200 protein-coding genes, 1 other RNA gene and 1 pseudogene (1 of these 202 cut by a window edge) are annotated in these 227687 nt (G+C 60.7%); 116 read left to right on the top strand and 86 right to left on the bottom strand.

From position 1 onward, the window contains the following. The 3 genes in view from hmgA to maiA are tightly spaced (at most 11 nt apart) and all read left to right on the top strand, a layout consistent with a single transcriptional unit that may run on beyond the window. Nucleotides 1-3: the end of a homogentisate 1,2-dioxygenase gene (hmgA, locus tag BMY45_RS02245; RefSeq protein WP_092393966.1), read on the top strand. It extends 1302 nt beyond the left edge of the window; the window shows 3 of its 1305 coding nt (coding positions 1303-1305); its start codon lies off the left edge, out of view; it ends in the stop codon at nucleotides 1-3. Nucleotides 4-6: 3 nt separating this feature from the next. After that, nucleotides 7-1311 (top strand): fumarylacetoacetase, encoded by a 1305-nt coding sequence (gene fahA, locus BMY45_RS02240; protein WP_092393963.1) that lies wholly within the window; start codon nucleotides 7-9, stop codon nucleotides 1309-1311. Nucleotides 1312-1322: 11 nt separating this feature from the next. Next, the gene (gene maiA, locus BMY45_RS02235) at nucleotides 1323-1958 is read left to right on the top strand and encodes a maleylacetoacetate isomerase (protein WP_092393960.1); all 636 of its coding nucleotides are present in this window, start codon (nucleotides 1323-1325) and stop codon (nucleotides 1956-1958) included. A 124-nt stretch (nucleotides 1959-2082) separates the two neighbouring features. Here the strand turns inward: maiA and BMY45_RS02230 are convergent, their stop codons facing one another. Beyond that, nucleotides 2083-2886 (bottom strand): SirB1 family protein, encoded by an 804-nt coding sequence (locus BMY45_RS02230; protein ID WP_092393957.1) that lies wholly within the window; start codon nucleotides 2884-2886, stop codon nucleotides 2083-2085. Nucleotides 2887-3072: 186 nt separating this feature from the next. On the opposite strand from BMY45_RS02230, the gene BMY45_RS02225 reads away from it, so the two are divergent. Further along, the gene (locus tag BMY45_RS02225; protein WP_092393954.1) at nucleotides 3073-4092 is read left to right on the top strand and encodes a Glu/Leu/Phe/Val dehydrogenase family protein; all 1020 of its coding nucleotides are present in this window, start codon (nucleotides 3073-3075) and stop codon (nucleotides 4090-4092) included. Nucleotides 4093-4169: 77 nt separating this feature from the next. Here the strand turns inward: BMY45_RS02225 and BMY45_RS02220 are convergent, their stop codons facing one another. Beyond that, on the bottom strand, nucleotides 4170-4430 hold the full coding sequence (locus BMY45_RS02220; RefSeq protein WP_012722374.1) for a YebG family protein: 261 nt from the start codon (nucleotides 4428-4430) through the stop codon (nucleotides 4170-4172). A 304-nt stretch (nucleotides 4431-4734) separates the two neighbouring features. On the opposite strand from BMY45_RS02220, the gene BMY45_RS02215 reads away from it, so the two are divergent. Further along, nucleotides 4735-5235 (top strand): phosphate-starvation-inducible protein PsiE, encoded by a 501-nt coding sequence (locus tag BMY45_RS02215; protein WP_092393951.1) that lies wholly within the window; start codon nucleotides 4735-4737, stop codon nucleotides 5233-5235. On the opposite strand, the gene BMY45_RS02210 is transcribed toward BMY45_RS02215, so the two are convergent. Further along, nucleotides 5232-5549, bottom strand: a complete 318-nt coding sequence (locus BMY45_RS02210) for a DUF3509 domain-containing protein (RefSeq protein ID WP_092393948.1) — start codon at nucleotides 5547-5549, stop codon at nucleotides 5232-5234. The two genes, BMY45_RS02215 and BMY45_RS02210, sit on opposite strands and share 4 nt — an antisense overlap. 499 nt (nucleotides 5550-6048) lie before the next feature. Between BMY45_RS02210 and BMY45_RS02205 the strand changes: the two genes are divergently transcribed. Beyond that, a complete protein-coding gene (locus BMY45_RS02205) occupies nucleotides 6049-6459 on the top strand; it encodes an HPF/RaiA family ribosome-associated protein (RefSeq protein ID WP_092393945.1) in 411 nt (136 codons plus the stop codon). A gap of 85 nt (nucleotides 6460-6544) precedes the next feature. Here the strand turns inward: BMY45_RS02205 and fecA are convergent, their stop codons facing one another. The 4 genes from fecA to BMY45_RS02185 all read right to left on the bottom strand — a co-directional run bounded on the left by fecA (nucleotide 6545) and on the right by BMY45_RS02185 (nucleotide 11444). Further along, entirely contained in the window at nucleotides 6545-8884 is a 2340-nt protein-coding gene (fecA, locus tag BMY45_RS02200) for a TonB-dependent Fe(3+) dicitrate receptor FecA (RefSeq protein ID WP_092393941.1), read from the bottom strand. Between the two features lie 110 nt (nucleotides 8885-8994). Continuing rightward, nucleotides 8995-9942 carry a FecR domain-containing protein gene (locus tag BMY45_RS02195; protein ID WP_256244264.1) on the bottom strand — a complete coding sequence of 316 codons (948 nt, stop codon included), beginning with the start codon at nucleotides 9940-9942 and terminating at the stop codon, nucleotides 8995-8997. A gap of 8 nt (nucleotides 9943-9950) precedes the next feature. Further along, complete coding sequence (locus BMY45_RS02190; RefSeq protein WP_047228610.1) at nucleotides 9951-10439, bottom strand: sigma-70 family RNA polymerase sigma factor; 489 nt, start codon at nucleotides 10437-10439, stop codon at nucleotides 9951-9953. A 129-nt stretch (nucleotides 10440-10568) separates the two neighbouring features. Further along, entirely contained in the window at nucleotides 10569-11444 is an 876-nt protein-coding gene (locus BMY45_RS02185) for a helix-turn-helix domain-containing protein (protein ID WP_092393935.1), read from the bottom strand. Between the two features lie 139 nt (nucleotides 11445-11583). Here BMY45_RS02185 and BMY45_RS02180 point away from each other — a divergent pair, with 139 nt between their 5' ends. Beyond that, complete coding sequence (locus BMY45_RS02180) at nucleotides 11584-12486, top strand: DMT family transporter (RefSeq protein ID WP_092393932.1); 903 nt, start codon at nucleotides 11584-11586, stop codon at nucleotides 12484-12486. Between the two features lie 180 nt (nucleotides 12487-12666). Here BMY45_RS02180 and BMY45_RS02175 read toward each other — a convergent pair whose 3' ends face one another. The 5 genes from BMY45_RS02175 to norR form a co-directional block, all read right to left on the bottom strand. Continuing rightward, the gene (locus BMY45_RS02175) at nucleotides 12667-13638 is read right to left on the bottom strand and encodes a 2-hydroxyacid dehydrogenase (RefSeq protein WP_092393930.1); all 972 of its coding nucleotides are present in this window, start codon (nucleotides 13636-13638) and stop codon (nucleotides 12667-12669) included. Between the two features lie 243 nt (nucleotides 13639-13881). Beyond that, a complete protein-coding gene (locus BMY45_RS02170) occupies nucleotides 13882-14631 on the bottom strand; it encodes a YkgJ family cysteine cluster protein (RefSeq protein ID WP_092393926.1) in 750 nt (249 codons plus the stop codon). A 77-nt stretch (nucleotides 14632-14708) separates the two neighbouring features. After that, entirely contained in the window at nucleotides 14709-15035 is a 327-nt protein-coding gene (locus tag BMY45_RS02165) for a hypothetical protein (protein WP_092393922.1), read from the bottom strand. 98 nt (nucleotides 15036-15133) lie between these two features. Continuing rightward, nucleotides 15134-16036 carry a chemotaxis protein CheV gene (locus BMY45_RS02160; RefSeq protein WP_047228604.1) on the bottom strand — a complete coding sequence of 301 codons (903 nt, stop codon included), beginning with the start codon at nucleotides 16034-16036 and terminating at the stop codon, nucleotides 15134-15136. Nucleotides 16037-16304: 268 nt separating this feature from the next. After that, nucleotides 16305-17861 (bottom strand): nitric oxide reductase transcriptional regulator NorR, encoded by a 1557-nt coding sequence (norR, locus tag BMY45_RS02155; protein WP_092393919.1) that lies wholly within the window; start codon nucleotides 17859-17861, stop codon nucleotides 16305-16307. Between the two features lie 151 nt (nucleotides 17862-18012). Here norR and hmpA point away from each other — a divergent pair, with 151 nt between their 5' ends. The 10 genes from hmpA to BMY45_RS02100 all read left to right on the top strand — a co-directional run bounded on the left by hmpA (nucleotide 18013) and on the right by BMY45_RS02100 (nucleotide 26584). After that, nucleotides 18013-19194 carry an NO-inducible flavohemoprotein gene (gene hmpA / locus BMY45_RS02150; RefSeq protein ID WP_092393916.1) on the top strand — a complete coding sequence of 394 codons (1182 nt, stop codon included), beginning with the start codon at nucleotides 18013-18015 and terminating at the stop codon, nucleotides 19192-19194. Nucleotides 19195-19269: 75 nt separating this feature from the next. Beyond that, complete coding sequence (locus BMY45_RS27255) at nucleotides 19270-19467, top strand: hypothetical protein (protein ID WP_092456197.1); 198 nt, start codon at nucleotides 19270-19272, stop codon at nucleotides 19465-19467. Nucleotides 19468-19639: 172 nt separating this feature from the next. Continuing rightward, nucleotides 19640-20149, top strand: a complete 510-nt coding sequence (locus tag BMY45_RS02140; RefSeq protein ID WP_092393910.1) for a disulfide bond formation protein B — start codon at nucleotides 19640-19642, stop codon at nucleotides 20147-20149. Between the two features lie 793 nt (nucleotides 20150-20942). Continuing rightward, on the top strand, nucleotides 20943-21890 hold the full coding sequence (cyoA, locus tag BMY45_RS02130; RefSeq protein WP_092393907.1) for a ubiquinol oxidase subunit II: 948 nt from the start codon (nucleotides 20943-20945) through the stop codon (nucleotides 21888-21890). A 3-nt stretch (nucleotides 21891-21893) separates the two neighbouring features. Then, a complete protein-coding gene (cyoB, locus tag BMY45_RS02125) occupies nucleotides 21894-23924 on the top strand; it encodes a cytochrome o ubiquinol oxidase subunit I (protein WP_092393904.1) in 2031 nt (676 codons plus the stop codon). Between the two features lie 3 nt (nucleotides 23925-23927). Then, nucleotides 23928-24554, top strand: a complete 627-nt coding sequence (locus BMY45_RS02120; RefSeq protein ID WP_014340103.1) for a cytochrome o ubiquinol oxidase subunit III — start codon at nucleotides 23928-23930, stop codon at nucleotides 24552-24554. Next, nucleotides 24555-24890, top strand: coding sequence for a cytochrome o ubiquinol oxidase subunit IV (gene cyoD / locus BMY45_RS02115; protein ID WP_025211927.1), 336 nt, complete (start codon nucleotides 24555-24557; stop codon nucleotides 24888-24890). Nucleotides 24891-24901: 11 nt separating this feature from the next. Further along, nucleotides 24902-25789: a heme o synthase gene (gene cyoE, locus BMY45_RS02110; RefSeq protein ID WP_092393901.1), complete on the top strand. Its 888-nt coding sequence runs from the start codon at nucleotides 24902-24904 to the stop codon at nucleotides 25787-25789. 139 nt (nucleotides 25790-25928) lie between these two features. Next, nucleotides 25929-26273 carry a toxin gene (locus BMY45_RS02105; RefSeq protein WP_092393898.1) on the top strand — a complete coding sequence of 115 codons (345 nt, stop codon included), beginning with the start codon at nucleotides 25929-25931 and terminating at the stop codon, nucleotides 26271-26273. Continuing rightward, nucleotides 26270-26584, top strand: a complete 315-nt coding sequence (locus tag BMY45_RS02100) for a helix-turn-helix domain-containing protein (protein WP_092393895.1) — start codon at nucleotides 26270-26272, stop codon at nucleotides 26582-26584. Before BMY45_RS02105 ends, BMY45_RS02100 begins: the two co-directional genes overlap by 4 nt. Nucleotides 26585-26928: 344 nt before the next feature. Here BMY45_RS02100 and BMY45_RS02095 read toward each other — a convergent pair whose 3' ends face one another. The 3 genes from BMY45_RS02095 to BMY45_RS02085 form a co-directional block, all read right to left on the bottom strand. Then, nucleotides 26929-27633: a hypothetical protein gene (locus BMY45_RS02095; RefSeq protein WP_092393892.1), complete on the bottom strand. Its 705-nt coding sequence runs from the start codon at nucleotides 27631-27633 to the stop codon at nucleotides 26929-26931. 138 nt (nucleotides 27634-27771) lie between these two features. After that, nucleotides 27772-28785, bottom strand: coding sequence for a GGDEF domain-containing protein (locus tag BMY45_RS02090; RefSeq protein ID WP_092393889.1), 1014 nt, complete (start codon nucleotides 28783-28785; stop codon nucleotides 27772-27774). Between the two features lie 207 nt (nucleotides 28786-28992). Then, nucleotides 28993-29910 carry a LysR family transcriptional regulator gene (locus BMY45_RS02085; RefSeq protein WP_092393886.1) on the bottom strand — a complete coding sequence of 306 codons (918 nt, stop codon included), beginning with the start codon at nucleotides 29908-29910 and terminating at the stop codon, nucleotides 28993-28995. Nucleotides 29911-30008: 98 nt separating this feature from the next. On the opposite strand from BMY45_RS02085, the gene BMY45_RS02080 reads away from it, so the two are divergent. Together BMY45_RS02080 and BMY45_RS02075 are read left to right on the top strand one after the other, a co-directional pair. After that, on the top strand, nucleotides 30009-31184 hold the full coding sequence (locus BMY45_RS02080; RefSeq protein WP_092394901.1) for an aspartate aminotransferase family protein: 1176 nt from the start codon (nucleotides 30009-30011) through the stop codon (nucleotides 31182-31184). A gap of 112 nt (nucleotides 31185-31296) precedes the next feature. Then, nucleotides 31297-32034, top strand: coding sequence for a YiaD family glycine zipper/OmpA-like lipoprotein (locus BMY45_RS02075; protein ID WP_092393883.1), 738 nt, complete (start codon nucleotides 31297-31299; stop codon nucleotides 32032-32034). A gap of 235 nt (nucleotides 32035-32269) precedes the next feature. On the opposite strand, the gene ehuA is transcribed toward BMY45_RS02075, so the two are convergent. The 4 genes from ehuA to ehuB all read right to left on the bottom strand — a co-directional run bounded on the left by ehuA (nucleotide 32270) and on the right by ehuB (nucleotide 35375). After that, entirely contained in the window at nucleotides 32270-33139 is an 870-nt protein-coding gene (ehuA, locus tag BMY45_RS02070; protein ID WP_092393879.1) for an ectoine/hydroxyectoine ABC transporter ATP-binding protein EhuA, read from the bottom strand. Beyond that, the gene (ehuD, locus tag BMY45_RS02065; protein WP_092393876.1) at nucleotides 33139-33795 is read right to left on the bottom strand and encodes an ectoine/hydroxyectoine ABC transporter permease subunit EhuD; all 657 of its coding nucleotides are present in this window, start codon (nucleotides 33793-33795) and stop codon (nucleotides 33139-33141) included. Before ehuD ends, ehuA begins: the two co-directional genes overlap by 1 nt. After that, on the bottom strand, nucleotides 33792-34451 hold the full coding sequence (gene ehuC / locus BMY45_RS02060) for an ectoine/hydroxyectoine ABC transporter permease subunit EhuC (protein WP_092393873.1): 660 nt from the start codon (nucleotides 34449-34451) through the stop codon (nucleotides 33792-33794). The genes ehuD and ehuC overlap by 4 nt, the downstream gene beginning before the upstream one ends. 66 nt (nucleotides 34452-34517) lie before the next feature. Then, nucleotides 34518-35375: an ectoine/hydroxyectoine ABC transporter substrate-binding protein EhuB gene (gene ehuB / locus BMY45_RS02055; RefSeq protein ID WP_092393870.1), complete on the bottom strand. Its 858-nt coding sequence runs from the start codon at nucleotides 35373-35375 to the stop codon at nucleotides 34518-34520. A gap of 289 nt (nucleotides 35376-35664) precedes the next feature. Between ehuB and BMY45_RS02050 the strand changes: the two genes are divergently transcribed. The 8 genes from BMY45_RS02050 (at nucleotide 35665) to BMY45_RS02015 (ending at nucleotide 45190) form a co-directional block, all read left to right on the top strand. Beyond that, nucleotides 35665-37059 carry a MocR-like ectoine utilization transcription factor EhuR gene (locus BMY45_RS02050; protein WP_092393867.1) on the top strand — a complete coding sequence of 465 codons (1395 nt, stop codon included), beginning with the start codon at nucleotides 35665-35667 and terminating at the stop codon, nucleotides 37057-37059. Nucleotides 37060-37289: 230 nt separating this feature from the next. Beyond that, nucleotides 37290-38261, top strand: coding sequence for a hydroxyectoine utilization dehydratase EutB (gene eutB, locus BMY45_RS02045; protein WP_092393864.1), 972 nt, complete (start codon nucleotides 37290-37292; stop codon nucleotides 38259-38261). A 24-nt stretch (nucleotides 38262-38285) separates the two neighbouring features. Beyond that, a complete protein-coding gene (locus BMY45_RS02040) occupies nucleotides 38286-39278 on the top strand; it encodes a cyclodeaminase (RefSeq protein ID WP_092393861.1) in 993 nt (330 codons plus the stop codon). Nucleotides 39279-39319: 41 nt separating this feature from the next. Continuing rightward, the gene (gene doeA, locus BMY45_RS02035; protein WP_092393858.1) at nucleotides 39320-40510 is read left to right on the top strand and encodes an ectoine hydrolase DoeA; all 1191 of its coding nucleotides are present in this window, start codon (nucleotides 39320-39322) and stop codon (nucleotides 40508-40510) included. A 3-nt stretch (nucleotides 40511-40513) separates the two neighbouring features. Beyond that, on the top strand, nucleotides 40514-41515 hold the full coding sequence (gene doeB, locus BMY45_RS02030; protein ID WP_092393855.1) for a N(2)-acetyl-L-2,4-diaminobutanoate deacetylase DoeB: 1002 nt from the start codon (nucleotides 40514-40516) through the stop codon (nucleotides 41513-41515). 195 nt (nucleotides 41516-41710) lie between these two features. Beyond that, nucleotides 41711-42190 (top strand): Lrp/AsnC family transcriptional regulator, encoded by a 480-nt coding sequence (locus BMY45_RS02025; protein ID WP_092393852.1) that lies wholly within the window; start codon nucleotides 41711-41713, stop codon nucleotides 42188-42190. Nucleotides 42191-42320: 130 nt separating this feature from the next. Then, complete coding sequence (locus tag BMY45_RS02020) at nucleotides 42321-43808, top strand: NAD-dependent succinate-semialdehyde dehydrogenase (protein ID WP_092393849.1); 1488 nt, start codon at nucleotides 42321-42323, stop codon at nucleotides 43806-43808. Further along, the gene (locus BMY45_RS02015; RefSeq protein WP_092393846.1) at nucleotides 43805-45190 is read left to right on the top strand and encodes an aspartate aminotransferase family protein; all 1386 of its coding nucleotides are present in this window, start codon (nucleotides 43805-43807) and stop codon (nucleotides 45188-45190) included. Before BMY45_RS02020 ends, BMY45_RS02015 begins: the two co-directional genes overlap by 4 nt. A 446-nt stretch (nucleotides 45191-45636) precedes the next feature. Here the strand turns inward: BMY45_RS02015 and BMY45_RS02010 are convergent, their stop codons facing one another. Beyond that, entirely contained in the window at nucleotides 45637-46074 is a 438-nt protein-coding gene (locus BMY45_RS02010) for a Z-ring associated ZapG family protein (protein WP_092393843.1), read from the bottom strand. A 148-nt stretch (nucleotides 46075-46222) separates the two neighbouring features. On the opposite strand from BMY45_RS02010, the gene BMY45_RS02005 reads away from it, so the two are divergent. The 3 genes from BMY45_RS02005 (at nucleotide 46223) to zapE (ending at nucleotide 49427) form a co-directional block, all read left to right on the top strand. Continuing rightward, entirely contained in the window at nucleotides 46223-46852 is a 630-nt protein-coding gene (locus BMY45_RS02005) for an alpha/beta hydrolase (protein ID WP_092393841.1), read from the top strand. A gap of 24 nt (nucleotides 46853-46876) precedes the next feature. Next, nucleotides 46877-48232, top strand: coding sequence for a tryptophan--tRNA ligase (locus BMY45_RS02000; protein ID WP_092393838.1), 1356 nt, complete (start codon nucleotides 46877-46879; stop codon nucleotides 48230-48232). A gap of 100 nt (nucleotides 48233-48332) precedes the next feature. After that, on the top strand, nucleotides 48333-49427 hold the full coding sequence (gene zapE / locus BMY45_RS01995; RefSeq protein ID WP_092393836.1) for a cell division protein ZapE: 1095 nt from the start codon (nucleotides 48333-48335) through the stop codon (nucleotides 49425-49427). Nucleotides 49428-49618: 191 nt separating this feature from the next. Here the strand turns inward: zapE and BMY45_RS01990 are convergent, their stop codons facing one another. Then, nucleotides 49619-50515: a GlxA family transcriptional regulator gene (locus BMY45_RS01990; protein ID WP_177193300.1), complete on the bottom strand. Its 897-nt coding sequence runs from the start codon at nucleotides 50513-50515 to the stop codon at nucleotides 49619-49621. 246 nt (nucleotides 50516-50761) lie between these two features. On the opposite strand from BMY45_RS01990, the gene BMY45_RS01985 reads away from it, so the two are divergent. Then, on the top strand, nucleotides 50762-51898 hold the full coding sequence (locus BMY45_RS01985; RefSeq protein ID WP_092393830.1) for an acyl-CoA dehydrogenase family protein: 1137 nt from the start codon (nucleotides 50762-50764) through the stop codon (nucleotides 51896-51898). A gap of 132 nt (nucleotides 51899-52030) precedes the next feature. Here BMY45_RS01985 and BMY45_RS01980 read toward each other — a convergent pair whose 3' ends face one another. Continuing rightward, a complete protein-coding gene (locus tag BMY45_RS01980; RefSeq protein ID WP_092393827.1) occupies nucleotides 52031-53071 on the bottom strand; it encodes an NADP(H)-dependent aldo-keto reductase in 1041 nt (346 codons plus the stop codon). 245 nt (nucleotides 53072-53316) lie between these two features. Between BMY45_RS01980 and rplM the strand changes: the two genes are divergently transcribed. The 7 genes from rplM to BMY45_RS01945 all read left to right on the top strand — a co-directional run bounded on the left by rplM (nucleotide 53317) and on the right by BMY45_RS01945 (nucleotide 58193). Further along, a complete protein-coding gene (rplM, locus tag BMY45_RS01975) occupies nucleotides 53317-53745 on the top strand; it encodes a 50S ribosomal protein L13 (RefSeq protein WP_003205365.1) in 429 nt (142 codons plus the stop codon). A gap of 14 nt (nucleotides 53746-53759) precedes the next feature. Continuing rightward, the gene (gene rpsI / locus BMY45_RS01970; RefSeq protein ID WP_003205364.1) at nucleotides 53760-54152 is read left to right on the top strand and encodes a 30S ribosomal protein S9; all 393 of its coding nucleotides are present in this window, start codon (nucleotides 53760-53762) and stop codon (nucleotides 54150-54152) included. A 257-nt stretch (nucleotides 54153-54409) separates the two neighbouring features. Then, nucleotides 54410-55003 (top strand): ubiquinol-cytochrome c reductase iron-sulfur subunit, encoded by a 594-nt coding sequence (gene petA / locus BMY45_RS01965; RefSeq protein WP_092393824.1) that lies wholly within the window; start codon nucleotides 54410-54412, stop codon nucleotides 55001-55003. Continuing rightward, nucleotides 55003-56214 carry a cytochrome b gene (locus BMY45_RS01960; protein ID WP_092393821.1) on the top strand — a complete coding sequence of 404 codons (1212 nt, stop codon included), beginning with the start codon at nucleotides 55003-55005 and terminating at the stop codon, nucleotides 56212-56214. Before petA ends, BMY45_RS01960 begins: the two co-directional genes overlap by 1 nt. Next, nucleotides 56214-56996: a cytochrome c1 gene (locus BMY45_RS01955; protein ID WP_092393818.1), complete on the top strand. Its 783-nt coding sequence runs from the start codon at nucleotides 56214-56216 to the stop codon at nucleotides 56994-56996. Before BMY45_RS01960 ends, BMY45_RS01955 begins: the two co-directional genes overlap by 1 nt. Nucleotides 56997-57145: 149 nt before the next feature. Further along, entirely contained in the window at nucleotides 57146-57763 is a 618-nt protein-coding gene (locus tag BMY45_RS01950) for a glutathione S-transferase N-terminal domain-containing protein (RefSeq protein WP_092393815.1), read from the top strand. A gap of 16 nt (nucleotides 57764-57779) precedes the next feature. Continuing rightward, the gene (locus BMY45_RS01945) at nucleotides 57780-58193 is read left to right on the top strand and encodes a ClpXP protease specificity-enhancing factor (protein WP_092393812.1); all 414 of its coding nucleotides are present in this window, start codon (nucleotides 57780-57782) and stop codon (nucleotides 58191-58193) included. A 1065-nt stretch (nucleotides 58194-59258) separates the two neighbouring features. Here BMY45_RS01945 and BMY45_RS01935 read toward each other — a convergent pair. The 4 genes from BMY45_RS01935 to BMY45_RS01920 form a co-directional block, all read right to left on the bottom strand. Next, nucleotides 59259-59837, bottom strand: a complete 579-nt coding sequence (locus tag BMY45_RS01935; protein ID WP_047228807.1) for a BON domain-containing protein — start codon at nucleotides 59835-59837, stop codon at nucleotides 59259-59261. Beyond that, nucleotides 59834-60427, bottom strand: coding sequence for a phosphoheptose isomerase (locus BMY45_RS01930; RefSeq protein WP_007928463.1), 594 nt, complete (start codon nucleotides 60425-60427; stop codon nucleotides 59834-59836). Before BMY45_RS01930 ends, BMY45_RS01935 begins: the two co-directional genes overlap by 4 nt. 111 nt (nucleotides 60428-60538) lie before the next feature. Further along, nucleotides 60539-60901, bottom strand: a complete 363-nt coding sequence (locus BMY45_RS01925; RefSeq protein ID WP_092393809.1) for a YraN family protein — start codon at nucleotides 60899-60901, stop codon at nucleotides 60539-60541. Continuing rightward, complete coding sequence (locus tag BMY45_RS01920) at nucleotides 60901-62712, bottom strand: penicillin-binding protein activator (RefSeq protein WP_092393806.1); 1812 nt, start codon at nucleotides 62710-62712, stop codon at nucleotides 60901-60903. The genes BMY45_RS01925 and BMY45_RS01920 overlap by 1 nt, the downstream gene beginning before the upstream one ends. Nucleotides 62713-63041: 329 nt before the next feature. On the opposite strand from BMY45_RS01920, the gene rsmI reads away from it, so the two are divergent. The 18 genes from rsmI to lpxC all read left to right on the top strand — a co-directional run bounded on the left by rsmI (nucleotide 63042) and on the right by lpxC (nucleotide 82520). Further along, entirely contained in the window at nucleotides 63042-63947 is a 906-nt protein-coding gene (gene rsmI, locus BMY45_RS01915) for a 16S rRNA (cytidine(1402)-2'-O)-methyltransferase (RefSeq protein WP_092393803.1), read from the top strand. A 74-nt stretch (nucleotides 63948-64021) separates the two neighbouring features. Next, nucleotides 64022-64375: RNase P RNA component class A (rnpB, locus tag BMY45_RS01910), an RNA gene on the top strand. A gap of 308 nt (nucleotides 64376-64683) precedes the next feature. After that, nucleotides 64684-65139 carry a division/cell wall cluster transcriptional repressor MraZ gene (mraZ, locus tag BMY45_RS01905; RefSeq protein WP_003205355.1) on the top strand — a complete coding sequence of 152 codons (456 nt, stop codon included), beginning with the start codon at nucleotides 64684-64686 and terminating at the stop codon, nucleotides 65137-65139. Further along, entirely contained in the window at nucleotides 65136-66083 is a 948-nt protein-coding gene (rsmH, locus tag BMY45_RS01900; protein ID WP_371264129.1) for a 16S rRNA (cytosine(1402)-N(4))-methyltransferase RsmH, read from the top strand. The genes mraZ and rsmH overlap by 4 nt, the downstream gene beginning before the upstream one ends. Beyond that, nucleotides 66080-66373 carry a cell division protein FtsL gene (gene ftsL, locus BMY45_RS01895; protein ID WP_047228812.1) on the top strand — a complete coding sequence of 98 codons (294 nt, stop codon included), beginning with the start codon at nucleotides 66080-66082 and terminating at the stop codon, nucleotides 66371-66373. The genes rsmH and ftsL overlap by 4 nt, the downstream gene beginning before the upstream one ends. Beyond that, nucleotides 66373-68112 (top strand): peptidoglycan D,D-transpeptidase FtsI family protein, encoded by a 1740-nt coding sequence (locus tag BMY45_RS01890; protein ID WP_177193299.1) that lies wholly within the window; start codon nucleotides 66373-66375, stop codon nucleotides 68110-68112. Before ftsL ends, BMY45_RS01890 begins: the two co-directional genes overlap by 1 nt. Continuing rightward, nucleotides 68112-69575: a UDP-N-acetylmuramoyl-L-alanyl-D-glutamate--2,6-diaminopimelate ligase gene (locus tag BMY45_RS01885; protein ID WP_092393797.1), complete on the top strand. Its 1464-nt coding sequence runs from the start codon at nucleotides 68112-68114 to the stop codon at nucleotides 69573-69575. Before BMY45_RS01890 ends, BMY45_RS01885 begins: the two co-directional genes overlap by 1 nt. Continuing rightward, nucleotides 69568-70935 carry a UDP-N-acetylmuramoyl-tripeptide--D-alanyl-D-alanine ligase gene (gene murF, locus BMY45_RS01880; RefSeq protein WP_092393793.1) on the top strand — a complete coding sequence of 456 codons (1368 nt, stop codon included), beginning with the start codon at nucleotides 69568-69570 and terminating at the stop codon, nucleotides 70933-70935. The genes BMY45_RS01885 and murF overlap by 8 nt, the downstream gene beginning before the upstream one ends. Beyond that, entirely contained in the window at nucleotides 70935-72017 is a 1083-nt protein-coding gene (mraY, locus tag BMY45_RS01875; RefSeq protein WP_047228816.1) for a phospho-N-acetylmuramoyl-pentapeptide-transferase, read from the top strand. Before murF ends, mraY begins: the two co-directional genes overlap by 1 nt. Before the next feature lie 5 nt (nucleotides 72018-72022). Then, nucleotides 72023-73369, top strand: a complete 1347-nt coding sequence (gene murD, locus BMY45_RS01870) for a UDP-N-acetylmuramoyl-L-alanine--D-glutamate ligase (protein WP_092393790.1) — start codon at nucleotides 72023-72025, stop codon at nucleotides 73367-73369. Beyond that, on the top strand, nucleotides 73366-74583 hold the full coding sequence (gene ftsW, locus BMY45_RS01865; protein ID WP_047228818.1) for a putative lipid II flippase FtsW: 1218 nt from the start codon (nucleotides 73366-73368) through the stop codon (nucleotides 74581-74583). The genes murD and ftsW overlap by 4 nt, the downstream gene beginning before the upstream one ends. Then, nucleotides 74573-75643, top strand: coding sequence for an undecaprenyldiphospho-muramoylpentapeptide beta-N-acetylglucosaminyltransferase (gene murG, locus BMY45_RS01860; RefSeq protein ID WP_092393787.1), 1071 nt, complete (start codon nucleotides 74573-74575; stop codon nucleotides 75641-75643). The genes ftsW and murG overlap by 11 nt, the downstream gene beginning before the upstream one ends. Then, nucleotides 75636-77096 carry a UDP-N-acetylmuramate--L-alanine ligase gene (gene murC / locus BMY45_RS01855; RefSeq protein WP_092393785.1) on the top strand — a complete coding sequence of 487 codons (1461 nt, stop codon included), beginning with the start codon at nucleotides 75636-75638 and terminating at the stop codon, nucleotides 77094-77096. The genes murG and murC overlap by 8 nt, the downstream gene beginning before the upstream one ends. Then, nucleotides 77093-78058: a D-alanine--D-alanine ligase gene (locus BMY45_RS01850; protein ID WP_076383613.1), complete on the top strand. Its 966-nt coding sequence runs from the start codon at nucleotides 77093-77095 to the stop codon at nucleotides 78056-78058. The genes murC and BMY45_RS01850 overlap by 4 nt, the downstream gene beginning before the upstream one ends. Nucleotides 78059-78060: 2 nt before the next feature. Then, a complete protein-coding gene (locus tag BMY45_RS01845; RefSeq protein ID WP_047228822.1) occupies nucleotides 78061-78927 on the top strand; it encodes a cell division protein FtsQ/DivIB in 867 nt (288 codons plus the stop codon). 15 nt (nucleotides 78928-78942) lie between these two features. Next, the gene (ftsA, locus tag BMY45_RS01840; RefSeq protein WP_076383614.1) at nucleotides 78943-80202 is read left to right on the top strand and encodes a cell division protein FtsA; all 1260 of its coding nucleotides are present in this window, start codon (nucleotides 78943-78945) and stop codon (nucleotides 80200-80202) included. Nucleotides 80203-80302: 100 nt separating this feature from the next. Beyond that, a complete protein-coding gene (gene ftsZ / locus BMY45_RS01835; protein WP_047228824.1) occupies nucleotides 80303-81496 on the top strand; it encodes a cell division protein FtsZ in 1194 nt (397 codons plus the stop codon). Nucleotides 81497-81608: 112 nt separating this feature from the next. Next, entirely contained in the window at nucleotides 81609-82520 is a 912-nt protein-coding gene (lpxC, locus tag BMY45_RS01830) for a UDP-3-O-acyl-N-acetylglucosamine deacetylase (protein ID WP_030139673.1), read from the top strand. Between the two features lie 273 nt (nucleotides 82521-82793). On the opposite strand, the gene BMY45_RS01825 is transcribed toward lpxC, so the two are convergent. The 5 genes from BMY45_RS01825 to BMY45_RS01805 form a co-directional block, all read right to left on the bottom strand. Further along, the gene (locus tag BMY45_RS01825; protein WP_092394895.1) at nucleotides 82794-84290 is read right to left on the bottom strand and encodes a sensor domain-containing diguanylate cyclase; all 1497 of its coding nucleotides are present in this window, start codon (nucleotides 84288-84290) and stop codon (nucleotides 82794-82796) included. Between the two features lie 245 nt (nucleotides 84291-84535). Then, a complete protein-coding gene (locus tag BMY45_RS01820; protein ID WP_177193290.1) occupies nucleotides 84536-85903 on the bottom strand; it encodes a heavy metal sensor histidine kinase in 1368 nt (455 codons plus the stop codon). Continuing rightward, the gene (locus BMY45_RS01815; protein WP_092393782.1) at nucleotides 85900-86571 is read right to left on the bottom strand and encodes a heavy metal response regulator transcription factor; all 672 of its coding nucleotides are present in this window, start codon (nucleotides 86569-86571) and stop codon (nucleotides 85900-85902) included. The genes BMY45_RS01820 and BMY45_RS01815 overlap by 4 nt, the downstream gene beginning before the upstream one ends. A 9-nt stretch (nucleotides 86572-86580) precedes the next feature. Then, nucleotides 86581-89691: a multidrug efflux RND transporter permease subunit gene (locus tag BMY45_RS01810; RefSeq protein WP_092393779.1), complete on the bottom strand. Its 3111-nt coding sequence runs from the start codon at nucleotides 89689-89691 to the stop codon at nucleotides 86581-86583. Next, a complete protein-coding gene (locus BMY45_RS01805; RefSeq protein ID WP_092393776.1) occupies nucleotides 89688-90845 on the bottom strand; it encodes an efflux RND transporter periplasmic adaptor subunit in 1158 nt (385 codons plus the stop codon). The genes BMY45_RS01810 and BMY45_RS01805 overlap by 4 nt, the downstream gene beginning before the upstream one ends. A 236-nt stretch (nucleotides 90846-91081) precedes the next feature. Between BMY45_RS01805 and BMY45_RS01800 the strand changes: the two genes are divergently transcribed. Further along, nucleotides 91082-91336, top strand: a complete 255-nt coding sequence (locus BMY45_RS01800) for a hypothetical protein (protein WP_092393773.1) — start codon at nucleotides 91082-91084, stop codon at nucleotides 91334-91336. Nucleotides 91337-91363: 27 nt separating this feature from the next. On the opposite strand, the gene BMY45_RS01795 is transcribed toward BMY45_RS01800, so the two are convergent. Continuing rightward, a complete protein-coding gene (locus tag BMY45_RS01795; protein WP_092393770.1) occupies nucleotides 91364-92332 on the bottom strand; it encodes a LysR family transcriptional regulator in 969 nt (322 codons plus the stop codon). A 318-nt stretch (nucleotides 92333-92650) separates the two neighbouring features. Here BMY45_RS01795 and BMY45_RS01790 point away from each other — a divergent pair, with 318 nt between their 5' ends. From BMY45_RS01790 to BMY45_RS01775, 4 genes are read left to right on the top strand one after another with little or no spacing between them, the layout of a single operon-like run. After that, on the top strand, nucleotides 92651-94240 hold the full coding sequence (locus BMY45_RS01790; RefSeq protein WP_256573616.1) for an efflux transporter outer membrane subunit: 1590 nt from the start codon (nucleotides 92651-92653) through the stop codon (nucleotides 94238-94240). A gap of 10 nt (nucleotides 94241-94250) precedes the next feature. Next, the gene (locus tag BMY45_RS01785; RefSeq protein ID WP_092393767.1) at nucleotides 94251-96443 is read left to right on the top strand and encodes an FUSC family protein; all 2193 of its coding nucleotides are present in this window, start codon (nucleotides 94251-94253) and stop codon (nucleotides 96441-96443) included. Next, a complete protein-coding gene (locus BMY45_RS01780; RefSeq protein ID WP_024617598.1) occupies nucleotides 96433-96633 on the top strand; it encodes a DUF1656 domain-containing protein in 201 nt (66 codons plus the stop codon). Before BMY45_RS01785 ends, BMY45_RS01780 begins: the two co-directional genes overlap by 11 nt. Before the next feature lie 10 nt (nucleotides 96634-96643). Beyond that, a complete protein-coding gene (locus BMY45_RS01775) occupies nucleotides 96644-97501 on the top strand; it encodes an efflux RND transporter periplasmic adaptor subunit (RefSeq protein ID WP_092393764.1) in 858 nt (285 codons plus the stop codon). Nucleotides 97502-97778: 277 nt separating this feature from the next. Here BMY45_RS01775 and BMY45_RS01770 read toward each other — a convergent pair whose 3' ends face one another. Further along, nucleotides 97779-98603 (bottom strand): SDR family oxidoreductase, encoded by an 825-nt coding sequence (locus tag BMY45_RS01770; RefSeq protein WP_092393761.1) that lies wholly within the window; start codon nucleotides 98601-98603, stop codon nucleotides 97779-97781. A 30-nt stretch (nucleotides 98604-98633) separates the two neighbouring features. After that, nucleotides 98634-99098 carry a multidrug transporter gene (locus BMY45_RS01765; RefSeq protein WP_092393758.1) on the bottom strand — a complete coding sequence of 155 codons (465 nt, stop codon included), beginning with the start codon at nucleotides 99096-99098 and terminating at the stop codon, nucleotides 98634-98636. A gap of 173 nt (nucleotides 99099-99271) precedes the next feature. Here BMY45_RS01765 and BMY45_RS01760 point away from each other — a divergent pair, with 173 nt between their 5' ends. Both BMY45_RS01760 and BMY45_RS01755 read left to right on the top strand, forming a co-directional pair. Beyond that, nucleotides 99272-102091 carry an RHS repeat domain-containing protein gene (locus tag BMY45_RS01760; protein ID WP_092393755.1) on the top strand — a complete coding sequence of 940 codons (2820 nt, stop codon included), beginning with the start codon at nucleotides 99272-99274 and terminating at the stop codon, nucleotides 102089-102091. A 142-nt stretch (nucleotides 102092-102233) separates the two neighbouring features. Then, entirely contained in the window at nucleotides 102234-104951 is a 2718-nt protein-coding gene (locus BMY45_RS01755) for an RHS repeat domain-containing protein (RefSeq protein ID WP_092393752.1), read from the top strand. A gap of 75 nt (nucleotides 104952-105026) precedes the next feature. Here the strand turns inward: BMY45_RS01755 and BMY45_RS01750 are convergent, their stop codons facing one another. The 12 genes from BMY45_RS01750 to BMY45_RS01695 form a co-directional block, all read right to left on the bottom strand. Further along, nucleotides 105027-106478, bottom strand: coding sequence for a mannose-1-phosphate guanylyltransferase/mannose-6-phosphate isomerase (locus BMY45_RS01750; RefSeq protein WP_092393749.1), 1452 nt, complete (start codon nucleotides 106476-106478; stop codon nucleotides 105027-105029). Nucleotides 106479-106711: 233 nt separating this feature from the next. Further along, nucleotides 106712-107377 carry an alginate O-acetyltransferase AlgF gene (locus tag BMY45_RS01745; RefSeq protein WP_092393746.1) on the bottom strand — a complete coding sequence of 222 codons (666 nt, stop codon included), beginning with the start codon at nucleotides 107375-107377 and terminating at the stop codon, nucleotides 106712-106714. Nucleotides 107378-107391: 14 nt separating this feature from the next. Then, the gene (locus tag BMY45_RS01740; protein ID WP_092393743.1) at nucleotides 107392-108567 is read right to left on the bottom strand and encodes an alginate O-acetyltransferase; all 1176 of its coding nucleotides are present in this window, start codon (nucleotides 108565-108567) and stop codon (nucleotides 107392-107394) included. A gap of 11 nt (nucleotides 108568-108578) precedes the next feature. Next, nucleotides 108579-110144, bottom strand: coding sequence for an MBOAT family O-acyltransferase (locus BMY45_RS01735; RefSeq protein WP_092393740.1), 1566 nt, complete (start codon nucleotides 110142-110144; stop codon nucleotides 108579-108581). A gap of 219 nt (nucleotides 110145-110363) precedes the next feature. Continuing rightward, nucleotides 110364-111488 carry a mannuronate-specific alginate lyase gene (locus BMY45_RS01730; protein WP_092394888.1) on the bottom strand — a complete coding sequence of 375 codons (1125 nt, stop codon included), beginning with the start codon at nucleotides 111486-111488 and terminating at the stop codon, nucleotides 110364-110366. A gap of 23 nt (nucleotides 111489-111511) precedes the next feature. Beyond that, the gene (locus BMY45_RS01725) at nucleotides 111512-112963 is read right to left on the bottom strand and encodes an alginate O-acetyltransferase (RefSeq protein WP_092393736.1); all 1452 of its coding nucleotides are present in this window, start codon (nucleotides 112961-112963) and stop codon (nucleotides 111512-111514) included. 11 nt (nucleotides 112964-112974) lie between these two features. Beyond that, nucleotides 112975-114567: a mannuronan 5-epimerase AlgG gene (algG, locus tag BMY45_RS01720; protein ID WP_092393734.1), complete on the bottom strand. Its 1593-nt coding sequence runs from the start codon at nucleotides 114565-114567 to the stop codon at nucleotides 112975-112977. 26 nt (nucleotides 114568-114593) lie between these two features. Continuing rightward, nucleotides 114594-116078, bottom strand: coding sequence for an alginate export family protein (locus BMY45_RS01715; RefSeq protein WP_092394885.1), 1485 nt, complete (start codon nucleotides 116076-116078; stop codon nucleotides 114594-114596). A gap of 5 nt (nucleotides 116079-116083) precedes the next feature. Then, complete coding sequence (gene algK, locus BMY45_RS01710) at nucleotides 116084-117589, bottom strand: alginate biosynthesis TPR repeat lipoprotein AlgK (protein ID WP_092393731.1); 1506 nt, start codon at nucleotides 117587-117589, stop codon at nucleotides 116084-116086. A gap of 15 nt (nucleotides 117590-117604) precedes the next feature. Then, nucleotides 117605-118774 (bottom strand): alginate biosynthesis protein Alg44, encoded by a 1170-nt coding sequence (locus tag BMY45_RS01705; RefSeq protein ID WP_092393728.1) that lies wholly within the window; start codon nucleotides 118772-118774, stop codon nucleotides 117605-117607. 35 nt (nucleotides 118775-118809) lie between these two features. After that, complete coding sequence (alg8, locus tag BMY45_RS01700; RefSeq protein WP_371913912.1) at nucleotides 118810-120291, bottom strand: mannuronan synthase; 1482 nt, start codon at nucleotides 120289-120291, stop codon at nucleotides 118810-118812. A 101-nt stretch (nucleotides 120292-120392) separates the two neighbouring features. After that, complete coding sequence (locus tag BMY45_RS01695) at nucleotides 120393-121709, bottom strand: nucleotide sugar dehydrogenase (RefSeq protein WP_092393722.1); 1317 nt, start codon at nucleotides 121707-121709, stop codon at nucleotides 120393-120395. 473 nt (nucleotides 121710-122182) lie between these two features. On the opposite strand from BMY45_RS01695, the gene BMY45_RS01690 reads away from it, so the two are divergent. Then, complete coding sequence (locus BMY45_RS01690; RefSeq protein ID WP_092393719.1) at nucleotides 122183-122371, top strand: hypothetical protein; 189 nt, start codon at nucleotides 122183-122185, stop codon at nucleotides 122369-122371. A gap of 150 nt (nucleotides 122372-122521) precedes the next feature. Here BMY45_RS01690 and yaaA read toward each other — a convergent pair whose 3' ends face one another. Continuing rightward, nucleotides 122522-123301, bottom strand: coding sequence for a peroxide stress protein YaaA (gene yaaA, locus BMY45_RS01685; protein ID WP_092393716.1), 780 nt, complete (start codon nucleotides 123299-123301; stop codon nucleotides 122522-122524). 345 nt (nucleotides 123302-123646) lie between these two features. Here yaaA and BMY45_RS01680 point away from each other — a divergent pair, with 345 nt between their 5' ends. The 6 genes from BMY45_RS01680 to BMY45_RS01655 all read left to right on the top strand — a co-directional run bounded on the left by BMY45_RS01680 (nucleotide 123647) and on the right by BMY45_RS01655 (nucleotide 128964). Continuing rightward, on the top strand, nucleotides 123647-124771 hold the full coding sequence (locus BMY45_RS01680; RefSeq protein WP_092393713.1) for a polysaccharide deacetylase family protein: 1125 nt from the start codon (nucleotides 123647-123649) through the stop codon (nucleotides 124769-124771). 335 nt (nucleotides 124772-125106) lie between these two features. After that, a complete protein-coding gene (locus BMY45_RS01675) occupies nucleotides 125107-126501 on the top strand; it encodes a PhoH family protein (protein WP_047228849.1) in 1395 nt (464 codons plus the stop codon). 247 nt (nucleotides 126502-126748) lie between these two features. Then, the gene (gene moaC / locus BMY45_RS01670) at nucleotides 126749-127222 is read left to right on the top strand and encodes a cyclic pyranopterin monophosphate synthase MoaC (RefSeq protein ID WP_047228850.1); all 474 of its coding nucleotides are present in this window, start codon (nucleotides 126749-126751) and stop codon (nucleotides 127220-127222) included. Further along, nucleotides 127219-127461, top strand: coding sequence for a MoaD/ThiS family protein (locus BMY45_RS01665; RefSeq protein WP_092393710.1), 243 nt, complete (start codon nucleotides 127219-127221; stop codon nucleotides 127459-127461). Before moaC ends, BMY45_RS01665 begins: the two co-directional genes overlap by 4 nt. A gap of 3 nt (nucleotides 127462-127464) precedes the next feature. Then, nucleotides 127465-127917 (top strand): molybdopterin synthase catalytic subunit MoaE, encoded by a 453-nt coding sequence (gene moaE, locus BMY45_RS01660; protein WP_092393707.1) that lies wholly within the window; start codon nucleotides 127465-127467, stop codon nucleotides 127915-127917. 270 nt (nucleotides 127918-128187) lie between these two features. After that, nucleotides 128188-128964, top strand: coding sequence for an ABC transporter substrate-binding protein (locus BMY45_RS01655; RefSeq protein ID WP_092393704.1), 777 nt, complete (start codon nucleotides 128188-128190; stop codon nucleotides 128962-128964). Between the two features lie 130 nt (nucleotides 128965-129094). Here BMY45_RS01655 and BMY45_RS01650 read toward each other — a convergent pair whose 3' ends face one another. The 5 genes from BMY45_RS01650 to BMY45_RS01630 form a co-directional block, all read right to left on the bottom strand. Beyond that, nucleotides 129095-129721, bottom strand: coding sequence for a helix-turn-helix transcriptional regulator (locus BMY45_RS01650; protein ID WP_092393701.1), 627 nt, complete (start codon nucleotides 129719-129721; stop codon nucleotides 129095-129097). Nucleotides 129722-129809: 88 nt separating this feature from the next. Beyond that, complete coding sequence (locus BMY45_RS01645) at nucleotides 129810-130937, bottom strand: NAD(P)/FAD-dependent oxidoreductase (protein WP_092393698.1); 1128 nt, start codon at nucleotides 130935-130937, stop codon at nucleotides 129810-129812. A 145-nt stretch (nucleotides 130938-131082) separates the two neighbouring features. Beyond that, a complete protein-coding gene (locus tag BMY45_RS01640; RefSeq protein ID WP_092393695.1) occupies nucleotides 131083-132030 on the bottom strand; it encodes an ornithine cyclodeaminase family protein in 948 nt (315 codons plus the stop codon). A gap of 125 nt (nucleotides 132031-132155) precedes the next feature. Beyond that, nucleotides 132156-133619 (bottom strand): ATP-dependent RNA helicase RhlB, encoded by a 1464-nt coding sequence (gene rhlB / locus BMY45_RS01635; protein WP_092393691.1) that lies wholly within the window; start codon nucleotides 133617-133619, stop codon nucleotides 132156-132158. 99 nt (nucleotides 133620-133718) lie between these two features. Next, nucleotides 133719-134375, bottom strand: coding sequence for an alpha/beta hydrolase (locus BMY45_RS01630; protein ID WP_092393688.1), 657 nt, complete (start codon nucleotides 134373-134375; stop codon nucleotides 133719-133721). Between the two features lie 473 nt (nucleotides 134376-134848). On the opposite strand from BMY45_RS01630, the gene BMY45_RS01625 reads away from it, so the two are divergent. The 4 genes from BMY45_RS01625 to BMY45_RS01610 all read left to right on the top strand — a co-directional run bounded on the left by BMY45_RS01625 (nucleotide 134849) and on the right by BMY45_RS01610 (nucleotide 139013). Beyond that, complete coding sequence (locus BMY45_RS01625) at nucleotides 134849-135880, top strand: amino acid ABC transporter substrate-binding protein (protein WP_092393685.1); 1032 nt, start codon at nucleotides 134849-134851, stop codon at nucleotides 135878-135880. A 65-nt stretch (nucleotides 135881-135945) separates the two neighbouring features. Further along, nucleotides 135946-137127, top strand: a complete 1182-nt coding sequence (locus tag BMY45_RS01620) for an amino acid ABC transporter permease (protein ID WP_047228860.1) — start codon at nucleotides 135946-135948, stop codon at nucleotides 137125-137127. A 12-nt stretch (nucleotides 137128-137139) separates the two neighbouring features. Beyond that, nucleotides 137140-138237: an amino acid ABC transporter permease gene (locus tag BMY45_RS01615; RefSeq protein WP_092393681.1), complete on the top strand. Its 1098-nt coding sequence runs from the start codon at nucleotides 137140-137142 to the stop codon at nucleotides 138235-138237. Nucleotides 138238-138248: 11 nt separating this feature from the next. Beyond that, nucleotides 138249-139013, top strand: coding sequence for an amino acid ABC transporter ATP-binding protein (locus BMY45_RS01610; RefSeq protein ID WP_047228862.1), 765 nt, complete (start codon nucleotides 138249-138251; stop codon nucleotides 139011-139013). Between the two features lie 58 nt (nucleotides 139014-139071). Here the strand turns inward: BMY45_RS01610 and BMY45_RS01605 are convergent, their stop codons facing one another. Together BMY45_RS01605 and BMY45_RS01600 are read right to left on the bottom strand one after the other, a co-directional pair. Continuing rightward, nucleotides 139072-139560, bottom strand: a complete 489-nt coding sequence (locus BMY45_RS01605; RefSeq protein WP_092393678.1) for a type II toxin-antitoxin system MqsA family antitoxin — start codon at nucleotides 139558-139560, stop codon at nucleotides 139072-139074. Further along, nucleotides 139557-139868, bottom strand: coding sequence for a type II toxin-antitoxin system MqsR family toxin (locus BMY45_RS01600; RefSeq protein WP_092393675.1), 312 nt, complete (start codon nucleotides 139866-139868; stop codon nucleotides 139557-139559). The genes BMY45_RS01605 and BMY45_RS01600 overlap by 4 nt, the downstream gene beginning before the upstream one ends. Nucleotides 139869-140020: 152 nt before the next feature. On the opposite strand from BMY45_RS01600, the pseudogene BMY45_RS01595 reads away from it, so the two are divergent. The 5 genes and pseudogenes from BMY45_RS01595 to BMY45_RS01575 all read left to right on the top strand — a co-directional run. Continuing rightward, nucleotides 140021-140205, top strand: a pseudogene (locus BMY45_RS01595) (GntR family transcriptional regulator); the annotation flags it as partial. A gap of 14 nt (nucleotides 140206-140219) precedes the next feature. Continuing rightward, entirely contained in the window at nucleotides 140220-141524 is a 1305-nt protein-coding gene (locus BMY45_RS01590; protein WP_092393672.1) for a CynX/NimT family MFS transporter, read from the top strand. A gap of 85 nt (nucleotides 141525-141609) precedes the next feature. Beyond that, on the top strand, nucleotides 141610-142080 hold the full coding sequence (locus BMY45_RS01585) for a nuclear transport factor 2 family protein (protein ID WP_092393669.1): 471 nt from the start codon (nucleotides 141610-141612) through the stop codon (nucleotides 142078-142080). A 41-nt stretch (nucleotides 142081-142121) separates the two neighbouring features. Next, nucleotides 142122-142445 (top strand): GIY-YIG nuclease family protein, encoded by a 324-nt coding sequence (locus BMY45_RS01580; protein ID WP_092393666.1) that lies wholly within the window; start codon nucleotides 142122-142124, stop codon nucleotides 142443-142445. Between the two features lie 79 nt (nucleotides 142446-142524). Beyond that, nucleotides 142525-143457, top strand: a complete 933-nt coding sequence (locus tag BMY45_RS01575) for a glutathione S-transferase family protein (protein WP_092393663.1) — start codon at nucleotides 142525-142527, stop codon at nucleotides 143455-143457. An 85-nt stretch (nucleotides 143458-143542) separates the two neighbouring features. On the opposite strand, the gene BMY45_RS01570 is transcribed toward BMY45_RS01575, so the two are convergent. The 3 genes from BMY45_RS01570 to yejK all read right to left on the bottom strand — a co-directional run bounded on the left by BMY45_RS01570 (nucleotide 143543) and on the right by yejK (nucleotide 145358). Beyond that, nucleotides 143543-143818 (bottom strand): hypothetical protein, encoded by a 276-nt coding sequence (locus tag BMY45_RS01570; RefSeq protein ID WP_092393660.1) that lies wholly within the window; start codon nucleotides 143816-143818, stop codon nucleotides 143543-143545. Between the two features lie 179 nt (nucleotides 143819-143997). After that, on the bottom strand, nucleotides 143998-144354 hold the full coding sequence (locus BMY45_RS01565) for a glutaredoxin family protein (RefSeq protein WP_092393657.1): 357 nt from the start codon (nucleotides 144352-144354) through the stop codon (nucleotides 143998-144000). Continuing rightward, a complete protein-coding gene (yejK, locus tag BMY45_RS01560) occupies nucleotides 144354-145358 on the bottom strand; it encodes a nucleoid-associated protein YejK (protein WP_092393654.1) in 1005 nt (334 codons plus the stop codon). The genes BMY45_RS01565 and yejK overlap by 1 nt, the downstream gene beginning before the upstream one ends. 395 nt (nucleotides 145359-145753) lie before the next feature. On the opposite strand from yejK, the gene BMY45_RS01555 reads away from it, so the two are divergent. Further along, nucleotides 145754-146035, top strand: a complete 282-nt coding sequence (locus BMY45_RS01555) for an HU family DNA-binding protein (RefSeq protein ID WP_092393651.1) — start codon at nucleotides 145754-145756, stop codon at nucleotides 146033-146035. Nucleotides 146036-146299: 264 nt separating this feature from the next. Here the strand turns inward: BMY45_RS01555 and rlmF are convergent, their stop codons facing one another. The 5 genes from rlmF to BMY45_RS01530 all read right to left on the bottom strand — a co-directional run bounded on the left by rlmF (nucleotide 146300) and on the right by BMY45_RS01530 (nucleotide 153038). Then, nucleotides 146300-147325 (bottom strand): 23S rRNA (adenine(1618)-N(6))-methyltransferase RlmF, encoded by a 1026-nt coding sequence (gene rlmF / locus BMY45_RS01550; protein ID WP_092393648.1) that lies wholly within the window; start codon nucleotides 147323-147325, stop codon nucleotides 146300-146302. A gap of 255 nt (nucleotides 147326-147580) precedes the next feature. Then, complete coding sequence (locus BMY45_RS01545; RefSeq protein ID WP_092393645.1) at nucleotides 147581-150427, bottom strand: valine--tRNA ligase; 2847 nt, start codon at nucleotides 150425-150427, stop codon at nucleotides 147581-147583. Between the two features lie 258 nt (nucleotides 150428-150685). Next, nucleotides 150686-151051 carry a DNA polymerase III subunit chi gene (locus BMY45_RS01540; RefSeq protein ID WP_092393642.1) on the bottom strand — a complete coding sequence of 122 codons (366 nt, stop codon included), beginning with the start codon at nucleotides 151049-151051 and terminating at the stop codon, nucleotides 150686-150688. 7 nt (nucleotides 151052-151058) lie between these two features. Continuing rightward, complete coding sequence (locus BMY45_RS01535) at nucleotides 151059-151487, bottom strand: DNA polymerase III subunit chi (protein WP_047228876.1); 429 nt, start codon at nucleotides 151485-151487, stop codon at nucleotides 151059-151061. A 60-nt stretch (nucleotides 151488-151547) separates the two neighbouring features. Further along, a complete protein-coding gene (locus BMY45_RS01530; protein WP_092393639.1) occupies nucleotides 151548-153038 on the bottom strand; it encodes a leucyl aminopeptidase in 1491 nt (496 codons plus the stop codon). Nucleotides 153039-153352: 314 nt separating this feature from the next. Between BMY45_RS01530 and lptF the strand changes: the two genes are divergently transcribed. The 8 genes from lptF (at nucleotide 153353) to pdxJ (ending at nucleotide 161838) form a co-directional block, all read left to right on the top strand. Continuing rightward, entirely contained in the window at nucleotides 153353-154474 is a 1122-nt protein-coding gene (gene lptF, locus BMY45_RS01525) for an LPS export ABC transporter permease LptF (RefSeq protein ID WP_092393636.1), read from the top strand. Beyond that, nucleotides 154467-155528 (top strand): LPS export ABC transporter permease LptG, encoded by a 1062-nt coding sequence (gene lptG / locus BMY45_RS01520; RefSeq protein WP_092393633.1) that lies wholly within the window; start codon nucleotides 154467-154469, stop codon nucleotides 155526-155528. The genes lptF and lptG overlap by 8 nt, the downstream gene beginning before the upstream one ends. A gap of 227 nt (nucleotides 155529-155755) precedes the next feature. Further along, nucleotides 155756-157555, top strand: coding sequence for a translation elongation factor 4 (lepA, locus tag BMY45_RS01515; RefSeq protein ID WP_047228880.1), 1800 nt, complete (start codon nucleotides 155756-155758; stop codon nucleotides 157553-157555). 5 nt (nucleotides 157556-157560) lie between these two features. Continuing rightward, nucleotides 157561-158415, top strand: a complete 855-nt coding sequence (gene lepB, locus BMY45_RS01510) for a signal peptidase I (protein ID WP_092393630.1) — start codon at nucleotides 157561-157563, stop codon at nucleotides 158413-158415. Nucleotides 158416-158599: 184 nt separating this feature from the next. Then, complete coding sequence (rnc, locus tag BMY45_RS01505; protein ID WP_047228882.1) at nucleotides 158600-159289, top strand: ribonuclease III; 690 nt, start codon at nucleotides 158600-158602, stop codon at nucleotides 159287-159289. Continuing rightward, nucleotides 159282-160184, top strand: coding sequence for a GTPase Era (era, locus tag BMY45_RS01500; protein WP_047228883.1), 903 nt, complete (start codon nucleotides 159282-159284; stop codon nucleotides 160182-160184). Before rnc ends, era begins: the two co-directional genes overlap by 8 nt. 171 nt (nucleotides 160185-160355) lie before the next feature. After that, the gene (gene recO / locus BMY45_RS01495) at nucleotides 160356-161045 is read left to right on the top strand and encodes a DNA repair protein RecO (protein WP_092393627.1); all 690 of its coding nucleotides are present in this window, start codon (nucleotides 160356-160358) and stop codon (nucleotides 161043-161045) included. A 49-nt stretch (nucleotides 161046-161094) separates the two neighbouring features. After that, a complete protein-coding gene (gene pdxJ / locus BMY45_RS01490; protein WP_092393624.1) occupies nucleotides 161095-161838 on the top strand; it encodes a pyridoxine 5'-phosphate synthase in 744 nt (247 codons plus the stop codon). Between the two features lie 183 nt (nucleotides 161839-162021). Here pdxJ and mltF read toward each other — a convergent pair whose 3' ends face one another. Beyond that, nucleotides 162022-163482 (bottom strand): membrane-bound lytic murein transglycosylase MltF, encoded by a 1461-nt coding sequence (mltF, locus tag BMY45_RS01485; RefSeq protein ID WP_092393621.1) that lies wholly within the window; start codon nucleotides 163480-163482, stop codon nucleotides 162022-162024. Between the two features lie 287 nt (nucleotides 163483-163769). On the opposite strand from mltF, the gene purL reads away from it, so the two are divergent. Together purL and BMY45_RS01475 are read left to right on the top strand one after the other, a co-directional pair. Continuing rightward, nucleotides 163770-167666 (top strand): phosphoribosylformylglycinamidine synthase, encoded by a 3897-nt coding sequence (gene purL, locus BMY45_RS01480; RefSeq protein WP_092393618.1) that lies wholly within the window; start codon nucleotides 163770-163772, stop codon nucleotides 167664-167666. 4 nt (nucleotides 167667-167670) lie between these two features. Then, on the top strand, nucleotides 167671-167982 hold the full coding sequence (locus BMY45_RS01475) for a YqfO family protein (protein WP_092393615.1): 312 nt from the start codon (nucleotides 167671-167673) through the stop codon (nucleotides 167980-167982). 237 nt (nucleotides 167983-168219) lie between these two features. On the opposite strand, the gene nagE is transcribed toward BMY45_RS01475, so the two are convergent. From nagE to BMY45_RS01450, 5 genes are read right to left on the bottom strand one after another with little or no spacing between them, the layout of a single operon-like run. Beyond that, nucleotides 168220-169935 (bottom strand): N-acetylglucosamine-specific PTS transporter subunit IIBC, encoded by a 1716-nt coding sequence (gene nagE, locus BMY45_RS01470; RefSeq protein WP_092393612.1) that lies wholly within the window; start codon nucleotides 169933-169935, stop codon nucleotides 168220-168222. Nucleotides 169936-169968: 33 nt separating this feature from the next. Further along, a complete protein-coding gene (gene ptsP / locus BMY45_RS01465; RefSeq protein WP_092393610.1) occupies nucleotides 169969-172482 on the bottom strand; it encodes a phosphoenolpyruvate--protein phosphotransferase in 2514 nt (837 codons plus the stop codon). Nucleotides 172483-172524: 42 nt separating this feature from the next. Further along, nucleotides 172525-173547 carry an SIS domain-containing protein gene (locus BMY45_RS01460; protein ID WP_092393608.1) on the bottom strand — a complete coding sequence of 341 codons (1023 nt, stop codon included), beginning with the start codon at nucleotides 173545-173547 and terminating at the stop codon, nucleotides 172525-172527. Beyond that, a complete protein-coding gene (nagA, locus tag BMY45_RS01455) occupies nucleotides 173528-174634 on the bottom strand; it encodes an N-acetylglucosamine-6-phosphate deacetylase (protein WP_092393605.1) in 1107 nt (368 codons plus the stop codon). The genes BMY45_RS01460 and nagA overlap by 20 nt, the downstream gene beginning before the upstream one ends. Before the next feature lie 17 nt (nucleotides 174635-174651). Then, on the bottom strand, nucleotides 174652-175383 hold the full coding sequence (locus tag BMY45_RS01450) for a GntR family transcriptional regulator (RefSeq protein WP_092393602.1): 732 nt from the start codon (nucleotides 175381-175383) through the stop codon (nucleotides 174652-174654). 623 nt (nucleotides 175384-176006) lie between these two features. Here BMY45_RS01450 and BMY45_RS01445 point away from each other — a divergent pair. After that, nucleotides 176007-176360, top strand: coding sequence for a DUF6124 family protein (locus tag BMY45_RS01445; protein WP_092393599.1), 354 nt, complete (start codon nucleotides 176007-176009; stop codon nucleotides 176358-176360). Between the two features lie 274 nt (nucleotides 176361-176634). Here the strand turns inward: BMY45_RS01445 and BMY45_RS01440 are convergent, their stop codons facing one another. Then, complete coding sequence (locus tag BMY45_RS01440) at nucleotides 176635-177141, bottom strand: L,D-transpeptidase family protein (protein WP_092393596.1); 507 nt, start codon at nucleotides 177139-177141, stop codon at nucleotides 176635-176637. Nucleotides 177142-177181: 40 nt separating this feature from the next. After that, a complete protein-coding gene (locus BMY45_RS01435; RefSeq protein WP_092393593.1) occupies nucleotides 177182-177733 on the bottom strand; it encodes an NUDIX hydrolase in 552 nt (183 codons plus the stop codon). Nucleotides 177734-177879: 146 nt separating this feature from the next. Between BMY45_RS01435 and BMY45_RS01430 the strand changes: the two genes are divergently transcribed. From BMY45_RS01430 to BMY45_RS01420, 3 genes are read left to right on the top strand one after another with little or no spacing between them, the layout of a single operon-like run. Then, nucleotides 177880-178479, top strand: coding sequence for a CoA pyrophosphatase (locus BMY45_RS01430; RefSeq protein WP_092393590.1), 600 nt, complete (start codon nucleotides 177880-177882; stop codon nucleotides 178477-178479). 16 nt (nucleotides 178480-178495) lie between these two features. Then, nucleotides 178496-179020, top strand: coding sequence for a gamma carbonic anhydrase family protein (locus BMY45_RS01425; protein WP_092393587.1), 525 nt, complete (start codon nucleotides 178496-178498; stop codon nucleotides 179018-179020). Beyond that, a complete protein-coding gene (locus BMY45_RS01420) occupies nucleotides 179017-179226 on the top strand; it encodes a DUF1289 domain-containing protein (RefSeq protein WP_092393584.1) in 210 nt (69 codons plus the stop codon). Before BMY45_RS01425 ends, BMY45_RS01420 begins: the two co-directional genes overlap by 4 nt. A 175-nt stretch (nucleotides 179227-179401) precedes the next feature. Here the strand turns inward: BMY45_RS01420 and BMY45_RS01415 are convergent, their stop codons facing one another. Together BMY45_RS01415 and BMY45_RS01410 are read right to left on the bottom strand one after the other, a co-directional pair. Continuing rightward, nucleotides 179402-180061 carry a Pr6Pr family membrane protein gene (locus BMY45_RS01415; protein WP_092393582.1) on the bottom strand — a complete coding sequence of 220 codons (660 nt, stop codon included), beginning with the start codon at nucleotides 180059-180061 and terminating at the stop codon, nucleotides 179402-179404. Nucleotides 180062-180064: 3 nt separating this feature from the next. Continuing rightward, nucleotides 180065-180295 (bottom strand): VF530 family protein, encoded by a 231-nt coding sequence (locus BMY45_RS01410; RefSeq protein WP_047228895.1) that lies wholly within the window; start codon nucleotides 180293-180295, stop codon nucleotides 180065-180067. Nucleotides 180296-180553: 258 nt separating this feature from the next. Here BMY45_RS01410 and BMY45_RS01405 point away from each other — a divergent pair, with 258 nt between their 5' ends. Both BMY45_RS01405 and BMY45_RS01395 read left to right on the top strand, forming a co-directional pair. Then, on the top strand, nucleotides 180554-181936 hold the full coding sequence (locus BMY45_RS01405; RefSeq protein WP_092393579.1) for a carbohydrate porin: 1383 nt from the start codon (nucleotides 180554-180556) through the stop codon (nucleotides 181934-181936). A gap of 217 nt (nucleotides 181937-182153) precedes the next feature. Next, nucleotides 182154-184568 (top strand): glucose/quinate/shikimate family membrane-bound PQQ-dependent dehydrogenase, encoded by a 2415-nt coding sequence (locus tag BMY45_RS01395; protein WP_092393573.1) that lies wholly within the window; start codon nucleotides 182154-182156, stop codon nucleotides 184566-184568. 267 nt (nucleotides 184569-184835) lie between these two features. Here the strand turns inward: BMY45_RS01395 and purT are convergent, their stop codons facing one another. The 4 genes from purT to BMY45_RS01375 all read right to left on the bottom strand — a co-directional run bounded on the left by purT (nucleotide 184836) and on the right by BMY45_RS01375 (nucleotide 188184). Then, nucleotides 184836-186017 carry a formate-dependent phosphoribosylglycinamide formyltransferase gene (gene purT / locus BMY45_RS01390; protein WP_092393570.1) on the bottom strand — a complete coding sequence of 394 codons (1182 nt, stop codon included), beginning with the start codon at nucleotides 186015-186017 and terminating at the stop codon, nucleotides 184836-184838. Between the two features lie 102 nt (nucleotides 186018-186119). Beyond that, the gene (locus BMY45_RS01385) at nucleotides 186120-186587 is read right to left on the bottom strand and encodes a preQ0 transporter (RefSeq protein ID WP_092393567.1); all 468 of its coding nucleotides are present in this window, start codon (nucleotides 186585-186587) and stop codon (nucleotides 186120-186122) included. Between the two features lie 251 nt (nucleotides 186588-186838). Then, the gene (locus BMY45_RS01380) at nucleotides 186839-187624 is read right to left on the bottom strand and encodes a siderophore-interacting protein (protein ID WP_092393564.1); all 786 of its coding nucleotides are present in this window, start codon (nucleotides 187622-187624) and stop codon (nucleotides 186839-186841) included. Then, nucleotides 187621-188184 carry a PadR family transcriptional regulator gene (locus tag BMY45_RS01375; protein WP_092393561.1) on the bottom strand — a complete coding sequence of 188 codons (564 nt, stop codon included), beginning with the start codon at nucleotides 188182-188184 and terminating at the stop codon, nucleotides 187621-187623. The genes BMY45_RS01380 and BMY45_RS01375 overlap by 4 nt, the downstream gene beginning before the upstream one ends. Nucleotides 188185-188615: 431 nt before the next feature. Here BMY45_RS01375 and BMY45_RS01370 point away from each other — a divergent pair, with 431 nt between their 5' ends. The 5 genes from BMY45_RS01370 (at nucleotide 188616) to BMY45_RS01350 (ending at nucleotide 194397) form a co-directional block, all read left to right on the top strand. Continuing rightward, entirely contained in the window at nucleotides 188616-189104 is a 489-nt protein-coding gene (locus tag BMY45_RS01370; protein ID WP_092393557.1) for a CS1 type fimbrial major subunit, read from the top strand. A gap of 114 nt (nucleotides 189105-189218) precedes the next feature. After that, the gene (locus BMY45_RS01365) at nucleotides 189219-191741 is read left to right on the top strand and encodes a TcfC E-set like domain-containing protein (protein WP_092393554.1); all 2523 of its coding nucleotides are present in this window, start codon (nucleotides 189219-189221) and stop codon (nucleotides 191739-191741) included. 105 nt (nucleotides 191742-191846) lie between these two features. Continuing rightward, the gene (locus BMY45_RS01360) at nucleotides 191847-192590 is read left to right on the top strand and encodes a molecular chaperone (RefSeq protein WP_177193289.1); all 744 of its coding nucleotides are present in this window, start codon (nucleotides 191847-191849) and stop codon (nucleotides 192588-192590) included. A 28-nt stretch (nucleotides 192591-192618) separates the two neighbouring features. Then, nucleotides 192619-193101, top strand: coding sequence for a CS1 type fimbrial major subunit (locus BMY45_RS01355; RefSeq protein ID WP_092394882.1), 483 nt, complete (start codon nucleotides 192619-192621; stop codon nucleotides 193099-193101). 27 nt (nucleotides 193102-193128) lie between these two features. Further along, nucleotides 193129-194397 carry a hypothetical protein gene (locus tag BMY45_RS01350; RefSeq protein ID WP_371264132.1) on the top strand — a complete coding sequence of 423 codons (1269 nt, stop codon included), beginning with the start codon at nucleotides 193129-193131 and terminating at the stop codon, nucleotides 194395-194397. Between the two features lie 141 nt (nucleotides 194398-194538). On the opposite strand, the gene BMY45_RS01345 is transcribed toward BMY45_RS01350, so the two are convergent. After that, entirely contained in the window at nucleotides 194539-197646 is a 3108-nt protein-coding gene (locus BMY45_RS01345) for a transglycosylase domain-containing protein (RefSeq protein WP_092393548.1), read from the bottom strand. 358 nt (nucleotides 197647-198004) lie between these two features. Between BMY45_RS01345 and BMY45_RS01340 the strand changes: the two genes are divergently transcribed. The 5 genes from BMY45_RS01340 (at nucleotide 198005) to BMY45_RS01320 (ending at nucleotide 203688) form a co-directional block, all read left to right on the top strand. After that, a complete protein-coding gene (locus BMY45_RS01340; protein WP_092393545.1) occupies nucleotides 198005-198466 on the top strand; it encodes an REP-associated tyrosine transposase in 462 nt (153 codons plus the stop codon). 516 nt (nucleotides 198467-198982) lie between these two features. Further along, the gene (locus tag BMY45_RS01335; protein WP_092393541.1) at nucleotides 198983-200404 is read left to right on the top strand and encodes an amino acid permease; all 1422 of its coding nucleotides are present in this window, start codon (nucleotides 198983-198985) and stop codon (nucleotides 200402-200404) included. Nucleotides 200405-200568: 164 nt separating this feature from the next. Next, nucleotides 200569-200943, top strand: a complete 375-nt coding sequence (locus BMY45_RS01330) for a GtrA family protein (protein WP_092393538.1) — start codon at nucleotides 200569-200571, stop codon at nucleotides 200941-200943. Continuing rightward, nucleotides 200940-201890, top strand: coding sequence for a glycosyltransferase family 2 protein (locus BMY45_RS01325; protein WP_092393535.1), 951 nt, complete (start codon nucleotides 200940-200942; stop codon nucleotides 201888-201890). Before BMY45_RS01330 ends, BMY45_RS01325 begins: the two co-directional genes overlap by 4 nt. Before the next feature lie 61 nt (nucleotides 201891-201951). Next, a complete protein-coding gene (locus BMY45_RS01320; protein ID WP_092393532.1) occupies nucleotides 201952-203688 on the top strand; it encodes a glycosyltransferase family 39 protein in 1737 nt (578 codons plus the stop codon). On the opposite strand, the gene BMY45_RS01315 is transcribed toward BMY45_RS01320, so the two are convergent. From BMY45_RS01315 to BMY45_RS01295, 5 genes are read right to left on the bottom strand one after another with little or no spacing between them, the layout of a single operon-like run. After that, nucleotides 203609-205015, bottom strand: coding sequence for an ATP-binding protein (locus tag BMY45_RS01315; RefSeq protein WP_092393529.1), 1407 nt, complete (start codon nucleotides 205013-205015; stop codon nucleotides 203609-203611). The genes BMY45_RS01320 and BMY45_RS01315 overlap by 80 nt on opposite strands. Continuing rightward, nucleotides 205008-206813, bottom strand: a complete 1806-nt coding sequence (locus tag BMY45_RS01310; RefSeq protein ID WP_092393526.1) for a DAHL domain-containing protein — start codon at nucleotides 206811-206813, stop codon at nucleotides 205008-205010. Before BMY45_RS01310 ends, BMY45_RS01315 begins: the two co-directional genes overlap by 8 nt. After that, on the bottom strand, nucleotides 206810-207769 hold the full coding sequence (locus BMY45_RS01305) for a cytochrome-c peroxidase (RefSeq protein ID WP_092393523.1): 960 nt from the start codon (nucleotides 207767-207769) through the stop codon (nucleotides 206810-206812). Before BMY45_RS01305 ends, BMY45_RS01310 begins: the two co-directional genes overlap by 4 nt. Before the next feature lie 45 nt (nucleotides 207770-207814). Further along, nucleotides 207815-209689, bottom strand: a complete 1875-nt coding sequence (locus BMY45_RS01300) for a putative bifunctional diguanylate cyclase/phosphodiesterase (RefSeq protein WP_092393520.1) — start codon at nucleotides 209687-209689, stop codon at nucleotides 207815-207817. Continuing rightward, nucleotides 209686-211977 carry a GGDEF/EAL domain-containing response regulator gene (locus BMY45_RS01295; RefSeq protein ID WP_092393517.1) on the bottom strand — a complete coding sequence of 764 codons (2292 nt, stop codon included), beginning with the start codon at nucleotides 211975-211977 and terminating at the stop codon, nucleotides 209686-209688. Before BMY45_RS01295 ends, BMY45_RS01300 begins: the two co-directional genes overlap by 4 nt. A gap of 229 nt (nucleotides 211978-212206) precedes the next feature. Here BMY45_RS01295 and BMY45_RS01290 point away from each other — a divergent pair, with 229 nt between their 5' ends. The 4 genes from BMY45_RS01290 to BMY45_RS01275 all read left to right on the top strand — a co-directional run bounded on the left by BMY45_RS01290 (nucleotide 212207) and on the right by BMY45_RS01275 (nucleotide 215391). Beyond that, nucleotides 212207-213571 carry a response regulator c-di-GMP phosphodiesterase, NosR family gene (locus tag BMY45_RS01290; protein ID WP_092393514.1) on the top strand — a complete coding sequence of 455 codons (1365 nt, stop codon included), beginning with the start codon at nucleotides 212207-212209 and terminating at the stop codon, nucleotides 213569-213571. A 246-nt stretch (nucleotides 213572-213817) separates the two neighbouring features. Continuing rightward, nucleotides 213818-214234: an NUDIX hydrolase gene (locus tag BMY45_RS01285; RefSeq protein ID WP_092393511.1), complete on the top strand. Its 417-nt coding sequence runs from the start codon at nucleotides 213818-213820 to the stop codon at nucleotides 214232-214234. Between the two features lie 24 nt (nucleotides 214235-214258). After that, nucleotides 214259-214897 carry a LysE family translocator gene (locus BMY45_RS01280; RefSeq protein ID WP_092393508.1) on the top strand — a complete coding sequence of 213 codons (639 nt, stop codon included), beginning with the start codon at nucleotides 214259-214261 and terminating at the stop codon, nucleotides 214895-214897. Then, nucleotides 214894-215391: a GNAT family N-acetyltransferase gene (locus BMY45_RS01275; RefSeq protein WP_092393505.1), complete on the top strand. Its 498-nt coding sequence runs from the start codon at nucleotides 214894-214896 to the stop codon at nucleotides 215389-215391. The genes BMY45_RS01280 and BMY45_RS01275 overlap by 4 nt, the downstream gene beginning before the upstream one ends. A gap of 169 nt (nucleotides 215392-215560) precedes the next feature. Here BMY45_RS01275 and metR read toward each other — a convergent pair whose 3' ends face one another. Further along, nucleotides 215561-216478 carry a transcriptional regulator MetR gene (gene metR / locus BMY45_RS01270; RefSeq protein ID WP_047230407.1) on the bottom strand — a complete coding sequence of 306 codons (918 nt, stop codon included), beginning with the start codon at nucleotides 216476-216478 and terminating at the stop codon, nucleotides 215561-215563. Nucleotides 216479-216585: 107 nt separating this feature from the next. Here metR and metE point away from each other — a divergent pair, with 107 nt between their 5' ends. Together metE and BMY45_RS01260 are read left to right on the top strand one after the other, a co-directional pair. Next, on the top strand, nucleotides 216586-218898 hold the full coding sequence (metE, locus tag BMY45_RS01265; RefSeq protein WP_092393502.1) for a 5-methyltetrahydropteroyltriglutamate--homocysteine S-methyltransferase: 2313 nt from the start codon (nucleotides 216586-216588) through the stop codon (nucleotides 218896-218898). A 299-nt stretch (nucleotides 218899-219197) separates the two neighbouring features. Then, entirely contained in the window at nucleotides 219198-220217 is a 1020-nt protein-coding gene (locus BMY45_RS01260; RefSeq protein ID WP_092393499.1) for an alpha/beta fold hydrolase, read from the top strand. A 128-nt stretch (nucleotides 220218-220345) separates the two neighbouring features. Here BMY45_RS01260 and BMY45_RS01255 read toward each other — a convergent pair whose 3' ends face one another. Further along, nucleotides 220346-221227 carry a LysR substrate-binding domain-containing protein gene (locus BMY45_RS01255; protein ID WP_092393496.1) on the bottom strand — a complete coding sequence of 294 codons (882 nt, stop codon included), beginning with the start codon at nucleotides 221225-221227 and terminating at the stop codon, nucleotides 220346-220348. A 115-nt stretch (nucleotides 221228-221342) separates the two neighbouring features. On the opposite strand from BMY45_RS01255, the gene BMY45_RS01250 reads away from it, so the two are divergent. Together BMY45_RS01250 and BMY45_RS01245 are read left to right on the top strand one after the other, a co-directional pair. Beyond that, on the top strand, nucleotides 221343-222980 hold the full coding sequence (locus tag BMY45_RS01250; RefSeq protein ID WP_092393493.1) for a 5-guanidino-2-oxopentanoate decarboxylase: 1638 nt from the start codon (nucleotides 221343-221345) through the stop codon (nucleotides 222978-222980). Then, nucleotides 222977-224425 carry an aldehyde dehydrogenase family protein gene (locus BMY45_RS01245; protein ID WP_092393490.1) on the top strand — a complete coding sequence of 483 codons (1449 nt, stop codon included), beginning with the start codon at nucleotides 222977-222979 and terminating at the stop codon, nucleotides 224423-224425. The genes BMY45_RS01250 and BMY45_RS01245 overlap by 4 nt, the downstream gene beginning before the upstream one ends. A gap of 153 nt (nucleotides 224426-224578) precedes the next feature. Here BMY45_RS01245 and BMY45_RS01240 read toward each other — a convergent pair whose 3' ends face one another. Further along, nucleotides 224579-225508, bottom strand: a complete 930-nt coding sequence (locus BMY45_RS01240; RefSeq protein ID WP_092393487.1) for an AraC family transcriptional regulator — start codon at nucleotides 225506-225508, stop codon at nucleotides 224579-224581. A 326-nt stretch (nucleotides 225509-225834) separates the two neighbouring features. Here BMY45_RS01240 and BMY45_RS01235 point away from each other — a divergent pair, with 326 nt between their 5' ends. Both BMY45_RS01235 and BMY45_RS01230 read left to right on the top strand, forming a co-directional pair. Then, complete coding sequence (locus tag BMY45_RS01235; RefSeq protein WP_092393484.1) at nucleotides 225835-226188, top strand: putative quinol monooxygenase; 354 nt, start codon at nucleotides 225835-225837, stop codon at nucleotides 226186-226188. A gap of 41 nt (nucleotides 226189-226229) precedes the next feature. Continuing rightward, a complete protein-coding gene (locus tag BMY45_RS01230; RefSeq protein ID WP_092393481.1) occupies nucleotides 226230-226475 on the top strand; it encodes a hypothetical protein in 246 nt (81 codons plus the stop codon). 127 nt (nucleotides 226476-226602) lie between these two features. Here the strand turns inward: BMY45_RS01230 and BMY45_RS01225 are convergent, their stop codons facing one another. Further along, a complete protein-coding gene (locus BMY45_RS01225; protein WP_092393478.1) occupies nucleotides 226603-227223 on the bottom strand; it encodes a flavin reductase family protein in 621 nt (206 codons plus the stop codon). Nucleotides 227224-227687: the final 464 nt, after the last annotated feature.

Genomic DNA, 227687 nt, shown 5'->3' with positions numbered 1-227687 from the left:
TAACCCATGACTCACGTTTCCCCTACCCGTAGTTGGGTTGCCTGCGCCAACGGCCATGCCGACTTCCCCCTGCAAAACCTGCCGTTGGGCGTTTTCAGCGTTCAAGGCGACAGCCCTCGTAGCGGCGTGGCCATCGGCGAGCGTATTTTCGATTTGCAGGCCGCGCTGCAGGCGGGCCTGTTTGACGGCGCCGCGCGCGCCGCTGTGGAAGCCATGAGTGGCGGCCAGTTGAATGCATTTTTTGAGCTCGGGCGCGATGCTCGGGTGGCCTTGCGCGAACGGCTGCTGGACCTGCTGCGCGAAGACAGCCCGTTGCGGGGCAAGATCGAAGCCCAGGGCTCGAAGCTGCTGGTTCTCGCCGCTGACTGCCAGATGCACCTGCCGGCGAAAATCAACGACTACACCGACTTCTACGTGGGGATCGAACACGCGCAAAACGTCGGCAAGTTGTTCCGTCCCGACAATCCGCTGTTGCCCAACTACAAGTACGTGCCCATTGGTTATCACGGGCGTGCCTCGACCATTCGCCCGTCCGGCACCGACGTGCGCCGGCCCAAGGGCCAGACGCTGCCCGCCGGCCAGACCGAGCCGACCTTTGGCCCGTGCGCGCGGCTGGACTATGAACTGGAACTGGGCATCTGGATCGGCAAGGGCAATGCACTGGGTGAAGCCATCGCCATCGGCGATGCCGCCGAGCACATCGGCGGCTTCTGCCTGCTCAACGATTGGTCGGCCCGGGATATCCAGGCCTGGGAATACCAGCCGCTGGGGCCCTTTCTGTCCAAAAGCTTCCTGACCAGTATCTCGCCATGGGTGGTGACGGCCGAAGCCCTCGAACCCTTCCGCCGCCCGCAACCGGCGCGTCCGGCAGGTGATCCACAGCCATTGCCGTACCTGCTGGATAAGCGTGACCAGGCCGGTGGGGCCTTTGACATCGAGCTGGAAGTCCTGCTGCTGACCGAAGCCATGCGCGAGCAGAACCTGCCGGCCCATCGCCTGACATTGAGCAACACCCAGTACATGTACTGGACCGTGGCGCAGATGGTCGCCCACCACAGCGTCAATGGTTGCCAGTTGCAGGCCGGTGACCTGTTCGGTTCGGGCACCTTGTCGGGGCCTGAAAGTGGTCAGTTCGGCAGCCTGCTGGAGATTACCGAGGGCGGTAAAAAGCCAATCGAACTGGCCTCTGGCGAAGTGCGCAAATTCCTGGAAGACGGTGACGAAATCATCCTGCGGGCCCGTTGCGGTCGCGAGGGCTTTGCATCCATCGGCTTCGGCGAATGCCGGGGCAAGATCCTGCCGGCGCGGTGAGGGAACTGGGCATGGAACTCTACACTTACTACCGTTCCACTTCGTCCTATCGAGTGCGCATCGCCCTGGCCCTCAAGGGCCTGGATTACCAGGCCCTGCCGGTCAACCTGATCGCTCCGCCGGGAGGCGAGCATCGTCAGCCGGCCTACCTGGCGATCAACCCTCAGGGCCGGGTTCCGGCGCTGCGTACCGACGAAGGCGTGTTGCTGGTGCAGTCACCCGCCATCATCGAATACCTGGAGGAATGTTATCCACAGGTGCCGCTACTCAGCGCCGACCTGGCGCTTCGCGCCCGGGAGCGGGGGGTGGCGGCGCTGATCGGTTGCGACATTCATCCGTTGCACAACGTCAGCGTGCTCAACCAACTGCGGCAGTGGGGCCACGATGAAACGCAGGTGGCACAGTGGATTGGGCATTGGATCGGCCAGGGACTGGCAGCAGTGGAGCAGTTGATCGGGGATGATGGCTACTGCTTTGGTACGACACCTGGGGTCGCGGACGTGTACCTGATCCCGCAGTTGTACGCGGCCGAACGGTTCAATGCCTCCCTGGAGGCGTATCCACGGATCCGTCGCGTTGCGGCGTTGGCGGCCGCGCATCCAGCGTTTCAACAGGCGCATCCGGCAAATCAGCCCGATACACCTTGATTCCCCTGTGGGAGCGAGCCTGCTCGCGATGGCGGTGGATCAGATACGACGATGGTGAAGCGGCTTGCCTCATCGCGAGCAGGCTCGCTCCCACAGGGTGTGTGGTAACCATCGCCACACCCGCTCAATGCACAATGGAATTGGGCGGCAGATGCCCCAGCCGTTCCGTCAGCCGGATTCGCTGGATTGGATCGTCACTGAGCATCAGTGCATGTTCCAGGTCGAAACGTTCAGCGTTGGGACAGTCGAGCCGCTGGTACAGGCTGGCGCGGGCCAGGTAATCGGCGGCGCTGGCGTTGCCCAGTTCAAGTACCCGTTCGGCGTCGATCAGCGCCGCAATGTAGTCGTCGTTCGTCAGATGCAATTGGCGAAGATTGCGCGACAGGCGCTGGAGCATCTGCATGGGCTCGGCACTGACCAGGTGCTCGGCTTTGAGGGGCATGTTGGCGCCGTATTGGCGTTGCAGCAGTTCCCGACAGTCGTTGGGATACAGCCGGCGCCCGCCACACGGGTCGAGCAGATGATCGGCACCGGGGACCCGCAACAGGAAGTGACCGGGGAAATTGACACCGACCATCGGAATTTCCAGGCCACGAGCCAGCTCCAGGGCGATCAGGCCGAGGGCCAGGGGCTGTCCACGTTTACGCGTCAGCACCTTGTCGAGCAACGCGGCCCGTGGGCGCAGGGGGGTGAAATCGTCCTGGGCGAATCCAAGGTCATTGAGGCGTCGCAGCAAGGGTTGGCCCAGTTCGCTGACGGGCAGCATCGGCAGGTCATGGCTGACACGCTGTTGCAGATCCTTGAAATCCTTCAGCAAGGCCGGTACGTCCACTTCGCGATCATGTTCGGCAGCAATCCACAACGCCGCTTCGAACAGCGCCGGTGGGGAGCGGTGCAGGCAATCAAAAAAGGCTTGGCGCGGTTTCATCACAGTCTCCGGACTATGCCTCGTTTTTAGCTCTGCTGCGGGCTTTCGTCCAGTCTCGTCCGGCGAAGGCATCAGGTTATGCCCAAAAGACTGGCCGCCGTGGCGACTTATTCCGGCGCGCTCCAGCAAATTTTGAGCGCACGCCTATACTGGCGGAACAAACAAAAGTGATTCGGGAGCCTGTCGATGTTTGCTCTCATGCAAAGCTCCCGCCTTGAATCGCTGCACCTGAGCGTAGACCCGGCCACCGGGTTGAAGGCGGTGATTGCCATTCATTGCAGCCGTCCCGGGCCTGCTCTGGGTGGATGTCGTTATCTGTCCTACCCCGACGATGAAAGTGCCGTGGTCGACGCCGTGCGCCTGGCCCAGGGCATGAGCTACAAGGCCGCATTGGCCGGCTTGCCGGTGGGCGGCGGCGCGGCAGTGATCATGCGCCCGGCCCATGTCGAAAGCCGCGCTGCGCTGTTTGAGGCATTTGGGCGCTGCATCGAGCAGCTGGATGGGCGCTATATCACCGCCATCGACAGCGGCACCTCGGTGGCGGACATGGACTGCATCGCCCAACAGACCCGTCATGTGACCAGCACCACAGCGTCGGGAGACCCTGCGCCCCACGCGGCGATGGGGGTATTCGCCGGCATCCGTGCCACGGCCATGGCCCGCCTGGGCAGCGATAACCTGGAAAGCCTGCGGGTGGCGATCCAGGGCCTGGGTAATGTCGGTTTTGCCCTGGCCGAACAGTTGCACGCCGCAGGCGCCGAACTGTTGGTCAGCGACATTGATCCCGGCAAGGTTCAACTGGCGATGGAGCAACTGGGCGCGCATCCGATCGCCAACGACGCCCTGCTCAGTACCCCGTGCGACATCCTCGCTCCCTGCGGCCTGGGCGGGGTGCTCAATAGCCAGAGCGTGGCGCAACTGCGCTGCTCGGCGGTTGCCGGGTCGGCCCATAACCAGTTGAGCAACCTGCAGGTGGCCGATCAATTGGAACGGCGCGGGATCCTCTATGCGCCGGATTATGTGATCAACTCCGGTGGCCTGATCTATGTCGCCTTGAAGCATCGAGGTGAGGAGTTGGCAACCATCACCGCGCACCTGTCGAAAATCGGCGCCCGGCTTACGGAAGTCTTTGCCCACGCCCAGGCAGAAAAACGCTCACCGGCCAGGGTGGCCGATGAATTGGCAGAGCGCTTGTTGTACCGATAAAAAAGATCGCAGCCTTCGGCAGCGCCTACAGGTGTATTCCATGTAGGCGCCGCCGAAGGCTGCGATCTTTTTAAGGCCTATTCAGCAGGGGCATTGAGCAGTTCGGACAAGGCATCCGGCTGACTCTTGAACGCCTTGGCGAACACATCGCGATTCTTCGCCATGTAGATACCGGCTTCTTCCACCTGTTGCTCGCTCAGCGAGGGAACGGCTTTTTGCAACACTTCGGCCAGCAATTCGGCGAGTTCCAGCATTTTGTCATGACGGTCAGCTTCGGCTTTATCCATGAACAAGCGCTCCAGATCTCGGCTGCTGCGGTATACCACTTCGACGGCCATTCACCACCTCACATGCCTTCACATTGGTTATCTTTGTGACTACTGTATTTATATACAGCCAAAAGGATAAGCGAATCCCTTCCCTTTGGATAGTGGCTTTTTAATGTAGACCGGTTTCCTCATTTGTCGCGAGGCAGCGCTGGTGTGGGAGCGAGCCTGCTCGCAACAGGGCCAGTCGCACAAAAGTGTCCGATTGCGGCCCATTGCCATCTCACCTTCAGCCGCTGGCCTTTTTTCTGCATGCAGAATAACCGTCACGTCCAACCCGCATCATCCGGTCGAGTCGACCTAAGGAAACTACATCGTGAAAATCAACTGGGCCGAGAACCTGCGCCAGAACGTACATCAGTTGGCCGAATCCCTGGGCAATCTGTTCGTCGAGACGTTCCACTACCTGGCACTGTTTGCCATTGGCGCGGTGACCGCGTGGGCGGCGGTGATGGAGTTTTTGCAGATGCTCGAGCAGGGGCACATCAAGATCGATGACATCCTGCTGTTGTTCATCTATCTGGAATTGGGGGCGATGGTCGGGATCTACTTCAAGACCAACCACATGCCGGTGCGGTTTCTGATCTACGTGGCGATCACGGCGCTGACGCGCTTGTTGATTTCCAACGTCTCCCATCACAGCCCGCCAGACCTGGGCATCATCTACCTGTGCGGTGGCATCTTGCTGCTGGCGTTCGCGATCCTGGTGGTGCGTTTCGCCTCGTCGCAGTTTCCTTCGGTGAAAATCGAGCACCCGCACCGCAAGGTTGGCGCGGGTTCCAGCGAGCATGCCGAAGTGGAGAAGGGCGAGATCTAGAGGCCCGCAGGGGCGGATGTCGCACCCTGCGTCTGCGGTGGTGGCAGCTTGATGTTGTCACCGCCGGTCATGGCTTCGAGGATCGCCACGGCGCTATGGCCCTGCTCGATGGCGATGCCGAACTGAATGCTCTGGACCAGGCGCCGCAGGCGTTCCGGGTCATTGCGTTGCTGGGCGCTGATCATACGTTTGGCGACGATGCGTCCGGCCTTGGAGAGGGTCAGCATGATGCTGCCGTCCAGGCCCTGGATGCTCAGATTGATTTGATAGTGCGGCGCAAAAGCGTCGGTAATGAGCTGAAAAGGGTTGTCCATGATGCGTCACCGCCTGATTGAACGTGCAGTTGTTGACCGGCCGTGATCGGGATTAGTTCGCGATACCGGACCACCGGCCATTCCATGATCGTGCTTCATCCAGGGCCATGCAGGTGTTGGATCGAACGATCGCAGCCTGCAGCAGCTCCTACCCAGAGGTAGCAAGGGGCATGCCGGAAAAACTGTCGGACAATGATCACGGCGCCTAGGCGCTGAAGGCCCTGGCCTGCGGCCCGGGGGGCTGCCCGTTTCTGTGCAGGAATGGGCGAATGGTCGCTGACGGTGCAGGGTGAGCGCAGAATTTTCGTGGGGTAAGCAAGGCGAGGCAACTCCCGACATTAACAGCGCTTTTGTCCGTTGTCCGGCTTTATTTGCATATGAATATTTATCTTTTCGAAGGGGTTGAATTGTTCTGTCGCCAGCCCGACTCTGTATTCAAGGGGTCGTCGCGCTACCGTCGATTGGCCCCTGGCGAGCTAGCCGAAATAAGGGATGAACTATGCAAATCCAAGTCAACAGCGATAACCATATTCAAAGCAGCATCCGACTGGAGGAGTGGGTACGTACTACCATCGAAAGCACGCTCGAACGTTATGAAGAAGACCTGACACGGGTCGAGGTCCATTTGCGGGACGAGAACGGCGACAAGCCCGGTCCCCATGACTTGCGTTGTCAGCTGGAAGCACGGCCAAAGGGCCTGCAACCGATCTCGGTGACACACAAGGCCGATACGCTGGAATTGGCCATCGAAGGGGCGGCCACCAAGCTTGAACATGCCCTGGAGCATCTGTTCGGCAAACTTCGCGTTAAACGCGCCACCGTTGAGAAACCGACCGAGTCGGTGGCCTTGGCCGATGCGATGCTGGAAGAAGAATTCCTGGAGAACGAACGGGCTGCCCTCAACGGCTGAGCCCGATCATTTAAAATTACCCACCGAACAGACGGGCCTGCGATCGCAGGCCCGTCTTGTTTCAGCGATCCATCACAGCCCCTGATCAGAACGCCATGGACGTCTGCACATACAGCGTGCGCGGTTCCCCTACGTATTTGCCCCGGTTGTTATCGTCGAACGAGCGGGTGAAATATTGGGTATTGAAGATGTTCTTCACTCCCACCGCCACGTTCAGGTCCGACAGTTGGGGGCCGAAATCATAGGCGGCGCGGCTGCTGAACAGCATATAGCCAGGGATATTGCCGGTACTGCCGTCGGCGCTTTCGGCGCGGGTATTGGCATTGTCGGCAAACTGCGCGCTCTGATAGGTGCTGTCCAGGTTCAATTTCCACGGCCCGTCCGTGTAACCCACGCCCAGTGTGCCTTTGTGCTTGGAAGAGAACGGCACGCGGTTGCCTTTGTTCGGTCCGTCTTCCCGAATGGTGGCATCGACGAAGGCATACGTGGCATATACGTCAAAACCGGCCAGCGCCGGACTCAGGCCGTCGAGGGCGTAGTTGATGCTGGTTTCGATGCCCTGGTGGCGGGTTTCGCCCCGGGCAATCACCGAATCGTTGGTTTGGTTGCTTTCGTACTGGTTGTCGAAGTTGATCAGGAACGCACCGATCTCCGCCCGCAGGTTGCCATTGTCGTAGCGGGTTCCAAGTTCCCAGGTACGGGCCTTCTCCGGTTTCACTTCACCGCTGCTCACACGGTTGGGCATCTGGCTGTACTGCACACTGCCGAATGAACCTTCGGTATTGGCATACAGATTCCATTCATCGCTCAGGTGGTACAGCACATTCAATGCTGGCAGGGCGGTGTTGTAGTCGCCCTGGTATTTCACGTTGGTCAAATTGTTTGTCTGCTGCGATTCGATCATTTCGTAACGAATACCGGGCGTGATCGTCCATTTGCCAATATCGATCCGATCATCGATAAAAATTGCATTGGCTTCGGTTCCACCCCGTGTATCGCGGTCGTTTCGGCTGGAGGTTGTCGGCAATTCGTTGCTGGCGATCGGTGTGCGATAACGCAGTTCATGGCCGGCCTCGTTGATGTAGCGATAGCCGACGCCGACCTCGTGGCTGGTCGGCCCGAGGTCGAAACCTTGGGCAAAACGGGTTTCCAGGCCGCGTACCCAATATTCGCGAGGCGACAGGGACAGGAAGGAGCCCTGGTCCAGGTAGCCGCTGCGCAAAGTCTTGGTGAAAAACGTGCTGGCGGTGAATTCGCGTCGATCCTGTTGGTAGCGGTAGCCGAAATTGACCAGGGTGCGACGGCCCCAGAAGCGGTCGTTCGGACGGGTGGACTGATACGGGTTGGCGTCGTAGTCGGCCACATTCAGGCCGCCGGGCATGTCGGCCTCGCCTTCGTAGTATTGGGCCATGGCATTAAAGCTGTTGGCCTCGTCCAGTTGGTAGTTGCCCTTGAGGATCAAGTCGTCGATTTGTGTATCGCTGTGTTCGCGCCAGTCGCCGCCGCGGGTGCCGGAGTACAACAGGGCACCACCAAGGCCGTTGTCGGCGGTGCCGCCGGCCAGCAGGTTGGCGGAGGTCTTGAAGCCGTCGTGGCTGGAAGACGGGCTGGTCTCGGTCTGGAAGCCGCCCTTTACCGTCGGCGCGTTGGGAATCGCCCGGGTCACGAAGTTGACCACGCCGCCGACGTTTTGCGGACCGTAGCGCACCGCGCCGCCCCCGCGCACGACATCCACCGCGTCCATGTTGCCCATACTGACCGGCGCGAACGATAGCTGCGGTTGGCCGTAAGGTGCGAAAGGCACCGGGATGCCGTCCATCAGCACCGTGGAACGTGAGGCCAGGCGTGGATTGAGCCCGCGGATACCGAAGTTCAGCGCCATGTCATGGCTGCCGGTGCCGTTGTTTTCCGGTGCGTTGACGCCGGGAATGCGATTGAGCACATCCCGGGCCTGGGTCGCGCCCTGGCGTTCGAACGTTTCACGACGGATCACGTCGCGGGCGCCAGGGTGTTCGAAGACGTTGGTTTGCGCGGCATCGCCGAGCCAGTCACCGACCACGGTGGTGGTGCCGATGTCCAGTGTGGTGCTGGCGGCCGGTTGCAGGCTAAAGGCGTTGTCACCCTCGGGGCGGGCTTGCAGGCCTGTGCCTTCGAGCAGCGCGCTCAGCCCTTGCTCTGGGCTGTAGCTGCCTTCCAGGCCGCGACTCTGCAGGCCTGCGGTCGTCTGTGGGCTGAAGGAAATCAACACCCCGGCCTCGCGTCCGAATTGATTGAGGGCATTTTCCAGTGACGACGGCGCGATGTGATAGGGCTTGGCATCTGCTGCCTGTACGCAAGGCAGTGCGACGAAACTCAAGCTGGCCCCCAGGAGCAATTGACGCACGGTACGGGCGAGCGGGGTGAGACGGGTGGATTGTTGCGGCATGGAGGAGAATCCCGAGAAGGTTGTATCGAAGTGCTTTCCTTCTCTGTCACCCCAGGTGTGGAAAACGGCTCACTGGCGCATCACTTTTTTTCGGGTGGGGCGGCCATGGTTCAAGCGCGAGCTTCGACCGAGACCCAATAGCGGGTGAAACGACGCACTTGTACCGGCAGGCTGACTTCCAGCAGATCGAGGATTCGCTCGCTGTCGTCCAGCGGATAGGTTCCAGAGATCAGCAGGTTGGCGACCGCCTCGTCGCAGTGCAATTGGCCACGTCGGTAGCGGCCGAGTTCTTCGAGAAAATCCACCAGGCGCATGTGCGCCGCGACCAGCATGCCCTCTGTCCAAGCGCCGCTGTTGGCATCCAGGGCCGTGGCGGGCCCGGCGCCGTTGATGCCAAGGCTCAGTTGCCGTGACGTCGCCAGCAACAACGCCGGGCCGTTTCGGCTACGAATGTCCACCTGGCCTTCAAACACCGCCACCTGGGTGTGGTCTGGATACTCGCGTACGTTGAACCGGGCGTTGCGGCTTTCCAGCAGGCCATGGGCGGTCAGCACTTGCAGAGGTCTTGGGTCGCGGGCAGCGGTCAATAACAGTTCCCCCTCCAGCAGGTGGATCAAGCGGCGTTGAGCGTCGAAGCGAACGTCTACCGCACTGCCGCTGTTGAGCTGCAACTGGCTGCCGTCATCCAGCGTCAGACGACGCCGTTCGCCTACCGGGCTGCGAAAATCGGCCATCAATGGGGGTAACAGTTGGCGTTCACGCAGGCCCCAGGTCAACGCTGAACCGGCCCCAAGTACCCACAACATTTTGAGCGCTCGACGCCGCGCCGCGGACTTCGGTGCATTGAGGGCTGCATGGGCCAATGGAGAGGGCACGCTGCGCAGCCGCTGATTGACCCGCTGGATATGCTCCCAGGCGCGGCGATGTTCGTTGTGAGCATTGAGCCATTGCTCCCAGGCTTTCTGCTGGCGAGGATCGAGTGGGCCTTGCTGCATTTCCAAAAGCCAGTACACGGCCTGTTCGGCCACTTTCGCACTGACATCAGGTGCGCCGTTCATCGCTGGGGTCATAAGGCGAAGTAGCAGCGCATCGCTGCCTTGTTCAGATGCCGCTTGACCGTCGCCAGTGAAATTCCCAGTTCACGGGCGATTTCGTTGTAGGTCAGACCATCGACCTGGGCCAGCAGAAACGCCTGCTTGACCGCTCGCGGCAAACCATCGAGCAGTTGGTCCAGTTCCATCAGGCTTTGCAGGATGATTGCCCGTTCTTCCTCCGACGGCACCACCTGCTCCGGCAGTTGGGCGAGGGTATCGAGGTAAGCGCGCTCAAGATCCTGGCGTCGGTAATGGTTGAACAGTACGCGCTTGGCAATGGTCGTAAGAAACGCCCGGGGTTCCAGGACAGGCTGCGGGTCGCGCGCAGTCAGTACGCGCATGAACGTGTCCTGGGCCAGGTCGGCGGCACTGTCGGGGCAGCCGAGTTTTCTTCGCAACCAGCCGTTAAGCCAACTGTGATGGGCGTTGTAGAGCACTTCGACGGTGTGTGCAGGCGGCAACGAGGAGCATCCCGACAGCGATGAGCTGCGCTAGAGAACAAGAATTGTTCGCATTGTAGATGCGCGACGGTGGCTACGGCAATCGGGATCAGTACCTGCTTGTTTCATTTGACTGGGGCACAGTGACGCCTAGCGCAAAAACGCCTGCCGATACTCGCCGGGTGTCGCGCCGAGGGCCTGCCGGAAACGATTCGTAAAGTGGCTGGCGCTGGCGAACCCGCAGGTCAACGCCACCTCGCCCAGTGGTTTTGACGTGCTGCGCAGGCAGTGTCGCGCGTGGGCCAGACGGCGTGCCAGTACGTATTGATGGGGTGGTAGGCCGAAGCTTTCGCGGAACATCCGGGCAAAGTGGTATTCGGACAGCGCACACAGCGCTGCCAGTTGTCCGAGGCTGATGGCGTCGGCCAGATGGCTGTCGATGTAGTCCACCAGCATTCGCCGCTGGTGAGCGGCCAGCCCGCCCTTGAGGCGAAGCCCCTGGCGTTGGCCGACCTGGCTCAATAGCAGATGGTTGAGCAAGTCATGGGCCAGGCTGGTGGTCAGAAGGCGTTCACCGGGCTCATCCCAGTTCAGGGCGATCAACTGGCGAAAGCGCTGTGCCTGTTGCGGATCGTCGAGAAAGGTGGCTTCGCGCAGTTGCACTTGCCGCGGCTCGCGATCCAGTAGCGTGACGCAACCGAGGGCGAATTGCTCAGGGCTGAAGTACAGGTGGGCGAGGCGAATGTCGCCATTGATGACCCAGGCCGATTGATGCCCGGCCGGCAGGACGCAGAGTTTGCCGGGTGCCCCGGTGGTGTCGGGTCGTTCGCGGCGAAACGTGCCGGTACCACCGGCGATGTAGCACGACAGCGTGTGGTGCGTCGGCGCCTCGTAGTCTTGGGCGTCGTGATGGTTGCTCCACAAAGCGGCCGCCATGCCGTCTCCAAGCTCGGCGCTGTGCTCGAGGCGAGCATTGGGCGAGTTGTTGAGGGCTTGAAAGACTTGCAGGGTTTGCAGTGTGGGCATGATCGCTTCTCTCTAACGCCTTGCATCCTACTCCGTCGATCGGCCCATGCCAGCCTGCAAGCCGACAAAACCGCAAGTTTACGCAAGCGCCCGGTGGTTGGTGGCGCAACACTGGCGGTCATTGTCAGGAGTTGCCGTCATGAACCTCTCGTTGTATCTGCTTACCGTGCTCATCTGGGGCACCACCTGGATCGCGCTGAAATTGCAGTTGGGCGTTGTCGCCATCCCCGTGTCGATTGTCTATCGCTTCGGCCTGGCGGCGCTGATCCTGTTTGTGATGCTCTTGCTCAGCCGGCGCCTGCAAGTGATGAACCGGCGTGGCCATCTGATTTGCGTCGCCCAGGGCCTGTGCCTGTTCTGCATCAACTTCATGTGTTTCCTCACTGCCAGCCAATGGATTCCCAGCGGGTTGGTCGCGGTGGTGTTCTCTACGGCCACGCTCTGGAATGCCCTCAATGCCCGCGTGTTTTTCGGTCAGCGGATTGCGCGTAACGTGCTGCTGGGCGGCGCCTTGGGGTTGCTGGGGCTGGCGCTGCTGTTCTGGCCGGAGCTGGCGGGTCATAGCGCGAGCCCGCAAACGTTGTTCGGGTTGGCGTTGGCGCTGCTGGGCACCTTGTGTTTCTCGGCGGGCAACATGCTCTCGAGTTTGCAGCAGAAGGCCGGTCTCAAACCGTTGACTACCAACGCCTGGGGCATGGCTTATGGTGCGGCGATGCTGGCGGCGTGGTGTCTCTTCAAAGGGATCCCGTTCGATATGGAATGGAACGCGCGTTATGTCGGCTCGCTGTTGTACCTGGTGATCCCAGGTTCGGTGATCGGCTTCACCGCCTACCTGACGCTGGTAGGGCGCATGGGCCCGGAGCGGGCGGCGTATTGCACGGTGCTGTTTCCGGTGGTGGCGTTGAACGTCTCGGCGTTGGTCGAGGGCTATCAATGGACCGCGCCAGCACTGGTCGGGCTGGTACTGGTGATGCTTGGGAACGTGCTGGTGTTCCGCAAGCCGAAGCCTGTGGCTGCGAATGTCGCCTTGGGCGCACGCTGAGATGTAACGTCTAGAGATAAACCCGTGGCGAGGGAGCTTGCTCCCGCTGGGTTGCGAAGCAACCCCAAGATGTACCTGCTACCGCAGTGCATCAGATAAACCGTAAGGGGCTGCTGCGCAGCCCAGCGGGAGCAAGCTCCCTCGCCACGGTGTGTTCCCCTGGGGGTTTTTGCGGAGAATTTATTTCCAGACTTGCGGGTTGACCAGGTTCTTCGGTCGCTCACCCAGCAAAGCGCTGCGCAAGTTTTCCACGGCCAGATTGGCCATGGCTTCACGGGTTTCGTGAGTGGCCGAGCCGATATGGGGCAGGGTGACGGCGTTTTTCAGCTGGAACAGCGGCGACTCGGCCAATGGTTCTTTCTCGTAAACGTCCAGCCCGGCGCCGCGGATGCGATTGTTCTGCAAGGCTTCGATCAGCGCCGGCTCATCCACCACCGGGCCGCGGGAAATATTGACCAGGATGGCACTCGGTTTCATCAGGGCCAGTTCACGCTGGCCAATCAGGTGGCGGGTCTTTTCGCTCAATGGCACCACGAGGCAAACAAAGTCTGCTTCGGCGAGCAGCTGATCCAGCTCGCGAAACTGTGCGCCCAACTGATCTTCCAGTTCGGTCTTGCGGCTGTTGCCGCTGTAGATAATCGGCATGTTGAACCCCAGCCGGCCACGCCGGGCAATGGCGGCGCCGATGTTGCCCATGCCGACGATGCCCAGGGTCTTGCCGTGCACGTCAGTGCCGAACAGCTGCGGGCCGACCGTCGCCTGCCATTGGCCGGCCTTGGTCCAGGCGTCCAGTTCAGCGACGCGCCGGGCGCTGCTCATCAGCAGGGCGAAGGCCAGGTCGGCGGTGCTTTCGGTGAGCACGTCAGGGGTGTTGGTGAGCATGATTCCACGCTCATTGAAGTAGGCCAGGTCATAGTTGTCGTAACCCACCGACACGCTGGACACCACTTGCAGATTCGCAGCGTTCTGCAGTTGTTCGCGGCCGAGCTTGCGCCCGACACCGATCAGGCCATGCACGTGGGGCAAGGCTTCATTGAACTGGGCATTGATGTCGCCGTTCGACGGATTTGGCACGATCACGTCGAAATCCTGTTGCAGTCGTTCGACCATCTTGGGTGTGACACGGCTGAAGGCAAGTACGGTTTTTTTCATCGCAGAAGGCTCATCAGGCAAGGAATAGCAAGCACGCTAACATTCTCGATGAGGGTTAGGCGAGAGGGAACGTGGTAGACGCGAGCCAAAGCTGTGGGAGCGGGCTTGCTCGCGAAGGCTTCGGCACGTCCAACATCACTGCAAGCTGAACCACCGCTTTCGCGAGCAAGCCCGCTCCCACAATTGATCTGTGGTAGGCGTTGATTTTGTCTTCGCCGAAAATTCTCTGCGGGAGCGACGGGCTTACGCCGCCCGCAGCGAAATAAACGCGTAGTTGACCGGTGCCTCAGTGGCGACCCGTGCTCCGCTGGCCAGGACCTGGCAGGCCACGTCATCACCGGACAAATGGAATTGCCATTCGCTGGCCGCTTGCTCCAGCGGCTGCAAACGGACCTGATCGATGACGGCGGCGAATGCGCTCATGTCCGGCAGGTACGCGGTGAACCCATCGCCCTTCAGCGCGGTGGTGAGGATGCCCAGCGAAGCGCAGATGCGCTCCTTGATGCGGATTTCCTCGCGATCGGCCTGACGTGAGCGTTCGATCAACTGCGCCAGTTCCCTGTCGACCAGTTCACCGCCGAGTATCAGTTGCGGTCCGGTCTCCCACGACTCTGGCGGGCATTCCTTTACGGCAATGTTGAGCGGGATGTGCGGGTTGATTTCCATCGGATAGATACGGCACACCAAGGGGCGGCGCTCGTAGATGCGGCACAGGTTTTCTTCGTCAAGATTGCGGCAGCGACCGGCGTTATAGGCGGCGAAGGTGATTGCCACCAAGGCCTCGGTGGTGCCGCTGTGGACCCGTGCCGAACGGCGCTCAGCGTGCTCGCGTTGCGCCGGCGGCAGGCCGAGGCCGTTGGGCAGGAAGGCTTCCACCAGGACAATCACCTGGCCGCCGTCGTCAGCCCACATCCGGGCCTCGTCGAGGGTCAGGGGGACATGGTGATCGGTGCAGCATTTGCCGCAGCCTACGCAGGAAAACGTTGTGTTCATTGAGCGCCCGGTCAAAAGCTGGAAAGCGGCGACAGAAAAACGCCGCGATTAACCGTTGCGAAGCAAGTTGTGCGCCATCACCGGCTATTGTCGGCGGGGCGGATGGCGTCCCATTCGGTCACGTAGGCGGTCTTGGATTTCTTGTGGTAAAGGCACAGCTCGGTGCCCGTCGCGCCGTTCATGTGTTTCTGCGGATACTGGCCTTGCAGTAACAGCGCGGTGTAACCCACCCGGTCATCGAACTGCGCGGCAGTGCCCACAGGTTCGGCGTTCTTCAAGCCGCTGGCCTTGATGCAACTGGCAAGCACGGTTTTGTCATGGATGGCCCAGGCTTCTGGACTGGAGGCGAGGGCCTGGGCGGCGAGGGCCGTGAAGCCCAAAAGCATGAGTGCGTGGATTTTCATCAGCAAGGTCCTTGTTCTGGGAAGCCAGGACAGGAGTATGCCTGAGGTGCCGGGATGATCATTCCCCTGTGCGCGTGGGAATGATCATCCGGTAGGACTCAGTGGCCTTGCTCGGCAACCGCCTTGGCGGCCGTGATCAGGCACTTGGTCAGTTCCGGCGAGGAGAACTTGGTCAGCACTCCATTGGCGCCGGATAGCCGAGCCTTTTCGCTGTTCATGGCGCTGTCCAGCGAGGTGTGCAGCAACACATAGAGGTGGGCGAAGTCCGGCGTTTCCCGCAGGGTCCGGGTAAGGGCATAGCCGTCCATCTCGGACATTTCGATGTCGGAAACGATCAGGTTGATCTGTTGCGCAGTGCCTTGCAGGTCCAGCAGGCATTCGATGGCTTCCTTGGCGCTGCGAGCGGTGTGGCATTGCAGGCCGAGGTTGCGCAAGGTGTGTACCGATTGTTGCAACGCCACCTGACTGTCATCGACCACCAGGATCCGCGCGTTGCCCAGGACTTCGGCGTCTTCCATGCTCAGCTCGGTGGGCGCCGTTTCAATTTGCGCCGGGGCGATACCGTGGATGACTTTTTCGATATCCAGCACCTGCACCAGCGTGCCATCCACCGAAGTCACGCCCGTGATGAAGGCGCGTACGCCGCCTGAGCCGAACGGCGGTGGTTTGATGTCGGTGGTCAGGCAATGCACGATCTTGCTCACCGCCTGCACATGCAAACCCTGTTTGGATCGGCTCACGTCGGTGACGATCAGGCAGCCGCCATCCGGATCTTCCAGAGGCCGTTCGCCGATGGCGCGGCTCAGGTCGATCACCGACAGCGAGGCCCCGCGCAGGGTGGCGATGCCTTTGACGTGCGGGTGCGACTCCGGCAGTTTGGTCAACGGCGGGCAGGGAATGATTTCGCTGACTTTGAGCAGGTTGATTGCCATCAGCTTGCCGCTGCGCAAGGTAAACAGCAGAAGCGAAAGTGAATCTGCGCGGGCTTTGTTGGAAGACATAAAAACCTTCTGTGGAAAAGGTGGGGCGAGCGTGAAGAACGCCAAAACAGCTTTTGATATTGGGTTATCGACCTGTTAGGGGCTGGCTTTAGGGCGAAAGCTGTCGACAGCTGGGATCGTTGTAACAAGAACCCTGTCGCAGAGAGTTAAGTGGCGAGGGCGCTTGCTCCCGCTGGAGTGCGAAGCGCTCCCCAGCCGCCGGCGCGATGGGGAATCTAGCGACCGCTACGCGCCCGAGCGGGAGCAAGCTCCCTCGCCACGGGGTTGATCACTTGAGCCCCAACCGCTTGGCCATCCGCCCCAGGTTCGCCCGGTCCAGGCCCAATTCCCGGGCGGAGCTGGCCCAGTTGTGCTGATGCCGTTGCAGGCTGGCGATGATCATCTGGCGCTGAAAATCGTCCATGGCTTCGCGCAAGTCACCCGTGACGCCCTCCAGGGTCGGGGCAGGGCTGGCGGATGAAGGTGCCGGGTTTTCTTCCGGGCTGCGGGGCAAGTCCAGATCCCCGGCGCTGAGGCTGAGGATCTTTGGCCGAACCGGGCACCGGCCCAATGCTTTCAAGGCGCTTCGGCCGATCAGGTGCTCCAGTTCACGCACATTCCCCGGCCAGTCATACGCCAGCAATGCGGCCTGGGCGTCGCTGGTCAGGCGCAGGCTGCCCAGGCCCATGCGGGAACGGTTCTGCTCCAGGAAAAAACCGCTGAGCAGCAGTACATCGCGCCCGCGATCCCGTAGTGCCGGCACCAGCAACGGGTACACGCTCAGGCGATGATAGAAGTCGGCCCGATATCGCCCGTTGCGCACTTCTTCGGCCAGATCGCGATTGGTGGCTGCGATCAGGCGTACATCGACCCGATGTTCCTTGTCCGAGCCCAGGCGTTGCAACTGGCCGCTCTGCAACACTCGCAGCAGTTTGGCCTGCACGGTCAAGGACAACTCGCCCACTTCATCGAGGAACAACGTGCCGCCATCGGCCAGTTCGAATTTGCCGCGACGGTCGTTCGTGGCACCCGTGAAGGCGCCGCGAACATGGCCGAAGAGCTCGCTTTCCACCAGGGTATCCGGCAGCGCCGCGCAGTTGAGGCTGATCAGCGGCTGCTCGGCGCGCTTGGAGGCCGCGTGTATGGCTTGGGCGACCAGCTCTTTGCCAACTCCGGTTTCGCCAGTGATCAGCACCGTCAGGTCACTGCCCCCCACCAGGTTGATTTCTTCCACTAATCGCTTGTGGGCCTTGCTCTGGCCGACCATGTCGCGCGGTTGCTGGCCGCTGGCCTGGCGGTAGACCTCGGCGCGGCGGTGTTCGTCTTCGGCTTTCAAGGCGAGCCGATCGATGCGCTCGGCCGCGCTGACCGTGGCAGCGGCCAGACTGGCAAAGGCCTGCAAGGCGTTCAGGTCGATGGGCTCGAAGCGTTCCGGGTTCAGCGCGTCGAGGGTCAGAAGGCCCCACGGCTGCTCGTCGACGAACAGTGGGCAGCCCATGCAGTCGTGGACCTCCAAGTGCTCATCCAGACCTTCGACCAACCCGTCGTATGGGTCGGGCAGGTCACTGTCGGCGGCGAAGCGAGTGGGGTGCGGGTTGGCCAGCAGTGCCTGGAAACGGGGGTGTTCGCTGATCCGGAAGCGTCTGCCCAGGGTATCGGTACTCAAGCCATCCACCGCCAGCGGCACCAGGCAGTCTGCGTCCAGGCGTAACAGCGCGGCGGCGTCGCAAGGCAGCAGGGCTCGCAGCGCGCCAAGCAGGCGACGATAGCGCTCGCCTTCAGGCAACTCACGCGAGAGGTCGGCCACCAGTGGGAGCAGGGCGGTCAGCAGAGAGGTTGCAGTCATAATGACTCCATGTTGTCTTAAAGACTATAAGGCGCGCCATGTCTTTATGACTACATAATTCTTAAGACATTGAAAAACAAGAATAAATTTTATGGCATGAAACCTGATAGGCATGGGTATCAGTTTTTCGTAATACGCCAGGAGTCACCTTATGCTCAGCCGAGAAGAACGCGCCATCATCCGCTCCACCGTGCCCTTGCTTGAAAGCGGTGGTGAAGCGCTCATTACTCACTTCTATCGCATGATGCTGTCTGAATACCCGCAAGTGCGCCCGTTGTTCAACCAGGCTCACCAGGCCAGCGGTGATCAGCCCCGCGCCCTGGCCAATGGCGTATTGATGTACGCGCGGCACATTGACCAGCTCGATCAGTTGGGCGACCTGGTGGCCAAAATCGTCAACAAGCACGTCGCCCTGCAAATCCTGCCCGAACATTACCCCATTGTGGGGGCCTGCCTGTTGCGGGCGATCGCCGAGGTGCTGGGTGAAGAGATCGCCACGCCGCAAGTGATTGCCGCATGGGGCGCTGCCTATAACCAGTTGGCCGATATCCTGATCGGTGCCGAAACCGGCATGTACGAGCAGAAAGCCGCAGCGCCGGGCGGCTGGCGGGGCGAGCGTGAGTTCATCCTGGCAGCCAGGGTGCAGGAGAGCTCGGAAATCACTTCGTTCTACTTCGAGCCGGCGGACAAGGGCGCGATCCTGGTGGCCGAACCAGGCCAGTACATCGGCATGAAACTGGTGTTGGATGGCGAGGAGGTGCGCCGCAATTATTCGCTGTCGGCCCTGGCGGACAACGGTCAGTATCGCATCAGCGTCAAGCGCGAGCCGGGCGGGCGCGTGTCCAACTACCTGCACCATGATTTCCCGATCGGCAGCAGCATCCAGTTGTTTCCACCGTCAGGGGACTTCTTCCTGACCCAGAGCGATAAACCGCTGGTGCTGATCAGCGGCGGCGTGGGCATCACTCCGACTCTGGCGATGTTGCAGGCGGCACTGAAAACCGAGCGGCCGGTGCATTTTATCCACTGCGCACGCAACGGCGGCGCGCACGCCTTCCGTGACTGGATCGATGACCTGGCCCAGCGGCATCCACAACTCAAGCGCTTCTATTGCTACGACGAGGATGACGGCTTGAGCCCGGCGGCTGACAAGGTCGGGTTGTTGAGCCAGGAGCAACTGGCGCAATGGTTGCCGCAGCAGCGTGACCTGGATGCCTACTTCCTGGGACCCAAAGGTTTCATGGCCGCCGTCAAGCGCCACCTCAAGGCACTGGGCGTGCCGGACGGGCAAAGCCGTTACGAGTTCTTCGGCCCGGCGGCGGCGCTGGAGTAACGGCGGGGCGAGCCTGGGAGAGCGGGGCGTCTGCATCGCGAGCAGGCTCGCTCCCACAAGGGGATTTGCAGTGACATGATTTTCGTGACCGCCGCGAAGAAAACGGTGGGAGCGGGCTTGCTCGCGAAGACGGCAGTGCATTCAACATCAATGAAACTGACCCACCGCTTTCGCGAGCAAGCCCGCTCCCACAGGGATTGCACAGGACTGGTGACCATCGCTGGCCCCTGTGCGAACGAGGACGGCGGCATGCTCAATCCCCGCCCCGACTGACTCTGCCAATCAAAAATTAATCCGTACTTAACCTCCCTCCTGTTTATTCCCTTCAATGTGGGCGGCAGCCGCTCGTTCTCTGTCATGGTCAGCGTGTAGACTTTGGCCATCCGATAGCGCGCCGAGACTCTTCAGGCTGCGCGTCGATCCAATGCATACAAAGGGAAACGCAATGAATGAGCAAATGCTGCGCTTAGGCCGTGAACGGCGCTATCTGGTGCTGTTGGGGCTGATCTGTCTGGCGCTGATCGGTGGTGCGCTGTATATGCAGGTGGCGCTCGGCGAGGCGCCTTGCCCGCTGTGTATCCTGCAGCGCTATGCATTGTTGCTGATCGCCATTTTCGCCTTCATTGGCGCGGCCATGCGCACCCGTCGCAGCCTGACGATTTTCGAAGGTCTGGTGGTGCTCAGCGCCCTGGCCGGTGCCGCGGTAGCGGGGCATCACGTGTACACCCAGTTCTTCCCGGCAGTCAGCTGTGGCGTCGACGTGCTGCAACCGATTGTCGATGACTTGCCGCTGGCGAAGATCTTCCCGTTGGGCTTTCAGGTCGACGGCTTTTGCTCCACCCCGTATCCGCCGGTCCTGGGCTTGTCCCTGGCGCAATGGGCACTGGTGGCGTTCGTCCTCACGGCGATCCTGGTGCCGTTGCTGGTGTCGCGCAATCGCAAACAGTTGCCCTAGAACGCTTCAAATCAAACGCCCCGGTTTTCTGTAGGAAGCCGGGGCGTTTTGCGTTCAGTCTTACGACATTCCAGCCTTGATCCGAGACAACAATGCGCCGCCACGGTGTGCGACACGTTGTCACACATTTGCTGTCATCCGGCCACTCGCTGCGCGAACAAGCCCTTCGTTCTGCAATGAAAAATCAGCCGTTACAGGCTCCATCCGGCTGGCTGCCTCCCCGCTGAGCAGGCATTTCTAACAATCGGGCGCCCTGCCGCCCAACCCCCGAATGACGGGGGTTATACGGTCATAAAAACCCTCTTTAATCAGCGCAAGCTGTCTAAATCGGGCGTAGTAGACCTACGTTTTCTGGGGTTCTTGTTGAGAATGAATTTCGATAAGATGCTGGCTTGTTTCGGATTCTGCGAAAGATTGTTGCTCAGTTTGATGAAAATTATTTCAGGATAAGACATGGTCTCCGGCGCCTCAGCTCACTACAATCGCCCGCACCGAATTTCCGACCCGGCTCAGGCTTGAGCCCGTGAGGTGGTCGAAGGGCGCCAGCGCCCCATGCGACCCCAGGTGTCGGTGCCTTCCAACTACCCGCACCAAATGGAATTGGGCTGTAACAAGGCCTTTGACCTACGAATTCGAATAAGAACTCACTGCTGGCCCGGGATGTGTCGAACAGCGTCTGACGCTGCGACGGTCAGCCCTTATTCAATCCAAGAAAAATGCCAACCCTTGGCAGGGTGAAGTGTTGGCGATCAAAACCCAACTGCATTGCGCAAGCTGCTTTAGAGGTCGTGAGATGAGTAAAAACAGGTACCCCCGATTACTAGGCTTGTTGCCTTTGCTCGGCACGTTGTTGCTGGGAGGCTGCAACATGACCTTGCTCGATCCCAAGGGTCAGGTCGGCCTGGATGAACGTAATCTGATCATCACCGCTACGCTGTTGATGTTGCTGGTCGTCGTGCCGGTTATCGTCATGACCTTCCTGTTCGCCTGGAAATACCGCGCGTCCAACACCAGTGCCACGTACACGCCCAAGTGGTCGCACTCGACCAAAATCGAAGTGGCGGTGTGGACTATTCCGGTACTGATCATCATTGCCCTGGGTTACATCACCTACAAGTCCACCCATGCCCTTGACCCGTATCGTCCGCTGGATTCCGACGTCAAGCCGATCACCATTGAAGTGGTCTCGATGGACTGGAAGTGGCTGTTCATCTATCCGGAACAAGGCATCGCCACGGTCAACAAGATCGTGTTCCCGGCCCACACGCCGATCAATTTCAAAGTCACCTCCGACACCGTGATGAACTCGTTCTTCATCCCGGGCCTGGGCGGCCAGATCTACGCGATGGCGGGCATGCAAACCAAGCTGCACCTGATCGCCAACCAGAACGCCGAACTCGATGGTATCTCCGCCAACTACAGTGGCGCGGGTTTCACCGGCATGAAGTTCAAAGCAATCGCCACGACCCAGGAAGATTTCGATGCCTGGGTCAACGATGTGAAGAAGGCACCTAAACAGCTTGAAAAAGCTGAATACGAAGCCCTTTCCAAACCGAGCCAGAACAACCCAGTCGAGCTCTACTCCTCGGTCACGCCGAACCTGTTCCAGACCATCATCGACAAATATGAAGGGATGAATCCGGGCAAGCCGATGCACCACGAGAAGAACGAAAAGGAAGTGGCCCACAACATGGAAGGGATGGACATGAGTTCGCATTCAGCTGCCGGGGCAGAGGAGTAAACGATGTTTGGTAAATTAAGTTGGGAAGCGATCCCGTTCCACGAGCCGATTGTCATGGTGACCCTTGCCGTGATCGCGCTCGGTGGCCTGGCGTTGTTCGCAGGGATCACCTACTTCAAGAAGTGGACCTACCTGTGGACCGAGTGGCTGACGTCGGTCGACCACAAGAAAATCGGCGTGATGTACATCATCGTTGCCATGGTCATGCTGCTGCGCGGTTTTGCCGACGCCATCATGATGCGTACTCAGTTGGCCATGGCCACCGAGGGTTCGCCTGGCTACCTGCCGCCTGAACACTATGACCAGATCTTCACCGCCCACGGCGTGATCATGATCATCTTCATGGCGATGCCATTCTTCACCGGCCTGATGAACCTTGCAGTGCCGCTGCAGATCGGCGCGCGTGACGTGGCCTATCCGTTCCTGAACTCCCTGAGCTTCTGGCTGCTGGTTTCCGGCGTGGTGCTGATCAACCTGTCCCTGGGCGTTGGCGAATTCGCCAAGACCGGTTGGGTTGCTTATCCACCGTTGTCGGGACTGCAATACAGTCCGGGCGTGGGGATGGATTACTACATCTGGGCGCTACAGCTATCGGGGCTTGGGACAACGCTAACGGGGGTCAACTTCCTGGCAACCGTGCTGAAGATGCGTACCCCGGGCATGAAACTGATGGACATGCCGATCTTCACCTGGACCTGCACCTGGGCCAACGTACTGATCGTCGCTTCGTTCCCGATCCTGACCGCTACCCTGGCTTTGCTGACGCTTGACCGCTACATGGATTTCCACATCTTCACCAATGAACTGGGTGGAAATCCGATGATGTACGTCAACCTGTTCTGGGCCTGGGGTCACCCCGAGGTGTACATCCTGATTCTGCCGGCGTTCGGGATTTTCTCCGAAGTCATCTCGACGTTCTCCGGCAAGAAGCTGTTCGGCCACCACTCGATGATCTACGCCAGCGGTGCGATCTCGGTGCTGGGCTTCATGGTTTGGTTGCACCACTTCTTCACCATGGGTTCGGGTGCCAGCGTCAACGCCTTCTTCGGTCTGGCGACGATGCTGATTTCGATCCCGACCGGTGTGAAGCTGTTCAACTGGCTGTTCACCATCTACCAGGGCCGTCTGCGTTTCACCAGCCATGTGCTGTGGACCCTGGGCTTTATGGTGACCTTCGCCATCGGCGGCATGACCGGCGTACTGCTGGCCATCCCGGGTGCGGACTTCGTGCTGCACAACAGCCTGTTCGTGATCGCGCACTTCCATAACGTGATCATCGGTGGCGCTGTATTCGGCTACATCGCCGGCTTCGCCTTCTACTTCCCGAAAGCGTTCGGCTTCAAGCTGCACGAGGGCTGGGGCAAGGCTGCATTCTGGTTCTGGATCTCGGGCTTCTTCGTCGCGTTCATGCCGCTCTATGCACTGGGCTTCATGGGCATGACCCGTCGTCTGAACGCCACCACCAACCCTGAGTGGGTGCCGTACCTGTACGTCGCCATGTTCGGCGCGGTGATGATTGCCGTGGGTATTGCCTGCCAGTTGATCCAGTTGTACGTCAGCGTGCGTGACCGCAAAAAGCCAGAGAACATGTGCGAGCACGGCGACCCGTGGAATGCCCATACCCTGGAGTGGTCGACCTCGTCGCCTCCGCCGTTCTACAACTTTGCCGTGCTGCCGAAAGCCGACGTCATCGACCCGTTCACCGAAGCCAAGGAAAACGGTACCGCGTACCAGACTCCGGCCAAGTACGCGCCGATCCACATGCCCAACAACACCGCGACTGGTGTGGTCATGGGGGCACTGCTGACCGTGTTCGGTTTCGCGATGATCTGGCACATCTGGTGGCTGGCCATCGCCAGTCTGGTCGGCACCGTGGTGTATTTCACCATTCATGCCGCCCGTGACGATCAGGGCTACATGGTGCCGGTGGATGTCATCGAGCGCATCGAAGCCGAGCAGCACAAACGTCTGGTCGCGGCCGGGAAAGTCCCTGCCTCCGCCACCCGTGTTGAAACCTCGTTGGAACAGGCTTAAACCATGTCGAATTTAGTGACCACTGTTGGACACGCCCATGGTCATGACCATGGGCACGATGACCATCACCACGACTCGGGCGAGATGACCGTATTCGGTTTCTGGCTCTACCTGATGACCGACTGCATTCTGTTTGCGTCGATCTTCGCGGTGTACGCGGTGCTGGTTAACAACGTCGCCGGTGGCCCGTCGGGCCACGACATCTTCGAGCTGCCGTACGTGCTGGGCGAAACCGCACTGCTGCTGTTCAGCTCGATCACCTATGGCTTCGCCATGCTGGCGTTGTTCAAGGGCAAGAAGACCCAGGTACTGGGCTGGTTGGCCATGACCTTCCTGCTGGGCGCCGGCTTTATCGCCATGGAGATCAACGAGTTCCACATCCTGATCGCCGAAGGCTACGGCCCTAGCCGCAGCGGCTTCCTGTCCGGGTTCTTCACCCTGGTCGGCACCCACGGTCTGCACGTGACCAGCGGTCTGATCTGGATGGCGATCATGATGTACCAGGTCCACAAAAACGGCCTGACCGCCACCAACAAGACGCGCCTGAGCTGCCTGAGCCTGTTCTGGCACTTCCTGGACGTGGTGTGGATCTGCGTATTCACCGTTGTTTATCTGATGGGGACCCTGTAAATGGCTAACGCACATTCCCACGATGGCCACGACGCCGGCCACGGCAGCGTCAAGTCCTACGCCATCGGCTTCATTCTGTCGGTGATCCTGACCGTCATCCCGTTCGGCCTGGTGATGTACCCGACGCTGCCGAAAAGCCTGACCCTGTGGATCATCCTGATCTTCGCCGTGGTCCAGGTACTGGTGCACCTGGTGTACTTCCTGCACCTGGACCGCTCCGCAGCCCAGCGTAACAACGTGGTCGCGTTTGTCTTTGCCGCGATCGTCATTGTCCTGCTGGTCGGCCTGTCGTTGTGGATCATGTTCAGTATCCACACCAACATGATGGCGCACTGAGGAAAGTCCGGATGTCCTTAAAGCACTTTATCCAAATCACCAAGCCGGGGATCATTTTCGGTAACGTGCTTTCTGTGGCAGGCGGGTTTTTCCTGGCCTCGAAAGGGCATGTCGATCTGGCCATCTTTCTGGCGGCGATGATCGGTACTTCCCTGGTGGTGGCGTCCGGTTGTGTATTCAACAACTGCATCGATCGCGACATCGACATCAAGATGGAGCGCACCAAGAACCGCGCCCTGGTCCAGGGCCTGATCCCGGTGCAACTGGCCCTGGCGTTCGCCTCGGTGCTGGGTGTGGCCGGTGTGGCGCTGCTTTACTGGGTGGCCAACCCGTTGGCCGCGCTGTTCGCGGTGATCGGTTTTGTCATCTATGTCGGTTTCTACAGCCTGTACCTCAAGCGCAAGTCGGTTCACGGCACGCTGGTGGGCAGTCTGTCGGGGGCGATGCCGCCAGTGATCGGTTACGTGGCGGTCAGCAACAGCTTCGACATGGCGGCGCTGACGCTACTGGTGATGTTCAGCCTGTGGCAGATGCCACATTCCTACGCCATCGCGATCTTCCGCTTCAACGACTACCTGGCCGCCTCGATTCCGGTGCTGCCGGTCAAGCGCGGGATCCAGGTGGCCAAGAAGCACATCCTGCTCTACATCCTGGCCTTCCTCGTGGCGACCTTGATGCTGACCTTCAGCGGCTACGCCGGCATGAGCTACCTTGCCGTCGCCGCCGCCATGGGCATGTACTGGTTGTACATGGCCTGGACCGGCTACAAGGCGGTGGATGACACGGTCTGGGCACGCAAGCTGTTCGTGTTCTCGATCTTCACCATCACCGCCCTGAGCGTCATGATGTCCCTGGACTTCAAAGTGCCGAGTGAGCTGCTGCTGACTTACGCGCCTTAAGCTTCAGACGCTGCACAAAAAGCCCCGCCTTCGAGAGAAGCGCGGGGCTTTTTGTCTAGGTGGGGCATGGATTGGCTGTCATTCGTCGCAATAGATTTTGGTTTGTTGAACTGTGCGCAATTTGCCTATAGTTTCTGCCATGCGTACCCTATTTTTTGAAACGACTACGTTCACCGCCACGGTTGGCCATTACCTGACTGACGATGAATATCGCGGGCTTCAGTCCTATATGCTGCAGCATCCAGAGGTCGGCGACGTCATGCCACGTACTGGCGGCTTTCGTAAGCTGCGCTGGTTCGATGAACGTCGTGGCAAAGGGAAGCGAGGTGGGTTGCGAGTCATTTACTATTGGCTCATGAATGATCGTCAGTTCTGGATGTTCGCGATTTATGACAAGGACGAGTTGGAAAACCTGACCTCCGAGCAAGAGAAGACGCTCAAGCGCGCCATAGAAGCAGAGTTGAAAGCACGAGGTACCTTATGAATAAACGTGATCTGTTTTCCGAGATGATGCAAGGCGTCGGGGAGATGGCCGCTCAACGGGAGGGCAAGATTACCCTTCGTCAGATATCGATCGAAGACAAGCCGGTTCCCGAGGTGTCGGCGCAAGAAATCGTAGCGTTGCGCGACAAGCTCCATATGTCTCAGGCCGTTTTTGCCAAGAGCATCAGGACCAGTCCTGGCACCCTTAGAAACTGGGAGCAGGAGAAGTCCAAACCCAACGCCCAGGCAGCTCTTCTGATCAGGCTGGTCGAGAAGTTTCCAGATATGGTCGAGCGGCTCGCAGCTGTTTGAGGAGCTCCTCTCCATGAAAAAGCCCCGCCTTCGAGAGAAGCGCGGGGCTTTTTCATGAGCATTGCCCGGGCTGCCGATGTTCCTGTGGGAGCGGGCTTGCTCGCGAAGGCGGTGGGTCAGTTGACGGTGATGGCGGCTGACACGCCGCCTTCGCGAGCAAGCCCGCTCCCACAGGTGCTATGGCGAGCACATAATCTGCGAACGCCGCTGATCCATTGTGGGAGCGAGCCTGCTCGCGATGAGGCTGGCACTTTCAGCATCGACGCAAGTGAACCACCGCATTCGCGAGCAAGCCCGCTTCCACAGGTATTGGCGGCGGGCTGATCACCGCCGAGCAAGAAGGCTTATTGCTGGGCGATGCTATAGCCGTCGAACGCTTTCTGCTGTTGCAGGGCGGTGACGATGCTTTTGCGGGTGACCGGTTGTTCGGTGCCGTCGTTGTCCAGGAAGATGTCATTTTCCAGCTCGGCCTGGTCGCCTTCGCCAACGAAACTGAAGCCCAGGAATTCGAAGGCCTCACGGTCGACGTTCGGCTTGGAGCGTGGGGTGCGCAAGGGGAGGGTGACGCTGATGCCGTCCTTGCTGATGACAAACACTTCGGCCTCTTTCTTGGGCCGCGAAGCCTTGCCTTTGCTGCCGCTCGGATTGCTGATGGCCTGGTGGGTCTGGTTCAGCACTTTCAGGGCCAGGCCATAAACCAGTTCCTGGAAGGTCGGGTCATCCTTGTAGCTGGACAGGATACGGCTGATGGGAAAGCGGCTGCTCAGGTCTTCCAATGCTGCGAAATCGGCGGCTTCGGCGTCCTTGAGCTGCTTGAGCTGGCCCATCAGTTCGTAGGCCTTGTCATCGTCGCACGCGTCATGGGCCTGGCGGATGGCGTTGCGCAGCTCACGGATCTGGTCGCTTTCGCGGTTCGACTGGAACGCATCGAGAACCATCTCACTGATGCTTTTGGCCTGAGGCAGATGCTGTGAAAGATTGATGGAGTTTTCGTATTCCGCTTTGGACGACAGGGTGACTACGGATTCAGCGGTATTGGAATCGGACATTGAAATTTCACTACTTCTGTTAGCTGGATGAGGCGAGAAAGGCGTTGAGCTTTTTTCCGGTCGCCTAATCTATTGGACCCGGGCGGCGTTGTCACGGTTGAACCGTTGGCAGGTCGGCATTTGTTGTTCAGGTACGCTTCATTGGCAGATCACATTCTTGCCGGCCACCTTGGAGCGATACAGCGCCTGGTCCGCCCGGTCCAGCAGCATCGTGTGCGGCTCATCCTCACGTTGCTGCACCACGCCAAAACTCATGGTGACCTGGAAATCGCCCACCGGCAGCAGGTCGGACAGACTCCGGCGAATGGTTTCAGCCATCAGGCAGGCGTCGGCCAGGGAGGTATTGGGCAAAATCATGATGAATTCATCACCCCCCCAGCGTGCGAGCAAGTCGCCGTCGCGTTCGCAGCGTTTAACGGCTTGCACCACTTGCACCAGCGCTGCGTCGCCGAAAGCATGACCGTAACGATCATTGATGTCCTTGAAGTCATCGACGTCCATGGCGATCAGTGACAATGGCTCGCGAAAACGCTGGGCACGCTCGCAGGCCAGCGGCAGGGCCTGTTCGAGGCGATAACGGTTGGCAACCCGTGTCAGGGCGTCGGTTTCGGCAAGCCTGCGGTTTTCGTCGAGCTGGATCTGCAACTGGCGGTTGACCCGGGACAGTTCAAGTGTGCGCTCCTGGATGACGGCTTCCAGCGATTTGTTGCGCTGTTCCAGTTGTTCGAACAAACGCTTCTTGTCGTCAATGCTGCGATGGGCGCCGATCATGCGCGCCACGGTGCCGTCGGGGTTGCGGGCGATCACATAGCCACGGTCCTCGATCCACATCCAGGAGCCGTCGCGCATGCGACAGCGGTATTCGGCCTGGTAGTGATGGGCGCGTTGTTGCAGGTGGTCGTCGAACAAAGCCATCACCTGCCGATAGTCATCGGGATGGATCACGCTTTCCCACGTCAGCACGGTGTTATCGAGTGAGTGAGGCGGATACCCCAGCATCGTGTACCAGCCAGGGTTGCGGTAGACGAACCCGGTGTTGGCGTTCCAGTCCCAGATGCCATCGCTGACCAGCTCAAGGATGGTGTGCAGCACACCTTCGTCCAGACCGGACAGGTCGAGGCGCAGCATATCGATGTTCGAGGCGTCGCCCATCGTCGTTTCCTCAATCAGCCTTGATATCAAAGTGCTCGTCCAAGGATGAAGAGTAGCCGATGGGGCGCGAGGGGTACTAGCGGAGGCGATACCTTGAGCGTAGGAGCTGTCGAGCGAAGCGAGGCTGCGATCTTTTGATCTTTCGCTTGGGATTCAAGCGTCTGGGGAAAGATCGCAGCCTCGTTGCACTCGTCAGCTCCTACGTTGTCATTCGGCTGGGGTTTGGGGTTTGCCCCATTTCTCCAAGGCAAACTCGACGAAGCTGCGCAACTTCGGCAAACGGTAGCGATCCTGGGCGTACATCAGGTTCATCGGGCGATGAGGCAGTTGATAGTCCTGCAGCAGCGCTACCAGTTGGCCGTCCTTCAAATCCTGCTCCACCAGCGCGTCGGGCAGCATCACTACGCCCATGCCGGCCAGGGCGGCGCGGTGCAGGCCCGAGGAACTGTTGATCAGCATCGGTCCGTTCACCGGTACTTTGATTTCTCCGTCCGGGCCGTTGATGGGCCAATGATCCTGGGCGAACCGCCACTCGTCGCCCGCCGGATAAGCGAATGACAGGCAGTCATGCTGTTGCAGGTCGACGGGTTTTTCCGGTGTGCCTCGCCGGGCCAGGTAAGCCGGGGAGGCGCAGATGGTCAGGGTGTAGTCCATCAAGGGGCGGGCGATGCATTTCGGGTCTGGATGACCCAGGCGGATGGCGACGTCGAAGCCGTGCTCAAGCAGGTCCAGGCGTTGGTTGGTCAGCACCACGTCGAGCTTGACCTGCGGGTGACGCTGGCTGAACTCGGCCAGGGCCGGCGCGAGACGTTCGGTACCGATGGTCAGCGGCGCGGTGATGCGCAAGAGGCCGGTGGGCTCGCCCTGGGTCTGCTCGGCCAGGCGTTCGGAGTCAGCCACCAGCCCCAGCACTTCTGAGCAGCGCTGATAGTAGACCGAGCCGAATTCCGTCAGGCGCTGACGACGGGTCGTACGGTTGATCAGGCGCACGCCGAGACGTTGCTCCAATGCACGAAGATGATTGCCCACCATGGTCGTAGACATTTCGCACGCTTGGGCCGCCGCAGTCAGGCTGCCAGTTTCTACCACCTTCACGTAAACGGTCATTGCCTGGAACAGGTCCATTATCAAGCTCAGCTTTTAAATGATTGAAGTAAAGCAGCATTTATCCATCAGGAGTGGCTAACCATACTGGAAAAAACCACCTGATGGAGCTTGAAGCCATGACCGCCACCTGCCTGATGACCACTTACCAACCCCTGGCGCTGAATTTTACCCATGGGTTGGGTACGCGCCTGTGGGATCAGGACGGTCGCGAGTACCTGGATGCGGTGGCGGGCGTGGCCGTGACCAACGTCGGCCATTCCCACCCTCGATTGGTGGCGGCTATCAGCGAGCAGGCTGGCCTGCTGCTGCACACCTCCAACCTGTACGGCATCGACTGGCAGCAACGGTTGGCGAAAAAACTCACTCAGCTCTCGGCAATGGAACGGGTGTTTTTTAACAACTCCGGTGCCGAGGCCAACGAAACCGCACTGAAACTGGCGCGCCTTTATGGCTGGCACAAAGGTATCGAGCAGCCACTGGTGGTGGTCATGGAGAATGCGTTTCACGGACGCACGTTGGGCACCTTGTCCGCCAGTGATGGCCCGGCGGTGCGCTTGGGCTTCAATCGGTTGCCGGGGGATTTCATCAAGGTGCCATTCGGTGATCTGGCGGCGCTGGACAATATCCAGCAGGTCCACGGCGAGCGCATCGTTGCGGTGCTGGTGGAACCGATCCAGGGCGAGAGCGGTGTACAACTTGCACCGCCAGGCTATCTCAAGGCCTTGCGCCAACTGTGCACCCGGCGCGCCTGGTTGCTGATGCTCGACGAGATCCAGACTGGCATCGGCCGCACCGGCCAATGGTTTGCCTTCCAGCACGAAGGCATCGTGCCGGACGTCATGACCCTGGCCAAGGGCTTGGGCAATGGCGTGCCCATCGGCGCCTGCGTGGCCCGGGGCAAAGCCGCCGAACTGTTTACGCCTGGCAGCCACGGCAGCACCTTCGGCGGTAATCCGCTGGCCTGTCGGGTGGGTTGCACGGTGCTGGACATTATCGAGGAGCAAGGTTTGCTGGACAACGCCAGGCACCGCGGCGAACAGTTGCTCAATCGGTTGACGAGCGAACTGGCGGACAACCCGAACGTGCTGGCGATTCGCGGCCAGGGCTTGATGATCGGCGTCGAACTCAAGCAGCCGGTCCGCGACCTGAGCCTTTGCGCCGCACGCGACCACGCTCTGCTGATCAATGTCACCCGGGGCAAGACCATCCGCCTGCTGCCGCCGTTGACGCTCGATGGACGGGAAGTGGAAATGATCGTCAGGGGCGTGAGCCGCTGCCTGGCGCAGGTGTAAGCCAGGCGAGACGCAGCGCACGGAATTTTTGCCAAATGCTGCGTTCCAACGCCAGCCAGAGTCGATAGCCTAAGCTCAGGTACTTCAGAACCAAAATACCAGGAGCATCTTCATGTTCACCTCGCGTCGCTTGATTGTTGTCGCAACCGCTGTGGCCCTGCTGTCCGGCTGCGCGTCGCCTAATCCTTATGACAACCAGGGGCAAGCCTCTACAGAGTCCTCCGGCATGAGCAAGACTGCCAAGTACGGCGGCCTCGGTGCTCTGGCCGGTGCGTTGGCCGGGGCGGCCATCAGTCACGATAACCGTGGCAAGGGTGCATTGATCGGTGCTGCGGTTGTGGGGGCTTCCGCAGCCGGTTACGGTTACTACGCCGACCAGCAGGAAAAGAAACTGCGTGCCAGCATGGCCAATACCGGCGTGGAAGTGCAGCGCCAGGGTGACCAGATCAAATTGATCATGCCGGGCAACATCACCTTCGCCACCGACTCGGCGAACATCGCGTCCAGTTTCTACCAGCCGCTGAACAACCTGGCCAACTCCCTCAAGGAGTTCAACCAGAACCAGATCGAAATCGTGGGTTACACCGACAGCACCGGCAGCCGCCAGCACAACATGGATCTGTCGCAACGTCGTGCACAGAGCGTGGCGACCTATCTGACCTCCCAAGGTGTCAGTGGCGCCAACCTGACGGCCCGCGGTGCCGGCCCGGACAATCCGGTGGCGAGCAATGCCGACGTCAATGGCCGCGCGCAGAACCGTCGTGTCGAGGTCAACCTCAAGGCGATTCCTGGACAGCAATATCAGGGGGCGCCGGCGCAGCAGGGGCAGACTTACCAGCAGTACCCATAACCGCTGGGCTGCAAATGAACGGGGGCGTGGAAACATGGCCCCCGTTTTTTTGGGCTGTCATTTCCCTTCAGGTTGACACCAAACCCTGTGGCGAGGGGATTTATCCCCGCTGGGCTGCGAAGCAGCCCCAAAGCTGTCCACTCAATCGGACTGACACACCTAGGTGTTTGATTTCAGGGCTGCTTCGCAGCCCAACGGGGATAAATCCCCTCGCCACAAAAGTGTTCACTTGGGTTCAATTCGCCTCTTTCACCGCACTCAAAAACGCACACGTACGCTCCTGCTGCGGGTTTTCGAAGATCTGCGCCGGGGTGCCCTGTTCGTGGATCTGCCCTTTGTAGAAAAAGCACACCCGGTCGGCGAATTCCCGGGCGAAGCCCATCTGGTGAGTCACCATCAACATGGTCAGGTTGTGCTCGGCCCCCAGCTTGCGGATCACATTCAGCACTTCACCGCACAATTCCGGATCAAGTGCCGAGGTCACTTCGTCAAACAGCATCACTTTCGGCCGCATCGCCAGCGCCCGGGCAATTGCCACTCGTTGCTGCTGGCCGCCAGACAACTGCGACGGGTAATGGTCGAGCTTGCTGCCCAGTCCCACCAGTTCCAGTAAATCGGCGGCGCGCTCGCGGGCTTCCTTGGGATGCATGCCCAGCACCTGCACAGGGGCTTCAATCACGTTTTGCAGCGCGGTCATGTGGGGAAACAGGTTGAAGCTTTGGAACACCATGCCGATCTTGCCGCGCACGCGACGGATGTGCCGGTCGTTGGCCGGCACCAGCACGCCGTTGCGATTGGGCATGTGGGTCAGGGAGTCATCTTCGATGCGGATCTGGCCCTGGTCGATGCCTTCCAGGGTCATCAACACCCGCAACAATGTCGACTTGCCCGAGCCGCTGGGGCCGATGATCGCGACTTTTTCACCGGGCGCGACGTTCAGGTTCAGATGATCGAGTACCGTAAAGCTGCCATAGCTTTTGGTCACGTCCTGGAAACTCACGATCGGCCGGGACGGTGTCTGATCTTGCATGGCCGGGGCCTCCTGCTGCGACGCCAGTGTGTTGCGCCGGGACAAATCGGTGGGCGAGGACAGGGGTAAAGTCATTAGCGTAGCTCCATGCGCGTTTCAAGGCGCCGTACCAGCCAGGCCAAGGCGAGGCTCAGGGCGAGAAAGAACAGGCCGACCATGGTGATCGGCTCCAGGTAACGGAAATGCTCGGAGCCGATGTTCTTGGCCTGCTGCATGATTTCCACCACGGTGATCGCCGACAGCACCGGCGTGTCCTTGAGCATCGCCACCAGGTAATTGCCCAGCGGCGGTATGATCGGCCGCAGCGCCTGGGGCAGGATGATGTTGCGGTAAGCGTTGTACGGAGCGATGTTCAGCGCCGTCACCGCTTCCCACTGCGCCCGCGGCACCGCGTCGAGGCCGCTGCGATAGACCTCGGCGATGTAGCAGGCGTAGTGCAGGCCGATACCCAGGATCCCCACTTGCATGGCCGTCAGGCTCAAGCCGTAGTTAGGCAGCACGTAGTAAAGGAAATACACCTGGATCAGCAGCGGAGTACTGCGAATGAACTCGATCACGGCGGTGGCCGGCCATGACAGCCAGACTTTTCGGCTGCGCCGACCAATTGCCAGGAACAGTCCCAGGACAATCGCGATCAGAAAGCCGATCAGGGTGATGCCCACCGTGTTGAGCGAGGCGCGCAGCAAGTCCGGCAGGATCTGTGCGGCGTAGGACCAGTCGAACAGGGTCATGACAGACCTCCACGCATCCGGCCCCGGCTCAGTCGTCGTTCGACATGGCGCATGCCCAGGTTAATGGCCTGGGCGAGGATGAAATACATCACCAGCGCCAGGCTGAAGATCTCCAGGGTCTGAAAGGTTGCCTGATCCAGCTGCCGCGCGCGAAAGCTCAGGTCGGACAAGGTGATCAGCGACACCAGCGAAGTGTTCTTCAGCAATTCGATCAGCAGGTTGGTGCCCGGTGGGATCGCCGCCAGCAGGGCCTGGGGCAGGATGATCCGTTTGAAGCGCTTGAAACCGCTGAAATTCAGCGCCGTGCAGGCTTCGTATTGCCCCTTGGCGACCGAGCTGATGGCGCCGCGCATGACTTCGGCACCATACGCGCCGATGTGCAGGCCCAGGCCGAAAATCGCCACGGCGTAGGGGCTCAACTCGATGTTGAACGGCGGCAGTGGCAGCACGAAGAACAACCAGAACAACTGCACCAGCAGCGACGTGCCCCGAAACACTTCGATGTAAGTGATGGAAAACCAGCGCAGCGCTCGCCACGGTGACAGTCGTCCCAGGGCCGCCAGGACCGCAGCGACAATGGCCAGCAGCGAGCCGAAAAAGGTCACCTGAAGCGTGACCCAGGCCCCTTGAATCAATAACGGAAGTAATTCGCCCATGGTTCAACCCGATATCCGATGAAGCAGGGAACAGGCATCACGCAGCGCGCGTCATGCCTGTTTCGGCTATGGCTGAGCGCAGAGCTCGGCCGCGGTTTTGCTGGTCACGTTGGACTTGTCGAAACCGAACGGCGCAACGGCCTTGAGGTGTTCTTCAGAGCCTAGCCATTTCTTCAGCTCGGCATTGACCGCATCGCGCAGGTCTTTGTCTTCGGGGCGGAAAGCTAGGGCGCCGTAGCCGATGTGGGACGGGTCGTCCTTGAACTCGGTCATCGCTTCAACCTTGTCACCGCCCTTGCTGGCCAGGCCCTTCATGGTCAGTTGCGTGCCGACGGCCGCGTCCGCGCGACCGGCGCGCACCGCTTGCAACTGCGCGGTGGTGTCGGGGACCTGAAGGATCTGTTCATCCTTGACCCCGGAATCCCGGGCGTACGCCAGGTTCACCGTGCCGGCCATGATTGCCAGCTTCACGTCCGGTTGTTTGGCGATGTCTTCATAGCTGTGGAGTTGCTTGGGATTGCCCTTGGCCACGAGCAGGGCATCGGGCAATTGGTATTGCGGATCGGTGAACAACACCTGCTTGCAGCGCGCCGGGGTGATGTACATGCCGGCGGCAATCACGTCGAAACGGCCAGCGCGCAGCCCGGGAATCAGCGAGCCCCATTCGGTGAGCACGCCATTGACCTGCTGGATGCCCATTTTGGCGAAGATGATCTTGGCGATTTCTGGCGATTCACCGGTCACGGTGCCGTCGGTTTCGGTGAAGGCGAACGGGGTTTCGTTGGCGTAGCCGATCCGGATGCTGCTGTTGCTTTTGACGGTATCGAGGGTGGCGGCGTGAACGCTGCCGGCCAGGCCAAGTACGGCACAGGTCATTAAGAGCCGACGCAGGGGCGCGCTGGTGACGGGAAGGAAATTGCTCATCGATAAAATCTCCTGTTTCTTGTGGATCCGTCGTTGGACGGCTCTGTGGTAGGAGGCAGTGGTACAAGAGCAAAGCGTACAGCGGCTGATCCGGCCTTGGCCTGGAATCGGGAACGGCGCCGGTACAGGTCGATCCGGCTTTTTTGTCGGGGGGTGAACCCGCCTGGATGACGACCTTGGACCGAGCATACAAAAGCCCCGGCACCGATTGTATTGCACTAGGACAATTGCTTTGCCGCGATAGCCGCGGGATGCTGTGCGCACCAGAACACATGCGGGTTGCAGCGTCATGGATAAGTGGAAATCAGCCTTGGAAGTCGCCCGCAGCGGTGAGTCCAAATACAAGATTCTGGTACAGGCCATTGCTGACGATATCGAGCAGGGCGCCCTGGCCAATGACCAACGCCTGCCGCCGCAACGGCAAGTGGCGGACGCCATGGGCATCAGCGTGCAGACCGTCACCAATGCCTACAAGGAGCTGGAGCGCCAGGGGCTGGTGCGCTGTGAAGTGGGGCGCGGCAGCTTCGTTTCGCGACGCATGAGTGATCGGGTCGCGACCTACATTCTCGACAGCCCCGAGCGCGCGCTGGTGGATTTTTCCATCACGCGAATCATGCACACCCGCGAGCACGACCAGTTCTGGCGCGACACCTGCCTTGAATTGAGCACCGAAGAAGACCAGCCGTGGATTCATGCTTTTCGTCCGATCGCAGGTTTTGAATCCCATCGCGAAGCGGCCGCCCAATGGATCGGCCGCCAGAGGTTGAAAGTTGATCGCAACGACATATTGATCACCAACGGCGCGGCCCATGGGATCTTTCTCGCCCTCGCGTCCCTGGCGGGGCCCGATGATGTGGTGCTCTGCGAAGGAGTGACCGACCACGGGGTGATCGGCAATTCCCAGGTGCTGGGTTTCACCCTCAAGGGCCTGGAGATGGATCGCTATGGCATCGATCCTGAACACTTCGAGGACATGTGCAGCAACGAGCGCATCACCGCGCTGGTGTGCACGCCGAACCTGAACAACCCCACCACCAGCTTGATGCCCGACACCCGCCGCCGGGAAATCGCCGAGATTGCCCGGCGCTTTGGGGTGCACATCATCGAAGACGACGTATACGGTCCGCTGCTGGACGAGCGCCGTGCGCCGCCCATCAGCCACTACCTGCCGGAGCTGTCGTTTTATTGCACCAGCATGACCAAGTCGGTGCTCACGGGGCTGCGCATCGGTTATCTGGTGGTGCCCAAGCGCCTGGCGCTACGCACCGAGAGCATCCTGCGGGTCAACAGTTGGATGGCCACGCCGATGGTCTCGGAGATTGCCGCGCGCTGGATCCGCGATGGGCGTGCCGAGTCGCTGGTGCATTTGCAGCGCCGGCTATTGGCGGGGCGTCAGGCGATGGTGACGGAGTACATGGGCGAGCACGTGCTGGGCCAGCATCCCCACGCGTTGAACGCCTGGATCGGCATCCCGCCCCATTGGGAGGTGGACAGCCTGGTGCGGGCGCTACGACACAAGCACATCGCCGTGACCTCTCCCGACCCGTTCACCGTGCGCGGCACCCCCAAACCGCGTGCGGTGCGGGTCTGCGTAGGCGCCGAATGCAGCGATGAGGAAATGCGCCATGCGCTGATCGGCATGCGGGACATCTTCAACCAATACCCGCAGATCCATGATTTCTGAGGTGCCGTATCTCTGGACAACACATCCCCTGTGGGAGCGAGCCTGCTCGCGATAGCGGTGCGACAGTCAGCAGAGATGTTGAATGTGGTGGCCTCATCGCGAGCAGGCTCGCTCCCACAGGGGGCTGCACTCCATTTGCCGACGGGCGCGAATTAAATTGCCCTAGTACATTCATCACCACAATCCAGCCCTCTTAGACTGCGCCCAACACATCAGCTCGGGACGCGGTCATGGCAGTGTTGCAGCTACAGGATGTCTATCTCGCTCGCCAGCGCATCGAATCGCGGGTGCGGCGTACGCCCATGGAGCATTCCCCCAGCCTGTCACGGCTGATGGGCGTGGCGGTGTACCTCAAGCTCGAATCCCTGCAAGTCACCGGCAGCTTCAAGCTGCGCGGCGCGACTAATGCCGTGGCCCAGCTCAGCCCTGAGCAAAAGGCCCTGGGGGTGGTCACCGCATCGACCGGCAATCACGGCCGTGCGCTGGCTCATGCTGCTTCGCAGCAAGGGGTCAAGGCGATTGTCTGTCTGTCGAACCTGGTGCCGGCCAATAAGGTGCAAGCGATCCGCGACTTGGGGGCCGAGGTGTGCATCGTCGGCCAGTCCCAGGACGATGCCCAGCGCGAAGCCGAACGCATCGCCAGAGAACAGGGTGCGACCTTCCTGCCGCCTTTCGACCATCCGGCGATCATCGCCGGTCAGGGCACGCTGGGCCTGGAGATCCTCGAACAACAGCCGGACGTGGCCCAGGTGCTGGTGCCGTTGTCCGGTGGCGGCCTGTTCGCCGGCGTGGCTCTGGCGCTCAAAAGTGCGAGTCCGGCGATTCAGGTGCATGGCATCAGCATGGCCCGAGGCGCCGCCATGGGGGCCAGCCTCGCCGCCGGGCATCCGGTGGAAGTCGAAGAGCTGCCGACGCTGGCGGACTCCCTCGGCGGCGGCATCGGCCTGGACAACCGCTACACCTTCGACATGACCCGGCAACTGAGCGATGACCTGCACCTGCTTTCAGAAGCTTCCATCGCCAATGCCTTGCGCCACGCCTATCACGAGGAACGTCTGGTGCTTGAGGGCGCTGCCGTGGTGGGCATTGCCGCGCTGCTCGACGGCCTGATCGAACCGCGTGGCCCCATTGTGCTGGTGATCAGCGGGCGCAACGTCGACACCGCGCAACATGCCCGCGTGATCGCCGGGGCCCATCAATAACCCTCAGCCGCAACGGAGCCAGCCATGAGTGAAGTCACCCTATTGAGCGAAGCGGATCTGCGCAGTTGCGTAGCCCTCGACTTGCCCAGCATCGACGCCATCGAACAGGCCTTTGTGCTGCTGGCGACGGCGGCTGTGGCGATGCCGCCGATCCTGCGGCTGGACATCCCCGAACATAACGGTGAGGTGGACGTGAAGACCGCTTACCTGCCGGGCCTGGAGCGGTTTGCGATCAAGGTCAGCCCGGGTTTCTTCGATAATCCGAAACTCGGCCTGCCCAGCCTCAACGGCATGATGATGTTGCTGTCGGCGCGCACCGGTTTGCTGGAGGCGCTGTTACTCGACAACGGTTACCTCACAGCCGTGCGCACGGCGGCGGCGGGCGCAGTAGCGGCGCGCTGCCTGTCTCGTGAGGCAAGCCGCCGCGTGGCGCTGATCGGTGCCGGTGAACAGGCGGCGTTGCAGCTCCAGGCGCTGCGGCTGGTGCGGCCCATCGAAGAGGTGCGGGTCTGGGCTCGCGATGCACAAAGGGCCCAGGCCTTCAGTACCGAACTGGCGCGTGACACGGGGCTTCCGGTGACGCCGTGCGCAACGGTCGACGCCGCGCTGGAAGGCGTGGACATTGCCATCACCTGCACCCCCAGTCGTGAACCGCTGATCGAAGCCCGGCACCTGCATCCGGGCCTGCATATCACCGCGATGGGCTCGGACGCGGAACATAAGAACGAGATTTCCCCGCAAGCCCTGGCAGCCGTCGATTGCTACGTCGCCGATCGTCTGAGCCAGACCCGCGTGCTGGGCGAACTGCATCACGCCCTGGCGGCCGGTGTCGTCGGCGATGAGTCGGTGTTGCTGGAGCTGGGCCAGGTACTGGCGGGGCAGCGGGCCGGGCGGACCGATGAGGCGCAAGTCACCTTGTGCGACCTCACCGGCACCGGCGCCCAGGACACCGCCATCGCCAACCTGGCTTTCGAGCGGGCGCGGGCGGCGGGCAAGGGGTTTCCATTCGGTCGTTGACCGATCTTTTATTCGTGCGTCATTGATCAGAGGGCAGGTGGATGTCAGAGATAGTCGTCAATCTTCCGTTCCAGCGGGAGGAATACGCCCAGCGCCTGGCGAAGGTCCGCGTGGCCATGCAGGTCCAGGGCCTGGAGCTGTTGCTGGTCACCGATCCGTCGAACATGGCCTGGCTCACCGGCTACGACGGTTGGTCGTTCTACGTGCACCAGTGCGTGCTGTTGGCACTGGACGGCGAGCCTGTGTGGTTCGGTCGCGGCCAGGATGCCAACGGTGCCAAACGCACGGTGTTCATGCAGGCCGATAACATCATTGGCTACCCGGACATCTACGTGCAGTCGCGCGAACGTCATCCCATGGATTACCTGTCCCGGGAAGTGATCACTGCCCGTGGCTGGGGCGCGCTGACCATTGGCGTGGAGATGGACAACTATTACTTCAGCGCCGCCGCGTACCTGTCGCTGCAAAAGCATTTACCTCAGGCCAAACTGGTGGACGCGGTGGGCCTGGTGAACTGGCAGCGGGCGGTCAAGTCCCCGCAGGAAATCGCCTATATGCGCATCGCCGCGCGCATCGTCGAAAACATGCACGGTCGGATTCTGGAGCGGATCGAGCCGGGTATGCGCAAGAACGAACTGGTGGCCGAGATCTACAGCAGTGGCATTCTCGGGGCCGACGGCCATGGCGGTGATTACCCGGCCATCGTGCCGTTGCTGCCCACCGGTGCCGACGCCAGCGCGCCGCACCTGACCTGGGACGACTCGCCGTTCGAGAAGGGCGCCGGGACTTTTTTCGAGATTGCCGGTTGCTACAAGCGTTACCACTGCCCGCTGTCGAGGACCATCTACCTGGGCAAGCCGCCGCAGCATTTCCTCGACGGCGAAAAAGCCGTGGTCGAGGGCATCGCCGCCGGCTTGGACGCGGCCAAACCGGGCAACACCACCGGCGACATCGCCGTGGCGTTTTTCAAAGTGCTGGAGAAGTTCGGCATCCACAAGGACAGTCGGTGCGGCTATCCCATCGGTATCAGCTATCCGCCGGATTGGGGCGAACGCACCATGAGCCTGCGCCCCGGCGACACCAGCGTGTTGCAACCGGGCATGACGTTCCACTTCATGCCGGGACTGTGGATGGACGACTGGGGGCTGGAAATCACCGAAAGCATCCTGATCACCGAAACCGGCGTCGAGACGCTGTGCAATGTGCCTCGTCAATTGTTCGTGAAGGATTGAGCCATGACTGACTTGCCTGCCAATCCCATCAGCGCCACGGTCGATTTCACCCGCGAGGGTGTGCAGCACGGCTTTCTCAAGCTGCCGTATTCGCGAGACGATTCGGCCTGGGGCGCGGTGATGATTCCCATCACCGTGATCCAGCGCGGCAGCGGCCCGACGGCGCTGCTCAGTGGTGGCAACCATGGCGATGAGTACGAAGGCCCGGTGGCCCTGAGCAAACTGGCCCAACGGTTGACCGCGCAAGAGGTGAGCGGAAGGGTGATTATCGTGCCGTTCATGAACACCCCGGCGTTCCATGCCGCACGCCGTACCTCGCCCATCGACAAGGGCAATCTGAATCGCAGTTTTCCCGGCAAACCGGACGGTACCGTCACCGAGAAAATCGCTGACTATTTCAACCGGACGTTGCTGCCTTTGGCCGACATCGTCCTGGACATCCACTCCGGTGGCCGGACCCTGGACTTCCTGCCGTTCGCCGCTTGCCACGTGTTGCCGGACAAGCAGCAACAGGCCCGCTGCGAGGCAGGGATGCTGGCGTTCAATGCGCCGTATTGCATGCGCATGCTGGAACTGGACGCCGGGGCGATGTACGACACCGCCGCCGAATCCCAGGGCAAGGTGTTTGTCACCACCGAACTGGGCGGCGGCGGCTCATCGACGGCTCGCAGCGTGGCGATTGCCGAGCGCGGCGTGCGCAACCTGCTGATCCACGCTGGCATCCTGCGCGGCGAAATCGAGCTACAGCCATCGTTGATGCTCGACATGCCCGATGCCAGCTGCTTCATCGCCAGTGAACACGACGGCCTGCTGGAAATGTGCCGCGACCTGGGAGAACACGTGACCCTGGGCGAGGTGGTGGCGCGCATCTACGACGCCACCCGCAGCGGCGTCGCCCCCATTGAATACCGCGCCGCTCGCAGCGGTCTGCTGGCGGCCCGGCACTTTCCAGGGCTGGTGCGATGTGGCGATACCTTGGCGGTGATTGCGGATGTGTTGGTGTAGGCCTGACTGCACTCCGCACCTGTGGCGAGGGGATTTATCCCCGCTGGGTTGCGCAGCGACCCTAAAACCTGACACCTCGGTATGTCAGGTAAATTGAGTCTGCAGGTTGTGGGGCTGCTCCGCAGCCCAGCGGGGATAAATCCCCTCGCCACAGTAATCGGTGTGATGTCTGAACTGCCTGGAGAGCCCCGGCCCATGCACAAGCTCGACCGCTATGACCTCAAGATCCTGCAGGTCCTCGCCGAGGACGGGCGGATCACCAAATCGAGTCTGGCCGAGGCGATCAACCTTTCGGTGACGCCGGCCTGGGAGCGGGTGCGCAAGCTGGAAATGGCAGGGCTGATCACCGGTTATCGGGCGCAGATCGATTGGGGCGCGGTGTTCAAACGTCAACAGGTGCTGGTGGAAATCACCCTGGCCCGACACACCGCCCAGGACATGCGCCGCTTCGAGCAGCGCATGGCCACCGCCCCGCAAGTGGCGTTCTGTTACGCCACCGGTGGCGGGGTGGATTACCTGGCGATGATCCAGGCGCCTGACATTGATCAGTACCAGCGCTTTATCGATCAACTGCTGCTCGAAGACCTCGGCATCGAACGCTACTTCACCTACGTCGTCACCAAAACCATCAAGACCAGCGGCGCCTTGCCGGCGGAGTTGGCCGAGCCATCCTGAGCACCGCAGAAAATCCGTTTTTGCCGCCTCGATTCAGAAAAAAACCAGGATTTGCTCCACGGCAAACCTCCGATTACTCAAGCACCGCTGCTCTAGCATGGTTCCACGCACACGGTCTGGAGTGAACGTCATGACTTATCAACATCCGCTGCTGTTCAAAGCGCTTTGTTACATCGATGGACAGTGGGTCCACAGCGACAGCGGCCACAGCATTGCCGTGCACAACCCCGCCACCCGCACGGTGATCGGCCATGTGCCGATGCTGGATCAGCCGCAGATTGTCGCGGCGGTGGACGCGGCCCAGCAAGCATTCCCGGCCTGGCGTGAACAGAGCCTGGACGCCCGGGGCAAGATTCTACGACGCTGGGCGGCGTTGATCGTCGAACACAGCGAAGACCTGGCGCGCATCCTCAGCCTCGAGCAGGGCAAATCGTTGGCCGAGTCCCGCGGCGAAATCGCCTATGCCGCCAGTTTCATCCCGTGGTTCGCTGAAGAAGCCCGGCGCTTGTACGGGCAGAATATCCCCAGCCATATTCCCAATGCTCACCTGGGTACGATCAAGGAACCGATAGGCGTCTGCGCGCTGCTGACACCGTGGAATTTTCCGTCGGCGATGATCACCCGCAAGGCGGCCGCCGCCCTCGCTGCCGGTTGCACCGTGGTGATCAAACCGGCCCACGAAACGCCATACTCGGCTTTGGCCTTGGCCCAACTGGCCGAGGAAGCGGGATTTCCCGCCGGGGTCTTCAACGTGGTATTGGGTGAGCCGCAGATGACCATGGAAACCCTGGTCAAGGATCGCCGTGTCCGCTCAGTGAGTTTCACCGGCTCGACTCGGGTCGGCAAACTGGTGCTGCAAGCCGCCGCCCATGACGTGAAGAAAGTCGCCCTGGAGTTGGGCGGCAACGCGCCGTTCATTGTCTGCGCCGATGCTGACCTGGCGCTGGCGGTGAAAGTCGCCGTGGAGGCGAAGTTCCAGACCTCGGGCCAAGATTGCTGCGCGGCGAACCGGATTATGGTGCAGCGCCCGGTTTACCAGGCGTTCCTTTCTCGATTTACGGCGGCGGTGCGGGCCTTGCGGGTCGGGCCGGCCATGGTCGATCAACAGGAGCAGGACGTGGACGTCGGCCCGCTGATGCATCAGGCCGCGCTCGACGTAACGGCCGATCGGGTCGCCGATGCGCTGGCCCTTGGCGCCCAGCGCCTGGTGGGAGGAGAAGCCCATGCCTTGGGCGGGTTGTTCTATCAGCCGACAGTGCTGGCTGATGTCACGCCGCAAATGCGTATCTACCGCGAAGAAAATTTCGCGCCCATCGCCGGGGTGATGCCCTTTGACACCCTGGATGAAGCCATCGAAATGGCCAACGACACCGAATACGGGCTGGCGGCCTATATTTGCTCCAACCGCCTGGACCTCATTTATCCACTGATTCGCCGTCTCGACCACGCCATGGTCGCGGTCAACGGCGTCAAGTTCACCGGCCATCCGATTCCCTTCGGTGGCATGAAAGCCTCGGGCCTTGGCCGCGAGGGTGGCAGCGAGGGCTTCGAGCCCTTCGTCGAAACCAAATACTTTTGCCTGCACCATCAAGGCCAGTTCCCAGGAGAGCCCGCATGAGCCAAGAACTCAACACGCTGTTCGAACAAGACCGTGCGCATTTCATGCACCCCTCGACCCACGCCCACGACCATGCCAGCGGTGCGCTCAAGGGCCGGATCATCAAGAGCGCGGCGGGTATCCGCATTCGCGATCATGAAGGCCGTGACTTCATCGACGCCTTTGCCGGCCTCTACTGCGTGAACATCGGCTACGGTCGCACCGAGGTGGCCGATGCCATCTACAAGCAGGCCAAGGAGCTGGCCTACTACCACACCTACGTCGGCCACTCGAGCGAGGCGATCATTGAACTGTCCAGTCGCATCATGGACTGGGCACCAGAGGGGATGAAGAAGGTCTACTACGGTCTGTCCGGTTCCGATGCCAACGAAACCCAGGTCAAGCTGGTGCGTTACTACAACAACGTGCTGGGCCGGCCGCAGAAGAAAAAAATCATCTCCCGCGATCGTGGCTACCATGGCTCGGGCATCATGACCGGCAGCCTGACTGGGTTGGCGACCTTCCACCAGCATTTCGACCTGCCAGTGGAAGGGGTCAAGCACACCGTGTGTCCCCACTGGTATCGCAAGGCCCCGGCGGGGATGGATGAAGCGGCGTTCGTGCGTTACTGCGCCGATGAGCTGGAAAAAATGATCCTGGCTGAAGGGCCGGACACCGTGGCGGCGTTCATCGGTGAACCGTTGATGGGCACCGGTGGCATCATTGTTCCGCCGGTCGGTTATTGGGATGCGATCCAGGCGGTGTTGAACAAATATGATGTGCTGTTGATTGCCGATGAAGTGGTCTGCGCATTCGGCCGCCTGGGTTCGAAAATGGGCAGTCAGCGCTACGGCATGAAGCCGGACCTGATCACCACCGCCAAAGGCCTGACCAGCGCGTATGCACCGTTGTCGGCGGTGATCATCGGGGAAAAGGTCTGGAGCGTGATCGAAAAAGCCTCCCAGACCGAAGGCGCCATGGGGCACGGCTGGACCTATTCAGGGCATCCGATCTGCGCGGCGGCGGCACTGGCTAACCTCGACATTCTCGAGCGGGAAAACCTCACGGCCAACGCCGAGGACGTTGGCGGTTACCTCAATCGTCGCCTGCGTGAAACGCTTGAGGGTCATCCGCTGGTGGGTGAAGTGCGCGGTGATGGCATGCTCGCGGCGGTGGAGTTCATGGCCGATCGTGAGCAGCGCAGCGCTTTTGATCCGGCGCTGAAAGTCGGCCCCAGGGTCTCGGCCGCCTGCCTGGAACGCGGCATGATCGCCCGCGCCATGCCCCACGGCGACATCCTGGGCTTCGCTCCGCCACTGATCCTGACCCGCGAAGAGGCGGATCTGATCGTTGACATCACCAAAGGCGCAATCGATCAGGTGGCGGGTGAAGTGTTGGCTTAAGCCTGCTTTAAATGTGGGAGCGAGCCTGCTCGCGAAAGCGGTCTGTCTGAAACGGTGATGCTGGATGTGCTGGCGCCATCGCGAGCAGGCTCGCTCCCACAGGGAGCTTGTGGCGGACGCAGTATCTGCGCACACCCCGATCAAAACTGTGGGAGCGGGCTTGCTCGCGAAAGCGGTCTGTCTGAACCGGCGATGTTGGAATGTGCTGGCGCCATCGCGAGCAGGCTCGCGCCCACAGGGAGCTTGTGGCGGACGCAGTATTTGCGCACACCCCGATCAAAACTGTGGGAGCGGGCTTGCTCGCGAAAGCGGTGTGTCTGAAACGGTGATGCTGGATGTGCCACCGCCTTCGCGAGCAAGCCCGCTCCCACAGGGGGATTTTCTTGAGCCAATAAAAAGCCCGCCCGATCATGCGATCGGGCGGGCTTTTGGGTGTTGCCTGGAAATTACTTCTTCAAACCGTATTGCTCATCGAGCATGCCGGGTGAGTTTGGCGCCTTGGGGGCATAGTCCCGGGGCGGTTCCTGGACCTCTTTTGGCGGGGTCAGGCGTTCCCGTGGCGTCTGCGCCGCATCAGTGTGCAGGGCGGCCAGCAGGCGTTGGCGAGTCTGCTCGTCCAGGGCCAGGCGATTGGCACCCTCGGACAAATGATCCTGGACGTCCTGGTAGCTCTGGGTGAGTTTTTTCACCAGAGAAGCGGTGCTGTTGAAGTGAGTGACCACTTCATTCTGATAACTGTCGAAACGTTCCTGAATGTCGTCCAGCTGACGTTGCGTGCTGTTAGGCACCGCATTGGGCAGCAGTCGGGCAAGCAGGAATCCAATGGCGACACCGGCAACCAGGGCAAGAGTCGGCAACAGCCAAACTAAGAGCGAGTGTTCCACGAGTCCTTCCTCTATAAACGGCTTTGCTTTACGTTAACGGCTCGGACCTGCGCTGTATACCGCGAAGAACATCGCAATCATGCCAGGCACAGACTTTTAGCTAGACGAGTCGACCCTATTCGAGGTCACGGAGTTCTTTCCCTTGCTTATGCGCGAAACCCCTGTAGTCATTGATGGCCCCGTGGGCCAACTGGAAGCCTTGTACCTGGACAGCGAAGCGCCCCGTGGCCTGGCGCTGATCTGCCACCCCAACCCGGTGCAGGGCGGGACCATGCTCAACAAAGTCGTCTCGACCTTGCAACGCACTGCCCGTGATGCTGGCCTGGTTACGTTGCGTTTCAATTATCGCGGCGTGGGCGCCAGTGCCGGCAGCCATGACATGGGCACCGGTGAAGTCGACGACGCCCAGGCCGCAGCCGATTGGTTGCGGGACAAATACCCGCAACTGCCGCTCACCCTGTTCGGTTTTTCCTTTGGCGGATTCGTTGCCGCAAGCCTTGGCGGACGTCTGGAAGCCCAGGGCCAACCACCCAAGCACTTGTTCATGGTGGCCCCGGCGGTGATGCGCCTGGACGCGCAATCGCCCTTGCCGATGAGCGGCGAGTTGACCGTGATCCAGCCGGAAACCGACGAAGTAGTCGATCCCCAGCTGGTTTACCAATGGTCTGACACGCTCCAGCGCCCCCATGAGCTGCTGAAAGTGGCAGAATGCGGACACTTTTTCCATGGCAAGCTGACCGATCTCAAGGATCTGCTCCTGCCGCGCCTCTCGAATTGACAGCAGTCTGACAAGCGATAACCCATGACGACTCGTACCCGCATCCTGACCGGCATCACCACCACCGGCACCCCGCACCTGGGCAACTACGCCGGCGCTATCCGTCCGGCAATTCTCGCCAGCCGCGACAGCAACGCCGATTCGTTCTATTTCCTGGCCGACTACCACGCCCTGATCAAATGCGATGACCCGCTGCGCATCCAGCGCTCGCGCCTGGAAATCGCCGCAACCTGGCTGGCCGGTGGCCTGGATGTGGACCGCGTGACCTTCTATCGCCAGTCCGACATTCCCGAAATTCCGGAACTGACCTGGCTGCTGACCTGCGTCGCCGCCAAGGGCCTGCTCAATCGCGCCCACGCCTACAAGGCGTCGGTGGACAAAAACGTCGAAGCCGGTGAAGACCCGGATGCCGGCATCACCATGGGCCTGTACAGCTATCCGATCCTGATGGCCGCGGACATCCTGATGTTCAACGCCCACAAGGTGCCGGTCGGTCGCGACCAGATCCAGCACGTGGAAATGGCCCGCGACATCGGCCAGCGCTTTAATCACCTGTTCGGCCAGGGCAAGGAGTTCTTTGTCATGCCCGAGGCGCTGATCGAAGAAAGCGTCGCCACGTTGCCGGGCCTTGATGGCCGCAAGATGTCCAAGAGCTACGACAACACCATCCCGTTGTTCAGCAGCGCCAAGGACATGAAGGACGCGATCTCGCGGATCGTCACCGACTCCCGCGCACCGGGCGAAGCCAAGGATCCGGACAACGCCCATCTGTTCACCTTGTTCCAGGCCTTCGCCACACCGGCGCAGTCCGCCGAGTTCCGCAGCGAACTGCTGCAGGGCCTGGGTTGGGGCGAAGCCAAGAACCGCCTGTTCCAGTTGCTCGACAGTGAACTGGGCGAGTCCCGCGAACGTTATCACCAGTTGATCGAACGCCCGGCGGACCTTGAAGACATCCTGCAACTGGGCGCGAAAAAAGCCCGAGCCGTGGCTACACCCTTCCTCAACGAACTGCGCGAAGCCGTCGGCCTGCGTTCGTTTGTCAGCCAGGTACAGGTGGCAACGAGCACGAAAAAGAAAGCGGCCAAAGCCGCACGTTTCGTCAGTTTTCGCGAAGACGACGGCAGTTTCCGCTTCCGTCTGCTGGCTGCCGATGGCGAACAATTGGTGTTGTCGCGCCATTTTGCCGATGGCAAGACCGCAGGCCAGGTCACCAAGCAACTGCAAGCCGGCCAGCCACTGGACGTGCGCAGCGACGAGCTGAGCTTCAGTGTCTGGCTTGACGGCGCATGTGTGGCCGACAGTCCGGCTTTTGCGGACAGCGCCGCTCGGGATGCTGCCATCGAGGCTCTGCGCGTGGCCCTGACGCCAGTTCAGGACTGAGCCGGGGCGATTCCGACCATCGGCTCGAGTAAGGGCCGATTGCCATTCCCGCGGGCCGTCGCTACAGTGACGGCCCGTTTTTGTTGCCTTGCTAACGAATATGACGCCCCTAGAACGATATCAAGCTGATCTGAAACGCCCGGAGTTCTTCCACGACGCAGCCCAGGAAACGGCAGTGCGGCATTTGCAGCGCCTGTACGACGATCTGGTCGCCGCGTCGAACAACAAGCCGGGCTTGTTGGGCAAACTGTTCGGCAAGAAGGACCAGGTGCCGGTCAAGGGCCTGTATTTCTGGGGCGGTGTCGGCCGTGGCAAAACCTACCTGGTCGACACCTTCTTCGAGGCGTTGCCGTTCAAGGAGAAGACACGGACGCACTTCCACCGCTTCATGAAGCGCGTGCATGAAGAGATGAAGACCCTGGGCGGCGAGAAGAACCCGCTGACCATCATCGCCAAGCGCTTCTCCGACGAGACCCGGGTGATCTGCTTCGATGAGTTTTTCGTGTCCGACATCACCGACGCCATGATTCTCGGCACCTTGATGGAGGAGTTGTTCAAGAACGGCGTGACCCTGGTCGCCACCTCGAACATCGTGCCGGACGGCCTTTACAAGGACGGCCTGCAACGCGCGCGTTTCCTGCCGGCCATTGCGCTGATCAAGGAACACACCGAGATTGTCAACGTCGACAGCGGTGTGGACTATCGCCTGCGCCACCTGGAGCAAGCGGAGCTGTTTCACTTTCCCCTGGACGCCGCCGCTGAAGAAAGCCTGCGCAAGAGCTTCCGGGCCCTGACGCCGGAATGCACCCAGGCGGTCGAAAATGATGTGTTGGTCATCGAGAATCGCGAGATCCGCGCCGTTCGCACTTGTGACGACGTGGCCTGGTTCGACTTCCGTGAACTGTGCGATGGTCCTCGTAGCCAGAACGACTACATCGAGCTGGGCAAGATCTTCCACGCGGTACTGCTCAGCAACGTGGAGCAAATGAGCGTCACCACCGACGACATTGCCCGCCGCTTCATCAACATGGTCGACGAGTTCTACGACCGTAACGTGAAGCTGATCATTTCGGCCGAAGTCGAACTCAAGGATCTCTACACCGGCGGTCGCCTGACCTTTGAGTTCCAGCGAACCTTGAGTCGTTTGCTGGAAATGCAGTCACACGAATTCCTGGCGCGGGCGCATAAGCCGTAATTCGGTTCGGATAAAAAAAAGGCCTGCGATTGCAGGTCTTTTTTGTATGTGTGAGATCAACGGCGCACCGCATAACCCTGTGGGAGCGAGCCTGCTCGCGATAGCGGTGTATCAGTCAACATCAATGCTGGCTGACACACCGCTATCGCGAGCAGGCTCGCTCCCACATTGGGCTGCATTCAACCCTTGATTCACGCCGCCTGCTGAAATTGCTGTCGATACTGGTTCGGCGACAACTCGGTATGTTGGCGGAACAGCCGGGCGAAGAAGCTCGCATCGTCGTAGCCGACTTCATAGCTGATGGTCTTGATGCTTTTGCGGCTGCCGGACAACAAGCCCTTGGCGGTTTCTATCCGCAGCCGTTGCAGGTAATGCAGCGGTTTGTCCCCCGTGGCGGTCTGGAAGCGGCGCATGAAGTTGCGGATGCTCATACCGTGCTCCCGGGCGACGTCCTCAAAGCGGAACTTGTCGGCGAAGTGCTCTTCGAGCCAGTGCTGGATCTGCAGGATGATCACATCCTGATGCAGTTTCTGGCCCCCGAAGCCGATTCTTCCCGGTGAGTAGTTGCGCTGCACTTCATACAGAATGTCTCGTGCCACGGCCTGGGCCACGTTAGCCCCGCAGAACCGTTCGATGAGGTAGATATAGAGGTCGCAGGCTGAGGTCGTGCCGCCGGCGCAGAACAGGTTGTCGGCGTCGGTCAGGTGCTTGTCCTGGTTCAGGTGCACCTGAGGGAAGCGCTCCTTGAAGGCGTTGAAGAACCGCCAGTACGTGGTGGCCTCCTTGCCATCGAGCAGCCCGGCCTCGGCCAGCCAGAACACCCCGGTCGCCTCGCCGCAGAGCACTGCACCACGGGCATGCTGTTCCCGCAGCCAGGGCAGGACCTGTGGGTAACGTTGGCAGAGGGTGGCGAAATCATCCCAAAAGGCCGGGAGGATGATCACATCGGTATTTTCCAGGCCGCCGTCCACCGGCATGATCACGTCGCTGAAACTGTTCACCGGTTTGCCGTCGGGGCTGACCAGCCGGGTTTCGAACGCCGGTGTCAGGCCGTGGCCCAGTTGTTTGCCGTAGCGCAGGCTGGCCAGGTGGAAAAAATCCTTGGCTTGCATGAGGGTGGAAGCGAAAACCCGGTCGATAGCCAGGATGCTGACGCGCCGCAAGGGCGTGGAGATGTGCTTGGACATAGTTGATCTTTATTTTTATAGGGGAAAGTGGTCACCAGACGGCTGGATCGTCTTATTTTTTGTCGGATGTGTCCAGTGTCCTGTCATCCCTCGCAGGCTTAGGCTCTGTTGGATAAACCCCGTCGAACAATAATGCAAAGGTGCGTCATGATCCCAAGAACCCTGTTCAGTCCCGAGCACGAACTGTTTCGCGACAGCGTACGAACCTTCCTCGAAAAAGAAGCGGTGCCGTACCACAGCCAGTGGGAAAAACAGGGGCATGTGGATCGTCAGTTGTGGAACAAGGCGGGAGAGGCAGGGATGTTGTGCTCGCATCTGCCAGAGGCTTATGGCGGGCTGGATGCCGATTTTCTCTACAGTACCGTGGTGATTGAAGAAATCGGCAGACTGGGGCTGACGGGCATCGGCTTCTCGCTGCACTCCGACATCGTTGCGCCTTACATCCTGCACTACGGCAGCGAAGCGCTGAAACACAAGTACCTGCCCAAACTGGTGTCTGGTGAGATGGTCACGGCCATCGCCATGACCGAGCCGGGCGCCGGTTCCGACCTGCAGGGCGTGAAGACCACGGCGGTGCTGGAGGGCGATGAATATGTCATCAACGGCTCGAAGACGTTCATCACCAACGGCTTTCTGGCCGACCTGGTGATCGTGGTGGCCAAGACCGATCCGAAAGCGGGCGCCAAGGGCACCAGTCTGTTCCTGGTGGAGGCGGGCACGCCTGGCTTCGAAAAAGGCAAGCGCCTGGAGAAGGTCGGGATGAAGGCTCAGGACACTTCGGAACTGTTCTTCCAGGATGTTCGCGTGCCCAAGGAAAACCTGCTGGGGCAGACGGGGATGGGTTTTGCCTACCTGATGCAGGAGCTGCCCCAGGAACGCCTGACGGTTGCTATTGGTGGCCTGGCGTCAGCCGAGGCGGCGCTGCAATGGACGCTGGACTACACCCGTGAACGCAAGGCTTTCGGTAAAACCATCGCGGACTTCCAGAACACCCGGTTCAAACTGGCGGAAATGGCGACCGAGATCCAGATTGGTCGGGTCTTCGTCGACCGCTGCCTGGAACTGCATCTGCAAGGCAAGCTCGACGTGCCGACGGCGGCGATGGCCAAGTACTGGGGCACCGACCTGCAGTGCAAGGTGCTCGACGAATGCGTGCAGTTGCATGGCGGTTACGGCTTCATGTGGGAATACCCGGTCGCCCGGGCGTGGGCCGACGCGCGGGTGCAGCGCATCTATGCCGGGACCAATGAGATCATGAAGGAGATCATTGCGCGGTCGCTTTGATGTTGTGTGACGGTTAGGCCGCTATCGCGAGCAGGCTCGCTCCCACACTGGCTTTATGTCTGACCACACCATTGTGATCGACACAGAGCCCATGTGGGAGCGAGCCTGCTCGCGATTGGATCTATGTATTGATCAAGGAGCAGGGTTCGGCTGATCCTTGTGAATCGCCTCGATCCCCGCCAGCACTTCATCGGACAGCCTCAGGTCGAAGCTTTCGATGTTGCTGTCCAGTTGCTCAAGGGTCGTGGCACCGATGATGTTGCTGGTCACGAATGGTTGCCGGGTGACGAAAGCCAGGGCCATTTGTGCCGGGTCCAGGCCGTGTTCCCGCGCCAGGGCCACATAACGACTGCACGCGGCTTCCGATTGTGGATTGAAATAGCGCATGAAGCGGCTATAGAGCGTCAGGCGGCCTTTGGCTGGCCGTGCGCCGCCTTCATACTTGCCCGACAGGAAGCCGAACGCCAATGGCGAGTAAGCCAGCAGGCCGCACTGTTCGCGGATGGCGATTTCCGAAAGCCCGATTTCGAAACTGCGGTTGAGCAGGTTGTAGGGGTTCTGGATCGACACTGCCCGAGGCCAGCCACGGGCTTCGGCCAGGGCGAGGAACTTCATGGTGCCCCACGGCGTTTCGTTGGACAGGCCGATGTGGCGGATCTTGCCGGCCCGGACCTGCTCGTCCAGGGCTTCGAGGGTTTCTTCCAGTGGGGTGAAATCTTCATCGGCCTTGTGCTGGTAGCCCAACTGGCCGAAGAAATTGGTGCTGCGTTCCGGCCAGTGCAGTTGGTAGAGATCGATCCAGTCGGTCTGCAGGCGCTTGAGGCTGGCGTCCACCGCTTCGACGATATGGCGGCGGTTGTGCTTGAGGTTTTTGTCGCGGATGTAGTCGATGGTGTTGCCGGGGCCTGCGATTTTGCTCGCCAGGATCCAGTCCGCGCGGTCGCCGCGGCGCTTGAAGTAGTTGCCGATGTAGCGTTCGGTGGTGGCGTAGGTCTCGGCCTTGGGTGGCACCGGGTACATCTCGGCGGTGTCGATGAAATTGATCCCGGCACCCTTGGCGCGTTCGATCTGGGCGAAGGCCTCGGCCTCGCTGTTCTGCTCACCCCAGGTCATGGTTCCGAGGCACAGGGCGCTCACGTTTAGATCGGTACGGCCTAGCTGGCGATAATCCATCGGGAACTCCTTGGGCAAAACAATCATAAAAGCAGGTTGAATTATTTTTCGCAATCTGCATAATTGCGCACCTCTTTCTGCAGTGGAAGTGATGCGCCGCCGCCGAAGAATCTTGCCGTTGAACGGACGCGCCGACCCGAGCCCCCGAAAGCGTCTGTATCCGGCTGCCTTTGACTTGTCAAAGTACGCACTATTCAGTAAGATCCGCCGTCTAATTTACAGGGCGGCCCCTGAGGCTATAAAGAATGAAAACTTTTACTGCTAAACCGGAAACAGTAAAGCGCGACTGGTTTGTCGTCGACGCTGCTGGTCAGACCCTGGGTCGTCTGGCCACCGAAATCGCGAGCCGTCTGCGTGGCAAGCACAAGCCTGAGTACACCCCTCACGTCGACACCGGTGACTACATCGTAGTGATCAACGCTGAGCAAGTACGTGTTACTGGCGCTAAAACCACTGACAAAATGTACTACTCCCACTCCGGTTTTCCTGGCGGCATCAAGTCGATCAACTTCGAAAAGCTGATCGCCAAAGCCCCTGAGCGCGTGATCGAGACCGCGGTTAAAGGCATGCTGCCTAAAAACCCACTGGGTCGCGACATGTATCGTAAGCTGAAGGTTTATGCGGGCGCTGCTCACCCTCATACTGCTCAGCAGCCCCAAGAACTGAAGTTTTAACGGAATAGTTCATTATGTCGGCGACTCAAAATTACGGCACTGGCCGTCGCAAGACTGCAACCGCACGCGTTTTCCTGCGTCCGGGCACTGGTAACATCTCCATCAACAACCGCTCCCTGGATAACTTCTTCGGCCGCGAAACTGCCCGCATGGTAGTTCGTCAGCCGCTGGAACTGACCGAGACCGTCGAAAAATTCGACATCTACGTCACTGTTATCGGTGGTGGTGTAAGTGGTCAGGCTGGCGCAATCCGCCACGGCATCACTCGCGCCCTGATGGATTACGACGAAACTCTGCGCGGTGCACTGCGCAAAGCCGGCTTCGTAACTCGCGATGCTCGTGAAGTTGAACGTAAGAAAGTCGGTCTGCGTAAAGCGCGTAAGCGTCCGCAGTACTCGAAGCGTTAATTTCGCTTCCGCTTTCAAAAGGCGCCCAGTTCCTCACGGAGCTGGGCGTTTTTTTTATGGGTGAAATAATTGCTCTGTGACAACTTGCCACATTCGCGAAGGCCCTATACTGCAAGGCTTGGCGGTTGGGTCGCTTGGTAATTACCTTGTCAGAACTGGGGCTTTTCATTACCATTCGGCAAAATTTTTATAAGTTCAGATTTTTACTTAGTAGACGCCTGATTTAACAGGCCACAAAGCTGATGGGAGAGGACTGAATGAGCAATGACGGCGTGAATGCAGGCCGGCGTCGCTTCCTGGTAGCAGCCACATCCGTGGTGGGTGCTGCAGGAGCGGTGGGGGCTGCGGTCCCGTTCGTGGGGTCATGGTTTCCCAGTGCCAAGGCGAAAGCTGCAGGTGCACCGGTGAAAGTGAATGTCAGCAAAATCGAGCCAGGCCAGCAGATGATTGCTGAGTGGCGCGGTCAGCCGGTATTCATCGTCCGCCGTACGGAGGAGATCCTGGGGAATCTGAAAAAGATCGAGGGCCAACTGTCCGATCCCACTTCCAAGAACTCGGACCAACCGGAGTACGTCAATCCCGAAACGCGCTCGATCAAGCCGGAAGTCCTGCTGCTGATCGGAATTTGCACGCACCTGGGTTGCTCGCCAACGTTCCGTCCTGAAGTAGCCCCTGCCGACTTGGGCAAGGACTGGGTCGGTGGTTATTTCTGCCCTTGCCACGGCTCCCACTACGACCTGGCCGGTCGCGTCTACAAGTCGCAGCCTGCACCTTTGAACCTGCCAGTTCCCCCGCATTCCTATGAGACCGACGACATCATTGTCGTTGGCGTCGATACGGAGAAAGCGTGATGAGCAAATTCATGGATTGGGTTGATGCGCGCTTTCCCGCGACCAAAATGTGGGAAGACCATCTCAGCAAGTACTACGCTCCAAAAAACTTCAACTTCTTCTACTTCTTTGGCTCCCTGGCACTGCTCGTTCTGGTCAACCAGATCGTCACCGGTGTCTGGCTGACCATGAGCTACACCCCTTCGGCGGAAGAAGCGTTTGCCTCCGTCGAATACATCATGCGCGACGTCGAGTACGGCTCGATCCTGCGTCTGCTGCACTCCACAGGCGCCTCGGCGTTCTTCATCGTGGTTTACCTGCATATGTTCCGTGGTCTGCTCTACGGTTCGTACCAGAAACCACGTGAGCTGGTGTGGGTGTTCGGTATGCTGATCTACCTGGCGCTCATGGCTGAAGCGTTCATGGGCTATCTGTTGCCTTGGGGCCAGATGTCTTACTGGGGCGCCCAGGTGATCATCTCGTTGTTCGGTGCAATCCCGGTCATCGGCGATGACCTGACCCAGTGGATTCGCGGTGATTACCTGATTTCGGGCATTACCCTGAACCGCTTCTTCGCCTTGCATGTGGTGGCCTTGCCGATCGTGATCCTCGGCCTGGTGGTGCTGCATATCCTGGCGCTGCATGAAGTCGGCTCGAACAACCCCGATGGCGTGGACATCAAGAAGCACAAGGACGAAAACGGTGTACCGCTGGACGGCATCGCCTTCCACCCGTACTACACCGTGAAAGATATCGTCGGCGTGGTGGTGTTCCTGTTCATCTTCTGCTCCATCGTGTTCTTCTTCCCGGAGATGGGTGGTTACTTCCTCGAGAAGCCTAACTTCGAGCAGGCAAACGCCTTCAAGACCCCTGAGCACATTGCTCCGGTCTGGTACTTCACTCCGTTCTACGCGATTTTGCGGGCGGTTCCAGACAAGCTGCTGGGCGTCATCGCCATGGGTGCGGCGATCGCCGTGTTGTTCGTCCTGCCGTGGCTGGACCGCAGTCCAGTCAAGTCGATGCGCTACAAAGGCTGGCTGAGCAAAATCTGGCTCTGGGTGTTCTGCATCTCGTTCGTGATCCTGGGTGTGCTGGGCGTACTCGCTCCAACACCGGGCCGGACGCTGCTGTCGCAGGTCTGCACCTTCCTGTACTTCGCCTACTTCATTCTGATGCCGTTCTACACCAGGCTCGAGAAGACCAAACCGGTTCCGGAAAGGGTGACTGGCTGATGAAAAAGCTATTTTCTGTACTGATTCTTGCTGCTATGCCTGTCCTGTCCTTTGCGTCCGCATCCGGTGGGCCCGAGCTGGAAAAGGTCGACATCGACGTTTCCGACAAAGCTGCCATGCAGGACGGCGCACGTACGTTCGCCAACTACTGCATGGGCTGCCACAGCGCCAAGTTCCAGCGTTACGAGCGTGTAGCGGATGACCTGGGCATTCCCCATGAGCTGATGCTCGAGAAGCTGGTTTTCACCGGCGCCAAGCTGGGCGATCACATGAACATCGGCATGCAGCCGACAGACGCCAAGTCCTGGTTCGGGGCTGCGCCGCCCGACCTGACTCTGGTGGCGCGCGTGCGTGGCACCGACTGGCTCTACGGTTACCTGCGTTCGTTCTATGAAGATCCTGCGCGTCCTTGGGGCGTGAACAACAAGGTCTTCCCGAACGTCGGTATGCCAAACGTTCTGGTCGGCCTGCAGGGTCGTCAGGTGGTAGGCTGCAAACAGGTTCAAATCGTCGAGGACGGCAAGAAGCAATACGATCCGCTGACCGGCACGGCTTTGACTCATGAAGCCTGCGATCAGTTGACCGTGCTGCCGAACACCGGCAGCCTGACTGAAGAGCAGTTCGACGAGAAGGTCAAGAATCTGGTGACCTTCCTGGCCTATTCGGCCAACCCGGTGAAGCTGGAGCATCAGCGCATCGGTACTTATGTGTTGCTGTATTTGGCGTTCTTCTTCGTATTCGCTTACCTGCTCAAGCGTGAATACTGGAAAGACGTGCATTGATAAAGCTGTAAACCGTTGCTGTTAATCGTGCGCGCCCAAGGGCGTCTCTGGATGTAACGAACCTGGTCAGCCGGGTGTTACGGGAGGCGCCCTTTGGGCGCGCTCGTTTTTCCGTTTTTCGATAATTTCAACAAGCGAGGAGGATCGCCATGGGCGTGACCAATCGGTTGGCCTGTTACTCCGACCCCGCCGACCACTATTCCCACCGGGTACGTATCGTACTGGCAGAGAAGGGTGTCAGCGCCGAGATCATTTACGTCGAAGCGGGCCGTCAGCCGCCGAAGCTGATCGAAGTGAACCCTTACGGCAGCCTGCCCACGCTGGTCGATCGTGACCTGGCATTGTGGGAGTCGACAGTGGTGATGGAATACCTGGATGAGCGTTACCCGCATCCGCCTTTACTGCCGGTGTATCCTGTTGCGCGAGCCAACAGCCGTTTGCTGATCCATCGCATCCAGCGCGACTGGTGCGGGTTGGTGGACCTGATCCTGGATTCACGAACCAAGGAGCCTGCGCGGGTCGTGGCGCGCAAAGAGTTGCGCGAAAGCCTGACTGGCGTATCGCCGCTGTTCACCGACAAGCCATTCTTCCTCAGTGAGGAACAAAGCCTGGTGGATTGCTGCCTATTGCCAATACTCTGGCGTTTGCCGATTCTGGGTATTGAACTGCCGCGGCCTGCCAAGCCGTTGCTTGATTATATGGAGCGCCAATTTGCGCGTGAGGCATTCCAGGCGAGTCTGTCTGGTGTCGAACGTGACATGCGCTAAGGCTTAGGGAGCCGCTATGAACTCCAGTCGACCTTATCTGGTCCGCGCGCTCTATGAGTGGATTGTGGACAACGATTGCACCCCACATATGCTGGTTAACGCCGAGTATCCGTCGGTGCAGGTGCCGCAGGGTTTTGCCAACGATGGGCAAATAGTCTTGAACGTATCACCGGCCGCCGTGCGTCACTTGCACATGGATAATGATGCGGTCAGCTTTGAAGGGCGCTTCGGGGGTGTGCCGCATACTCTGTACGTGCCTATTGCCTCGATCCTGGGGATTTATGCTCGGGAGAATGGCCAGGGTATGGTGTTTGAGCTGGAAGTGCCGTTGGATGGTGAAGACGAGCTTGAGCCGGATGATGATTTGCCGCCACCGGATGACGAGCCGCCGCGGCCTAGCGGTCGGCCGAGCCTGAAGGTAGTGAAGTAATAGACGGTGATTCGCGGGCAGGTTGTTTGAGGCCTGGTGATTTGCTGGTTGGTTAAGGAAATGCCTGTATCGGAAGATGCGGGCATTTTTTTATGGGTTATGGCTGCTCTCAAGGTCGTGCAGGATGTATGGGATGGTGTGTATATCCGTTTCTGCGGTAACGGCTACTGGCGGTTCCGCCCTTACGGCGGGTCACTTTTGGAAGAGCGCCAAAAGTAACCAAAAGCGCTTTGCCCCACCCCTCGGCACCTCGCCTAGGCTCGGTGTGCCCTCACTCCGGCATTGCTCCGTGGGCCGCCGCGAAGGGCCATCCGTGGCCCAGCGCGGCTAACCCGGCATCCATGCCGGGTTGCCCACTACGCAATGCCTGCGTTCGGCCAGCGTGGTTTAACGGGGCGTCGAGATCAAGAGCAAGAGCAAGAGCAAGAGCAAGAGCAAGAGCAAGAGCGGGGTAGATGCCAGTATCTATTTAGCTGCACCACCGTTATCGCGAACAGGCTCGCCCCCACATGGATTTGTGGGTGTTTACAGTATTTGCGAGCGACATAAAAACCTGTGAGAGCGAGCCTGCTCGCGATGACGCCGGCACATCCAACATCACTGCAAACAGCCCCTCCGCTTTCGCGAGCAAGCCCGCTCCCACAGGAGAAACGCGTTCGCTCCCGAGCAGGCCGGCTGTCAGGCCGCCTCGCTTTTGATTTTGATCTTGAGCGCCCCGTTAACCACGCTGGCCGAACGCAGGCATTGCGTAGTGGGCACCTCGGCATGGATGCCGAGGTAGCCGCGCTGGGCCATGGATGGCCCTTCGCGGCGGGCCCACGGAGCAATGCCGGAGTGAGGGTATGCCGAGCCTTAGCGAGGCACCTAGTGGTGGGGCAAAAGCGTTTTGCTTACTTTTGCGCTTCTCAAAAGTGAGCCGCTGTAAGAGCGGAACCGTCAGTGGCCGTTACCACAGCAACGGATATACACACCAACCATAAACAAAGCCTAAAAAAACGGCACTTCCTCATCAGAAGAAGCGCCGTTCTTTCCAGCCGCATGCAGCATCAAGAACTGCGAGTAGCCTCAGTCGATGTACTCAAACAACTTAACGATTTTCTGCACCCCGGAAACCCCTTGCACCAGGTTGGTCGCCTGCGCAGCCTCCTGCTTGGTCAACAGCCCCAGCAGATAAACGATGCCATTCTCGGTCACAACCTTGATGCGCGAGCCGGGAATGCTGGCGTCGGTCAGCATCTGCGTCTTGATCTTGGTGGTCAGCCAGGCATCGTTCTGACGCGCCAGCAGCGAGGAAGGTGGCAGGACCTGCAGTTCGTTATGCACGGTCTTGACCCGCTGCACAGCGCTTGCAGCCTGCTCGGCCTTGGCCTTGAGGTCCGCGCGTGGGGTTTGGCCGGCCAGCAGCACGACACCGTTGAAGCTGGTGACGACGATATGCGAATTGTTGTCCAGGTCCGGGTCGGCCTTGGCGATGTTTACGCCGGCCTTGGTTTCGATCAACGAGTCGTCGATCTTGCTGCCGAAGGTGCGGGTGCCGCGGTCGTCTTCAATCGGCTTTTCCCGGCTGGCGTTAACCACCGATGTGCAGCCGCTGATGCCGAGGCACAGGGTCAGGGCCAGAAGGCCTAGGCGATTAGGGGTCATTCTTCACTCCCGAACAGTTGGCTGTCGATCAAGTCGCAAAGACAATGAATCGCCAGCAGATGGACTTCCTGAATGCGTGCGGTGACATTGGCCGGTACGCGAATCTCGACGTCCTCAGGCAACAGCAGTGACGCCATGCCGCCGCCATCGCGACCGGTCAATGCTACGACAATCATTTCGCGATCATGTGCGGCCTGGATCGCCTGAATAATATTGGCCGAGTTGCCGCTGGTGGAAATCGCCAGCAACACATCGCCGGGCTGGCCCAGGGCGCGGATCTGTTTGGAGAACACTTCGTTGTAGCTGTAGTCATTGGCGATCGAGGTGATCGTCGAGCTGTCGGTGGTCAATGCAATGGCCGGCAGGCTGGGGCGCTCGCGCTCGAAGCGGTTGAGCAGCTCCGATGAAAAATGCTGGGCATCGCCGGCAGAACCGCCATTGCCGCACGAAAGCATTTTGCCTTCGTTGAGCAGGGCGTTGACCATCACTTGGCTGGCTTGCTCGATGTGCGGTGCAAGTACGTCCATCGCCTGTTGCTTGGTGTCGATACTGGCCTGAAAAAGCTGGCGAATTCGCGATTGCATGTCCATCTGTGTGACCTTAAGTAGCGCGGCTTATCGGCACAAGCATGTGCGGCGCGCAAAGCAAAGAGCAAAAATTGGGTGAAGGTGTCCGGCTCGGCTCGTCATGGGTGTTGACGTTCAACTGTCGAAGGCATTCTGCAACCAGTTCAACTGATCGGCGTTGCTGTCGATGGCAACCACGTCGAAGCGGCAGGGATGATCGGCCCAGCGAGACTCGATTTGCAGGAAGTACTGCGCGGCGAAAACCAGCTTCTGGCGCTTGCGTGCATCGATGCTGTCGAGCGCGCCACCCCATTGAGTATTTTTTCTGTAGCGGACTTCGACGAATACTACTGTATCGCCATCAAGCATGACCAGATCAAGCTCGCCACGTTTACACAGCCAGTTTTGCGCCAGCAGCCGCAGGCCTTGTTGCTGAAGATGCGCGAGAGCCTGGCTCTCGGCATCCCGTCCGCTTTGCTGGCGTGATCGGTCAGGCATCAGCGCTGAGTGTCCGGCAGGCGCTGCACCTGACCGTTGACGAATTCGGCCCACGGCAGTTGACGTTGCACGCGCTGGGACGGCGACACTGCCAGGCTGCCCGAAAGACCTTCGATGCGGGTGTCTGGCAATGTTTTCAGCTGACCCAGGCGCGGAGCCAGACGATAGGCATCTGCCCCCATCGCGTACAGCCGACCCAGGCTACCACCGGCCTGGGGCCACTGGGCGGTGACCTGCTTGCGCAGCGGGTCGTTGGCATCGAGCAGCCACGGGGTTTCGCAGAAGCGCACGCCGCTCATGTCGTTGTACTGATTCTGGTCGCCACTGGCGCTGAACACATGCGAGGTGGCGTACACAGGCACGTCGCCGGCGTACTGGAAGTTCAGGGTCGGCTTGATCTGCTGGGCCTGTTGTGGCGTCGAGGCCAGGAACAGGAACTCGATGTCCTGACGGCGGGACGGCTGGGCCGCGACGGCGGTGTCGACTGTGCTTTGCAGGCGCTTGGCGCGACCTTCGCTCTGGCGCAGATGGAACATGTCGGCGATCTGCTGGGCCAGTTGTACGGGCTGATCGATGCGTTCGACAGCGATGATGGTGCCGCCATTGGCCTGCCAGTCCTCGCTGAAGGCTTTTAGGACGCGATCGCCCCATTCACCTTTTGGCACCATGACGGCGGCACGATGCAGACCGTCTGTACGGGCGCGACGCGACACTTCACGGGCTTCGTCTTCTGCGGCCAGGCCAAACTGGAACAGCTGTGCCGGGCCTTGCTCACCTTCGCTGTAATTGAGCGCGAGGGTCGTGATCGGCAGTTGCGGGCGGGTGCTGAGTTGCTTGACCAAGGGTTTTTCCAGCGGGCCGACCACCAGTTGCACGCCGTCGGCCTGTGCCTTGCGATAGAAATCATCCAGGGAGGTCAGGCGCGAGCTGTCATAAAACTGAATGCTTGGTGGGTTTTGCCCGGCCTGTTGGGCCTGATAGTGGGCAGCCATGAAACCTTCGCGCAGAGCTCTGGCGACCGAGGACAGCGGGCCATCCTGAGGCAGCAGCAAGGCGATCTTGCTCAGGGGCTGGCTCGCCAGTTCCTTGAGCTTGACCAGCGGCGTCGGCAACTGGAGGGCGGCCGGGTGCTTGGGGTTCTGCTCGCGCCAGCTGTCGATAGCCGCCTGTTGCTGTTCCAGCGTACCGGCGGTTTTCACAGCCAGAGCCAAACTCAGCCAGCCCCCAAGGTCGTCGGTGCTGGTCGGTTGCAGTTGATCGGTGGGCAGCGAGGCGATCAACGACCAGATCGCCTCGTGGTTTTTCGCCGCCGCTTCGTTTTCAAGCAGGGGCGCAATGAAGATCCGTTCCTTGGCGGCTGCCAGGGTCTGGCCGTCGGCCTCGAGGGCGCGGGCGTGGACGGTGCCGGTGCGGACCTGCTGCTCCACCGGTAGCTCGCTCAGGTGCTGCAGGCTCGGGTGGCTCAGGGCGCTCAGCGCTGCTTTGGGCTGGTTGCGCGTCATTGCCAGTTCGGCCGCCAGGGTGCTGGCGAATATCTGCTGGCCGGGCTTGAGTTGCTCCATCGGCACCTGTTGCAGGATCTGCGCGGACTGACCGGCATTGCCCTGGCGGTAGGCCAGGTCTGCTGCGCTCAGGCGCAACAGGGCGGCTTTTTCCGGGGTTTTGCTTTGGGTGGCCTGTTCGAGCAGCTGCTCGATACTGGCATCCGGGGTCCGTGGAAGTTCGCCAAGGCTGGAGGAGGGCGAGCTGGCGCAGGCCGCCAGAAGGGCAGCGAGGCAGAGGGCGGAGAGCAGCCGCAGGCAAGCGATCATGTAAATGTTCCTGATACGAGATCAAATTAGCGTCGAATTGTACCCAAGCACTGGCCGGGGCGCGATGTTAGTGGCGTGAATCGATCAATTTAGGTATTTCAAATGTTGCGGCGCAGCACAAAGGCGCTGTTCACTCAGGTGGTGGCACTAAACCTGTGGCGAGGGGATTTATCCCCGCTGGGCTGCGCAGCAGCCCAAAAAAGGCTGGAAACCCTTCAGCCTGACACATCGAAGCGGTAGGTCTTGGGTCTGCTGCGCAGCCCAGCGGGGATAAATCCCCTCGCCACAGTGGCTGATGTGAACCGCTAAGACGGCCGGCACACGCTACAATGGCGCTTTTTACCGATCATGAGGTGTGCGCTTTGACTGCTCCAGGTGCTTTGAATTCCGCTGCCGGCTCGCTTTATGTGGTGGCGACGCCCATCGGCAACCTGGACGATATCAGTGCCCGGGCGCTGAAAATCCTGCAGGAGGTCGCGCTCATTGCGGCCGAAGATACGCGCCACTCTCAACGCTTGTTGCAACATTTCGGCATTTCAACGCCGTTGGCGGCCTGTCATGAGCACAACGAGCGGGAAGAAGGCAGTCGTTTTATCACTCGCCTGTTGGCGGGCGATAACGTTGCGCTGATTTCCGACGCGGGTACACCGCTGATTTCCGACCCTGGCTATCACCTGGTACGCCAGGCTCGGGCGGCCGGCATCAATGTAGTGCCGGTGCCAGGGGCGTGCGCCTTGATCGCTGCCCTTTCGGCGGCGGGCCTGCCGTCGGACCGTTTCATTTTCGAAGGTTTTTTGCCCGCCAAGGCGGTGGGGCGACGGGCGCGCCTGGAGTCTATAAAGGAGGAGCCGCGTACGTTGATCTTTTATGAGGCGCCGCACCGCATCCTTGAGTGCCTGCAAGACATGGAATTGGTGTTTGGTCCGGAGCGTCCGGCGCTGCTCGCCAGGGAGCTGACCAAAACCTTCGAAACTCTCAAGGGGTTGCCGTTGGCGCAGTTGCGCGCCTTCGTCGAAAGCGATAGCAACCAGCAGCGCGGTGAATGCGTTGTGCTGGTGGCGGGCTGGGCGGCGCCGGACAGTGAAGAGACCGTCAGCAGTGAAGCGATGCGCATCCTGGACCTGCTGCTCGAGGAGATGCCCCTCAAGCGCGCCGCCGCCCTTGCGGCGCAGATTACCGGCGAGCGTAAGAACGTGCTGTATCAGGTCGCGCTGGAAAAACAGAAGGACCAGTGAAACCGGGGGGCGGGGCTGGCCAAGGGCTTTTAGCGCTTGTTCTTCGGGCGCTCTGCCGTTAACCTTCGCGGCGGAGAGTCGATCGGACAGTCGCTGCCCTCTATGAAAATTAGGGGGGGGAGGAAAGTCCGGGCTCCATAGGGCGAAGTGCCAGGTAATGCCTGGGAGGCGTGAGCCTACGGAAAGTGCCACAGAAAATAACCGCCTAAGCGCTTCGGCGCCGGTAAGGGTGAAAAGGTGCGGTAAGAGCGCACCGCACGGCTGGCAACAGTTCGTGGCTAGGTAAACCCCACTTGGAGCAAGACCAAATAGGGTCCCAAGGCGTGGCCCGCGCTGGGACCGGGTAGGTTGCTAAAGATGTCCAGTGATGGCCATCGTAGACGAATGACTGTTCAAGACAGAACCCGGCTTACAGATCGACTCTCCACCTTTTCCCCTCCTGCCAGAATCGCTGGCAGACGCAATTGCTAAGACCAAAAAAATCTTACTCTTAACAAATCACTTTAACTTTAGAGCGCAGCTTCCTGTGTTCGCTGAAGTTGTGGCGAAAAATCCTACGTCAGATTCCCATCGCCCCTCCAGATACGCTCCTAAATCTCCGATCTATAAGGCTTTTCCTTCAATCCGCGCCTTGACGGTGCGGTAGGCGCATTCCTATAGTGTGCGCAAGTGGCGGAAAGTGGCATGAAGTGGGTTTTTTGAGCGTAAAACGCAAAATTTTTGGAGAAACGCTGACGTGTTTCGCGGAGCTAACGCTATCAGTCTCGATGCAAAGGGCCGTCTCGCCATGCCGAGCCGGTACCGTGACGAGCTCGTTTCGCGTAGTTCCGGGCAGTTAATCGTCACGATCGACGCCGTTGACCCATGTTTGTGTGTTTACCCTCTTGATGAGTGGGAGATCATCGAAACCAAACTGCGCGCACTGCCTTCGCTGCGTGAAGAGAACCGCCGCCTGCAACGCTTGCTGATCGGTAACGCCGTCGATCTCGAACTCGACGGCAGCGGTCGTTTCCTGGTTCCACCGCGCCTGCGCGAGTACGCCAAGCTGGACAAGCGCGCGATGCTGGTGGGCCAACTGAACAAGTTCCAGCTGTGGGACGAAGATGCCTGGAATGCGGTCTCTGCCGCTGACCTGGCTGCTATTCAACAACCGGGCGCCATGCCTGATGAACTGCGTGATTTGATCCTGTGACTATTGATAGCGGCTTTAACCACATCACCGTACTGCTTGACGAAGCCGTTGAGGCTCTCGCCGTACGTGCTGATGGCTGCTATCTGGATGGCACGTTCGGGCGTGGCGGGCATAGCCGGTTGATTCTCAGCAAGCTCGGCCCGGACGGCCGGCTGCTGGGGTTCGACAAGGATCCTCAAGCGATTGCCACCGGGCAAGCGCTAGCGGCCGAAGACGGCCGCTTTGTCGTTGTGCAGCGCAGCTTTGCGGAGCTGGGCTCAGAAGTGGCCCAGCGTGGCCTGGCCGGCAAGGTCAGTGGCGTGCTGCTTGACCTGGGCGTGTCTTCGCCGCAGTTGGACGACCCTGAGCGCGGCTTCAGTTTTCTCAACGATGGCCCGCTGGACATGCGCATGGATCCGTCCCGCGGCATCAGCGCCGCCGAATTCGTCAATACTGCCCCGGTGGAAGAAATCGCCCGTGTTTTCAAGGAATACGGCGAAGAGCGTTTTTCCGGCCGCATGGCCCGCGCCGTGGTCGAGCGTCGCGACACCAAACCATTCGAGCGTACCGGCGACCTGGCCGAAGTGCTGAAAGTCGCCAACCCGGCATGGGAAAAGGGCAAGAACCCGGCTACCCGTGCTTTCCAGGGTTTGCGCATCCACGTCAATAATGAATTGGGCGATCTGGAGGCCGGCCTTGAGGCGGCACTTGAAGCACTCGAGGTCGGCGGGCGACTGGTGGTGATCAGCTTCCATTCCCTGGAAGACCGTATCGTCAAACTGTTCATGCGCAAGCTCACCAAGGGTGAGGCCGATAACCTGCCGCGCAACCTGCCGGTGCGCTTCGAAGCCTTCGTGCCGAAAATCAAGATCCACGGCAAGGCCCAGTTCGCCTCCGAGGCCGAACTCAAGGCAAACCCGCGTGCCCGTAGCGCCGTCATGCGTGTTGCGGAGAAGTTGCGGTGAGCAAGCTCTTCGCCAAGCCCCTGCCCGGCGGCAGCTTTTTCATGCTGCTGCTGTTTATCGGCGTGCTCGTGTCGGCCATCGCCGTGTCCTACAGCGCGCACTGGAACCGGCAGTTGCTCAACACCCTTTACAGCGAACTGAGCGTGCGCGACAAGGCCCAGGCCGAGTGGGGCCGGTTGATCCTGGAGCAGAGCACCTGGACCGCCCATAGCCGCATCGAGGTACTGGCGACCGAACAGCTGAAAATGCGCATTCCTGGCGCTGCCGAAGTGCAGATGGTGGCGCCATGATGAAGCTCGAAGGGGCACTCTTTCCGTGGCGCTTCCGTCTGGTTCTGGGCCTGCTCGGGATCATGGTGGCGGCGATCGTCTGGCGCATCATCGATCTGCAAGTGGTCGACCGTGACTTCCTCAAAGAGCAGGGCGATGCCCGTAGCCTGCGGCACATCCCGATCCCGGCTCACCGCGGCCTGATTACCGACCGCAATGGCGAGCCGTTGGCCGTGAGCACCCCGGTGACCACCTTGTGGGCAAACGCCAAGGAAATGCAGCAGGCCAAGGAAAAGTGGCCGGCTCTGGCCGCTGCCCTTGGACAGGACCCCAAGGCCTTGGCCGAGCGGCTCGAAGCCCAGGCCAATAAAGAATTCATTTATCTGGTGCGCGGGTTGACGCCCGAGCAGGGTCAAAGCGTGCTCGACCTGAAAGTGCCGGGCGTCTATGGCATCGAAGAGTTCCGGCGTTTCTATCCGGCCGGTGAGGTGACTGCCCATATGGTCGGTTTCACCGACATTGATGACCGGGGGCGAGAAGGGGTCGAACTGGCCTATGACGAGTGGCTTGCCGGAGTGCCCGGCAAGCGTCAGGTCATCAAGGATCGGCGTGGCAGGCTGATCAAGGATGTCCAGGTCACCAAAAACGCCAAGGCCGGTAAGCCCTTGGCGTTGTCCATTGACCTGCGTCTGCAATACCTGGCCAACCGGGAGCTGCGCAATGCGATCGTGGAGAACGGCGCCAAAGCCGGCAGCCTGGTGATCATGGACGTCAAGACTGGCGAGATCCTGGCGATGGTCAACCAGCCGACCTACAACCCGAACAACCGTCGCAATCTGCAGCCGGCGATGATGCGCAACCGCGCAATGATCGACGTGTTCGAGCCGGGTTCGACCATGAAAGCCATCTCCATGGCCGCCGCGCTGGAAACCGGACGCTGGAAGCCGGGCGATACCGTTGAGGTGTACCCGGGCAGTTTGCAGATCGGCAAGTACACCATTCGTGACGTGTCCAAGACCGAGGGACCAGTGCTTGACCTCACGGGCATTCTGATCAACTCCAGTAACGTGGGCATGAGCAAGATTGCCTTCGATATCGGCGGTGAGGCGATCTATCGTCTGGCCCAGAAAATCGGCCTCGGCCAGGACACCGGCCTGGGCTTTCCGGGCGAGCGGGTCGGCAATCTGCCGAACTACCGTGAGTGGCGCAAGGCCGAGACGGCAACCTTGTCGTACGGCTACGGTGTTTCCGTGACGGCGATCCAGCTGGTTCATGCCTTTTCGGCACTGGCCAACAACGGCCGAATCGCACCGCTGACCCTGATCAAAACCGACAAGGCCCCGCAGACCACCCAGGTGATTCCTGAAGACGTCGCCAAGACCATGCAGGGCATGCTGCAACAGGTGATCGAGGCCCCGCGTGGCGTCTATCGCGCCCAAGTGCCTGCGTATCATGTCGCCGGCAAGTCGGGTACGGCCCGCAAAACCTCCGCGGGCGTCAAGGGCTATGCCGAGAATTCCTACCGTTCGCTGTTCGCCGGTTTCGGCCCGATGAGCGACCCGCGTTACGCCGTCGTGGTGGTCATCGACGAACCGAGCAAGGCCGGCTACTTCGGGGGGCTGGTTTCGGCACCGGTGTTCAGCAAAGTGATGTCCGGCACCCTGCGCTTGATGAATATCACCCCGGATAACCTGCCGCCGACCCAGCAGGCCAATACCGCACCGGTCGTACCCTTGAAAGCCGAAGGAGGGCGTGGCTGATGTCCCTGAGCCTGAACAAGATTTTTGCCCATGCCGGCCACGATCTGCTGATTCGCGAATTGGCCCTGGACAGCCGCCACGTGCGCGCCGGGGATCTGTTTCTGGCCGTACCGGGTGCCCGGTTCGACGGACGCGCCCACATCGCCGACGCCTTGAAGCGCGGTGCGGCTGCCGTGGCTTATGAAGTCGACGGCGCGACCGTTCTGCCCATTACCGACGTGCCATTGATTCCGGTCAAGGGTCTGGCGGCCCAACTGTCGACCATCGCCGGACGCTTTTATGGCGATCCAAGCCGTCACCTGAACCTGATTGGTGTGACGGGCACCAACGGCAAGACCAGCGTCACCCAACTGGTGGCCCAGGCCCTGGATCTGCTGGGTCAGCATTGCGGCATCGTCGGCACCTTGGGTAACGGTTTCCATGGTGCACTGGAGAGTGGCCTGCACACCACGCCGAACCCGATTGCCGTGCAGGCAACCCTGGCCGACCTGAAAAAGGCCGGAGCCAAGGCCGTGGCGATGGAAGTCTCTTCCCATGGCCTGGATCAGGGCCGCGTGACGGCCCTGGCGTTTGACGTCGCCGTATTGACCAACCTGTCGCGCGATCACCTGGATTACCACGGCACCATGCAGGCGTACGGCGAAGCAAAAGCCAGGCTGTTTGCCTGGAATGACTTGAAGTGCCGGGTCCTCAACCTTGACGACGCGTTTGGCCGGCAATTGGCCGCCGATAAGCACGAGTCCCGGCTGATCACCTATAGCCTGGAAGATGCCAGCGCCTACCTTTATATACGCCAGGCGCAATTCAATGACGAAGGCGTGCGCGCCACCCTGGTTACGCCTCAAGGCGAGCACCACCTGCGCAGTACCTTGCTCGGTCGTTTCAACCTGAGCAATGTGTTGGCGGCCATTGGCGCCTTGCTTGGCCTGGACTACGCACTGGATGAAATCCTCAAGGTCCTGCCCAAACTCGAAGGACCTGCCGGGCGTATGCAACGGCTGGGCGGCGGAACGCAACCGTTGGTGGTGGTCGATTACGCCCATACCCCGGATGCGCTGGAAAAAGTCCTGATGGCCCTGCGGCCTCACGCCAAGGGCAAGTTGCTGTGCCTGTTCGGCTGCGGTGGCGATCGTGATCGCGGCAAGCGTCCGCTGATGGCCGAAGTGGTCGAGCGCTTGGCCGATGGTGTCGTGGTCACCGACGACAATCCGCGCACCGAAGACCCATTGCAGATTTTCGACGACATCCGCGCCGGCTTCTCGAACGTGGACAACGTCACCTTCGTGGCCGGTCGCGGCCAGGCGATTGCCCAGTTGATCGCCGGTGCGTCGGCGGACGACGTCATCGTCCTGGCCGGTAAAGGCCATGAGGACTACCAGGAAATCAATGGCGAACGCCATGCTTTCTCCGATCTGGTGGAAGCCGATCACGCCCTGACTGCGTGGGAGGTGGCCCATGCTTAAGGCGCTGAAACTCAGCGAGCTGACCAACACCCTGAATGCGCGCCTCATCGCCGCGGACGCCAGCTTCGACGGCGTGAGCATCGACAGCCGGGCCATTGCTCCGGGGCAGTTGTTCGTCGCCCTGGCCGGACCGCGTTTCGACGGCCACGATTACTTGAACGAAGTCGCCGCCAAAGGGGCGGTCGCGGCACTGGTCGAGCGGGAAGTGACCAACAGTACGCTGGCGCAGTTGCTGGTCGCTGACACCCGTCAGGCCTTAGGCCAGTTGGGCGCGCTGAACCGCACGGCGTTTGATAAGCCGGTCGCAGCCATCACCGGCTCCAGCGGCAAGACCACCGTCAAGGAAATGCTGGCAAGCATCCTGCGCACGCGCGGCCCGGTGCTGGCGACCCGTGGCAACCTGAACAATGACCTCGGCGTGCCGCTGACCTTGCTGGAGCTGGCGCCGGAACACAGTGCCGCCGTTATCGAGTTGGGTGCTTCGCGGCTCGGTGAAATTGCCTATACCGTAGCCATGACCAAGCCCCTCGTCGCTGTGCTCAACAACGCCGGGACCGCCCACGTCGGCGAGTTCGGTGGCCCGGACAAAATCGTTGAGGCCAAGGGCGAGATTCTCGAAGGGCTGGATGCCGATGGCGTCGCCGTGCTGAATCTCGACGACAAGGCCTTCGAAACCTGGAAGACCCGGGCGGCTGGGCGCAAGGTGCTGACGTTCGCTTTGAGCAATCTGGCGGCGAATTTCTACGCCAGCGATCTGGACCGCGATGCTCGCGGCTGCCCGGCCTTCAATCTGCACAGCCCCGACGGTGCAGAGCGGGTCCAGTTGAACCTGCTTGGCACCCATAACGTCGCCAACGCCCTGGCCGCTGCAGCCGCGGCCCATGCTTTGGGCGTGTCGTTGCCGGGCATCGTGGCCGGCTTGAACGCGGTGCAACCGGTCAAGGGGCGTTCCGTTGCGCAATTGGCCAGCAACGGCATGCGCGTGATCGACGACACCTATAACGCCAACCCGACGTCCATGTGTGCTGCGGTGGATATCCTCGCCGGTTTCCCCGGCCGTACCGTGCTGGTGCTGGGGGATATCGGCGAGTTGGGCGAATGGGCGCAACAGGGGCATCACGATGTCGGCGCCTATGCGCGTGGCAAGGTCGATGCGCTGTATGCCGTCGGCCCGATGATGGCCCATGCGGTCGCCGCGTTTGGCGAGCACGCACAGCATTTCACCACTCAGGCCGAGCTGATTCAGGCCCTGAGCGCCGAGCAGGACCCGAACACCACCTTATTGATCAAGGGCTCACGCAGTGCCGCGATGGAAAACATCGTCGCGGCGCTGTGCGGTTCCCGTATGGAGAAACATTAATGCTGCTGCTGCTAGCGGAGTACCTGCAACAGTTCCACAAAGGCTTCGCGGTCTTCCAGTACCTGACCCTGCGCGGGATCCTGGGTGTGTTGACCGCGTTGTCGTTGTCGCTGTTCCTGGGCCCGTGGATGATCCGCACCTTGCAGAACCTGCAAATCGGCCAGTCGGTCCGCAACGACGGCCCGCAGTCGCACCTGTCCAAATCCGGTACCCCGACCATGGGCGGCGCGCTGATCCTGTCGTCCATTGGCATCAGTACCGTGCTTTGGGCCGACCTGGCGAACCGGTATGTGTGGGTGGTGTTGCTGGTGACCCTGTTGTTCGGCGCCATCGGCTGGGTCGACGACTACCGCAAGGTCATCGAGAAGAATTCCCGGGGGCTGCCGAGCCGCTGGAAATACTTCTGGCAGTCGGTATTCGGCCTCGGCGCGGCGATCTTCCTTTATATGACCGCGGCCTCGCCGGTGGAAACCACCCTGATCCTGCCAATGCTCAAGGACTACAGCATCCCGCTGGGCGCAGGCTTCATCGTATTGACCTACCTGGTCATCGTCGGGTCGAGCAACGCGGTCAACCTGACGGATGGCCTCGATGGCCTGGCGATCATGCCGACCGTGATGGTGGGCGGCGCGCTGGGGATCTTCTGCTACCTGTCGGGTAACGTGAAGTTCGCCGAATACCTGCTGATCCCATATGTGCCGGGGGCAGGCGAGCTGATTGTGTTCTGCGGTGCGCTGATCGGTGCCGGCCTGGGTTTCCTGTGGTTCAACACCTACCCGGCGCAGGTCTTCATGGGTGATGTCGGCGCGCTGGCCCTGGGCGCGGCCCTGGGCACCATCGCCGTCATCGTTCGCCAGGAAATCGTCCTGTTCATCATGGGCGGTGTGTTTGTGATGGAGACCCTGTCAGTCGTCATTCAGGTTGCTTCCTTTAAATTGACCGGCCGCCGGGTATTTCGCATGGCGCCGATCCACCACCACTTTGAACTCAAGGGCTGGCCCGAGCCGCGTGTGATTGTCCGTTTCTGGATCATCACCGTGATTCTGGTCCTGGTCGGCCTTGCCACCCTGAAGCTGAGGTAGAACGAGTGTCCCTGATCGCTTCTGACCACTTCCGCATCGTTGTCGGCCTCGGCAAGAGCGGCATGTCCCTGGTTCGCTTCCTGGCGAACCGGGGCGTGTCGTTTGCCGTGGCCGATACGCGGGAAAATCCACCTGAGCTGGCCACGTTGCGTCGTGACTACCCACAGGTGGACGTGCGTTGTGGCGAGCTGGATGTCGAGTTCCTGTGCCGCGCCGACGAGCTCTACGTGAGCCCCGGCCTTGCTTTGGCAACCCCGGCCTTGCAGGCTGCCGCCGCCCGTGGCGTGAAGTTGTCCGGTGACATCGAGCTGTTCGCCCGTCACGCCAAGGCGCCGATCATCGCCATCAGCGGCTCCAACGCAAAAAGCACCGTCACCACCCTGGTGGGTGAAATGGCTGCGGCGGCCGGTAAGCGGGTTGCCGTGGGTGGCAACCTGGGAACCCCGGCGCTGGATCTGCTCAGTGATGACGTCGAGCTGTACGTGATGGAACTGTCGAGTTTCCAGCTCGAAACCACCGACCACTTGGGCGCTGAAGTGGCAACCGTGCTCAACATCAGCGAAGACCACATGGACCGCTACAGCGGCCTGCCGGCCTATCACCTGGCCAAGCACCGGATCTTCCGCGGTGCCCGGCAAGTGGTGTTCAACCGCCAGGACGCGCTCACTCGGCCTTTGCTGGGCGAGGGACTGCCGTGCTGGTCGTTTGGCTTGGGTGTTCCGGATTTCAAAGGCTTTGGCTTGCGCGAGGAACATGGCGAGAAATACCTGGCTTTCGAATTCCAGAATCTGATGCCGGTGCGTGAGCTGAAGATTCGCGGTGCCCACAACCAGGCCAATGCCCTGGCGGCGCTGGCCCTGGGACATGCGGTCGGTTTGCCGTTCGACGCCATGCTGTCGGCCCTGCGTACGTTTGCCGGGCTCGAACACCGCTGCCAGTGGGTGCGCGAGCTTGACGGGGTGGCCTGGTACAACGATTCCAAGGCCACCAACGTGGGGGCTGCGCTGGCTGCCATCGAAGGTCTGGGCGCGGACATCGAAGGCAAGCTTGTGCTGATCGCCGGCGGCGACGGCAAGGGGGCCGACTTCAAGGACCTGCGCGATCCGGTGGCGGCCAACTGCCGTGCCGTGGTGCTGTTGGGTCGTGACCGCGAATTGATCGCCCAGGCCCTCGGCGACGGCGTGCCGCTGGTTCGCGTCGCTTCGCTGGACGAAGCGGTGCAGCAATGCCGCGCCCTCGCACAGCCCGGCGATGCCGTGCTGTTGTCGCCGGCCTGCGCCAGTTTCGACATGTTCAAGAACTACGAAGAGCGCGGGCAGTTGTTCGCCCGGGCCGTGGAGGGCTTGGCATGAACCTGATGAACATCATCAAGCCATACCCGTCCCCGCTGATCACCGGGCGCGGCATCGACCTGGATTTCCCGATGCTCGTCGGTTGTCTGGCGCTGCTGGGCCTGGGCCTGGTGATGATCACTTCCGCGTCGTCGGAAGTGGCTGCCGTGCAATCGGGCAACACCCTTTATCACATGATTCGTCACCTGATTTACCTGGTGATCGGTTTGGTCGCGTGCATTGTCACCATGATGGTGCCGATCGCCACCTGGCAACGCCTGGGCTGGATGATGTTGCTCGGTGCCTTTGGCCTGTTGGTGATGGTGCTGTTGCCGGGCATCGGTCGCGAGGTCAACGGCTCGATGCGCTGGATCGGCTTCAGCTTCTTCAACGTACAGCCTTCGGAAATCGCCAAGGTCTTCGTGGTGATCTACCTCGCCGGGTATCTGGTGCGTCGTCAGAAAGAAGTGCGCGAGAGCTGGATGGGCTTTTTCAAGCCGTTCATTGTGTTGCTGCCGATGGCCGGCCTGCTGCTGATGGAGCCGGATTTCGGCGCCACGGTGGTGATGATGGGGGCCGCGGCGGCGATGTTGTTCCTCGGCGGTGTCGGGCTGTTTCGCTTCACCTTGATGGTGGCGCTGGCGGTCGGCGCGGTGACGGTGCTGGTACAGGCGCAACCCTACCGGATGGCGCGCTTGATCACTTTTACCGACCCGTGGGCCGACCAGTTCGGTTCCGGCTATCAATTGACTCAGGCCCTGATCGCCTTCGGTCGCGGCGAATGGCTGGGTGTAGGCCTGGGCAACAGCGTGCAGAAGCAGTTCTATCTGCCCGAAGCCCATACCGACTTCGTGTTCTCGGTATTGGCCGAGGAGTTGGGCGTGGTCGGTTCGCTGCTTACCGTCGGATTGTTCGTCTTCGTCTGTGTGCGCGGCATGTACATCGGTTTGTGGGCCGAGCGGGCCAAGCAGTATTTCGCCGCCTACGTGGCGTATGGCTTGTCGTTCCTGTGGATCGGCCAGTTCCTGATCAACATCGGCGTGAACGTCGGCCTGTTGCCAACCAAAGGCCTGACGCTGCCGTTTCTCAGTTACGGCGGCAGTTCCCTGGTGATTTGCTGTGCCTGTCTGGGTTTGTTGCTGCGCATCGAATGGGAGAGTCGAACCCACCTGGGCAGCGAAGAGATGGAATTCCAGGAGAGCGACTTCGCCGAGGAGCCGACTCATGGGCGCTAATGTGCTGATCATGGCCGGCGGAACCGGTGGGCATGTATTCCCGGCGCTGGCCTGTGCCCGGGAGTTCCAGGCGCGCGGTTACACCGTGCACTGGCTGGGTACGCCACGGGGCATCGAGAACGAGCTGGTGCCCGCCGCCGGCCTGGAGCTGCACCGGATCAACGCCAGCGGCCTGCGGGGCAAAGGCAAGTTGTCGCTGCTCAAGGCGCCGCTGATGTTGCTCAAGTCGATCTGGCAGGCCCGGGCGATCATTCGTCGGTTGCGGCCGGTATGCGTGGTGGGCTTTGGTGGTTATGTGACCGGTCCTGGCGGTGTCGCGGCAAAACTGGCCGGTGTGCCGGTCATCGTTCACGAGCAGAACGCCGTGGCCGGTACCGCCAATCGGTTACTGGTGCCGTTGGCCGCTCGAGTCTGTGAAGCCTTTCCCGACACCTTTACCCTGTCGGGCAGCCGGCGTACCACCGGTAACCCGGTGCGGACCGAGCTGTTCCTCGATACACCGCGCCCGGCCCTGGCCGGACGCAAGGCGCGTTTGCTGATCCTGGGTGGAAGCCTGGGGGCGGAGCCGTTGAACAAATTGCTGCCCGAAGCCTTGTCGCAGGTCGCTCCCGAACTGCGGCCCGAGGTGTTTCACCAGGCCGGCAAAAACCACGATGAAGTCACCGCCGAGCGCTACCGCGCCGCCGGCGTCGAGGCGCAAGTGCAGCCTTTCATCAAAGACATGGCCCAAGCCTATGGCTGGGCCGACCTGGTGGTCTGCCGCGCAGGCGCGTTGACCATCAGCGAACTGGCTGCCGCCGGTCTGCCCTCGATGCTGGTGCCTTTGCCCCACGCCATCGACGACCACCAGACCCGCAACGCCGATTATTTGGCCCGTGAAGGCGCAGCCTTCCTGATGCCGCAAAGAACGACTGGTGCCGCGGATCTTGCCGCGCGCCTGACAGAGGTTTTGATGCAACCGCAAACAATCGAAGACATGGCCCGCGCCGCCCGTCGCCTGGCCAAACCCGACGCCACGGCCCAAGTGGTCGATACCTGCCTGGAGGTGGCCCATGGTTGAGAATCGCAAAGCCATGCCGCAACCGGAAATGCGCCGTATCCGCCGCATCCATTTCGTCGGTATCGGCGGCGTGGGCATGTGCGGGATCGCCGAAGTGTTGCTGAACCTGGGCTATGAAGTCTCCGGTTCCGACCTGAAAGCCTCGCCGGTCACCGAGCGCCTGGAATCCTTTGGCGCGCAGATTTTCATCGGCCACCGTTCCGAGAACGCCGCCAACGCGGATGTGCTGGTTGTCTCCAGCGCCGTGAACACCTCCAACCCGGAAGTCGCCACCGCCCTGGAGCGGCGCATTCCCGTGGTGCCGCGGGCCGAGATGCTGGCCGAACTGATGCGTTATCGCCACGGCATCGCCGTTGCCGGTACCCATGGCAAGACCACCACCACCAGCCTGATCGCCTCGGTGTTCGCTGCCGGTGGCCTGGACCCGACCTTCGTGATCGGCGGTCGCCTCAATGCCGCGGGCACCAATGCCCAGCTGGGCACCAGCCGTTACCTGATCGCCGAAGCCGACGAGAGCGATGCGAGCTTCTTGCACCTGCAGCCGCTGGTGGCCGTGGTCACCAACATCGACGCCGACCACATGGCGACCTACGACGGTGACTTCAACAAACTGAAGAAAACCTTCGTCGAGTTCCTCCACAACCTGCCGTTCTACGGTTTGGCAGTGGTGTGCCTGGACGACCCGGTGGTGCGCGAGATCCTGCCGCTGATCAAGCGTCCGACCGTGACCTACGGTTTCGGCGAAGACGTCGACGTGCGCGCCATCAACGTGCGCCAGCAGGGTATGCAGACGTTCTTCACCGTGCTGCGTCCTGATCGCGAACCGCTGGATGTGTCGGTGAACATGCCCGGCAACCACAACGTGCTCAATGCGCTGGCCACCATTTGCATTGCCACCGATGAAGGCGTCAGTGACGAAGCCATTGTCCAGGGCCTGTCCGGCTTCCAGGGCGTGGGACGACGTTTCCAGGTCTACGGCGAACTGCCGGTGGACGGCGGTAACGTGATGCTGGTGGACGATTACGGCCACCACCCGACCGAAGTCGCGGCGGTGATCAAGGCCGTGCGCGGTGGCTGGCCGGAGCGGCGCCTGGTGATGGTTTACCAGCCGCACCGCTACAGCCGTACCCGCGACCTGTACGACGATTTCGTCCAGGTGCTGGCCGACGCCAACGTGTTGCTGTTGATGGAAGTCTATCCGGCCGGCGAGGAGCCGATCCCGGGGGCCGACAGCCGTCAGCTGTGCCACAGCATCCGCCAACGCGGTCAGTTGGACCCGATCTACATCGAGCGCGGCGTGGACCTCGCACCGCTGGTCAAACCGCTGCTGCGCGCTGGCGACATCCTGCTGTGCCAAGGCGCCGGTGACATCGGTGGCCTGGCCCCGAAACTGTTGAAAAGTCCGTTATTCGCCGGAGCAATCGTGGCCTCCAGCGAGGGGAAACTGAAATGACTGCTGCTTACGCCAACCTGGTTTCGACTCTGGACCCGAAAGCCTTCGGCCGCGTCGCCGTGCTGTTCGGCGGCAAGAGCGCCGAGCGCGAGGTGTCCCTCAAGTCCGGTAACGCCGTACTGCAAGCCCTGCAAAGCGCCGGTGTCGACGCGTTCGGCATCGACGTAGGCGACGACTTTTTGCAGCGCCTGCTGAACGAAAAAATCGACCGTGCGTTCATCATTCTCCATGGCCGTGGCGGTGAAGACGGCAGCATGCAAGGTCTGCTCGAGTGCCTGGGCATCCCCTACACCGGCAGCGGCATCCTGGCGTCTGCCTTGGCGATGGACAAACTGCGCACCAAGCAGGTCTGGCACAGTCTCGGCATTCCCACGCCCCGCCACGCCGTGTTGGCGTCCGAGGCCGATTGTATTTCGGCGGCCACGGAACTGGGCTTCCCTTTGATCGTCAAACCGGCCCATGAAGGTTCAAGTATCGGCATGGCGAAAGTGACTTCGCTGCCTGAGTTGACCGCGGCATGGAAAGACGCCAGTTCCTACGATTCGCAAGTGTTGGTCGAGCAGTGGATCACCGGTCCCGAGTTCACCATCGCTACCCTGCGTGACCAGGTGTTGCCCCCGATTGCCCTGGGCACGCCGCACACGTTCTACGACTACGACGCCAAGTACGTGGCCAATGACACCCAGTACCGCATTCCATGCGGGCTGGACAGCGCCAAGGAAAAACAACTGATGGACCTCACGGCCAAGGCCTGTGAGGCGCTGGGTATTGCCGGTTGGGGACGGGCGGACGTGATGCAGGACGCCGACGGGCAGTTCTGGTTCCTGGAAGTCAACACCGCCCCAGGCATGACCGATCACAGCCTGGTACCGATGGCGGCCCGTGCCGCCGGTCTGGATTTCCAGCAACTGGTGCTGTCGATCCTGGCCGCCAGTGTCGGCTCTCAAGAGCCAAGAGGTTAAGCATGCAAGGCGCATCGCTTCGTCATCAGCCATCCGCACCCGGTCGCAAGCCGGTGCCGCGGGGTGCCAGCCGAATGGTGGCCAAAGAGCCGATGTCGGCGCGCCTGCCGAAAGCCAATTTTGGTTTTCTCAAGAGCCTGTTCTGGCCGGTGTTGTTGGTGGCGTTGGGGTTCGGTACGTACGAAGGGGCTCAGCGGCTGCTGCCTTATGCGGACCGGCCGATCGCCCGGATCAATGTGCAGGGCGACCTGAGCTACATCAGTCAGCAAGCCGTGCAGCAGCGGATCGCCCCATTCGTGGCGTCGAGCTTCTTCACCATCGACCTGGCGGGCATGCGCAAGGAACTGGAGCAGATGCCCTGGATCGCCCATGCCGAAGTACGGCGGGTATGGCCTGACCAGGTTTCTATTCGCCTGGAAGAACAACTGCCCGTGGCCCGCTGGGGTGACGAGTCGTTGTTGAACAACCAGGGCCAGGCGTTCACGCCGCGGGAACTGGCCAACTACGAACATTTGCCACAACTGTTCGGGCCTCAGCGGGCCCAGCAGAAAGTCATGCAGCAGTACCAGGTGTTGAGTCAGATGTTGCGGCCGCTGGGCTTCTCCATCGCGCGCCTGGAGTTGCGTGAGCGCGGCAGCTGGTTCCTGACCACTGGCGCGGGCAGCTCGGGGCCGGGCATCGAGCTGCTGCTCGGGCGCGGCAACCAGGTGGAAAAGATGCGCCGCTTCATTGCCATCTATGACAAGACGCTCAAAGACCAGATTACGAACATCGCGCGCATCGATCTGCGCTACGCCAACGGCCTGGCTGTTGGCTGGCGGGAACCTGTAGCGCCCACGACGGCTGAACCCGCCGTCGCGAAGAATTAAGAAGAGGCAGGACCCATGGCAAACGTGCAAAGCGGAAAAATGATCGTCGGTCTGGATATCGGCACTTCCAAGGTGGTTGCGCTGGTAGGCGAGGTCGCGGACGACGGCACGCTGGTCATCGTCGGGATCGGTACCCACCCGTCCCGTGGCTTGAAAAAAGGCGTGGTGGTGAACATCGAGTCCACCGTGCAATCGATCCAGCGCGCCATTGAAGAAGCGCAGCTGATGGCCGGTTGCCGGATCCACTCGGCGTTCGTCGGCGTGGCGGGCAATCATATTCGCAGCCTGAACTCCCACGGCATCGTGGCGATTCGTGACCGTGAAGTCAGCTCCGCTGACCTTGAGCGTGTGCTCGACGCGGCGCAGGCCGTGGCGATCCCGGCCGACCAGCGTGTGCTGCACACCCTGCCACAGGACTACGTAATCGATAACCAGGAAGGCGTGCGTGAGCCCCTGGGCATGTCCGGCGTGCGCCTGGAAGCCAAGGTCCACGTGGTGACCTGCGCCGTGAACGCTGCGCAGAACATCGAGAAATGCGTGCGCCGTTGCGGCCTGGAAATCGACGACATCATCCTCGAGCAACTGGCCTCGGCCTACTCGGTGCTGACCGACGACGAGAAGGAACTGGGCGTGTGCCTGGTGGACATCGGCGGCGGCACCACTGACATCGCAATCTTCACCGAAGGCGCCATCCGCCACACGGCAGTGATCCCGATTGCCGGTGATCAGGTCACCAACGACATCGCCATGGCCCTGCGCACGCCGACCCAGTACGCCGAAGAAATCAAGATTCGCTACGCCTGCGCCCTGGCGAAACTGGCCGGTGCCGGTGAAACCATCAAAGTGCCAAGCGTTGGCGAACGTCCTCCGCGCGAGTTGTCCCGCCAGGCTTTGGCCGAAGTGGTCGAGCCGCGTTACGACGAGCTGTTCACGCTGATCCAGGCGGAGCTGCGTCGCAGTGGCTACGAAGACCTGATCCCGGCCGGCATCGTGCTGACCGGCGGTACGTCGAAGATGGAAGGCGCGGTCGAACTGGCCGAAGAGATTTTCCACATGCCGGTGCGCCTGGGCGTGCCCCATGGCGTCAAGGGCCTGGATGACGTGGTCCGCAACCCGATTTACTCCACTGGCGTGGGCCTGTTGATGTACGGCCTGCAGAAGCAGTCCGACGGGGTTTCGTTCTCGGGCATCGGCAGCCGCGACAGCTACAACAGCGACGAGCCGAAGGCGCCGCTTTTCGAGCGGCTGCAGGCTTGGGTGAAGGGCAATTTTTAGCAACAGGTTTAAAGCTTCAAGCGACGAGCCTCTGGCTCGGCACTGGAAGATGCAACAAACGCAGTAGGCGAAAAAACTAGAGAATGAAAGGAGAGGGAAAATGTTCGAACTCGTAGACAACATCCCCGCTAGCCCGGTTATCAAGGTAATCGGTGTCGGCGGTGGCGGCGGCAACGCTGTCAACCACATGGTCAAGAGCAACATCGAAGGCGTCGAATTCATTTGCGCCAACACTGATGCTCAAGCGCTGAAAAACATCGGCGCGCGAACCATCCTTCAACTGGGTACCGGCGTGACCAAGGGTCTGGGTGCCGGCGCGAATCCCGAGGTTGGCCGTCAGGCTGCCCTGGAAGACCGCGAGCGCATCGCTGAAGTCCTGGCTGGCACCAACATGGTGTTCATCACCACTGGCATGGGTGGCGGTACCGGTACCGGTGCGGCGCCGATCATCGCCGAAGTCGCCAAGGAAATGGGCATCCTCACCGTTGCGGTGGTGACCCGTCCATTCCCGTTCGAAGGCCGCAAGCGCATGCAGATTGCCGATGAGGGCATCCGCGCGCTGAGCGAAAGCGTCGACTCGTTGATCACCATTCCCAACGAGAAGCTGCTGACCATCCTGGGTAAGGACGCAAGCCTGCTGTCGGCTTTCGCCAAGGCCGATGACGTACTGGCCGGTGCCGTTCGCGGTATCTCCGACATCATCAAGCGTCCGGGCATGATCAACGTCGACTTCGCTGACGTACGCACCGTGATGTCCGAAATGGGCATGGCGATGATGGGCACTGGCTGCGCCAGCGGTCCGAACCGTGCTCGCGAAGCCACCGAAGCGGCCATCCGCAACCCGTTGCTCGAAGACGTCAACCTGCAGGGCGCCCGTGGCATCCTGGTGAACATCACCGCCGGTCCGGACCTGTCCCTGGGCGAGTACTCCGACGTGGGTAGCATCATCGAAGCGTTCGCTTCCGACCACGCCATGGTCAAGGTCGGCACCGTGATCGATCCGGACATGCGTGACGAGCTGCACGTGACCGTAGTTGCCACCGGCCTGGGCGCGAAAATCGAGAAGCCGATGAAGGTGATCGACAACACCGTTCAGACCTCCCTGGCATCGCAGCCGCAGCAACAAGCGGCCGCTCGTCAGGAACAACCCGCGGTGAACTACCGTGACCTGGACCGTCCGACCGTCATGCGCAACCAGGCTCAGGCCGGTGCTGCGACTGCCGCGAAGATGAATCCGCAAGACGATCTGGATTACCTGGACATCCCGGCATTCCTGCGTCGTCAGGCCGATTGATGAAATGTATCAGGGGGATACGGGTGATTGGTGTTCAGCAAAGGTCTGGTCTGCTATTATCGCCAGCCTTTGTTGATACCAGTTCGCAATTTGCGCTGAAGCGGCCCATGCCATGATTAAACAACGCACCCTGAAGAATATTATCCGTGCCACAGGTGTCGGCTTGCACTCCGGCGAGAAGGTCTACCTGACCCTCAAGCCCGCGCCTGTCGATACTGGCATCGTGTTTTGTCGTGCCGACCTCGACCCTGTGGTGCAGATCCCTGCTCGCGCGGAAAACGTTGGTGAAACCACTATGTCGACCACACTGGTCAACGGTGACACCAAAGTGGATACGGTGGAGCATTTGCTCTCGGCCATGGCTGGCCTGGGCATCGATAACGCCTACGTCGAGCTCTCCGCGTCCGAAGTCCCGATCATGGATGGCAGTGCCGGACCCTTCGTATTCCTGATTCAATCGGCTGGCCTGGAAGAGCAGGACGCAGCCAAGAAGTTCATCCGTATCCTGCGGGAAGTGACAGTGGAAGACGGCGACAAGCGCGCCACTTTCGTCCCTTTCGAAGGTTTCAAGGTGAGCTTCGAGATCGATTTCGATCACCCGGTTTTCCGTGACCGCACCCAGAGTGCAAGCGTGGATTTTTCCAGCACTTCGTTCGTAAAAGAAGTCAGCCGCGCCCGTACCTTTGGTTTCATGAGTGACATCGAGTACCTGCGCAAGCACAACCTCGCACTCGGCGGCAGTGTTGAAAACGCGATCGTGGTCGATTCCGATGGTGTGTTGAACGAAGACGGCCTTCGTTATGAAGACGAATTCGTCAAACACAAGATTCTCGATGCAATCGGCGACCTCTACCTGCTGGGCAATAGCCTGATTGGTGAGTTCAAGGGCTTCAAGTCCGGCCACGCGCTGAACAACCAGCTGCTGCGCAAGTTGATTGAGCAGAAAGATGCTTGGGAAGTCGTGACGTTCGAAGACGCCAGCACCGCACCAATCTCTTACATGCGCCCTGTAGCGGCCGTGTAAGCCAAAAACCTCTCTAGTTTTTAAAGGCTGCCTTCGGGTGGCCTTTTTTTATGGCCGGGTGTTTCTTCGGGGGTGATGGAGCACTGTTAGATTGGAGGGACATGGGGACTTGTGGCGAGGGGATTTATCCCCGCTGGGCTGCGAAGCAGTCCTACCCACTGCAACTCGGTGCGCCAGGCTGATTGAGTCGTCTGCATTGGGGCTGCTTCAGCCCAGCGGGGATAAATCCCCTCGCCACAGAGAGCAATATGTCCACAGCCTTGGGCGCTGGTGTTACATCGCACAGACCACACGATTGCGCCCACTGGCCTTGGCCTGGTACAGCGCCTTGTCGGCGGCGAACATGAGTTGTTCAAGTTCGCCATACGGCCCTTGGGTCCAGGTGGCGATGCCGATGCTAACGGTCATGGGCGCTGCGCCGGGAATGAAAGGCGGCAGTTGCTCCACCGCTTCGCGAATGTTCTGGGCCATGGTAAAGGCTCCGGCGGTGGTGGTTTCCGGCAGTACCACCGAAAACTCCTCACCGCCATAGCGCGCTGCCAGGTCGGCCGGTCGACGGACATGCCGGCCGATCAGATGCGCCAGGGTGCGCAAGGCCTCGTCACCGCTTGGGTGGCCGTGGCGATCGTTGAATGCCTTGAAGTGATCGGCATCGATCATCATGACTGACAGCGGTTGGCCCGAGCGCTGGGCCCGCAGCCATTCCCGTTGCAGCGTTTCGTCCAGGGTCCGGCGGTTGGCCAGGCCCGTCAGCGAGTCGACGGACGCCAGTTGCGCCAGTTCCCGTTCAGCGTGGTGGCGCCGCCTCAGTTCATGACGCAGCAGCCAGGTGAGCCAGAGCAAGCCGATGCACAATGCTCCTGTAGCACCGCTGACCAGCAGCGCCGTGCGTTTCCAGGAGGCGAAGACTTCATCGGAGGAGAGCGCCACCACCACGATCAAAGGCAAATCGCCCACTTGGGAAAAGGTGTACAGGCGCGGCTTCTGGTCCTGACCGGATACGCTGGTGAAGCTGCCGTTGCCTTCGCGCAGGATGCGCATGAAGTTCGGGCGGTTGCTGAAATCCTTGCCAATCAGGTCCTCGGCCAGGGGCGGCTCCTGGGCCAACAGAAAGCCGTCGCTGCTGACCAGATTGACTGTGCCGCCATGACCGATGTTCAGGCTCTTGAACAATTGGTTGAAGTAATTCAAGCGCATCGCGGCTTCCGCCACGCCCACGAACTCCCCTTGTTCGTCGTTCACTCGGTAGCTGAAACTGATGCGCCAGTCCTGCGCGGCACTTCTGGAGCGAAACGGGCGACTGATCATCATGCCCGGGCTCGGGTTCTGGACATGGGACTGGAAATATTCCCGGTCGGCGTAGTTGCCCTTTCGTGGCTCAATCGAGGCGGAGTCGGCGACTACATCGCCGCGCTTGTCGAGCAGCAGGATGTCGCCTTTATAGGGGGCGGCGGTGGCACGGTCGAAGAGCGCCAAGTGGCGAATCGTCGGCGAAACGTCTTTCAGGTCGTCGCGTTGGGTGGCGGCGACCAAACCTTGTAGCGACAGATCGTAGAGCTCCACGTTGCGCAACACGTCGGCATCAATCAGTTGCACGATATTGGTTGCCGAACGTGTCGCGGCCTGTTGGGCGGCGGCGTATTCGCGGATCAGCAGGAAGGTCACGATGCTCAGGATGGCAATGACAACCAACGAACTGGCCAGTACCAGTACCCGTTCCGAGCGTATCGAAAACGGGGTGTTGCCGGGTGTCGCACTGCTCGCGCTCATGGTTCCGATGTCTGCATTTGTCATTTGGCTGGGATCCGTCCCAAAGGGTTGCATAACCGGCAATGCACCAGATGCTGGCCTTTTGCTGATTGTGCTTGGATCGGTGAGAGCGGGCAATCAGTGTTCGCGCAATAACGCGTGAGCACTGCCGAAGGCTGAGATCTTTTTACTGTGCTTCATTTGGCTTTCATCCAGCATTCAATCGCCTGGAGTTCATCCCAATCCGATCTAAACAGCGTGGAGTGTCAAGCCGGCAAGCGGATCCCGAAGGTATTCACGCCCCGGTCACTGCGCACGAAGACATCCCCGCCATGCATCAGCGCAATCGCCTTGACGATGGCCAGCCCCAACCCGTGGTTGGCGCCACTGTTGCTGCGGGAGGCATCCACCCGGTAGAAACGTTCGAACAGGCGCGGCAGGTGTTCATCGGCAATCGGATCGCCGGGGTTGGTGACGGCGAGGGTGATCTGGTCGCCCAAGGCCTCGATGCGCACATTGATCACTTGCCCCGGGGCGGTGTGGCGCACCGCATTGCTCAGCAGGTTGATCAGTGCGCGGCGCAGGTGGGCGATCTCGATGTTGGCCTGGGCGTCACCGTCGACCCTGACCTGGACCTGGGCGTCTTCGAGGATGAAGTCCAGGTAGTCGAGGGTGGTCGCCACTTCGCCGGCCAGGGAGGTGCTGGTGAGTTTGGTGGCTTTGTTGCCCTGGTCGGCGCTGGCGAGGAACAGCATGTCGTTGATGATCGAGCGCAGTCGCTCCAGCTCTTCGAGATTCGATTGCAGCACCTCGAAGTAGTGCTCGGCCGAGCGCCCACGGGTCAGCGCCACCTGGGTCTGGCCGATCAGGTTGGTCAGGGGCGAGCGCAGCTCATGGGCGACGTCGGCGTTGAACGACTCCAGTCGCGAGTACGCCTGTTCGACCCGGTCGAGGGTGGCGTTGAAGGACCTGACGAATTGACTGAGCTCCGGCGCCAAGGGTGACATCTGCAAGCGCCCGGACAAGCGCGGTGGTGTCAGGCGTCTGGCCTCATCGGACAGCTTGATCAGCGGCTTGAGGCCGATACGCGCCACCCAGTAGCCCAGCAATGAGGCCAGGACCACCCCGACAATCGCCAGACTCACCAGCGCCACCAGCAAATGGTGTTGGGTCTGGTAGAACGTCTGGGTGTCGATGCCGATCATGAAGCGCAGCGGCGGACGCTGGTCCTTGGCCGGGAACTGGCTCACGAGCACTTTCATCGGGTATTGCTGCGCCGCCAGTTTCAGGTCGCGCTTGCCCAGCGAACCTTCGGCGAAGGCACGAATCTGTGGATCGGGGTTGCCATATTCAAAGCGTGGATCGCCACTGACGATCCAGAATCGGATGCGTTTGTCTTCCTCTCCCAGCAGGCGCAACTTGTTATTGATCTTCACCCAATGCTCGGGCGTGCCATAGCGGCCGACCATGGATTCGAGCACGCTGTAGCGCGCATCGAGTTCGGCCTCCGGCAACAGGCCCAGGCCCTTGTCGACTTGCTGGTACAAGGCCCCGCCGATCAACAGGAACACCAAGGCCGCCACCAGCGTGAACATGCCGCTCAGGCGCAGGGCGATACTGTCGGGCAAAGTCACTCTCTGCTCTCCAGCACATAACCCATTCCACGAATCGTGTGCAGCAGTTTTTCTTCGAACGGCCCGTCGAGCTTGGCCCGCAAGCGTTTGATGGCCACTTCCACCACGTTGGCGTCGCTGTCGAAGTTGATGTCCCAGACCATTTCGGCAATGGCGGTTTTCGACAGTATTTCGCCTTGGCGGCGCGCCAGGACGCTGAGCAGCGAGAACTCCTTGGCCGTCAGGTCCAGGCGTTGGCCGGCGCGGGTGGCCTTGCGGCTGATCAGGTCGATCCACAGGTCGGCGATGCTGACCTGCACCGGTTCATGACTGCCGCTGCGGCGGGTCAGGGCTTGCAGGCGGGCTACCAGTTCCAGGAAGGAGAACGGCTTGCCCAGGTAATCATCGGCGCCGTCACGCAAGCCCTTGATGCGGTCTTCGACCCGTTCACGGGCGGTGAGCATGATCACCGGGGTCTGCTTGCGGGCGCGCAGAGCCCGCAGCACGCCGAAGCCGTCCAGGCCTGGCAGCATGACGTCCAGCACGATCACCGCGTAATCGCTTTCCAGCGCCAGGTGCAGCCCCTCGACGCCGTTCGGCGCCACATCCACGGTGTAGCCCTGTTCGGTCAGGCCGCGATGCAGATAGTCCGCGGTTTTTTCTTCGTCTTCGATGATCAGAACGCGCATGGCCCCGCCTCAGTCTGTGGTCGCCAGCGTCGTCGGCGCAGGTCCGGGCTGCTGGACGGGCCGATGAAACAGTCGCTCGAGCCATAAGTATATGACCGGTGTGGTGAACAGCGTCAGCGCCTGGCTCACCAGCAGGCCGCCGACCACTGCAATGCCCAGCGGTTGGCGCAATTCTGCGCCGGGGCCGGAGCCGAGCATCAGCGGCAGGGCACCGAGCAGAGCGGCCAGGGTGGTCATGATGATCGGGCGAAAGCGGGTCAGGCACGCCTGGAAAATCGCTTCCTGGGGCGTTAAACCACCCTTGCGCTGGGCGTCGAGGGCGAAGTCGATCATCAGGATGCCGTTTTTCTTGACGATGCCGATCAGCAGCACCAACCCGATCAGCGCCATGATCGAAAAATCCTGGCCCAGCAACCACAGCATGACCAGCGCGCCGAGGCCGGCCGAGGGTAGGGTGGAGATGATCGTCAACGGGTGTACGAAACTCTCGTAGAGCACGCCGAGGATGATGTACACCGCCAACAGCGCGGCGAGGATCAGCCATGGCTGGCTGGCCAGGGAGCTTTGGAACGCTTGGGCCGCGCCCTGGAAGTTACCGGTGATGGAGGCCGGCATGCCGATCTCGTTCTTGGCCTGGTCGAGCATGCGCACTGCATCGCCCAGCGCCACGCCAGGCGCCAGGTTGAACGACAGGTTGGCCGCCGGAAACATACCGTCGTGGGCAATGGACAGTGGGCCGTTGGTCGGCGCATCGAAGCGGGCCAGGGCCGAGAGCGGGACCATTTCACCACTGAGCGGCGAGCGCAGGTAGAAATAGGCCAGGCTCTCGGCCTTCCCGCGTTGTGCGGTGTCGAGCTCCAGGATCACGTTGTACTGGTTAGTTTCAGTCTGGAATTCGTTGATCTGCCGCTGACCGAAGGCGTCGTACAGGGCCTGGTCGACATCGCTGGCAGTGAGGCCAAAGCGCGCCGCCGCGCTGCGGTCGATGTTGATGTGGGTGATGCTGCCCCCCAGTTGCAGGTCGTTGGAGATGTCCCGGAACGCGGGGTTGCCGCGCAGCCTGTCAGTGAGTTTTTGGGTCCAGGTGTTGAGGGTCGGCCCGTCGTTGCTCTTGAGTACGTATTGATACTGGGCGCGGCTTGGACCGGAGCTGAGGTTGATGTCCTGCCCGGCCCTCAGGTAGAGCACCACGCCGGGGATACCCAACAGTTTGGGGCGGATCCTGTCGATGAATCCACTGGCCGACACGTCGCGCTCGCCCCGGGGCTTGAGAGCGATCCAGAAGCGGCCGTTGGCGATGGTCTGGTTGTTGCCGGAGACGCCGACGGAGTGGGAGAAGGTTTGCACCGCCGGGTCGGCGGCGACGACTTCGGCCAGGGCCTTGTGCTTGGCGACCATGTCCGGGAATGACACATCGGCGGCCGCTTCGCTGGTACCCAGCACCAGGCCGTTGTCCTGGACCGGAAAAAAGCCCTTGGGAATGAATACATAGCCGGCGACCGCCATTGCCAGGGTCAGACCGAACACGCCGATCATCAATTTCTGATGGGCCAGGGCCCGACGAAGGCCTCGTTCATACCAGCCCAGCAAGTGTTCGCCGAAGCCTGGCCCGGCCTGAGCATGATGTGTCGGGGCGCGCATGAACAAGGCCGCCAGGGTCGGCGCGAGGGTCAGGGACACCACCACCGAAATCAGGATGGTCGACGTCGCGGTCAAGGCAAACTCCTTGAACAGTCGCCCGACCACGCCCCCCATGAACAGCAGCGGAATGAACGCCGCCACCAGCGAAAAGCTGATGGAGATCACCGTGAAGCCGATCTCGCCCGCGCCCTTGATCGCCGCCTCGCGCATGCCTTCGCCGGTTTCCAGATGTCGGTGGATGTTCTCCACCACCACAATGGCATCGTCCACCACGAACCCCACCGAGATGACGATCGCCACCAGGGTCAGATTGTTCAAGCTGAAGCCCATCACGTACATCAGGGCGAAACTGGCGATCAGTGACACGCCGAGCACCGCCGAGACAATCAGGGTTGCCGAAAGCTGGCGAAGGAACAGCGCCATCACCGCCACCACCAGCAGCACCGCGATCAGCAAGGTGATTTCCACTTCATGCAACGAGGCGCGGATGGTCTGGGTCCGGTCGATCATCACTTTGACCTGCACCGCAGCGGGCAGCATGGCTTCAAGGGTGGGCAAGGCAGCCTGGATGCGGTCGACTGTCTCGACGATGTTCGCCCCCGGTTGCCGGAAGATGACCAGGTTGACCCCCGGCTCGCCGTCGGACCAGGCCTGGACGTAGGCGTTTTCCGAACCATTGACGACTGTAGCGATGTCCTTGAGGTGAACCGGCGCCCCGTCCCTGTAGGACACGATCAATTCACGGTATTGCTCAGGGGTGAACAACTGATCATTGGTGGCGAGGGTGGAAATACTCGACTCGCCGTACAAGGCGCCCTTGGCCAGATTGAGGCTGGCTTGCTGCAGCGCCACGCGGATGTCCGCCAGGGTCAGGCCGATGGCGGCGAGCCGGTCGGCCGAGGCCTGGACCCGGATCGCCGGGCGTTGCTGGCCGGTAATGTAGATTTGCCCTACACCGTCGATCTGGCTGATCTGACGGGCGAGCAGAGTCTCGACGTAATCGCTCAGGTCGGTGCCGGGCATCAGGCTGGAACTGATGCTGAGGATCAACACCGGGCTGTCGGCCGGATTGACTTTGCGCCAGGTGGGCAGGTTCGGCATGTCATTGGGCAATTTGCCTGCGGCGGTGTTGATGGCCGCCTGTACCTCCTGGGCGGCGGTGTCGATGCTTTTGTCGAGGCTGAATTGCAAGGTGAGGTTGGTCGAGCCCAGCGCGCTGCTGGAGGTCATTTGGGTAATGCCGGGGATGGCGCTGAATTGCACCTCCAGCGGGGTTGCCACCGATGAAGCCATGGTCTCGGGACTGGCACCGGGCAACTGGGCGTTGACCTGGATCGTCGGGAACTCCGCTTCCGGCAATGGCGCAACAGGCAGGCGAGGAAAGGCGATCAACCCCAGCAGCACCAAGGCGAACGTCAGCAGCACCGTGGCGATGGGGTGATCGATGCACCAGGCCGAAACCGAACCGCGGCCCTTCATGGTTTTGGCTCCGACACACTGGCCTGGGCCACGGGGTCACCGAGCACCTGGATGCGGGTGCCGGGCTTGAGCCGTGACTGACCGTCGCTCACCAGTTGATCGCCCGCGCTCACCCCTTTGATGATGTGCAGGTCACTGTCCTGGTACACCATCACCACCGGTACGCTCTCGACCTGGTCACCCTTGATCCGGTACACGAAAGGTTGCTCCAGGCCGCGCTGAACCACGGTCGGTGGAACCACCAGGGCGTCCTTGTCGAGGGCGGTCTGGATCTTCAATGTCACCAACTGCCCTGGCCATAGCCGTTGTGCGGCGTTGCTGAATTCAGCCTTGGCCCGCAGGGTGCCGGTGTTGGCGTTGATCTGGTTGTCGATCAGGCTCAGGCGGCCCTCGCCGAGCATTTCACCCGAGCTACCATCGGCGCCTGTGTAGGCCTGGACCAGCGCTTGCTCGGGGGCGGCCATCAACCGCTGCAAGGTGGGCAGCATTTGTTGGGGCAGGGCGAACTCCACTGCGATCGGGTCGATCTGGGTCACGGTGAACAGGCCGTCGGTGTCGCTGGCGCGCAGGAAGTTGCCTTCGTCCACGTTGCGAATGCCGACGCGACCGGTCACCGGGGAGCGGATCCGGGTGTAGGACAACTGCACCTGGGCAGCATCGATGGCCGCCTGATTGCCCTGGGCGGTGGCCTTGAGCTGGTTGACCAGTGCCTGTTGCTGGTCGTAGGTCTGCTTCGATACGCCGTCGTCGACACTGAGCAATTTGTAACGCTTGAGATTGATCTGGGCGACCGCCAGTTGTGCCTGACTTTCCCCGAGCTGGGCCCTGGCCTGGTCGAGGCTGGCGCGGATCGAGCGGTCGTCGATGGTGGCCAGCAGGTCACCCTGCTTGACCTGTTGCCCTTCCTTGACCAGCAGTCGGGTGAGGATGCCGTCGATCTGCGGGCGGATCACCACGCTGTGCAGTGACAACACCGTGCCGATGCCACTGGCAAAACGCGGCACATCCTTTTGCACCACGCTGACCACCCTTACCGGAACGGCCACGGGCGCGCCGGGTTTGGCGGTGACGGGCTTGATGACATACCAGAGGGCGACAGCCGCCAGGACGACCAGGAGCGCGACGAGCAAGACGGTTTTTTTCTGGATGTGCATGGAGGTGGGAGGCCGGTTCAGGACAGAGGGATTTTTATCTTTCTTATATAGCGTTGCGAGGTGGTCAGGAAGGTGACGCCTAACTGACGGGCTTGTCAGTTTTGTCCCGACTTACTGTCAGACGAGTGCAGGGCCGATTGAATCCGCCCTGCGCGCGCCGGTATCGGGCGGGTATACTGCCGACTTTCGCGGCTCGCTCTCCGGGCCCGACTTGCACGCATTACCCGGAGCTTTACATGACTTCCCCAACACCTTTGCCCGCGGACGAACACCCGAACGGCGAACAGGCCGACCGGCCCGACAACGATGTTTCCAGCGGCGAGAGCGTCAACGCGATCCCGACTTTCAAGTTCCCGTTCAAGCCGGGTGAGCTGGCCGCGGCCAAAGGGGCCGGGCAGCAGCCTTGGTACAAGAACGGCGCCAAGAACGGTCACACCAAAACCCCTGGCGCCGCGCCGCCCGGCACGCGTCGCTCGATGGGCAAGCGCTGATATCGCCCTTGGAGCACGGGCGCGAAATCAGTTCGTGACCCGTGCACCGGCCAGACTGCCACTCAACTCATAGGCCGTCAGCTCGGCTTGGTGCGCCGCGAGGATTTCCGGCAGCGAACCGCGCAGGTACTCGACCCAGGTCTTGATCTTCGCATCCAGGTACTGGCGCGAAGGATAGATGGCGTAGAGGTTCAGTTCCTGGGAGCGGTAGTTGGGCATGACCCGCACCAGCGTGCCATTGCGCAAGCCCTCAATGGCGGCATACACCGGCAACACGCCCACGCCCATGCCACTGGTGATCGCGGTTTTCATGGCATCGGCGGAGTTCACCAGGAACGGTGAGTTGCTGATGGTGACCATCTCTTGGCCTTCGGGGCCGTCAAATACCCATTTTTCCAGCGGAATGACCGGGCTGACCAGGCGCAGGCAGGCGTGGTTGAGCAGGTCACCGGGTTTTTGCGGGCAGCCGCTGGCTTTCACGTAGGCAGGTGATGCGCAGACGATGCTGTAGGTGATCCCCAGGCGCTGGGAGACAAAGCCCGAGTCCGGCAATTCGCTGGCCAGCACGATGGAAACGTCGTAACCCTCGTCCAGGATGTCCGGCACCCGGTTGGCCAAGGTCAGGTCGAAGGTCACGTCGGGATGGGTCTTGCGATAACGGGCGATGGCATCGATCACGAAATGCTGGCCGATGCCGGTCATGGTATGGACCTTCAACTGCCCGGCAGGACGTGCGTGAGCATCGCTGGCCTCGGCTTCAGCCTCCTCGACATACGCCAGGATCTGCTCGCAACGCAGCAGATAGCGTTTGCCGGCCTCGGTCAGGGCGATGCGGCGGGTGGTGCGGTTGAGCAGGCGGGTTTGCAGATGGGCTTCCAGATTGGAAACCGCACGCGAAACGTTGGCGGTCGTGGTATCGAGCTGTTGGGCGGCGGCGGTGAAGCTGCCCGCTTCGGCCACACAGCTGAACGCGCGCATGTTTTGCAAAGTGTCCATGAAGGGCTCTCTTGGGAGGTGGCAAATTGTGACACGAAGTTACAGTGCGGCGGACCCCGACTAATGGATTATCGCAGTAACGGTAACAAAGATTCGCAGAAAGGTCGGCTTATCGCCGTTCGGTGGGGTGCCTAGAATTGCGGCCAATCCAGGATCGCTGATTGCTGTGGGAGCGAGCCTGCTCGCGATAGCGGCATCACATTCCCCTCAATGTATCTGCCTGGACGCTATCGCGAGCAGGCTCGCTCCCACAGGTGCGTCACCGGGCATTCAGCCTCACCACTCTTCACGCCTCCCCAACTCAGGAATTTTGCGCAAGTGCCGCGTTGCATCAGCAGAGAGCTGAAGACTCTCAGTGTTTGGCTTTTAACGTTCACCATCAGCGGTTGCATCGGCACGGGAGGGATTGCGCCGCAAGGCCAGGCATTGTCGGCCAATCAACTGGCCACCGATGAAGCGATCCGCGAGGCTGCCCGCGATGCTCACTGGCCCACCCGCCAGTGGTGGAATGCCTATGGCGACCGGCAACTGGATCGCTGGATCGAGCTGGCCGTGCAGGGCAGCCCGAGCCTGGCCCTGGCCGCCGCCCGCGTGCGCCAGGCCAAGGCCATGGCCGGTGTCGTCGAGGCTGCCGAGTCGCTACAGATCAATGGTCAGGCGACTCTCAAGCTTCACGACTGGCCCTCCGATCAGTTCTATGGCCCTGGCGAGTTGGCCGACACCACCACTTGGGACAATAACGCGGGCCTGGGCTTGAGTTATGCCCTGGACCTGTGGGGCCGCGAGCGCAACGCCAGTGAGCGGGCCGTCGACCTGGCTCATGTCCGCGTGGCCGAGGCGCGGCAGGCGCAGTTGGAGTTGCAGAACAACATCGTGCGCGCCTATATCCAGTTCGCGTTGCACTACGCCCAGCGCGATATCGTCGTGGCGACCCTCCATCAACAGGAGCAGATTCTCGAACTGGCGCAAAAGCGTCTGGACGGCGGCATCGGCACCCATTTCGAAGTCAGCCAGGCCCAGGCGCCGTTGCCCGAGACCCATCGGCAACTCGACGCCCTCGACGAAGCCATTGCCTTGAGCCGCAATCAATTGGCGGCGCTGGCGGGCAAAGGGCCAGGCGAAGGGGCGCGGCTGCAGCGCCCGACCCTGGCGCTCGGTGCGCCCTTGAAGCTGCCGTCGGCATTGCCCGCCGAACTGCTCGGCCAGCGTCCGGACGTGGTGGCCGGGCGTTGGCAAGTGGCCGCTCAGGCGCGGGGTATCGATGTCGCGCGTGCCGGGTTTTATCCCAATGTCGACTTGGTGGGCAGTATCGGCTACATGGCGACCGGTGGCGGAGCGCTGGAGTTCTTGACCGGCAAGAAACTCACCTACAGCGTCGGACCGGCCATCACGCTGCCGATTTTCGATGGCGGGCGCCTGCGCTCACAATTGGGGGAGGCGGCGGCCGGTTATGACATTGCCGTGGCCCACTACAACCAGACGCTGGTCGATGCGCTCAAGAGCATTTCCGATCAGTTGATCCGCCGTGAGTCCATGGACAAGCAACACGTCTTTGCTGCTGCGTCGGTGGCCGCCGCGCAACGCACCTACGACATCGCGATGGTTGCGTTCCAGCGCGGGCTCACTGACTACCTCAACGTGCTCAACGCCCAAAGCCTGTTGTTCAAGCAGCAACAGGTGCAACAGCAAGTGGAGGCGGCGCGCTTGAGTGTTCATGCCGACCTGGTGACGGCGCTGGGAGGTGGCCTGGACTCTGTAGGAGCTGTCGAGTGCAACGAGGCTGCGATCTTTCCCCAGACACTTGAGTCCCCAACGAAAAGATCAAAAGATCGCAGCCTTCGGCAGCTCCTACGCAGCGCCTACAAGGCGCAATCCAAGCGCGAGCAAGCTCCCTCGCCACGATGCTGAGTTTTTTCCTGTGAAGTCTTTACTCGCCCCCGCACTCTGGCTCTACCGCCTCGAATGGCGCCGTGGTTTCTTTGAATGGGCCCGCAGCGATGGGGTGACCTGGGTCTATATCTTCAAGGTCCTGTTCGCCGCGTTTCTGACGTTGTGGCTGGCGATGCGTCTGGAGCTGCCGCAACCGCGCACGGCCATGATCACGGTGTTTATCGTCATGCAGCCCCAGAGCGGCCAGGTGTTCGCCAAGAGTTTCTATCGCTTGCTTGGCACCCTGGCGGGCTCGGCGGTGATGGTGGCGCTGATTGCCTTGTTCGCCCAGAGCACCGAACTGTTTCTGGGCAGCCTGGCGATCTGGGTCGGCGTCTGTTCAGCGGGCGCGGCGCGTTATCGCAACTTCAGGGCCTATGGTTTTGTGCTGGCCGGCTACACCGCAGCCATGATCGGCCTGCCGGCCCTGGCTCACCCGGAAGGCGCGTTCATGGCGGCAGTGTGGCGTGTGCTGGAGATTTCCCTGGGGATTCTCTGCGCCACCCTGATCAGCGCCGCGATCCTGCCGCAAACCGCCAGCGCCGCCATGCGCAACGCCCTGTACCAACGCTTTGGCGTGTTTGCCCTGTTCGTCACCGATGGCTTGCGGGGGCGCAGCAAACGCGAGGCATTCGAGGCGCATAACGTGGGCTTCATTGCCGAAGCCGTGGGCCTGGAAAGTCTGCGCAGCGTGACGGTGTTCGAAGACCCGCACATGCGTCGGCGCAACGGTCGGCTCAGCCGCTTGAACAGCGAGTTCATGGGCATCACCACCCGCTTCAACGCTTTGCACCAGTTGCTTGAGCGTTTGCGCAGCCGCCGGGCCGAACAGGTGGTGAACGCCATCAAACCGGGTTTTCAAACGTTGGCCGAGTTGCTGGACGGTTTTAGCGCCCGCGCCCTGACCGATAGAGATGCCGCGCGCTTGGCGGCGCAGTTGGCAACCTATAAAGCCGATTTGCCGGCACAGGTCCGCAGGCTGCGTGGGGTGTTCGAAGAAACAGATCCGAGCGAAGCAGAGCGGCTGGATTTCCACACCGCCTACGAGCTGCTATATCGCTTCGTCGATGACTTGCACGGCTACGCCCAGACCCATGCGTCGCTGGCTGATCATCGCCACGAACGCGAGCAATGGGACGAACCTTTCATGCCGCAGACCAACGGTATGGCGGCTGCGGCGTCGGGGTTTCGGGCAGCGTTCATCCTGCTGGTGCTGGGCAGCTATTGGGTCGTCACGGCCTGGCCGAGTGGCGCGACGATGACGATGATTGCCGCCGCTACGGTGGGCTTGTCGGCCGCCACGCCCAACCCCAAACGCATGGCGTTCCAGATGGCGTGTGGCACGCTGTTCGGGGCCTTGATCGGTTTCGTCGAGATGTTTTTCATCTTCCCGCTGATCGACGGCTTCCCCTTGCTCTGCGTGATGTTGGCACCGGTGATCATGTTGGGCTCGTTCCTCAGCTCGCGACCGCAATACGCCGGAGTCGGGCTGGGGCTACTGATCTTTTTCTGCACCGGCTCGGTGCCCGACAACCTGACGGTCTACAACCCCTACACCTTCATCAATGACTATCTCGCGATGATCCTTGGCATGCTGGTATGCGCCGCTGCCGGGGCGATCATTCTGCCGCCCAACAGTCGCTGGTTGTGGCGCCGGCTCGAGCAAGACCTGCGCGAGCAGGTGGTGTTTGCTATCAGCGGCCGGCTCAAAGGCCTGGTGTCGGGCTTTGAAAGTCGCACCCGGGACTTGCTGCATCAGGCCTATGGACTGGCCGCGGGGCAGCCTCGGGTACAGCGGGATCTGTTGCGCTGGATGTTTGTGGTACTGGAGATTGGCCATGCAATTATCGAATTGCGCAAGGAACAGGCGATCTTGCCCGTGCATCCGGCCTATGCCCCAAACCAGCCGTGGCGCCAGGCGATACGCGTGATGGGGCGGGCGCTGGTGCGGCTGTTCCGCCAGCCCGGCCAGAGCAATCTGGAGCGCGCCCTGTTGGCGGTCGACCATGCCATCAGCCGCGTACAGGCCAGTGACGAACCCTTCGCCCCGCACTTCGACACCTCGGCCCTGCGTCGGGTGAAAAGCTATCTGCATTTCATCCGCACCTCGCTTTTGGACCGGCAATCGCCATTGGCGGCCTACTCCAGGCCGCTGCCCCAGGAACCCGCACATGCCTCGTGAAATCGCCTTCCATGGCGTGTACATGCCCACCATGACCCTGATGTTTTTTATCGCCGCCGCCCTGGCCTGGGCCCTGGATCGTTTTCTGTCGGGGTTGGACCTGTACCGCTTCTTCTGGCACCCGGCGCTGCTGCGCCTGAGTCTGTTTACCTGCCTGTTTGGCGCGCTGGCGCTGACGGTCTACCGTTGAGATCAATGCGATGAAAAAGTTTTTCAGCCTGCTTGCGACGCTGTTGGTGCTGGCCCTTGCCCTGTGGATCGGCCGGGTGTTGTGGGTGCATTACATGAACACGCCGTGGACCCGTGATGGTCGGGTACGCGCCGATATCATCAACGTCGCCGCCGACGTCAGTGGCGAGGTGGTCGAGGTGCCGGTGCGTGATAACCAGTTGGTAAAAAAGGGCGATCTGTTGATGCGCATCGACCCCGAGCATTACCGCATTGCGGTGAAACAGGCTCGCTCTTTGGTCGCCTCGCGCAAGGCGACCTGGGAAATGCGCAAGCTCAACGCCCATCGGCGTGCCGACCTGGACAGCCTGGTGATCTCCCGGGAAAACCGTGACGACGCCAGTAACATTGCCGACTCGGCCCTGGCCGATTACCAGCACGCCCAGGCGCAACTGGAGGCGGCCGAGCTGAACCTGTCACGCACCGAAGTCCGTGCGGCGGTGGACGGCTACGTCACCAACCTCAACGTGCATCGCGGCGACTACGCGCGCATCGGCGAGGCGAAGATGGCTGTGGTGGACATGCATTCGTTCTGGGTCTACGGCTATTTCGAAGAAACCAAATTGCCCAAGGTGCGGGTTGGCGATTCGGCGCAGCTACAACTGATGAGTGGTGAAGTGCTCAAGGGCCATGTGCAAAGCATCTCCCGGGGCATCTACGACCGCGACAACCCGGCAAGCCGCGAACTGATCGCCGACGTCAACCCGACCTTCAACTGGGTACGCCTGGCCCAGCGGGTGCCGGTGCGGATCCATATCGACGAAGTGCCGGACGGCGTGCTGCTGGCGGCGGGGATGACCTGTACGGTGGTGGTCGAACCGCAGGGTTAGCACATTATTTGTGGAAGGGGGTAGACGCACATTCAGCACCAAGCCCCTGTGGGAGCGGTGGGTATGAGTTCCATGTTCGCCCCAAATCCCTGTGGCGAGGGGATTTATCCCCGCTGGGCTGCGAAGCAGCCCCAAAACCAAGCAACCCGGTGTACGAGTCGAAACCGCATCAGACAGACGACGACTGCTCCGCAGCCGAACGGGGATAAATCCCCTCGCCACAGGGATTAACCATATCCCCGGTCCAAACAAGGTAAGGCCTGCTATCCTCCAGCCCTTACAGCGAACCACCCAACCCAAACCGCTTCCTCAAGCCTTTTTCCAGCAATGCTTTGGGCAGCAAACCGGCCATCAACGGCAACGCCCGGCTGCCATTACCCAGGCGCAGCAGGCGCGGGGGCTTGGGTTGCTGCACGGCCTTGAGCAGGCCTGCGGCAAAATCGCTCGCCGGGGTCGGGTTGTCCTGGGATGCTTTGGCGCGGCTGCGGATGCCGTCGCGCAGAGGCCACCAGGGTGACTGTTCGCTGATCAGTTGCTCGGCTTCATGGCCGGCATTTTTGGCGAAACTGGAGGCGATCGCCCCAGGCTGGACTTCCATTACGCGGATGCCGAACGGCGCCAGTTCCATGCGCAGCGCATCGCTCAAGGCATGCACCGCCGCCTTTGAGGCGCAGTAGGCGCCGGCAAATGGCGTCACCAGCACGCCGGAAACGCTGCCGATGTTCACCACCAATCCCTTGGCCCGGCGCAGCACCGGGAACAGTGCGCGGGTCACCCCGACGATGGCGAACACATTGGTTTCGAACTGGCGCTGCATGGCCGGCACACCACCGTCCAACAATGGACCCATGGCGCCGTAACCGGCATTGTTGATCAGCACATCGAGGCCGCCGTGCTGCTGGTTGATGCGTTCGCTCAACTGCTCCAAGGCCTGGCCGTCATTGACGTCCAGTTGTACAGCGGTGAACCCGGCAGCACTGAGCAGCGCCACGTCCTCATCCTTGCGAGCACTGGCCCAGACCTGATAGCCGGCAGCTTTGAAGGCATCGGCGAGGGCGCGGCCGATGCCGCTGGAACATCCGGTAATCAACGCAACGGGCATGGCCATTCCTTATGCAAACAGTGAGAGGGATCAGTTGGAGAAGCTGCCTTGCAATCGTTCGGCGCGAAACTCCAGGGTTTGTGGACGATATCCGGGACGCAGCGGCGGCAAGGGCAGGCAGTCCTGCCAGTCAGCGCCGGGCTGCAACTCGCCTGGGCCTCGATAACGCGGTGCGGTGTACTGATTGTCGGCCAGGTTGATGGTGTCGCCGGGTGCATAAGCCGCGATCCGCCAGCGCAGTTCGATCAGCGGTACATCGTTGCCATTGGTCATGTTCAGCAACAGCGGACGGTCGGCCGGGCAGCGGTCGGGGGCGTAGCTGACGCGCAGATCCAGGCGCGCCAGTTGCCGGGTTTCGCGACTGTCCTCCCAGATTACCCACGCGGCCACCAGTCCCAGACCGACGAACGCCGCCAGGGACACCGGCAACGCCTTGGCCGGATAGCGCAGCAGCAGGATGAGCCAGGTGATGACCAGCAAGACGCCGATAAGCATGGTTGAAGCCTCCGTTATCGTCACACCATCCTACCGGAGGGGGCGGGCCGTGGATATTCATCCGTCTCGGGCCGTCGGTCGCCGCTGTCATATCTGACAGTAGGCAAGGGTTGTCTGCCCTTGTTAGATGCCGGTTACGAGGCAGCGGTGCTACGACCAAGAGGTCTGATTAGATGGGTATGGATCAGAGAACCCCGAGGCTGATGGCCTTTGACCCAAGGAATTTACCGGTTCGCTCGGTCGACTATTGGCGCAACGTCGAGAACGGACCCACGCAAGAGCGTGTCACTCGCAGCCTTTTCGATGCCGCCGGTCGTTTGGCAAAACAGTGGGATCCTCGATTGTGGTGTTTGCAACAAGACGATCAGTCGGCGCCGGCCAACCTTGCGACGGTTTATTCGCTGTCCGCTGCCGCGCTGCGTACCGATAGCGTCGATGCGGGCTTGCAGATCGATCTGCCTGGGCTCGCCGGCGAGGGTTTGCGGGCGTGGGACGGTCGGGGCACGCATCGCGAGGTGGGCTACGACGACCTGCTCCGTCCCGTGGTGGTGCTCGAACAGGGCGCCGGGCAACCGCGTCGGTGCATGGAGCGGTTGAAGTACGGTTCCCCGGGCCGGGGCGATCGCGACCATAACCAGTACGGGCAGTTGATCCGCCACGATGACCCAGCAGGTAGCGTGCAGATGGAGTCGTTTGCCCTCACCGCGCAGAACCTTGTCCAGAACCGTCGCTTCAACCTTGATGCCGTCGCTCCCGACTGGCCGGAGCCGGAAGCCGAGCGTGAAACATTGCTCGAACCCGGCGAGGGCGCCCGGTCAACCTGGTGCCTTGGCCCCCAGGGCGACGTGCTGGAGCAAATGGATGCCCTGGGCAATCGACAACGCAAAAGGCTGACCCTCGATGGCCGGTTGCGTGAAACTCACTTGTTATTAAACGGGCAGGACACATGGCAGCCGCTGGTCAGCGATATTCGTTACAACGCCGACGGGCAAATAGCGCAGGAGACGGCCGGGAACGGTGTGCAGACCCTGCTTGAATACAGCCCCGACGACGGCCGGTTGATGGAACGCCACGCCAGGCGCGCCGATCAGGTGCTGCAAGACCTGTTCTACACCTATGACCCCATGGGTAACGTGCTGAGCATCGAGGACAAGGCCCTGCCGGTGCGCTACTTCGCCAATCAGCGTGTCGAGCCCGCCAGCCGTTTCAGCTACGACAGTCTTTATCAGGTGGCCGAAGCCAGCGGCTGGGAGGCGGGCGCTGCCAATCAGGGACCGGAGTCCGTTGGCCGCCTCGACCCGGCGGCGGTGAGCAACTACCGGCAGACCTACCGCTACGATGAGAGCGGCAACCTGCTGGAACTGACCCATGTCGGCGCTCAGAATCATGGCCGCCAGTTGCAAGCGGCCCGCTACAGCAATCGTTGTTTGCCGTACCGCAACGGCGTGCCTCCAACTGAAGATGACATCTGCGCCGCGTTCGATGCGCGGGGCAATTGTCTGGAACAGGACGAGGGGCGTTTCCTGGCTTGGGATCTGCGCAACCAGTTGAGTTCGGTCACCCCCGTGGAGCGCGCTTCGAGGCTCAACGACGGTGAGGTTTATGTCTACGACGGTAGCGGCCAGCGCGTGCGCAAGTTGCGCACGCTGCAAACCGGTGCCCGAACGCTGGTCGCCGAGGTGCGTTATTTGCCAGGTCTGGAACTGCGCGCTGACAGCGGCACCGCAGAGTCCCTCCAGGTCATCACCGCCCTGGGCGGGCTCAACAGCGTTCGAATATTGCACTGGGAAAGCGTGCCACCTTCAGGGGCAAACGACCTCTATCGATACAGTTTTACCGACCACTTGGGTTCTACCAGCCTGGAGCTTGCCCAGGACGGGCGAATCATCAGCCGCGAGCACTTCTATCCTTTCGGCGAGACCGCGTACCTGGCGGGACCTGATGGGGTGGAGGTCAGTTACAAGACGGCCCGTTACTCGGGTAAGGAGCGGGACGCAACGGGGTTCTATTACTACGGCTATCGCTACTACATGCCCAGTCTGCAGCGCTGGATCAACCCGGATCCGGCCGGAGCTGTAGAGGGTTTGAACCTGTACTGGATGACCCGGAACAACCCGGTCAGTTTTATCGATGACGATGGCGCCGTTACCCGAAAAAAACTCTCCAACGGATTGTGGAGTCCGGTGATAGCGGTGGGCGCTGAACGTAACATCCCAGGGGCACAACCTGTGGATATTGGAACTCCACAGCGAAATCTGCCTGCGGTTGCAAAGACGACCAGTATCCATAACGCGCTAACCGAAACCGAACTCAACAGGGTCGAAGTCACCACCCAGTTATTGAATACCGCGCATAACGTTTCTGAACTGAACAACAGGCAAGGCGGGGCCAGGCTCCTGTTCACCATGGAAAAACTCACCTATTCCGGAGCAAGTAGCGGAACCCTTAATGCGCTGAGAGTTCTGGAAAATCCCCTGGATATCCCCGAAAAAAACAACGCAATACAGGCCTTCTGGGCGCCTCAAGGCGGCTATGTAGACATACCGGTAGACCCCGGACGGAGCCATCCCGACTATGTGTTCACGCCCGGGTTCAGCGGTTGTTCACTGACGGTGGATCAACTCAACGACAATGTGCTCCGTGTTCGCCATGTCCAAGGCGGTAAGGAAAACGCTGAATACAATGATTTACCTGGCAGGGAACATGGACTGGGGCTTGGTGCGATGATGGAGTACATGGATTACGGTTATGCCTTGAATACCAGAGGGCAAGCGGAAGAGGTCATCACCGCTTTTGCTTTTATGAAGTTTGACCGAGAAGCTGGCGCCTGGAAGATTTTTCACCAGAGCACCCAGGGGGCGGCTTCGATCGAAAGCTATTCCCCTGGCAGAAAAATCTCTCTGTTCAATCGCTCGAATGCGTCGGTCACGGTTTTCTCAAAGACGAGGGTTCGCAAAGTCCAGTCCAAGCAAATACTCATAGCGAACCGGTAAGTGCGAAAGAACATGTCGGGCCATCTGCATTGCGACTCCTCTCCGTCGGTCGTCACTGTCATATCTGACAGTAGGCAGGGGTGTTGCCTCTTGTTAGATATCCAGTGAACGGAAATGGCGCTACGACCAAGAGGCCGGATCGATGGGCATGGATCACAAAACCCCGAGGCTCACGTCCTTCGACTCGCGCAGCTTGGCGGTCCGTTGCGTCGACTATTGCCGCAGCATCGAGCGTGGACCGGCGCAACGGCGCATCCAGCGCAGTCTCTTTGATGGGGCGGGGCGCTTGGTCAAACAATGGGATCCGCGGTTGTGGAGCCTGCAGCACGAGGATGTATCGACACCTGCCAGTCTCACGACGGTCTATTCGCTGTCTGATGCCGTGCTGTGTACGGTCAGTGTCGACGCCGGCAGGCAGATCGATCTGCCTGGGCTCGCCGGCGAGGGTTTGCGGGCGTGGGACGGTCGGGGGACGCAGCGCGAGGTGGTCTACGACGACTTGCTCCGTCCTCTGGCGGTGCTTGAGCAAGGCGTCGGGCAACTACGTCGGTGCGTGGAGCGGTTGAAGTACGGTTATCCGGGCCAGGGCAATCGTGACTATAACCAGTACGGACAGTTGATCCGCCACGATGACCCGGCAGGTAGCGTGCTGCTGGAGTCGTTTGCCCTCACGGCCCAAAACCTTGTCCAGAACCGTCGCTTCATCCTTGATGCCATGGCTCCCGACTGGCCGACACCGGAAGCTGATCGCGAATCCTTGCTCGAGCCCGGCGACGGTGCTCTCTCAACGTGGCGCCTTGGCCCGCAGGGTGATGTGCTGGAGCAGACTGATGCCAGGGGAAATCGGCAGAGACGGAAGCTGACCCTCGATGGTCGGTTGCGTGAAAGTCATTTGCGATTAAACGACCAGGACGCATGGCAGCCGCTGGTCACGGATATCCGTTACAACGCCGAGGGGCAAATAGAGCAAGAAACGGCCGGTAACGGTGTGCAGACCACACTTAGATACAGTCTCGATGATGGCCGGCTGATGGAACGCCACGCCAGGTGCGCTGACCAGGTACTGCAAGATCTTTTCTACACCTATGACCCCATGGGTAATGTGCTGAGCATCGAAGACAAGGCCCTGCCGGTGCGCTACTTCGCCAATCAGCGCATCAACCCGATCAGCCGTTTTATCTACGACAGTCTCTACCAATTGCTCGAAGCCAGCGGCTGGGAGGCGGGTGCTGCCAATCAGGGGCCGGACTCCGTTGGCCGCGTCGACCCGGCGGCGGTGAGCAACTACCGGCAGACCTACCGCTACGATGAGAGCGGTAACTTGCTGGAACTGACCCATGTCGGCGCTCAGAATCATGGCCGCCAGTTGCAAGCGGCCCGCTACAGCAATCGTTGTTTGCCGTACCGCAACGGCGTGCCTCCAACTGAAGATGACATCTGCGCCGCGTTCGATGCCCGGGGCAATGGCCTGGAGCTGGATGAGGGGCGGTTTCTGACCTGGGACCTGCGCAACCAGTTGAGTTCGGTCACTTCAATCGAGCGTGCCTCGGGGCTCAATGACAGCGAGGTCTATGTTTACGATGGCAACGGTCAGCGCGTGCGCAAGCGTCGTACGCTGCAAACCGCTGCCCGGGCGTTGAACGCAGAAGTGCGTTATTTGCCTGGGCTGGAATTGCGCACAGACAACGGCACCGGAGAATCCCTACAGGTCATTGCGGCCCAGGGCGGGCTCAACAGCGTTCGAATATTGCACTGGGAAAGCGTGCCACCTTCAGGGGCAAACGACCTCTATCGGTACAGTTTTACCGACCACTTGGGTTCAAACAGCCTGGAGCTTGCTCAAGACGGGCGAATCATCAGCCGCGAGCACTTCTATCCTTTCGGCGAGACCGCGTACCTGGCGGGGGAAGATGTGATCGAGGTCAGTTACAAGACGGTCCGTTATTCGGGTAAGGAGCGGGACGCAACGGGGTTGTATTACTACGGCTATCGCTACTACATGCCCGGCCTGCAGCGCTGGCTTAATCCGGACCCTGCGGGAGATATCGATGGGCTGAACCTGTACGCGATGGTGAGCAATAACCCGCTGACTTTCCGGGACGCGGACGGGCTTAACAAGACTGGAAAGTACGAAATTGAAGTGGGCGTAAAAAATCGACTGAAGCTCACAGCGGCGGCGCTGACGAGCAGGGTGGGCGTGTTCAAGGAGGCCACGGGAAAGTACAGCGATGTGAACGACTTCAAAGTGGTGGAGGTCGGTGCATTCAATGACTATCTGGTGGGAGGCGATGAGGTCAAACAGAATCTGCAACGCTACAAGCAACGCTATAAAGCCCTTTCCAACGAAACCACGAGTTCGAAGGTCGTTGGACAACCTTCAAACTTCGGTCTGGGGGCCAGCATTTCCAGTTACATGTTGCGCAGTGCCAACGATGTATTCGTGGACGAGCCGATCGATCCGGACGCTTTGAACAGACACCCTGATTTCGTCGTTGAACGGCGCTTTTTCGCGGTCATGAAAAAATCCGACAAGTTGAAACCGCCTGAGGAACGACAGATTTATGGTCTGGCCGAATTGAACGCGTTTACAACGAAGGGAAAAACGGAAGTGGATGTTGTGCAAGTGGTCGTCCATCCTGAAACCCAGGGTGACGGGGCCTTGAAAAAGGAGGCGTTGGCGCAGGCCAGCTCAGTGGCGCGGCTGCCGATGCTGAAGGGGGTGGGGACATTCTTGACGGTGCATGCCATCAAGGCCATTTCCAAGGGGGCGGATATCCGGAAAATCAGAACGGACGCGGTCAATCCGCGCTCGGCCAGGATTGCCGAAAAGTTTGATGCCAAGCGAGTGGTCAATCAATAAAAAAGCCCCCACCCAACCCACTGCGGATAGGGGACGCAGTGGGCTGGACGGGGGCTTCTTTTTTTCTACCGAGCGTTACTGCGCGATGGTTTTCACCGACACGCCACGTTCGATCGGCGTAGAGCGACCGTAGATGTCTTCAAAGCGCTCGATGTCGTCTTCGCCCAGGTAGCTGCCGGACTGCACTTCGATGATTTCCAACGGGATCTTGCCCGGGTTGCGCAGACGATGAACCGAGGCGATCGGGATATAGGTCGACTGGTTTTCGCAGAGCAGGAACACATTCTCATCGCAGGTCACTTCGGCGGTGCCGCTGACCACGATCCAGTGTTCGGCGCGGTGGTGGTGCATCTGCAGCGACAGGCACGCACCCGGCTTGACCGAGATGTGCTTGACCTGGAAACGACCGCCCATGTCCACCGAATCATAGGAACCCCACGGACGATAGACCTCGCAATGGTTCTGGGTTTCAGTGCGGCCCTGGGCGTTGAGGGTGTTGACCATTTGCTTGACGCCTTGGACCTTGTCCTTGTGGGCGATCATCATGGCGTCCTTGGTTTCGACCACCACAATGTTGTCCAGGCCGATCACCGACACCAGCTTGCCGTTGCCATGGATCATGCAGTTACGGCTGTCCTGGACGACGACGTCGCCCTTGGTGACGTTGCCGTTGGCGTCCTTGGGGTTGACTTCCCACAGCGACGACCAGCAGCCGACATCGCTCCAGCCGGCCGACAGTGGCACCACGCAGGCGCGCTGGGTCTTTTCCATGACGGCGTAGTCGATGGAGTTGTCCGGGCAGCAGGCGAAGGTGGCTTCGTCGAAGGTGATGGTGTCGGGGGTCTGCTCGCTGCGCTCCAGGGTCAGCAGGCAGGTGTCGTAAATGTCCGGATCGTGCTTTTTCAGCTCTTCGAGGAAACGGCTGGCGCGGAACAGGAACATGCCGCTGTTCCAGAAGTAACCGCCGGCTTCGACGAACTCGGTGGCGCGCTTGACGTCGGGTTTTTCGACGAAGTGCGAAACGCGGCTCACCCCTTCAGGCAGCAGGGCATCGTTGGTCGACTTGATGTAGCCATAACCGGTTTCCGGTTTGGTGGCCGGTACGCCGAACAGCACCATTTCGCCACGCTCGGCGGCCACGGTGGCCAGGGCCAATGCGCGTTGCAGGGCCTTCTGGTCTTCCAGCACGTGGTCGGCCGGCAGGACCAGCATCAGCTCGTCGCGACCTTCATTGACCAGCATCATTGCGGTCAGCGCCACGGCCGGCGCGGTGTTGCGTCCGAACGGTTCCATCAGAATGCGCTGGGCTTCCAGCTTGCGGTTGGTCAACTGCTCGTTGACGATGAACCGGTGGTCTTTGTTGCAAACCACGATCGGGGTGTCCATGCCTTCGAACACCAGGCGCTCGAGGGTTTGTTGGAACAGGGTGTGTTCGCCGGTCAGGGCCAGGAACTGTTTAGGGAATTGCTTGCGCGAAAGCGGCCAAAGACGTGAGCCGCTACCACCTGACAAGATCACCGGAATCATGTTTGTTACTCCTACAAATCGAAATGGTTTTTAGAGCTACTGCGTTCTGTCGTTTCACTCTCTTGTTGTTGTTCCGTACCCGAATGACTGACCTTTGCTGTAGGAGCTGACGAGTGCAGCGAGGCTGCGATCTTTGCGCTAACACTTGAATCCCAAGCGAAAGATCAAGATCAAAAGATCGCAGCCTGCGGCAGCTCCTACACAAATAGGCGTTCAGCCCTCAGGTGAATTGATCAGCGGGTCGACACTGGGCGTTTTACCCACACTGGCGACAGGCTGCTGCCCGAACCGGTGACGTACAGCACGGCCGCTTCGCCGCGTTCCAGGGCCACGGGCTTGAGATCGCCGACTTTCTTGTCGCCGTCGAACAGTGCCAGGCTCACTTTCACCGGGTTGATTTCACGCTCGCCACGGCCCTTGGCTGCCACGGTCTTGACCACTTCGGTCTTGCCATCGGCAGTCTTGAGGGTCAGCGGCTTGTCGCTGAGGTTCTGTACGCGTACCAGGGACTTCTGCTTGTTCTTGAACGGCGGTTCTTCAATCAACTGAGGCTGGCCGCTGGCGTTGTTGACCAGGGTGTAATAGTGATCGGGGGCCAGTTTTACCGGGACGGTCTGGCTGCCGACCTTGGCGCTGTAGTCGCCGCCGGGCATGAAGCTGAAGTCAGTGCTGGCCAGTGGTGCTACGTCGCTTAAGTTGGTGCTGCCGACGGTGGCGCTGACTTCGGCATTGCTGGCGTTGTAGATCCGCACGAAGCTCGAACCTTTTGGCGCAACCGGACCGTACAGGGCCGAGTCACCGGCAAAGGCGGACAGGGAAAGGGCGCTCATGCTGGCAACCAGGGCAACGGCCTTGAGGGAGCGAGCGGCGAGACGGCGAGGAGTTGTAGTGAAAGTCATGGTGGACCTCTCTTTCAGTTTTGCGCCCGGTCGGGCGTCTCGGATGGGGTGTTGGCAGCGACGTTCTGTTGGCGTGCGCCGGCTTGTTTGAGTTCTGCGACCCACTGCGGGTCGGCGTCACCGATTTCGTTGTTCACAGGCAGATAACGTTCAGGAAACTCCCAGATCAGCACCTGTGGCGGGCTGTTCTTGAAGGCGTCGCTCTTGAGGTAGCTGAGCATCGGCAGAATCGGGCCATGGCCGTCTTCGGCGTAGTTCACGACGTCGCTGTTGAGGGCCTGCTTGAGGGCGCCGACGAAGTTCCAGTTGGGGTTGGCGCTGTAACTGGTGCCGATCAGCGCCACGGGCACCTGGGCATCGGCAAACAGCGCGTCGCCTTCGGCCGGCTGGTCGTCGGCTTCACGGGTGGTGCGTTTGACCAGCGGCTCCTGGGCTGGCATCAGGTTTTCGAACAGCGGGTCCAGGGGCAGGAACTGACGCAGGTCGCCCTTGTGGGTGATTTTTTCCGCAATCTCGGTGACGAAACGTTGTGGCTCGCCGTTGAGTGGGGTGCGCTCGGCAATCGTCTTCGCCAGCTTCTCGGCGGCGACCTGCGCGCCCTCCGGCGTCCAGTGGGTGTCGGTGCGCAGGAACACTTGCTGGCCGCTTAGCTTGGCCTGTTGCATCGGGCCGAGCAGGTCAGGGGCCAGGATCTTGTCTGCCGCCACACGGGCATGGAAATCCTGGTAGAGGTTGGCGTGAATGCTCGAAGGCTTCACTTCACCCAAGTGCTCCGGATACAACCGCACCTTGGCCGGCACGATGGCCATGACCAGGGTGATGCCCTGTTCCTTGAGCTTCTGGCGCACGCCTTCGACCAGCGCGTAGTTGCCTTGCAGGTTCTGTTCTTCGTTGACGATCGGATTGAACTCTTCGTCGCTGTACAGCCACTGGTCGCGGCCCAGGACCACGCCTTTGCGGCCCTCGTTGAACAGCTTGTAGTCCAATGCCGCCCAGATGTTGGTGCCCAGGCGCTTGATCGGGAACTCTTCGTCGTAGTGCGTCTCGACGGCTTTGCTCCAGCGACCGTTGAGCACGGTCGCGTCGGGGTTGGTGCTGAAACCGAAGAAGCTGCGCACCGACCACAGGCCCAGGACCGTCAAGGTCAGCAAGAACAGTGCGATGTAGAAGATGCGTAATGAGCGGGTCATGTTCAGATCCCTCAGAACTGGAAGTAAAGGAACGGCGAGAAGCTTTGCGCCGAGAGTTTGAGAATCGAGGCAATGAACAACATCAGCACCAGGGCGCGCATTGCATAGCGTGACCAGTCCGCGGTCCAGTAGGCCGGTTGCACCTGGGCTTCGACGCCTACGGTGTAGCCCGGTTCATGAATGTTCGACGGGTTTTCACCCGGGACGGCTTTGATCAGCCCTGGTTGAGCCGTAGCCGGACCGTCGGCCTCGGTGTTCACTTCAGGTTTGGTCTTGACCGGTGGCTGATTGGTGTAGAGATCGCGCAGGCCGAAGAAGGCGAGGGTGGCGTAGGCCACCGCCAGCGTGGCGATTTGCAGACCGGTGAGGTTGGCGCGGGTCAGTTCCGACAGCGACCAGTCGCCGAAGCTGAACATGGCGCTGTACATGCGGCCGGCTACGTGCAGGTTCTCGGCGCGGAAGATCACCCAGCCCATCACCACCAGCAGGAACGTCAGTGCCCAGCGGATCGGATTCAGAGCGCGTGGCGTGGTGTTGATGCCTACCGCTTTTTCGATGGCCAGCCACATACCGTGCCAGGCGCCCCAGATCACGTAGGTGATGTTCGCGCCGTGCCACAGACCACCGAGCAGCATGGTCAGGAACAGGTTGCGATAGGTCATCAACGTGCCTTTGCGATTGCCGCCCAAGGTGATGTAGAGGTAATCGCGCAGCCAGGTCGACAGGCTGATGTGCCAGCGCCGCCAGAACTCGGTGATCGACTGGCTGATGTAGGGCTGCTTGAAGTTTTCCATGAAACGGAAACCCATCATCAAGCCCAGGCCGATGGCCATGTCGCTGTAGCCGGAGAAGTCGAAGTACAGTTGTGCGGTGTAAGCCAGGGCGCCGAGCCAGGCATCGCCCGTGGTGGGGTTCTCCAGGGCAAAGCAATGGTCGGCCACCACCGCCAGGGTGTCGGCGATGAACACCTTCTTGATGAAACCCTGCATGAAGCGCGTGCAGCCTTCGGAGAACTTGTCCAGGGTGTGGGTGCGGTTGTTGAACTGATCGGCCAGGTCGCGGAAACGCAACACGGGGCCGGCGATCAGGTGCGGGAAGATCGCCACGAACGCTGCGAAGTCGATCAGGTTGTGGGTTGCCGGGGTATCACCGCGATACACGTCGATGATGTAGCTGATGGACTCGAAGATGTAGAACGAGATCCCGATCGGCAACAACACGTGGGTCAGGATGAACGGATTGAGACCGAAGCCGGTAATGATCGCGTTGAGGCTGTCCACACCGAAGTTGGCGTACTTGAAATAGCCCAGGATGCACAGATCCACGCCCACGCCGAGCAACAGCCAGCGCTGGGCCGGTTTGGTGCGCACGCCGGCGGCGCCGACTTTCAGGCCGATCCAGTAGTTCCACAGGGTGACACCGGCGAACAACGCCAGGAAGTCCACGCGCCACCAGGCATAGAACACATAGCTGGCCAGCAATAACAGCAGGTTGCGATAGCGTTGCCCGCTCAAGTAGTACAAGCCGAGAAAGATCGGCAAGAACAGGAACAGGAACACATTGGATGAAAATACCATCCCGATCTCTCCATGTTGAATCAACAGTCAAGGGCCAGAGCCCCCCCAAACCCCCCCATGAAAACCGGGGGGCATAACACAGTTCATGTCTGACACTGCCCTGTGGGAGCGGGCTTGCTCGCGAAGGCGGTTTATCAGTCGACATCAATGCTGGATGACAGACCGAATTCGCGAGCAAGCCCGCTCCCACAAGGTTCCCTGCCAGGCAGGGTTACGGCATCAGCTACCTTTCTCACCTTTTTCCCATGAAGGGTCGTACACCTTGGTCAAGTCCCCGCCGAGGCGGAACGTCTTGAACGGCTGCATTTCATGCTTGCGCTCCAGCACATCCTCGGGGCAGGTGTAGAGGCTGCAGAACGGTTCGAGCCAGGCGAACTTGGAATCGACTTTCAGATCCTTCATGTCCTGTTCATCGCCGTTCTTGTCTTCGAAGATGTCCGGATCTTTCACCCCGGCCAGGACCTGGTCAGCCAGGCGCTTGAGGGCGCCGTTGTTTTCCTGGCGCAGGTCCACGCCGTTGACCTGAGCGAAACTGGCAATCATCGCCAGGGGCGGCAGGGCATAGTTGTGGTAGGACAGGGCGCGTTGCTTGCGCTTGAGTTCGTTGGGCAAGAAGCCCTCGGCGTCGACCTGGTTGACGCCGACCTTGTATTCCTTGACGGCCCAGTCGAACAGGTCGCGGCGGTTGGTCGCCACGGCGGTGGCCATCACCGACCAGGCGGCCCAGTAGGAGTGGTTGTTGATTTTTTTCAGCGGCAGGTTGTCCCAGTCGCTGACCACCTGATCGGCCATCTTGCTGAACCAGCCTTCGATCAGTTGCGCCTGCTCCTGATGATTGGCCAATGGATGTGACTCGGAGAACTTCAGGCGAACATAGGCCGACGCCATGCTTCCCAAGGCCCATTTGCGCATGGACTTGCCGGTGTGGTTGAAGTCCTTGGACATCAGCGCATCGGCCTTGGCCCAGGCGGTCAGCCAGTTCAGGGTGCATTCCAGCTGCTCGGGGCGCCCGTCGCGCATGAATTGCATCACTTGTTTGCTGATGCCGCGTTCGATCTTGGTGATGTCAGCGGTGCTGTCACGGAAGGCTTTTTCCGATTGCGTGTTCAGGGTTGCACGGGCCTTGTCGGAGCCTTCGTACTTGCTGCGAAATTGCAGCGAGCCGGTGTAAGGCGTCGGTACCGATTCGCAGCGCTCGTCAGAGCTGCCCGTCTTGAATTTTTCAATCGGTGCGAAGTAACCCTGGGGCGGGCGTAGCGGGGCCGCGGCCTGCGTCGCGCCGGCGAATATCGCCAGGGTCAGCAGGGACGGCGCCAGCAGCGTTTTCAACGTTCGGGTGCGCATGGTTCTGGTCATGAGACGAGACCTCATTGTCCGATTTGAGCCGTTTGTTGCCCGGCTTGCGGAGATGCGTTGCGTTTGCAGACTTTCGCTTCGATTTGCTGTGGCTCGGCACCGGCTTCAGGTCCCTGGACTTCTACAGCCAGCAGGTTCTGGGAAGCCCAGTCCTCATCGGTACGCAATTGGAAGGCGAAGCGTCCGTCGGTTTCGGAAGTGTCCGGTTTTTCGATCTTGATATCCTCGTGGCGCCCATTCATGTACCAGAGGGTGGCTTGTAGGGTTTTCACCGAGGTATCGGCGAAGCGGATATCGATCTGGTGGCTGCCGTTACGCAGGTCCATGTTCTTGCTGTTGACCATCAATTCGTTCTTGCCGGGCTTGAGCGCCGTTTTGCTGCTCAGCAGCGCGGGCTTGCCTTCGCAACCGTTGTTGTCCAGCAGCGCCATCATCTGGCGGTAGATGGTTTCCTGGTCCAGGCGATACAGCGGCGAGAATTCCCAGATGAGGATTTTCGGCGGGCTCTTCTGGAATTCTTCGCTGCCCAGGTACTGGATCATCGCGCCTTCCAGACCGCCACCGGGGAAGGCGACGTTGAGGATGTCGGCGCCGATGGCTTCTTGCAGGAAGCCGGCGAAGTTGTAGTTTTTGCCGCTGTGGCTGGTGCCCACGAGGGTGATCTGCGGATCACCGGAATCGCCGAACAGATCGCCGCCGCCGGCTTCGCCTTTCGGCTCGGTGGTGAACTGGTCCATGTACTGGATCGCGTAGCTGGTGCCGCACAGCTGACCGGCCATGTTGTGCAGAGTGCCGGTCTTGCCCATGCGGCCGGACTTCTTGGTTTCGAATTCCTGCTTGGGGATGTCGGCGAAGGCCGGGATCTGCTTGACCTTCTCGGCCACGATCTTCGCTGTGCGCTGGGCGCCATAAGGGGTCCAGTGCTGGTCGCCACGGAAGTAGAAATCGTGGGCCGGCAGGGTGTCGGGCAGGTTTTCGTTGGTCAGCGGCGACAGGTCAGGCACCACATAACCCATCTGCGCGAAGCGCCCGAGCATGGTTTTGTAGTTGGTCAGGGCTTTGTCGAAGTCGTAGCTGGCCTTTTCCTGGGGGTTGAGTTTGTTGCGGTTCACCAGACCCCGGGTCGGTTGGTAGACGAGCACCAACTCAACGCCTTTTTTCTTGAAGGCGTCGTGCAACTGCTGCATGCGCTTGTAGCCGGCCGGGGTGGTGTCGAATTCGGTACGCAGGTCTTCCTGGGTACGGAACAGCCAATCGCCCTGGGCCTGCACCAGCGTGGTGAAGTTCTGCTGATAGCGCGTGGTGTAGTTCTTCGCGTCATGGGCAGCAGGGCACAGGTTGCAGCACGGTTCGGCAGTAAACGTGGGGGCCGTGATTTCATCGGCGCGCGCGCCGCTGGTGGCGGCGAGAATGCCGGCAGTCAGGGCGGACAGGCCCAGAAGTTTGATCATCTGTGGGTTCATAAAGGTCATCCTCAGTCCCGCATTTCGGTCTGGCGTTCGACAGGGTCGATCAGCACGGCTTTCTGCTGGCGCACCAGCAGGTCGAGAATTTCATCCTGGCGCTCGCCCAGAATCCCCGAGAAGCTGATGCCGCTGGATTTGGTCGGCGCGAGCATGGACACGCGGTACAGCTCAACGCTCAATGGAGAGTCGATGGACAATGGGCCGCTGCCGTTGGCAGCCAGTTCGCCACCGACCACGATCAGCGAGACCTGGGCGTCGAACGGGTCGAGCTTGATGTCCCGGTCGGTGTCGGACAGGTCTTTGATGTGGCCGTAAAGGCCGGTCAGGCCGTTGGCCATGGAGACGTTTTCGTAAAGGCGGATGTTCACGCTGTTACGAATCCGGATGCCGTGGCGCCGGTTGCTGATCACTTTGTTGCCCCACAACAGGTTGTCACCACTCTCGTACAGCGTGATGCCGTCGGTGTGGTTCTTGTAGATCTCGTTGTAGGCGATCACGTTGTTCACGCTGTTACGGTCGATCACCAGGCCCGAGAGTTTGTTGTCGTAGCTGCGGTTGTTGAAAATGAAGCTGTCGTTGACCTCACGGGAAATGATGATCCCGTGCTTCTTCTTGGTCCCGTAGACGGTGTTGTCGGCGATGATCAGCCGATGGGAACGGTCGTGGGGGTCAATGCCGTAGACGATGTTGTCCTTGTAGGTGTTGCCCTTGACCACAAAGTCGTTGGTTTCGTAGCAGTAGAAGCCGTACCACATGTCCGAGAACTCGGAATCGATGATCCAGCCGGTCGGTTCCGGGCGCTTGAGGACCTTGGCCATGTTGGGCGTGTACTGGGAAATACTCACCCCGTACGACTTACTGTTGGCGTAGCCGAAGCTGGCCATTTTGGTATTGACGATGTAAGTCTCGGTGCCGCCCCAGGACAGCAGGAACGGGCGGAATTCGTTGGCCGAGCGGAACGTGGCGGGGCCATTGTCCTTTTCGCGCCAGCCGGTGACCTTGGTGTCGCGGATGAACATCTTTCCATCGTTGACCAGGAACGAGCCGCCCTCTTGGGACAGGCGCAGTTCCTGGGTCTGTTGGTCGATTTCCAGGATGCCTTTTTCACCCACCACAATGGGAATCCTGGCCAGGAAGACCCCCGGCGAGGTTTCCTTGAGGTACTGCTTGGGCACTTTCTTGGCCAGGTCCTTGAGGTTCATGTAGCCATCGTCGATGAAGATGGCCTGTGGGATGCCGTGCTGGCGCACCACCCACTCGGCCATCTTGTTGTCGCCGCCGATGAAGTCCTTCAAGGCGTTTTCCTGCATCATCCGGCGTACGCTGACCTTGCCGGGCTTGCTGCGCACGATCTTGGCCGCGGCCGCTTCGGCGGTGAAGCCTGTGAGGTCGGGCAGGGTCGGCGCAGCCAGTTCCAGCGGAGCGGTCGGCGCGCTGCTGACGGTGTAGGTCTTGGCTTGTTGCAGTTCCTTGACCACGTTGCCCGGTTTGACCACCGGTTCAACGTTGGCGAACGCCGACGAGCCGGCCAGCAGCAACGCTGCGGCCAACAGGCTGATCGAACCTTTCATCGCCTGGCTGTTCCTGAGGTAGCGGTTCATATCGGGCACTCCCATGGTCATTCGCATCAGAAGCGCCAGATCACGTCGACAAAGGCGCGATGCATGTATGAATCGACCTCTTTGCCGTAGGCGTCGCCAGGCTTGAACACACCGCCACGAAAGCGCACCAGCGCCGACGGCTCGTCGATGGACTGGCTCAGCGCGGCCGGCAGCAGGCCTTGCTTGAAGTACTTGGTGACCACCAGGTCGACTTCCTGGCCCAGGTCCTTGTTACCGTCGCGCAGTGGCAGGGACGAGGTGGAGAGGATCGCGCCGGTCACATCGTCGGTGTTGTTTTGCACCGCGTTGATGCCGTTACTGCCCACCGGCTTGTTGCCGTCCACGCGCCAGAACTTGTGGTACACCAGGCTTGCGTCGTATTCGTCTCGCAACTGCCAGGAACCGAACAGGCTGGCGCTCTGGGTGTTGGCCATTTCGCCACGGAAGGCTTCACCGAAACGGTGGACGCGCGAGCGGGTGCCGGTGTAGTTCGAGCGGTTACTTTGCAGACCGTTCTGTTCGTAGTCCTCGCTGGCGCGGGCATAGGCCGCGCCGACTTGCCACTGCGGGTCCAGGCGCAGGCGGATGCCCAGGTCGGTGGCCCAGCCATCGACGTCGTCGCTACGCTTGAGTTGGGCGGGGCGCGTGCCGTCGGCGTTGAGCGGGTTGACGGTGTCGCGATCGCCGGTCATGCCGGTGAGGCTGGCCCAGTAGTTGACGGTGTTGGTATTGCGCCAGTTGTAGGCGTCGCTATTGGCTTCCAGGCCCAGCCAGGACAGGTCACCGTTCTGGGTCTTGTCCAGGGAGTCGGTGGCTTCGCCCGGGGTCGGGTAATCGAGGCTGCCATTGTCGTGGGTGTGGTGGGCGCGGATCCCGGCCCACTGGCCTGGCATCCACTGGTAGCCCACGTCACCGTAGACGTGCAGGCGGTCCTTGTCGTCGGGCGCCAACTCCTTGAGGTCGGTGCGGTATTCGCTGAAACGCTCGGCAACACCCAGGTTGGCCCGCAACAAGGTGGTGTCGAAGGTCCAGTTCAGGGCTTCGATATTGGTGTCGCGCCATTGGCCGTCTTCGTTGCGCAGGCGTTGGCGACCGAACTTCAGCTGCTCGCCCGGGTAAGGGGTCAGGCCCCGATAGCCAATCCAGAACTCGCGCATGGCCAGGTAGTTCTTCTTGACTTCGCGATCACCGCTGTCGGTTTGCGCGGTTGCGTCATCGGACTGTTGCAGGGTGTCGGTCTCGATGGTGTCGGTAGACGTCACGGCCTGGGCCATGGCGTAGGCGCTCCAGGCGCCGCGCTCACCGTAGATCCATGGACGCAGGTCCAGACCGATACCGTTGACGTCGCCGCCGCGCTGGGTGCCGAGGTCGCGATCGTCTTCGGACTGGGCGGTGATTTTCACGTCCAGGCCGAAGTTCTGGTCTTCAGTCAGGGCCGCCAGGGTCGGGCAGGACCACAGCAGGGCAAACGACAGGCCAATACCGGCCTGCACAAAAGGATTGAGCTTCAAAGGCTTCATAGAGGTTCCTCGCCGTCATCTTCTTTTAGGGCTTGCAGTTCCAGCGTATCGGGGCTCATGGCGCCGCGAATGGCCTGCTCTTGTTGTAGCAGGCGCTGGGCTTGTGCAAGCTGGTTCGGCGGTAATTGGGCTTCGAGGGTCTGGGCAAGCTCGATGGCTTGCGGGGTGTTCTGGACCTTGGCCAACTGACTGAACACATAAGCATTGACCGGGTCGGGCTTGGTGCCCTTGCCTTGGGAGAACAACTGGGCGATGGCGAAGTCAGCGCTGTTCTGGCCGTTGCGCGCGGCCTTGAGCAGATGGTCCAGGGCCTTTTGCGAGTACACCTGGCCCAGGTAACCACGGCGATAGATCTGGCCCAGGTAGTAATCGGCGGCCACTTCGCGGCCAACGGCTTTCTGGAAATGCGCTTCGGCCACCTTGGCGTCAGCCGGTACCCACTTGCCTTCGTAGTACAGCTTGCCCAGCAACAGATCGGCACGCGGCTGATCGGCGGCGCGGCCGTTTTCCAGGTACTGCATCATCTTGTCGACGTCACCCAACTCGGGGAAGTCGTAGAGAATCTGCGCCAGGCTGACCCAGGCAGCGGGATAGCCAGGGGCGATGCCTTCGAGCAACGACTGTGCGGTCTTTTCGTCGGTCTTGCCCAGGTTCGCATCGGCCAGGACGCGGGCGACGCTGTCCACGCGCTGGGCGGACACGGTGCCACTCTGATGACCGGCCTGCATTTGCTTGAGCAACTCGGCCTGCTGTTCAGGCTGGCCGCGTTTCTGATAGACCGTGGCCAGTTCGACGTAGCAGATATCGGTGGTAGCCAATGCGGCCTTGCAGACTTTTTCCACTTCATCCAGATGCTGGTCGTAGGTGCCCTGGGTGCGATAGAGCAGAATCTGCGCCAGGCCCGCTTCCGGGTAACCGGCACTGCGCCATTGGCTGATCTGCTGCTGAGCGTTGACGTTCGGGAAGCTTTGAGGATATTGCAGGTACAGCATCGCCAGCGGGATGAGGGTGCCGCCCTGACCGTTGGCGAAGGCTTTCTTCAACAGGCCTTCGGCTTCGTGTTTTTCCGCTTCGCTGGAGCCGGGTTTGGCCACCAGCAGGCGGCCCAGGCGAGCCTGGGCCCGTGGCGAGATATCGGCCGCGGCGCGGTAAGTCGCCTCGGCCTTTTTCATCTGCTCGGGGTCGCGGCTGTCCACCTGGATGTCGGCCAGGCCGACCTGGGCTTCGCTGTAGCCCAGGTCTGCCAGTTGCTGATAGTTCTGCTGCGCCAGCGTGGTGTCACCGCGCTTGAGGGCCTCGTTGGCCAGGCGCTGGTCGGGCAGGCCCGCGCAGCCGCTGAGGCTGACCGCCAGCGCCAGTGCACAAAATGCAAACCCTCTGTGGGAGCGGGCTTGCTCGCGAAGCAGGCGCTGCGGTGCCACGGTAAGACCGCGTTGATCCTTTCGCGAGCAAGCCCGCTCCCACAGAAACTGCGGTGTGTTCAGGATTTTTGTAATGGTCACGGGCATGTCCTCGACTTAAATACCGACAGCCATGGCTTTGTCGATCAGCCAGTTCAGGTTCGGGCCACGGTCACTGGTGACTTCTACCGGCCGGCCGGCCAGCGAGCTGTCCAGGGGTTCGTCAGGCTGGATCAGTACACGGATATCGGACGACAGGTCGGCGCTTTTCAGGCTGGTGCTGCTGACGATCTTGCCGGTACGGGTGGTGTCTTCGCCGGCAACCTGGAAGCTGACCGGGGTGCCTGGGCGCACGTCGCTGAACTGGCGATAGGAGAAGCGTGCTTCGACGTTGGCTTCGGTGCCCCGTGGGACCAGTTGGAAGATCACGTCACCCTTGCTGGCGTACTGACCGTCGGACACCAGTTGCTGGGCCACGATGCAGTCGCACGGCGAGGTCAGGGTGCCGGTCATTTGCTTGCCGAACAGTTCCTCGACCTTGGACGGTTGCAGCTGGTTGTCGTCCAAATGGCCCTTGAGCACATCGAGCATGCTGGTACTGAACGTGGCCAGCGGGGCACCTTTGGCGGCCACGCCGTCGGCCTGGACCAGGCTCTGCACGGTGCCGTCACGCGGCATGGTGATGGAGGTGCCCGGTACATTCACCAGGCCTGCCTGGGCGTGGCTGACGAAGTACATGCCGTACACCGACTTGAAGATGAAGCCGAACGCCGCCAGGCCGACGATAAAAATCGCCAGGCTGAAGGTCACGGCCCGCAGGCGACCCAGGGCGGTCATGCCACCGTTGTCATCCTTCTGCTTGCGCGCCTTGGTGAAGTTGTCGCGTTGCAACGTCGCCAGCACATCGCCGACGCCGACGATGTCGCCGGCCAGGTGCGAGGTGATGATGTGACGCAGCGTCGAGATGTCCCGAGGCTCCAGATTCTGGAACTGGCAGCCGGTGCGACCGGTCTGGCGGTCGTAGGAGCGAACCTGCAGTTCCACGTCCATGGCCAGGCCAAGGTTGTCGATCACGAATTGCAGGCGACCCTTGTACGCCTCGCCCACCTTGAGCGGCATCTGGCCGGCGTTGAAGCACAGGCCTCCGGCGGACAGGTCCAGGACCTTGACCTCCATGGGCGTACGGTCGGGGCCGAAGAAACGCAACTTGGCCGGGATTTTCACTCGGGCGTGTTGGCGCTGGGCTTCGGATTCATGCACTACGTTGACATTCACGGCGGTGTTCATAGGGGCGATTTCCTAGTTAATTCAGGCGAGTTCGGTCAGACCATCATCAGCAGCACGGCAACAAACACGCTGCCGGCGGAGAAGGTCATGGTCCGAGACGACCAAGTGTTGAACCAACGTTGAAAGCTGGCGAGATCACGGGTCAGATGGGTGGGCTGGCGAGTCCAGGACTGTTGGTCGAGGCGGAAGAACACGTAGATCTTCACCAGCGCGCCAACGATCTGGTTGTAATAGAGAATCGCCGGGTAGGCCGGACCGATCCGGTGTCCGGAGCACGACAGCAACAGGGTCAAGAGCAACCGGGTGATGCCGATCCACAGCAGGTACACCAGGATGAATGCGGTGCCGTACTTGAAGCTGGCAATCAGTGCCACGGTCAGGCCCAGCAGCGAGGTCCACATCGACACGCGCTGGTCGAACAGCACCACCGAGGTGAACAGACCCAGACGCTTCATGCCCAGGCCCAGTGCCCGGGAGTTCTGCCGCAGGTTGTTGCCGTACCAGCGGAACATCAGCTTGCGACTGGCCTTGATGAAGCTTTTTTCCGGCGGATGCTCGACGGTATTGATCGCCGCATCGGGTACGTAGAACGTGTCGTAGCCCAGACGCATCAGGCTGAACCAGCTCGACTTGTCGTCGCCGGTGAGAAACTTGAAGCGGCCCAGGCGCCAGTGTTGCAGCGAGTCGCTTTCCACGTCGGCGATGAAGTCCGGGTTGGTGACCACAGTGGCGCGGAACACCGACATGCGGCCGGTCATGGTCAGCACACGCTTGGACAGGGCCATGGAGCACATGTTGATGTGGCGCTGAGCGAAGCGCAGTTTGTGCCATTCGCTCATGATGTAGCCGCCGCGCACTTCGCAGAACTCGTTGGTGGTCAGGCCGCCGACGTTGCCGAACAGTTGGAACCACGGCACGGTCTTGCGCACCACGCCTTCGGCGAGCACGGTATCGCCATCGATCACCGCGACCACTGCACGGTCGTCCGGCAAGTGGCGGGAAATGGCGCGGAAACCGAAGGCCAGGCCGTCACGCTTACCGGTGCCAGGGATGCGCACGAAGTCCAGCTTGACGTGCTCTGGCGGGTTCATGCGCGCCCAAAGGCTCTTGACCAGCAATTCGTCGGACATCTCCACGATGGAGCAGACCACGGTAGTGGGCAGCCCGCAGTCGATGGCCTCGCGAATCACCGAGCTGTAGACCTGGGCGGTCGTCAGCGCGTCGATCCGGAAGCTGGTGACCATCAGGTACACGTGGGACGGATCCGCCGCCTTGCCCAGCTTGCGTACCTTGCGGCGCAGATGCGGGTAGACGATGTACAGGAAGATCATGCCGCGCACGAAATGCGTCGCTCCCATGGAGTAACGCCAGATGCCCACGGCGCCGATCAGGAAAATGAAATCCTTGGATTCGGAGTCGAACGTGGACGTGGGCAACGCCATGGCGATGCCCATCAATAAACTCAAGTAAAACAGCCAACCGGCGGCCTGAAGCAGGCCGTGCTTTAGCCTGTGCATAATCTGCATCCGTCTCTATCTCGGGCGGGCCTTGTGGGCGGCCCGATGGGTTAAGGCAGGCGAAAGGCCGGCCGGGGCGTTGCCCCGGCCGGCAAACAGACTTACCAGCAGATGCCTTCGGTCCGGCCACTCGGGTTGGTGGCCTTGGACATGAAGCCAACCAGGTCGATGACCTGCTTGCCTTCCGGTACGTTTTCGGTCAGCGCGCGGAACTTCTCGTCGCGGTTGCCCAGGATGATGATGTCGGAGCTGTCGATCACCGAGTCGAAATCGGCGTTGAGCAAGGACGAGACGTGAGGGATCTTCGACTCGATGTAATCCTTGTTCGCACCGTGGACGCGGGCGTATTCGACGTTGCTGTCGTAGATCTTCAGGTCGAAACCCTTGCCGATCAGCATTTCCGCCAGTTCTACCAGTGGGCTTTCACGCAGGTCGTCGGTGCCGGCCTTGAAGCTCAGGCCCAGCAGGGCGACTTTGCGCTTGTCATGGCTGGAAACGATATCGAAGGCGTTCTGCACCTGGGATTCGTTGCTGCGCATCAGCGAGTTGAGCAGCGGCGCTTCCACGTCCAGAGAGCTGGCGCGGTAGGTCAGGGCGCGAACGTCCTTGGGCAGGCACGAGCCGCCGAATGCGAAGCCTGGGCGCATGTAGTACTGGGACAGGTTCAGGGTCTTGTCCTGGCAGACCACATCCATCACTTCACGACCATCGACGCCGACGGCCTTGGCGATGTTGCCGATCTCGTTGGCAAAGGTCACCTTGGTGGCGTGCCAGACGTTGCAGGTGTACTTGATCATCTCGGCGACAGCGATGTCCTTGCGGATGATCGGCGCATCGAGCTCTTCGTACAGCGATTGCAGAACGTCGCCGGAGGCTTTGTCGAACTCGCCGATGACGGTCATCGGTGGCAGGTCGTAGTCCTTGATCGCGGTGCTTTCACGCAGGAACTCAGGGTTGACCGCGACGCCGAAATCGACACCGGCCTTTTTGCCGGAGCAGTCTTCCAGAATCGGGATGACCACATTCGCCACGGTGCCTGGCAGTACGGTGCTGCGAACCACGACGGTGTGGCGGGTGGTCTTGTCGCGCAGGACAAAACCGATCTCGCGGCACACCGCTTCGATGTAGTTGAGTTCCAGATCGCCGTTCTTCTTGCTCGGTGTACCGACGCAAATCATCGACAGGTCAGTATCACGAATCGCTTCGGCGAAGTTGGTGGTTCCGCGCAGACGGCCTGTTTCGATACCTTGTGCCAACAGCTCGCCCAGACCGGGTTCAACGATCGGCGATTTACCGGCGTTGATCATGTCGATTTTGTCTTTGGCGACATCTACGCCAACGACATCATGGCCCCGTGCAGACAGGCAACCGGCACATACTGCACCGACGTAACCCAAACCAAATATGCTAATGCGCATCGCATTTACCTCTGTTTTTCACGCCATTAAATGGCCGGAGTTAATAGTGTTCAGCGGTCATAGTGCACTCGGAAGTGTGGAATGCAGGCGCCACAGTGCCGTGTGCAGGCATACTTAAGTTCCGAGTGTCTAAATAAGTGCACTCAAGTTGTGCGCAATGCGGCCTAGTTGTTATGACCTGCCCTGTTATGCAGCCAGTCCTCGTATTCGGGAACGCTCGTGCAAAGGTCCTTCACCTCTGATCCCTGGCAAAAAGCCCACAAAATCAGAAGCTTGTGTGCTCGGGTGAGCACGTTATAGGGGCGCAGCCTTGGCCTTGTAGGGGATAGTAATGGTGCGTTATCTCCTGTCCTTTATAAGATGGATCCAAATAGGCGACCGTTTCACTAAATTGCCATGACAACTTGGTTACTTGGATCGACGGCCTATGTAAGTCTTCTCTTACACGCTCCGTGAGAATCGTTACGGGTGGTATGAGCCGTGCAATTTCACATAGTTCCGATCCGCTCATCGCGATTTTCGAAATTTTTCGAAATATTATGAAAGATGGCACTGACCTCATGATGATGGCACTTGCCATTTTGACCTTTGATAACGGGGAGTTAAGGGGGGTAGATATTTTTGTGCCACTACCGAATAAAAAATTTGGTGCCACTACGTAAAAAACTGACAGATGTCGAGTGAAACAAAAGTTAGCGAGGGGAGGGGGCGATTTATTGGCGTCATGGAACTGACGAAGTGGGTGGGGAAGTTAGATGACGTGTTCGGGTTTGATCAAGGCCCCTGATCAAGGGGCCATATAAGGATGTGCTTTATTCGGGGGCATGGTCACGCAGGAACACCAGTTTGTCCGCGCTCGATTGTTGGGCATTGAAACGGTAGCCCTGGGCATCGAACTGCTTGAGTGCTGCCGGATCGTTGATGCGTTCCTGAATCACGAAGCGGCTCATCAGGCCACGGGCTTTCTTGGCGTAGAAACTGATGATTTTGTACTGGCCGTTCTTCAGGTCCTTGAACTCGGTATCAATGACACGCGCTTTGAGCACGCTGCGTTTGACCGCCGAGAAGTATTCATTGGAGGCCAGGTTCAACAGTATGTCGTCACCCTGGTCGGCCAACGCTTCGTTCAGCCACTCACTGATACGCGGGCCCCAGAACGCATAAAGGTCCTTGCCCCGGGCATTGGCCAGCTTGGTGCCCATCTCCAGGCGATAGGGTTGCATCAGGTCCAAAGGGCGCAGCAGGCCATAAAGACCGGAGAGCATGCGCAGATGCTCCTGGGCATAGTCGAAATCGGCTTCGGCAAAGCTTTGTGCATCGAGGCCGGTGTACACATCACCCTTGAAAGCCAGCAGAGCCTGTTTGGCATTGGCCGGAGTAAACGCCGGGGTCCAACTGCCGAACCGTGCGGCATTGAGGCCGCCGATCTTGTCGGAAACGTGCATCAGCTCGCTGATTTGCGCCGGAGAAAGTTCGCGCAATTGCTCGATCAACGCCTGGGAGTGATCCAGGTATTGCGGCTGGGTAAAACGCTCAGTGGCCGGCGCAGTTTCGTAATCGAGGGTCTTGGCGGGGGAAATCACCATCAGCATGCAATCGTCTCCTTCAAAGGTGCGGCGATTCTAGGGGGTTGTCCGGGTGGACTCCAGCTATTGGGGTGATAGGTGATCGGTGGGTGGGATTATGCTGGAGTTCATAGGAGGTGCCCTGTCCTGTGGCGAGGGGATTTATCCCCGCTGGGCTGCGAAGCAGCCTCAAGGCTGACGGCTCGGTCATGAGGTTGATTGCAATCCTTTCATCAAGGGGCTGCTGCGCAGCCCAGCGGGGATAAATCCCCTCGCCACAAAAGCACCCTCGCCACAACGGCTTCCCCGCCGCGTTGGGTTTGGCTAGATCAGCTATGATGCCGCGCGGGTTTCGTTATGGAGACATCCCTTTTGCGCATCGTCCTTCTATTGTCGGCCTGGTTCCTGAGTTTTGCGGCCATTGCCGCACCCAACGACATCGCCACTCTGGACCGCAGCACCTGGCCGGAGCAGCTCACCAGCCCGACGCTGTTCGACGTGGCCTCGCGAGCCGAGATCCTGATGTTCGCCCGGGTCCTGCTGGACACCGATGCCATGGACGAAATCGCCCTCAAGCAGCACCTGGGGCTGCGCACAATCAATATGGCGGCGATCGACACCCTGCGCGCGCGGTTGTGGCAGCGACTGCTGAGCAACTACAACTTCGCCCAGCAAAGCTGCGATCAGGACGCTTCGTTCTGTTTTCTGGTGGAAGACCTGGCGACGTTGCGCGAAGAGGCGGGCAGGCTCACGCTCGATGAAAACTCCTATTACATCAAGTGGGCTGAGCCGAGCCGGATCTTCCACACTCAATACCTGGACGAGCTGTTGCGCAAGGCCGCGTTGTTTCCGCAGACCAGCAGCGAAATCGCGCGTTTCGGCGATTACGAACGCAACGGTGATGATCTGAACGACCGGCTTTTCCTGCTGACCTTCGACAGCGCGGCCAACATCACGCCGGACAATACCCCTTGGCTGACTGAATACCTGCGCAAGTCGAACATGAACGGCACTTTCTTCGTGCTGGGCAAGGACATCCAGGCGCGGCTTGCCGAGCGCTCGGTCAACAACCTCCAGGCCTTGTATTCGGAGCAATGCGTCGGTGTCCAGGGTTGGGAGTTCCGTTCCCACAGCCATTGGCAGGACTGGCAGGACTCAGTGCGGCGCAGCGTCGATCTGGTCAAGGGCAAGCTGCCGGAAAACTACGTGCCGCTGTTCCGCCCGCCCCTGGGCCAGCGTCGTGGCGATGCCGGCGCATTTTTCCGCAACCAGGGCCTGCAAGTGGCGCTCTGGGATATCGACCCCCAGGACAGCGCCGGCCGGCTCAACCCCGAGCAAAGCGCCCAGCGCACACTGACCCTGATGCTGTTGTGGCGCCGCGGAGTGATCAATTTCAACGTCAAGCAGGATGCGCTGAAAACGGCGCTGCCCTGGCTCATTACGCAAACGGCGCAAAGCGGGATCGGCTGGGAAGATTGTCGGGTCGCGTTTCGCTGATTTGGCCAAAGGCCCGGAAACACGGGGGGAAGAGGAGAATTCGGCGCACTTTCATGACGACCGGACTTCCGACTTTAACGGCGCAACGCCACAACGCCAAGGGTTATTCGTCACTCTGAAAAATAAACTTCAAAAAAGCGTCAAAGTGCTTTTTCCTGTCATGTGTTTTGGAGTATCAAGAAGTCAGACCGCCGAAACCTGCAACACAGGTGGCGTCTTCCAAGACCCAGTTGTGTGCAGTTCACCTCAAGCCTTGCGGGTGAATTCGGTGGCTACCTCGAGGCGCAGCACTGTCACGGTATTGCGTCGAATGGCCCCCACAAAGGTGACCGAGTATGGATGACCACGGACGTAGCCCTTCCTCCAACCAGCCAATCCTGTATGTACTCGATACCAACGTATTGATCCACGATCCAAACGCACTCCTGAACTTCGAAGAACACCATGTTGCCATCCCGATGACCGTGCTCGAGGAGCTGGACAAGCTCAAGAGCGGGCATCACAGCGTCGCCGCCGAATGCCGGCAGGCGATCCGCCTGATCGACAAGACCCTGGGAGACGCCTCGCCCGAGGACGTTGAACTGGGGGTGCCGATCCAGCGGGGCAAAAGTGGTCCCAAAGGCCTGCTCTCGATCCTGATGAGCAAGCGCACCGAACCCAACCTGGTGCTGCCCGAACACCTGAACGACAACATCATCATCAACCAGTTGATCGACCTGCACGCGCGCAACCAGGATCAGGCCGTGGTGCTGGTGACCAAAGACATCAACATGCGCCTCAAGGCCCGCGCCTGCGGGATCGCGGCGGAGGACTACAGCACCGACCAGTTGGTCGACGACGTATCACTGCTGCCCAACGGCTATCACACCATGACCGGCTCCTTCTGGGACCGGGTGAGCAAGGTCGAGACCCGTCAGGACCATGGTCGCACCTGGCATCAGGTGCAGTTGATCGACAATCTGCCGGCGGTGCACATCAATGAGTTCATCATCGACGAGCAGGGTTTCGTCGGCTGGATCAAGGAAATCCAGGTCGACAAGCTGCTGATTCTCGATCTGCACCAGGAACCCCTGCTGCATCAGGAGGCCTGGGGCCTCAAGCCGCGGGATATCTACCAAAGCCTGGCCTTGTTCGCCTTGCTCGACCCGGACATCCACCTGGTCAACCTGTCCGGCGCCGCCGGTTCCGGCAAGACCATCCTGGCCCTGGCCGCCGCCATCGAACAGACCATGGTCAGCAAGCGCTACCGGCGCATCATCGCCACCCGTAGCGTGCAGGGTCTGGACCAGGAAATCGGCTTTTTGCCCGGCACCGAAGCGGAAAAAATGGAGCCTTGGCTGGGCGCTATCACCGATAACCTCGAAGCCTTGCACATGGATGACGAAAGCACCCATGGCAGCGTCGATTACATCCTCAGCAAAGTGCCGTTGCAGTTCAAATCCCTCAACTACATTCGCGGCCGCAGCTTCCAGCAGAGCCTGATCCTGATCGACGAATGCCAGAACCTCACCCCGCACCAGATGAAAACCATCATCACCCGTGCCGGCGCCGGTTCCAAAGTGGTGTGCCTGGGCAACCTGGCACAGATCGACACCCCTTACCTGTCCGCGACCAGTTCCGGGCTGACCTACCTGACCGAACGCTTCAAAGACTTCCCCAACGGGGTCCACATCACGCTGCAGGGCGTACCGCGCTCGATCCTGGCCGAATACGCCGAATCTCACCTGTAACCCCACCCAAACCGGGCGATCTCAACATCGCCCGGTTTTTTTGTGCTTACAACGTCCGTAGGAGCTGTCGAGTGCAACGAGGCTGCGATCTTTCCCCAAACAATTGAGTCGAAAGTGAAAGATCAAGATCAAAAGATCGCAGCCTTCGGCAGCTCCTACAGGGGGCCTGTGTGCGGGTGCGACAATCAAGCGTGCCGGAATCTGACTCACAGGTTTACAATCGGTGTTCCCGATCAGGAGTAACCCCGTGCTGACTCATCTCGATTCCCAAGGTCGCGCTAACATGGTCGACGTGACCGACAAGGCCGTGACGTTCCGTGAAGCCACGGCCGAGGCCTTTGTGCGCATGCTGCCCGAAACGCTGCAGATGATCGTCAGCGGTGGTCATCCCAAAGGCGATGTGTTCGCCGTTGCGCGGATTGCCGGCATTCAGGCGGCGAAAAAAACCAGTGATCTGATTCCGCTCTGCCATCCGCTGATGCTCACCAGCGTCAAGGTCGAGCTCAATGCCGAAGGCGAGGACCGGGTGCGCATCGTTGCCCGTTGCAAACTGTCGGGGCAGACCGGGGTGGAGATGGAGGCGCTCACCGCCGCCAGCGTTGCCGCGTTGACGATCTATGACATGTGCAAAGCCGTGGATCGGGGCATGACCATCGAAGGCGTGCGGGTGCTGGAAAAACTCGGCGGCAAGAGCGGCCACTTCCAGGCGGATGCGTCATGAACATTACCGTGAAGTTCTTTGCGCGTTATCGCGAAGCGTTGGGCGTTGACTCGCAGAAGGTCGAGGGCGATTTCTCCACGGTGGACGACGTTCGAGCACTGTTGGCCGCGCGTGAAGGTTTTGACGTGTTGAAAGAGCAAAACCTGATGTGCGCCCGCAACGAAGACCTGTGCCAGCTCGACGAGCCACTGGTCGATGGTGACGAAGTGGCATTCTTTCCCACCGTGACCGGAGGCTGAGCCATGGCGATTCGTGTGCAAGCCGATCCGTTCGACCCTGGCGTCGAAGTCAACGCGATGCACGCAGCCAATGTCGGCGTGGGGGCGGTGGTGAGTTTTGTCGGCTACGTGCGTGACTTCAATGACGGCCTCGATGTGTCGGGGATGTTCCTGGAGCATTACCCAGGCATGACGGAAAAAGCCTTGGGCAAGATCGCCGTCGAGGCCGAGCAGCGTTGGCCGTTGCTCAAGCTGGAGGTGTTGCACCGCATCGGCGCCCTGGAGCCGGGCGAACCGATCGTCTTCGTGGCGGCCGCCAGTGCCCATCGCCAGGCGGCATTCGACGCCTGCGCCTTTGTCATGGACTACCTCAAGACCCGCGCGCCGTTCTGGAAAAAGGAAAACACCGCTGATGGTCCGCGCTGGGTCGAAGGGCGCGCCAGTGATCATGCCGCGGCGGATCGCTGGAAGCGGTAGATCGCCTGTTAGTCATCTGGAGGCTGTGAATCCGCCTTCGCAAGCAAGCCCGCTCCCACAGTGGCCTGCGTCGAGCACAAATACGGTGTACGGCATACATTCCTGTGGGAGCGGGCTTGCTCGCGAAGGGGTCGTTAGCCTCCCATCACTTTCCCCGGTTTCCCCAATTGACGGAATGTACATTAAAGTCCAGTATGGATTTATAAGTACATAAATCCATCGCTTCACCTTTCTCTGCCAAAACCAACAACAACCCGCGCGAGATCGATCATGAAAAAACTCCCCCTCATCACCGGCCTGGCCTTGAGCCTGCTGGCCTCCAGCAGCCTGTTTGCCGCCGAAAAAACTTTGCGTATCGGCATCGAAGCGGCTTATCCGCCGTTTGCTTCCAAGACCTCCGAAGGAAAGATCGAGGGGTTTGACTATGACATTGGCAATGCGCTGTGCGCGCAGATGAAGGTCAAGTGTCAGTGGATCGAGAGCGAGTTTGACGGACTGATTCCGTCGCTCAAGGTGAAAAAAATCGACATGGCGCTGTCGTCCATGACCATCACCGAAGAGCGCAAGAAGTCGGTGGATTTTACCCACAAGTACTACTTCACCTCGTCGCGGCTGGTCATGAAGGAAGGCGCGGTGGTCGATGACCAGTACGCCAGTCTCAAAGGCAAGACCGTGGGTGTGCAGCGAGCGACTACCACCGACCGCTTCGCCACGGAAGTCTTCGAACCCAAGGGTGTGACAGTCAAGCGCTACAGCAACAACGAAGAAATCTACATGGACCTGGCGTCAGGTCGGCTGGACGCAATATTCGCCGACACCATCCCGCTGGAAGATTTCCTGTCGATGCCCCGGGGCAAGGGCTACGCGTTTGTCGGCCCGGAGCTCAAGGACCCGAAATACGTCGGTGAGGGCGCGGGTATCGCGGTACGCAAGGGCAATACCGAGCTGGTGGCGGACTTGAACAAGGCCATCGACGGGATTCGGGCCAATGGTGAGTATCAGAAAATCCAGGCCAAGTATTTCAAGTCGGATATCTACGGCGACTGATTGATCGCCATCGCGAGCAGGCTCGCTCCCACAAGAGATTTGCGTCGGACACAGTTTTTGTGTTCAACGAGATCCACTGTGGGAGCGAGCCTGCTCGCGATGAGGCCAGCCAGGCCAGGCAATACAAATCTTAGCCCTTCAACTCTTTCAAATGCTTGTAAACCGTCGCTCGCCCCATGTTCAGCACATTGGCCACATAGTTGGAGGCGCTCTTGCCTTTGAAGGCGCCTTCGGCATGCAGCGCCAGCACCAGTTCGCGTTTATGGTCGCGGGTCAGCAGGTTCAGGCTCAACTGACGCTCGCGCATCCAAGCGTGGAGGAAGGTGTTGATCCGTTCCTGCCAGTCATCGCGAAACAGTGAGTCCGGCTGCGGGATCAGCTTGCCCGGCGACAGGAACAGATCCAGCGCGGCCTTGGCATTTTCGAACAGCGAAATATTCAGATTGATGCACAGCACCGCCAGCGGGCGCCCCCCTGCATCGCGCAGCACGCTGCTGAGGCTGCGGATTTTCTGCCCGTCCCAATTGAGTTTTTCGTAGGGCCCGATGTTCCGTTCGCTGATCTCTTCGCTGAGCATGTCCTCCAGGGACGAGTCATCCCCTATTACGCGCTTGGACAGGTTGTTGGCGATGTAATCGACTTTCTGCGTACGCAGGTCGTGCAGCACCACTTCGGCGTGAGGGTAGAACAGCGTGGCGATGGCGTCGGCGATGGTACGGAAATTATCCAGTGTCGGATCAGGTAGCGGGGCGTTCATGACAGGGCTCCAGGCAGCGTCAGCGCCCCGTGAAGCGGGGGCGCGCAGAAGTGTGCCGCAATCGTGGCGATGCGTCACCTGAGCGGGTTCAACCCAGGCGTGCCGGCGACAGCAGGGTGGTGCTCAGGCCGAAACGGGTCAGGGTCTCGGGCAATGGCTCGCCGCGCACCAGGGCCGCGCTGGCCTGACCCATGGCCGGGGACGTCTGGATGCCGTAGCCGCCCTGGGCCGCGACCCAGAACAACCCCGGTACCTGGGGATCGAAACCGGATAAGAGGTCGCCGTCGTGGACGAAGCTGCGCAACCCGGCCCAGGTGCGGGTCGGACGGCGGATGGTCAGGGTGGTGGCTTCTTCGATCTGGTAGATGCCCATGGCAATGTCCAGTTCTTCAGGCTGCACGTCGTGAGGTTCCACCGGATCGGCATTGGCCGGCGAGCCGAGGAACATGCCGGCGTCGGGCTTCATGTAGAACGACTCGTCGAGGCTCACCAGCATCGGCCAGTCATGAATGTCCACGCCCTCGGGGCCGGCAAAAATGAATGCCGCCCGCCGCTTGGGTTGCAGGCCCAACTTGCGTGCGCCTGCCATTTCGGCAATGTGATCGGCCCAGGCGCCGGCCGCGTTGATCACTACCGGCGCGCTGAAGGTCTGGCCAGCGGTTGCCACCTGCCACATCCCCTGATCGTCGCGGCTCAGGCCCAGCACTTCTGTGTCGGTGTGCACCTGACCGCCGTTGCGGCGGATACCGCGCAGGTAGCCTTGGTGCAGCGCGTCGGTGTCGATGTCACAAGCCGTGGGGTCGTAGATTGCACCGTGCACCTTGTCCCGTCGCAGGATCGGCAGTCGCACACAGGCCTCTTCGGCGCTGAGCAGTTGCATTTGCGGCACCGTGGCCTTGGCGCTGAGGTACTGGTTGTTCAGCTCGGCCGGGTCACCGGTGAAATCCACGGTCATTTCGCCTCGTGGGGTGAGCAGCGGGTGCTCGCAGAAGCCGGCCGGCGGAGCGTCGAAAAAGTCACGGCTGGCCTGGGTCAACGCCCGCACCTGGGGCGTGCCATAGGCCGCGGTGTACAGCGCCGCTGAACGCCCGGTGGAGTGATAACCCGGATGGGATTCGCGCTCGAGCACAATGACCCGACCATGGGGCGCCAGCCAGTAGCCGGTGGAAGCACCTGCGATGCCACCGCCGATGATGATGAAGTCTGCTGAGGTCATGAAGCTCTCCTGTGGAGCGCGGTGCCGGGAGTTAGTACAACCCTGTGGGAGCGAGCCTGCTCGCGATGCGGTGTGTCAGACACATATATTTATTTGATACACCACATCGCGAGCAGGCTCGCTCCCACAAGGGAAATTGGCTGTGTCAGTTGTGAAGCTGATAAAGCGCATTCGCCAGCGCAACGTCTTCCAACCCCAGGCCGATGGAGCGGAAGAACACATGGCGTGCATAGTTGGGACGCGCCACGTGTTCGCTGAGCAGTTCAGGCAAATCCCCCACCAGGCGTGAGACGTCCCAGCCGTGCTGTTCAGCGGCAATCAGCATTTCACCGGCCGATCCTGGCGTGGTCTGACGATAGTCACAGAACACGTCCATGTCGTTGAGGCTCTGGGGTGGCACTTCGTGGGCGCGCGGAGCATTGGTGCTGATGGAGGTAATCAGCGCCGGCTTGCTCAGTGTCTGCGGATCGAGCACTGCCTTGGCGGATGAGGTGCAGAGCATCACCACATCGGCGTCGTGCAGCGCCGCTTCGAGGCTGGCAGCGATTTGCAGGCGCGGATCCAGCTCGGTGAGCGAAGCAAGCTCTTGCGCCGATTTATTTTGCAGGCTGGGGGAATAGAGGCTGATGCTTTGCCAGTCCCGCAGGCCCTTGACGTATTGCACATGAGCCTTTGCCACTGCGCCGCTGCCGATGACTGCCAAGCGCCGGGCCTGGAATGGGGCGAGGGCATCCACGGCGACGGCAGTGGTGGCTGCGGTGCGGGCGGTCGTCAGTTCGGCAGCATCGCACAGCAGCAGTGGCTGGCCGGTCTGCATCGACATCAGCAAGGTCCAGGCGGTCACCACTGGACCTTGCTCGCGCACGATATACGGTGAGGTCTTGACCCCGTAGACCTGCTCTTCAGCCAGCACGCCCAGGTAGTTGATGAAATCCCCGGCGCCTTGGGGAAACTCCACAAGTTGCTGGGGCGGTTGGACGGCCTGTCCGGCGGCAAGGTCGTGGAACAGCTTGCGTAAAATCTGCGGTACGTCGACTTGGCCGAGCAGCTCTCGGGCCTGGGCTTGGTTCATCACATAAGGCGCGCTGGGCATCGGGACTCCGGAGTGCTTGATGTAAACTGTTTTGTCTATTATGGACTTTTAGTTTGATCGAGCAATACGCCGGACAAAAAAAAGCGCAGCCACCCAGGGCTGCGCTTTTTGGCTGGTCGCGTCGGTTAAGGCCGCTTGCGCTCAACCGGACGAAGCAGGTGGGTCGGCGGGGTTTCGCAACTGATCTTTTTCCCCAGCAACGCCTCGATGGACGGTAACTGGTAGGAATCGTCTTCGCCGGCAAAGCTGATGGACACGCCCTCGGCCCCTGCGCGACCTGTGCGCCCGATCCGGTGCACATAGTCATCCGGCACTTCCGGCAGGGTGAAGTTGATCACGTGGCTGATCCCGTCGATATGAATCCCGCGCCCGGCCACATCGGTGGCCACCAGCACACGGATCTTGCCTTCGCGAAAGCCTTCCAGTGTCTTGATGCGCTTGTGTTGCGGCACGTCACCCGACAACTGGGCGGCGTTGACGCCATCGCGCACCAGGCGCTCCTCGATACGGCGTACTTCGTCCTTGCGGTTGGCGAACACCATCACCCGCTCCCAACCGTTGTCGTTGACCAGGTTGTAGAGCAGCTTGTACTTATCGGCGCCGGCCACAGCGTAGATGTGCTGCTCGACGTTTTCGCTGGCGACGTTCAGCGCCTCGATCTCGACGATGGACGGGTCGGTGGTCCATTGCTTGGCCAGGTTCATCACGTCTTCGGTGAACGTGGCGGAAAACAGCAACGTCTGGCGTTCGCTTTTCGGCGGGGTCTGACGAATGATCTGGCGCACTTGCGGGATGAAACCCATGTCGAGCATGCGGTCGGCTTCGTCCAGCACCATCACCTCGACCATGTCCAGGTGCACATCGCCGCGCTGGTTGAAGTCCAGCAGGCGTCCTGGCGTTGCCACCAGAATGTCGCAGTGGCGGGCTTCGAGATGCTTGAGTTGCTTGTCGAAGTCCATGCCGCCGACAAACGTCATCACGTTCAGTCCGGTGTACTTGGTGAGGTCGGCGGCGTCCTTGGCGATCTGCACCACCAGTTCGCGGGTCGGGGCGATGATCAGCGCCCGTGGCTCGCCCATGTAGCGTTCTTTGGGCGGCGGGGTCTGCAGCAACTGGGTGATGATGGAAATCAGAAATGCGGCGGTCTTGCCGGTGCCGGTCTGGGCGCGGCCAATGGCATCTTTACCGGCGAGGGTGAAGCCCAGCACCTGCGCCTGGATCGGCGTGCAGTACGGGAAGCCCAGGTCCTGGATGGCGTGCATCAGCTCAGGGGCAAGCTTGAAATCATGGAAGCGGGTCTTGCCTTCCTGGGGTTCTACGACGAAATCCTCGAGCTTCCAGGCGACGGCCGGCGGTTTTGGGGCGCGCTCGCGGCGTGGCTTGGGGGCATCGTTGCGTGTCTGTTCCGGCGGAGGGGCAACAGGCGCGGTGGCCGCGTCTTTTTCTGTGTTCGCAACAGGCGGTGTCCGCTGCGGCTTTTTTTGCACCTCGGTACGGCTCGGGCTGTGGGCAGGTGCGCTGGAGCCAGGCACGAGCTGCTCGGCCTCGCTTTTACCGAACATCTTCTTGAGTGCTTTGAGCACGGTCATCTCATCGATTGGTTAAGGAATGTACGCCGGCCAGTGTAATGCAAGAAACGGGCGCGGCGTAGTGTGATCGTCAAGGGCTTGACATGTCCTTACGCCCGCTTAGCGCAGCCGCTCGCTCAGCCAGGTGCCGATGTCGCGAATCTCCTCGGGTAACACTTCATGGCCCATTGGGTATTCTTGCCATGTCACGGTGACACCATGCTGTTTCAAATACTCTTTTGCGGTCCGCCCCATGGGGTTGAGTACCACTTCGTCGTACTGGCCGTGTAGCGCCAATACCGGAATGCGCTGCTGGCTGGCCGACAATTGCAGTTCTTCGCTGAAAGTCGGTGCATAAGTGGACAGCGCGACTACGCCCCCCAATGGACCCTTCCATTTCACGAATGCGGTGTGATAGACCACCGCGCCGCCCTGGGAGAAACCTGCGAGGAAAATCCGCGAGGCGTCTATTCCAAGGGCTCGCTGGGCTTCGATCAGGTCCATGACCCGCTGCGCCGACACTTCCAGTTGCTGCTCGTCGATGGCGCGCGCGGGGCTCAGGGCGCGGATGTCGTACCAACTGGGCATGGCGTAACCGCCGTTGATGGTCACCGGCTGGGTTGGCGCTTGAGGCAGAACGAAACGTGTCGTGAGCAGGCTTTGCTGCAGCATTTCGGCCACCGGCAGAAAGTCGTAACGATCGGCGCCCAGGCCGTGGAGCCAGATGACGCACGCGTCGGCGGTGCCGCTGGGCTCGAGAATCAAGGGGTCGGTCATGGTGTGCTCCAGATCTGTGCGGGCGCGCTCATTCAGTGCGTTATTACAGTGCGGGCCCGGTGCCTCAGTTAATTAGATGTCGCAATGTTAAAAGTTTTTGTCTTGACGTGTCACATAAGGGCCAAGCGCAGCGGTGTGGTACGGCGTTTGCTTTGAGGTAGCTTGAGTGATGATTCTTACGCTGCGCGGTAACACTATCAGCTTGACGCGACGCATGGGATATCAGAAATCCGGTGATGGATGTTCGCCAATAGCCGCTACGGGCTTCGCGAACGTGAAGGGCTACAGCCCGTTCGGCCGATTGGTGAGAGATGAGTTAGGCGCCCTGTTTAAGGGCATTCTCATTATTAGACTCATAGCGAAGGTCCAGACGTCGGTTGACCCTAAAAAAAACCAACAAGGGTCGGCAATGCCCCATAAGGGTGCGACAGGGCTCGAGCTCCGACACAACAAGAGCAAAACTGGAGGTTTGAATGAAGTTACTGAAATCCACCCTGGCCGTCGTGACTGCAGCAGCAGTGCTCGGCGTCAGCGGGTTCGCTCAGGCGGGTGCAACCCTGGATGCCGTACAGAAGAAAGGCTTTGTGCAATGTGGCGTGAGTGATGGTTTGCCGGGTTTCTCGGTCCCAGATGCCAAGGGCGTGATTCTGGGCATTGACGCGGACTTCTGCCGTGCCGTTGCTGCTGCCGTGTTTGGCGATGCGACCAAGGTGAAGTTCAGCCAGTTGAACGCCAAGGAGCGCTTCACCGCGCTGCAGTCCGGCGAAATCGACATCCTTTCGCGCAACACCACCATGACCAGTTCCCGTGATGCGGGCATGGGCCTGAAATTCCCAGGCTTCATTACCTATTACGACGGCATCGGCTTCCTGGTAAACAACAAGCTGGGCGTCAAGAGCGCCAAGGAACTGGACGGTGCAACCATCTGCATCCAGGCCGGTACCACCACCGAGCTGAACGTTTCCGACTACTTCCGTGGCAACGGCCTCAAATACACCCCGATCACCTTCGACACCTCCGATGAAAGCGCCAAGTCGCTGGAATCCGGTCGTTGCGACGTGCTGACCTCCGACAAGTCCCAGCTGTTCGCCCAGCGCAGCAAGCTGGCCGCGCCGAAGGACTACGTAGTTCTGCCGGAAACCATTTCCAAGGAACCACTGGGTCCGGTCGTGCGTAACGGCGACGACGAGTGGCTGGCCGTTGTGCGCTGGACTGGCTACGCCATGCTCAACGCCGAAGAAGCCGGCATCACTTCCAAGAACGTTGAAGCTGAAGCCAAGTCCACCAAGAACCCGGACGTCGCCCGTATGCTCGGCGCGGATGGTGAATATGGTAAGGACCTCAAGCTGCCGAAAGACTGGGTTGTCCAGATCGTCAAGCAAGTCGGCAACTATGGTGAAGTGTTCGAGAAGAACCTGGGCAAAGGCACCCCGCTGGAAATCGACCGCGGCCTGAACGCGCTGTGGACCAACGGCGGCATTCAATACGCACCACCAGTGCGCTGATGGTTCTATCACCCGGTGGGCCAACCACCGGGTGATGTTCTGTTCCATTCTTTGCGGGGCACTTCATGCAAAATTCAATCGGCGCACCTAAGCAGAGGCTTAGCCTCAGCGATCCACGCGTGCGTGCCTGGGTATTTCAGATCGTCACCATTGTGGCGGTGGTTTCACTGGGCTGGTTTCTGTTCGACAACACGCAAACCAACCTTGAGCACCGGGGCATCACCTCCGGCTTCAGCTTTCTGGAGCGCAGTGCCGGGTTCGGCATCGCTCAAACCCTGATCGACTACACCGAAGCGGACAGCTATGCCCGCGTCTTTGTCATCGGGTTGCTCAACACTCTGCTGGTGACGTTCATCGGCGTAATCCTGGCGACGATTCTCGGTTTCATTGTCGGCGTGGCCCGACTGTCGAAAAACTGGATCATCGCCAAAGTGGCAACGGTGTATGTGGAGGTTTTTCGAAACATCCCGCCACTGCTGCAGATCCTGTTCTGGTACTTCGCGGTGTTCCTGACCATGCCGGGGCCGCGCGCCGCTCATAACTTCGGCGACACCTTCTTTGTCAGCAGCCGGGGCCTGAACATGCCGGCCGCACTGGTGGCGGACGGGTTCTGGCCATTCGTGATCAGCGTCGTGCTGGCCATCGTCGCCATCGTGCTGATGACCCGCTGGGCCAACAAGCGCTTCGAAGCCACGGGCGAGCCGTTCCATAAATTCTGGGTCGGCCTGGCGTTGTTCCTGGTGATCCCGGCGCTGTGCGCCCTGGTCTTCGGTGCCCCTGTGCACTGGGAAATGCCGGAACTCAAGGGCTTCAACTTCGTTGGTGGCTGGGTGCTGATTCCCGAATTGCTGGCATTGACTTTGGCACTGACGGTGTACACCGCGGCGTTCATCGCCGAGATCGTGCGTTCGGGCATCAAGTCGGTCAGCCACGGCCAGACCGAAGCCGCCCATTCCCTGGGCCTGCGCAACGGTCCGACCCTGCGCAAAGTGATTATCCCGCAAGCCCTGCGCGTGATCATCCCGCCGCTGACCAGCCAATACCTGAACCTGGCGAAGAACTCCTCGCTGGCGGCCGGTATCGGTTATCCGGAAATGGTTTCGCTGTTTGCCGGTACGGTGCTGAACCAGACCGGGCAGGCGATCGAAGTGATTGCGATCACCATGAGCGTGTACCTGGCGATCAGTATCAGCATTTCCCTGCTGATGAACTGGTACAACAAGCGCATTGCGCTGATCGAGCGGTGAGGAAAAACGCGCATGACATCCCATACTTTCAAGCCTGACATGCCCCCACCGAGCAGTAGCATCGGTGTCGTGGCATGGATGCGCGCGAACATGTTCTCCAGCTGGCTCAACACCTTGCTGACGTTGTTTGCGTTCTACCTGATTTACCTGGTCGTTCCACCGATCCTCAGTTGGGCGATCCTTGATGCCAACTGGGTCGGCACCACACAGGCTGACTGCACCAAGGAGGGCGCCTGCTGGGTGTTCATCCAGCAGCGCTTTGGCCAGTTCATGTATGGCTACTATCCGACGGGACTGCGCTGGCGCGTGGACCTGACCGTGTGGTTGGCGGTCATTGGTGTGGCTCCGCTGTTCATCTCGCGCTTCCCGCGCAAAGCGGTCTACGGCCTGAGCTTCCTGGTGCTGTATCCGATCATCGCCTGGTGCCTGTTGCACGGTGGCGTGTTCGGCCTGGCTACCGTGTCGACCAGCCAATGGGGCGGCCTGATGCTGACCCTGGTCATCGCCACCGTCGGTATTGCCGGGGCTTTGCCGCTTGGCATCGTGCTGGCGTTGGGGCGGCGCTCCAACATGCCGGCGATCCGTGTGGTCTGCGTGACCTTCATCGAGTTCTGGCGCGGCGTGCCATTGATCACGGTGCTGTTCATGTCTTCGGTGATGCTGCCGCTGTTCCTGCCTGAAGGCATGAACTTCGACAAGCTGCTGCGGGCACTGATCGGCGTGATCCTGTTCCAGTCGGCGTATGTGGCTGAAGTGGTGCGTGGCGGCTTGCAAGCGATTCCCAAGGGACAGTATGAAGCGGCCGCAGCGATGGGCCTGGGCTACTGGCGCAGCATGGGGCTGGTGATTTTGCCGCAAGCCCTGAAGATGGTGATCCCGGGTATCGTCAACACCTTCATTGCGTTGTTCAAGGACACCAGCCTGGTGATCATCATCGGCCTGTTCGACCTGCTCAACAGCGTGAAACAAGCCGCCGCCGACCCGAAATGGCTGGGCATGGCCACCGAAGGCTATGTGTTCGCTGCCCTGGTGTTCTGGATTTTCTGTTTTGGTATGTCCCGCTATTCCATGCATTTGGAACGCAAGCTGGACACTGGCCACAAGCGTTAGGAGCGTAGTTTATGAGTGAAGCGATCAAACAGCCTGTGAGCCCTGAAGGCATTATTCAGATGCAGGGCGTAAACAAGTGGTACGGCCAGTTCCATGTGTTGAAAGACATCAACCTGAACGTCCAGCAGGGCGAGCGTATCGTGTTGTGCGGCCCGTCGGGTTCCGGCAAGTCCACCACTATCCGCTGCCTCAACCGTCTGGAAGAACACCAGCAGGGCCGCATCGTGGTCGATGGCGTGGAACTGACCAACGACCTCAAGCAGATCGAAGCGATCCGTCGTGAAGTCGGCATGGTGTTCCAGCACTTCAACCTGTTCCCGCACTTGACCATCCTGCAGAACTGCACCCTGGCGCCGATGTGGGTGCGCAAGATGCCCAAGCGCAAGGCCGAGGAAATCGCCATGCATTATCTGGAGCGCGTGCGCATTCCAGAGCAGGCGCACAAATACCCGGGCCAGCTCTCTGGCGGTCAGCAGCAGCGTGTGGCCATCGCCCGTGCCCTGTGCATGAAACCGAAAATCATGCTGTTCGACGAACCGACTTCGGCACTCGACCCGGAAATGGTGAAAGAGGTTCTGGACACCATGATCGGTTTGGCCGAAGACGGTATGACCATGCTCTGCGTGACCCACGAAATGGGCTTTGCCCGCACCGTGGCCAACCGTGTGATCTTCATGGACAAGGGTGAAATCGTCGAACAGGCCGCGCCGAACGACTTCTTCGACAACCCGCAGAACGACCGCACCAAGCTGTTCCTGAGCCAGATTCTGCATTGATCCGGCCTTAGGCATTGAAATAGACCCGGACTTGTCCGGGTTTATTTTTTCCTGGTATTCAGGGTGTCAGAACGGTTTCCTGTTCCGGATGACGGGTAGCCAACAACTGCTTCAAATCGGTGCCCTCGCTCAGTGCGAGTACCTCCGCCATCAGATGGGGGTGGCGGTCGAGCAGACGCATCAGCGTGAACAGTGGTTGCGGTGGGGTGATTTCGCCACGCTCGTAACGGGAAAAGGCGTTGTGTCCGCCGCCAGACAGCAGCTTCACCGCTTCTTTCTGCGTGAGGTGCAGTTTGCGGCGGATGCGTTTCATCTCCGCCCCCATCGCCTGGGCGCAATCTTCGAGCAACTGATCGCTCACGCGGGAATAACGTTGCGCGCTGTCGGTGTCGTGATCAAATTCGATTTCACCGCAAACCCGGCACTCCCACCCGGCGATGTCGTGCACCTGCCGTGCTACCTGCTTGTAGTCGATGGTAAAGCTGCGGCCCTCAAAGTGTTGCATGGCGTCTTGAGTGCCGCAGTTGACACATTGCTGCGTTTTCATTGGTCCTTCTCCTTGAAGGAGACTACCGGGTGCCCACCGCCAGGGCGGTAGGTCACCTTGATGTAAATCTCCCGATCCTGAAATGTTGTGTGATAAACGTCCTGCCAGACTCGATGATCGACGTAGGTCGTCATCGATTTGTGCAACATCCTGTACTCCAGCGAGGCAATGATTCGCAGCATCCGGGCAGTGTTTAGCGACATTTTTCGAGCGCCTTGCTGAGCGCTCATAGTAAATGCCTTGCTCCCCAGCCTGAGGACTTCGGCCTTGACCACTGCCAGGTCGTAGTGAGGTGTGCTCTTTTCCATAGAACTGTATGCCTTGTCCTTAAAATTACCCTCAAAGGGTAATTTTGACCAATCGAAAATTTCGTTCCTTTTCCCTCACATTGACCTTAGGCGGTTGCCGTCCTACAAGAAGCTGACTAACCTGTCAGAAAAATCAACCTGTGCTGCCGACCCCTGCGCTCAGCGAACGCTATCGCTGCTTCTCCAGCGTCAACGGTGCGCAGTTGCGCCAGAGCCTCAACTTCGTTGCGCGTCATCTACCTGTGTTCGATCTGCACATCGAATCCTCGGCGCTGTCCAACAGCAGTCCCGGCAGTGGGCCAAGGCCCTCCGTCGACAGTTGATCAATGAACCCTGAACCAGAGCTTTTCCATGTCCCGCGATACGCTTGACCGCAGCACTCCGACGACGCCCAAACGCGCCGCAGAGCTTGAAGAACTGTTGATTGACGCCGAGGCCGATGACGAACAGGCCCAGCAACCCCATCCCGTGTTGCGCAGGCCCTGGCTGTTGCTGCTCGGACTGATCCTGGTTGCACTGAACCTGCGTCCGGCGCTGTCGAGCATGGCGCCGTTGCTTAGCGAAGTTTCAAAAAGCCTTGGTTTGTCGGCTGCCCAGGCCGGCTTGCTGACTACGCTGCCCGTGCTTTGCCTGGGCCTGTTCGCACCGCTGGCGCCGGTGCTGGCGAGGCGCTTTGGCGCCGAGCGCGTGGTGCTGGGGATCTTGCTGGCTCTGGCCGGCGGGATCATCTTGCGCAGTTCTTTCGGTCAGGTAGGCCTGTTTGCTGGCAGCATCCTGGCCGGTGCGAGCATTGGTGTGATCGGTGTGCTGTTGCCGGGCATCGTCAAGCGTGACTTCGCCAAACACGCCGGCGCCATGACCGGCGTCTACACCATGGCGCTGTGCCTGGGTGCGGCAATGGCGGCCGGGGCCACGGTGCCGTTGAGCGAGCATCTGGATCACAGTTGGGCGATGGGCCTGGGTTTCTGGGTGGTGCCGGCGCTGCTGGCCGCAGTGTTCTGGCTGCCGCAAGTGGGCCCGAAACACGGTGCGCATCAGGTGGCGTATCGGGTTCGTGGTTTGCTGCGTGATCCGTTGGCCTGGCAGGTGACGTTGTACATGGGGCTGCAGTCGTCACTGGCCTACATCGTGTTTGGGTGGCTGCCGTCGATCCTCATTGGCCGTGGCCTGACGCCGACCCACGCCGGGCTGGTGTTGTCCGGCTCGGTCATTGTGCAACTGATCAGTTCCCTGGCCGCGCCCTGGCTGGCGACCCGGGGCAAGGATCAGCGCCTGGCCATTGTGATTGTCATGCTCATGACCCTCGGCGGGCTGTTCGGGTGCCTTTATGCGCCTATCGATGGCTTGTGGGGCTGGGCGATCCTGCTGGGGTTGGGGCAGGGCGCCACGTTCAGTCTGGCACTGACGCTGATCGTGCTGCGTTCGCGGGACGCCCATGTGGCCGCGAACCTTTCCAGCATGGCCCAAGGGTTCGGCTACACATTGGCGTCCATGGGGCCGTTCGCGGTCGGAGTGGTCCACGACTGGACCGGCGGCTGGAGTGCCCTGGGTTGGATCTTCGGCGTGATTGGCCTGGGTGCGATCATTGCGGGCATCGGGGCCGGCCGGGCGCTATACGTTGGGGTCAGCAGCGAAAGAGTCAGCGATCTTCGCTGATGCTATTTTCGTGGCGAATGACGATAGTGTTCCTCGCCAGAGCAGATTATCGTGCAGCTCTACTGAAGATTTCCGGAGCTTGTTCATGAGTGATGCCCACAACGCCTTGATCACCCGCTTCTACCAGGCCTTCCAGCGCCTGGATGCCGACGCCATGAGCGCCTGCTACACCGACGACGTGGTGTTCAGCGACCCGGCGTTCGGCGAACTGCGCGGGCGTGATGTCGGCGACATGTGGCGCATGCTTACCACTCGGGCCAAGGATTTTTCCCTGACCTTCGATAACGTGCGCAGCGATGAGCGTACCGGCGGCGCCCACTGGGTGGCGACTTACCTGTTCAGCCAGACCGGCAACACCGTGGTCAATGACATTCAGGCGCGATTCGTGTTTCGCGACGGCAAGATTTGCGAGCACCATGACAGCTTTGATCTGTGGCGCTGGTCTCGCCAGGCGCTGGGCACCAAGGGCCTGCTGCTGGGCTGGACGCCTCTGGTGCGCAATGCCGTCAGGGCCCAGGCCCTCAAGGGGCTGCGGGCGTTCCAGGCCAGTCGCTGATAAGATCGCGGCTTGTTTCCTAGACACCTGCTGAACATCCTGTGACGACCGCCAAGCCATCTTCCGACCTGCCAGGGCACGCTGCAGCCGAACCGGGCAAACCCTGGTTCGTCTACCTGGTGCGGGCCGCCAACGGATCGCTGTACTGCGGCATCAGCGATGACCCGGTGCGACGTTTCGCCAAGCATCAAAGTGGCAAAGGCGCGCGTTTTTTTCTTTCCAGCCCGGCGGTGGCGCTGGTATATACCGAAGCCTGCCGCGACAAGGGTGAAGCCTTGCGTCAGGAGCGGCTGATCAAGAAACTCAAGAAAAGCGCCAAGGAATGCCTGGTGGCGAGTGCATCGTTGCTCCATCAACCCCGCTGATACGTCTTCATCAGGAGGGTAGGCTGTCTGACCCTGGCACGCTAAGCTGCTGAACTTCCTCCCTGCAATGGCGAATCTCATGTCAGAGTTGATTCTTCATCATTACCCGACGTCTCCCTTCGCGGAGAAAGCCCGTTTGTTGCTGGGTTTCAAGGGGCTGTCCTGGCGTTCGGTGCATATCCCGCCGATGATGCCCAAGCCCGACTTGACGGCACTGACGGGTGGCTACCGCAAAACCCCGGTGCTGCAGATCGGCGCTGATGTTTATTGCGACACGGCGCTGATCGCCCGCCGACTGGAACAGGAAAAGGCCTCGCCGGCGCTGTTTCCCGAAGGCCGGGAGATGATTGCAGCGTCTTTTGCCGCATGGGCCGATTCGGTGGTGTTCCAGCATGCGGTAAGCCTGGTGTTCCAGCCTGAGTCGGTGGCGGTGCGTTTCGCCAAGCTAGCGCCCGAAGCGATCAAGGCATTCATCGCCGACCGCGCCGGGCTGTTTAGCGGCGGCACGAGCACACGCTTGTCCGCCGAACAGGCCAAGCATCAATGGCCAACGATCATGGCGCGCCTGGAGCAACAATTGCAGCGCGAGGAAGGGGACTTTTTGCTGGGTGATCCCTCGATTGCCGACTTCGCCATGGCTCACCCGCTGTGGTTTCTTAAAGGCACGCCGGTGACTTCGCCGCTGGTAGACGCCTACCCGGCGATTTCGGCATGGCTGGCGCGAGTGCTGGGTTTCGGCCATGGTGCGCCGAATCAGATGAGTTCCGAAGAGGCCCTGGAAGTCGCCCGCAACGCGACGCCGGCAGCGCTGCCGGAGGAGTCGTTCGAAGAGCCGAACGGGTTTGCATTGGGGCAGCGTGTGACCATCGCCGCGACCGATTATGGCGTCGATCCGGTGGCCGGGGAGTTGCTGTTTGCCGGTCGCGAAGAGCTGATCCTGCGTCGCGAAGACGCGCTTGGCGGGGTGGTGCATGTGCACTTTCCGCGGCTGGGTTTTCAATTATCAACTTGATAAGAAGGTCAGACGCTCGATTAAAGTCGATCTGTCGCCCGGAGCAGGCAATTCCGGCGTTTACTCCAGAAGAGAACACCCGATATTACAGCTCGCAGAGAACCAGGTGTGGCGCATTGGGAGGAATAAGGCCTTGCAGGTCGAAGATCGTTGTGGCGCGGCTGATTGCATCGCTCGTGCTGCTCCCGTTGAAAACGGTGGTGGTCTGTATCACGGTTTGGTTCGGTGGCAGGAAGAGTTGGCAGGTGTATTGCGCGGCAGAGGCGGAACCGGCGTAGATCGCAATGAAAGACAACACCAGGGCGCGTTGGATGATTTTTATAACGCGGTTTCGGGCTGGGTAGCACTGTATCGAGCTCATTTTATATGCTCCGTCTGTTCCGGCGTTCTCGCAAGAGGTTCGGCTCAGCGATGTATTCGGCTGAGGGGCATATATAAAAATGAACGCTATTTCAGGCATTGATACTGTAGGAGTTGACAGTCCCGATCAACGGGCGCTTACCGTCTACCCAGGGCTTGCGCGCGATGAGGCCCTCAGAACTATAAAGCGGACAACGCCTTGAGAATGTTCTCTGGTTCATACCCACGAATCAACGTGCCATTCACCTCCAGGATCGGAATCCCCCGCCCACCCAGCGCCTCATAGGCCTTGCGCGCCTGGGCATCCTTCTCGATATCGAACTCGCGATAGGGCACGCCTTTTTCATCCAGGAACCGCCGTGTGGCCTTGCAGTAACCGCACCAGTCGGTGGCATACAGCACGACCCGGGCATCGGCCCGGATCTGTTCAGGCAGCATTTGCGAGGGGTTGAACACCCGTTCGATTTTGCCCCAGTTCTGGTACGCCACAATCACCAGAACAATCAGCAGGAATTTCTTGAGTACCTTCCCAAGCATCAATTGCGGCGCTTGAGCTGATCGGTCAGCGCCGTGGGCAGGCCCTTGATGATCAGCGTGCCGGCTTCTTCGTCATATTCGATCTTGGAGCCCAGCAGGTGGGCTTCGAAGCTGATGGACAAGCCTTCGGCGCGGCCGGTGAAGCGGCGGAACTGGTTGAGGGTACGTTTATCCGCTGGAATCTCCGGCGACAGGCCATAGTCCTTGTTGCGAATGTGGTCGTAGAAGGCTTTCGGGCGATCTTCGTCGATCAGTTCGGACAATTCTTCCAGGCCCATCGGCTCGCCGAGCTTGGCCTGGCTGCTGGCGTAATCCACCAGGGTCTTGGTTTTCTCCCGGGCGTCGTCTTCGGGCAGGTCTTCGCTTTCGACGAAGTCACTGAAGGCCTTGAGCAGGGTACGGGTTTCGCCGGGGCCGTCGACGCCTTCCTGGCAGCCGATGAAGTCGCGGAAATACTCCGAGACCTTCTTGCCGTTCTTACCTTTGATGAACGAGATGTACTGCCTGGACTGTTTGTTGTTCTGCCATTCCGACACATTGATCCGCGCTGCCAGGTGCAGTTGGCCCAGATCAAGGTGACGGGACGGGGTCACGTCCAGCTCGTCGGTGACCGCCACGCCTTCGCTGTGGTGCAGCAGGGCGATCGCCAGGTAATCGGTCATGCCCTGTTGATAATGGGCAAACAGCACGTGGCCGCCCACCGACAGGTTGGACTCTTCCATCAGCTTTTGCAGGTGCTCCACCGCCACGCGACTGAATGCGGTGAAATCCTTGCCACCCTCGAGATACTCCTTCAGCCAGCCGCTGAACGGGTGCGCCCCGGACTCGGCATGGAAGAAACCCCAGGCCTTGCCTTGTTTGGCGTTGTAGCTCTCATTGAGGTCGGCGAGCATGTTCTCGATGGCTGTGGACTCGCTCAGCTCGGAGTCACGGGCATGGAGCACGGCGGGCGTGCCGTCGGGTTTTTTGTCGATCAGGTGGACGATGCAATGACGGATCGGCATGGATTTCTCGGCTGATAGAAGAGAGGAGGGCGCGCTCCCCCCAAAAGGCCCAGTGTACCGCAATCACTGGTTTTGGAACCCTGCAAAGCCCCTTTCAGACCCGTCCGACACGCCATATGCATTTTTTTACCGTTTTAGCGCAAGAAAGCTGACCAAATGGGTAGCTAGAGGCGGATATTTCACAGGCGTTGTGCTAGTTTTGCCCGGTCTTACGCGAAGTCACTGCGTTAAGCGTGCATTCAGCATTTGTCAGGTCGAACCAAACCCGGTTTTCGGCATCTATTACCCCGATCCGTCGTGGTGATTACCGAGGGTGTCTGATCCTCTGAGATCGGGCTCGATGGCTGACACTGCACTCTGCAATCCATATGAATTTGATAGGGAAGGAACACTACATGGCTCTTACTAAAGACCAACTGATCGCTGACATCGCTGAAGCTATCGACGCGCCAAAAACCACTGCGCGTAACGCTTTGGACCAACTGGGTCAGATCGTTGCCGATCAGCTGGAAAATGGCGGCGAAATCACCTTGCCAGGCATCGGCAAGCTGAAAGTCACCGAGCGTCCTGCCCGCACTGGCCGCAACCCTTCGACTGGCGCAGCCATCGAAATCGCTGCCAAGAAAGTTGTTAAGTTCGTGCCAGCCAAAGCGCTGAACGACGGCATCAACAAGTAAGATCGCGTTCAAAAGAAAACCGTGCGGCGGAGTGATCCGGGCACGGTTTTTTGTTGCCCTGAATAAAGTGGCCTGTGGCGAGGGGATAAGTCCCTCATGGTGCGGCTTTTGTGGCGAGGGAGCTTGCTCCCGCTGGGTTGCGCAGCGACCCTAAAAGCCGGCTGAACGTGGTCTGCCTGATTCACCGAAGTGTCAGACCTTGGGGCTGCTGCGCAGCCCAGCGGGAGCAAGCTCCCTCGCCATAGGAGTGAACGCTATACCGATTCAGTCCTTGCGGGCCCAGTGTGCCTCGCGCCAGGCCTGCTGCTGCGCTTGATCCTGGAAGGTCCAGGCGACGAAGCGGCTCTGCTTCTGCCCCTGGGACATTTCCACGACCTGGCTGTGCAGCGCCCCAGCCTTTTTCAAGGCAGTTTGAATAGCCGGCAGGTTCGACGCCTTTGACACCAACGTGCTGAACCACAGCACTTGGCTGGCCAATTGCGCGCTTTCACGGATCAACTGCGTCACAAACCGGGCTTCTCCGCCCTCGCACCAGAGCTCCGCGGCCTGACCGCCGAAGTTCAGCACCGGCAGCTTGCGCTTCGGGTCGGCCTTGCCCAGGGCGCGCCATTTGCGCTGGCTGCCCTTGGTGGCTTCCTCCAGGGAGGCGTGGAAGGGTGGGTTGCACATTGTCAGGTCGAACCGCTCGGTCTCTTCCAGCAAACCCAACAGGATCTGATTGCGGTTGGCTTGCTGGCGCAACTGGATGACTTTGTTCAATCCGTTGGACTGGACAATGGCTTTGGCCGAGGCAATGGCCGTCGGATCAATCTCCGAACCCAGAAAATGCCAGCGGTAATCACTGTAGCCGATCAGCGGGTACACGCAGTTGGCACCCGTGCCGATGTCCAGCACCTTCACTGCCGCACCCCGAGGGATCTCGCCATCGTTATGACTGGCGAGCAAATCGGCGAGGAAGTGCACATAGTCCGCGCGACCAGGTACCGGAGGACATAGGTAGTCGGCCGGAATGTCCCAATGGGCGATGCCGTAGAAGGACTTGAGCAGTGCCCGATTGAACACCCGCACCGCATCGGGGCTGGCGAAGTCGATGCTTTCCTTGCCGTACGGGTTGATGATCACGAACCTGGCCAGTTCCGGTGTACTCTTGATCAGTGCGGGGAAGTCGTAGCGGCCCTGGTGGCGGTTGCGTGGATGCAGGCTGGCCTTCTCCCGCGGCGCCACGGCTTTGGCCTCGGTGGCGGGTTTGGGCTTCTGGCGTGCAGGTCTGGGTGTGCGGGGGGCAGTCATGGGCGAGTCGATTCGGGGAGGGTTCAAAAAAGTGGTGGGTATTGTCCCACATCCGGCTCGATCTTGATGACTGCGCGGTTTAAATGTGGGAGCGGGCTTGCTCGCGAAAGCGGTGTGTCAGTTAACGAATAAGCTATCTGAAACACCGCTTTCGCGAGCAAGCCCGCTCCCACAAGAGATCTTCATTGTTTGGAAAAAAGTACCAGGCATAAAAAAGGAGGCCCATCCGGACCTCCTTTTTCATTGCAATCCCCGTTACAGGCTGGAGATCCGTGCATGTTGCTCGGCCAGCTTGCCCAAGGCCTGTTCAGCCTCGGCCAGTTTGGCGCGTTCCTTCTCGATGACTTCAGCCGGCGCCTTGTCCACGAAACCGGCGTTGGACAGTTTGCCGCCGACGCGCTGGACTTCGCCCTTCAAACGCAGGATTTCCTTGTCCAGGCGCGCCAGTTCGGCAGCCTTGTCGATCAGGCCGGCCATCGGCACCAGCACTTCCATCTCGCCGACCAGGGCGGTGGCGGACAGCGGCGCTTCTTCGCCAGCGGCCAGGACGGTCACCGATTCGAGCTTGGCCAGTTTCTTGAGCAGCGCTTCGTTCTCGTGGAGGCGGCGCAGGTCTTCGGTGCCGGCATTGTTCAGGAACAGGTTCAGCGGTTTGCCCGGGCCGATGTTCATTTCGGCGCGGATGTTACGCAGGCCCAGCATGAAGGTCTTGAGCCATTCGATGTCGTCTTCGGCAGCAGGGTCGATGCGGGTTTCGTTGGCCACCGGCCACGGTTGCAGCATGATTGTCTTGCCTTGGGCGCCTGCCAGCGGTGCGACGCGCTGCCAGATTTCCTCGGTGATGAACGGCATGAACGGATGCGCCAGGCGCAGTGCCACTTCCAGCACCCGCACCAGGGTACGGCGGGTGCCGCGCTGGCGTTCGACCGGGGCGTTTTCGTCCCACAGCACAGGTTTGGACAGTTCCAGGTACCAGTCGCAATACTGGTTCCAGATGAACTCATACAACGCTTGTGCCGCCAGGTCGAAACGGAACTGATCGAGCTGGCGGGTCACTTCGGCTTCGGTGCGTTGCAGCTGGGAAATGATCCAGCGATCAGCCAGCGTCAGCTCAAAGGCTTCGCCGTTCTGGCCGCAGTCTTCGCCCTTGTCCAGCACGTAGCGCGCGGCGTTCCAGATCTTGTTGCAGAAGTTGCGATAACCCTCGACGCGGCCCATGTCGAACTTGATGTCACGACCGGTGGACGCCAGCGAGCAGAAGGTGAAGCGCAGGGCGTCGGTGCCGTAGCTAGCGATGCCGTCGGCGAACTCTTCGCGGGTGGCCTTCTCGATCTTCTTCGCCAGTTTTGGCTGCATCAGGCCCGAAGTGCGTTTGTGCACCAGGGTTTCCAGATCGATACCGTCGATGATGTCCAGCGGGTCCAGGACGTTGCCCTTGGACTTGGACATCTTCTGGCCCTGGCCATCGCGCACCAGGCCGTGCACGTAGACGGTCTTGAACGGGACTTGTGGCGTGCCGTCTTCGTTCTTCACCAGGTGCATGGTCAGCATGATCATCCGGGCGACCCAGAAGAAAATGATGTCGAAGCCGGTGACCAGTACGTCGGTGGAGTGGAATTTCTTCAGGAACTCGGTCTGCTGCGGCCAGCCCAAGGTGGAGAAGGTCCACAGGCCCGAGCTGAACCAGGTATCGAGTACGTCGTTGTCCTGCTGCAAGGCAACGTCCGGGCCGAGGTTGTGCTTGGCGCGGACTTCGGCTTCATCGCGGCCGACATAGACCTTGCCCGACTCGTCGTACCAGGCCGGGATACGATGGCCCCACCACAGTTGGCGGCTGATGCACCAGTCCTGGATGTCACGCATCCACGAGAAGTACATGTTTTCGTATTGCTTGGGGACGAACTGGATGCGGCCATCTTCTACCGCAGCGATCGCAGGTTCGGCCAGTGGTTTGGTGGACACGTACCACTGATCGGTCAGCCACGGCTCGATGATGGTGCCGGAGCGGTCGCCTTTCGGCACTTTAAGGCCGTGATCATCGACGCTGACCAGCAGGCCGGCCGCGTCGAACGCCGCGACGATCTGCTTGCGCGCTTCGAAGCGGTCCAGGCCGGCGTATTCGGCCGGGATCTGGCCGTCGACAGTTTCGTTCAACGTGCCGTCGAGGTTGAACACCTGGGCCGCCGGCAACACGTTGGCGTTCTTGTCGAAGATGTTCAGCAGCGGCAGGTTGTGGCGCTTGCCGACTTCGTAGTCGTTGAAATCGTGGGCCGGGGTGATTTTTACGCAGCCGGTGCCGAATTCGGGGTCGCAGTAGTCATCACCGATGATCGGGATACGACGACCGACCAAGGGCAGTTCGACGAACTTGCCGATCAGGGCCTGATAGCGTTCATCGTTCGGGTTCACCGCCACGGCGGCATCGCCGAGCATGGTTTCCGGGCGCGTGGTGGCGACGATCAGGTAGTCCTTGCCTTCAGCGGTGGTTGCGCCGTCGGCCAGTGGGTATTTGAGGTTCCACAGGAAACCTTTCTCGTCGTGGTTTTCCACTTCGAGGTCGGAAATGGCGGTGTGCAGCTTGGTGTCCCAGTTGACCAGGCGCTTGCCGCGATAGATCAGGCCGTCTTCATGCAGGCGCACGAAGGCTTCTTTCACCGCTTCCGAGAGACCGTCGTCCATGGTGAAACGCTCGCGGCTCCAGTCCACGGACGAGCCCAGGCGGCGAATCTGGCGGCTGATGTTGCCACCGGACTCGTCTTTCCATTCCCAGACTTTCTCGAGGAATTTCTCGCGGCCCAGGTCATGGCGGTTCTGACCCTGGGCTTCGAGGCGACGTTCCACCAGCATCTGCGTGGCGATGCCCGCGTGGTCGGTGCCCGGCTGCCAAAGGGTGTTGCGGCCTTGCATACGGCGGAAACGGATCAGGGCATCCATGATCGCGTTGTTGAAACCGTGGCCCATGTGCAGGCTGCCGGTGACGTTCGGCGGCGGGATCATGATGGTGTAGGAATCGCCCGCGCCTTGCGGAGCGAAATAATTCTCGGACTCCCAGGTGTTGTACCAGGAAGTTTCAATGGCGTGCGGCTGGTAGGTCTTATCCATGCGCGGCGGGACCCTATTGGCATTTATTCAGGAAAAGCCGGGAAGTATAGCGGGGCGAAGGACGCAGGGCGAGCCAGTACGCAGTGAGCGCGTATTAACAGGCGCAACAAATCCTGTGGCGAGGGAGCTTGCTCCCGCTGGGGCGCGGAGCGGCCCCCAAAGTGTCAAGGAGTGAGATGGGGGCAGCTCGCCAGTGTTACGGCTGCTTCGCAGCCGAGCGGGAGCAAGCTCCCTCGCCACAAAAGCGGGGGAGTGCTTTTATTCGTACTGACTCAGCAACCGTTCCATCCGCGCATCCAGCCGGCGCTTGATCTCGGTCTCGATGTGCGGAGCGAAGTCGTCGATGACGTCTTGCATGATCAATTGCGCGGCGGCGCGCAGTTCGCTTTCCAGGTGCAGCAGGGCATCGGGGCCTTTGGCCTCGGTCTTGGGCGCTGGCTTGGGTTCGGGCTGGCCATTGATCGGCTCGAACAGCAGTGGAATCTGCTCGTCATGCTCGGGCTCGTGCTCCACCGTATCGGTCAACAGCGGTGGTTGCAGGTTGTCGTCGCCGAGCAGTTGGCGGATCGACTCGAGGTCGTCCAGCAGATGCGTGGGCTTTTGTGGCGGTTTTGGAGTGTCCATCGTGGGCTCAGAGTCGCTGTAAACGGTGGTCTTGCAGAGGATAGCCCTGTTCGCGGTAGAAACGGAAACTCTCCCGCGCGGCTTGCCGGATGCCCGGGTCTTCCACCACCACTTCCGCCACGCGGGCGAAGCGCTGGGCAAAAGGTGGCACTTTCAGGTCAAGGTTGACCAGCAAGTCCTGGTGCTGACCGCAGTCATCCCCCAGCCCGAGCACGATCAATCCTTCGGGTTCGTTTTCGGCCGGGCCATGGGGCACGAAGCTTTCGCCCTTGAAGGCCCACAGGCGTGCATCGAGGTCATCGCGCTGGGCGGCATCGCTGCAATGCAGGTAGATGCGGTGGCCCATGCGCCAGGCCTTTTCGGTGAGCTTGCAGGCGAAATCCAGCCGCGCCGACGGATCGGCGCTGGGCAGGATGTAGAAATCGACTTTGGTCATTGCAGTTCCTGAGCCGCCATTGGCGCCGCCCGAAGGCGACGTCAACGCCGGTCATCGGTGTCAGGCCTTGGCGCGGTCCAGCAGGTACTGGGTCAGCAGGGGAACCGGGCGGCCGGTGGCGCCCTTGTCCTTGCCGCCGCTGGTCCAGGCTGTGCCGGCGATGTCCAGGTGCGCCCAGTTCAGGTTCTTGGTGAAGCGCGACAGGAAGCACGCCGCCGTGATCGTCCCGGCTTTGGGGCCGCCGATGTTGGCGATGTCGGCGAATGGGCTGTCCAGTTGCTCCTGGTATTCGTCGAACAGTGGTAACTGCCAGGCGCGGTCGTCGGCTTGCTGGCCGGCGCTGAGCAGTTGGCCGATCAGTTCGTCGTTGTTGCCCAGCAGGCCCGAGGTGTGGGCGCCGAGGGCGACGACGCAGGCGCCGGTCAGGGTGGCGATGTCGATCACCGCTTGCGGCTTGAAGCGCTCGGAGTAGGTGAGGGCGTCACACAGCACCAGGCGGCCTTCGGCGTCGGTGTTGAGGATTTCCACGGTCTGGCCGCTCATGGTGGTGACGATGTCGCCCGGCCGTGAGGCGGTGCCGCTGGGCATGTTCTCGGCGCAGGCCAGGATGCACACCAGGTTGATCGGCAATTGCAGTTCGAGCACGGCGCGCAGGGTGCCGAACACGCTCGCGGCGCCGCCCATGTCGTACTTCATTTCATCCATGCCGGCGCCCGGCTTGAGGCTGATGCCGCCGGTGTCGAAGGTGATGCCCTTGCCGACCAGTGCGTACGGCTTCTCGGACTTCTTGCCACCGTTGTATTGCATGACGATCAGGCGTGGCGGCTGTGCGCTGCCCTGGCCGACGGAGTAGAACGAGCCCATGCCCAGGTCTTTGATTTTCTTCTCGTCGAAGACTTCGACTTTAAGGCCCTTGAATTCCTTGCCCAACGCCTTGGCCTGTTCACCCATGAATGTCGGGTGGCAGATGTTCGGTGGCAGGTTGCCCAGGTCGCGGGTGAAGGCCATGCCATTGGCAATCGCCGTGGCGTGGGTGACGGCGCGCTGGACTTCAGCCTGGGCGGCCTTGATGGTCAGCAGGGTGATTTTTTTCAGGGCGCGAGGTTCGGCTTTCTGGCTCTTGAACTGGTCGAACTGGTATTCGCCGTCCACCAGGGTTTCAGCCAGCAGGCGGTTTTTGCCGTAGCTGTCGCGACCCTTGACCACCAACTCGTCCAGCGCCAGGACGGCATCAGCGCCACCCAGAGCCTTGAGGGTGCCCAGCACGCCGGCGATGATTTTACGGAACGGACGGTCGCCCAGCTCGGCGTCCTTGCCCACGCCCACCAGCAGCACGCGCTCGGCCTTGAGATTGGGCAGGTTGTGCAGCAACAGGCTCTGGCCGACTTTGCCAGCCAGGTCGCCGCGCTTGAGCACGGCGCTGATGGAGCCGCCGCACAGGGCGTCGAGTTGGGTGGCGACGACGCCGAGCTTGCGGCCTTCACCGACGGCAACCACCAGCGTGGCGGTTTTCAACGTTTCTGGGCTGACGCTTTTTACAACCAGTTCCATGTGCGGATCCCTGAATGAATGGTCAAGATGCCAGGCGCCGACACAATGGCGCGCTGAGCGAGCTTCTTCTATATAAGAGAAGCGCCGGTGCGTGCCGGCGACAAAGGCCGCAGTTTGAACCCCGGCGCCGGGGCCTGACAACCCTCGGCAACGCTAACTTTGCGGCTTTAAGCACCGGTTTAAAGCGTGCGCAGTGACAGGCGCCCCCAATCACAGGATAATGCGGCTCTTTTTTCGGCGGTTCGCCTTGGTGGGCCGGCTCGATACGTTTGCTTGTTTGGCCGCCTTAGCCTGACAACCTTGGAGTGTCTGGTTTGATCGTCTTTCGTTATCTATCCCGCGAAGTCCTGCTGACCCTGAGCGCCGTGAGCGCCGTGCTGCTGGTCATCATCATGAGCGGGCGTTTCATCAAGTACCTCGCCCAGGCGGCTTCCGGCGCGCTGGATCCGGGCTCGCTGTTCCTGATCATGGGGTTCCGCCTGCCGGGCTTTTTGCAACTGATCCTGCCGCTGGGGTTGTTCCTGGGCATTCTGCTGGCCTATGGTCGCTTGTACCTGGACAGCGAAATGACCGTGCTGTCGGCCACCGGCATGAGCCAGCAACGCCTGTTTCGCATGACCCTCTTCCCGGCCACTCTGGTGGCGCTGGTGGTGGCCTGGCTGAGCCTTAGCCTGGCGCCCCAGGGAGCCAACCAGTTCCAGATGCTGATCAACCAGCAGGACGCCCTGACCGAGTTCGATACCCTGGTGCCCGGGCGCTTCCAGGCTCTGCGCGACGGGACTCGCGTCACCTATACCGAAGAACTCTCGGAAGACCGGGTCGACCTGGGCGGCGTCTTCATTACGCAAAAGAACGTGTCTTCCGACACCAAGAAAGACCGCGGTATTTCCGTGCTGGTGGCTGAGAAGGGGCGTCAGGAAATCAACCCCGACGGCAACCGCTACCTGATCCTGGAAAACGGCTATCGCTACGACGGCAAGCCGGGGCAAGCCGATTACCGGGCCATCAAGTACGACACCTATGGCGTGTTGCTGCCCAAGCCCGAGGTCAGCGACGAAGTCACCGACCGCGATGCCATGCCCACCGCAAGTTTGCTGGGCAACGACGACATCCGGGCGCGCACTGAATTGCAATGGCGCCTTTCGCTGCCGCTGCTGGTATTCATCGTGACCCTTATGGCGGTCCCGCTGGCGCGAGTCAATCCGCGCCAGGGTCGTTTCCTCAAGCTGCTACCGGCGATTCTTCTGTATATGGCTTACCTGACCATCCTGATTTCCGCCCGTAGCGCGCTGGAGAAAGGCAAGATCCCGCCCGCGCTGGGCCTTTGGTGGGTGCATTCGATCTTCCTGGCGATTGGCCTTGGGTTGCTTTACTGGGAGCCACTACGCCTGAAGCTGGCCAGTCGTCGCAGCGCGCTGGAGGTGGCCCGTGGTTAAACTCGATCGGTACATCGGCAGCAGTGTGTTCATGGCGATTCTCGCGGTGCTGGGGATCATTCTTGGCCTGGCGACCCTGTTCGCCTTCATCGATGAAATGGGTGACGTCAGCGACACCTATACCTTGATGGACGTGCTGAGCTACGTGCTGCTGACCGCCCCGCGGCGGCTCTACGACATGTTGCCGATGGCAGCGCTGATCGGTTGCCTGATCGGCCTGGGCAGCCTGGCGAGTAACAGCGAGCTGACCATCATGCGCGCCGCCGGTGTTTCCGTTGGTCGGATCGTCTGGGCTGTGATGAAACCGATGCTGGTACTGATGCTGGTGGGTTTGCTGGTCGGCGAATACGTTGCCCCGGCCACTGAAAACACCGCCCAGGCCAATCGTTCCCTGGCCCAGGGTGGCGGCGACGCACAAAGCGCCAAGCACGGCCTGTGGCACCGCCAGGGCGACGAGTTCATCCACATCAACTCGGTCCAGCCCAACGGTGTCCTGTACGGCGTGACCCGTTACCGCTTCGACGACCAGCGGCACATGCTGTCGTCGAGCTTCGCCAAGCGCGCCAGGTTTGTTGAAGATCACTGGCAGCTGAGTGATGTCACCACCACCTTGTTCCATGACAAACGCACCGAGGTGGTCGCCGCCCCGCAAGAGCGCTGGGACGTGGCGCTGAGCCCGCAGTTGCTGAGCACCGTGGTGATGGCGCCGGATTCCCTGTCGATTACCGGCTTGTGGGGGTATATCCACTATCTGGCGGATCAGGGCTTGAACAACGGCCGCTACTGGTTGGCTTTTTGGGTCAAGGTGTTGCAGCCGCTGGTCACCGCAGCCCTGGTGCTGATGGCCATTTCCTTCATCTTCGGCCCGCTGCGTTCGGTGACCCTTGGTCAGCGAGTGTTTACCGGCGTGCTGGTGGGCTTTACCTTCCGTATTGCCCAGGACTTGCTGGGGCCGTCCAGCCTGGTATTCGGTTTCTCGCCGCTGTTTGCGGTGCTGGTACCGGCCGGTGTCTGTGCGTTGGCCGGGTTCTGGCTGCTGCGCCGGGCGGGTTGACCTCAATTCTCGTGGCGAGCAGGCTTCTGTGGCGAGGGGATTTATCCCCGTTGGACTGCGCAGCAGTCCCCAGCATCCTCTCTGGCGCATCACCATGGCTGAGAGGTGGAGGGCTGCTTCGCAGCCCCGCGGGGATAAATCCCCTCGCCACAATGGCGTCTGTATCAGGTACAATTCCCGGCTATTTTTCGGCGGGCCATGCCTGCAGCCTTTTTGAGTGTTGATCCGTGAGTGATTTGAGTCATATCCGCAATTTCTCCATCATCGCCCACATTGACCATGGCAAGTCGACGCTGGCTGATCGCTTCATCCAGATGTGCGGCGGCCTGGCCGAGCGTGAAATGGAAGCCCAGGTCCTGGATTCCATGGATCTGGAGCGTGAGCGCGGGATCACCATCAAGGCCCACAGCGTTACGCTCTACTACAAGGCCCGCGACGGCATTACCTATCAGCTGAACTTCATCGATACCCCGGGCCACGTCGACTTCACCTATGAAGTCAGCCGGTCGCTGGCGGCCTGTGAAGGTGCATTGCTGGTGGTCGATGCCGGCCAGGGCGTCGAGGCACAGTCGGTTGCCAACTGCTACACGGCCATCGAGCAGGGTCTGGAAGTCATGCCGGTGCTGAACAAGATCGACCTGCCCCAGGCCGATCCGGACCGCGTGAAGGAAGAAATCGAGAAAATCATCGGCATCGATGCCACCGACGCGGTCACTTGCAGCGCCAAGACCGGCCTGGGCGTGGACGAAGTGCTCGAGCGCCTGGTGACCACCATTCCCGCGCCGACCGGCAACATCGAAGATCCGCTGCAAGCGTTGATCATCGATTCCTGGTTCGACAACTACTTGGGCGTTGTCTCCCTGGTTCGCGTGCGCCACGGCCGCGTCAAGAAGGGTGACAAGATCCTGGTCAAATCCACCGGCAAGATCCACCTGGTGGACAGCGTCGGTGTATTCAACCCGAAACACACCGCCACCGTCGACCTGAAGGCCGGTGAAGTGGGTTTCATCATCGCCGGCATCAAGGACATTCACGGTGCGCCGGTCGGTGACACCCTGACCTTGAGCTCCACCCCCGACGTCGATGTGCTGCCCGGCTTCAAGCGTATCCAGCCCCAGGTCTACGCCGGCCTGTTCCCGGTCAGCTCCGACGACTTCGAGGATTTCCGCGAAGCCCTGCAAAAGCTGACCCTGAACGACTCATCCCTGCAATACACGCCGGAAAGCTCCGATGCGCTGGGCTTCGGCTTCCGTTGCGGGTTCCTGGGCATGCTGCACATGGAGATCATCCAGGAGCGCCTGGAGCGCGAGTACGACCTGGACCTGATCACCACGGCGCCGACGGTGATTTTCGAGCTGCTGCTCAAGAACGGCGAAACCATCTACGTAGACAACCCGTCCAAGTTGCCGGACCTGTCGGCCATCGAGGATATGCGCGAGCCGATCGTGCGGGCCAACATCCTTGTGCCGCAGGAGCATCTGGGCAACGTCATTACCCTGTGCATCGAAAAGCGTGGCGTGCAGCACGACATGCTGTTCCTCGGTACCCAGGTCCAGGTGACCTACGACCTGCCGATGAACGAAGTGGTGCTGGACTTCTTCGATCGCCTGAAATCCACCAGTCGCGGCTATGCTTCGCTGGACTATCATTTCGATCGTTACCAATCGGCTAATCTGGTGAAGCTGGATGTGCTGATCAACGGTGAGAAAGTCGATGCCCTGGCATTGATCGTGCACCGTGACAACGCGCACTACAAAGGTCGTGCATTGACCGAGAAGATGAAGGAACTGATTCCGCGGCAGATGTTCGATGTGGCAATCCAGGCCGCCATTGGTGGGCAGATTGTGGCGCGTACAACCGTCAAGGCGCTCAGAAAGAACGTATTGGCCAAATGCTATGGCGGCGACGTCAGCCGTAAGCGCAAGCTGTTGGAAAAGCAGAAGGCCGGTAAAAAACGCATGAAGCAGGTCGGTAACGTGGAAATTCCACAGGAAGCCTTCCTTGCGGTGCTCAGGTTGGATAGTTAGGTCCTATGTCGCTAAATTTCCCGCTGTTGCTGGTTATCGCCGTGTTCGTCTGCGGCCTGTTGGCGTTGCTTGATCTGTTGTTCCTGGCGCCGCGGCGCCGGGCTGCCATCGCCTCCTATCAGGGCAGCGTCAGCCAGCCTGATGGGGTTGTGGTCGAAAAACTCAACAAGGAACCGCTGCTGGTCGAATACGGCAAGTCGTTCTTTCCGGTGTTGTTCATCGTACTGGTGCTGCGCTCGTTTCTGGTGGAACCGTTCCAGATCCCGTCCGGCTCGATGAAACCGACCCTGGATGTGGGCGATTTCATCCTGGTGAACAAGTTCTCCTACGGGATCCGCTTGCCGGTGATCGACAAGAAGGTCATCGAAATCGGTGACCCGCAACGCGGCGATGTCATGGTGTTCCGCTTTCCAAGCGATCCGAGCGTCAACTACATCAAGCGTGTGGTCGGCTTGCCGGGAGACAAGATTCGCTACAGCGCCGACAAGCGCCTGTTCGTCAACGGCGAGCCGGTGGCCGAGCAATTGATCGGCTCCGAGCCGGGCACGCTGGGCAGCGCTGAGCTCTACCAGGAAAAACTCGGCGAGGCCGAACACCTGATCCGCAAGGAAATGAGCCGCTACCGCGCCGCGCCGGACCGTTCGTGGACGGTGCCGGCCGGGCACTATTTCATGATGGGCGACAACCGCGACAACTCCAACGACAGCCGGTACTGGGATGATCCGAGCATTCCCAAGGACATGCTGGGCATGGTCCCCGACCGTAATATCGTCGGCAAGGCCTTTGCGGTCTGGATGAGCTGGCCGGAACCCAAACTCAGTCACCTGCCGAATTTCTCGCGGGTTGGCCTGATCAAGTAATCACACACGGCGCTGTTGAACACAGCGCCGAATGCATTTCTGGAGCCTGTACAAGGTTGCCCGAAGGCATGAAGCCAACGATAGTCAGGACGTCATTTTTGAACACAGCGTTAATTGTCCCAAGCCAACGGCGCTTCGCGGCCGTGGTGGTGGAATCCAGCCACGAACTCAGCGTGGGTAAACCGTGAGCGTTTCTCTAAGCCGTCTCGAGCGTCAGCTCGGCTACACTTTCAAGGATCAGGAGCTGATGCTTCTGGCGCTCACTCACCGCAGTTTTGCCGGGCGCAACAACGAACGCCTGGAATTCCTGGGTGATGCCATCCTCAACTTCGTGGCGGGCGAGGCGTTGTTCGAACGCTTCCCGCTGGCTCGGGAAGGCCAGTTGTCGCGTTTGCGCGCGCGCCTGGTCAAAGGTGAGACCCTGGCCGTGCTGGCCCGCGGTTTCGACCTGGGTGAGTACCTGCGCCTGGGCTCCGGTGAATTGAAGAGCGGCGGTTTCCGTCGTGAGTCGATTCTGGCCGATGCCCTGGAAGCGCTGATCGGCGCTATCTACCTGGACGCCGGCATGGAAATGGCGCGCGAGCGCGTGCTGGCCTGGCTGACCTCCGAGATCGACAGCCTGACGCTGGTGGACACCAACAAGGACCCGAAAACCCGTTTGCAGGAATTCCTGCAGTCGCGCAGTTGCGAGTTGCCGCGTTACGAAGTGGTGGATATCCAGGGCGAGCCGCATTGCCGAACCTTCTTCGTCGAATGCGAAGTGGTCTTATTGAATGAAAAAAGCCGGGGTCAGGGTGTGAGTCGTCGTATTGCCGAACAGGTAGCGGCCGCCGCAGCACTGATTGCCCTGGGCGTGGAGAATGGCAATGACTGATACAACCGTCACCCGCTGCGGCTATGTCGCCATTGTCGGTCGGCCGAACGTGGGCAAGTCCACGCTGCTCAATCACATCCTGGGCCAGAAGCTGGCGATCACTTCGCGCAAGCCCCAGACCACCCGCCACAACATGCTGGGTATCAAGACCGAAGGCGCCGTCCAGGCGATCTACGTCGATACTCCCGGCATGCACAAGGGCGGCGAAAAAGCGCTGAACCGCTACATGAACAAGACCGCTTCGGCGGCGTTGAAAGACGTCGACGTGGTGATCTTCGTGGTCGATCGCACCAAGTGGACCGAAGAAGACCAGATGGTTCTCGAACGTGTCCAGTACGTGACCGGTCCGCTGATCGTGGCACTGAACAAGACCGACCGCATCGAAGACAAGGCTGAGCTGATGCCGCACCTGAGCTGGTTGCAGGAGCAACTGCCCAACGCTCAGATCATGCCCATCTCCGCCCAGCACGGTCACAATCTCGATGCGCTGGAGCGGGTGATCGCCGAGCACCTGCCGGAAAACGATCACTTCTTCCCCGAAGACCAGATCACCGACCGCAGCAGCCGCTTCCTGGCCGCCGAACTGGTGCGTGAGAAAATCATGCGCCAACTGGGCGCTGAGCTGCCGTACCAGATCACCGTGGAAATCGAAGAGTTCAAGCAACAGGGCAAGACCCTGCACATCCATGCACTGATCCTCGTCGAACGCGACGGCCAGAAAAAAATCATCATTGGCGACAAGGGCGAGCGTATCAAGCGCATCGGCACCGAGGCGCGCAAAGACATGGAGCTGCTGTTCGACTCCAAGATCATGCTCAACCTGTGGGTCAAGGTGAAGGGCGGTTGGTCCGACGATGAGCGGGCGCTGCGGTCGTTGGGTTACGGCGACCTGTAACCCTTTACTTGAGTGCATGAACTCCATTGTGGGAGCGAGCCTGCTCGCGATAGCGGTCTGCCAGTCAACATCTCTGTTGAATATCAGTCCCTCATCGCGAGCAGGCTCGCTCCCACAGTGGTTTGTGGTCGTCAGTAAAACTGCGTTTACTCATTGAGAATTGCGATTTCCATGTCCCCCGCCCAACCCACCGCCCAACCCGCCTACGTCCTGCACTCGCGTGCCTACCGCGAAAGCAGCGCCCTGGTGGACTTCCTCACGCCCCAGGGGCGGTTGCGGGCGGTGTTGCGTGGGGCCCGGGGCAAGGCCGGGACGCTGGCCCGGCCGTTCGTGCCGCTGGAGGTCGAATTCCGGGGGCGGGGCGAGCTCAAGAACGTCGGGCGCATGGAAAGCAACGGTGTGGCGGCCTGGCTTAATGGCGAGGCGTTGTTCAGCGGCCTGTATCTCAATGAGCTGCTGATCCGCTTGCTGCCCGCCGAAGACCCCCATCCCGCAGTGTTCGATCACTATGCCGCCACGCTATTGGCCCTGGCCGAAGGTCGTCCTCTGGAACCGCTGTTGCGTTCCTTCGAATGGCGGCTACTGGACGATCTGGGCTACGGCTTCGCCCTGAACACCGACCTGCATGGCGAGCCCATCGCTGCGGATGGTCTGTATCGCCTGCAGGTGGATGCAGGTCTGGAACAGGTCTACCTGCTGCAACCCGGGTTATTCAATGGCACCGAACTTCTGGCCATGGCCGAGGCCGACTGGAGCGCGCCGGGCGCGCTCTCGGCGGCCAAGCGTCTGATGCGCCAGGCTTTGGCGGTTCATTTGGGCGGTCGGCCGCTGGTCAGTCGCGAGCTGTTTCGCAAGCCTTGATCAACCCGTATGCTGTGGGCCGACTATTTGTCCATTCAGGAGTCTTTTCGTGAGCACCAGCAATCGCATTCTTCTCGGCGTGAACATCGACCATGTTGCCACCCTGCGCCAGGCCCGCGGTACGCGCTACCCGGATCCGGTCAAGGCCGCACTGGACGCCGAAGAGGCGGGCGCCGATGGCATCACCGTGCATTTGCGTGAAGACCGTCGCCACATCCAGGAGCGCGACGTACTGCTGCTCAAGGATGTGCTGCAAACCCGCATGAACTTCGAAATGGGCGTGACCGAAGAAATGATGGCGTTCGCTGAGCACATTCGCCCGGCGCACATTTGCCTGGTGCCCGAGACGCGTCAGGAATTGACCACCGAAGGCGGTTTGGACGTGGCGGGGCAGGAAGCGCGGATCAGCCTGGCGGTGGAGCGGCTGTCGAAGATCGGTGCTGAAGTGTCACTGTTCATTGACGCCGACGAACGGCAGATCGAGGCCTCCAAACGTGTTGGCGCGCCGGCCATCGAATTGCACACCGGCCGTTATGCCGATGCGCAAACGCCCACGGACGTGGCCGATGAGTTGCAGCGAGTGGCCGATGGCGTCGCCTTCGGCCTGGCCCAGGGCCTGATCGTCAACGCCGGCCATGGCTTGCATTACCACAACGTCGAAGCCGTCGCGGCGATCAAGGGCATCAACGAACTGAACATCGGCCATGCACTGGTGGCCCATGCGCTGTTTGTCGGGTTCAAGTCGGCGGTTGCTGAAATGAAAGCGCTGATCCTGGCCGCCACCAAACCCTGAGCCGCTACAAATTCCAATGGTGGCAAGGAGATTCAGCGAAACTGGACCTTGTAGGAGCTGGCGAAGCCTGCGATCTTTTGATCTTGTTCTTTCGTTCTAGACCCGATTGACCATCGAAAGATCGCAGCCTCGTTCCACTCGGCAGCTCCTACAGGGGTGAGCAGTGCGGGATTGTTTCTGGCGTCAGAGCGGCGGGGTTTCCGGATTCGGTTTGCTCTTGTCGACACCCGGCACGTGCAGGTTGCCCTCGGCCACTTGGTCGCCTTCGAGCTGTGGCTGTGTGACCCAGGTCAGGATGTCGTAGTAGCGACGGATGTTTGCTACGAAATGCACCGGTTCACCGCCCCGGGCGTAGCCGTAGCGGGTTTTGCTGTACCACTTCTTCTGGGAAAGGCGCGGCAGGATCTTCTTCACATCCAGCCACTTGTTCGGATTCAACCCTTCCTTGGCCGCCAGTTTGCGAGCGTCATCCAGGTGACCGCCACCCACGTTATAGGCGGCGAGGGCGAACCAGGTGCGGTCCGGCTCCTCGATGCTCTCGTCCAGTTGTTCCTTTATATACGCCAGGTACTTGGCGCCACCCATGATGCTCTGCTTGGGGTCCAGGCGATTGGATACACCCATGGCCTGAGCGGTGTTCTGGGTCAGCATCATCAGGCCGCGCACACCGGTCTTGGACGTGACCGTCGGCTGCCACAGTGATTCCTGGTAACCGATGGCCGCCAACAGGCGCCAGTCGACTTTTTCAGCCTTGGCGTAACTCTTGAAATGCTTCTCGTACTTGGGCAGACGCTGCTGCAAATGCTGGGCGAAGGTGTAGGCGCCGACATAACCCAGAACATCAACGTGCCCGTAGTAGCGGTCCTTCAGGCGTTGCAGGGTGCCATTCTTCTGCACTTTGTCCAGGTAGGCGTTGATTTCGTTGAGCAGGCTGTTGTCTTCGCCGGGGGCCACGGCCCAGCTCTGGTCGCTGGCATCGCCCAGGTCGAAAGCGACCCGCACGTTGGGGAAGTACACCTGGTTCATTGCCACTTCGTTGGAGTCCACCAGCGTCAGGTCGATCTGGCCTTCATCCACCATGCGCAGCAGGTCGACGACTTCTACCGCGTCGGATTCTTCGTATTCGATGCCGGGGTATTTCTGTTTCAACTGCGCCAATTGTTCGGCGTGGGTGCTGCCCTTGAGCACCATGATCTTCTTGCCCGCCAGGGCAGCCGGGTCGGTGGGGCGCGACTGGCCGTTGCGGTAGATGATTTGTGGGGTGACTTCGAGGTAAGAGTGGGAAAACCGCACCTGGCTCTTGCGTTTTTCGCTGCTGACCAGGCCGGCGGCGGCCAATACCGGGCCGTTGGGCTTGCCCAACTGGGTGAAAAGGTCATCGAGGTTGTCGGCGGTCTCGATTTTCAGCTCCACCCCCAAATCGTCGGCGAAACGCTTCACCAGCTCGTATTCGAAGCCGGTTTCACCGTTGCGATCCTGGAAGTAGGTGGCAGGGCTGTTTCGGGTAACCACCCGCAGCACGCCATCCTCCTTCACGCGCTCCAGTGTGTTGGGTTTCTCAACACAACCACTGAGCACCAGGAAGAGTCCGGTTGCGATCAGCCACTTGGCGTATCGCGGACGCAAAGCCGTTGGGGAAAACATCTGCGCAGTATACGCAAACGGCCCCGACCGCCATATCTCGACAGCAGAAGGCCAGTCTGCTAGCGGTTGCAAAACATGTCCGCAATACAAGCGGGCCGGGGTGTAGCGTGTTTTGCCTCGATGAAAAATATCTCGGTACGACCGTGCAAACGGGGGCCGGGAGAGCTGTTCCAGTAAAGACCGACATTCGGCCAGCATCGTACGTGCCGTTTCGGGTGCCGTCGCCAGCGGTTTAGGCTAGAATGCACGGCCTCAAAGCACACCCCCTTCCCGAGGCTGTCCCGAAGATGTTGATCCTGCGCGGCGCTCCTGCCCTTTCTGCCTTTCGCCACAGCAAACTCCTTGAGCAACTGAGCCAGAAGGTCCCGGCTGTCAGTGGCTTGTATGCTGAATTCGCTCACTTCGCCGAAGTCACCGGCGGTTTGACCGGCGACGAACAGCAGGTGCTCGCGCGCCTTCTGAAGTACGGTCCCAGTGTTCCCGTCCAGGAGCCGACCGGTCGTCTGTTTCTGGTGCTGCCACGGTTCGGCACCATTTCGCCATGGTCGAGCAAGGCCAGCGACATCGCCCGCAACTGCGGCCTGGCGAAAATCCAGCGCCTGGAGCGCGGCATTGCCTTTTATGTTGCCGGTGAGTTCAGCGAGGCCGAGGCCCAACTGATCGGCGAGGGCCTGCATGACCGCATGACCCAGATCGTCCTGGGCAACCTGGAGCAGGCCGCGGGCCTGTTCAGCCATGCCGAGCCCAAACCGCTGACCGCCATCGATGTGCTGGGCGGCGGCCGTGCCGCACTGGAAAAAGCCAACGCCGAACTGGGTCTGGCCCTGGCCGAAGACGAGATCGACTACCTGGTCAACGCCTTCCAAGGCATGAAGCGCAACCCCCACGACATCGAACTGATGATGTTCGCCCAGGCCAACTCCGAGCACTGCCGGCACAAGATCTTCAACGCCAGTTGGGACATTGACGGCCAGAGCCAGGAAAAAAGCCTGTTCGGCATGATCAAGAACACCTATCAGATGCACAACGAAGGTGTGCTGTCGGCCTACAAGGACAACGCCGCGGTGATCGTCGGCAACGTCGCCGGGCGCTTCTACCCGAACCCTGAGACCCGCCAGTATGGTGCGGTCCAGGAGCCGGTGCACATCCTGATGAAGGTCGAGACCCACAACCACCCGACCGCCATTGCCCCGTTCCCGGGCGCGTCCACCGGTTCCGGTGGCGAGATTCGCGACGAAGGCGCCACCGGTCGCGGCGCCAAGCCCAAAGCCGGCCTGACCGGTTTCACCGTGTCGAACCTGCAGATCCCGGGCTTCGAACAGCCGTGGGAAAAGCCGTATGGCAAGCCCGAGCGCATCGTCAACGCCCTGGATATCATGATCGAAGGTCCTCTTGGGGGCGCAGCGTTCAACAACGAATTCGGCCGTCCGGCCCTGACCGGTTACTTCCGTACCTTCGAGCAATCCATCACCACCCCTCGCGGTGAAGAAGTGCGCGGCTACCACAAGCCGATCATGCTTGCCGGCGGCATGGGCAACATCCGCGCCGAACACGTGCAGAAAGGCGAAATCCTGGTTGGTTCCAAGCTGATCGTCCTCGGCGGCCCAGCCATGCTGATCGGTCTGGGTGGCGGCGCGGCTTCCTCCATGGCCACCGGCACCAGTTCGGCGGACCTGGACTTCGCCTCGGTCCAGCGGGAAAACCCGGAAATGGAACGCCGTTGCCAGGAAGTCATCGACCGTTGCTGGCAGTTGGGTGAACACAACCCCATCAGCTTCATCCATGACGTCGGCGCGGGCGGCCTGTCCAACGCTTTCCCGGAACTGGTCAACGACGGTGGCCGTGGTGGCCGCTTCGAACTGCGCAACATTCCGAACGACGAGCCGGGCATGGCCCCGCACGAAATCTGGAGCAACGAATCCCAGGAGCGTTACGTCCTGGCGGTCGGCCCGGCCGACTTCGAGCGTTTCCAGGCCATTTGCGAACGCGAGCGCTGCCCGTTCGCCGTGGTCGGCGAAGCCACCGCCGAGCCGCAACTGACCGTTACCGACAGTCACTTCGGCAACAGCCCGGTGGACATGCCACTGGAAGTGCTGCTGGGCAAGGCCCCGCGCATGCACCGTTCGGCGGTTCGTGAAGCCGAGCTGGGCGATGACTTCGATCCGTCCACCCTGGACATCGCCGACTCCATCGCGCGCGTCCTGCATCACCCGGCCGTGGCGAGCAAAAGCTTCCTGATCACCATCGGCGACCGCACCATCACCGGCCTCGTGGCCCGTGATCAGATGGTCGGCCCGTGGCAGGTGCCGGTGGCTGACGTGGCCGTGACCGCCACCAGCTTCGACGTCTACACCGGCGAAGCCATGGCCATGGGTGAGCGCACGCCGCTGGCGCTGCTGGACGCTCCGGCGTCGGGCCGCATGGCGATTGGCGAGACCCTGACCAACATCGCGGCCTCGCGCATCGGCAAGATCTCCGACATCAAGCTGTCGGCCAACTGGATGTCCGCCGCCGGTCACCCGGGTGAAGACGCCCGCCTGTACGACACCGTCAAGGCCGTCGGCATGGAGCTGTGCCCGGAGCTGGGCATCACCATTCCGGTGGGCAAGGACTCCATGTCCATGGCCACGCGCTGGAACGACGAAGGCGTGGACAAGAGCGTGACCTCGCCGCTGTCGCTGATCGTGACCGGTTTTGCTCCAGTTACCGACATCCGCCAGACCCTGACCCCGCAACTGCGCATGGACAAGGGCACCACCGATCTGATCCTGATCGACCTGGGCCGTGGCCAGAACCGCATGGGCGCCTCGATCCTCGCCCAGGTGCATGGCAAGCTCGGCTCGCAAGCGCCAGACGTCGATGATGCCGAGGACCTGAAAGCGTTCTTCGCCGTGATCCAGGGCCTCAACGCTGACGGTCACCTGCTGGCCTACCATGACCGTTCCGACGGCGGTTTGCTGACCACCGTGGTGGAAATGGCTTTCGCCGGCCATTGCGGCCTGAGCCTGACCCTCGACAGCGTTGCCGAGTCCACGGCTGAAATCCCGGCCATCCTGTTCAACGAAGAACTGGGTGCGGTGATCCAGGTTCGCCAGGATGCCACCCCGGACATCCTCGCCCAGTTCAGCGCAGCCGGCCTGGCCGACTGCGTCTCGGTGATCGGCCAGCCGATCAACAATGCCCACATCAACATCACCTTCAACGGTGACACGGTCTTTGAGGGCCAGCGTCGCCTGTTGCAGCGCCAGTGGGCGGAAACCAGCTACCAGATCCAGCGCCTGCGCGACAACGCCGACTGCGCCGAGCAGGAATTCGACGCACTGCTGGAAGAAGATAACCCGGGCCTGAGCGCCAAGCTCAGCTACGACGTCAACCACGACGTGGCCGCGCCTTACATCAAAAAAGGCATTCGCCCACAAGTGGCGGTACTGCGTGAGCAGGGCGTCAACGGCCAGGTGGAAATGGCGGCGGCGTTCGACCGTGCCGGCTTCAACGCAATCGACGTGCACATGAGCGACATCCTGGCCGGCCGTGTCGACCTGAACGACTTCAAGGGCATGGTCGCCTGTGGCGGTTTCTCCTACGGCGACGTGCTGGGGGCCGGTGAAGGCTGGGCCAAGTCGGCACTGTTCAACAGCCGCGCCCGCGACGCGTTCCAGGGCTTCTTCGAACGCACCGACAGTTTCACCCTCGGCGTGTGCAACGGTTGCCAGATGATGTCCAACCTGCATGAACTGATCCCGGGCAGCGAGTTCTGGCCGCACTTCGTGCGTAACCGTTCCGAGCAGTTCGAAGCGCGCGTGGCGATGGTCCAGGTGCAGGAGTCGAACTCGATTTTCCTGCAGGGCATGGCCGGTTCGCGCATGCCGATCGCCATCGCCCACGGCGAAGGCCATGCCGAATTCGAAAGCGAAGAAGCATTGCTCGAAGCCGATCTGTCCGGTTGCGTGTCGCTGCGGTTCGTCGACAACCACGGCAAGGTCACCGAAACCTACCCGGCCAACCCGAACGGCTCGCCGCGCGGGATCACCGGCCTGACCAGCCGCGACGGCCGCGTCACGATCATGATGCCGCACCCGGAACGCGTATTCCGCGCGGTGCAGAACTCGTGGCGTTCGGACGACTGGAACGAAGACGCGCCATGGATGCGCATGTTCCGCAACGCACGCGTCTGGGTGAACTAAGGCCGTGTACAAGCTCTGTTTCTTCGTCCCGGCCAGCCATGTGGACGAGGTCAAAAACGCCGTATTCGCCGCTGGTGGCGGACGAATCGGCGCCTATGACCACTGTGCCTGGCAAGTGCTGGGCCTGGGCCAGTTTCGCCCCTTGGACGGCAGCCAGCCGTTCATTGGCGAGGCGGGGCAGGTCGAGCAGGTCGAGGAATGGAAAGTGGAGCTTGTTGTTGCCGATGAGTTGATTCGTGGAGTGGTGGACGCGCTGAAACAGAGCCATCCCTACGAAACGCCGGCGTATGAAGTGTGGCGGTTGGAGGATTTTTGATCCTCTTGCCGCTGAAATGAAAAACCCGCTGATTGAATCAGCGGGTTTTTTATTGGGCGGGGATAAAGCCTATTCCCTATATATACAAAACTCCTGTGGCGAGGGGATTTATCCCCGCTGGGCTGCGCAGCAGCCCCCAAGCAGACAGACTCAATTTATCTGACACACCGAAGCGCCGGGTTTTAGGGCTGCTGCGCAGCCCAGCGGGGATAAATCCCCTCGCCACAGAGATTGGGGCTAGGCTTTTACATCCGCCTGACGGCTCAGCACCATCCGCTCCAACGCCTGCCACAACCCCGGCGCTTTCTCCCCTAGCAACAGGTGCCAGACACCCCCCTCCAATGAACTGACCCCCTGGCACCCCAGCGCCCTGAGTCCGCTTTCCGACAACCCTTTGCCATCGGCCAGGCGCACGCGCAACCGGCTCATCGCCACGCAATCGAGCTGCAACACATTGCCACCGCCCCCCAGCGCATCCAGCCACTGTTGCGCTTCGGTCCCGGACACGCTGGTCGCTGTGACCGGTTCAACCACCGTGGCCACGGGCGCAGCGGCAGGGCGGTCGGAGGAGGGCAGGGCCAGGCGGATTTCATCGGCGATGCTGTCGGCCATCGGGCCCACCACCACCTGCAAACTTCCGCCATTGCCGGGACGCACCACGGCCATGGCGCCCAGGGCCTTGAGCTGCGTATCGGACGCCTTGTTGCGATCCACCATGTCCAACCGCAGGCGCGTGGTGCAGGCGCCGACGGTGATCAGGTTATCGGCGCCGCCGAGTGCTTCGATATAGGCTTCGGCCCGTTGGTTCTGGGCGATGACCGGTTTGTCGCCCGCTGGCACTTCTTCACGCCCTGGGGTCTTCAGGTCGAAGCGGCGGATGCAGAAGTCGAACACCGTGTAATAGATCACCGCATAGACCAGCCCGACCGGCACCACCAGCCAGCCGTTATTCGACTTGCCCCAGCCGAGCACCATGTCGATGAAGCCGCCGGAGAAGGTAAAGCCCAGGCGGATGTTCAGCCAATCGGTGATCGCCATCGACAGCCCGGTGAGCAAGGCATGCAACAGGAACAGCAGCGGCGCGAGGAACATGAAGGCGAATTCCACCGGCTCGGTGACCCCTGTGAGGAACGAGGTCAGGGCCATGGATAGCAGAATCCCGCCCATGACTTTGCGCCGCTGGGGCAGGGCATTACGGTACATCGCCAGGCACGCGGCGGGCAGGCCGAAGAGCATCACCGGGAACATGCCGGTCATGAACTGGCCGCCGTTCGGGTCGCCGGCAAAGTAGCGGGTCAGGTCGCCAGTGACCACCGCGCCGGTTTGCGGATCGGTGAAGCTGCCGAAGATGAACCAGGCCATATTATTGAGGATGTGATGCAGGCCGGTGACGATCAGCAGCCGGTTGAACACGCCGAATACGAAAGCACCGAGACTGCCACTTTCCATCAGCAAGGCACCGAAACTGTTGATGCCTTGCTGGATCGGCGGCCAGATCAGGCCGAACACCACCCCCAGGCCCACGGCGCTGAAGCCGGTGACAATCGGCACGAAGCGCCGTCCGCCAAAGAACGCCAGGTATTCGGGCAGCTTGATGTCTTTGAAACGGTTGTACAGCGCGCCGGCCAACAGGCCACTGATGATCCCGGCGAGCATGCCCATGTTGATGCTGGCATCGAGCACCTTCAAGGTGGCGATCATCACCAGATAGCCGATGGCCCCGGCCAACCCCGCCGTACCGTTGTTGTCCCGGGCGAAGCCCACGGCGATGCCGATGGCGAAGATCATCGGCAGGTTGGCAAAAATCGCCTGGCCGGCATCGTGGATGATGGCGATGTTCAATAGATCGGTGTCGCCCAGGCGCAGCAGCAAGCCGGCGATGGGCAGGATCGCGATGGGCAGCATCAATGCCCGGCCGAGGCGTTGCAGCCCTTCGATGAAATGCTGGTACATGGCGTCTCTCCCTTTATTGTTCTTCGACGTGGCTCAGCCCAGGGGCCAGTGTTGATGACAGGCCTGGCGCACGGCGGCGGCACTGCCCAGGTTCAGCAATTCGGCGCTGAGGCGGGCGCACTGGGCGGCGTCGAGGTGACGCACGCGGTCCTTGATTGCGCCGATTTGCGGCGGGCTGACCGACAGTTCGCGGACCCCCAGCCCGATCAGCACCGGCGTCGCCAGCGGATCGGAGGCCAGGGCGCCGCACACGCCGACCCAACGGCCATGCTTCGCTGCGCCGGCGCAGGTCTGGGCGATCAGCCGCAGCAGCGCCGGGTGCAGGGCATCGACCCGGGCGGCGAGGCCGGCGTGGTCGCGGTCCATGGCCAGGGTGTATTGCGACAGGTCGTTGGTGCCGATGGACAGAAAGTCCGCGTACTCAGCCAGTTGTTCGGCCAGCAACGCGGCGGCCGGCACTTCGATCATCACCCCCAATTGCGGGCGCTCGCTCAGGCCCAGTTCGGCGCCGATGGCATCAAGGCGTTGGCGGATGTGCAGCAGCTCGTCGACCTCGGTGACCATGGGCAACAGGATCCGGCAGCGGCTCAACGGACGGGTTTGCAGCAAGGCCCGCAGTTGCTGATCCAGCAGTTGCGGCCGTACCTGGGCCAGGCGAATGCCGCGCAGGCCCAGCACCGGGTTGGCCTCGGTCGGCAGCGGCAGGTAATCGAGCTGCTTATCGCCGCCCACGTCGATGGTGCGGATGATCACCGGCTTGTCGCCCATGGTGTGGAGCACGGCTTGATAGGCCTGGCGTTGTTCCTCTTCGTCGGGTGCGGTGTGGCGGTCGACGAACAGAAATTCGGTGCGCAGCAAACCAACGCCGTCGGCACCGTTCGCCAAGGCCTGGGCTGCTTCGCCGCAGGAGGCGACGTTGGCCGCCACTTCCACGGCTACGTCATCGAGGGTGCGGGCCGGTGTGTGGGCGAGGGTTTGTTGCTCGGCGCGTCGGCTGGTTTGTCGGGCTTGTTCCTGATGCACCTGGGCCAGGCGCTCGGCCGTGGGCGTGAGTTCGAGGCGGCCACCATCGGCGTCCAGCACCACCATTTGCCCCGGCGCCTGGGCAAGCAGCGCATCACCCAGCGCTACCAGGCACGGCAGGCCTTTGCCTCGGGCCAGGATCGCCACGTGAGAGGTTGCGCCGCCCTCGGCCATGCACACCCCGGCCACGCCTTGGGCGCTGAGTTGCAGCAGATCCGACGGGGTCAGTTCCTGGGCGGCGACGATGGCGCCCGCCGCGACGTCGAATTGCCAGGCCTCACCCAGCAACACCCGCAGGACCCGTTGGCGCAGGTCGCGCAAATCGTTGGCGCGCTCGGCCAGCAGCGTGCTGCCCAGCTGTTGCAGCACCTGGCATTGCGCCTCGATGGAGCGGTTCCAGGCGTGGGTCGCGGCACTGCCTTGTTCGATAAAAAGGTGGGCGGCATCCAGCAACACTGGATCTTCCAGCAGTGCCAGATGAGCGCTGAAGATCGCTTCTTCGTCGCGGTGGCGTCGGGCCTTGGCGTTTTCCAGGGTGAGGTGGATTTCGCCACTGACCTGGGACAAGGCACTGTCCAGGCGTTGTCGCTGCTCTTCGGCGTCATGGCCGCCAGCGTCCTGGGGCAATTGAATGCCATCGAGCCGAACCAGCGGCCCGGTCACCAGGCCGGGGGCGGCACACACGCCCTGGAGCACACCGGCTTCGGCAATACCGCGTTGCGGTTTGATGGCCGGCGCCTCGGCATGGGCTTCTTCCGCCAGGGCTGTGGATAAAGTCGCCAGCAAGGCTCGCAGCGCCGCCTCGGCATCGCTGCCCCGGCAACTGACATGCACTTGCGCCTGTTCGGTAATGGCCAGGCCCATCATCCCCATCACGCTGTCGCAGGACGCCGACTTGCCTTGGAAATGCAGGTGCGAACGGCTCTTGAAACCCTGGGCGGTCTGGCGAATCAGCGCCGCCGGCCGGGCGTGCAGACCGCCGCGATGGGCGATGCGGATCTGACCGAAGACTTCGCTGCCGGTGGCCTGGTCATCGTCTTGAGTTTCGCCGGGAGCCTTGGCGAGAATATGCAGCAGCGGCTCGCCGACCTTCACTCCTTTGAGGGTGATGGGCCGCGCCTGGAAGTGTTCGCCATTGGTAATGACCAATAGGCTGACCAGGCTCTTGCAGCGCAGGGCCACTTTATCCACGTCATACCGCAGTAGCGGCTGGCCATTGCTGACCCGCGCGCCTTCCTTGACCAGCATGGAAAACCCGTCGCCCTGCAGCTCGACCGTGTCCAGGCCCAGATGCAGCAGCAGTTCGGCGCCGTTGTCCGCCCGTAGGGTCACGGCGTGGCCGGTGCGGGCGACGTGAATCACTTCGCCGTCGCAAGGCGCGTAGAGGGTGTCGTTCAGCGGGTCGATGGCGATCCCGTCGCCCATGGCGCCGCTGGCGAACACCGCGTCCGGGACATTGGCGAGGGTGAGCACCGGGCCGCTGAGCGGGGCGCTGAGGGTCAGCTCTTTATTATTGTTGGGCATGGGGCGCTCTCATCAGACTCTCTATAAAAGAAAACCGTCGGTTCAGTGCGTACGGGTGACCTTGCTCAGATACCGGGGTTGGTCCGGGTCTAAACCTCGGGCCACGGCCAGGCTCGCGGCCATCCCATAAAAGCTCTGGATCGCCAGGATCGGGTCGAGGGACGGGTGTTCGGCGCGGGTCAGCGTCAGGTCGCGTTCGGCGATGTCATCCGGCGCCGCCAGCAGGACTCGGGCACCGCGCTGGCGCATGTCCGCGGCCAGGCTCAACACGCCAGCCTGCTCGGCACCGCGCGGGGCGAATACCAGCAGCGGGTAGTGTTCATCGATCAGCGCCATCGGCCCATGACGAACCTCGGCGCTGCTGAAGGCTTCTGCCTGGATTGCCGAGGTTTCCTTGAATTTGAGTGCCGCTTCCTGGGCGATGGCGAACCCGGCACCACGGCCGATCACCATCAGCCGCTGGCAGTCGCGCAGGGCCTCGACGGCGGCGTGCCAATCCTGGCGGGCGGCCTTGCGCAAACCTTCGGGCAGGGCGCTGCCGGCTTCCAGCAACTGGGCGTCGTCCCTCCAGTGCGCCACCAGCCGCGCGCTGGCGCTGAGGGTGGCGATGAAGCTCTTGGTCGCGGCAACGCTGCTCTCGACGCCGGCACACAGCGGCACGCTGAATTCACACGCCGCTTCCAGAGGCGAATCGCTGGCGTTGACCAGGGCCACGCTCAAGGCGCCGCGCTTGCGCAACAGGCGCAGGCTGTTCACCAGGTCCGGGCTCTGTCCCGACTGGGAAAACCCGAACGCCACCTGGCCGCTGACCTTCAGCGGTGCCTGTTGCATGGTCACCACCGACATCGGCAACGAGGCCACCGGGATGCCCAGTTGTTGCATGGTCAGGTAGGCGAAGTAGCTGGCGGCGTGGTCGGAACTGCCGCGGGCGACGGTCATCGCCACTTGCGGTGGCTGACGGCGCAGGCGTCCGGCGACTTCCTCAAGGGTCGGGTCCAGTTGCTGTAACTGGCGTTCGACGGCTTCCCACGAGGCGAGGGCCTCCTCAAGCATTTTTGAAGTCAATGGCTTCTCCTTCGACCATCACGTCGGTCAGGGTCAGGGAACGGTCAAGGCGCACGCAGTCGGCCCAGGCGCCGGGATGCAAGCGGCCGCGCTCGGGCAGGCCGAGGTAATCGGCGGGAAATTGCGACAGGCGCTGGGAGGCTTCGGCCAGGGGCAAGCCGATTTTCACCAGGTTGCGCAGGGCCTGGTCCATGGTCAGGGTGCTGCCGGCCAGGGTGCCATCGGCCAGGCGCACGCCACCCAGGCACTTGGTCACGGTGTGGCTGCCCAGCTTGTATTCACCGTCGGGCATGCCGGCGGCGGCGGTGGAGTCGGTGACGCAGTACAGGCACGGGATCGTCCGCAGGGCCACGCGCATGGCGCCGGGGTGCACGTGGAGCAAGTCCGGGATCAGTTCGGCGTACTGGGCGTGGGCCAGCGCCGCGCCGACGATGCCCGGCTCGCGGTGATGCAGCGGGCTCATGGCGTTATACAAATGCGTGAAACTGCTGGCTCCGGCGGCCAACGCTGCGACGCCTTCTTCGTAACTGCCCAGGGTATGGCCGATCTGCATACGCACGCCTCGGGCGCTGAGGGCGCGGATCAAGGCATCGTGACCGGCGATTTCCGGGGCGATGGTAATCACCCGGATCGGCGCCAGGGCCAGGTAGCTCTCCACCTCGGCCAGCAGTGCGGTGTGGGCGAAATTCGGTTGCGCGCCGAGTTTGCCGGGATTGATGTAAGGACCTTCCAAATGCACGCCCAAGACCCGGGCGCTGCCATTTGGGCGCTGTTCACAGAACTCGCCGAGGGCCTTGAGCACGCTGGCGATCTCTTCGCTGGGCGCGGTCATGGTCGTGGCCAGCAGCGTGGTCGTGCCGAAACGCACATGGGTGCGGGTGATGGTTTCGAACGCCGAGGCGCCTTGCATGATGTCCTTGCCACCACCGCCGTGGACGTGCAGGTCGATGAAACCGGGCAGCAGGTAGGGCAGGTCATTGCTGGCCGGATCACAGGGCTGGCCTTCGATGGACACGACTTTGCCGTGCGCATGGATCAGGCGACCGCGAACCCAGCCATTGGCGGTGAGGATGTTGTCTTCGGACATGGGGACTCTCTGATCGTCTAGCGCCGCAGTTCTGCGACAAAGTCGTAGTAGTCATTGCGGCAATAGGTGTCGGTGACTTCGATGGGGGTGTTGTCTTCCAGGTAGCCGACCCGGGTCATCAGCAACATCGCGGTGCCGGGGGCAATGCCCACCAGGGCGGCGAACTCGTCCGAGGCGTTGATCGCCTGGATGTGTTGCAGGGCGCGCACCACCGGCTTGCCGATGCTGTCGAGAAATGCGTAGAGCGAATCGCCGACCGCTTGTGGCTTGGGAATGATGGAGGCGGGCAGGGTGCTCATCTCGATGGCCATGACCGTGTCATCGGCTTTGCGCAGGCGCTTGAGCCGCGCGACCTTGTCGGTGGGCGACAGGCCCAGGCGGATCAATTCTTCGTGGGTCGGCGGGGTGATGTCCCGTTCCAGCCATTGGGAACCGGGCACAAACCCCTTGAGTCGGAGCATCTCGCTGAAGCCGCTGAGGCGTGACAGCGGTTGTTCCAGGCGCGGGGTGATGAACGTGCCCGAACCCTGGTTACGGCGGATCAGGCCTTGTTCGAACAGCACCTCCAAGGCCTTGCGCGCGGTGACCCGGGAAATGCCCAGTTGCTCGCTCAAGCTGCGCTCGGACGGCATCGCCTGCTCGGCTTTCCACTGGCCGGCATGAATCGCCGTCTCCAGGTTACGTGCCAGCTGCAGGTACAGCGGCGTGGGCTGGGTGTCGTCGGGGCGCAGGGCCAGGATGTCGTTCATATCGGTGTCCGATGCGGTTGTTGAGTTGTTTGTCGCTCGGTAAGTGGGGTGGAAGCTAATACCACTTGAATACCATGTCAACGCCACTTGCCCTGGGTTTAGAGGGGTTATTGGAGAGTTTTGGTGGGGTGGGATTGAAGTGGTATTAGAGGGCGGAGGTTCGAAAGCAAAGATCGCAGCCTGCGACAACGACCGCTGGGTGAACTGGTATTCATCTGTAGGCAATTTCTGACGTTGCGATTTTTTGATTTTATTTTTCGATGCTGACGGGCGGTCGTTCGAGCCTGTTAAGGCTAACGAGCTGTCGTGGCGAGGGAGCTTGCTCCCGCTGGGGCGCGAAGCGGCCCCAAAACCTGACAACCCGGTGTGTCAGGCAAATTGAGTTGACTGCTTTGGGTCTGCTGCGCAGCCCAGCGGGAGCAAGCTCCCTCGCCACAGAGATTTGCGGTCTGTCAGACGCACCGAAGTTTCCGACATGTTTTTAGGGTTGTCCCTCGGAAGTGGGGGCTCTAGCCTTTGGGTGTCGCTGCCAATTCAGCGACCGGGTTTGACCGTCCGAAAAATCACAGGGCAATAGGCCTGGACGTTTTGTCCTGGGCTCCATTAGATAAAAGGAGCTTCCATTGAAAAATTCTGACATTCCCAAACCCGCATCCACCTTCCCCTACGGCGATTACGCTCCCGAAAGACTGAAAGAAGCGGCTGACCGCGCAATGGACCATTACCTCAAGCCTGAAGACAGCGCTTCAGAAGCCAAACCACCGGCGCAGTTGTTCACTGTGGTGGACAGCGTCGATACCGAAGCGCTGTTGGCCAACCTCAGCGAAACCCTTGCTTCAGCCAACGCAATGCTCAGCGACCTTGCCTTCGGCCTGGAAGGCTCGCGGCGGCATGTGGCGTTGGGGGTGGCGCAGATGATTGAGTTGGGGGCTTTGTTGGCGAACAAGGCTTTGGACCGGGTTGAGCTTCGGGCCTGATGCAGTAAGGCCGGCCTCATCGCGAGCAGGCTCGCTCCCACAGTGGATTTGTGTCGTTCACAAATATGCCAGTCGACATCAAACCCTGTGGCGAGGGAGCTTGCTCCCGCTGGGTTCGTAGGAGCTGCCGAAGGCTCGGGCCGCGTTCGGACGATTTTTTGATTTTGATCTTTCGTTTGAGATTCAAGTGTCTGGGGAAAGATCGCAGCCTCGTTGCACTCGACAGCTCCTACACAGCAGCCCAGTGGGAGCAAGCTCCCTCGCCACAGAGGGGCTACGGACGAATCTCGATCATCGTCCCATCCGGCACCAGGTTCCAGACTTCGCGCATGTCCACGTTGCGCATGGCAATGCAGCCATCGGTCCAGTCCAGGGTGTGGAACAACTGCTCAGGGTTTTCTTCCGAATCAGGCGTGCCATGGATCATGATCATGCCCCCTGGCTCCACGCCTTCGCGGCGGGCGCGGGCGGCGTCGCTGATGTTGGGGTAGGAAATGTGCATCGACAGGTAGAAGCGGTCACTGGTCTTGCGCCAGTCCAGCCAGTAGAAACCTTCAGGGGTGCGCTTGTCGCCCTCAATGAGCTTGGGGCCTTTTTTGGCGCCCTTGCCCAATGAAATGCGATAAGTCTTCAGTGGTTTGCCGTCGTTGATCAATTGCAATTGATGGGCGGACTTGAGCACCAGCACTTTTTCGATGGTCTTGCCGTTGTAGGTTCCCACCGCAGAAGCCTGGGACACCGTAGCGAACGACAAGCAGAACAGGACAAGCAACCAGCGCATTGAAACGATATCCCTAGAGGTGTCGCGGCTATATGGGTTGTTAGGTATTGGCAGGCTGGGCCAGCGGCGGGATCGATTCGGATCGCACAGGGTAGTCCTCGGTTCGCCGGTCAGCATAGAAGTATTCTAGGGTACGGCCCACGGTGCGAAAAGCCAGCTCGTCCCAGGGAATGTCCGCTTCGTCGAACAGTCTCACTTCCAGGCTTTCGGGCCCGGCGGCGAAATCCTCGTCCACCAGTTCGGCGCGGAAGAATACATGCACCTGGCTGATATGCGGAACATCGATCAGCGTATAAATGCTCAGGTTGCGCACGCGGGCGCAGGCTTCTTCGGCGGTTTCGCGCACGGCCGCCTGCTCGACGGTTTCGCCGTTCTCCATGAAGCCGGCCGGCAATGTCCAGTAACCGCGCCGCGGCTCGATGGCCCGCCGGCACAGCAGCACTTTGCTGCCCCAGGTGGGCACGCAACCGGCCACGATATTGGGGTTCTGGTAGTGGATGGTGTGGCAGGTATCGCAGACAAAGCGCAGGCGCGAGTCGCCTTCGGGGATACGCTGGGTTACCGGGTTACCGCACTGGCTGCAGAATTTCATGCTTGGGTTCCTGAATGCTGCGCCTATCTTGGCGTCTGCGGGCGGCTGTCGGCAAGTTGTCGTTTCGCGACACGTCGCAGTGCGGGGGTTGGGCGGCTTGCCTGATTGGTGCATGATGCAAGGTAGCGAATAAATCGAGAAGTCTCATGCTGGACGAGCTACTGCATCGAGTAAGCAACCATACCCCACGTGATCTGGAGACTGACCGACGTTTCCCTGAAGCGGCGGTGCTGGTGCCCATTACCCGCAGTGACGAGCCGGAACTGGTCCTGACCTTGCGCGCCAGCGGGCTTTCGACCCATGGCGGCGAAGTGGCATTCCCCGGCGGGCGTCGCGACCCGGAAGACCCGGACCTGATCTTCACCGCCTTGCGCGAAGCCGAAGAAGAAATCGGCCTGCCTCCCGGCCTGGTGGAAGTGATCGGCCCCCTCAGCCCCTTGATCTCGCTGCACGGCATCAAGGTCACGCCCTACGTGGGAGTGATCCCGGATTTCGTCGAATACCAGGCCAACGATGCCGAGATCGCCGCGGTATTCAGCGTACCGCTGGAGTTCTTTCGCAAGGACCCGCGCGAACACACGCACCGCATCGATTACCAGGGCCACAGTTGGTACGTGCCCAGCTATCGTTTTGGCGAGTACAAGATCTGGGGCCTGACGGCGATCATGGTCGTCGAGTTGGTCAACCTGTTGTACGACGCCGGCATCGACTTGCACACACCCCCCAAGACGTTCATCAATACCTGAAGCCCCGAGGATCCTCATGAAATATCGCCTGGGTGATGCCCGTGTCGAAGCCCACCCACAGAGCTGGGTCGCCCCCAACGCCACATTGGTGGGCAAGGTCCGCCTCGAAGAAGGCGCCAATGTCTGGTTCAACGCGGTGCTGCGTGGCGATAACGAACTGATCCTGATCGGCAAAAACAGTAACGTGCAGGACGGCACGGTGATGCACACCGACATGGGCTTCCCGCTGACCATCGGCACCGGCGTGACCATCGGCCATAACGCCATGCTTCACGGTTGCACGGTGGGGGACTACAGCCTTATCGGCATCAATGCGGTGATCCTCAACGGCGCGAAGATCGGAAAAAACTGCATCATCGGCGCCAACTCGCTGATCGGCGAAGGCAAGGATATCCCCGACGGTTCGCTGGTGATGGGCTCACCCGGCAAGGTCGTGCGGGAATTGACCGAAGCCCAGAAGAAGATGCTCGAGGCCAGCGCGGCGCACTACGTTCACAACGCGCAGCGCTACGCCCGTGATCTGGCCGAGCAAGAGCAATGAACACGCCCGAACGTCCGGTTCCGTCGCCCTGCGTGAACATCTGCGCCCTGGACGATGACGACATCTGCACCGGCTGCCAGCGCACCGTGGCGGAAATCACCCGTTGGAGCCGGATGGACAACGACGAGCGACGCGGGGTTCTGGCGTTGTGTCATGAACGGGCCAAGGCCAGTGGGTTGGTGTGGATGTTGCCTGCACGGCCGTGATGCCCATTTGTGACACACACACTTTGTGGCGAGGGGATTTATCCCCGCTGGGCTGCGAAGCAGCCCCAAAAACAGCAAACTCAATCTGCCTGATACACCGAGTTGTCGGGTTTAGGGCTGCTGCGTAGCCCAGCGGGGATAAATCCCCTCGCCACAAGTGTTTCACCAGCAATGCCTAATGTGATCGTCGCCCCAACCACCGATCCACCCCCACCACCCCCAATGCAATCCCGACAAACCCTGCCAATATTCCCCCGGCATTGATGAACACCTGTGGATAACCCAGGGTCGCCACATCCATGAAAGGGTAGGGGTAAGCCGCCAGTAATTCCCCCCGCAGCAGGAGCCAGGCGAAGTACACCACTGGGTAAATCATCCACAGCCCGATGTGCTGCATGCGCAAGGTGCCCTTGGGCACGCAGAACCACCAGTAGGTCATGAACAGCAACGGCATCACGTCGTGCAGCAATTCGTCGGCCACGAACTGCCAGCCTTCGGGTTGCCACAGATGACGCAGCAGCAGGTTGTAGGCCAGGCCGACCAGGGCGATGCTCACGGTAATGCCGCTGCTGACCGCCGGCTGCAAGAACCAGCGCCGGGCCGCCGATTCTCGATGGATCAGTTCCCAGGTCAGCACCACGGCCACCAGGGTGTTGGTCAGCACCGTGAAGAAACTGAGAAAGTTCACCAGGCCGCCGAGCAAGCTCGCGCCCAGCTCCCAGCGACCGAGCAGGATCAGGTACAACTGGATGCTCAACCCGGCCCAGCCCAACAGTGCCGCCACTGACACGAAGCACTGTCGCAGCGCGGGGCGCCGACGGATCTCAATGTCCACGGCTCAGACCGGTCGTTTGGTGCGCATCAGCTTGATGTACAGCCGCTCGACTTTCTCCCGCGCCCACGGCGTCTTGCGCAAAAAGGTCAGGCTCGACTTGATGCTCGGGTCGCTCTTGAAGCAACGAATGTCGATGCGCTCGGCCAGACCCGACCATTCGTAGTGCTGCACCAGGGCGTTGAGGATCTGCTCCAGCGTCACGCCGTGCAGCGGGTTGTTGTTGGATTCGGTCATGGGAGGCCTTCGCGCAAAGAGGTGTAAAGCCGCGCACCTTAGCCGAGGTGCCCGCGTGGTGGAAGTATCACTCAAACGCTGCCTGTTGGTTTCGCTGCCCTACTGTTACCGAATCCGAAATGATTCATGTCAGTAAAAGGTCTTTCTCTATTTGTAACAGGACATTATCCTTGCGCCGCCTGCTGAAACGCTTCTTCTGCCGTGCCAAAGCCCCCGGCGTTCAGTGAATCCCCTAAAAAGATCAAGAATTCCTTCTCTATGTTCGATGTTCAGACTCTGCAAGACAGCGCTGTCCGGCACCGTATTGCCGCCCGAAATACCCTTCACCTGATGGCCGGTCTCGGCGCCTTGGGCATTGCTATCGGCGCTCAGGCCGCTCCTGCGTTCGATAGCGACTCACTCTGGATGCTGGGTGACTGGAACGGCACGCGAAGCGAACTCGCGAAAAAAGGCTACGACTTCAAGTTCGATTACACCGGCGAAATGGGCAGCAACCTGCACGGCGGCTACGACCATGACCGCACCGCTCGCTACAGCGACCAGTTCGCCTTCGGCACGCACCTGGACCTGCAGAAAATCCTCGGTTGGCACGCCGCCGAGTTTCAACTGACGGTGACCGAGCGCAGCGGCAATAACATCAGCAACGACCGGATCAACGATCCACGTGTTGGCGGTTTCACTTCCGCCCAGGAAGTCTGGGGCCGTGGCCAGACCTGGCGGTTGACGCAGATGTGGTATCAGCAGGCATTTTTCGATGAGCGGCTCGATATCAAGGCCGGCCGTTTCGGGGAGGGCGAGGATTTCAACAGCTTTCCCTGCGACTTCCAGAACCTGGCGTTCTGCGGCTCGCAAGTGGGCAATTGGGTGGGCGGCATCTGGTACAACTGGCCGGTCAGCCAATGGGCGCTGCGGGTCAAGTATCACCTCACGCCTGAGCTGTACGCGCAGATCGGGGCTTATGAACAGAACCCGTCGAACCTGGAAACCGGCAATGGCTTCAAGCTCAGCGGCAGTGGCACCCAGGGCGCCGTAATACCGGTGGAACTGGTGTGGTCGCCCAGCCTCAACGGCCTGCCGGGCGAATACCGCGCCGGTTATTACTACAGCAGCGCCAATGCTACCGACGCTTACAAGGATCGCAACGGCCAGCCGGCCGCCCTGAGCGGTGAGGCGTATCGCAGCGCGTCGAGCAAGCATGGCGTGTGGCTGGGGGCGCAACAGCAATTGACCAGCGTTGCCAGTGACCATTCCCGCGGCCTGAGTGTGTTTGCCAACGCCACGCTGCACGACAAGAAAACCAACGCCATCGACAACTACGTCCAGGCCGGTCTCGTCTACAAAGGGCTGTTCGACGCCCGCGCCAGGGATGACATCGGTTTTGCCCTGGCTCGGGTTCACGTCAATCCGGCTTACCGCAAGAACGCCGAAGCCAGCAACCAGGCCCGCGCCGTTCAGGATTACGACAATCCGGCCTTTTTGCCACCCCAGGACACCGAGTACAGCGCCGAGTTGTATTACGGCGTGCATGTGACGAATTGGCTGACCGTGCGCCCGAACCTGCAGTACATCCGCCATCCAGGCGGCCTGGACAAGGTCGATGACGCGCTGATTGGCGGGATCAAGATTCAGTCGTCGTTCTAATAACGACGCCAAACCCCTGTGGGAGCGGGCTTGCTCGCGAAGACGATTTCACATCCGGCGCATACGTCGGCTGATACACCGCTTTCGCGAGCAAGCCCGCTCCCACAGCAACCGCTGCACCCAATTGCCTTTTTCAACTGAACCATGCCCCCTCAAGATCGTCATCTACAGTGACTACTTGCGCGGGACTCCTTAAAACCTCACGGAGAATCACACTATGAGCACTGAGGGTGCTATGAGTCGAAGCCGTCTGCTACCGAGCCTGCTCGGCATTCTGCTTCTATTGATGGGCTTGGCCCTGTTGGCGGGGGGAATCAAGCTGAGCACGCTTGGCGGCTCGCTGTATTACCTGTTGGCCGGTATCGGCCTGGCGCTGACGGGCGTGCTGCTGATCATGGCCCGGCGCGCGGCCCTGGGCCTGTACGCGCTGGTGCTGTTCGCCAGTACGGTGTGGGCCCTGTGGGAAGTGGGCCTGGACTGGTGGCAACTGGTGCCGCGCCTGGCCATGTTGTTTGCCTTGGGCATCGTCATGTTGCTGCCGTGGTTCCGTCGCCCGCTGTTGACCGCCGACGCTTCGCCCATGGGCACCCGTGCCTTGGGTGCCGCCGTAGTCATTGCCGGTATCACCGCGCTCGCCAGCCAGTTCACCAATCCGGGTGAAATCAAGGGCCAACTGGACCGCGACAGCGTGCCAGGCATGACCAACACCGCACCGGCGATGCCGGACGGCGACTGGAACTCCTACGGCCGCAGTGCCCATGGTGACCGTTATTCGCCCCTGGCGCAGATCACCCCCGAGAACGTCAGCAAGCTGGAACCGGCCTGGACCTATCGCACCGGCGACCTGCCAGGGCCGAACGACCCGGGTGAGACCACGGCGGAAAATACCCCGCTGAAGGTCAACGGCATGCTCTACGTGTGCACGCCTCACAGCCAGGTGATTGCTCTGGAGCCTGAAACCGGCAAGGAAATCTGGCGCTTCGATCCGAAGCTTTCCACGCAGAAAGCGGAAAACTTCAAGGGCTGGGCCCACATGACCTGCCGCGGCGTGACCTATCACGATGACGCGGTGTACGCCTCGGCCGAGCAGAGCCCGACCGGCGCGGCCAGCACCACGCCGGCGAGCACCGTATGCCCGCGGCGGATCTTCCTGCCGACCGCCGACACGCGCCTGATCGCGCTGAACGCCGACACCGGCAAGATGTGCGAAGACTTCGGTGACAAGGGCCAGGTCGACCTGACCGCCAACATCGGTGGCTTCACCGCCGGCGGTTACTACTCCACCTCGCCACCGGCCGTGACCCAGAACCTGGTGGTGATCGGTGGCCACGTCACCGATAACGTCTCCACCGACGAGCCAAGCGGGGTCATCCGCGCCTATGACGTGCACACCGGCGAGCTGGTGTGGAACTGGGACAGCGGTAACCCGGACGACACCACGCCGATTGCCGAAGGCCAGGTCTACACCCGTAACTCGCCGAACATGTGGTCCATGTTCAGCGTCGATGAAAAACTCGGCATGCTCTACCTGCCGATGGGTAACCAGACGCCTGACCAGTTCGGTGGTTTCCGCACTCCTGAATCGGAGAAATACGCCGCCGGCCTGACCGCGCTGGACATCGCCACCGGCAAGGTGCGCTGGTACTTCCAGTTCACCCACCATGACCTGTGGGACATGGATGTGGGCGGGCAACCGACCCTGATGGATCTGAAAACCGCCGACGGCGTGAAGCCGGCTGTTCTGGCATCGACCAAGCAGGGCAGCATTTACGTGCTGGACCGCAGCAATGGTCAGCCGATCGTGCCGATCAAGGAGATCCCGGTGCCGCAAGGCGCGGTAGAGGGCGACTACACCTCACCGACCCAGCCGATGTCCGACCTGAACTTCGTGCCGCCGGTCCTTGAAGAACGTGACATGTGGGGCGTGACCCCGTTCGATCAGATGCTCTGCCGGATCGACTTCAAGTCGCTGCGCTACGAAGGCATGTTCACGCCGCCGTCGCTGCAAGGCTCGATCGTCTACCCGGGCAACTTCGGCGTGTTTGACTGGGGCGGTATTTCGGTTGACCCGGTGCGCCAGATCGCCTTCGTCAACCCCAGCTACATGGCGTTCAAGTCCAAACTCGTCCCGGCGGCGGAAGTGGCCGGCGGTCCGGGGCGCAAGAGCGAAACCGAGGGTGTGCAGCCGAACAAAGGCGCGCCGTATGGGGTGATCCTCGAAGCGCTGCTCTCGCCAATGGGCCTGCCTTGCCAGGCTCCGGCCTGGGGTTATGTGGCGGCCGTCGACCTGACCAACAACAAAACCCTGTGGATGCACAAGAACGGCACCGTGCGTGACAGCTCGCCGGTACCGATCCCGCTGAGCATGGGCGTACCGAGCCTGGGCGGCGCCTTCACCACCGCCAGCGGCCTGGCGTTCCTGAGCGGCACCCTCGACCAGTACCTGCGTGCCTATGACGTGAAAAACGGCAAGCAACTGTGGGAAGGCCGCCTGCCCGCAGGCGCCCAGACCACACCAATGACCTACACCGGCAAGGACGGCAAGCAATACGTGCTGGTCGTTGCGGGTGGCCATGGTTCCCTGGGCACCCAGCAGGGTGACTATGTGATCGCTTACAAGCTGCCGGATTAAGCAAAACCGGCGCTCATGAAAAAGGCGACACCTTTGCGGGTGTCGCCTTTTTTTGTGCCGATTTACTCAGGTTGAGGCTGCCCCCGGCTTTTGTGGCGAGGGGATTTATCCCCGCTGGGCTGCGAAGCAGCCCCCAAAGCAGTCACCTCAATCTTTCTGATCCACCGAGTTGTCAGGTTTTAGGGCTGCTGCGCAGCCCAGCGGGGATAAATCCCCTCGCCACAGATAAATTCCCTCACCACAGGAGACTGTGTTTCGCCCCAGGCTTTACAACTCGATCTTCACCGCCTGGGAAGCCCGGGTCGCCTTGGCGCGGGCGGTTTCGATGGACTCGTCTCGCGCCAGGGCCACACCCAGGCGGCGTTGGCCGTTGACTTCCGGCTTGCCGAACAGGCGCAGGGCGGTGTCCGGTTCGGCCAGGGCGGCGCCGAGGTTGGCGAAAGCGGTCTGGGTCGACTGACCTTCCACCAGGATCACCGCCGAGGCCGATGGGCCGAACTGGCGGATCAGCGGGATCGGCAGGCCGAGGATGGCGCGGGCGTGCAGGGCGAACTGCGACAGGTCCTGGGAAATCAGCGTCACCAGGCCGGTGTCGTGGGGGCGCGGCGAGACTTCGCTGAACCACACCTGATCACCCTTGATGAACAGCTCGACGCCAAACAGGCCGCGACCACCCAAGGCCTCGGTCACGGCTTTAGCCACGCGCTCGGATTCAGCCAGGGCCACCGGGCTCATGGCCTGGGGTTGCCAGGATTCCTGGTAGTCGCCCTTTTCCTGGCGGTGGCCGACCGGTGCGCAGAAGGTGGTGCCGCCAACATGGCGCACGGTAAGCAGGGTGATTTCGTAGTCGAAATCGATGAAGCCTTCGATGATCACCCGACCCTTGCCGGCACGGCCGCCTTCCTGGGCATAGTCCCAGGCTTTCTGTACGTCATCGGCACTGCGCAGCAGGCTCTGGCCCTTGCCCGAGGAACTCATCACCGGCTTGACCACGCACGGGAAACCCAGGGTCTCGACGGCCTTGCGGTAGTCTTCCACGGTGTCGGCGAAGAAGTACGGCGAGGTCGGCAGACCCAACTCTTCGGCGGCCAGGCGCCGGATCCCTTCGCGGTTCATGGTCAGTTGCGCGGCGCGGGCGGTAGGGATCACGGTGAAGCCTTCAGCTTCCAGTTCCACCAGCGTGGCGGTGGCGATGGCTTCGATTTCCGGCACGATGAAGTGCGGCTTCTCGGCCTCGATCACCGCGCGCAGGGCCGCGCCATCGAGCATGTTGATCACATGGCTGCGATGGGCCACTTGCATGGCCGGCGCGTTGGCGTAGCGATCCACGGCAATCACTTCAACGCCCAGGCGCTGCAGTTCGATTACCACTTCCTTGCCCAGCTCACCGCTGCCACACAACAAAACACGGGTCGCGGTGGGCGACAATGGAGTTCCGATACGGGTCATCTGAAGGTCCTCAAACAGGAGCGGAGCATCGAGGGTCGCGCGCCGGGCGAGCTTCCCATGGGGAGAAAGCGCGGCATTTTACATGAACCGCAGGTTTTGGCTTCAGCCGACGACGGCCTGTTTGCGCAAACGCCAGGCCATGATCAGCCACACCGCCGTGACCCCGGCGAATTTCGAGACCAGCGCGGTAATCACCACGGCCGGTGTCAGGGCATCGATCATGCCGAAGAAAATGAAGGTGTCCAGGGGAATGCTCAGGGCCGAACTGATCCACAACCGGTCATGCAGCGGACGTTTGGTGATGGAGAACACCAGCCAGTCAATGCATTCGGATACCGCGAACGCCGTGGCGCTGGCCAGGGCAATGGTCGGGTCGGAGGTGACGTAGGACAACACCAGCGCCACCAGCATCGCCACGATGGCGCCGTGGCCGAATCGGGTTTGCACCATGTCCCGCAGAATGAACACCAGCCCGCCCCAGGCCGACCAGATGATGTCCAGGTGCGGCGCGGCGGAAAACGCGAAGTTGATCAGCACGACGCTGCTGATGTAGGCGATCAGGAAAAGCATGGATTGGGGTACCTGGGTGGGTGTGAATCAAACATTCAAGAGCAACGTTAACCCTGTGGCGAGGGGATTTATCCCCGCAGGGCTGCGCAGCAGCCCTGAACCTGACAACTCGGTGCGTCAGGTAGATTAAGCCCGCTACTTCTGGGGCTGCTGCGCAGCCCAGCGGGGATAAATCCCCTCGCCACAGGGTTTGGGTCCAGTCAGTGAGGGCAGGGTACTTCAGCCAGTGGCGCTGGGGCCAGCCGCCCCCCTCAATCCTCCTCGCTGCCTTCTGCCTTCCAATACCCCACCGCCTTGACGAAATCCTGATCCAGCCCTTTCTCCTCCAGCAACACCTTGCGGATCTGCCGCGATACCTTGCTCTCGGTGGCGACCCAGGCGTACAGCTTGCCGCCGGGCATTTCCAGCTGCTGCACGGTGGTCAGCAGGTTGTTCTGGCGGCCTTCGCGCAGCACCCAGATCACGTGTACTTGCGCGGGGCTGTGAAGGATTTGCTGCTCGGCGCCGTTTTCCACTTCCACCACCACCAGCGCCTGGCGGTTGGCCGCCAGGTTTTCCAGGCGACGGGCGATGGCGGGCAGGGCGGTTTCGTCACCGATCAGCAGGTAGTGGTCGAAAATGTCCGGGACAATCATCGAACCCCTCGGCCCGGCGATGTTGAGGTATTGCCCGGGCGTCGCCTGGGTCGCCCAGGTCGCGGCAGGGCCATCGCCATGAAGCACAAAGTCGATGTCCAACTCCAGCGCCTGCAGGTCATAACGGCGCGGGGTGTAGTCGCGCATTTGCGGCATCGGGCCCTGGTCCTTGCCAGCGCCGGGGGTGAAGTTTTCCAGGGCGGCATGTTCCTCGGCGTTCTGCGGGAACAGCAGCTTTACGTGATCGTCGCTGCCCAGGCTGGTGAACCCGGCCAGTTCCGGCCCGCCCAAGGTGATGCGGCGCATGCGTGGGGTCAGGTCCTGCACGCGCAACACTTGCAGACGGCGGCGCTTGATCTCGTGGCTGACACGGTGAATGGTGTTTTGATCGACTTCAGTCATTGGCTGGACTCCGAAACAGGTGGACGGTCGGGACCGTCGATAATGGCTTTGGCGGTGTTGTTGAGCAGGTCGCGAATCCGCAGGGTTTCTTCCGGGCTCCACCGGCCATGGTGTTTGTGCAGCGCATTGCGCAGGTTATACACCGCTTGGTGAATTTCCGGGGGGCGGTCTTGGCCGCGCAGGGAGCGCTTGCTCGCTTCAATGCGCACGCGCACCTCATTCAGCGCCGGGGCCTGGTCTTCAAGGAATAGACGTCCGGCGTCGGTCACGCTGTAGCGTTTTTTTCCACCTTCGGCGCTGCCGGCGATCAATGCGCCCATTTCCAGGAAGGTCAGCGTCGGATAGATCACGCCGGGGCTGGGGCTATAGGCGCCGTCGAACATGTTTTCGATACGGCGGATCAAATCGTAGCCGTGGCAAGGCTGTTCGCCAATCAGCGCCAATAACAGCAGCTTCAGGTCACCGGAGGCGAAGACGCGTGGTCCACGACTGCCACGCTCACGGCCCGCGGGGCGTTGTTTGAAACCGTCGTGCTCATCGTGTTTTCGGGGGACTGTCATATGCCTGCTCTCCGTTCTGCATAAGATAGAACTGAGATATATCTTTAATCCGTAGATATATCTTTGACGCTCGATATATCTTGGAACTAAGATATATCTAAGTGGGGTTCGAATTGTTTTATAAAAGATAAGACCTTACCTGAATCCCTTGCCTGTACGGGCGGCAAAATAGGCAACTGTCTGAATTTGCAGTGTTCAGTCCAGGGTGCGGGTTGCACGTGTGGGTTGTTTCTTACATCCAAACTTCGTTTTTATATAAAACTGCGTATTTTTCGTTATTGCGTATGTCGGTTTTACTACGTGTCTTTGAGAATAGGCCTGCTTATTTTTAATTAAAGAGAGTTGATCATGCTCCGGCGTTGAGGTCCGGCCAGGCTGTAGTGGGGCTGAAACTTCAATCCTTCTCTTTATGCTATGAACAGGTGTCAAACATGCTCAAACAAATCGTATCCGGTACTGCTCTGGTCGCCGCAGCCCTGAGTTCCTCGCTGGCCTTCGCTCTGGACGATGCCCGCTCCTCTATTCATATCACCGCGACGATCCCCACCAAGCAGTTCCACGTACTGCCACGCAACCCTGACTTCGGTAAGGATGAAGTCATGAACTACAACCCGGTGACCAACACCTTGAGCACTTTGCGTCAGACCTTCGACGTGAAGAACACCGACGGTTCGGTCCACGCCTATCTGTTGGGTGGGCAGGCTTCGCTGACCAACGGTACGGACGCCATTCCGTTGCTGACCCGGTTCAACAACGTCACGCTGACCGAGTTCCCCCAGGAAGTGGTGTCTGACGCGGCATCCACTCCAGGAACCCAGGCCGACATGCTCATCATGGCCTCGACCGTGCCTCTGGAGAGCCAGGTCGGTCAATACACCGCCGACTTCACCGTCATCTTCGACGCGGTGCCTCGCCCGTAAACCCTTCACTGCCCGATCAGGCTTTTCTCCTCCTGCGGGCATGAACGCAGGTCGGCCGCCCGGCCGGCCTGTACCTGGAACGTCCCGTTAGCTTGCTGATATGAGAATCCGTTGATGTTTGCGATGACACCCATCGTGGGTGCGCTGGCGCTATTGTTGTGCGCCAGTGCATGGGCTGCGCCGACTGCCCCCGGTACGACGCCGAGAAGTCTGTTGTCCCAGGCCAAAGGGCTGCCGGAAGAATTTGAAGCGCACTTTTTCGATGTGCCTCTGGCGGTTCGCTTGGAACTGGATCAACAGTACCTCGGCGAAGCCATGGTGGTGTTGACCCGTGATGATCGTATGACCTTGCTCGAATTCACCGACACCCAGGACAGCCCGATCCCGGCCGTTGAGCGGGAGCAATGGGAGCAATTGCTGAAACAGGGGCTTGCCCTGGGTGCCTGCGAGGCCAAATGCACGTCGGGACTGCTGGCGGTGCATTACAGTCTTGAACATTCACTGGTCTCGATCCTCACCGAAAAGGTCGAGCGCGGTACCGTGGAAAAGCGCTATTACGATCAGCCACAGGAGGGCAGCCTGGGCTTGATCCTCAATAATCAACTCAATCTCAACGGTGGTCAGGAACAGGACACGGGTGGGCGTTATGGCCTCAATGCCAGTTCCAGCATCGGCAACTGGACCCAGTCGTTCGACCTGCAACTGTCGCGCCTGGGCGGACCGGACGATAAGCTCTACCACGCCGTTCATGAGCTGCACACCCAGCGCGAGATGCAAGACAGTTTTTTGCGCCTGGGTTATTTCATGCCGGGCTCCGATGGCCTGAACCGTCAGATCCGTTCGTTTGGGGCCAACCCGGATACGGCGCTGGGGGTCATGTACGGTAGTTCCGATAGCCTGGTGATCAATAATCCCAAGCCCAGCGTGTACCCCATTTATGTCACCGCCAGTCGTCAGGCGGCGGTGGAGATCTACCGCAACGGCCTGTTGATCAATACCCAGGCCGTCAGCGCCGGCTTGCAGAGCCTGGATACCCGGCCATTGCCCGGCGGCATCTATGAAGTGGAAGTGCGGCTGATCGAAGACGGGCAGACCACCGCCACCTCTCAGGAGCTGGTCTACAAGCCCAACAACTGGCGCAGTGCGGATGATCGCTGGCGCTATAACCTGTTTGCCGGTCGCGAAACCAAACTGCTGAGCAACTGGGACGATCAGCCGTCGGGCTTTACGACTGCCGGGGTCGGTATCAATTACTTGTTGCACCCGCGAGTAGTGTGGGGGCTTTCCACGCGTCAGGTGCAGGACAAACTGCAGTACGGCAGCTCGGTGGACTGGACGCTGCCCAACAACACCAGCCTGTTTGCCAACGTTTACCAGACCGAGCAATACGGCACCGGCATGGACCTGCAGGCGCTGTACAGCTACGGTCTGGGCAGTGTGGTGGCCAGTCACAATCGCAGTTGGCTGGACACTCGCAACACCTATGAGATCCTCCCTGACGGCACCCGTATCCGCCAGCGCGACGTGTTTGTCGGGCAGACCAGCAACTCGTCGCTGTCGGTCACCCATCGACTGAGCAACAAGTCGTCGATCAACGGGCGGCTGTTCTATAGCGAAGGTAATATCCAGGGCACCGGTGTGGATCTGGGATGGACCCAGCGCAGCAAGCTTGGCGGCAGCGATGCCAACTGGCGGTGGTCGGTGTTCGACCGTCCGGGCACCTCCAGTACCGCCGATCGACGCAATCGCGGCGTGGACCTGAGCGTCAGCGTGGCCTTGGGCGGGCCGGGTGAGTATTGGTCGGGCAGCATTGGCACCCGCACCTCCCGTGATGGAACGCGGGACAACAATGGGTCGCTGACCTATCGCCGGGATCTGCAGGATCACGTGCTGCAAAGCGTGTCCGCCACGGTGCTGGCCGATACCTATGGCGTGGGCCTGTCCGGCCTCGCCAGTTTCGACACCGATACGGTTTACGGCGACGGTTTTATCCAGCGCTCTTCCTACAACGACAACCTCACCGGTGGCTTGAACCTCAGCAGCACGGTGGCCGTGGGTGGCCAGAAAATCGCCTTTACCGGCCTGCCCCAGAGTGGCGGTGCGGGCATGATCGTCGATGTGGAAACCGACCTGGACGATATCGTCCTGCTCGCCGACGACCTGACGGGTGGCAGTACCACGTTGCGTGCGGGCCGTAACTTCGTGCCCATCACCGCCTATCAGAACAGCCTGCTGACCTTCGACTTCGACGGCGTGCATCCACCGGCGGCCAACATCGAGCCTTCACGCAGCCGCTATCACTTGAACAAAGGGGGCGTGGACTACCGCAAAGTCAGCGTGATGAGAAGCGTCACTGTGCTCGGTCGCCTGCTGGACGCGCAGGGTCAGCCGCTCAAGGGCCATCACGTGATCAACCATGCCAGCCGCGGGGTCAGCGAGGTGGACGGTTTCTTCTCCATGGAGATGAACGCCAGTTCCCCGACGCTTGAAGTGCGCTACGGCAATGACTTGCTCTGCCAGTTTCGCCTCGACCCGGATAACGCCAACAGCGAGGGCGATGTGTTGATGATCGGTGACTTGCGCTGCACGCCAGACACCCTGGCCGACCGCAACAACCCGATCGAGACGGCGGGTTGAACCTGATCCTGGCGCGCCGGCCAGCGTGGTGCGCCCTTCAATATTTCAAGCAGTGCTACGTGAAACGGTCGCCATCGACCGACTTCCATTCATGAGGTTTTGGTAATGAAGCGCTTATTGGTTCTGTGTGGTTTGTCGCTGTTTTCGCTGATGGCCCAGGCCGGGCCGCAAATTAATGTCGGGGTGGTTTACGACTATCTCGAAGGCGACAAGAGCACCTACATGAAACGCATCTTCAACGGCGGAACGTCCACCGCCTTCGTCAAGGTCGACATCCTGGAGATTCTTTACAACGACGACGGCAGCTATCTGGAAGTGCCGCTGCAGGATCAGGACGGTGTGCTCGCCAGGAATGGCCTGATGGCCAGCCCTGCGCGCCTGATCGTACCGGCCAACGGCATGCAGGGCACGCGTCTGCTGTTCATGGGGGACCGCAGCAAGGAGCGTTACTTCCGGGTTCGCTTCGTACCGGTGGTGCCAGAGGCCGAGGACGAGTTCGCGATCAGCGCCGAGGAGCGCGAGGATTATAAAAACGAACGCATCGCCGCCGGGGTGAAAGTGCTGGCCGGCTTCGGCACGGTGTTTTTTGTGCGGCCCAAGGACACCCGTTTCGAGACGGTCATTGATGACAGCGCCGGTCGCTACCTGCTGCGCAACAACGGCAACAGTGTGGTGGTGATCGATGAGTTCAAGGATTGCGCCGCGCAAAAAGACAACGATTGCCGGCCGACCACCAAGCACCACGTCATGGCCGGTCGCACCTTTTCGTTCGACAAGGAGCCGGGGCGTGAATACCGCTTCAGCCTGATCGAAGGCCGCGAAGAGAAAGCCGTCGAGATCAAAGGCTGACGGCATGCTGACGCCACAGGTAATCAATATGTTCAAGACACTGCTACACACCTTCGTGTTCACCGCGTTGACACTGCCGGGGTTCGCGGCATGGGCGGCCGTGGAGCGGGAAACGTTCGAACTCGTTGTCAGCATTCCGACCACCGAGTTCCACGTGTTGCCGGTCGACCCGCAACTGGTCGAGCGCGAACAGCCGATGCTGTTCAGCACCCTGACCTCCGGGCTCCTGCCGCTGCGGGCCAATTACGAAGTGAAGAACATCAACGGGGCCATTGGCGCCCGTCTGGGGCAAGAGGCTTACCTGTCCAATGGCCGTGAGCGTATCGACCTGCAGGTGAAGTTCAACAATGTCCAACTGGCCTTGGATTCGGCCCAGGTGGTCTCGGCCGCCGAGGCCAGGCCCGGTCGGCGCGTGGGGTTGGAAATCATCGCTATCAAGACCGATGAGGAGTATGCGCCTGGGGATTACTACGGCACGGTGCATATGGTCTTCGATGCCATCGCGCCGTAGGGCGGTTGTCGTTATTGGAGTGGGAAAATGAGTGGTTCAAGTCTTTTTGAGCGTGGTGTTGGGGTGTGCCGTACGACGGCGGTGCTGGCCTTGCTGTTCGCGGGCATGCCGACGGCCAGTGCCTTGACCCAGGAAATCAGTGCGATTTTCCGGCCCGACCCGGCGAAACCCATGGAGAACAAGTTCACCAACACCACGCCGGTGAGTGGATATTGCGCCCAGCTCCCAAGGGAGTGCGAAATTGCGGGTATGTTCAGTATCCGGATGCCCATTACCTTTGATTCATCCAAGGCGATTGAGGCCAATCACAGTGACTATCGGCAAGGCGCCACATTCAAAGTGCCTTCCGATTGGCGCCCGGTAACCGTGATCAATTCGGGCACGGGCGAAAGTGAAGTGGTTGAAATTCGAGTATCCGGTATCGGTTCACAATATCGACTCAGCGTCAGCCCCGTCGAGCTGGTGGGGGGAGGCAGTGTCTATGGGGCTCATGAAAAACTATGGGGTAGCGCTTGGGTGTATGCACCTGCACCGTGCCGTTACAGTGGTGTGGGGCTCTACAGCACGTACCAGTACGCTTTTTTCTGGAAGGCTCCGCAACAAGCCGCTTGTTCTAAACAGGCCAAGTACCGGGTGCCCGACATGAGGTACACCTATCTGGATTTCGCGTACGAACTGCGCACCCCCAACCCCTTGAAAATGTCGGCCGGTCATTACACCGGTACGTTGAGCTATAGCGTTGGGCCAGGGCAGGACTTCGACATGGGCGATGTCATGCTCCCGAACGACTCAGTGATCTCGCTCAATTTCAATCTTGAGGTTCAACACACGCTCAAAGTCGAAGTGCCTCCTGGCGGTAATAAAGTCGTGCTCGAACCCCAGGGCGGCTGGCAAGCCTGGCTGAACCAGGGGCAAAAACCGACGCGGTTGTTTCGTGACCAGACCTTTCATATATCAGCCTCGTCGCGTTTCAAGATGGGCCTGCAATGCCAATTCGCCGGTTCGAGTGATAACACCTGCCTGCTCTGGGCACCCAGCTCCGGCCAACTGGTGCCGGTGAATATCAGCGTGACCCTGCCCAACGGCTTGACCGACGCTGCCGGTCAACCGGTCAATCGTCGTCGGCTCTATCTCGATGGCAGCGGCACCGAGCTGTTCCAGCCGGGGCATTACATCGACCGTCGGCCGGGGACGGTGCATTTTGAAGTCGCTCGCAACCAGGTGGAAGAAATGCTGGCCGGGGAGGCAAAGAACTACATGGGCAACGTGACGGTGATCTGGGATTCGGAGGTGTAGATGATCTTCTGTGGGAGCGAGCCTGCTCGCGATGACGGCCGCACAGTCAACATCACCGCCAACTGACCCACCGCCATCGCGAGCAAGCTTTGCTCCCACAGTTTGCTTTGTCCCCTCACTTTGCTAACACAGTGGGGTGATTCAATGGCCTGCCATCAACGGCTGGCACTGGGTATGGGTCCCCGGTTGCAAGTATGGTGAGAGAAACGGCGCCATGCCTTTGAGCACTTGTACCGGCAAGGCCGAGGTGAATTTGAAGTTCTGCGCCGATGCTCCCGGCACATAGGCGGTGAGGGTGCCGAAATGGCTGTCGCCAATGTAGAACACAAAAGTGGCGGTGCGGTTGATCGACTTGGAACTGATCACTCGCCCACCGGCGCCCACCGCTTCGATGCGGTTGTCGCCGGTACCGGTCTTGCCACCCATCGATAACGGTGTGCCGTCGGCCAGGGTGAAACTGCCGGCCACCCGTTTCGCGGTGCCGGCATCGACCACCTGGGACAACGCACTGCGCAAGGCTTGCGCCACTTCCACCGGCATCACTCGTTTGCCATTGTCCGGGTCGCTGATCAGCCGCGTTTCATAAGGGGTATTGACGGCGAAGTCGAGACTGTCGACGCGTAGCGCCGGGAGCCGGATACCGTCGTTGAGGATGGTGCCCACCAGTTCCGCCAGGGCGGCGGGGCGGTCGCCGGAGCTGCCGATGGCGGTGGCCAGCGACGGCACCAGATGGTCGAACGGGTAGCCGACTTTCTGCCAGCGTTGGTGAATATCAAGGAAGGCCTCGACTTCCAGCATGGTGCGGATACGACTGTCCCGGGCGCTCTTGTGCCGGCTCTTGAACAGCCAGCTATAGACCTCCTGGCGTTCGAACCGGCTGGCTTTGACGATCTGGCTGAACTTGGCATCGGGATTGTTCAGCAGATAACCCACCAGCCACAGGTCCAGCGGATGGACTTTGGCGATAAAACCCTGGTCGGGCAGGTCATAGCGGCCCGGTCCGTAGTTGCTGTAAAGCCGTTCGAGGCGTTCGTCGGTGAGCTTTTCGGCGCTCTTGGCCGACTTGAGGTGCGAACGCACAAAGTGGTTGAAGCTTTCCTGGCTGTCGCCGGGAAAGAAGTAACGGTGCACGGCGGCCAGGCGGATGGCCGTGGGGCGCATCCCGTCGAGGAAGGTTTCCAGACGCTGGCCTGTGTCCTTTTTCTGGTACTTCTTCCAGAACTTGAGCAGGAAGGTGGTGCCTTCGCGGTCGGCAAACTGGGCCAGGTACTCTTGGCGGCGCGGATTTTTGTCGTCCTTGAGCAGCTCCGAACTGTTGTCGGGGCCCGCGTACGTGGCGTAGCGCACCAGATCACGCATCAGGCGAATGAATGGCAGGTTGATCGACTCGCGCAGGGCGTCGCGCAAGGTGGGATTACGGCCGTTATCTTCTTTACGGAAATTATTGAAGGTGTGCAGCCCGCCGCCGGTGAAAAACGCCTCGCCGGGGCTGGCTGAATAGGTACGATCCAGCGCCGCCTCAAGCATCGTCGGCAGGTTGCGATCGCTGTGCTGGATCAGGTAATCGACGGCCCAACGGGAGAGGCGGTCCTGCTCGGCGATCTCGGCTTTTTTCAATGTTGCCGGGGTTTCGTGGGCATAACGTTCGTGCAGTTCGGCGATGATCTGCAGGTAGGTGGTGAGCACTCTTAACTTGGCGGTGGAGCCCAGTTCCAGTTTGCTGCCTTCGTTGATATCGAAGGGTTGGTCGGTGCTGTCGGTCTGCACGCGCACACGCGAGCCGTCCGGAGTCAGCTCCAGCAGGGTGAAGCTGTAGCGCACCTGGGCGGTGCTGGTAGGCGTCAGAAGACGTTCGCCCATCAGGCCGATTTCGGCAGCGAACGCCGGGTCCGCCAAGCGCTTGAGGTAATCGGTGGCCTGGGTCTGCAAGTCGTTTTGCAAGGTGCTGGTGGCGGAGAGGTCCAGGCGATCGAGGTCATAAAATGAGCGGTTGAGCAGCGTGGCAAGACGACTGCGGGCGGCGCTGATGCCTTTGTTGATTTCGTTGGGTTGAATGGTGGGTTGCTGCACCCAGTCGCGATAACTGACCTTGCTTGCCAGGGTCGCCTCGGCCAGCGAGGCGTCAATCACGCCGTTCTGGGCCAGCAGCCGGACGTGGCTGTCGGTCAGGCGCGCCAGCTCGTCACGGCCTCTGGACAGGTAATAGGAGGGGCGGCGCTGGGCGATCATCAACGACAGCATTTCCCGCAGGGCCAGGCCTTTTTCCGCGAGGCTGCCAGGATCTGTCGCGGTGCTGGACAAGCGTTCGTTGGCACGATTGAAATCGGCGCCGTACCAGACCCGCAAACCTTCGGCCATGCCGTGGACTTCGCCATGCCCCGGTACGGCGGAGAGCGGCACGCTGTTGAGGTAATCACGGATGACTTTCTGCCGAGCCTCAAGGGTCTGTGGGCCGGCCTGATAGGCACGCACACTGGCGGAAATCATCTGGCGGATTTTCTCCGCCCCCGACCCGGTGAGGCCATCGGCGGAGTGGCGATATTTTTCCAGCTGCGTCGCCAGGGTACTGCCCCCGGCGGACTGCCCTGGCAAACTCAGGAATTTGGCCACCTGGGACCACGCCGCCATGCCGAAGCGCGGCCAGTCCACTGCCGGGTTGGCCTGGGGGTGCTTGGGGTCGAGCAAAAAGCGGTTCTCGATGAACAACAGGCTTTGCACCACCACGGGAGGGATGGCTTCGAAGCTGGCGTACAGTTGCTGCGGATACTTGAACTGGTACAGCGGCGCGACGCGGCAATCGGTGATGGTCAGGCCGGCCTGGATCTTTTCCGCATAGGGGGCAAACAGGCCCTTGTCGACGTAATTCATCAAGGCCGGGGAGAAACGTGCCTGGGCCTGAATCACATAATCGCGCTTGAGCAACCGCGGCAGGAACTCACCCAGCGAGCTATAACCCAACCGCCGGTCGAACGGGCCTTCTCCAGGATAGACGATGGCATCGCTTGGCCCCGGTTGCACCGAATAGGTCAGAGACGCGGCGTACCGGCTGATCTCCTGGGCCTGAAACCTGGACGTGCGCATTTCCTTGGCCACCGCCAGGCCGACCACCACCACGATAATCAACAGCAATAACCAGAACGCTCGCCAGCCATGTCCTGCCCGGCGTTTTTTTTGAGGTAAAGGTGCTTCTTCCATACGTTCAGTCGGGCCCACAGGTTTACTCGAATCGGTTTGCCATAACGCGCCCATAGTCGACTGATCCATTCACGCATTGATCGGGACTTGCTTGAAGCTTAGACGGTGGTGGCGCGGGCGGCGGGAAATTGTGGACGCCGGATGCATGGGACGGTTGTTGTTCTCAATGGTTGATGGGCTTTTGTGGCGAGGGAGCTTGCTCCCGCTCGGCTGCGCAGCAGTCGCAACGGGTGCATGGCTGAGCAGTATTCCAAGGTTGAAAATCCGGGGGCGGCTGCGCCACCCAGCGGGAGCAAGCTCCCTCGCCACGGGGACTACGCTGCTCTCGGAAACGTCGTTCAAATATCAAAGCATCGAGTCAGTCCGGGCGGGGCTACCGTAAGGAGGTACCCCTACCACAGGAAGCCAAGGAATGCGTCCTCCACACCCAAACTCTCATCGATTGCGTCGCGGACGCTCCTCGGAATGGGGACGAGGCTACCTCGTCACTACGGTCGTTCACCAACGCATGCCCCTCTTCCAGGACTGGCGATTGGGACGCTTACTGGTTGCAGAACTGCGCCAGGCTCATGAACGAGGTCAGGTTAATTCGCTGGCCTGGGTTGTCATGCCGGACCATCTGCATTGGCTCGTGCAACTGGAGCAAGCCCAACTCACTCATGTCATGCAGGCCGTCAAATCTCGCAGCACCCTGGCAATCAATCGAGCAACGAATAGAAAAGGTGCCTTCTGGCAAAGCGGTTTCCACGATCGTGCGATCCGCGACAACCAGGACCTGCGGCCCGTCGCCCGGTACATCATCGCTAATCCGCTTCGCGCAGGGCTGGTGGATCGCATTGGTGATTATCCGCTGTGGGACGCGATATGGCTCTAGTTGCTTTGGTTGCTTTGGTTGCTTTGGTTGCTCTTGTGGCGAGGGAGCTTGCTCCCGCTGGGTGGCGCAGCCGCCCCCGGATTTTCAACCTTGGAATACTGCTCAGCCATGCACCCGTTGCGTCTGCTGCGCAGCCGAGCGGGAGCAAGCTCCCTCGCCACAGGGGCGGTGCAGGCCAAGAACCTTGCGCTAGAGCCCTCGGCATGTGCCCGGGCATGACGCTGCACCATCGCTGTGCAATACTCGGCGCCGTTTTACGAATTGGCTGTAATCCCAGGCAATACGTCTCCATAGGTGGGTGTATGGATGAGGTTTATCCCTGATTTTCCCTGGTTTTACAGTGAAACTCTCTGCCTCTGGCTTTTTATACTGCACGACCCGCTGATCCTGCGGCTTTTGTTCTACAGGACGGTCTGTCCACAAAACAGACCCGGTTTCGGCAAGGTGGCAGGCCTATCGGCTTGCGGCTTTGGAGACTCGGTGGTCAATCCAATAACAAAACGAGGTTGTATCCCTATGCCTGTCGGCAATCATCTGCCCCATGGCGAGACCGCTCAGGGTGGTCCGCTCAAACGTGAACTCGGCGAGCGGCATATCCGCCTGATGGCGCTCGGCGCTTGCATCGGTGTCGGGCTGTTCCTCGGCTCGGCCAAGGCCATCGAAATGGCCGGTCCGGCGATCATGCTGTCCTACATCATTGGCGGCTTGGCGATCCTGGTGATCATGCGCGCCCTCGGTGAGATGGCGGTGCACAACCCGGTGGCCGGTTCGTTCAGTCGCTATGCCCAGGATTACCTCGGGCCGCTGGCGGGCTTTCTGACCGGCTGGAATTACTGGTTCCTGTGGCTGGTCACCTGCGTGGCGGAAATCACCGCAGTGGCGGTGTACATGGGTATCTGGTTCCCCGACGTGCCGCGCTGGATCTGGGCCCTGGCGGCACTGATCAGCATGGGCTCGATCAATCTGATCGCGGTCAAGGCCTTCGGTGAGTTCGAATTCTGGTTCGCCCTGATCAAGATCGTCACCATCATCGCCATGGTCATCGGCGGCGTCGGCATCATCGCCTTCGGGTTCGGCAACGATGGCGTGGCCCTGGGTATTTCCAACCTCTGGACGCACGGCGGTTTCATGCCCAACGGCGTGCAGGGTGTGTTGATGTCCCTGCAAATGGTGATGTTCGCCTACCTGGGCGTGGAGATGATCGGCCTGACCGCCGGTGAGGCGAAGAACCCGCAGAAAACCATCCCCAACGCCATTGGTTCGGTGTTCTGGCGGATCCTGCTGTTCTACGTCGGTGCGCTGTTCGTGATCCTGTCGATCTACCCCTGGAACGAGATCGGCACCCAGGGCAGCCCGTTCGTGATGACCTTCGAGCGCCTGGGTATCAAGACCGCCGCCGGCATCATCAACTTCGTGGTGATCACTGCTGCGCTGTCGTCCTGCAACGGCGGCATCTTCAGTACCGGGCGGATGCTCTACAGCCTGGCGCAGAATGGCCAGGCACCGGCTGGTTTCGCCACCACCTCGGCCAACGGCGTGCCGCGCCGTGCGTTGCTGCTGTCCATCGCCGCGCTGTTGCTGGGCGTGCTGCTCAACTATCTGGTGCCGGAAAAAGTCTTCGTCTGGGTGACCTCCATCGCCACCTTCGGTGCCATCTGGACCTGGGTGATGATCCTGTTGGCCCAATTGAAATTCCGTAAAAGCCTGAGCGCTTCGGAACGTGCGGCCCTGAAATACCGCATGTGGCTGTACCCGGTCAGTTCATACCTGGCGCTGGCATTCCTGGTGCTGGTGGTGGGCCTGATGGCTTACTTCCCGGACACCCGCGTGGCCCTCTACGTGGGCCCGGTGTTCCTGGTGCTGCTGACGGTGCTGTTTTATACCTTCAAGTTGCAGCCCACTGGTGATGTGCAGGGCTCGATGGATACCGCTTCATAAATTGCCGGCAATAAAACGAAAAGCCCCGGTCGGATGATCGGGGCTTTTTTGTTGAGGCCACAGTCAGCTGAATTAGGGGACACCTGTTAGTTCTTACAGTAGACCGAATACCGACAGCCCCCTAGATTAAGTTGCCTGAAGCACCGGCCCGGTCGGGGGCATCCATGAAAGCGTTATGGAAAGGGTTTTTCAGCTACTCCCTGGTGGGGCTGGCCAATACGCTGATCCATTGGCAGATATTTTTCGTGCTGCGGGTGGCGTTCGGCCTCAATCAAGCGATGAGTAATTTCATTGCTTTTTGCGTGGCGGCCTCATTCTCTTTTTATGTCAATGCGCTCTACACCTTCGAGGCCAAGGCCTCAGTGTTGGGCTATGTTCTTTTCTTAAGTGTCATGGGTGCCCTCAGCTTTATCGTGGGTTACTTGGGCGATCGCTGGCATGTCCACGGCCTGCTGACTGTGGCGGTGTTTTCGCTATTGAGCCTGGTGATCGGTTTCCTGTTGTCTCGGTTTGTGGTGTTCCGCGGACATCGCCAATGAACGTTTCGTTGATCGTTCCGGTATTCAATGAAGAACAGGCCATCAGCCTGTTTTACGAAAGTGTCCGTCGGCATCCGGCGTTGAAAGAGCACGTCGTCGAGATTGTCTTTATCAACGATGGCAGCGGCGATCAGACCGCTGCCATCGCCCGCGAAATTGCATTGATGGACAGCCGGGTGCTGTTGATTAACTTCTCTCGTAACTTTGGCAAGGAACCGGCCCTGTTTGCCGGCCTCGAGCACGCCAGCGGCGATGTCGTGATCCCCATGGACGTGGACCTGCAAGACCCCATCGACGTCATTCCGCAGCTGATCGCCGAATGGGAGAAGGGCGCCGAAGTGGTGTTGGCCAAGCGTCGCGATCGCTCATCTGACAGCTACCTCAAGCGCCGGGGCGCGGCGTTGTTCTATGGCGTGCTCAATCACATTGCCTACCCGCACATCGAGCAGAACGTCGGGGATTTTCGCTTGATGGACCGCAAGGTGGTGGAGGTGATCAAGACCCTTCCCGAATACCAACTGTTCATGAAGGGGGTGTTGTCGTGGGCCGGCTTCAACACCGTTGTCATCGAATACGACCGCCCCTGTCGCGCTGCCGGCAAGAGCAAGTTCAATGGTTGGAAGTTGTGGAACCTGGCGCTGGAGGGGATCACTTCGTTCAGCACGGTGCCGTTGCGATTGTGGACTTATGTGGGCAGTTGCATATCGTTGGTTTCGCTTCTGTACGCGGTTTACATGGTGCTGGACAAGATCCTGTTTGGTAACGACGTGCCGGGTTATCCGTCATTGATGGTTGCAGTTTTGTTCCTGGGCGGTGTGCAACTGGTGGGTATCGGTGTGCTGGGTGAGTACATCGGGCGGATCTATCTGGAAACCAAGCATCGGCCTCGGTATGTCATCAAGGAAATGATTCGGGGAGGCAGAGTGAAATCTCGGAATGGATCATGATGTTGAAGGAAGTGATCAGCCGCGATTGCCGCAAACCCTTACTCCAGGGAAGTCATGATCGATGAAGGTGCCTCGCGTTTACTTAGGAGCACTCCCTAGCCGGCTTGTTGATCGCTCAGCTTTGGCTGTGGTGGCAGTCCTTGCGCTCGTCGTGCGTTTTCATGGAATAACCGTACCCGTTATCTGGTATGACGAGGCTTTCAGCGTGCTGCTTGCCAGGCACGAGCCTTGGCAGATCTGGTCCATGACGGCACGAGACGTTCATCCACCGCTTTATTATCTCGTGTTGCACTACTGGATGATTTTGTTCGGCGACGGAGTTTTAGCAGTGAGATCGCTCAGTGCGATCGCAGACGTTGGCACCGTCTTGCTGAGCATAAAAATGATGAGTCTGGTTGCCACACGAAGAGCCACCTGGATCGCTGCATTGCTGTTGGCGTTGCTGCCGATCTCGATTCGTTACAGCCAGGAAGCCCGCATGTACACCCTGCTCGGGTTTTGGCTGATGGGGGCAACCGTGGCATTGGTGTGCTGGATTAAGGCGAGTGAGAGGAAGCAATTTGCATTCATTTATGTACTGCTGATGACAGCCGCTTTCTATACCCACTATTTCGCGGCGCTGTGTGTGCTTGTTCATTGGTTTTATTGGTGGTGGGGGCGTCCAGGTGTTTCTCAAACCCTGCTACCCGTGCATCGGTGGATTCTGGCCAACGCTGCGATAGTGGTGTTGTTCGTGCCGTGGTTGCCTCACTTTATCGACCAACTGTCAGGCAGGCAGGGGCTTGAATGGATACCGCCTGTCACAGGGCAGGCAGTGTTTAGTCTTTTTTGGCAGGTTGTCATGTTGAATGGAGAGTGGGCGCAATGGTTGGGTCTACGTGCGCTGCCCTTACTAATGGTCATTGCTTTCGCGGCCATATTGGTTTGGAAAGATAATACTCAGCATCGCTTCAACAGTTTGTTGGCGGCCTATTTATTTATTCCGATTGTCGTGCTTGCTGTGGTGGCGTTATTCGTTCCGAGTTTTGTGCCTCGCTATCTAGTATTCGCAGCGGCCGGCTTGCCACTCGTCATTGCCGTGGCTCTGGATGTATTAACGCCACGACCTAGCGTGCTGATCTTCTCCGTGGCAATTGCGGTGGCAGTGGAAATACAGGGATTGCAGGTGGTGTATCGACAAACGGAGGAGTTGAGCGGAATTGGTTTGCGTAGAGTTTTCGGGCTTGCTGGGCTGGCAGCTATGATCAAGCAAGCCGCTCGGCCAGATGACCAAGTCGTGCTTGAGTCTTTAAAGTTGTACGTGGAATTCAGTTATTACAACCAGACAGGTATACGACCGAAGTTTTACATCCAGTCGTCTTCTAAAACCGCTCAAGAGATATCTTATCGAAACGGCTACGTCTTGATTTACGAAGGTTTCAGTGGGGACTATCTGAATAACCTGGAGACTCTAAAGTGTCACGGGCGTAGAGTCTGGTGGATAGCCCCCAAGTCTGATGCCAAGCCGTTATCAGAAAAAGATTGGGAACAAACCTTAACCCTTGTTGACGGGGAAATGGCTGCTTCGCTATTCACCTCCAAGGCAGCACCCATCTCAGATGAGGCTGGCAATCCAGCCACCGCTACGCAGCCACCACTTCCTGCGGCTCAAGCCTGTCCACCCTCGCCACAGGTGTATCGTTCCCTCACCACAGAAAACAGTGGTTGTACCGAGCCTGTCAGACCGCCTGCTTCATCTGCCGCACCGGCAACTCCACGCGGAAGGTGGTACCCACGCCGACCTCGCTGCGCACTGTGATCTCGCCGTTGTGTTTTTTCACGATGCCGTAGGACAGTGAAAGTCCCAGTCCCGTGCCCTGGCCGACAGGTTTGGTGGTGAAGAACGGGTCGAAGATTTTCTGCAGTGTCTCAGGCGGCATGCCCGAGCCGTTGTCGGCGACTTCGATCCACACGGTGTCTTCTTCAACGCCGTTGCGCAGGGTGATGGTGCCACGCTCGGGACCGATGGCCTGGGCGGCGTTGACGATCAGGTTCATGATCACCTGGTTGATCTGCGACGGCAGGCATTCGACTTCCGGCAACGGGCTGTATTGCTTGACCACGTCGGCCTTGTACTTGATTTCATTGGCGACGATGTTCAGCGTCGAATCCAGGCCTTGTTGCAAATTGGCCATCTGCCATTCCTGGTTGGAGTCGACACGGGAGAAGTCCTTGAGGTCCTTGACGATCTGCCCGACCCGGCTGATGCCGTCCTTGGACTCTTTGATCAGCAGTGGAATGTCCTCGACGAGGAAGTCCAGCTCCACCTGATCGCGCAGCTTTCTCAGATTCACCACCAGTTCCGGCGAAGCAATGGCTTGCTCGGCACTGTCATAGGCCTGGAGCATTTCCTGAAGTTTGCCAAAGTAGCCATCCAGGGCGCCGAGGTTGGATGAAATGAAACCGATCGGGTTATTGATTTCGTGAGCGACCCCGGCGGCCAGTTGACCCAGCGAGGCGAGTTTTTCCGATTGGACCAGTTGGGTTTCCAGCAGCTTGCGTTCGTCGATTTCCATTTGCAGCAGAGAGCTGGCCTGTTTGAACGCCTGGGTCCGCTGCTCCACCAACTCCTCGAGTTTGCTCATCTGCAATTGCGCGCGGGAAGTCATTTCCCACTTGGTGGTCAGGGTGTTGGCCATTTGCTGGACTTCGATGTTGTCGAAGGGTTTCTTCAGAATCAGCAACCGGTCATGGCCATTGAGGCGGTCCAGCAGTTCGTCCCAGGAATAGTCGGAGTAGGCGGTGCAGACCACCACTTGCAACAGTGGGTCGTGCTTCCAGAGTTCCTCGATGGTTTTGGCGCCATCCCAGCCCTCGGGCATGCGCATGTCGACAAAGGCCAATGCATAAGGGTGCTCCGTTGCGAGCGCTTGCAGCAGTTTGTTCAGACCCTCCTGGCCGCCGTAGGCCGAGTCGAGTTCGAATACGGTGCCGGCCGGTTTCGGTGCGTCGCCGAACAAGGCATTTTCCATGTCCAGCAAGTCGGTATTGACCTGATCCTGCGGCGTGAGAATCTTGCGGAAATCGTCATGGATGGCAGGTGTATCGTCGATCAACAAGATGCGGCGGTTGCTCAGATTATTCATGCTCACCTTCCGCGAGTTTCAAGGGCAGTTGCAACACGAACGTTGCTCCTGTGCCTGGCCCCTCACTGTGAGCGGTGAGGTGGCCGTTCATTTCAATGGCCGCCAGAGCGCAGCTATGCAAGCCGAACCCGTGGCCCTCCTTACGGGTGGTAAAACCATGGGCGAAGATACGCGTCATGTTTTCCGCCGGGATGCCTTCGCCTTCATCCTTGACGCTGATCTGCAGGGTGTCGTCATTGATCACCGTGGCCTTGAGGGTCATGTTCCGGGCGTGGTTGGAAACCCCCGCCATGGCGTATTTGGCGTTGCTGATCAGGTTGATCAGAATCAGCAGCAAGCGATGCTTGTCGCCCAAGATTCGGGGCACGTCACCGTATTCCTTGAGCACCGTCACGTGGTGGCGGGTGAGGGCGCCGGAGTTCATGCGCAGGGCGTCTTCAAGCAGTTCGCTGACCACCAGGGGCTCCACCAGGCTGTTGGCACCGGCATAGGACTGCTGGGTGGAGACGATATCCTTGATGTGATCCACGCTCTTGCTCAACTGCGCCAGCTCGTCGGTAAGGCCTTGCTGTTCGACCGCGATGGCTTCCACCAACTGGTTCAGATAGCCGGGCAACAGCTTGCCTTTTTCGTCTTCGGTGAGGAAGTGCCCCAGGTCATGGGGGTGTTCGTTGATCAGTTGCATCGCTTTGCCCAGCCCGAGGGTCTTGCTGCTGCGCAGTTTACGGCTGATCAGGTCGGCGGAGATGTTCACGCTGTTGAGTACGTTGCCGACATTGTGCAGCACGTTGGTGGCGATTTCCGCCATGCCTGCCTGACGGGCGGTGTCCATCAGTTCGCTCTGGGTGTCCTTGAGCTGGCGGGTGCGTTCTTCGACTCGTAGCTCCAGCTCGTCATTGGCGGTTTGCAGGGCGTTGTTGGCCCGTTTGGTTTCGGCGAAGCTGCGCATCAGCCGGATTGCCAGCCAGATCAGGATCAACACCAGGAGCGTGGCGAAAACCAGCAGGAAGATGTGGTTGCGCTGGTGTCGGGCGGCGGCTTTCTCCTGGTCCCTGTCCAGCAGGTCGGTGATGGTGTCCAGTCGACCGGCTACGGTAACCGCCTCGATTCCCCGCAGCAGTTCATTGACCCGCGGTTGTTCGCGCAGGATCAACGCGATATGCCTGTGCAGAATGTCGACGGAGCTGTGAAGCCCTTCTGGCAGGCGTTCCTTATTGACATCAAGCCGGTTCAGGCCCAGCAGTACTTCAGCGGCTTGTTCGCGGGTGGTGATCTGGGCGAACTCCATGGCGCTGAGCAGCAGGTCGTAGGTGTCGATGGCGACGTTTTGCAGCCGCAGTTTGTCCGTGTCCGTAAGCTGGGCGAACTGGGCCTGGATGTCGTCCTCGGCGGTGGGCAGGAAGGCCATGGAGTTGCGTAGCACGGCATTGTGGGACTTGAACTGCTCCACCAGACGGGTTTTTTCCTTGATCGCCTTGAGATATTCGTCGCGCTGGTTTTCCCAGCGTGACGGCGCGTGGCGACCCGGATCCGATTCAACGGCGTCAAGGCGTTGCCAGAGCCGCGCCATCTCATTCAAGGGCGACACCAGTGGGTCGTAATTGTCGCTCAGGGCCATTCGGGACTTGAGGACTTCGTTGTCCCAGATAGCGTCCTGCTGCTTGAGTTGGCGGACCAGGTCCCGGGATTCAATGTACGAGGCGGCCTGCTGCGCGCCCGACTGGATGTACATGAACAGCAGGATCGAAGCCAGCAATAGACCGATGAACAACAGGCCGAGGCGACGGAGAACGGTCATAGAGGTTTGCCCTCCCATTCGCCGGTCAGGGTCTTGAGGAATTCGACGATCAGTTCCGTGTCGTTCTTCATGGGCTCACGACCCAACTGGTACTGGAACATCACCTCCACGGCACGCTCCAGAGTCGGTGCAGAGCCGTCATGGAAGTACGGCGCGGTGACGGCGACGTTGCGCAGGCTGGGCACCTTGAAAACCTGACGGTCGCTTTCGTCGCCCGTGACATTGAAGCGCCCCTCATCGGCGGAGCTGGGATTACCCCGGTCCTGGAAATAGTCACCCATGACACCAAACTTCTGGAACATGTTGCCGCCGATATTCACACCCTGGTGGCAGGCGATGCAGCCATACGCCTTGAAGCGCTGGTAACCGAACTTTTCCCGGGGCGTCAGGATGTCGGTATCGCCCAGCAGGTACTGGTCGAAACGTGAATTCGGGGTCAGCAGGGTGCGTTCATAGTCGGCCAGGGCGCCCTGGATGTTGGCCTGGGTCACGCCGTCGGGGTAGGCATCGTCAAAACCCCGGGCGTAGTCCGGGTCCTGGCCGATGCGCTGGAGCACCGTTTTCCAGGTACTGCCCATTTCCGCCGGGCTGGTCACGACGATGTGCACCTGTTCTTCCAGGGTGTCGACGCGCCCGTCCCAGAATTGATGGAAGTTCAGGCTGGCGTTGAACACCGTGGGGGTATTGAACTCCACCGGTTTACCGTCGAAGCCCAGGGAAAACTGCTTGTCGTCGGCGCCACCCTTGCCCAGGCGATGGCAACTGGCGCAGGACAGGGTGTTGTTGAGCGACAGTCGCGGGTCGTTGAAAAGCCGCAGGCCCAACTGGACACGCTTGGGGTCCAGGGTCGGAATGGGGGGCAGCGGTTTGAGCGGTTCATCCAACGGTTCGGCGTGAACGGTCACGCTCAATCCCACCAGCAGGCCGAGAGCCAGAATCAGTCCATGTGACGCCATGGGATGCTTTCCTTGAAACTTTTGGTTTATGGAACTCAGCTGTGTTCACGCAAACGGGTTGTGGCGTTGTTCCCACTCGCTCATCCACAGCGCAAAGGCTTGTGGTTCCACGGCCTTGCTGAAGTAATACCCCTGCGCTTCCTCGCACTGGTGAGCCTTGAGGAACTCCAGTTGCTCAGGGGTTTCCACGCCTTCGGCAATGATGTGCAGGTTCAGGCTCTTGCCCAGGCTGATGATGGTGCTCACCAGTTTTGCGTCATTACTGTCGATACTCAGGTCGCCGACGAACGACTTATCGATCTTCAACACATCCACCGGAAATTTCTGCAGGTAGCTCAGGCTCGAGTAGCCGGTGCCGAAATCGTCGATGGCCAGCCGTATTCCCAGTCGCTTGATGGCCTTGAGGATGGCGACGGTGGTGTCGACGTTCTGCATCAGCACGCTTTCGGTGATCTCCAGTTCTAACTGTGTCGGGTCGAGTCCGGTTTCCTTGAGGGTCCGGGCGATGCCTTCGACGAAGCCGCGCTGGCGAAAATCGATGGTGGAGACGTTGACGGACAGGTAGAGCGGACGCATGCCATCGGCTTGCCAGCGACAGGCCTGCTGGCAGGCTTCCTGGAGCACCCATTGGCTCAGCGGGACGATCAGGCCGCTGTCCTCGGCCACCGTGATGAAATCCGACGGATAGACCAGGCCGTGGTCAGGCCGGTTCCAGCGCACCAGTGCTTCGACGCCGACCACTTTGCCGCTGCTCAGGTCGAGCTTGGGCTGGTAGTGCAGCACGAACTCCTTGCGTTGCAGGGCCAGGCGCAGGCCCGATTCGATGGTTTGCTGCTGTCGCGCCCGACGGTTCATGTCCTCAGTGAAAAAACGGTAATCGTTGGGGCCGCTTTCCTTGACGTTGCGCATCGCCGTTTCGGCTTTTTTGATCAGCGCCACGGCGTCGAAACCGTCGCTCGGATACGTGCTGATGCCCAGGCTTGCGGTGACGGTCAGGTCATGGCCGTCGATGGGGTGGGGGGTGCTGATGGCTGTCAGCAGTTTGTCGGCCACGCCTTTGGTCTGTTGCGGGTCGGTTATGTCTCCCAGTATCACCACGAACTCGTCGGAGCCGTAGCGAAACACCGAGTCGGATTCACGCACCACCATTGTCAGCGCCCGGGCCACCCGCTTGAGCATTTCGTCGCCCACCGGATGCCCCAGTGCGTTATTGATACGCTTGAAACGGTCCAGGCCGATGAACAGCACCGCCAGTTGCCGGTCGTGCCGGCGGCACTGTGCCATGGCCTGGGTCAGGCGATCACCGAGCAACATGCTGTTGGGCAACTCGGTGAGTACGTCGTATTGCAGCAAGTGGGAGACTTTCAGCAATTCCTGGACCCGTTCCTCGATGGTGCGCTCCAGGCTGCGCATTTTTCTTGCCGCATCTTGGGCTAGTTGCCATTTCCAGGTCATGGCACTGGCCATCTGGCGGATTTCCAAGGTGTCGAAGGGTTTCTTCAGGATCAGCAACTGATCGTCGAACTCGATGCGTTCGGACATGGTTTCCCAGGAGTAATCCGAAAACGCCGTGCACAGCGCGATTTGCAGCCGGGGGTCGGCCTCCCACAAACGCTCAATGGTTTGCAGGCCGTCCCAGCCCGGCGGCATGCGCATGTCGGCGAACACCAGCGCATAAGGCTGGCCTTCGGCCTGGGCGCGCTTGACCAGCTCCAGCGCCTCTTCGCCCTGATAGGCCGAGTCGATCTGAAATTGCAGGCGGCTGACCTGGGGCGTGCCAAACAGCAGGCTTTCAGTGTCGTCCAGCGAGTCATCGCTACCAGCGCCCGGGCTGAGGATCTTGCGAAAGTCCTGGTGGATCGCCGGCGTGTCGTCCACCACCAGGATTCGCCTGTTCGCAGGCACCGACATGGGGTTCATGGGTTGCTCTCCGATAACTGGCTGGCAGGCCGGGTCCAATGGTCCGTCACGGGAACGATGGTGCCGGCCTTGAGCAGTTCGGCGGCTTGTCCACTGTCGACGGCAGTGCTGAAGTAATGCCCCTGGGCCTGCATCGACCCACCGCTGGACATCAGCGTGGTGCGTTGTTCCTGGGTTTCGACGCCTTCGGCAATGATCCCGATGCCCACATCCCGGGCGAAGTTGATGATCGCTCGCAGCGTCATCGCGTTTTCGGGGTCGGCGTTGGCGCTGTCGAGAAACCGTTGGGCGAGTTTGAGATGGTTGACCCGGTAGGTCTTGAGGTAATCGAACGAGGAATACTCGGTGCCGAAATCGTCGATGGCAATCTGCACGCCCAGTTCGCACAGACGGGGCAGCACGTCGTTATGGGTCCACTTGGTTTGCGCCAGGGTGGCCTCGGTGACATCAAAACGCAGGTCCCAAGGGGCCAGTTCCCAGCGGGCGGTGGTGCGCAGCACGTCATAGATCAGCTCGGGACCGGTCTTGAGTTGCGTCAGGCTCAGGTCGATGGCGATCACCGGGGGCGCCATGCCCTGGTCACGCCACTGGCGCATCTGTTGACAGGCCTGGTCCAGCACCCAATGCCCCAGGCCAATGATGATCCCGGTCTTCTCGGCGGCCGGCATGAACGACGCCGGCTCCAGCCAGCCTCGCTCAGGGTGGTTCCAGCGCACTTGCACGCCCATGCCCAGGATTTTGCCGGTGCCCAGGTCGACCTCCGGCAGGTAGTGTAAATGCAGCTCGTTGTTTTCGATGGCCTGGCGCAGGTCATTGGCCAAGGCGACGCGGTCGGTGACTTCCTGATTAATTTCCTCGCTATGGAAATGGTACTGGTTGCGGCCCTTTTCCTTGGACCGGTACAAGGCCATGTCGGACTGTGCCATCAGGCTGTCGGCGCTTTGGCTCTGGGAGGAATACAGGCTGATGCCGATGCTCACGGAGATCCGCACTTCGTTGCCGTTCAGGGAGTAGGGCGCCACCAGGGCATCGCGGATCTTGGCGGCCAGGGCGGCGCAATGGGTCGCTTCGTGGACATCCAGTTGCAGGATGGCGAACTCGTCGCCACCCAGGCGCGCGACCACGTCGTTCTCCCGGGTACAGCCCTTGATGCGCGCGGCCACCTCCTGTAGCAGCAGGTCGCCGATCGGGTGGCCCAGGGTGTCGTTGATCCGCTTGAAATGGTCCAGGTCCAGGTAAAACATCGCAAACGGTGCCGCCCCCCGGCGAGCCGCGGCAAAGGCTTGATGCAGACGCTCGATCATGGTGGCGCGGTTGGCCAGCCCGGTCAGGCCGTCGGTGCGGGCCAGCAGGGCGATTTTCTCCTCGGCCAGCTTGCGTTCGGTGATGTCGAGAATGATGCCTTCGACTTCCAGCAGCAGGCCCTGTTCGTTGCGCACCGGAATGTAGCGGTTTTCCACCCAGCGGAACATGCCGTCGCCAGTGCGCATGCGGAACTCGATGGAGGCCCCCGCCGTGTCGCGGTTCAAAACGCGGACCATGGCGTCGTCGATCTTGCCCTGGTCGTCGTGATGGATCAGGGTTTGCGCCCAGTCCGGCGAGTTGACCAGTTGCGCCGCCGCGTGGCCGAACTTGGTGATGTTGTGGGAAATGTACATCAGCGCGAACGGCGGCTCGCCACGCAGGCGATAGAGGATGGTCGGGCTGTTCTGCACGATGATGTTGGCGTCGGCCAGTTCCCGCGTGCGTTCCTGGACCGCGCGTTCGAGCATGTCCATTTTCAGCGCCGCATCTTCGGTCATCTGCCATTTGACGGTCAGGGTACTGGCCATCTGGCGGATCTCGATGGCATCGAAGGGTTTTTTCAGGATGAGCAGGCGGTCGCCCAGCTCGAGGTGTTCGGCGATGTCTTCCCAGGAATAATCCGAATAGGCGGTGCACAGCGCCACTTGCAGCTTGGGGTCGACGCGCCACAGCCGTTCGATCGTTTCAAGGCCGTCCCAGCCAGGGGGCATGCGCATGTCGATGAACGCCATGGCGTAGGGTTTGCCCTCGGCCAAGGCAGATTCCACCTTGTTCAGGGCTTCCATGCCCTGGAAGGCCGAATCGAGCACGAAACTCTGGCTGGCAACCGCCACAGGCGCGCCGAACAGGGCTGCTTCAGCGCTGCTCAGGCTGTCCTCAGGGGTAGCATGGGGGCTGAGGATCTTACGAAAATCCTCGTGGATTGTCGGAGTGTCATCGACGATCAGGATCCGTCGGTTGGCCCTTTCCGTCGGCAGGCTCATGGCCGTGCACCGTCGCGATGCTGACTGTTGAACCGTGGATACATCTGATATCCCTTCCGTTGGCATGAGTATTCTGGCCTGTACTTGGCCCTTCATGGTCTACAGCATAGCTGTCTCATTGGGATGCGCTCGGCCGGTCAAGGCAAAATCGTGTCTAAATTCACGCAATCTACTAGCCTCTAATTCGGGGGTAGGGTAGAACAGGTGTCGTTAACAGGAGGGGGGTCCAATGGAAGATCAATCGCAGGATGTACCGGTCAGGAAGCCGACGGTGCTGTTGGTCGATGACGAAGAGTCGATTCTCAATAGCCTGCGCCGGTTATTGCGCAGCCAGCCATATGAGATCCTGCTGGCCGACAGCGGCGCCAAGGCCCTGGAAATCCTCAAGGAGCGGCCGGTCGACCTGGTCATGACCGATGCCCGCATGCCCAACATGGACGGCGCCACGCTGCTGGCGCAGATTCGCAAGCTTTATCCGTCGACCTTGCGCATCCTGCTCACCGGTTATGCCGATGTGGAGATGATGACCAAGGCCATCAACGAGGGGCAGCTCTATCGCTACCTCAGCAAACCCTGGAACGATGAGGAACTGGTGCAGGCCCTGCGTCAGGCCTTGGCGCACCAGCACTCTGAAAGTGAGCGCCAGCGCCTCGAAGCGCTGAACCGCGAACAGAACGAACAACTGCGGATACTCAACACCACCCTGGAAAAACGTGTGGCGTCGCGCACCGCCGAGCTGCAGCAGACCGCCGACATGCTCGACCTGGCCTATGACGAGCTCAAGCGCAGCTATGTGACGGGCACCGAAGTGTTTTCGCTGATCGCCAACCTGCGTCTGCCCAAGGCCAAGCAGACCAACCGGCAGATCATCGAGCTGATCCGGGTCTACAGCAGGCTCCACTTTCTGGATGAGTCCACCGACCGCGACCTGACCATGGCTGCGGCGCTCTACAACATCGGCAAACTGAGCTGGACCGACAACATGATGGTCACGCCCGCCGACATGCTGCACCACACCGAGCTTGATCTCTACCGGGCCTATCCGAAGCAGAGCGAGTCGCTGCTGATGACCCTGGACCCGATGAAAGACGCCGCGCGCATCATCCTCCATCACCAGGAACGTTGGGACGGCAGTGGTTTTCCCGACCATCTGCGGGGCGAGGCCATTCCGTTCGGTTCGCGGCTGTTGAAACTGGCGGTGGACTTCATCGAACTGCAGCGCGGGTTGATCCTGGAGCGGCAGATGAACAGCGACGAAGCGTTGGTCTACATCCGTAAATACGCCGGCAAACTGTACGACCCGGGCATGGTGGAGGACTTCATCAAGGCGTGTGGTGAATACCTGGACGACGTGACCTTGTCGGATCCGACGGTGCAGGTCATGACCACCCGCGATCTGACGGCCGGCATGACCCTGGCCCGCAACCTCAACGCCGACAACGGCATGCTGTTGCTCAACGCCGGCAAGGTGCTGAGCGCGCCGCTGGTGGAAAAGCTCATCGCTTTCGAATCGATGGAGGGCGCGCGGTACAGCGTGTTCGTCAAAATTCCCGAAGAAGAAGATCCTTCGGTGCCGAAGCCGATGTTGGGGTGATGGGACTCGGACAGACGACGAAATCAACTGTGGGAGCGGGCTTTGTGGGAGCCAAGCTTGCTCGCGATGAACGATGACGCGGTCCTGCAGTTAAACCGCGTCGCCCCATCGCGAGCAAGCTTGGCTCCCACAAAAACTGCTCCCACAGTGGTTTTGTGTTGAGTCTAAGGGCGGCGTCAGGCTTTGCTCCTGTCGCTGCGCTCTGTAGTCTTGCGGGCAATTTTCTGCCCGGGGCTTTTATTCATCATGACCACTCCCATCATCCGCATCGCCGCCGCCCTGTTGATCGGACCGGACGGTCGGACCTTGCTGGTGCGCAAGCGCGGCACCCAGGCCTTCATGCAACCGGGCGGCAAGATCGAGGCCCATGAGCAGCCGGTCCAGGCCCTGGTCCGTGAGCTGGCCGAAGAGCTTGGGCTGACGATTGATCCGGCACAGGCCCGTTACCTGGGGCCGTTCAGCGCTCCGGCCGCCAACGAACCGGGTTTTGTCGTGCAGGCTGAAGTTTTTTTGCTGAGTATTGATGCGCCGGTTTCTCCCGCCGCCGAGATTGAAGAAGTGTGCTGGATCGACCCGGCCGGCGGCAGTGATCTGCTGCTGGCGCCGTTGACAGGCGAGGTGATCCTGCCGTTTTATCGAGCCAGCCTTCTCGAGACGTGCTGACCCCAGACTCAAGGACTGACGCCCATGATTCCATTGCCGGACCTGCTGATTTTCGCCGCCGCCGCGTTGCTGATGGTACTCACGCCCGGCCCGAACATGATCTACTTGATTTCCCGTTCGATCTGCCAGGGCCGCAAGGCCGGCGTCACCTCCCTGCTGGGTGTGGTGGCGGGCTTCTTCGTGCACATGTTTGCCGCGGCGGCGGGGCTGACGGCGGTGTTCCTGGCGGTGCCCATGGCGTATGAATTATTGAAATGGGCCGGCGCGCTGTACCTGCTGTGGCTGGCCTGGCAGGCAGTCAAGCCCGGTGCGCGTTCACCGTTCCAGGCCCAGCAATTGCCAGCGGATTCGACGCGCAAGCTGATCACCATGGGGTTTCTCACCAGCGCCCTGAATCCAAAGATTGCAGTGTTTTACCTGTCGGTATTCCCCCAGTTCATCAGCCCGGAACACGGTTCGTTGTTCACACAGAGCATCATCCTGGGGCTGACCCAGATCAGCGTCAGTTTCAGCGTCAACCTGCTGATTGCCCTGTTCGCCGCCGGCATTGCCTCCTGGTTTGTCCATAACCCCACCTGGCTGGCGGCGCAGCGCTACTTCATGGGTTTTGTGCTCGGCGCGCTGGCGTTGCGCCTGATGCTTGAGCAACGGCGTTCGGCGTGAATATTCGACGGCTCGCCGCGGGTGATGCCCAGGCGTATCGCGACCTGATGCTCCAGGCCTACGCGCTTCATCCCCAGGCCTTCACCTCTAGCGTCAGCGAGCGAGCGGCGATGCCAATGAGGTGGTGGGAATCACGTCTGAGCAGTCGGCTCGATGTGTTGTTGGGGGCGTTTGTCGAGCATGAGCTGGTGGGTATTGTCGGGCTGTCCCTGGAGCCGCGGGAAAAAGCCCGGCACAAGGCCACGTTGTTCGGCATGTATGTCACCGCTGCCTATTGCCATCGGGGGCTCGGCTACCAATTGCTGCAAGCGGCCCTCGCCGAAGCCCGCCGCCACAGTTTTTTGCGCCTGGTGCAACTGACCGTTACCGCCGGCAACGCCCCGGCCCTGAAGCTCTATCAGCGTTGCGGTTTTGTGCAATATGGCCTCGAACCGCAGGCGATACGGGTGGGTGAGGACTATCTCGACAAGATCCATATGTGGCGCGAACTGTAAAACCTGGCATGACGATTGAGCTTTTGTGGCGAGGGGATTTATCCCCGCTGGGCTGCGAAGCGGCCCTAAAGCAGCGAGCTCAATTTTCCTGACACACCGAGTTGCCTGGTTTGGGGGCCGCTTCGCAGCCCAACGGGGATAAATCCCCTCGCCACATGAAGAATGCCCGTCAGCGCACGGCACTGACACCATCGAGGGTCGAAAACGAAGTGTCCTTGGCCGTCAGCAGAAAGTCGCGCATGTACGGCGCATCGAGCATGTCGGTGCGCACCGCCGCATACAGCGTGGCGAACAAACCTTTCTCCCCCAGCCGTTTGGCCTTTACATAACCGCGCGAACTGTATTCATGCAGCGCCCAGTGGGGCATGCCGCAGACGCCACGGCCGCTGGCCACCAGTTGCATCATCATCACCGTCAGTTCAGACGTGCGCACCTGGGCCGGCTCGATGTCGGCCGGTTCCAGGAAACGGGTGAAGATGTCCAGGCGATCGCGCTCCACCGGGTAGGTGATCAGGGTTTCGCTGACCAGGTCTTCGGGCACGATGTAGGGCTTATTCGCCAGCCGGTGCTGGTTGGCCACCGCGAGCATCGCTTCGTAGGTGAACAGCGGTACGTAGGTGATGCCCGCCAGTTCCAGCGGGTCGGAGGTCACCACCAGGTCCAGGTCGCCCCGGGCCAGGGCCGGCAGCGGCGCGAAGGCGAAACCCGAGGCCAGGTCCAGTTCGACTTCCGGCCAGGCATCGCGGAACTGGTCGATGGTCGGCATCAGCCACTGAAAGCAACTGTGGCACTCAATGGCCATGTGCAAACGCCCGGCGGTGCCACCGGCCAGCCGACCGATGTCCCGCTCGGCGCTGCGCAACAACGGCAAGGTCGCGTCGGCCAGTTGCAGCAAGCGCAGGCCGGCGCTGGTGAAGCGCACCGGTTTGGTCTTGCGCACGAATAACTGCATGCCCAGGCGTTCTTCCAGTTCCTTGAACTGGTGGGAAAGCGCGGACTGGGTCAAATGCAGGCGTTCGGCGGCTTCGACCAGACTGTCGGCTTCGCGCAGGGCATGCAGGGTCTTGAGGTGGCGGATTTCAAGCACCGTGGGCTCCATGAGTAAAACTCGTGATCAACACGAAAAGGTTGAGTTTGTCTCATGTGGGGCTGGCTGTCGACAATGGCGCCATCTTTTACAGGAGGACACACACCATGGCCCTGGCCCACACCTTAGGTTTTCCCCGCATCGGCGCAGACCGCGAATTGAAAAAAGCCCTGGAAGCCTACTGGAAGGGCGACTTGGCAGCGGCCGCGCTGCAAGTGGTGGGCCGTGAATTGCGGGCCCGGCACTGGCAACTGCAGAAAGATGCCGGCATCGACCTGCTGCCGGTCGGTGATTTCGCCTGGTACGACCAGGTGCTCAGCCACACGTTGACCCTGGGTGCCGTCCCGTCGCGATTCCACAACACCCTCGATGCCCAGGCCAAGCCGACCCTGGACACGCTGTTCGCCATGGCCCGAGGCGCCACTGCGGCTTGCTGCGCTGCCGATCACGGGCAAGCCCAATACGCTCAGGAACTGACCAAGTGGTTCGACACCAACTACCACTACCTGGTCCCGGAGTTTTCCGCCGACCAGCGCTTCGCCCTGAGTTGGGAGCAACTGTTCGACGAAGTGGATGAGGCCCATGCCCTGGGACATCGGGTCAAACCGGTGATCATCGGCCCTTTGACCTATCTGTGGCTGGGCAAGGCCAAGGGCGAGGACTTCGACAAACTCGACCTGCTGGAGCGCCTGCTGCCGGTCTACGGTGAAATCCTCAATCGCCTCAAGGCCCAGGGCGTTGAGTGGGTGCAGATCGACGAGCCGATCCTTACCCTCGACCTGCCCCTGGCCTGGAAAAGTGCTTTCGAGCGGGCCTATCACATCCTTCAGTATTCGCCGCTGAAAAAACTGGTGGCGACCTATTTCAGTGGCCTGGAAGACAACCTCGGTCTGGCGGTGAGCCTGCCGGTGGACGGTTTGCACATCGACGCGGTGCGGGCGCCGGAACAACTGGGCCAGGTGCTCGATCGCCTGCCCACCTACAAGATCCTGTCGGTGGGGCTGGTCAATGGCCGCAATGTCTGGCGCTGTGAACTGGAACAGGCGCTGGCGCAATTGCAGCCGGCTCAGGAGCGGTTTGGCGACAACCTCTGGGTCAGCACCTCTTGCTCACTGTTGCACAGCCCCGTGGACCTGGAGCGTGAAGACCGACTGGACCCTGAACTCAAGAGCTGGCTGGCCTTTGCTGTGCAAAAGTGCGGGGAAGTGGCGGTACTGCGCGATGCGCTCAACGATCCACAGGCGCCCGGCGTGCAACACGCCCTGGCCGACAGCCGTGACGTGCATGCTCGTCGTGCCGGCTCGACACGCATTCACAAGGCCGAGGTCCAGGCGCGCCTCGCCGCGATAGGACCCCAGGACAGCCAGCGGCATTCGCCGTTTGCCCAGCGCATGGCGCAGCAGCGCGCACGCCTGAAGTTACCGGCCTTTCCCACCACCACCATCGGCTCCTTCCCGCAGACTCCGGCGATCCGCCTGGCGCGCCAGGCCTACAAGCAAGGCAAGCTGTCGGCCAACGATTATCAGGACGCCATGCACACTGAGATCCGCCATGCCGTGCAGATCCAGGAACGCTTGGGCCTGGATGTGCTGGTACATGGCGAAGCCGAACGCAACGACATGGTGGAGTATTTCGCCGAGCAACTGGACGGCTATGCTTTCACCCGTTTCGGCTGGGTCCAGAGCTATGGTTCGCGTTGTGTGAAGCCGGCAATCATCTACGGCGATATCAGCCGGCCGAAAGCGATGACCGTCGACTGGATCCGCTACGCACAAAGCCTGACTGACAAGGTGATGAAGGGCATGCTTACCGGCCCCGTGACCATGCTGATGTGGTCGTTCCCGCGCGAGGACGTCTCGCGTCAGGTCCAGGCGCAACAGCTGGCCCTGGCCCTGCGTGACGAAGTGCTGGACCTGGAAAAAGCCGGGATCAAAATCGTGCAGATCGACGAGGCCGCGTTCCGTGAAGGTTTGCCCCTGCGCCGTGGGCAATGGCAGGAGTATCTGGATTGGGCGGTGCAAGCGTTCCGCTTGAGCGCCTCGGGTGTGGGCGACGAAACCCAGATCCACACCCACATGTGCTACAGCGAGTTCAATGACGTGATCAAGGCCATCGCCGCCATGGACGCCGACGTCATCACCATTGAAACCTCGCGTTCGGACATGGAGTTGCTGGACGCGTTCGAAGCGTTCGAGTACCCCAACGACATCGGCCCAGGTGTGTATGACATTCACTCGCCACGGGTGCCGGACACGGCGGAGATGGTCGCGTTGATGAGCAAGGCGGTGAAACGGATCGCGGCGGACCGACTGTGGGTCAACCCCGATTGCGGCTTGAAGACCCGGGCGTGGCCGGAAACAGAAGCCGCGCTGGTGAACATGGTGGCGGCGGCCCGGCAGTTGCGGAGTCAGTTGGCCTGAAGCCCGAATACTCTTACAGGCATGCACCTGACCTGTGGCGAGGGGATTTATCCCCGCTGGGCTGCGAAGCAGCCCCCCAGATCTATCAGGTTTATTGAGTTGCTGGTTTGGGCCTGCTGCGCAGTCCAGCGGGGATAAATCCCCTCGCCACAGGGGAAGTGCTCTGCTTTGCTTCATTTGACCGGGTGGAGCGACCATTTGGCAATCTTCATCAAACTGTCACGCAACTGTGGCAGCGCGCTTGAACAAACTTCATCAGACTCGCGCTCTACTGGGGTTCTGCGTTTTGGTGTTTCTTCATGCGTGTATTTATCTTCCTGGCCGCGTTGTTATTCGGCCTGCCGTCGATGGCGGCTTCTCGCTGTGATGTCAATGTTGCGACCCAACGGGTCGATCTGGATCAGGTCAGCCTGGCGTACCAGAGCATCGGCCGTGCCTCCGACCCGGCGTTGTTGCTGGTGATGGGCTTGGGTGGGCAGTTGATCCATTGGCCGGACGAAGTGGTGGCGGCCCTCTGCGAGCAGGGTTTCCGGGTGATCCGCTACGACAACCGCGATGTGGGTTTGTCCGCCTGGCGCCAGGCGCCCGGCAGCGCCAACCTGGCCTTTGAAGCCTTGCGCTACAAGTTGGGCCTGCCCGTGGCTGCTCCCTACACTTTGACCGACATGGCCGACGACGGCTTGGGGTTGATGGATGCGTTGCAAGTGCAAAGCTTTCACGTGCTGGGGGTGAGCATGGGCGGGATGATCGCCCAGCACATGGCGGCCATGGCGCCGCAGCGGGTGGAGAGCCTGACGCTGATCATGACCAGTTCGGGTGCCGAGGGCCTGCCGGCACCGAGTGAAACGCTGGTGAAGCTGTTGTCCCGGCGCAGTGCGCCGAATCGTGAAGTGGCCCTGGAACAACAGGCCGATCTGCTGGCCGCCCTGGGCAGCCCGATGGTGGTGGATGATCGTCAGGCACTGTTGCATCAGGCCGCCCAGGCCTATGACCGGGCCTTCAACCCCGAAGGCGTGCAGCGCCAGATCATGGCGATCATGGCCGAGCCGAGCCGGGTGGCGCTGCTCAATCAACTGCGCGTGCCGACCCTGGTGGTCCACGGTACCGCCGACCCGTTGTTGCCGGTGATGCATGGCGTGCACCTCGCGGCGCACATCCGCGGCAGCCGCCTGAAGCTGATACCGGGCCTGGCTCACCGGTTTCAAGACGCGTTCAAGGAACCGTTGCTGGGGGCAGTGTTGCCCTACTTGCAGCAGCATCGCGAAGACACCTCGCATTGGGCGCAGATCGAGCCGGTGCAGGTGCCGAATCTGCTGTAGGAGCTGGCGAAGCCTGCGATCTTTTGATCTTGATTTTTCTCTCTAGACTCCTTTGTCCAGAGGAAGATCGCAGCCTCGTTGCACTCGACAGCTCCTACACAGGTCCTAAAGTCTGGCTCTCAAGGCCCCTAGCGCGCCTGCGCCTGTTCCACCAACCAGCCCATCAGTTCCTGCAATTGCTCCGAAGCCTGGGATTTGCGCGGGTACACCAAGTGATAGGCCAACCCGGTCCTGACCTTCAGTTCGAACGGCATCACCAGCCTTCCAGCGCTCAGGTCGTCGCCGATCAGCGACCAGTCGCCAATCGCCACGCCCGTGCCTTGGGAGGCCATGGACATCGCCAGGTCCAGGGTTTCGAAATGCTGGCCTTTGCTGACGTTGCTCAGTTGCACATCCGCTGCTTCCAGCCAGGCGTTCCAGTCGCGCTCGTCCGCGGTAGGGTGCAGCAGCAGATGGTGTTGCAGGTCGGCGGGTGTGCGCAGCGGCACCGGACCTTCAAGCAGTGGACGTGAACACACCGGGGTCAGTTGCTCATCGAACAGGTGCAGGCCCGCCAGCGATGCATCCGGTGGCGGCCCGTAGACCACCGCCGCGTCGAAGGTTTCGCGCTGGAAATCCACGCCGTGGCGGACGGTAGTCGTCAACTCCACCGGTATGTCCGGCCGTTCCTTCTGCCATTGCAGCAAACGCGGCATCAGCCAGCGCAGCACGCAGGTCGGCGCCTTGAGTTGCACGTTCTGGCGTTTCTCGCCGATCTGCTCCACCGCTTCAGCGATCAGGCCGAACACCTGTTGCACCCGTGGCAACCACGCCTGCCCCTGCGGCGTCAGGCTCAGGCCCCGTGCCTGACGCAGGAACAGCGCATAACCCAAATGCTCCTCCAGCCCGGCGATCTGCCGACTCACCGCGCCCTGGGTGATGTGCAACTGTTCCGCCGCCCGGGTGAAGTTGCAGCACTGGGCGGTGATCAGAAACGTGTGCAGCGCCGGGAGCGGGGGAAGGCGTTTCATTGGGAATCGAGCCATGACGTGGGGACATGGCTAGTATGACTTTTTATCCATTGTTGCGGCTATGGCCTGGCCGTTCCAATAACGCCATTCCCCGAAAACAAGAAGGGCAGTGGCAATGGCGACGTGCGGCGAAGTATTGGTCAAGTTACTCGAAGGTTATGGCGTGGAGCAGGTGTTCGGGATTCCCGGCGTGCACACCGTCGAGTTGTATCGCGGGCTGGCCCGTTCCAGCATCCGCCATGTGACGCCGCGTCACGAACAGGGTGCAGGGTTCATGGCCGACGGTTATGCCCGCGTCAGCGGCAAGCCCGGTGTGTGCTTCATCATCACCGGCCCCGGCATGACCAACATCACCACCGCCATGGGCCAGGCCTACGCCGATTCGATCCCGATGCTGGTGATCTCCAGCGTGCAGTCACGCAGCCAGTTGGGCGGCGGGCGCGGCAAGTTGCATGAGCTGCCGAACCAGAGTGCGTTGGTGGCTGGCGTGGCGGCGTTTTCCCATACGCTGATGTCCGCCGCCGAGTTGCCAGGGGTACTGGCTCGGGCTTTTGCCTTGTTCCAGGCCGGTCGCCCGCGGCCGGTACACATCGAAATTCCGTTGGACGTTCTGGTCGAGGACGCCGATGCCTTGCTCGCCAGCACGCCAGTGAACATTTGCCGTGCCGGGGCCGCGCCGAGTGCGGTGGCGCAGATGTCGGCCATGCTGGCGAAGGCGCAGCGGCCCTTGATTCTGGCCGGTGGCGGTGCCATCGACGCAGGCAGCGAACTGACCGAACTGGCTGAATGCCTCGGCGCGCCCGTGGCATTGACCATCAACGCCAAAGGCTTGTTGCCGTCCCGCCATCCTCTGCTGATCGGCTCCACGCAAAGCCTGGTGGCCACCCGGGCCCTGGTGGCCGAGGCCGACGTGGTACTGGCCATCGGCACCGAGCTGGCCGAGACCGACTACGACATCACCTTCGCCGGCGGCTTCGAGATCCCCGGTGCATTGCTGCGCATCGACATCGACCCGGACCAGACCGTGCGCAACTACCCACCGCACCTGGCGCTGGTGGCCGATGCCCGCAGCGCCAGCCAGGCCTTGCTCAATGGGTTGAAGCAACAATCGCTAACCCGGCGCGACGGCGATTGGGGCCAGGTGCGTGCCGCGCGGTTACGGGCGGATCTGGACCGGGACTGGGACGTCGCGACCCGCGCGCAGACCTTGTTCATCGACACGGTTTTGCAGGCCTTGCCCGACGCGGTATTCGTCGGTGACTCCACGCAACCGGTGTACACCGGCAACCTGACCTTCAACCCGGAACATCCACGTCGCTGGTTCAATGCTTCCACCGGCTACGGCACCCTCGGCTATGCCTTGCCGGCGGCCATCGGCGCCTGGCTCGGCGGCGTCGACGCCGGTCACGGTCGTCCGCCGGTGGTGTGCCTGATCGGTGATGGCGGCTTGCAGTTCACCTTGCCGGAGCTGGCCAGCGCCGTGGAAGCAGGCGTGCCAGTGATCGTGCTGTTGTGGAATAACCAGGGTTACGAAGAGATCAAGAAATACATGGTCAACCGTGCCATTGAACCGGTGGGCGTGGACATCTACACCCCGGATTTCATTGGCGTGGCCAAGGCCCTGGGCTGCTTTGCACACGCGGTCGACGGCGTGGAGTCATTGCGCGCCGCGTTACTGGCGGCCCACAACCGCCAGGGCCCGACCCTGATCGAAATCGATCAGGCGCGCTGGATGATGGCGGTGGCCCAATGAATTTCCCCACCACCCAGGACGGCCTGTACATCAACGGCCAATGGTCATCGGGCGATCAGCATTTGCGGGTGATCAACCCGGTCACCGAGGCGCTGCTGACCACGGTCAATGGCGGCGATGAGCGTGCGGTCGATCAGGCCCTGAACGCGGCGACCCAGGCGTTGGCCCACTGGTCGAACACCACCGGCACCGAGCGCGGGGCGATTCTGCGCCGTATCGCCGCGGGTGTGCAGGCCGCGCGTGAGCGGTTGATGCATTTGCAATCGAGCAATAACGGCAAGCCCCTGTTCGAAGCGGCCATCGATGTCGACGACGTGGTCGCCACCTTCGAGTACTACGCCGAACTGGCCGAAGGGCTGGACGCCCGGCAGGACAGCCCACTGGCATTGCCCAGCGAAGACTTCAGTGCCCGCCTGCGCCGCGAACCCTGCGGTGTGGTGGGATTGATCGTGCCGTGGAATTTTCCGATGGTCACCACCGCCTGGAAGCTCGCCCCGGCCTTGGCTGCCGGCTGTTGTGTGGTGCTCAAACCTTCGGAGGTCACACCGTTGCCGGAGCTGGAACTGGCGTCGATCATCGGCGGCTGTGGCTTGCCGCAGGGTGTGTTCAACCTGATCTGTGGCACAGGCCTGGCGGTGGGGGCGCCGCTGGCGAGCGATCCGCGCGTGGCGAAGATTTCCTTTACCGGCAGCAATGCGGTGGGCGTGCAGGTGATGCAACGGGCGGCGGAAACGGTGAAGGGCGTGAGCCTGGAACTGGGTGGCAAGTCCTCGTTGTTGGTGCTGGCCGACGCTGACCTGGAGTTGGCGGTGGAACTGGCCTGCGGTGGCGGTTTCTTCAATGCCGGGCAAATGTGCTCGGCCACCAGTCGCGTGCTGGTTGCCGATGAGCTGGCCGATGAATTCCTGCAACGACTCAAGACTCGCGCCGAAGCGATTCGCGTGGCTGACCCGTTTGACCCTGACGTGGAGATGGGCGCGCTGGTCAACCAGGCGCAATACCAGCGGGTGCTCGGGCACATCGACCGGGGCCTGAGCGCCGGGGCGACGCTGGTGTGCGGCGGACAACGCCCCGCGCATTTGCCGCGCGGCTATTTTCTACAGCCGACAGTCTTCACCGACGTGCCTGTGGACAGCGCGCTGTGGTGCGAAGAAATCTTCGGGCCGGTGCTGTGTGTGCGCCGTTTTACCACCCTGGAGCAAGCGATTGCCCTGGCCAATGACAGCCGTTTTGGCCTGGTGGCCAGTGTCGTCAGTCGCGATACCGAAGTTGCCGAACAGGTGGCCAATGCATTGCAGGCGGGGTTGGTGTGGATCAACGCCCCCCAGGTGATCTTTCCCCAGGCGGCGTGGGGCGGTTACAAGCAGAGCAGCATGGGCCGCGAGTTGGGGCCTTGGGGGCTGGCGGCATTTCAGGAGATCAAGCATGTGGTGCGGGCGGTTTGAATTCTAGAGGTGGGGTGTCTTTACTGGCCCCATCGCGAGCAGGCTCGCTCCCACAGTTGATCTGGGTGAACGGAGAGTTTGTGTTCAATACAGATCCCTTGTGGGAGCGAGCCTGCTCGCGATAGGGCCGGCACAGCCAATCCAAAAAACAGCTCAGACGGTCATCCGCAACCGCGCCAGATCCCGCAACGGCGGCGCGCCGAACAGGCGGCTGTACTCGCGGCTGAACTGCGAAGGGCTTTCATACCCCACCCGATACCCCGCCGCCGAGGCTTCCAGGCCTTCGGCCAGCATCAGTCGTCGGGCTTCCTGAAGGCGCAGTTGCTTCTGGTATTGCAGCGGGCTCATGGCCGTCATGGCCTTGAAGCGGTGATGCAGGGTCGAGACGCTGAGGTTCACTTCCCGGGCCAGGTCATCGATGCGCAACGGTTGCTCGAAATGGCCGTTGAGCCATTTGATCGCCTGGCTGATGCGATGGCTCTGACTGTTGGTGATGGCGATTTCGTACAGCCGATAGCCCTGAGGGCTGCGCAGCAGGCGGTACAGAATCTCCCGGCGCACCAAGGGCGCAAGCATGGCGATGTCTTTCGGGCTGTCCAGCAACCGCGTCAGGCGCAACACCGCGTCGAGCATCGGCGTGTCCAGCCGTTCTACATACAGGCCGCGACCGGTGGGACGCGTCGGTACGCCCAGCGGGCCCGCGTCGGCGATCAGCGCGGTGATTTCCGCCGGATCGATGTCCAGGCGCAGGGCCAGGATCGGTTGATCGGGCGAAACGCTGGCGACGCAACCACTCAGGGGCATCGAGACCGAGACCACCAGGTAATGGAGCGGGTCGTAGTTGAACAACTCGTCGGCCAGGCGCACCTGTTTACTGCCCTGGGCCATGATGCACAGCGCCGGTCGCGCCAGCACCGGGGCGAATTGATGGGGTTGGCTGTGGCGCGACAGATTCAGCGAGTCGATGGCCGTGGCGTAGCTGCCATCTTCACAGGTATTGCGGGTGATGATCGACGCCAGTTCGGCGCGCTGTTGTTCCAGATGCGTGTCCAGCGGGACGTGGGCGTGGTCAAGCGGCGACATGCCGGAATCCTCGGGAAATGCGGAGCGATGAGCAGAGCTTATGTTTGTGCAAGTTGCAGTGGTAGCCACATCCTGTCGAAAGCTTGCCTGATCCTGCACGGTGCATCGAATCGCAGCGGCATAATGTGACCGAAACTTGCTTGAAACCTTTTGTTTCAACTTTCCCGAATCCTTGCGGATGGAGAACCGCTTGGGTCCCGCTCCCGCGCAGGATCGTGCAATGGGTCGGCAGGAATCGACTAACCAGGCTGGCGTCGTGGCGCTTAACCTTTGATCCTGTCGCAGCCTGTCCCGGGCTGCACAACGGATTACCTGGGAGGTTGAACATGTCTACACAGATCCCCGTCAGTCACATGGCCTTTGTGCGGGCCCGTTCCGGTTGCTCCAAGCCATTGGGTGCACGCCTGAGTACGCTGATTGCGCCTTCGCGCCAGGCGCCCGGATGCCTGCATTTTGCCTTGCAGCAATCGCAATGCGACGCTGATCTGTGGCTGGTGTCCGGGCTCTGGGTCAATCAACAGGCGATGGATGCTTATTTCAATTCCCCGGCCATGGCGATCTTCGCCGAGCTGGTACAGGACCTGGTGGTGAGCAGCCTGGATTTCCACACCTTCCGGGAAGTGTCCGCCGCCCAGGCGACCGAAGGGGGCCTGGCGAAGGTACACAAACTGGCGGGTTGAAGGTTTAATGAGCGTCATTTTCCATCGCCAGGATGCGCAACATGGCACGTAAAGCCTTTGAAACCTTCGAAGCTGTTTCCGCGGTCGTCCCCAAAGAGGGCGGCGGCTACTACGCGGCGATTGCCACCAAAGCCATTGGTGGTTCCGGTGCGCCGCGTTTCAACAAGGTGCTTGAAGAGCAGAGCTTCAAGACGGCCACCGAAGCTGATGACGCTGCTGCCGTGCAACTGACCCATCTCAAGGGTGTCGACGACGAGGGCGAGCTGATCTGGAACCTGCGAGATTAACGTTGTGGGAGCAAGGCTTGCCCGCGATGCTGTCACCTTGGTTCCAAAGACAGACCGCGTTGTCTTCATCGCGGGCAAGCCTTGCTCCCACAGATAATCGTTGTGTCACAGGGTTCGGTGTGCATCTCTATTGAGGACGATGCATCTTGAATAGCGCCTCGGGACCCAGCTGGAAATAATCCGCCGGCCCGCCGCCGCGCAAAATCGGCTCGGCGGCGGCGGTGTCGTATACCCCATCCTTCAATAACCATTTGGCGATATGCACGGCGACCACCTCGCCTAGGATCAGCCAACTGGGCACCAACACCTGGTCCGCACGCTGCAACTGGATGATCTGGGTGACCTTGCATTCGAAGGACACCGGGCTTTGCGCGACGCGTGGCACCTGAATCACCCGTGATGGCGCTGGCGTCAAACCGGCCAGTTCGAATTCATTGACCTTTGGCGCGACCATGGCGCAGCTCTGGTTCATCTGTTCGGCCAACGGGCGTGTCGCCAGGTTCCAGGCAAATTCGCCGGTCTGCTCGATGTTGTTCAGGCTGTCTTTGCGCCCGACGCTGCAGAAGCCGATGATCGGCGGAATGTAGTTAAAGGCATTGAAAAAACTGTAGGGCGCCAGGTTCAGGTGCCCTTCGGCGTCCTGGGAGGAAATCCAACCGATGGGGCGTGGGCCGACGATGGCGTTGAACGGGTCGTGGGGCAGGCCGTGGCCCTGGGCGGGTTCGTAGTAGTGGATGTCGTCGGGCATGAGGAGAGGGTCCTGGGGGATGGGTTTTGAGGATGTTGTGGATAGTGCAGGCGGCGCCTGTTTTTGTCAGCACCTGGCAAGCCTGCTCACTCATTTGCTCTTCAGGGTTCACGGAGCTTTCGTCTGCCACAGAATCCTGTGGGAGCGAGCCTGCTCGCGATGACGATGTGGCAGGCGACGTAGGGGTTGAATGTGCTGACCTCTTCGCGAGCAAGCCCGCTCCCACAATTTGTTCTTCAGTGACACCACTTTGGTGTTCGGCTTGAGGCTGACCGTTTTCTGTAGCTCAAAAACAACTAAGCCCGGCCGAAGCCGGGCTGTGAGAGAGCCTCGTTGGGATTAGCTGAGGGAGGCGGTGTTAGTGCGGTCAAAGCCATCTTCAGCGATAGCGTTCGAGCCAGTACGGTCAAAGCCGTCTTCAGCGACAGTGTTCGAGCCGGTGCGGTCAAAGCCGTCTTCAGCGA

The sequence above is a fragment of the Pseudomonas sp. NFACC39-1 genome, from assembly GCF_900110355.1.
GTDB lineage: Bacteria > Pseudomonadota > Gammaproteobacteria > Pseudomonadales > Pseudomonadaceae > Aquipseudomonas > Aquipseudomonas tehranensis.
This window is presented reverse-complemented; position numbering and strand designations above follow the sequence as displayed.

What these genes read in the sequence shown, in the direction of transcription:
- fahA (WP_092393963.1), top strand. Translation starts at nt 7, where the DNA reads ATGACTCACGTTTCCCCTACCCGTAGTTGGGTTGCCTGCGCCAACGGC.
- maiA (WP_092393960.1), top strand. Translation starts at nt 1,323, where the DNA reads ATGGAACTCTACACTTACTACCGTTCCACTTCGTCCTATCGAGTGCGC.
- BMY45_RS02230 (WP_092393957.1), bottom strand. Translation starts at nt 2,886, where the DNA reads ATGAAACCGCGCCAAGCCTTTTTTGATTGCCTGCACCGCTCCCCACCG.
- BMY45_RS02225 (WP_092393954.1), top strand. Translation starts at nt 3,073, where the DNA reads ATGTTTGCTCTCATGCAAAGCTCCCGCCTTGAATCGCTGCACCTGAGC.
- BMY45_RS02220 (WP_012722374.1), bottom strand. Translation starts at nt 4,430, where the DNA reads ATGGCCGTCGAAGTGGTATACCGCAGCAGCCGAGATCTGGAGCGCTTG.
- BMY45_RS02210 (WP_092393948.1), bottom strand. Translation starts at nt 5,549, where the DNA reads ATGGACAACCCTTTTCAGCTCATTACCGACGCTTTTGCGCCGCACTAT.
- BMY45_RS02205 (WP_092393945.1), top strand. Translation starts at nt 6,049, where the DNA reads ATGCAAATCCAAGTCAACAGCGATAACCATATTCAAAGCAGCATCCGA.
- fecA (WP_092393941.1), bottom strand. Translation starts at nt 8,884, where the DNA reads ATGCCGCAACAATCCACCCGTCTCACCCCGCTCGCCCGTACCGTGCGT.
- BMY45_RS02195 (WP_256244264.1), bottom strand. Translation starts at nt 9,942, where the DNA reads ATGAACGGCGCACCTGATGTCAGTGCGAAAGTGGCCGAACAGGCCGTG.
- BMY45_RS02185 (WP_092393935.1), bottom strand. Translation starts at nt 11,444, where the DNA reads ATGCCCACACTGCAAACCCTGCAAGTCTTTCAAGCCCTCAACAACTCG.
- BMY45_RS02180 (WP_092393932.1), top strand. Translation starts at nt 11,584, where the DNA reads ATGAACCTCTCGTTGTATCTGCTTACCGTGCTCATCTGGGGCACCACC.
- BMY45_RS02175 (WP_092393930.1), bottom strand. Translation starts at nt 13,638, where the DNA reads ATGAAAAAAACCGTACTTGCCTTCAGCCGTGTCACACCCAAGATGGTC.
- BMY45_RS02170 (WP_092393926.1), bottom strand. Translation starts at nt 14,631, where the DNA reads ATGAACACAACGTTTTCCTGCGTAGGCTGCGGCAAATGCTGCACCGAT.
- BMY45_RS02165 (WP_092393922.1), bottom strand. Translation starts at nt 15,035, where the DNA reads ATGAAAATCCACGCACTCATGCTTTTGGGCTTCACGGCCCTCGCCGCC.
- BMY45_RS02160 (WP_047228604.1), bottom strand. Translation starts at nt 16,036, where the DNA reads ATGTCTTCCAACAAAGCCCGCGCAGATTCACTTTCGCTTCTGCTGTTT.
- norR (WP_092393919.1), bottom strand. Translation starts at nt 17,861, where the DNA reads ATGACTGCAACCTCTCTGCTGACCGCCCTGCTCCCACTGGTGGCCGAC.
- hmpA (WP_092393916.1), top strand. Translation starts at nt 18,013, where the DNA reads ATGCTCAGCCGAGAAGAACGCGCCATCATCCGCTCCACCGTGCCCTTG.
- BMY45_RS27255 (WP_092456197.1), top strand. Translation starts at nt 19,270, where the DNA reads ATGATTTTCGTGACCGCCGCGAAGAAAACGGTGGGAGCGGGCTTGCTC.
- BMY45_RS02140 (WP_092393910.1), top strand. Translation starts at nt 19,640, where the DNA reads ATGAATGAGCAAATGCTGCGCTTAGGCCGTGAACGGCGCTATCTGGTG.
- cyoA (WP_092393907.1), top strand. Translation starts at nt 20,943, where the DNA reads ATGAGTAAAAACAGGTACCCCCGATTACTAGGCTTGTTGCCTTTGCTC.
- cyoB (WP_092393904.1), top strand. Translation starts at nt 21,894, where the DNA reads ATGTTTGGTAAATTAAGTTGGGAAGCGATCCCGTTCCACGAGCCGATT.
- BMY45_RS02120 (WP_014340103.1), top strand. Translation starts at nt 23,928, where the DNA reads ATGTCGAATTTAGTGACCACTGTTGGACACGCCCATGGTCATGACCAT.
- cyoD (WP_025211927.1), top strand. Translation starts at nt 24,555, where the DNA reads ATGGCTAACGCACATTCCCACGATGGCCACGACGCCGGCCACGGCAGC.
- cyoE (WP_092393901.1), top strand. Translation starts at nt 24,902, where the DNA reads ATGTCCTTAAAGCACTTTATCCAAATCACCAAGCCGGGGATCATTTTC.
- BMY45_RS02105 (WP_092393898.1), top strand. Translation starts at nt 25,929, where the DNA reads ATGCGTACCCTATTTTTTGAAACGACTACGTTCACCGCCACGGTTGGC.
- BMY45_RS02100 (WP_092393895.1), top strand. Translation starts at nt 26,270, where the DNA reads ATGAATAAACGTGATCTGTTTTCCGAGATGATGCAAGGCGTCGGGGAG.
- BMY45_RS02095 (WP_092393892.1), bottom strand. Translation starts at nt 27,633, where the DNA reads ATGTCCGATTCCAATACCGCTGAATCCGTAGTCACCCTGTCGTCCAAA.
- BMY45_RS02090 (WP_092393889.1), bottom strand. Translation starts at nt 28,785, where the DNA reads ATGGGCGACGCCTCGAACATCGATATGCTGCGCCTCGACCTGTCCGGT.
- BMY45_RS02085 (WP_092393886.1), bottom strand. Translation starts at nt 29,910, where the DNA reads ATGGACCTGTTCCAGGCAATGACCGTTTACGTGAAGGTGGTAGAAACT.
- BMY45_RS02080 (WP_092394901.1), top strand. Translation starts at nt 30,009, where the DNA reads ATGACCGCCACCTGCCTGATGACCACTTACCAACCCCTGGCGCTGAAT.
- BMY45_RS02075 (WP_092393883.1), top strand. Translation starts at nt 31,297, where the DNA reads ATGTTCACCTCGCGTCGCTTGATTGTTGTCGCAACCGCTGTGGCCCTG.
- ehuA (WP_092393879.1), bottom strand. Translation starts at nt 33,139, where the DNA reads ATGACTTTACCCCTGTCCTCGCCCACCGATTTGTCCCGGCGCAACACA.
- ehuD (WP_092393876.1), bottom strand. Translation starts at nt 33,795, where the DNA reads ATGACCCTGTTCGACTGGTCCTACGCCGCACAGATCCTGCCGGACTTG.
- ehuC (WP_092393873.1), bottom strand. Translation starts at nt 34,451, where the DNA reads ATGGGCGAATTACTTCCGTTATTGATTCAAGGGGCCTGGGTCACGCTT.
- ehuB (WP_092393870.1), bottom strand. Translation starts at nt 35,375, where the DNA reads ATGAGCAATTTCCTTCCCGTCACCAGCGCGCCCCTGCGTCGGCTCTTA.
- BMY45_RS02050 (WP_092393867.1), top strand. Translation starts at nt 35,665, where the DNA reads ATGGATAAGTGGAAATCAGCCTTGGAAGTCGCCCGCAGCGGTGAGTCC.
- eutB (WP_092393864.1), top strand. Translation starts at nt 37,290, where the DNA reads ATGGCAGTGTTGCAGCTACAGGATGTCTATCTCGCTCGCCAGCGCATC.
- BMY45_RS02040 (WP_092393861.1), top strand. Translation starts at nt 38,286, where the DNA reads ATGAGTGAAGTCACCCTATTGAGCGAAGCGGATCTGCGCAGTTGCGTA.
- doeA (WP_092393858.1), top strand. Translation starts at nt 39,320, where the DNA reads ATGTCAGAGATAGTCGTCAATCTTCCGTTCCAGCGGGAGGAATACGCC.
- doeB (WP_092393855.1), top strand. Translation starts at nt 40,514, where the DNA reads ATGACTGACTTGCCTGCCAATCCCATCAGCGCCACGGTCGATTTCACC.
- BMY45_RS02025 (WP_092393852.1), top strand. Translation starts at nt 41,711, where the DNA reads ATGCACAAGCTCGACCGCTATGACCTCAAGATCCTGCAGGTCCTCGCC.
- BMY45_RS02020 (WP_092393849.1), top strand. Translation starts at nt 42,321, where the DNA reads ATGACTTATCAACATCCGCTGCTGTTCAAAGCGCTTTGTTACATCGAT.
- BMY45_RS02015 (WP_092393846.1), top strand. Translation starts at nt 43,805, where the DNA reads ATGAGCCAAGAACTCAACACGCTGTTCGAACAAGACCGTGCGCATTTC.
- BMY45_RS02005 (WP_092393841.1), top strand. Translation starts at nt 46,223, where the DNA reads ATGCGCGAAACCCCTGTAGTCATTGATGGCCCCGTGGGCCAACTGGAA.
- BMY45_RS02000 (WP_092393838.1), top strand. Translation starts at nt 46,877, where the DNA reads ATGACGACTCGTACCCGCATCCTGACCGGCATCACCACCACCGGCACC.
- zapE (WP_092393836.1), top strand. Translation starts at nt 48,333, where the DNA reads ATGACGCCCCTAGAACGATATCAAGCTGATCTGAAACGCCCGGAGTTC.
- BMY45_RS01985 (WP_092393830.1), top strand. Translation starts at nt 50,762, where the DNA reads ATGATCCCAAGAACCCTGTTCAGTCCCGAGCACGAACTGTTTCGCGAC.
- BMY45_RS01980 (WP_092393827.1), bottom strand. Translation starts at nt 53,071, where the DNA reads ATGGATTATCGCCAGCTAGGCCGTACCGATCTAAACGTGAGCGCCCTG.
- rplM (WP_003205365.1), top strand. Translation starts at nt 53,317, where the DNA reads ATGAAAACTTTTACTGCTAAACCGGAAACAGTAAAGCGCGACTGGTTT.
- rpsI (WP_003205364.1), top strand. Translation starts at nt 53,760, where the DNA reads ATGTCGGCGACTCAAAATTACGGCACTGGCCGTCGCAAGACTGCAACC.
- petA (WP_092393824.1), top strand. Translation starts at nt 54,410, where the DNA reads ATGAGCAATGACGGCGTGAATGCAGGCCGGCGTCGCTTCCTGGTAGCA.
- BMY45_RS01960 (WP_092393821.1), top strand. Translation starts at nt 55,003, where the DNA reads ATGAGCAAATTCATGGATTGGGTTGATGCGCGCTTTCCCGCGACCAAA.
- BMY45_RS01955 (WP_092393818.1), top strand. Translation starts at nt 56,214, where the DNA reads ATGAAAAAGCTATTTTCTGTACTGATTCTTGCTGCTATGCCTGTCCTG.
- BMY45_RS01950 (WP_092393815.1), top strand. Translation starts at nt 57,146, where the DNA reads ATGGGCGTGACCAATCGGTTGGCCTGTTACTCCGACCCCGCCGACCAC.
- BMY45_RS01945 (WP_092393812.1), top strand. Translation starts at nt 57,780, where the DNA reads ATGAACTCCAGTCGACCTTATCTGGTCCGCGCGCTCTATGAGTGGATT.
- BMY45_RS01935 (WP_047228807.1), bottom strand. Translation starts at nt 59,837, where the DNA reads ATGACCCCTAATCGCCTAGGCCTTCTGGCCCTGACCCTGTGCCTCGGC.
- BMY45_RS01930 (WP_007928463.1), bottom strand. Translation starts at nt 60,427, where the DNA reads ATGGACATGCAATCGCGAATTCGCCAGCTTTTTCAGGCCAGTATCGAC.
- BMY45_RS01925 (WP_092393809.1), bottom strand. Translation starts at nt 60,901, where the DNA reads ATGCCTGACCGATCACGCCAGCAAAGCGGACGGGATGCCGAGAGCCAG.
- BMY45_RS01920 (WP_092393806.1), bottom strand. Translation starts at nt 62,712, where the DNA reads ATGATCGCTTGCCTGCGGCTGCTCTCCGCCCTCTGCCTCGCTGCCCTT.
- rsmI (WP_092393803.1), top strand. Translation starts at nt 63,042, where the DNA reads ATGGCGCTTTTTACCGATCATGAGGTGTGCGCTTTGACTGCTCCAGGT.
- BMY45_RS01890 (WP_177193299.1), top strand. Translation starts at nt 66,373, where the DNA reads ATGAAGCTCGAAGGGGCACTCTTTCCGTGGCGCTTCCGTCTGGTTCTG.
- BMY45_RS01885 (WP_092393797.1), top strand. Translation starts at nt 68,112, where the DNA reads ATGTCCCTGAGCCTGAACAAGATTTTTGCCCATGCCGGCCACGATCTG.
- murF (WP_092393793.1), top strand. Translation starts at nt 69,568, where the DNA reads ATGCTTAAGGCGCTGAAACTCAGCGAGCTGACCAACACCCTGAATGCG.
- mraY (WP_047228816.1), top strand. Translation starts at nt 70,935, where the DNA reads ATGCTGCTGCTGCTAGCGGAGTACCTGCAACAGTTCCACAAAGGCTTC.
- ftsW (WP_047228818.1), top strand. Translation starts at nt 73,366, where the DNA reads ATGAACCTGATGAACATCATCAAGCCATACCCGTCCCCGCTGATCACC.
- murG (WP_092393787.1), top strand. Translation starts at nt 74,573, where the DNA reads ATGGGCGCTAATGTGCTGATCATGGCCGGCGGAACCGGTGGGCATGTA.
- murC (WP_092393785.1), top strand. Translation starts at nt 75,636, where the DNA reads ATGGTTGAGAATCGCAAAGCCATGCCGCAACCGGAAATGCGCCGTATC.
- BMY45_RS01850 (WP_076383613.1), top strand. Translation starts at nt 77,093, where the DNA reads ATGACTGCTGCTTACGCCAACCTGGTTTCGACTCTGGACCCGAAAGCC.
- BMY45_RS01845 (WP_047228822.1), top strand. Translation starts at nt 78,061, where the DNA reads ATGCAAGGCGCATCGCTTCGTCATCAGCCATCCGCACCCGGTCGCAAG.
- ftsA (WP_076383614.1), top strand. Translation starts at nt 78,943, where the DNA reads ATGGCAAACGTGCAAAGCGGAAAAATGATCGTCGGTCTGGATATCGGC.
- ftsZ (WP_047228824.1), top strand. Translation starts at nt 80,303, where the DNA reads ATGTTCGAACTCGTAGACAACATCCCCGCTAGCCCGGTTATCAAGGTA.
- lpxC (WP_030139673.1), top strand. Translation starts at nt 81,609, where the DNA reads ATGATTAAACAACGCACCCTGAAGAATATTATCCGTGCCACAGGTGTC.
- BMY45_RS01825 (WP_092394895.1), bottom strand. Translation starts at nt 84,290, where the DNA reads ATGAGCGCGAGCAGTGCGACACCCGGCAACACCCCGTTTTCGATACGC.
- BMY45_RS01815 (WP_092393782.1), bottom strand. Translation starts at nt 86,571, where the DNA reads ATGCGCGTTCTGATCATCGAAGACGAAGAAAAAACCGCGGACTATCTG.
- BMY45_RS01810 (WP_092393779.1), bottom strand. Translation starts at nt 89,691, where the DNA reads ATGAAGGGCCGCGGTTCGGTTTCGGCCTGGTGCATCGATCACCCCATC.
- BMY45_RS01805 (WP_092393776.1), bottom strand. Translation starts at nt 90,845, where the DNA reads ATGCACATCCAGAAAAAAACCGTCTTGCTCGTCGCGCTCCTGGTCGTC.
- BMY45_RS01800 (WP_092393773.1), top strand. Translation starts at nt 91,082, where the DNA reads ATGACTTCCCCAACACCTTTGCCCGCGGACGAACACCCGAACGGCGAA.
- BMY45_RS01795 (WP_092393770.1), bottom strand. Translation starts at nt 92,332, where the DNA reads ATGGACACTTTGCAAAACATGCGCGCGTTCAGCTGTGTGGCCGAAGCG.
- BMY45_RS01780 (WP_024617598.1), top strand. Translation starts at nt 96,433, where the DNA reads ATGCCTCGTGAAATCGCCTTCCATGGCGTGTACATGCCCACCATGACC.
- BMY45_RS01775 (WP_092393764.1), top strand. Translation starts at nt 96,644, where the DNA reads ATGAAAAAGTTTTTCAGCCTGCTTGCGACGCTGTTGGTGCTGGCCCTT.
- BMY45_RS01770 (WP_092393761.1), bottom strand. Translation starts at nt 98,603, where the DNA reads ATGCCCGTTGCGTTGATTACCGGATGTTCCAGCGGCATCGGCCGCGCC.
- BMY45_RS01765 (WP_092393758.1), bottom strand. Translation starts at nt 99,098, where the DNA reads ATGCTTATCGGCGTCTTGCTGGTCATCACCTGGCTCATCCTGCTGCTG.
- BMY45_RS01760 (WP_092393755.1), top strand. Translation starts at nt 99,272, where the DNA reads ATGGGTATGGATCAGAGAACCCCGAGGCTGATGGCCTTTGACCCAAGG.
- BMY45_RS01755 (WP_092393752.1), top strand. Translation starts at nt 102,234, where the DNA reads ATGGGCATGGATCACAAAACCCCGAGGCTCACGTCCTTCGACTCGCGC.
- BMY45_RS01750 (WP_092393749.1), bottom strand. Translation starts at nt 106,478, where the DNA reads ATGATTCCGGTGATCTTGTCAGGTGGTAGCGGCTCACGTCTTTGGCCG.
- BMY45_RS01745 (WP_092393746.1), bottom strand. Translation starts at nt 107,377, where the DNA reads ATGACTTTCACTACAACTCCTCGCCGTCTCGCCGCTCGCTCCCTCAAG.
- BMY45_RS01740 (WP_092393743.1), bottom strand. Translation starts at nt 108,567, where the DNA reads ATGACCCGCTCATTACGCATCTTCTACATCGCACTGTTCTTGCTGACC.
- BMY45_RS01735 (WP_092393740.1), bottom strand. Translation starts at nt 110,144, where the DNA reads ATGGTATTTTCATCCAATGTGTTCCTGTTCCTGTTCTTGCCGATCTTT.
- BMY45_RS01730 (WP_092394888.1), bottom strand. Translation starts at nt 111,488, where the DNA reads ATGCGCACCCGAACGTTGAAAACGCTGCTGGCGCCGTCCCTGCTGACC.
- BMY45_RS01725 (WP_092393736.1), bottom strand. Translation starts at nt 112,963, where the DNA reads ATGAACCCACAGATGATCAAACTTCTGGGCCTGTCCGCCCTGACTGCC.
- algG (WP_092393734.1), bottom strand. Translation starts at nt 114,567, where the DNA reads ATGAACCGCTACCTCAGGAACAGCCAGGCGATGAAAGGTTCGATCAGC.
- BMY45_RS01705 (WP_092393728.1), bottom strand. Translation starts at nt 118,774, where the DNA reads ATGAACACCGCCGTGAATGTCAACGTAGTGCATGAATCCGAAGCCCAG.
- alg8 (WP_371913912.1), bottom strand. Translation starts at nt 120,291, where the DNA reads ATGCACAGGCTAAAGCACGGCCTGCTTCAGGCCGCCGGTTGGCTGTTT.
- BMY45_RS01695 (WP_092393722.1), bottom strand. Translation starts at nt 121,709, where the DNA reads ATGCGCATTAGCATATTTGGTTTGGGTTACGTCGGTGCAGTATGTGCC.
- BMY45_RS01690 (WP_092393719.1), top strand. Translation starts at nt 122,183, where the DNA reads ATGAGCCGTGCAATTTCACATAGTTCCGATCCGCTCATCGCGATTTTC.
- yaaA (WP_092393716.1), bottom strand. Translation starts at nt 123,301, where the DNA reads ATGCTGATGGTGATTTCCCCCGCCAAGACCCTCGATTACGAAACTGCG.
- BMY45_RS01675 (WP_047228849.1), top strand. Translation starts at nt 125,107, where the DNA reads ATGGATGACCACGGACGTAGCCCTTCCTCCAACCAGCCAATCCTGTAT.
- BMY45_RS01665 (WP_092393710.1), top strand. Translation starts at nt 127,219, where the DNA reads ATGAACATTACCGTGAAGTTCTTTGCGCGTTATCGCGAAGCGTTGGGC.
- moaE (WP_092393707.1), top strand. Translation starts at nt 127,465, where the DNA reads ATGGCGATTCGTGTGCAAGCCGATCCGTTCGACCCTGGCGTCGAAGTC.
- BMY45_RS01655 (WP_092393704.1), top strand. Translation starts at nt 128,188, where the DNA reads ATGAAAAAACTCCCCCTCATCACCGGCCTGGCCTTGAGCCTGCTGGCC.
- BMY45_RS01650 (WP_092393701.1), bottom strand. Translation starts at nt 129,721, where the DNA reads ATGAACGCCCCGCTACCTGATCCGACACTGGATAATTTCCGTACCATC.
- BMY45_RS01645 (WP_092393698.1), bottom strand. Translation starts at nt 130,937, where the DNA reads ATGACCTCAGCAGACTTCATCATCATCGGCGGTGGCATCGCAGGTGCT.
- BMY45_RS01640 (WP_092393695.1), bottom strand. Translation starts at nt 132,030, where the DNA reads ATGCCCAGCGCGCCTTATGTGATGAACCAAGCCCAGGCCCGAGAGCTG.
- rhlB (WP_092393691.1), bottom strand. Translation starts at nt 133,619, where the DNA reads ATGACCGTGCTCAAAGCACTCAAGAAGATGTTCGGTAAAAGCGAGGCC.
- BMY45_RS01630 (WP_092393688.1), bottom strand. Translation starts at nt 134,375, where the DNA reads ATGACCGACCCCTTGATTCTCGAGCCCAGCGGCACCGCCGACGCGTGC.
- BMY45_RS01625 (WP_092393685.1), top strand. Translation starts at nt 134,849, where the DNA reads ATGAAGTTACTGAAATCCACCCTGGCCGTCGTGACTGCAGCAGCAGTG.
- BMY45_RS01620 (WP_047228860.1), top strand. Translation starts at nt 135,946, where the DNA reads ATGCAAAATTCAATCGGCGCACCTAAGCAGAGGCTTAGCCTCAGCGAT.
- BMY45_RS01615 (WP_092393681.1), top strand. Translation starts at nt 137,140, where the DNA reads ATGACATCCCATACTTTCAAGCCTGACATGCCCCCACCGAGCAGTAGC.
- BMY45_RS01610 (WP_047228862.1), top strand. Translation starts at nt 138,249, where the DNA reads ATGAGTGAAGCGATCAAACAGCCTGTGAGCCCTGAAGGCATTATTCAG.
- BMY45_RS01605 (WP_092393678.1), bottom strand. Translation starts at nt 139,560, where the DNA reads ATGAAAACGCAGCAATGTGTCAACTGCGGCACTCAAGACGCCATGCAA.
- BMY45_RS01600 (WP_092393675.1), bottom strand. Translation starts at nt 139,868, where the DNA reads ATGGAAAAGAGCACACCTCACTACGACCTGGCAGTGGTCAAGGCCGAA.
- BMY45_RS01590 (WP_092393672.1), top strand. Translation starts at nt 140,220, where the DNA reads ATGTCCCGCGATACGCTTGACCGCAGCACTCCGACGACGCCCAAACGC.
- BMY45_RS01585 (WP_092393669.1), top strand. Translation starts at nt 141,610, where the DNA reads ATGAGTGATGCCCACAACGCCTTGATCACCCGCTTCTACCAGGCCTTC.
- BMY45_RS01575 (WP_092393663.1), top strand. Translation starts at nt 142,525, where the DNA reads ATGTCAGAGTTGATTCTTCATCATTACCCGACGTCTCCCTTCGCGGAG.
- BMY45_RS01570 (WP_092393660.1), bottom strand. Translation starts at nt 143,818, where the DNA reads ATGAGCTCGATACAGTGCTACCCAGCCCGAAACCGCGTTATAAAAATC.
- BMY45_RS01565 (WP_092393657.1), bottom strand. Translation starts at nt 144,354, where the DNA reads ATGCTTGGGAAGGTACTCAAGAAATTCCTGCTGATTGTTCTGGTGATT.
- yejK (WP_092393654.1), bottom strand. Translation starts at nt 145,358, where the DNA reads ATGCCGATCCGTCATTGCATCGTCCACCTGATCGACAAAAAACCCGAC.
- BMY45_RS01555 (WP_092393651.1), top strand. Translation starts at nt 145,754, where the DNA reads ATGGCTCTTACTAAAGACCAACTGATCGCTGACATCGCTGAAGCTATC.
- rlmF (WP_092393648.1), bottom strand. Translation starts at nt 147,325, where the DNA reads ATGACTGCCCCCCGCACACCCAGACCTGCACGCCAGAAGCCCAAACCC.
- BMY45_RS01545 (WP_092393645.1), bottom strand. Translation starts at nt 150,427, where the DNA reads ATGGATAAGACCTACCAGCCGCACGCCATTGAAACTTCCTGGTACAAC.
- BMY45_RS01540 (WP_092393642.1), bottom strand. Translation starts at nt 151,051, where the DNA reads ATGGACACTCCAAAACCGCCACAAAAGCCCACGCATCTGCTGGACGAC.
- BMY45_RS01535 (WP_047228876.1), bottom strand. Translation starts at nt 151,487, where the DNA reads ATGACCAAAGTCGATTTCTACATCCTGCCCAGCGCCGATCCGTCGGCG.
- BMY45_RS01530 (WP_092393639.1), bottom strand. Translation starts at nt 153,038, where the DNA reads ATGGAACTGGTTGTAAAAAGCGTCAGCCCAGAAACGTTGAAAACCGCC.
- lepB (WP_092393630.1), top strand. Translation starts at nt 157,561, where the DNA reads ATGTCGCTAAATTTCCCGCTGTTGCTGGTTATCGCCGTGTTCGTCTGC.
- era (WP_047228883.1), top strand. Translation starts at nt 159,282, where the DNA reads ATGACTGATACAACCGTCACCCGCTGCGGCTATGTCGCCATTGTCGGT.
- recO (WP_092393627.1), top strand. Translation starts at nt 160,356, where the DNA reads ATGTCCCCCGCCCAACCCACCGCCCAACCCGCCTACGTCCTGCACTCG.
- mltF (WP_092393621.1), bottom strand. Translation starts at nt 163,482, where the DNA reads ATGTTTTCCCCAACGGCTTTGCGTCCGCGATACGCCAAGTGGCTGATC.
- purL (WP_092393618.1), top strand. Translation starts at nt 163,770, where the DNA reads ATGTTGATCCTGCGCGGCGCTCCTGCCCTTTCTGCCTTTCGCCACAGC.
- nagE (WP_092393612.1), bottom strand. Translation starts at nt 169,935, where the DNA reads ATGTACCAGCATTTCATCGAAGGGCTGCAACGCCTCGGCCGGGCATTG.
- ptsP (WP_092393610.1), bottom strand. Translation starts at nt 172,482, where the DNA reads ATGCCCAACAATAATAAAGAGCTGACCCTCAGCGCCCCGCTCAGCGGC.
- nagA (WP_092393605.1), bottom strand. Translation starts at nt 174,634, where the DNA reads ATGTCCGAAGACAACATCCTCACCGCCAATGGCTGGGTTCGCGGTCGC.
- BMY45_RS01450 (WP_092393602.1), bottom strand. Translation starts at nt 175,383, where the DNA reads ATGAACGACATCCTGGCCCTGCGCCCCGACGACACCCAGCCCACGCCG.
- BMY45_RS01440 (WP_092393596.1), bottom strand. Translation starts at nt 177,141, where the DNA reads ATGCGCTGGTTGCTTGTCCTGTTCTGCTTGTCGTTCGCTACGGTGTCC.
- BMY45_RS01435 (WP_092393593.1), bottom strand. Translation starts at nt 177,733, where the DNA reads ATGAAATTCTGCAGCCAGTGCGGTAACCCGGTAACCCAGCGTATCCCC.
- BMY45_RS01430 (WP_092393590.1), top strand. Translation starts at nt 177,880, where the DNA reads ATGCTGGACGAGCTACTGCATCGAGTAAGCAACCATACCCCACGTGAT.
- BMY45_RS01425 (WP_092393587.1), top strand. Translation starts at nt 178,496, where the DNA reads ATGAAATATCGCCTGGGTGATGCCCGTGTCGAAGCCCACCCACAGAGC.
- BMY45_RS01420 (WP_092393584.1), top strand. Translation starts at nt 179,017, where the DNA reads ATGAACACGCCCGAACGTCCGGTTCCGTCGCCCTGCGTGAACATCTGC.
- BMY45_RS01410 (WP_047228895.1), bottom strand. Translation starts at nt 180,295, where the DNA reads ATGACCGAATCCAACAACAACCCGCTGCACGGCGTGACGCTGGAGCAG.
- BMY45_RS01405 (WP_092393579.1), top strand. Translation starts at nt 180,554, where the DNA reads ATGTTCGATGTTCAGACTCTGCAAGACAGCGCTGTCCGGCACCGTATT.
- BMY45_RS01395 (WP_092393573.1), top strand. Translation starts at nt 182,154, where the DNA reads ATGAGCACTGAGGGTGCTATGAGTCGAAGCCGTCTGCTACCGAGCCTG.
- purT (WP_092393570.1), bottom strand. Translation starts at nt 186,017, where the DNA reads ATGACCCGTATCGGAACTCCATTGTCGCCCACCGCGACCCGTGTTTTG.
- BMY45_RS01385 (WP_092393567.1), bottom strand. Translation starts at nt 186,587, where the DNA reads ATGCTTTTCCTGATCGCCTACATCAGCAGCGTCGTGCTGATCAACTTC.
- BMY45_RS01380 (WP_092393564.1), bottom strand. Translation starts at nt 187,624, where the DNA reads ATGACTGAAGTCGATCAAAACACCATTCACCGTGTCAGCCACGAGATC.
- BMY45_RS01375 (WP_092393561.1), bottom strand. Translation starts at nt 188,184, where the DNA reads ATGACAGTCCCCCGAAAACACGATGAGCACGACGGTTTCAAACAACGC.
- BMY45_RS01370 (WP_092393557.1), top strand. Translation starts at nt 188,616, where the DNA reads ATGCTCAAACAAATCGTATCCGGTACTGCTCTGGTCGCCGCAGCCCTG.
- BMY45_RS01365 (WP_092393554.1), top strand. Translation starts at nt 189,219, where the DNA reads ATGTTTGCGATGACACCCATCGTGGGTGCGCTGGCGCTATTGTTGTGC.
- BMY45_RS01360 (WP_177193289.1), top strand. Translation starts at nt 191,847, where the DNA reads ATGAAGCGCTTATTGGTTCTGTGTGGTTTGTCGCTGTTTTCGCTGATG.
- BMY45_RS01355 (WP_092394882.1), top strand. Translation starts at nt 192,619, where the DNA reads ATGTTCAAGACACTGCTACACACCTTCGTGTTCACCGCGTTGACACTG.
- BMY45_RS01350 (WP_371264132.1), top strand. Translation starts at nt 193,129, where the DNA reads ATGAGTGGTTCAAGTCTTTTTGAGCGTGGTGTTGGGGTGTGCCGTACG.
- BMY45_RS01345 (WP_092393548.1), bottom strand. Translation starts at nt 197,646, where the DNA reads ATGGGCGCGTTATGGCAAACCGATTCGAGTAAACCTGTGGGCCCGACT.
- BMY45_RS01340 (WP_092393545.1), top strand. Translation starts at nt 198,005, where the DNA reads ATGCGTCCTCCACACCCAAACTCTCATCGATTGCGTCGCGGACGCTCC.
- BMY45_RS01335 (WP_092393541.1), top strand. Translation starts at nt 198,983, where the DNA reads ATGCCTGTCGGCAATCATCTGCCCCATGGCGAGACCGCTCAGGGTGGT.
- BMY45_RS01330 (WP_092393538.1), top strand. Translation starts at nt 200,569, where the DNA reads ATGAAAGCGTTATGGAAAGGGTTTTTCAGCTACTCCCTGGTGGGGCTG.
- BMY45_RS01325 (WP_092393535.1), top strand. Translation starts at nt 200,940, where the DNA reads ATGAACGTTTCGTTGATCGTTCCGGTATTCAATGAAGAACAGGCCATC.
- BMY45_RS01320 (WP_092393532.1), top strand. Translation starts at nt 201,952, where the DNA reads ATGAAGGTGCCTCGCGTTTACTTAGGAGCACTCCCTAGCCGGCTTGTT.
- BMY45_RS01315 (WP_092393529.1), bottom strand. Translation starts at nt 205,015, where the DNA reads ATGAATAATCTGAGCAACCGCCGCATCTTGTTGATCGACGATACACCT.
- BMY45_RS01310 (WP_092393526.1), bottom strand. Translation starts at nt 206,813, where the DNA reads ATGACCGTTCTCCGTCGCCTCGGCCTGTTGTTCATCGGTCTATTGCTG.
- BMY45_RS01305 (WP_092393523.1), bottom strand. Translation starts at nt 207,769, where the DNA reads ATGGCGTCACATGGACTGATTCTGGCTCTCGGCCTGCTGGTGGGATTG.
- BMY45_RS01300 (WP_092393520.1), bottom strand. Translation starts at nt 209,689, where the DNA reads ATGAACCCCATGTCGGTGCCTGCGAACAGGCGAATCCTGGTGGTGGAC.
- BMY45_RS01295 (WP_092393517.1), bottom strand. Translation starts at nt 211,977, where the DNA reads ATGAGCCTGCCGACGGAAAGGGCCAACCGACGGATCCTGATCGTCGAT.
- BMY45_RS01290 (WP_092393514.1), top strand. Translation starts at nt 212,207, where the DNA reads ATGGAAGATCAATCGCAGGATGTACCGGTCAGGAAGCCGACGGTGCTG.
- BMY45_RS01285 (WP_092393511.1), top strand. Translation starts at nt 213,818, where the DNA reads ATGACCACTCCCATCATCCGCATCGCCGCCGCCCTGTTGATCGGACCG.
- BMY45_RS01280 (WP_092393508.1), top strand. Translation starts at nt 214,259, where the DNA reads ATGATTCCATTGCCGGACCTGCTGATTTTCGCCGCCGCCGCGTTGCTG.
- metE (WP_092393502.1), top strand. Translation starts at nt 216,586, where the DNA reads ATGGCCCTGGCCCACACCTTAGGTTTTCCCCGCATCGGCGCAGACCGC.
- BMY45_RS01260 (WP_092393499.1), top strand. Translation starts at nt 219,198, where the DNA reads ATGCGTGTATTTATCTTCCTGGCCGCGTTGTTATTCGGCCTGCCGTCG.
- BMY45_RS01255 (WP_092393496.1), bottom strand. Translation starts at nt 221,227, where the DNA reads ATGAAACGCCTTCCCCCGCTCCCGGCGCTGCACACGTTTCTGATCACC.
- BMY45_RS01250 (WP_092393493.1), top strand. Translation starts at nt 221,343, where the DNA reads ATGGCGACGTGCGGCGAAGTATTGGTCAAGTTACTCGAAGGTTATGGC.
- BMY45_RS01245 (WP_092393490.1), top strand. Translation starts at nt 222,977, where the DNA reads ATGAATTTCCCCACCACCCAGGACGGCCTGTACATCAACGGCCAATGG.
- BMY45_RS01240 (WP_092393487.1), bottom strand. Translation starts at nt 225,508, where the DNA reads ATGTCGCCGCTTGACCACGCCCACGTCCCGCTGGACACGCATCTGGAA.
- BMY45_RS01235 (WP_092393484.1), top strand. Translation starts at nt 225,835, where the DNA reads ATGTCTACACAGATCCCCGTCAGTCACATGGCCTTTGTGCGGGCCCGT.
- BMY45_RS01230 (WP_092393481.1), top strand. Translation starts at nt 226,230, where the DNA reads ATGGCACGTAAAGCCTTTGAAACCTTCGAAGCTGTTTCCGCGGTCGTC.
- BMY45_RS01225 (WP_092393478.1), bottom strand. Translation starts at nt 227,223, where the DNA reads ATGCCCGACGACATCCACTACTACGAACCCGCCCAGGGCCACGGCCTG.